This window comes from Archangium sp. Cb G35 (assembly GCF_001896145.1).
Lineage (GTDB): Bacteria > Myxococcota > Myxococcia > Myxococcales > Myxococcaceae > Archangium > Archangium violaceum.
Genome location: NZ_MPOI01000012.1, coordinates 288,357 through 505,674 on the forward strand (window position 1 = coordinate 288,357; position 217,318 = coordinate 505,674).

Annotated in this window: 170 protein-coding genes, 2 tRNA genes, 2 rRNA genes and 2 pseudogenes (1 of these 176 running past the window's edge); 68 read left to right on the forward strand and 108 right to left on the reverse strand. The window is 68.2% G+C overall.

Annotation, left to right across the window (positions count from 1 at the left end; all coding sequences use genetic code 11):
• From BO221_RS33825 to BO221_RS33835, 3 genes are all read right to left on the reverse strand, one after another.
• Window positions 1-2,351, reverse strand: the 5' portion of a protein-coding gene (locus BO221_RS33825; protein ID WP_073564986.1) for a tetratricopeptide repeat protein. 184 nt of this gene lie to the left of the window's left edge; the window shows 2,351 of its 2,535 coding nt (coding positions 1-2,351); its start codon is at window positions 2,349-2,351; the stop codon falls past the left edge of the window.
• A 5-nt stretch (window positions 2,352-2,356) separates the two neighbouring features.
• Window positions 2,357-3,967 carry a SpoIIE family protein phosphatase gene (locus tag BO221_RS33830; protein ID WP_073565151.1) on the reverse strand — a complete coding sequence of 537 codons (1,611 nt, stop codon included), beginning with the start codon at window positions 3,965-3,967 and terminating at the stop codon, window positions 2,357-2,359.
• A 294-nt stretch (window positions 3,968-4,261) separates the two neighbouring features.
• Entirely contained in the window at window positions 4,262-6,364 is a 2,103-nt protein-coding gene (locus BO221_RS33835) for a PAS domain-containing sensor histidine kinase (RefSeq protein ID WP_073564987.1), read from the reverse strand.
• Between the two features lie 176 nt (window positions 6,365-6,540).
• On the opposite strand from BO221_RS33835, the gene BO221_RS33840 reads away from it, so the two are divergent.
• Together BO221_RS33840 and BO221_RS33845 are read left to right on the forward strand one after the other, a co-directional pair.
• On the forward strand, window positions 6,541-7,833 hold the full coding sequence (locus BO221_RS33840) for a chloride channel protein (protein WP_073564988.1): 1,293 nt from the start codon (window positions 6,541-6,543) through the stop codon (window positions 7,831-7,833).
• A gap of 59 nt (window positions 7,834-7,892) precedes the next feature.
• Complete coding sequence (locus BO221_RS33845) at window positions 7,893-11,366, forward strand: tetratricopeptide repeat protein (RefSeq protein ID WP_073564989.1); 3,474 nt, start codon at window positions 7,893-7,895, stop codon at window positions 11,364-11,366.
• Window positions 11,367-11,380: 14 nt separating this feature from the next.
• On the opposite strand, the gene BO221_RS33850 is transcribed toward BO221_RS33845, so the two are convergent.
• The 4 genes from BO221_RS33850 to BO221_RS33865 form a co-directional block, all read right to left on the reverse strand.
• On the reverse strand, window positions 11,381-12,703 hold the full coding sequence (locus BO221_RS33850) for an ABC transporter substrate-binding protein (RefSeq protein WP_073564990.1): 1,323 nt from the start codon (window positions 12,701-12,703) through the stop codon (window positions 11,381-11,383).
• Window positions 12,704-12,897: 194 nt separating this feature from the next.
• Entirely contained in the window at window positions 12,898-13,077 is a 180-nt protein-coding gene (locus tag BO221_RS33855; protein ID WP_073564991.1) for a hypothetical protein, read from the reverse strand.
• Window positions 13,078-13,203: 126 nt separating this feature from the next.
• Window positions 13,204-15,606 (reverse strand): carboxypeptidase-like regulatory domain-containing protein, encoded by a 2,403-nt coding sequence (locus tag BO221_RS33860; RefSeq protein ID WP_083681772.1) that lies wholly within the window; start codon window positions 15,604-15,606, stop codon window positions 13,204-13,206.
• A 45-nt stretch (window positions 15,607-15,651) separates the two neighbouring features.
• A complete protein-coding gene (locus BO221_RS33865) occupies window positions 15,652-17,904 on the reverse strand; it encodes a hypothetical protein (RefSeq protein ID WP_143195837.1) in 2,253 nt (750 codons plus the stop codon).
• Window positions 17,905-18,447: 543 nt separating this feature from the next.
• Between BO221_RS33865 and BO221_RS33870 the strand changes: the two genes are divergently transcribed.
• The 3 genes from BO221_RS33870 (at window position 18,448) to BO221_RS33880 (ending at window position 21,115) form a co-directional block, all read left to right on the forward strand.
• Window positions 18,448-19,455: a thiamine pyrophosphate-dependent dehydrogenase E1 component subunit alpha gene (locus tag BO221_RS33870; RefSeq protein WP_073564994.1), complete on the forward strand. Its 1,008-nt coding sequence runs from the start codon at window positions 18,448-18,450 to the stop codon at window positions 19,453-19,455.
• A 3-nt stretch (window positions 19,456-19,458) separates the two neighbouring features.
• The gene (locus tag BO221_RS33875) at window positions 19,459-20,514 is read left to right on the forward strand and encodes an alpha-ketoacid dehydrogenase subunit beta (RefSeq protein ID WP_073564995.1); all 1,056 of its coding nucleotides are present in this window, start codon (window positions 19,459-19,461) and stop codon (window positions 20,512-20,514) included.
• 109 nt (window positions 20,515-20,623) lie between these two features.
• On the forward strand, window positions 20,624-21,115 hold the full coding sequence (locus BO221_RS33880; RefSeq protein WP_073564996.1) for a GNAT family N-acetyltransferase: 492 nt from the start codon (window positions 20,624-20,626) through the stop codon (window positions 21,113-21,115).
• 56 nt (window positions 21,116-21,171) lie between these two features.
• Here the strand turns inward: BO221_RS33880 and BO221_RS33885 are convergent, their stop codons facing one another.
• A complete protein-coding gene (locus tag BO221_RS33885) occupies window positions 21,172-21,534 on the reverse strand; it encodes a TIGR02266 family protein (protein WP_083681774.1) in 363 nt (120 codons plus the stop codon).
• Window positions 21,535-21,709: 175 nt separating this feature from the next.
• On the opposite strand from BO221_RS33885, the gene BO221_RS33890 reads away from it, so the two are divergent.
• Window positions 21,710-22,585: a hypothetical protein gene (locus BO221_RS33890; protein WP_073564998.1), complete on the forward strand. Its 876-nt coding sequence runs from the start codon at window positions 21,710-21,712 to the stop codon at window positions 22,583-22,585.
• Window positions 22,586-22,828: 243 nt separating this feature from the next.
• Here the strand turns inward: BO221_RS33890 and BO221_RS33895 are convergent, their stop codons facing one another.
• From BO221_RS33895 to BO221_RS33905, 3 genes are all read right to left on the reverse strand, one after another.
• Entirely contained in the window at window positions 22,829-23,278 is a 450-nt protein-coding gene (locus BO221_RS33895; protein WP_073564999.1) for a hypothetical protein, read from the reverse strand.
• Window positions 23,279-23,879: 601 nt separating this feature from the next.
• Window positions 23,880-25,178 (reverse strand): site-specific integrase, encoded by a 1,299-nt coding sequence (locus BO221_RS52990; RefSeq protein WP_083681776.1) that lies wholly within the window; start codon window positions 25,176-25,178, stop codon window positions 23,880-23,882.
• A gap of 69 nt (window positions 25,179-25,247) precedes the next feature.
• Window positions 25,248-25,607: a hypothetical protein gene (locus BO221_RS33905; protein WP_073565001.1), complete on the reverse strand. Its 360-nt coding sequence runs from the start codon at window positions 25,605-25,607 to the stop codon at window positions 25,248-25,250.
• Window positions 25,608-26,468: 861 nt separating this feature from the next.
• On the opposite strand from BO221_RS33905, the gene BO221_RS54175 reads away from it, so the two are divergent.
• Entirely contained in the window at window positions 26,469-27,557 is a 1,089-nt protein-coding gene (locus BO221_RS54175) for a hypothetical protein (protein WP_143195838.1), read from the forward strand.
• Window positions 27,558-27,864: 307 nt separating this feature from the next.
• Here the strand turns inward: BO221_RS54175 and BO221_RS33910 are convergent, their stop codons facing one another.
• The gene (locus BO221_RS33910) at window positions 27,865-28,653 is read right to left on the reverse strand and encodes a DUSAM domain-containing protein (protein ID WP_073565002.1); all 789 of its coding nucleotides are present in this window, start codon (window positions 28,651-28,653) and stop codon (window positions 27,865-27,867) included.
• A 557-nt stretch (window positions 28,654-29,210) separates the two neighbouring features.
• Between BO221_RS33910 and BO221_RS33920 the strand changes: the two genes are divergently transcribed.
• The gene (locus tag BO221_RS33920) at window positions 29,211-30,134 is read left to right on the forward strand and encodes a DUF2381 family protein (protein WP_073565004.1); all 924 of its coding nucleotides are present in this window, start codon (window positions 29,211-29,213) and stop codon (window positions 30,132-30,134) included.
• A 793-nt stretch (window positions 30,135-30,927) separates the two neighbouring features.
• Entirely contained in the window at window positions 30,928-32,058 is a 1,131-nt protein-coding gene (locus BO221_RS33930) for an MFS transporter (protein WP_083681806.1), read from the forward strand.
• A gap of 4 nt (window positions 32,059-32,062) precedes the next feature.
• Here BO221_RS33930 and BO221_RS33935 read toward each other — a convergent pair whose 3' ends face one another.
• Window positions 32,063-34,732: a phosphoenolpyruvate carboxylase gene (locus BO221_RS33935; protein WP_073565005.1), complete on the reverse strand. Its 2,670-nt coding sequence runs from the start codon at window positions 34,730-34,732 to the stop codon at window positions 32,063-32,065.
• A gap of 240 nt (window positions 34,733-34,972) precedes the next feature.
• Between BO221_RS33935 and BO221_RS33940 the strand changes: the two genes are divergently transcribed.
• Window positions 34,973-35,404 carry a hypothetical protein gene (locus BO221_RS33940; RefSeq protein WP_073565006.1) on the forward strand — a complete coding sequence of 144 codons (432 nt, stop codon included), beginning with the start codon at window positions 34,973-34,975 and terminating at the stop codon, window positions 35,402-35,404.
• A gap of 16 nt (window positions 35,405-35,420) precedes the next feature.
• Here BO221_RS33940 and BO221_RS33945 read toward each other — a convergent pair whose 3' ends face one another.
• From BO221_RS33945 to BO221_RS33960, 4 genes are all read right to left on the reverse strand, one after another.
• Window positions 35,421-37,979: an RNA helicase gene (locus BO221_RS33945; protein WP_073565007.1), complete on the reverse strand. Its 2,559-nt coding sequence runs from the start codon at window positions 37,977-37,979 to the stop codon at window positions 35,421-35,423.
• Between the two features lie 112 nt (window positions 37,980-38,091).
• The gene (locus BO221_RS33950) at window positions 38,092-38,565 is read right to left on the reverse strand and encodes a hypothetical protein (RefSeq protein ID WP_143195839.1); all 474 of its coding nucleotides are present in this window, start codon (window positions 38,563-38,565) and stop codon (window positions 38,092-38,094) included.
• Window positions 38,566-38,588: 23 nt separating this feature from the next.
• The gene (locus BO221_RS33955) at window positions 38,589-44,588 is read right to left on the reverse strand and encodes an FG-GAP-like repeat-containing protein (protein WP_083681778.1); all 6,000 of its coding nucleotides are present in this window, start codon (window positions 44,586-44,588) and stop codon (window positions 38,589-38,591) included.
• Window positions 44,589-44,663: 75 nt separating this feature from the next.
• Window positions 44,664-50,036 carry a hypothetical protein gene (locus BO221_RS33960; protein ID WP_143195840.1) on the reverse strand — a complete coding sequence of 1,791 codons (5,373 nt, stop codon included), beginning with the start codon at window positions 50,034-50,036 and terminating at the stop codon, window positions 44,664-44,666.
• A gap of 1,398 nt (window positions 50,037-51,434) precedes the next feature.
• On the opposite strand from BO221_RS33960, the gene BO221_RS33965 reads away from it, so the two are divergent.
• Complete coding sequence (locus BO221_RS33965) at window positions 51,435-52,064, forward strand: TIGR02265 family protein (protein WP_073565011.1); 630 nt, start codon at window positions 51,435-51,437, stop codon at window positions 52,062-52,064.
• Window positions 52,065-52,083: 19 nt separating this feature from the next.
• Here BO221_RS33965 and BO221_RS33970 read toward each other — a convergent pair whose 3' ends face one another.
• The 3 genes from BO221_RS33970 to BO221_RS33980 all read right to left on the reverse strand — a co-directional run bounded on the left by BO221_RS33970 (window position 52,084) and on the right by BO221_RS33980 (window position 55,435).
• Window positions 52,084-52,932 (reverse strand): MnmC family methyltransferase, encoded by an 849-nt coding sequence (locus BO221_RS33970; RefSeq protein WP_073565012.1) that lies wholly within the window; start codon window positions 52,930-52,932, stop codon window positions 52,084-52,086.
• A 4-nt stretch (window positions 52,933-52,936) separates the two neighbouring features.
• The gene (gene tgt, locus BO221_RS33975; protein WP_073565013.1) at window positions 52,937-54,115 is read right to left on the reverse strand and encodes a tRNA guanosine(34) transglycosylase Tgt; all 1,179 of its coding nucleotides are present in this window, start codon (window positions 54,113-54,115) and stop codon (window positions 52,937-52,939) included.
• 126 nt (window positions 54,116-54,241) lie between these two features.
• Window positions 54,242-55,435, reverse strand: a complete 1,194-nt coding sequence (locus BO221_RS33980; RefSeq protein ID WP_073565153.1) for an LLM class flavin-dependent oxidoreductase — start codon at window positions 55,433-55,435, stop codon at window positions 54,242-54,244.
• 207 nt (window positions 55,436-55,642) lie between these two features.
• Between BO221_RS33980 and BO221_RS33985 the strand changes: the two genes are divergently transcribed.
• A complete protein-coding gene (locus BO221_RS33985; protein ID WP_073565014.1) occupies window positions 55,643-60,940 on the forward strand; it encodes a trifunctional serine/threonine-protein kinase/ATP-binding protein/sensor histidine kinase in 5,298 nt (1,765 codons plus the stop codon).
• Window positions 60,941-60,964: 24 nt separating this feature from the next.
• On the opposite strand, the gene BO221_RS33990 is transcribed toward BO221_RS33985, so the two are convergent.
• From BO221_RS33990 to BO221_RS34000, 3 genes are all read right to left on the reverse strand, one after another.
• The gene (locus BO221_RS33990) at window positions 60,965-62,491 is read right to left on the reverse strand and encodes a vanadium-dependent haloperoxidase (RefSeq protein WP_073565015.1); all 1,527 of its coding nucleotides are present in this window, start codon (window positions 62,489-62,491) and stop codon (window positions 60,965-60,967) included.
• Between the two features lie 127 nt (window positions 62,492-62,618).
• The gene (locus tag BO221_RS33995) at window positions 62,619-63,449 is read right to left on the reverse strand and encodes an ion transporter (RefSeq protein WP_073565016.1); all 831 of its coding nucleotides are present in this window, start codon (window positions 63,447-63,449) and stop codon (window positions 62,619-62,621) included.
• A gap of 46 nt (window positions 63,450-63,495) precedes the next feature.
• Complete coding sequence (locus BO221_RS34000) at window positions 63,496-65,010, reverse strand: alkaline phosphatase D family protein (RefSeq protein ID WP_073565017.1); 1,515 nt, start codon at window positions 65,008-65,010, stop codon at window positions 63,496-63,498.
• A gap of 150 nt (window positions 65,011-65,160) precedes the next feature.
• Here BO221_RS34000 and BO221_RS34005 point away from each other — a divergent pair, with 150 nt between their 5' ends.
• The 5 genes from BO221_RS34005 to BO221_RS34025 all read left to right on the forward strand — a co-directional run bounded on the left by BO221_RS34005 (window position 65,161) and on the right by BO221_RS34025 (window position 69,252).
• On the forward strand, window positions 65,161-65,361 hold the full coding sequence (locus BO221_RS34005; protein ID WP_143195843.1) for a hypothetical protein: 201 nt from the start codon (window positions 65,161-65,163) through the stop codon (window positions 65,359-65,361).
• A gap of 654 nt (window positions 65,362-66,015) precedes the next feature.
• The gene (locus BO221_RS57690; RefSeq protein WP_073565019.1) at window positions 66,016-66,483 is read left to right on the forward strand and encodes an HNH endonuclease; all 468 of its coding nucleotides are present in this window, start codon (window positions 66,016-66,018) and stop codon (window positions 66,481-66,483) included.
• A 14-nt stretch (window positions 66,484-66,497) separates the two neighbouring features.
• Window positions 66,498-66,923: a hypothetical protein gene (locus tag BO221_RS34015; RefSeq protein ID WP_143195844.1), complete on the forward strand. Its 426-nt coding sequence runs from the start codon at window positions 66,498-66,500 to the stop codon at window positions 66,921-66,923.
• 79 nt (window positions 66,924-67,002) lie between these two features.
• Window positions 67,003-67,425 carry a hypothetical protein gene (locus BO221_RS34020; protein ID WP_073565021.1) on the forward strand — a complete coding sequence of 141 codons (423 nt, stop codon included), beginning with the start codon at window positions 67,003-67,005 and terminating at the stop codon, window positions 67,423-67,425.
• 228 nt (window positions 67,426-67,653) lie between these two features.
• Window positions 67,654-69,252, forward strand: coding sequence for an ABC-F family ATP-binding cassette domain-containing protein (locus tag BO221_RS34025; protein WP_073565022.1), 1,599 nt, complete (start codon window positions 67,654-67,656; stop codon window positions 69,250-69,252).
• A gap of 57 nt (window positions 69,253-69,309) precedes the next feature.
• On the opposite strand, the gene BO221_RS34030 is transcribed toward BO221_RS34025, so the two are convergent.
• The 5 genes from BO221_RS34030 to rfbB form a co-directional block, all read right to left on the reverse strand.
• On the reverse strand, window positions 69,310-70,347 hold the full coding sequence (locus BO221_RS34030) for a YihY/virulence factor BrkB family protein (protein WP_073565023.1): 1,038 nt from the start codon (window positions 70,345-70,347) through the stop codon (window positions 69,310-69,312).
• Window positions 70,348-70,506: 159 nt separating this feature from the next.
• Window positions 70,507-71,058: a dTDP-4-dehydrorhamnose 3,5-epimerase gene (gene rfbC, locus BO221_RS34035; RefSeq protein ID WP_073565024.1), complete on the reverse strand. Its 552-nt coding sequence runs from the start codon at window positions 71,056-71,058 to the stop codon at window positions 70,507-70,509.
• Complete coding sequence (rfbA, locus tag BO221_RS34040; RefSeq protein WP_073565025.1) at window positions 71,055-71,936, reverse strand: glucose-1-phosphate thymidylyltransferase RfbA; 882 nt, start codon at window positions 71,934-71,936, stop codon at window positions 71,055-71,057. The genes rfbC and rfbA overlap by 4 nt, the downstream gene beginning before the upstream one ends.
• Before the next feature lie 47 nt (window positions 71,937-71,983).
• Window positions 71,984-72,883 (reverse strand): SDR family oxidoreductase, encoded by a 900-nt coding sequence (locus BO221_RS34045; RefSeq protein WP_073565026.1) that lies wholly within the window; start codon window positions 72,881-72,883, stop codon window positions 71,984-71,986.
• A gap of 11 nt (window positions 72,884-72,894) precedes the next feature.
• The gene (gene rfbB, locus BO221_RS34050; protein WP_073565027.1) at window positions 72,895-73,914 is read right to left on the reverse strand and encodes a dTDP-glucose 4,6-dehydratase; all 1,020 of its coding nucleotides are present in this window, start codon (window positions 73,912-73,914) and stop codon (window positions 72,895-72,897) included.
• Between the two features lie 116 nt (window positions 73,915-74,030).
• Here rfbB and BO221_RS34055 point away from each other — a divergent pair, with 116 nt between their 5' ends.
• From BO221_RS34055 to BO221_RS34065, 3 genes are read left to right on the forward strand one after another with little or no spacing between them, the layout of a single operon-like run.
• Window positions 74,031-75,671, forward strand: coding sequence for a glycosyltransferase (locus BO221_RS34055; protein WP_073565028.1), 1,641 nt, complete (start codon window positions 74,031-74,033; stop codon window positions 75,669-75,671).
• Window positions 75,661-76,101, forward strand: a complete 441-nt coding sequence (locus tag BO221_RS34060) for a hypothetical protein (protein WP_073565029.1) — start codon at window positions 75,661-75,663, stop codon at window positions 76,099-76,101. Before BO221_RS34055 ends, BO221_RS34060 begins: the two co-directional genes overlap by 11 nt.
• A 14-nt stretch (window positions 76,102-76,115) precedes the next feature.
• Window positions 76,116-77,207 (forward strand): lysylphosphatidylglycerol synthase transmembrane domain-containing protein, encoded by a 1,092-nt coding sequence (locus BO221_RS34065; RefSeq protein WP_073565030.1) that lies wholly within the window; start codon window positions 76,116-76,118, stop codon window positions 77,205-77,207.
• 31 nt (window positions 77,208-77,238) lie between these two features.
• Here the strand turns inward: BO221_RS34065 and BO221_RS34070 are convergent, their stop codons facing one another.
• From BO221_RS34070 to BO221_RS34090, 5 genes are all read right to left on the reverse strand, one after another.
• The gene (locus BO221_RS34070; RefSeq protein ID WP_073565031.1) at window positions 77,239-78,399 is read right to left on the reverse strand and encodes a DUF2304 family protein; all 1,161 of its coding nucleotides are present in this window, start codon (window positions 78,397-78,399) and stop codon (window positions 77,239-77,241) included.
• Between the two features lie 92 nt (window positions 78,400-78,491).
• The gene (locus BO221_RS34075; RefSeq protein ID WP_073565032.1) at window positions 78,492-79,400 is read right to left on the reverse strand and encodes an NAD(P)-dependent oxidoreductase; all 909 of its coding nucleotides are present in this window, start codon (window positions 79,398-79,400) and stop codon (window positions 78,492-78,494) included.
• Window positions 79,393-80,109, reverse strand: a complete 717-nt coding sequence (locus BO221_RS34080) for a sugar phosphate nucleotidyltransferase (RefSeq protein WP_073565033.1) — start codon at window positions 80,107-80,109, stop codon at window positions 79,393-79,395. Before BO221_RS34080 ends, BO221_RS34075 begins: the two co-directional genes overlap by 8 nt.
• 10 nt (window positions 80,110-80,119) lie before the next feature.
• Window positions 80,120-81,112, reverse strand: coding sequence for a GDP-mannose 4,6-dehydratase (locus BO221_RS34085; protein WP_073565034.1), 993 nt, complete (start codon window positions 81,110-81,112; stop codon window positions 80,120-80,122).
• Between the two features lies 1 nt (window position 81,113).
• Window positions 81,114-83,642, reverse strand: coding sequence for a glycosyltransferase (locus tag BO221_RS34090; protein WP_158079961.1), 2,529 nt, complete (start codon window positions 83,640-83,642; stop codon window positions 81,114-81,116).
• A gap of 434 nt (window positions 83,643-84,076) precedes the next feature.
• Here BO221_RS34090 and BO221_RS34095 point away from each other — a divergent pair, with 434 nt between their 5' ends.
• Together BO221_RS34095 and BO221_RS34100 are read left to right on the forward strand one after the other, a co-directional pair.
• A complete protein-coding gene (locus tag BO221_RS34095) occupies window positions 84,077-85,453 on the forward strand; it encodes a hypothetical protein (RefSeq protein ID WP_073565036.1) in 1,377 nt (458 codons plus the stop codon).
• Window positions 85,454-85,633: 180 nt separating this feature from the next.
• Window positions 85,634-87,106, forward strand: a complete 1,473-nt coding sequence (locus BO221_RS34100) for a glucosyltransferase domain-containing protein (protein WP_073565037.1) — start codon at window positions 85,634-85,636, stop codon at window positions 87,104-87,106.
• Window positions 87,107-87,112: 6 nt separating this feature from the next.
• Here the strand turns inward: BO221_RS34100 and BO221_RS34105 are convergent, their stop codons facing one another.
• The 4 genes from BO221_RS34105 to rffA are packed head-to-tail and all read right to left on the reverse strand — an operon-like array spanning window position 87,113 to window position 91,108.
• Window positions 87,113-88,042, reverse strand: a complete 930-nt coding sequence (locus tag BO221_RS34105) for a GNAT family N-acetyltransferase (protein WP_143195845.1) — start codon at window positions 88,040-88,042, stop codon at window positions 87,113-87,115.
• Window positions 88,043-88,057: 15 nt separating this feature from the next.
• Window positions 88,058-88,969 (reverse strand): class I SAM-dependent methyltransferase, encoded by a 912-nt coding sequence (locus BO221_RS34110; RefSeq protein WP_073565039.1) that lies wholly within the window; start codon window positions 88,967-88,969, stop codon window positions 88,058-88,060.
• Between the two features lie 32 nt (window positions 88,970-89,001).
• Window positions 89,002-89,997 carry a glycosyltransferase gene (locus BO221_RS34115; RefSeq protein WP_073565040.1) on the reverse strand — a complete coding sequence of 332 codons (996 nt, stop codon included), beginning with the start codon at window positions 89,995-89,997 and terminating at the stop codon, window positions 89,002-89,004.
• Complete coding sequence (gene rffA, locus BO221_RS34120) at window positions 89,987-91,108, reverse strand: dTDP-4-amino-4,6-dideoxygalactose transaminase (protein ID WP_073565041.1); 1,122 nt, start codon at window positions 91,106-91,108, stop codon at window positions 89,987-89,989. The genes BO221_RS34115 and rffA overlap by 11 nt, the downstream gene beginning before the upstream one ends.
• A gap of 291 nt (window positions 91,109-91,399) precedes the next feature.
• On the opposite strand from rffA, the gene BO221_RS34125 reads away from it, so the two are divergent.
• On the forward strand, window positions 91,400-92,659 hold the full coding sequence (locus BO221_RS34125; RefSeq protein WP_073565042.1) for a glycosyltransferase: 1,260 nt from the start codon (window positions 91,400-91,402) through the stop codon (window positions 92,657-92,659).
• A complete protein-coding gene (locus BO221_RS34130; RefSeq protein WP_073565043.1) occupies window positions 92,656-93,573 on the forward strand; it encodes a hypothetical protein in 918 nt (305 codons plus the stop codon). Before BO221_RS34125 ends, BO221_RS34130 begins: the two co-directional genes overlap by 4 nt.
• A gap of 62 nt (window positions 93,574-93,635) precedes the next feature.
• Here BO221_RS34130 and BO221_RS34135 read toward each other — a convergent pair whose 3' ends face one another.
• The 9 genes from BO221_RS34135 to BO221_RS34175 form a co-directional block, all read right to left on the reverse strand.
• Window positions 93,636-95,060 carry a glycosyltransferase family A protein gene (locus tag BO221_RS34135; RefSeq protein WP_083681784.1) on the reverse strand — a complete coding sequence of 475 codons (1,425 nt, stop codon included), beginning with the start codon at window positions 95,058-95,060 and terminating at the stop codon, window positions 93,636-93,638.
• Window positions 95,057-95,890: a glycosyltransferase family 2 protein gene (locus tag BO221_RS34140; protein WP_233166372.1), complete on the reverse strand. Its 834-nt coding sequence runs from the start codon at window positions 95,888-95,890 to the stop codon at window positions 95,057-95,059. Before BO221_RS34140 ends, BO221_RS34135 begins: the two co-directional genes overlap by 4 nt.
• A gap of 19 nt (window positions 95,891-95,909) precedes the next feature.
• A complete protein-coding gene (locus tag BO221_RS34145) occupies window positions 95,910-97,238 on the reverse strand; it encodes an ABC transporter ATP-binding protein (RefSeq protein WP_073565046.1) in 1,329 nt (442 codons plus the stop codon).
• An 8-nt stretch (window positions 97,239-97,246) separates the two neighbouring features.
• Window positions 97,247-98,029 carry an ABC transporter permease gene (locus BO221_RS34150; RefSeq protein WP_073565047.1) on the reverse strand — a complete coding sequence of 261 codons (783 nt, stop codon included), beginning with the start codon at window positions 98,027-98,029 and terminating at the stop codon, window positions 97,247-97,249.
• Window positions 98,030-98,200: 171 nt separating this feature from the next.
• Window positions 98,201-98,275 (reverse strand) — tRNA-Gly (locus BO221_RS34155).
• A 14-nt stretch (window positions 98,276-98,289) separates the two neighbouring features.
• Window positions 98,290-98,364 (reverse strand) — tRNA-Gly (locus BO221_RS34160).
• A gap of 82 nt (window positions 98,365-98,446) precedes the next feature.
• Entirely contained in the window at window positions 98,447-99,136 is a 690-nt protein-coding gene (pgsA, locus tag BO221_RS34165) for a CDP-diacylglycerol--glycerol-3-phosphate 3-phosphatidyltransferase (protein ID WP_073565048.1), read from the reverse strand.
• 11 nt (window positions 99,137-99,147) lie between these two features.
• Window positions 99,148-100,659 carry a tetratricopeptide repeat protein gene (locus tag BO221_RS34170; protein WP_073565049.1) on the reverse strand — a complete coding sequence of 504 codons (1,512 nt, stop codon included), beginning with the start codon at window positions 100,657-100,659 and terminating at the stop codon, window positions 99,148-99,150.
• Window positions 100,613-101,299 carry a lytic transglycosylase domain-containing protein gene (locus BO221_RS34175; protein WP_073565050.1) on the reverse strand — a complete coding sequence of 229 codons (687 nt, stop codon included), beginning with the start codon at window positions 101,297-101,299 and terminating at the stop codon, window positions 100,613-100,615. The genes BO221_RS34170 and BO221_RS34175 overlap by 47 nt, the downstream gene beginning before the upstream one ends.
• Before the next feature lie 87 nt (window positions 101,300-101,386).
• Here BO221_RS34175 and nadB point away from each other — a divergent pair, with 87 nt between their 5' ends.
• Together nadB and BO221_RS34185 are read left to right on the forward strand one after the other, a co-directional pair.
• Window positions 101,387-102,976 carry an L-aspartate oxidase gene (gene nadB, locus BO221_RS34180; RefSeq protein ID WP_073565051.1) on the forward strand — a complete coding sequence of 530 codons (1,590 nt, stop codon included), beginning with the start codon at window positions 101,387-101,389 and terminating at the stop codon, window positions 102,974-102,976.
• A gap of 23 nt (window positions 102,977-102,999) precedes the next feature.
• On the forward strand, window positions 103,000-103,596 hold the full coding sequence (locus BO221_RS34185) for a TIGR00730 family Rossman fold protein (RefSeq protein ID WP_073565154.1): 597 nt from the start codon (window positions 103,000-103,002) through the stop codon (window positions 103,594-103,596).
• A 15-nt stretch (window positions 103,597-103,611) separates the two neighbouring features.
• On the opposite strand, the gene BO221_RS34190 is transcribed toward BO221_RS34185, so the two are convergent.
• The 9 genes from BO221_RS34190 to BO221_RS34230 form a co-directional block, all read right to left on the reverse strand.
• Window positions 103,612-104,241 (reverse strand): hypothetical protein, encoded by a 630-nt coding sequence (locus BO221_RS34190; RefSeq protein WP_073565052.1) that lies wholly within the window; start codon window positions 104,239-104,241, stop codon window positions 103,612-103,614.
• Window positions 104,238-104,807 carry an orotate phosphoribosyltransferase gene (pyrE, locus tag BO221_RS34195; protein ID WP_083681786.1) on the reverse strand — a complete coding sequence of 190 codons (570 nt, stop codon included), beginning with the start codon at window positions 104,805-104,807 and terminating at the stop codon, window positions 104,238-104,240. The genes BO221_RS34190 and pyrE overlap by 4 nt, the downstream gene beginning before the upstream one ends.
• The gene (locus BO221_RS34200) at window positions 104,804-105,670 is read right to left on the reverse strand and encodes a ParB N-terminal domain-containing protein (protein WP_073565156.1); all 867 of its coding nucleotides are present in this window, start codon (window positions 105,668-105,670) and stop codon (window positions 104,804-104,806) included. The genes pyrE and BO221_RS34200 overlap by 4 nt, the downstream gene beginning before the upstream one ends.
• An 81-nt stretch (window positions 105,671-105,751) precedes the next feature.
• Window positions 105,752-106,450 carry a polymer-forming cytoskeletal protein gene (locus tag BO221_RS34205; RefSeq protein WP_073565053.1) on the reverse strand — a complete coding sequence of 233 codons (699 nt, stop codon included), beginning with the start codon at window positions 106,448-106,450 and terminating at the stop codon, window positions 105,752-105,754.
• Between the two features lie 3 nt (window positions 106,451-106,453).
• Window positions 106,454-106,780 carry a polymer-forming cytoskeletal protein gene (locus BO221_RS34210; protein WP_043389034.1) on the reverse strand — a complete coding sequence of 109 codons (327 nt, stop codon included), beginning with the start codon at window positions 106,778-106,780 and terminating at the stop codon, window positions 106,454-106,456.
• A 48-nt stretch (window positions 106,781-106,828) separates the two neighbouring features.
• Window positions 106,829-107,173: a bactofilin BacN gene (gene bacN / locus BO221_RS34215; RefSeq protein WP_043389032.1), complete on the reverse strand. Its 345-nt coding sequence runs from the start codon at window positions 107,171-107,173 to the stop codon at window positions 106,829-106,831.
• A 66-nt stretch (window positions 107,174-107,239) separates the two neighbouring features.
• A complete protein-coding gene (locus BO221_RS34220; protein ID WP_073565054.1) occupies window positions 107,240-108,076 on the reverse strand; it encodes an alpha/beta hydrolase in 837 nt (278 codons plus the stop codon).
• A gap of 14 nt (window positions 108,077-108,090) precedes the next feature.
• The gene (locus BO221_RS34225; protein WP_073565055.1) at window positions 108,091-109,965 is read right to left on the reverse strand and encodes a tetratricopeptide repeat protein; all 1,875 of its coding nucleotides are present in this window, start codon (window positions 109,963-109,965) and stop codon (window positions 108,091-108,093) included.
• Window positions 109,966-109,985: 20 nt separating this feature from the next.
• Window positions 109,986-112,487, reverse strand: a complete 2,502-nt coding sequence (locus tag BO221_RS34230) for an ATP-binding protein (RefSeq protein WP_073565056.1) — start codon at window positions 112,485-112,487, stop codon at window positions 109,986-109,988.
• A 374-nt stretch (window positions 112,488-112,861) separates the two neighbouring features.
• Between BO221_RS34230 and BO221_RS34235 the strand changes: the two genes are divergently transcribed.
• The 5 genes from BO221_RS34235 to BO221_RS34255 are packed head-to-tail and all read left to right on the forward strand — an operon-like array spanning window position 112,862 to window position 118,688.
• On the forward strand, window positions 112,862-114,844 hold the full coding sequence (locus BO221_RS34235) for an OmpA family protein (RefSeq protein ID WP_143195846.1): 1,983 nt from the start codon (window positions 112,862-112,864) through the stop codon (window positions 114,842-114,844).
• 39 nt (window positions 114,845-114,883) lie between these two features.
• Entirely contained in the window at window positions 114,884-116,449 is a 1,566-nt protein-coding gene (locus BO221_RS34240; protein ID WP_073565058.1) for a hypothetical protein, read from the forward strand.
• Window positions 116,450-116,492: 43 nt separating this feature from the next.
• Entirely contained in the window at window positions 116,493-117,212 is a 720-nt protein-coding gene (locus BO221_RS34245) for a Coq4 family protein (RefSeq protein WP_073565059.1), read from the forward strand.
• A gap of 43 nt (window positions 117,213-117,255) precedes the next feature.
• A complete protein-coding gene (locus BO221_RS34250) occupies window positions 117,256-117,912 on the forward strand; it encodes an SDR family oxidoreductase (protein WP_233166373.1) in 657 nt (218 codons plus the stop codon).
• Complete coding sequence (locus tag BO221_RS34255) at window positions 117,912-118,688, forward strand: SDR family NAD(P)-dependent oxidoreductase (RefSeq protein ID WP_073565061.1); 777 nt, start codon at window positions 117,912-117,914, stop codon at window positions 118,686-118,688. Before BO221_RS34250 ends, BO221_RS34255 begins: the two co-directional genes overlap by 1 nt.
• A 43-nt stretch (window positions 118,689-118,731) precedes the next feature.
• Here BO221_RS34255 and BO221_RS34260 read toward each other — a convergent pair whose 3' ends face one another.
• The 13 genes from BO221_RS34260 to cpaB all read right to left on the reverse strand — a co-directional run bounded on the left by BO221_RS34260 (window position 118,732) and on the right by cpaB (window position 132,288).
• Window positions 118,732-119,421, reverse strand: a complete 690-nt coding sequence (locus BO221_RS34260) for a hypothetical protein (RefSeq protein WP_233166374.1) — start codon at window positions 119,419-119,421, stop codon at window positions 118,732-118,734.
• A 104-nt stretch (window positions 119,422-119,525) separates the two neighbouring features.
• Window positions 119,526-120,155: a hypothetical protein gene (locus BO221_RS56575; RefSeq protein WP_233166375.1), complete on the reverse strand. Its 630-nt coding sequence runs from the start codon at window positions 120,153-120,155 to the stop codon at window positions 119,526-119,528.
• A 96-nt stretch (window positions 120,156-120,251) separates the two neighbouring features.
• Complete coding sequence (locus BO221_RS34270; protein ID WP_073565063.1) at window positions 120,252-120,992, reverse strand: TlyA family RNA methyltransferase; 741 nt, start codon at window positions 120,990-120,992, stop codon at window positions 120,252-120,254.
• Window positions 120,989-122,743, reverse strand: coding sequence for a 1-deoxy-D-xylulose-5-phosphate synthase (locus tag BO221_RS34275; protein WP_073565064.1), 1,755 nt, complete (start codon window positions 122,741-122,743; stop codon window positions 120,989-120,991). The genes BO221_RS34270 and BO221_RS34275 overlap by 4 nt, the downstream gene beginning before the upstream one ends.
• Window positions 122,743-123,633, reverse strand: coding sequence for a polyprenyl synthetase family protein (locus BO221_RS34280; RefSeq protein WP_073565065.1), 891 nt, complete (start codon window positions 123,631-123,633; stop codon window positions 122,743-122,745). The genes BO221_RS34275 and BO221_RS34280 overlap by 1 nt, the downstream gene beginning before the upstream one ends.
• A gap of 2 nt (window positions 123,634-123,635) precedes the next feature.
• Window positions 123,636-124,025 carry a PleD family two-component system response regulator gene (locus BO221_RS34285; protein ID WP_043389004.1) on the reverse strand — a complete coding sequence of 130 codons (390 nt, stop codon included), beginning with the start codon at window positions 124,023-124,025 and terminating at the stop codon, window positions 123,636-123,638.
• 30 nt (window positions 124,026-124,055) lie between these two features.
• A complete protein-coding gene (xseB, locus tag BO221_RS34290) occupies window positions 124,056-124,412 on the reverse strand; it encodes an exodeoxyribonuclease VII small subunit (protein WP_073565066.1) in 357 nt (118 codons plus the stop codon).
• A 78-nt stretch (window positions 124,413-124,490) separates the two neighbouring features.
• A complete protein-coding gene (gene xseA, locus BO221_RS34295; RefSeq protein ID WP_073565067.1) occupies window positions 124,491-126,230 on the reverse strand; it encodes an exodeoxyribonuclease VII large subunit in 1,740 nt (579 codons plus the stop codon).
• A complete protein-coding gene (locus BO221_RS34300) occupies window positions 126,227-128,056 on the reverse strand; it encodes an FHA domain-containing protein (protein ID WP_073565068.1) in 1,830 nt (609 codons plus the stop codon). The genes xseA and BO221_RS34300 overlap by 4 nt, the downstream gene beginning before the upstream one ends.
• 38 nt (window positions 128,057-128,094) lie before the next feature.
• Entirely contained in the window at window positions 128,095-129,669 is a 1,575-nt protein-coding gene (locus BO221_RS34305) for an FHA domain-containing protein (RefSeq protein WP_233166376.1), read from the reverse strand.
• On the reverse strand, window positions 129,659-130,549 hold the full coding sequence (locus tag BO221_RS34310) for a type II secretion system F family protein (RefSeq protein WP_073565069.1): 891 nt from the start codon (window positions 130,547-130,549) through the stop codon (window positions 129,659-129,661). Before BO221_RS34310 ends, BO221_RS34305 begins: the two co-directional genes overlap by 11 nt.
• Before the next feature lie 9 nt (window positions 130,550-130,558).
• Entirely contained in the window at window positions 130,559-131,404 is an 846-nt protein-coding gene (locus BO221_RS34315; RefSeq protein ID WP_043388990.1) for a type II secretion system F family protein, read from the reverse strand.
• A gap of 59 nt (window positions 131,405-131,463) precedes the next feature.
• Window positions 131,464-132,288, reverse strand: a complete 825-nt coding sequence (gene cpaB / locus BO221_RS34320; protein ID WP_043388987.1) for a Flp pilus assembly protein CpaB — start codon at window positions 132,286-132,288, stop codon at window positions 131,464-131,466.
• Between the two features lie 277 nt (window positions 132,289-132,565).
• Here cpaB and BO221_RS34325 point away from each other — a divergent pair, with 277 nt between their 5' ends.
• From BO221_RS34325 to BO221_RS34355, 7 genes are read left to right on the forward strand one after another with little or no spacing between them, the layout of a single operon-like run.
• A complete protein-coding gene (locus BO221_RS34325) occupies window positions 132,566-133,348 on the forward strand; it encodes a TadE/TadG family type IV pilus assembly protein (protein WP_073565070.1) in 783 nt (260 codons plus the stop codon).
• Window positions 133,345-135,315, forward strand: a complete 1,971-nt coding sequence (locus tag BO221_RS34330) for a pilus assembly protein TadG-related protein (RefSeq protein WP_073565071.1) — start codon at window positions 133,345-133,347, stop codon at window positions 135,313-135,315. The genes BO221_RS34325 and BO221_RS34330 overlap by 4 nt, the downstream gene beginning before the upstream one ends.
• A gap of 9 nt (window positions 135,316-135,324) precedes the next feature.
• A complete protein-coding gene (locus BO221_RS34335; RefSeq protein ID WP_083681788.1) occupies window positions 135,325-136,473 on the forward strand; it encodes a TadE/TadG family type IV pilus assembly protein in 1,149 nt (382 codons plus the stop codon).
• Window positions 136,464-137,207, forward strand: a complete 744-nt coding sequence (locus tag BO221_RS34340; RefSeq protein ID WP_073565072.1) for a hypothetical protein — start codon at window positions 136,464-136,466, stop codon at window positions 137,205-137,207. Before BO221_RS34335 ends, BO221_RS34340 begins: the two co-directional genes overlap by 10 nt.
• Entirely contained in the window at window positions 137,204-137,995 is a 792-nt protein-coding gene (locus BO221_RS34345; RefSeq protein WP_073565073.1) for a hypothetical protein, read from the forward strand. The genes BO221_RS34340 and BO221_RS34345 overlap by 4 nt, the downstream gene beginning before the upstream one ends.
• The gene (locus tag BO221_RS34350) at window positions 137,992-138,219 is read left to right on the forward strand and encodes a hypothetical protein (protein WP_073565074.1); all 228 of its coding nucleotides are present in this window, start codon (window positions 137,992-137,994) and stop codon (window positions 138,217-138,219) included. The genes BO221_RS34345 and BO221_RS34350 overlap by 4 nt, the downstream gene beginning before the upstream one ends.
• Complete coding sequence (locus tag BO221_RS34355; protein ID WP_073565075.1) at window positions 138,216-138,923, forward strand: hypothetical protein; 708 nt, start codon at window positions 138,216-138,218, stop codon at window positions 138,921-138,923. Before BO221_RS34350 ends, BO221_RS34355 begins: the two co-directional genes overlap by 4 nt.
• Before the next feature lie 99 nt (window positions 138,924-139,022).
• Here BO221_RS34355 and BO221_RS34360 read toward each other — a convergent pair whose 3' ends face one another.
• From BO221_RS34360 to BO221_RS34370, 3 genes are all read right to left on the reverse strand, one after another.
• A complete protein-coding gene (locus tag BO221_RS34360) occupies window positions 139,023-140,447 on the reverse strand; it encodes a zf-HC2 domain-containing protein (protein ID WP_073565076.1) in 1,425 nt (474 codons plus the stop codon).
• The gene (locus tag BO221_RS34365) at window positions 140,444-141,076 is read right to left on the reverse strand and encodes an RNA polymerase sigma factor (RefSeq protein WP_073565077.1); all 633 of its coding nucleotides are present in this window, start codon (window positions 141,074-141,076) and stop codon (window positions 140,444-140,446) included. Before BO221_RS34365 ends, BO221_RS34360 begins: the two co-directional genes overlap by 4 nt.
• Window positions 141,077-141,281: 205 nt before the next feature.
• Complete coding sequence (locus tag BO221_RS34370) at window positions 141,282-143,150, reverse strand: DUF362 domain-containing protein (RefSeq protein WP_073565078.1); 1,869 nt, start codon at window positions 143,148-143,150, stop codon at window positions 141,282-141,284.
• Between the two features lie 257 nt (window positions 143,151-143,407).
• Between BO221_RS34370 and BO221_RS34375 the strand changes: the two genes are divergently transcribed.
• Window positions 143,408-144,394 carry a WD40 repeat domain-containing protein gene (locus BO221_RS34375; protein ID WP_073565079.1) on the forward strand — a complete coding sequence of 329 codons (987 nt, stop codon included), beginning with the start codon at window positions 143,408-143,410 and terminating at the stop codon, window positions 144,392-144,394.
• 21 nt (window positions 144,395-144,415) lie between these two features.
• Here BO221_RS34375 and BO221_RS34380 read toward each other — a convergent pair whose 3' ends face one another.
• The 6 genes from BO221_RS34380 to BO221_RS34405 all read right to left on the reverse strand — a co-directional run bounded on the left by BO221_RS34380 (window position 144,416) and on the right by BO221_RS34405 (window position 149,620).
• Complete coding sequence (locus tag BO221_RS34380; protein WP_073565080.1) at window positions 144,416-144,823, reverse strand: DUF2085 domain-containing protein; 408 nt, start codon at window positions 144,821-144,823, stop codon at window positions 144,416-144,418.
• Window positions 144,798-145,823 (reverse strand): ABC transporter ATP-binding protein, encoded by a 1,026-nt coding sequence (locus BO221_RS34385; protein WP_073565081.1) that lies wholly within the window; start codon window positions 145,821-145,823, stop codon window positions 144,798-144,800. The genes BO221_RS34380 and BO221_RS34385 overlap by 26 nt, the downstream gene beginning before the upstream one ends.
• On the reverse strand, window positions 145,820-146,812 hold the full coding sequence (locus tag BO221_RS34390) for an ABC transporter ATP-binding protein (protein WP_073565082.1): 993 nt from the start codon (window positions 146,810-146,812) through the stop codon (window positions 145,820-145,822). The genes BO221_RS34385 and BO221_RS34390 overlap by 4 nt, the downstream gene beginning before the upstream one ends.
• Before the next feature lie 38 nt (window positions 146,813-146,850).
• A complete protein-coding gene (locus tag BO221_RS34395; protein ID WP_073565083.1) occupies window positions 146,851-147,933 on the reverse strand; it encodes a hypothetical protein in 1,083 nt (360 codons plus the stop codon).
• A 23-nt stretch (window positions 147,934-147,956) separates the two neighbouring features.
• Window positions 147,957-148,709, reverse strand: a complete 753-nt coding sequence (locus BO221_RS34400; protein WP_073565084.1) for a general secretion pathway protein GspE — start codon at window positions 148,707-148,709, stop codon at window positions 147,957-147,959.
• Window positions 148,710-148,798: 89 nt separating this feature from the next.
• Window positions 148,799-149,620, reverse strand: coding sequence for a DUF4292 domain-containing protein (locus BO221_RS34405; RefSeq protein ID WP_073565085.1), 822 nt, complete (start codon window positions 149,618-149,620; stop codon window positions 148,799-148,801).
• A gap of 42 nt (window positions 149,621-149,662) precedes the next feature.
• Here BO221_RS34405 and BO221_RS34410 point away from each other — a divergent pair, with 42 nt between their 5' ends.
• Together BO221_RS34410 and BO221_RS34415 are read left to right on the forward strand one after the other, a co-directional pair.
• Entirely contained in the window at window positions 149,663-150,376 is a 714-nt protein-coding gene (locus tag BO221_RS34410) for a MotA/TolQ/ExbB proton channel family protein (protein WP_073565086.1), read from the forward strand.
• An 11-nt stretch (window positions 150,377-150,387) separates the two neighbouring features.
• On the forward strand, window positions 150,388-150,840 hold the full coding sequence (locus tag BO221_RS34415) for a biopolymer transporter ExbD (RefSeq protein ID WP_073565087.1): 453 nt from the start codon (window positions 150,388-150,390) through the stop codon (window positions 150,838-150,840).
• A 9-nt stretch (window positions 150,841-150,849) separates the two neighbouring features.
• Here BO221_RS34415 and BO221_RS34420 read toward each other — a convergent pair whose 3' ends face one another.
• From BO221_RS34420 to BO221_RS34450, 7 genes and pseudogenes are all read right to left on the reverse strand, one after another.
• The gene (locus BO221_RS34420; RefSeq protein ID WP_073565088.1) at window positions 150,850-151,494 is read right to left on the reverse strand and encodes a tetratricopeptide repeat protein; all 645 of its coding nucleotides are present in this window, start codon (window positions 151,492-151,494) and stop codon (window positions 150,850-150,852) included.
• A 63-nt stretch (window positions 151,495-151,557) separates the two neighbouring features.
• Window positions 151,558-152,127: pseudogene (locus tag BO221_RS34425) on the reverse strand (DsbA family protein); the annotation flags it as partial.
• A gap of 131 nt (window positions 152,128-152,258) precedes the next feature.
• A complete protein-coding gene (gene pheA, locus BO221_RS34430) occupies window positions 152,259-153,425 on the reverse strand; it encodes a chorismate mutase (protein ID WP_083681792.1) in 1,167 nt (388 codons plus the stop codon).
• A 153-nt stretch (window positions 153,426-153,578) separates the two neighbouring features.
• Window positions 153,579-155,417, reverse strand: a complete 1,839-nt coding sequence (locus BO221_RS34435) for an acyl-CoA dehydrogenase (protein WP_073565089.1) — start codon at window positions 155,415-155,417, stop codon at window positions 153,579-153,581.
• Between the two features lie 199 nt (window positions 155,418-155,616).
• Window positions 155,617-156,279 carry a MaoC family dehydratase gene (locus BO221_RS34440; RefSeq protein WP_073565090.1) on the reverse strand — a complete coding sequence of 221 codons (663 nt, stop codon included), beginning with the start codon at window positions 156,277-156,279 and terminating at the stop codon, window positions 155,617-155,619.
• Window positions 156,279-156,728, reverse strand: coding sequence for a MaoC family dehydratase N-terminal domain-containing protein (locus BO221_RS34445; RefSeq protein ID WP_043388894.1), 450 nt, complete (start codon window positions 156,726-156,728; stop codon window positions 156,279-156,281). Before BO221_RS34445 ends, BO221_RS34440 begins: the two co-directional genes overlap by 1 nt.
• Window positions 156,729-156,747: 19 nt before the next feature.
• Window positions 156,748-157,749 carry a dihydrodipicolinate reductase gene (locus tag BO221_RS34450; protein ID WP_073565091.1) on the reverse strand — a complete coding sequence of 334 codons (1,002 nt, stop codon included), beginning with the start codon at window positions 157,747-157,749 and terminating at the stop codon, window positions 156,748-156,750.
• 269 nt (window positions 157,750-158,018) lie between these two features.
• On the opposite strand from BO221_RS34450, the gene BO221_RS34455 reads away from it, so the two are divergent.
• Window positions 158,019-159,125: an HD domain-containing phosphohydrolase gene (locus tag BO221_RS34455; RefSeq protein WP_043388888.1), complete on the forward strand. Its 1,107-nt coding sequence runs from the start codon at window positions 158,019-158,021 to the stop codon at window positions 159,123-159,125.
• Window positions 159,126-159,134: 9 nt separating this feature from the next.
• Here the strand turns inward: BO221_RS34455 and BO221_RS34460 are convergent, their stop codons facing one another.
• Entirely contained in the window at window positions 159,135-160,010 is an 876-nt protein-coding gene (locus BO221_RS34460; protein WP_143195847.1) for a hypothetical protein, read from the reverse strand.
• Window positions 160,011-160,235: 225 nt separating this feature from the next.
• Here BO221_RS34460 and BO221_RS57125 point away from each other — a divergent pair, with 225 nt between their 5' ends.
• Window positions 160,236-160,367, forward strand: coding sequence for a hypothetical protein (locus tag BO221_RS57125; protein ID WP_255408499.1), 132 nt, complete (start codon window positions 160,236-160,238; stop codon window positions 160,365-160,367).
• A 612-nt stretch (window positions 160,368-160,979) separates the two neighbouring features.
• A complete protein-coding gene (locus BO221_RS54185) occupies window positions 160,980-161,546 on the forward strand; it encodes a hypothetical protein (RefSeq protein WP_158079962.1) in 567 nt (188 codons plus the stop codon).
• Here BO221_RS54185 and BO221_RS34470 read toward each other — a convergent pair.
• Window positions 161,453-163,510, reverse strand: a complete 2,058-nt coding sequence (locus BO221_RS34470) for a peptidylprolyl isomerase (protein WP_073565094.1) — start codon at window positions 163,508-163,510, stop codon at window positions 161,453-161,455. The genes BO221_RS54185 and BO221_RS34470 overlap by 94 nt on opposite strands.
• Before the next feature lie 83 nt (window positions 163,511-163,593).
• Between BO221_RS34470 and BO221_RS34475 the strand changes: the two genes are divergently transcribed.
• The 5 genes from BO221_RS34475 (at window position 163,594) to BO221_RS34495 (ending at window position 170,806) form a co-directional block, all read left to right on the forward strand.
• Window positions 163,594-164,622 (forward strand): hypothetical protein, encoded by a 1,029-nt coding sequence (locus BO221_RS34475; protein WP_073565095.1) that lies wholly within the window; start codon window positions 163,594-163,596, stop codon window positions 164,620-164,622.
• A complete protein-coding gene (locus BO221_RS34480; protein WP_073565096.1) occupies window positions 164,619-165,581 on the forward strand; it encodes a MoxR family ATPase in 963 nt (320 codons plus the stop codon). Before BO221_RS34475 ends, BO221_RS34480 begins: the two co-directional genes overlap by 4 nt.
• Window positions 165,578-166,903: a DUF58 domain-containing protein gene (locus tag BO221_RS34485; protein ID WP_073565097.1), complete on the forward strand. Its 1,326-nt coding sequence runs from the start codon at window positions 165,578-165,580 to the stop codon at window positions 166,901-166,903. Before BO221_RS34480 ends, BO221_RS34485 begins: the two co-directional genes overlap by 4 nt.
• 155 nt (window positions 166,904-167,058) lie before the next feature.
• Window positions 167,059-169,827 (forward strand): SNF2-related protein, encoded by a 2,769-nt coding sequence (locus BO221_RS34490; RefSeq protein ID WP_083681794.1) that lies wholly within the window; start codon window positions 167,059-167,061, stop codon window positions 169,825-169,827.
• Window positions 169,828-170,077: 250 nt separating this feature from the next.
• Entirely contained in the window at window positions 170,078-170,806 is a 729-nt protein-coding gene (locus tag BO221_RS34495; protein ID WP_073565099.1) for an alpha/beta hydrolase, read from the forward strand.
• A gap of 23 nt (window positions 170,807-170,829) precedes the next feature.
• Here BO221_RS34495 and BO221_RS34500 read toward each other — a convergent pair whose 3' ends face one another.
• The 3 genes from BO221_RS34500 to BO221_RS34510 all read right to left on the reverse strand — a co-directional run bounded on the left by BO221_RS34500 (window position 170,830) and on the right by BO221_RS34510 (window position 172,539).
• Window positions 170,830-171,159, reverse strand: coding sequence for a Smr/MutS family protein (locus BO221_RS34500; protein WP_073565100.1), 330 nt, complete (start codon window positions 171,157-171,159; stop codon window positions 170,830-170,832).
• Complete coding sequence (locus BO221_RS34505; RefSeq protein ID WP_143195849.1) at window positions 171,149-171,397, reverse strand: hypothetical protein; 249 nt, start codon at window positions 171,395-171,397, stop codon at window positions 171,149-171,151. The genes BO221_RS34500 and BO221_RS34505 overlap by 11 nt, the downstream gene beginning before the upstream one ends.
• An 86-nt stretch (window positions 171,398-171,483) precedes the next feature.
• Window positions 171,484-172,539, reverse strand: coding sequence for a DUF72 domain-containing protein (locus tag BO221_RS34510; RefSeq protein ID WP_073565102.1), 1,056 nt, complete (start codon window positions 172,537-172,539; stop codon window positions 171,484-171,486).
• Window positions 172,540-172,691: 152 nt separating this feature from the next.
• Here BO221_RS34510 and BO221_RS34515 point away from each other — a divergent pair, with 152 nt between their 5' ends.
• From BO221_RS34515 to BO221_RS34530, 4 genes are all read left to right on the forward strand, one after another.
• Complete coding sequence (locus BO221_RS34515) at window positions 172,692-173,087, forward strand: DUF2809 domain-containing protein (protein WP_073565103.1); 396 nt, start codon at window positions 172,692-172,694, stop codon at window positions 173,085-173,087.
• A gap of 1 nt (window position 173,088) precedes the next feature.
• A complete protein-coding gene (locus BO221_RS34520; protein ID WP_233166379.1) occupies window positions 173,089-173,943 on the forward strand; it encodes a hypothetical protein in 855 nt (284 codons plus the stop codon).
• Between the two features lie 96 nt (window positions 173,944-174,039).
• Entirely contained in the window at window positions 174,040-175,698 is a 1,659-nt protein-coding gene (locus BO221_RS54190) for an N-acetylmuramidase domain-containing protein (protein WP_143195850.1), read from the forward strand.
• Window positions 175,699-175,852: 154 nt separating this feature from the next.
• On the forward strand, window positions 175,853-176,659 hold the full coding sequence (locus BO221_RS34530) for a cyclase family protein (RefSeq protein WP_073565105.1): 807 nt from the start codon (window positions 175,853-175,855) through the stop codon (window positions 176,657-176,659).
• Between the two features lie 42 nt (window positions 176,660-176,701).
• Here BO221_RS34530 and BO221_RS57130 read toward each other — a convergent pair whose 3' ends face one another.
• From BO221_RS57130 to BO221_RS34545, 3 genes and pseudogenes are all read right to left on the reverse strand, one after another.
• Window positions 176,702-177,313: a transposase gene (locus tag BO221_RS57130; protein WP_369865925.1), complete on the reverse strand. Its 612-nt coding sequence runs from the start codon at window positions 177,311-177,313 to the stop codon at window positions 176,702-176,704.
• Window positions 177,309-177,776, reverse strand: a pseudogene (locus tag BO221_RS57695) (transposase); the annotation flags it as partial. The gene BO221_RS57130 and the pseudogene BO221_RS57695, both read right to left, overlap by 5 nt.
• Window positions 177,777-177,941: 165 nt before the next feature.
• A complete protein-coding gene (locus BO221_RS34545) occupies window positions 177,942-179,612 on the reverse strand; it encodes a serine/threonine-protein kinase (protein WP_083681796.1) in 1,671 nt (556 codons plus the stop codon).
• Window positions 179,613-179,803: 191 nt separating this feature from the next.
• On the opposite strand from BO221_RS34545, the gene BO221_RS34550 reads away from it, so the two are divergent.
• The gene (locus BO221_RS34550; RefSeq protein WP_073565106.1) at window positions 179,804-181,192 is read left to right on the forward strand and encodes an amidohydrolase family protein; all 1,389 of its coding nucleotides are present in this window, start codon (window positions 179,804-179,806) and stop codon (window positions 181,190-181,192) included.
• Window positions 181,193-181,273: 81 nt separating this feature from the next.
• Window positions 181,274-182,533, forward strand: coding sequence for a serine hydrolase domain-containing protein (locus BO221_RS34555; RefSeq protein ID WP_073565107.1), 1,260 nt, complete (start codon window positions 181,274-181,276; stop codon window positions 182,531-182,533).
• 22 nt (window positions 182,534-182,555) lie between these two features.
• Here the strand turns inward: BO221_RS34555 and BO221_RS34560 are convergent, their stop codons facing one another.
• Entirely contained in the window at window positions 182,556-184,286 is a 1,731-nt protein-coding gene (locus BO221_RS34560; RefSeq protein ID WP_073565162.1) for a SulP family inorganic anion transporter, read from the reverse strand.
• A gap of 212 nt (window positions 184,287-184,498) precedes the next feature.
• On the opposite strand from BO221_RS34560, the gene BO221_RS34565 reads away from it, so the two are divergent.
• From BO221_RS34565 to BO221_RS34580, 4 genes are all read left to right on the forward strand, one after another.
• The gene (locus tag BO221_RS34565; protein WP_073565108.1) at window positions 184,499-186,034 is read left to right on the forward strand and encodes a HAMP domain-containing sensor histidine kinase; all 1,536 of its coding nucleotides are present in this window, start codon (window positions 184,499-184,501) and stop codon (window positions 186,032-186,034) included.
• The gene (locus BO221_RS34570) at window positions 186,031-187,500 is read left to right on the forward strand and encodes a sigma-54 dependent transcriptional regulator (RefSeq protein WP_073565109.1); all 1,470 of its coding nucleotides are present in this window, start codon (window positions 186,031-186,033) and stop codon (window positions 187,498-187,500) included. Before BO221_RS34565 ends, BO221_RS34570 begins: the two co-directional genes overlap by 4 nt.
• A gap of 95 nt (window positions 187,501-187,595) precedes the next feature.
• A complete protein-coding gene (locus BO221_RS34575; RefSeq protein WP_143195851.1) occupies window positions 187,596-188,927 on the forward strand; it encodes a carboxypeptidase-like regulatory domain-containing protein in 1,332 nt (443 codons plus the stop codon).
• Window positions 188,928-189,071: 144 nt separating this feature from the next.
• Window positions 189,072-190,406: a carboxypeptidase-like regulatory domain-containing protein gene (locus BO221_RS34580; RefSeq protein ID WP_143195852.1), complete on the forward strand. Its 1,335-nt coding sequence runs from the start codon at window positions 189,072-189,074 to the stop codon at window positions 190,404-190,406.
• 15 nt (window positions 190,407-190,421) lie between these two features.
• Here BO221_RS34580 and BO221_RS34585 read toward each other — a convergent pair whose 3' ends face one another.
• The gene (locus BO221_RS34585; protein ID WP_073565112.1) at window positions 190,422-191,339 is read right to left on the reverse strand and encodes a diacylglycerol kinase family protein; all 918 of its coding nucleotides are present in this window, start codon (window positions 191,337-191,339) and stop codon (window positions 190,422-190,424) included.
• Between the two features lie 16 nt (window positions 191,340-191,355).
• Window positions 191,356-193,176 carry an aspartate--tRNA ligase gene (gene aspS / locus BO221_RS34590; protein WP_073565113.1) on the reverse strand — a complete coding sequence of 607 codons (1,821 nt, stop codon included), beginning with the start codon at window positions 193,174-193,176 and terminating at the stop codon, window positions 191,356-191,358.
• A 235-nt stretch (window positions 193,177-193,411) separates the two neighbouring features.
• Here aspS and BO221_RS34595 point away from each other — a divergent pair, with 235 nt between their 5' ends.
• The 4 genes from BO221_RS34595 (at window position 193,412) to BO221_RS34610 (ending at window position 196,533) form a co-directional block, all read left to right on the forward strand.
• Window positions 193,412-194,698 carry a hypothetical protein gene (locus tag BO221_RS34595; protein ID WP_073565114.1) on the forward strand — a complete coding sequence of 429 codons (1,287 nt, stop codon included), beginning with the start codon at window positions 193,412-193,414 and terminating at the stop codon, window positions 194,696-194,698.
• Complete coding sequence (locus BO221_RS34600; RefSeq protein WP_073565115.1) at window positions 194,695-195,540, forward strand: hypothetical protein; 846 nt, start codon at window positions 194,695-194,697, stop codon at window positions 195,538-195,540. Before BO221_RS34595 ends, BO221_RS34600 begins: the two co-directional genes overlap by 4 nt.
• A gap of 82 nt (window positions 195,541-195,622) precedes the next feature.
• Window positions 195,623-196,144: a hypothetical protein gene (locus tag BO221_RS34605; protein WP_073565116.1), complete on the forward strand. Its 522-nt coding sequence runs from the start codon at window positions 195,623-195,625 to the stop codon at window positions 196,142-196,144.
• Window positions 196,145-196,209: 65 nt separating this feature from the next.
• Window positions 196,210-196,533 (forward strand): hypothetical protein, encoded by a 324-nt coding sequence (locus BO221_RS34610; protein ID WP_143195853.1) that lies wholly within the window; start codon window positions 196,210-196,212, stop codon window positions 196,531-196,533.
• Between the two features lie 8 nt (window positions 196,534-196,541).
• Here BO221_RS34610 and BO221_RS34615 read toward each other — a convergent pair whose 3' ends face one another.
• Window positions 196,542-197,180: a tetratricopeptide repeat protein gene (locus BO221_RS34615; protein WP_073565118.1), complete on the reverse strand. Its 639-nt coding sequence runs from the start codon at window positions 197,178-197,180 to the stop codon at window positions 196,542-196,544.
• A gap of 276 nt (window positions 197,181-197,456) precedes the next feature.
• Here BO221_RS34615 and BO221_RS34620 point away from each other — a divergent pair, with 276 nt between their 5' ends.
• A complete protein-coding gene (locus BO221_RS34620) occupies window positions 197,457-197,678 on the forward strand; it encodes a YHS domain-containing protein (protein ID WP_047856904.1) in 222 nt (73 codons plus the stop codon).
• Between the two features lie 4 nt (window positions 197,679-197,682).
• Here BO221_RS34620 and recJ read toward each other — a convergent pair whose 3' ends face one another.
• Window positions 197,683-199,395, reverse strand: coding sequence for a single-stranded-DNA-specific exonuclease RecJ (gene recJ, locus BO221_RS34625; RefSeq protein WP_073565163.1), 1,713 nt, complete (start codon window positions 199,393-199,395; stop codon window positions 197,683-197,685).
• Between the two features lie 213 nt (window positions 199,396-199,608).
• On the opposite strand from recJ, the gene BO221_RS34630 reads away from it, so the two are divergent.
• Window positions 199,609-200,196, forward strand: a complete 588-nt coding sequence (locus BO221_RS34630; RefSeq protein WP_073565119.1) for an acyloxyacyl hydrolase — start codon at window positions 199,609-199,611, stop codon at window positions 200,194-200,196.
• Between the two features lie 84 nt (window positions 200,197-200,280).
• Here BO221_RS34630 and secF read toward each other — a convergent pair whose 3' ends face one another.
• The 6 genes from secF to BO221_RS34660 all read right to left on the reverse strand — a co-directional run bounded on the left by secF (window position 200,281) and on the right by BO221_RS34660 (window position 207,304).
• Window positions 200,281-201,444: a protein translocase subunit SecF gene (gene secF / locus BO221_RS34635; protein ID WP_073565120.1), complete on the reverse strand. Its 1,164-nt coding sequence runs from the start codon at window positions 201,442-201,444 to the stop codon at window positions 200,281-200,283.
• Between the two features lie 20 nt (window positions 201,445-201,464).
• Window positions 201,465-203,237, reverse strand: coding sequence for a protein translocase subunit SecD (gene secD / locus BO221_RS34640; RefSeq protein WP_073565121.1), 1,773 nt, complete (start codon window positions 203,235-203,237; stop codon window positions 201,465-201,467).
• Window positions 203,237-203,590, reverse strand: coding sequence for a preprotein translocase subunit YajC (yajC, locus tag BO221_RS34645; protein ID WP_073565122.1), 354 nt, complete (start codon window positions 203,588-203,590; stop codon window positions 203,237-203,239). The genes secD and yajC overlap by 1 nt, the downstream gene beginning before the upstream one ends.
• Before the next feature lie 274 nt (window positions 203,591-203,864).
• A complete protein-coding gene (gene tgt, locus BO221_RS34650; protein WP_043388829.1) occupies window positions 203,865-205,049 on the reverse strand; it encodes a tRNA guanosine(34) transglycosylase Tgt in 1,185 nt (394 codons plus the stop codon).
• Window positions 205,050-205,062: 13 nt separating this feature from the next.
• A complete protein-coding gene (gene queA, locus BO221_RS34655) occupies window positions 205,063-206,148 on the reverse strand; it encodes a tRNA preQ1(34) S-adenosylmethionine ribosyltransferase-isomerase QueA (RefSeq protein ID WP_073565123.1) in 1,086 nt (361 codons plus the stop codon).
• A 49-nt stretch (window positions 206,149-206,197) separates the two neighbouring features.
• The gene (locus BO221_RS34660; protein WP_073565124.1) at window positions 206,198-207,304 is read right to left on the reverse strand and encodes a SpoIID/LytB domain-containing protein; all 1,107 of its coding nucleotides are present in this window, start codon (window positions 207,302-207,304) and stop codon (window positions 206,198-206,200) included.
• A gap of 71 nt (window positions 207,305-207,375) precedes the next feature.
• On the opposite strand from BO221_RS34660, the gene BO221_RS34665 reads away from it, so the two are divergent.
• The 3 genes from BO221_RS34665 (at window position 207,376) to BO221_RS34675 (ending at window position 208,995) form a co-directional block, all read left to right on the forward strand.
• Complete coding sequence (locus BO221_RS34665; RefSeq protein WP_143195855.1) at window positions 207,376-207,915, forward strand: hypothetical protein; 540 nt, start codon at window positions 207,376-207,378, stop codon at window positions 207,913-207,915.
• A gap of 40 nt (window positions 207,916-207,955) precedes the next feature.
• Window positions 207,956-208,279, forward strand: coding sequence for a hypothetical protein (locus BO221_RS34670; RefSeq protein ID WP_073565126.1), 324 nt, complete (start codon window positions 207,956-207,958; stop codon window positions 208,277-208,279).
• A gap of 191 nt (window positions 208,280-208,470) precedes the next feature.
• Window positions 208,471-208,995 (forward strand): hypothetical protein, encoded by a 525-nt coding sequence (locus BO221_RS34675; protein ID WP_073565127.1) that lies wholly within the window; start codon window positions 208,471-208,473, stop codon window positions 208,993-208,995.
• A gap of 10 nt (window positions 208,996-209,005) precedes the next feature.
• Here BO221_RS34675 and BO221_RS34680 read toward each other — a convergent pair whose 3' ends face one another.
• The 5 genes from BO221_RS34680 to BO221_RS34700 all read right to left on the reverse strand — a co-directional run.
• Complete coding sequence (locus BO221_RS34680) at window positions 209,006-210,217, reverse strand: KamA family radical SAM protein (protein ID WP_083681798.1); 1,212 nt, start codon at window positions 210,215-210,217, stop codon at window positions 209,006-209,008.
• On the reverse strand, window positions 210,217-211,590 hold the full coding sequence (locus tag BO221_RS34685) for a KamA family radical SAM protein (RefSeq protein ID WP_073565128.1): 1,374 nt from the start codon (window positions 211,588-211,590) through the stop codon (window positions 210,217-210,219). Before BO221_RS34685 ends, BO221_RS34680 begins: the two co-directional genes overlap by 1 nt.
• Before the next feature lie 98 nt (window positions 211,591-211,688).
• Window positions 211,689-214,508, reverse strand: coding sequence for a serine/threonine-protein kinase (locus tag BO221_RS34690; protein WP_073565129.1), 2,820 nt, complete (start codon window positions 214,506-214,508; stop codon window positions 211,689-211,691).
• 333 nt (window positions 214,509-214,841) lie between these two features.
• A 5S ribosomal RNA gene (rrf, locus tag BO221_RS34695) occupies window positions 214,842-214,958 on the reverse strand.
• Window positions 214,959-215,122: 164 nt separating this feature from the next.
• Window positions 215,123-217,318 (reverse strand): 23S ribosomal RNA (locus tag BO221_RS34700); the annotation flags it as partial.

Sequence of the window (217,318 nt, forward strand, 5' to 3'; positions counted from 1 at the left end):
CGGCGGCGCTCCTGGGCGTCGATGCCGAGGTTGAGCGAGGCCTGGGGCACGGTGCCCTCGAGCTTCTTCCAGGTGGCCACGGCGTCATTGGCCTTCTTGCCGCGGTAGGCCACGCAGGCGAGGTTGTGCTGGAGGGCGGCGCTGTCCGGCGAGAGGGCCAGGGCGGCCTTGAAGGCCTTCTCCGCGGCGCGCATGTTGCCGGAGGAGTAGGCGCGCTCGGCCTCGCGGCGGTGGAGGGCGCTGGTGAGGGCGGCGGTGAACTGGGCCTGCTCGGGGATGGGCCGCTTGGCGGCGGCGGTGAGCGTCTTGCGTGCCTGCGGCAGCTTGTCGTTGCGGTAGAGCAGGAAGGCGTCCACGAGCTGGCGGGTGTTGGGCCGGGCCCAGCCGGGCGTCGGGGTGAGCGCGCGCTTGAAGAGGTTGCCCGCGTCACCGAAGCGGCCCTCCTCCGTCTGGGCGAGCCCCTTGGCGAAGGCGGACAGGCGGGCCAGCTCGGACTGGTTGCCGCCGAGGCCGGCGCGCTCCGCGGACTCCACGTCCTGGCGGGCGCCCGCGCCGTCTCCAGCCTCCAGGCGGGCGAAGGCGCGGCGCAGGTAGACGCGCGAGAGGTTGGCGCGCGTCACCTCGAGGGCGCGCTTGGAGGTGCCCGGATCGGTCAGCCGCTTGAGGGCGGCATCCACCTGGCCGAGCTCCATTTCCGCGAGGGCCGAGCCGGCGGACACGTCCGACACGGCGGCGAGGTCCGGGGCCATCTGCCCGGCCTTCTCGAAGGACTCGAGCGCCTCCTTGGGAGCGCCCGAGCCCAGCCGCGCGTAGCCGAGCACGAGGTGCTCGCGCCAGGCGGCCTCGGGCAGTTGCACGCCCTGCTCCATCACCTTGCGGGCCTCGGCGTGGGAGCCCTGCTGCAGCAGGACGGCGCCCAGGCGGCGGGCCATGGCCGAGCTGCGCTCCAGATCATAGGCGCGGCGCAGGTCGCGTACGGCGTCGTCCACGCGGCCGTTGCTGGCGCGATCCCGGGCGCGGTTGGCCAGCGCGCGGGCCAGCCACTTCTTCGCGTCGGCGTGCTCCGGCTCCAGCTTGAGGGCCTGGGTGTAGTCCTCGATGGTCAGGTCCCACTGGCCGGTGGCGAAGTGGTCCGCGCCCAGCAGCACGTGGCCGAACGCCTGCTTGGGGGCCATCTCCACCACGCGCCGGTGCACCTCCACGGCGCGCGCGTAGCGGCCGGCGCGGCGGTTGACGCTGCCCAGGGTGGACCACAGCTCCAGGCTGTCGGCGCCCGACTGCACGGCACTCTCCAGGAAGGAGATGGCCTCCTCGTTGCGGCCCTGCCTCTGCAGCGCCATGCCCACGGAGATCTGCGCGCCCACGTCGCCCGGGGCCAGGTCCAGCACCTTGCGGTACTCGGTCTCCGCCTCGGCGGGCCGGGCCTGGGCCATGCGCACGTCACCCAGCAGCATGTGCGAGGCCGCCGTGCCCCCCAGCTTCACCAGGGCGAGCGCCTGCACCTCGGCGCGCGGCAGGTCGTTGGACTCCAGCAGCAGCCGGCCCAGACGCTCCTTGGCCTCGGGCACCTGGGGGAAGCGCACCGTCAGGCCCTCGAGCAGAGCCATGGCCTCCGCCATCTTCCCTTCCATCTCCAGCACCGCGCCCAGTCCCATCTGGATGGAGACGGACTCGGTGCGGCCCACCTGGGCGCGCTCGAAGGACAGGCGCGCCGCCGCGGCATCATTGCGCAGCAGGTGGCCACGGCCGAGCAGCTCGTGGATCTGATAGTCGTTGGCGGCGAGCTTGTCCGGGCGCTGGGCCAGGTAGGCCTGCAGCTCGGCCACGGTGGCCTCGCCGTCCTGGAGCGCGAGGGCGTAGTAGTTGCCCAGGTAGTAGTGGACGAGCAGGTGCTCGGGCTGGTTGGCCACGGACACCTGCTGGAGCACCGGCAGGGCCTCCTCGTAGCGCTTGAGCTTGAAGAGGGAGATGCCGAGCGGGTACGCCAGCTCCAGCGACTCGGGGTTGGCGGCATACACGGGGGCCACGAGGGAGGCCACGCGCTCGTGCTCGTTGAGGGCCAGGCCCACGGCGCCGAGTCCGGCGGCGGCGGGCACGGAGGTGGCCTCGGCGGCGAGCGCCTTCTCGAAGAGCTCCAGGGCCTTGCGGTACTTCGTCTCGGCGCGCTTCTTGTCACCGGAGGTGGCGGCGGTGCTGGCGTCCACCTGGGCCGTCTCACCCTCCCGGACGAGCCGCTGGGACTCGGACATGGGGGGTGGGCGGTACTGGGCGAACGCGGCCGTGCCGGTGAGCGACTGGGCGAGGACGAGTGCCGCGACGAGGCGGCGGACGGAGGGACGGGGAGAGCGCATGCGACTCATGGGGAGGCGGGGCTGAACTCGGCGACGACCACGGTGATGTCATCCTGCGCCGGGAGGCCGGCGCTGAAGGCACGCGCATCGGCCAGGATGGCGTCGCGCAGGGCCTCGGCGGACAGGTGGGCATTGGCCTGGATGGCGGCGGCCAGACGCTGGGTGCCGTACTGCTTCTGGCTGGCGTCGCGGGACTCGGTGAGGCCGTCGGTGTACCAGACGATCAGATCTCCAGGCCGCAGCTGGGCCTGGCGCGAGGCGTACTGGGAGATGGCGGAGGCACCCAGCAGCGCGCCGCGGGCCGGCAACGAGGCCACCTGGCGGGTGGAGCGGCTGTAGACGATGGGACTGGGGTGGCCGCCGCTCGCGTAGTCGATGACGCCCGTCTGGGTGTCGAGCACGGCCAGCGCGCTGGACATCTGGTGCTCGCCGCGGCCCATGTGGGCCATGGTGAGGTTGAGCGAGGAGATGAGGAGCTGGGCGTTGATCTCCTCGGGCGGGCGCATGGTCATGGCGGCGGTGAAGCCGCTGGTGGCGCTGGTGGCCACCAGGGCGGTGGCGAGGCCATGGCCGGTGACGTCGCCGATGCCCACCACCACGCGGCGCTCGTCCAGGGAGGCGCGCATCCACCAGTCGCCGCCGCACGCGTCCGCGGTGACGACGAGGCCGGCGATGCGCAACGGGCCCGCCTGGAAGCCCTCGCGGCCGGGCAGCAGCGTCTCCTGCACGGTGCGCGCGAGCGACACGTCGCGCTCCAGCTGGGCCTTGGCGCGCACGTCCTCGAGCAGCACGTTGATGCGCTCGGCCATGTGGTTGAACACCACCCCGAGCGTGGTCACCTCGCGGCCGGCACCCCGCACCTCCTCGGTGCGCGCGCCCAGGTCTCCAGCGGCCAGCTGCATCACCTTGCCGGTGAGCACGCCCAGGGGCCGGGTGATGCGGCGGCTCTGGATGGCCACCAGCACGCCGGCCAGCAGCAGGAAGCCCAGGCCCAGGCCCGCCATGGTGGTGGCATTGCGGCGCAGTGACTCGCGCTTGGCGGCCTCCAGCTCGTGGAGCTGCTTCTGCAACCCCTCCAGCGAGTAGCTGATGAGCACCACGCCCTTGCCGCTCTGGGAGCCGTAGTCGATGGGCTCCTGGTACTCGATGATGGGCTTGCCCTGGTAGAGCGCCGTCACCCAGCGCCGCTCCGGCTTGCGCTCGGTGGTGGTGCCCAGCTTCGCGTCCTCCGCCGAATCCGCTGCGAGCTGGCTGTCCGCGTCATATATCTGCACGCGGAGGATGTTGGGGTTGTCGGAGATGATGGAGCGCGCCACCTCGCTGAGGAAGGCGTAGTTGTTGTCGCGCAGGGAGGTGGCCGAGGTGAGCGACAGGGTATGGCTGAGCGTCTGGCCCAGCTCGATGGCCTGATTGCGCACGTGCTCGTTGAAGCGGGTGGACGTCTCCTCGAACTGGGCTCGGGCGGAGACCCAGGCGACGGAGGCCAGCAGGCCCACGACGATCGCCAGCAGCACGCCGGTGGTGACGAAGAGGAGCTGATCCAACCGCATGCCGCGGATGGCGGCCACATCGGGCAGCTCACCGGCCTCCATCGGGGCGACGATGGTGCCCGTCATCTCCGGGTGGAATGGGGAGAGCCGTGTGGAGGTATTGCCCGCCGCTCGGGTGGCGGTCCCGGTGAGGGTCGGCTCCTGGTGTTCGAACGGCCCGTCGGGAGGGGGCTGGGAAGGCAGGGGGGCGTTGGACAAGGCGGACTCTGAATCGGCGCTGGGGGAGGCGCGACGGCTATCGAATTCTTGGAAGCCGGGCGACTCTAGCGCAGTTTTCCGCTTATGCGAGTCCCCCCTGCTGCCTGGGGCCCACCGCCCACGTCCTCCCGAGTAGGATTTCGCTGACAGTGAGGCGGAGGCTCACGTCGGGCGTCCGCCCGGGGGGGCGGAGCGCGGCAGCCGGACCGTGAAGGTCGTCCCAACCGTCTCGGAAGAGGAGACCTCGACGCTGCCCCCATGGGCCCGGGCGATGTGGTCCACGATGTAGAGGCCCAACCCCACGCTGCGGCCCGCCTTGTCTACCTCGTTGGTCGCGCGCCGCATGGGTTGGAAGAGCTGGGGCAGCTTGTCGGCGGGGATGGGGGTGCCGGTGTTGTGCACCGCGAGGAACACCCAGCCGTCCACCCCCCGTGCCTCCACGCGCACGCGGCTGCCGGACGGGCTGTACTTGAGGGCGTTGGTCACCAGGTTCGTCACGACCTGGGCGATGCGGTCTCCGTCCCACTCGCCCTGGGTGTCCCCCTCCCGGTGCACCTCGATGGAGCGCTCGGGCCAGGCGGCCTCGACCTCCAGCACCATCTGGGTGATGAGGGGGGCCAGCTCCAGGGACCGGCGTTCCATGCGCATGCCCCCGCCCAGCCGCGCCTGGGTGAAGTCCAGCAGATCCTTCACCAGGCGCACCGCGCGCTGGGCCGAGGCCTGGATGCGCACCACGCTCTTCATCTGCCGCTCGCCCAGGCCCTCCTGGCCCAGCAGGGAGTGGGCGCCCAGGAGGATGGCGCTCAGGGGATTGCGCAGGTCATGGGAGACGATGCCGATGAGCTGCTGCTCGAAATCGGCCCGCGCCTTGGCCTCCGCCTCCATCCGCTTGCGCGCCGTGATGTCCATGCCGGTGCCCAGGAATCGCCGGGGCTTCCCCGAGCCATCGAAGTGCACCTGGCCCTGGGAGCTCACCCACCGCTGCGGCGTGCCTTCCGGGCAGGAGATGCGGTACTCGACGGCGAGCACCCCCGTGCCGCCCGGAGTCAGCGCCTGGCGCACGGCCTGATCCACGCGCTCCCGGTCCTCGGGATGCACGCACGCGAGGAGGATCGGGTAGTTCACGGGAGCATCCGCCGGCAACCCGAAGAGGGCGCGCATGCGCTCGTCCCAGACCAGCGAGCCGTTCGTGAGATTCAGGTCCCACGTCCCCATCTCCATGGCGGCCATGGCCAGGCGCAGCCGCTCCTCGGCGGCGTGCACCTCCTCGGCGGCGAGCGCTTCCGTGCGCTGGCGGGCCCGCACCAGCTCCGTCACGTCCGAGGCGACGACGATGATGCCCTCCACGTGGCCCTGGCTGTCGCGCATGGGCTCGTAGACGAAGTTGAAGTACACGTCCTCGATGGCCCCGCCCTCCAGGCGCGCCACCGGGACGGACAATTCCCTGCCCACGTAGGGCACCCCGGTGGTGAGCACCTGCGCCAGGAGCTCCTCGACCCCCTGATTGGCGATCTCCGGGAGGGCCTCGAACAGGGGCTTGCCCAGCACCTGCTCGGGGCGGCGGCCCCAGATGCGGCACACCGGGGGATTGGCCAGCCCGATGACGTAGCGAGGCCCGTGGAGGATGGTGATGGCGGTGGGGGCCTGCATGAACACCGCATGCAGCGAGGCCCGCTGGCGCTCGGCCTCCGCCTGGGAGCGGGCGGCCAGGGCGAGTGACTCGTCACGTGTCCGCACCGCCTCGCGCAACTCCGCGTTGGTGGCCTGGAGGTAGGCCTGACCCCGGCGGAGGGCCTCCTGCTCCATGTGCGGGCCCTGCTCGCCCCGGAGGGACAGGCGCACGAAGTCCGTCACGTCCTCCGTGCGGTGGATGAGGTAGCGCAGCTCGCCCTCGCGGGAGAACACGGGGGTGTTGAGGGTGATCCAATACCGCTCGTCGAAACCACCGCCCTCGGATTCGGGACGCGGGATGTCGTACTTCAGGACAGGCACGGAATCCGGCGCCCGCGTGGCCATGACCCGCTCGAGCGAGGCGCGCACGTCGCGCGTGCTGGTGGCCTTGGGGTCCGCCGGGTTGGCGGGGAACACCTCGAAGAGCGGGCGGCCGAGAAGGGCGTCGCGGGCCGTCATGGTGACCCGCAGGTAGGCGTCGCTCACCGCCATGATGGTGAAGTCCGCGTCCGGAGCGAGGACGAGGAGGGAGCCCGGGCTCTGCTCGAACAGCAGCTGGAAGTCTGGAGGGGGCGGCGGAGACATGGCGAACATGTGTTTACCCGGTGCTCGACAAAAGTGTTCCATGCGTTGCCCCTGGCAGCTCGTGAGGAAGGCGCTCCGAGCCCGGCCGCTCGCCCACCGGACAGACCAGGGGGCGTCGGTGGTACAAGGGCCCTCCTCGCTCGCGGACCTCCCTCGGCGCGAGACAACGCACGGGAGCTCGTACGGTGAGTCTGGACAAGCGCGCACGTTCCTTCGGCCAATGGCTCGTGCTCGGCACCCTGGTGGGAGGGGTGTGCGGCGTGGCGTCGGCGGTGTTCCTCTACCTGCTGGACATGGCCACGGACATCCGCACCCGGCACGAGGTGCTCGTCTACACACTGCCCCTGGCGGGCCTGGCCATCGGGGCGCTCTACGGCCGGTGGGGTACGCCCATCCGGGGTGGCAACAACCTCGTCATCGACACGGTGCATGAGGGTGACAAGCAGTTGCCCCTGCGCATGGCGCCCATGGTGCTGGTGGGCACGGTGCTCACGCACCTCTTCGGAGGCAGCGCGGGGCGCGAGGGTACCGCCGTGCAGATGGGGGCGAGCCTCGCCGACGCCGTGGCCCACCGCTTCCGCGTGTCACCCGCCACGCGCCGTGAGTTGCTCGCCGCCGGCATCGCCGGGGGTTTCGGCTCCGTCTTCGGCACGCCCATCGCGGGCGCCGTCTTCGGGCTCGAGGTCGTCTGCGTGGGGCGCATGGGTTACGAGGCCCTCGTGCCCGCGCTGGTGGCCTCGGTGGTCGGAGATCTCGTCACCCGCTCGCTCGGCATCCACCACACGCCCTACCCCATCCCGGCGGCGCTGCCACTGTCGCCCCTGGTGCTCGGCAAGTGGCTCGTCTTCGGCGCGGTGGTGGCGCTGGTGGCCGTGGTGTTCGTGGAGGGCGTGCACCTCCTCAAGAAGCGGCTGGAGAAGGCCGTGCCGCCGCTGCCGCTGCGCATGGCGCTCGGAGGCGCGGCGGTGGTGGCGCTGTGGAAGCTGGTGGGGACGAGCGACTACCTGGGCCTGGGCGTGCCCACCATCGAGCGGGCCTTCGTGGACCCCACCCTGCCCTCCAGCGCCTTCGCCCTCAAGCTGCTCTTCACCGCCATCACGCTGGGCGCGGGATTCCTCGGTGGCGAGGTCACCCCGCTCTTCTTCGTGGGCGCGGCGCTCGGCAACGTGCTGGCGCGGCTGCTCGGCCTGCCGTTGGATCTGGCCGCGGGCGTGGGGCTCGCCGCGCTCTTTGGAGCCGCCGCCAACACGCCGCTGGCCCTGTCCCTCATGGCCGTGGAGCTGCTCGGCGCGGGCGTGCTGCCTCACGTCGTCATCGTCACCGTCACCGCCTACCTCCTCACGGGACAGCGGAGCATCTACCCGTCGCAGCGGATTGCCCGCCTCAAGCACGGAGGTCCCCTGCTCTCCCGGCTGGTCCCCCTGCGGGACGTGGAGTCTCCTCCTGGCAGGCCCCCACCCGGCGCCCCGCCGGAGTGAGGCCACGGGGCGGAATGCGCCCAGGCATGCTGCATGTATAGCCAGCGAGGGGGTCGCTGATGAGGCAGAGCGCCATCGCCGTCGCGCTGACCGCGGCTCTGCTGGCATTCGAGGGACTCTGGTTCCTCCGCCGGCCGAGACGGGGTTCTCATACTCGGGCCTGGGGGCTGCTCCTGCTCGTCATCGCGGGGTGGGTGCTGCTCTTGGCCCGCCTCTTCATCCAGGGGCGGCTGGTGGTCAGCTCCAACCTCGGTGTGATTCTGGTGCAGGGCGGGACACTCACCCTGCTCGGGATGTACCTGTTCCTCGGGGGAATGGCCATTGGAGCCGGACTGGCCTGGAACGCGTGTCATGGCGGCGCTCGCGGGGGCCTGCTCCGGTCCCAGGCATGGCGGCCTGGCCTTGGCGTGCTCGTCGCGGTGCTGGCGGCCATCCAACTCCAACCGCTCCGCGGCCTGAACGAGCCGGAGCTGCCACCCATCTATTCCTATGACCTCTGGTCGCCGCCCCTGCTCCTCTGGTCATGCCTCTGTCTCGCCGGGTGCCTCCTCGACCTGCTTCGGGTGCGCTCCCTCGTGAGTCTCGCCGGGTTGACGGCGGCCTTCATCTCCGTGCTGGCCCTCCTCAGCATCGGCCGGGCGGAGTTCACGGAGTCGGCATCCGCCTATCAGTGGCATCTGATCTGGCGCATCTGCTTGATGCTGGCCTTTCCCATCGGCCTGAGCCTCTGGAGCTTCCTTCTCCTGAGGGAGCTCCAGCACCGGTGGGCGTGGCTCCGCAAGAGAGGCCGAGAGGCGCTGGTGGCAATCTCGTGGCTCATTGGAGTGGTGCTCGCCGGAGCGAAGCTCGTCGAGCTCTCCCTGCGTGGAGATGGTGCCCGGCCATGGCCCTGCTGGGCGGCGCTCGCGGGCATGCTTGCCCTCGCGGTGGCCGCCGCCGCCCGCCGGCTCAGGGGCGTCGAACTGCCCGGGCTGTCGCTGCCGTGCCGGCGCATCGTCCTGGGGTCGCTGCTCGCCCTGCCGTGGCTCATCGCCATCCTGCTCTTCTCCTCGGAGTTCGGGATGCACTTCTTCCTGGCCGGCGTGCTCCTCATCGCCTTCGTGCTGGCGGAGACGATCCTGGAGGGGCCACTGTTCCAGAGCCTCCGCCATTGGCGCTCGTCCGCCACGAAGGGCTCGCCGGAACCAGGCCCGGAGGGGCGCGTGACCCCGCCCGGGTGGCTCTCCCGGGCCGGCGAGCACCTGAAACGCGGATACGATTGGCTGAGTGCTCGCAAGCCCCTCCGGCTCCTGTTGGCGACGATCCCCTTGACCGTCGTCCTCCTGATCGCCGCCAACGAGGTGCCCAACGCGGGCAAGACGGTCATCGAGCCCTTCGTGGTCACGGGGCTCTCCGCGTCCCAGGAGCAGGAGCGGGAGCAGGAGCAGGAGCTTGGCCAGACCTTCGCCGAGAGCCTCACGAATGCCCTCGGAAACCTCAAGAGGGTGCTCCAGCCGGAGGTCATGCTCCAGCAGCCTGGGAACACCCACCAGATGAAGCAGTTCGGCTATGCGTCGGACGCGTCCGGGACCTCGGCCGCCGCCACCCAGGACCTGGCCCTGGAGATCAGTGGAGGCATCAAGGTTCCCTTCCGCATGCTGGCCGCGCCCATCCAGGCTCCGGTGCGCGCGCTGCTGGGCGTGAACGTCATTCGAAGCACCCTCTATGAAGAGCAGACCCGTTACATCCTGCTTGCCAGGAGCAGCGACGGAGAGTCCTGGCGGGTCGAGTTGGACAAGGAGCAGCTGAAGGAGGAGGAGCGGCAGAAGGCGCAGCAGAACAAGCAGCAGAACAAGCAGCTATTGGCCGAGCCGAAGCTCGCTGACGCCGTCTCGCGCCTCACCCAGGACCTGGCCTTCGAGATCATCCGCAATGACCCTCGGTTGAAGGATATCGGCATCACCCGCTCCCGGGAGGCTTTCGAGCTCTTCCACCAGGGGGTGGAAAGCTGGGAGTCGTTCGTGCGTACGTCGAATTACGACTCCCTGGGCCTGGCCATCGGGCATTTCCGCAAGGCAATCGAATTGGACCCCGGGTTCACCCTGGCATACTACAGCCTGGGGATTGCATTGCAGAAGGATGGTCAGACGAACCAGGCCACCAATGCCTTCCGCAACAGCATCACGCTCAATCCCCACTTCCTCCCCGGTCAGGTAGCGCTGGCCTCCATGTCCTTCCACTCCGGCCCGACGGGCTTCCTGAAACGGACGACGGTCGCCTCCGAGCCAACGCCGGAGCCGAGGATGATCTCGGGGAAGACGGATGCGAGGCGGAGCGAGGCACGCGTCCTCTGGAAACGGATCATCCAGTTCCCGGGCCATCAACTGGAGAAGACCCAGGCCAACTATGGGCTCTGCCTGTTGGGGTTCGAGGCGGCCGACGCGGAAAACGATGCGGACCTGGCCTCCCAGAAGCGCCTTGGGGCCTATTTCTATTGCAAACGCGCGGAGCGGGTGTACCGGCAATTGCCCGCCTCCTGGCATACCGCCTCGGACATCCGGGAGAGCGAGGCTCACGTGCAGGGCACGCTCGGGAGGCTCTTCGAGCGGCCCCAATTCGCGGAGGGCAATGACGGGGTGCGCCAGGAGTGTCCCCTGGCGGAAGGCGAGCAGCCGCGGCCACGGGCGCCCCCCCCCTGGACGGAGCGGCCCCGGCGGCTGCACTTCCGAGCGGCCTCGAAGTACTACAAGAACGCCGCGGCGCTCTCCAATGACCCCTCGCGGAAGGTCTCGTTCCAGTGCGGCGAGGCCAGGATGGCCTACCAGCTCGATGACAGGAATCCGATGATGCTCCTGAGCAAGGATGCCAATGCTCACGTCTTCCGGGCGGACAAGTATGGCGACATCGTCTGGGATCTGGAGGATATCTGGTACGACAAGAACCGTGGCGAGATGATTTCCCGCGCCTATCGTGCGGCGCTCATGGAGTACGAGCAGGCGATCAATCTCAATCCGACCCACGTCGATGCGATGCTCCGCTATGCGTACAATTTCTGGGAGTGGAGCTTCCGCTTCTCGGATGGGCGCTTGCGCTTCTGGGATGAGAGCATCCCCAATACCGTTTTCGGGCCGAGCCCTGAGGAGGGCGAGCGGGCGGAGGGGTTCGCCCGCAGGGCGCGCGAATTGAGCAGCGGCAGCAGCGACGAGACCAAGGAGGCAATGGCCATCTCCGCGCTGGGGGAGGTCTTGCTCGGACGGGCTGACCCCCAAGCCGCCATCCGGGAGATCGAAAAGATCGATCGGGACAAGTTCAAGCACGCGCTCTTCGACGAGTTCTGGTGGGATCTCGCGCAGGCCTATCGGTGCATGGCCCAATTGGAGGCGAAGGGCGGCTCCGACGAGAAACAGAGACAGGCCCTGCGGGAGGCCGAGAAGCTCCTGGAGCAGATCCGTCAGAACGACCAGGTGCGGGAAGACAAGATACTGTCCAACGGTGAGGCCTCGAGCAGGCCCGCGCCGGTGTGTCTGCGACGGGCGGGTTCAGGCCCCGCATGACCCGCGTGGGCCGTTCACCACCTGCCTTCGTTACTCATGCGCTCGAGCGTCTTCTGCAGGTCCTTCAGCTTCTCCTCCGGCTTGGCCGAGCCCGACAGGACTTCGTGCACGGCTTTGTAGAACTCGGAGCTCACCCGGTTGTACTGGTGACCCGTGACCTGCCAGGGCCGCGCCACCGGGTTCATGAAGATCTTCATCAGGCTCGGGTAGAACGGGTTGGCCTTCCGTACATCGCGCTCCTGGTAGAGATTCATCACCGAGGGGCTGTGGGCCGCCTCGATGTAGCGGCGCCTCTGCTCCGTGCGGCTCGTCAGGAACTTCACCAGGTCCGCGGCGATCTCCGGGTGCTTGGAGTACCTGGACACCGCGAGATGCCAGCCGCCCAGGGTGCCGGTGGACCTGCCGTCCTTGCCGTCCTTGACGCCCTTGGGCAGCGCCGTCACCGTCCACTTGCACTTCCCCTTCGCCTTGCACTTCAACTTGCCGCCCTTGGCATTGGCCTTCGCCCACGCTTCCGGCCAGTTGCGCATGAACACCGCGTTGCCCGACAGGAAGACGCCAAGCGCTTCCTCCTCGCCATATCCGAGCACTTCCGGGGGCGAGATGGAGTTGATCCACCCGGCCGCCATCTTCAACGCCGTCACAGCCTCCTCGTTGTCGATGGTGACCTTGCCATCCTCCCTGACAATGGTCTCCCCGGCACTGGTCTCCCCGTGGAAGGAGTTGATCCACTCCAGCGCGTTGCACGTGAGTGCCTCGTCCGCCTTGGCCTGGAAGACGAAGCCCCACATCCCGCCGTTGCCAGCGTCGCGCTCGGCTTGCTGGATCTTCCTGGCCATCACCTCCAACTCCTGCCAGGTGGTGGGCGGATCCTTGTAGCCGTGCTTGTTCAGCAGATCATTCCGGTAGAAGAGCAGGCCCGCGTCGGCGAACCACGGCATGGCCACCAGCTTCCCGCCCACGGTGTTGTTCTGCACGATGGAGGGGAAGTGCTGCTCGAGCACCTCGTCGGAGACGTAGAGCTTGAGATCGATGAAGTGCTCCGCCAACAGGCCCGGCCACACCACGTCCACGCGGTACACGTCGACCTTCGGGTCCTTCGGGTCCTTCTCCGACAGCTGCTTCTGGAAGGCGGTCAACTGATCGTTCCACTCCTTGGGCACATGCACGAACTCCACATGGTGCCCCGTCTTCTTCTCCCAGGCCTGCGCGCCCCTCTCACACTGCTTGAGCTCATCGTCCTCGGGGCCACACGCGATGGTGACCGTCTCCGCGTGGACGAGAGAGGGACTCGTCAGGACCGTGGCAATGGCGAGGCCCTTCAGCACGTTGCGCATTCTTCCCCCTGGGTTCGTGACTGGACACGAGGAGCTTTCCCAGGGGTGAACGTATGCGCTTGGGCTCCTTTCAGACCGCTTCATTCATCCAGAGATTGACTCCTGGACAACGCAGGTCTGTGGAGGGTGAGGGATGGAGCAGTTCGCCGCCCCCGATGGTCACCTCCAGGATGCCCACCGGGGGCCGCGAGGGCTTACTTCAGCTTGTGATTCTTGATGATGTCCTCATCCGGGGGCGGCAGGCCGTACTCGGCACTGCCTCCGCGGATCTGCTCGAGCGCCGTCTCGTCCAGCTCGAGCACCTGGAGAGCGCGCTCGTTCTGACGCTCGATGACCTGCGTGCGCGGAAACTTCTTCTCGATCTTCTCCGTCATGGGCAGCCCTTTCGTGAAAGGAGGTTCGAGGATAAGGCTTTCTGATGGCCACGGCCAGCCAGAACCTCTGCTGCGTGGCGTTGGACCTGGAGATGGCTCGTAGCGGTTGAGAGGTGGGCACAGCCGTCAGGGAACGGGCCTCGAAGGATGCAAGGTGATGACGCCCAGGTCCTGCTCCTCCTCCTGCCGCACGAACACGGTCCGCTTCACCGCGGCGGACCTCTCGCCCTCGTCGATGGAGATCTCCAGCGCCAGGGAGCCGGTCCGCACGATGGGCCATTCCAGGAGCCCCTGCTCGTCGTACATCTCCTCGCCATTCACCGTGAAGTCCGTGACGGCCGAGCCATCCGCGCGGACGAGCCGGGCGCGCAGCTTCGCCTTGCGCGCGAGGACGATCCGCACCTCGCGCGCCGAGGGCGCCAGCCGCATCCATTCCGGCCTGTCCTCCCGCAGGGGCTCGGCCAGCAGGAAGTCCTCCGTCTCCACCGACAGCACGGCCGGGTCCCCCGACACGGAATCGAAGGTGAAGCGTCCATCGGGACCGGTCGTGGCGTGCACCTCGGGCTCTCGACGGGAGTGCCGCCTCGAGCGGTGCTCGGACTGGAAGCCGACGATGGCCCCTGGGACGGGCCTTCCCTGGAGATCCACCACGATGCCCGAGAGAGCGTGCCCGGCATCGAAGCGCAGCCGCACCTGGGCTCCCTCGGGCCCGACTTCCACCACTCGCGCGGTGGCATGGGCGAAGGAGTTGTCCTCCAGCTCCGCGGAGACCCGGTAGCGGCCCGGACGCGGCGCAATGAGAGAGAAACGGCCCCGGGCGTCCGTGGTGCCTGATTCGAGCTCCAGGTTCGAGGACGCCTCGGACGGCCAGAGGCTCACCAGGGCCTGGGCCACGGGCTGCCCCGCCTCGTCCACCAGCTCGCCCTCCACGGTGGGCCGGCGCGAGATGACCACCCGCAGGTCCGCCGCGGGGACCGGCACTTCCTGGGACCAGACGCCCTGGTGGGATGAGTCATCGTCCGAGTCCGGACCCACCCGGAGCAGCAGGGGCCCGGGACGAAACGCCCGGAGGGAGAAGCGTCCCCCCGGCCCGGACTTGTCCGAGATGCTCCACGCGAGCTCACCCGGACGCGTGAGGAGCGACAGGTGCTCGCCCTCGACCGGCTGCCCTCGCGCATCCACCAGGATGCCCTCGACGCGGGGAACGAACTCCAGGGTGAGATCCAGGGTGCGCGTTCCCGCGGAAAGGGTTTCCTCGTGCGAGGCGAACAGGCGGCCATCCGGAGAAGACACCGACAAGGACACCCTGGTCGGCGACAGGGGCCCGAAGTGATAGACCCCTCGGGCGTCCGTCTTCGCCAGGTAGGCGCTGCTCATGCAGCCGCTGCGGGCGTAGAGCTTGATGACTGCCTCCGCGACCGGTTGTCCCCGCTCGTCCCGGACCACGCCCTCCAACTCGGCGAGGGCCGTCCCAAGCTTCACGGTGATCTCCTTGGAGAGGGGCGAGGGGGTGTCATCCTCTTGCGGCGAGCGGAAGAAAACCCCCTGGGTGCCCATGAGGCCGCCGTGGTGTGCGGTGACTTGATAGGCCAAGGTGGTGGTCAGGCCCTCGAAGGAGAAGTGACCCCGCTCGTCGGTGAATACCCGGCGCTCATCCATCCGTCCGAGCGAGACCTCCGCCCCCGCGACGGGCACCCCCTCTGGGTTCAGCACCCGGCCGGCGAGCGTCCTCGGAGCGAGCAGGGGGAGGGACTGCCGCACGTCGGGAGGATGGAGCCGCAGGGGAGTGGCCCGGGACATCGTGCCCTGGTGGGAAGCGACGAGGACGTACTCCCCTCGGGGCAAGGGCCCCAGGAAGTAGCGGCCTTGCGCATCCGTGAGGGTCTCGAAGAAGCGGCTGTGCGCGGTGAAGACGGCGATGACGCGCGCTCCCTCCACCGGCATCCGCTGCTCGTCGGTGACGCTTCCCGATAGCCGGGAGCCCGCGCCCAGCACCACTTCCACGCCCTCCTGCCCCACGGCCACGTCCCGCAGGAGACCCACGCCCTCGGGACTCTCCACCCAGAGCGAGTAGGAGCCCGCCTCCAGTCCGTCCAGGAAGAAGGCGCCGTCCTGGGTGGACAAGGCCTGGGCGAGGATCCGCGCCTCGCCCTGCCGCTGGGCCACGAGCACCTCGGCCCGCTGCCAGGTGACACAATCGCGCGTGGAATAATCGCCGCGCATCCGTCCGAGGCCTTCCACACAGGGCAGGCCCGTCAGGGATTCGCCCTCCACGGTCCTGGACGCGAGCACCGTCGCGCCCGCCACGGGACCCCGGTCACCCCGGACGGTGCCGCGGATGGAGAGCACTTCCCGCGGAGGGGCGGTCACGGCCGGAGGCACCGCGACAAACCTGGCGGAAAAGACCGAGGGCGGTGTGGGCGCCTCGGCCTGGATGTCATGAGGCCTCGCGGAGTGGCGCCAGCCGGCGAACACCGCGGCCAGCAGACCCACCCCGAGCATCGCACTGACCCACCATGAATGCCGCATCCTGGTCCTCCCCCGGCCCGGGCATCCCTGGCCGTGGTGCCGGTTTCACTGCGGAAGACAGTAGGTCACCGTGGCGGTGACGCCGTCAACGCGGGCGGAGTCATTGCCACCATTGCTCACGTACGAAGTGCTCAGCGTCACTCCGAAGCCCGGGTCATTGACGTCCGCGACCTCCCAGAATGTCCCCCACCGCTCGGAGGGCCCTCCGTACTGGACGGTGGAGGTCGCGTTCTCCCAGGGGCTCGAGTCGTCCGCGAGGTTGAGTCCCCGCCGGGTCCCTCCCGCGACGAGCTGGACGCGCCGCTCCTCGATCGTGTAGCTGGCGGACTGGGTGCTTCGCACGACGTCGATCTGGATCCCGGAGATCAAGGCCGCCGGCGGGAGGCTGAAGCCGAAGGAGCGGAGGACCAGCTCATCCGAGACACGGTCGCTGGTGAGTCCACCCGAGATCGCGGAGGAGCCATCGACGCTCAGGGCATTGGAGGGCTCGAACCACGCGATGGAGCGGGTCTGCTGGGACACGGAAGAGGCCGTGCCCGTCGCGGTGACATCGACGGGGTCGTACAGCACGCTCAGGGTGATGCCGTCCACGCTCGTCAGCAGTGGCATCCCGGCGATGTTCCGCGCGGAGATGGCCACGCCAAAGTTCGGGCTGGCGATCTCGGCGGCACTCAGCGTGACCCCCCACAGGTCGGTCGCGTTCCCGTATTGGGCCTTCGTGAGCGTGGCGGTGTAGGTGCTCGAGAAGTTCGCCTGGTTCTGGCCCACGGCCGCTCCGCTCTTCACGAGCCGGATGTCGTCATCGACGACGAAGAACGCGGGAGCGCCCGATGACCGTACGAACTGGAGCAGGACCCCGGAAGGCGTCTTGCCGGCCGGCAGGGCGAGGCCGAAGTTCGTGGCCTTCAGGTAATGGCTGGCATCGTTCTGGAGCGTGACGGTGGCGGCGGGAGCGGCTGGCGAGGCGGCCTCCTGCGGGTTCAACCAGGCGACCGTGCCTCGCGAGGCATCATCCACCACGGTGGTGGGACTGGCCGGACCCACCATCGAAGCCGTGGTGTAGTACACCCGGACCTGGACACCGTCGATGCGCGCGAGGTCATCACCCGCCCCACCCCGATGCCGCACGTGGAGGCTCACCGCGAAGTCCGGCGAGTTGAGCGCGGTGGCGATCGTCCGCCATCTGTCGAGGCCGAAGTAGCCGGGGCTCGCCCAGAGGTCCGTCGGCCCGCCGAACACCACGGTTCGAGACTCCGCCGGCCAGGGAGCGCCGCTCACCGGCTTGAGGAGGGCGTCGTAGCCTGGACTGGAGAAGCCGATGGAGACGTCCTCGATGCGCGCCCCTGCTGCGGAAGAGCGCGTCACCAAGACCTCGAGTCCCTTCACCCGGGCCTGGGAAGGAAGGGCGAGGCCAAAGCCCTTGAGGACCAGCGCATCGGAGTGCTCGCCTGGAGACAGGGTCACGGTGGCGGATTGACCATCGGCCGTCGCGGCCCACGCCATGTCGTTCCAGGCCTTCGCGCCGCGCACCGTCTCCGCGACGGAGGGGACGAGGGGACCCACCGTGGCCTTCTGCTCCGCGCAGGAAGCGGGGAAGGTAACCGCTGGAGTCGCCGCGGACGTGGCGGAGCTGCTTCCCGCCTTGTTCGACGCGGTCACGGTCACCGCGAGCGCGTGGTCGAAGTCCGCATGGGCCACGGCGTACGTCGGGGAGGTGGCGCCCTCGATGGGGACGCATGCGGAGCCCGAGGCGTCGCAGCGCAACCACTGATAGGCATGAGCCCTGGGCTCGGGGTGCCAGGTACCGGGCCGGGCGGTGAGGACCGATGTCAGGGCCGCGCTTCCTTCCACCGTGGGAAGGGTCGCATTGGAGGGGGCCACCACGGCGGCAACGACGTCCGTCGGCGCGGACTCGGCGGTCGCGGTTCCGCCAGGGTTCGAGGCACTGACGCGAAGACGCACGCGGTGGCCGACGTCCTCCGCCACCAGCAGGTAGTGGGGACCGCTGGCGCCCGGGATGTCCGTGCAGCCCGAGCCGCTCGCGTCGCAGCGCGACCATTGGAGGGTGCTGGTCACGGGACGCGAGCTCGTCCATGTACCGGCGGCGCCGCTGAGCGAGACATCCTCGCGCGCTTCACCCGTGATGGAGGGAAGCCCGCTGACCGCGGGAGCGGCGGGCAGCACCACCGCGGTGGGCTCGGACTGGAATGCCCGGGGCTTCGCGTTCCGGGAGACGTCGACCCGCACCGCCAACTTCGCGTCGATGTCGTCCGCGCTGACCCGATAGGTGGTCTGCACGGCTCCTGGAATCTCGGTGCACGTCGAGGAGGACGGCGGACACCGCAACCATACCTGGGCCACGCTCGCGCCCTCGGTGGGCGACCACGCTCCGAGAGACATCGTCAGCGTCTGATTCTCGCGCGCCTCTCCCGAAATGGAGGGTTGAGGACCCTCCTCTTCCGGCTTGTCTGGGGGCTTGGGGGTGCATGCGCTGAACCCCACGAGCGCGAGCACCACTGACAGCTTCCACGAATCGCCTCGGCCCGGAACAGAGGGATGGTCCATGATTTCTCCGAAAACAGACGGCACGGCTGCTTCGAGGACCTTACACAGCGCCGCCCCGCTTGCCGCCTCATCAGCCGGTCTGTTGGCTGCCAGCAGCCTTCCCGGCGCGGGTGCGGGCGGGCTCACTCGGTGCGTGAACAGCGCGAGACAGGGTCTCCGCCTGTGCCGCAGCGCGGCATGTCCAGAGCAGGGAATCACGCCCGGGGTGCTTGAGTTTCCGGGCCGCCTTTGGGGTATAGGGGGCCCCATTCCTTTCCCCTGACTAGAGAGACGCGCGTGCCAAAACCCCGCCTCCTCAACCGCGAAGAAGAGTCGCTCCCGCTCGAGCGGGAATTGCTGGTCCGGATGCACGACCTGATGGTGAAGGCGCGCGTCCTCGAAGAGCGCCTCATCCAGATGTACAAGCAGGGCCACGGCTACTTCTGGATCGGCGGCCCGGGCGAGGAGGCCTTCAACGTGCCCCTCGGCCTGCTGATGAAGAAGGGCCAGGGCCCGGCCTACGACTACCTGCACGCGCACTACCGCCAGTCCGCCACGATGATGGCGCTGGGCGAGGACCCCATCGGCGCGATGCGGCAGATGAAGAACGTGGCGACGGACCCCTACTCCGGCGGCCGCAACTTCGCGGGCCACTTCTCCAAGCGCGAGTGGAACATCGCCCCGGTGTCCTCCCCCATCGAGGTGCAGTACGCGATGGCCCCGGGCACGGCGCTGATGCAGAAGCGCCACGGCGGTGACGGCATCAGCATCGTCACGGGCGGTGACGCGGGCACGGCCGAGGGCGATTTCGCCTCGTGCCTGGTGTGGAGCTCGCGCAAGGGCAACGAGCTGCCCGTGCTCATCATCGTCACCAACAACAAGTGGGGCATCTCCACGTCGGCCGAGGGCCAGCACGGCGAGACGAACGTGGCCGATCGCGGCAAGGCCTTCAACATGCGCACCAAGACGATCGATGGGAACGATCCCATCAACGCGTACCTGGAGCTGCAGGAGGCCATGGAGTACGTGCGCAAGGAGCGCAAGCCCTTCCTGATGGAGGCGGTGGTGTCGCGCCTGTACGGCCACTCCTCGGCGTCCGGCGCCAACATGGTGGGCAACGAGCAGGACTGCCTGACCACGTTCGAGCAGCGCCTGGAGAAGCACGGCATCCTCACGCGCAAGGAGATGGACGAGCTGCGCAATCGCTACAGCGAGGACATGGCCGCCATGGCCCGTCAGGTCATCCAGGAGCCGATGCCCGGCCCCGAGACCATCTGGAACCACATCTACGCGGAGAGGAAGTAACCCATGGCCAACATGGCTCAGGCCGTTCGCATGGCCCTGCACTACGCCGAGGAGCACCTCGGCGTGACCGACATCTTCGGCGAGGACGTGGGCGCGCCCCTGGGTGGCGTCTTCACCGCCACGCAGGGTCTCAAGACGGCGTGGAACACGCCCCTGGACGAGCGCGGCATCATCGGCATGGCCATCGGTCTGGCCATGGCCGGCGGCAAGCCCGTCGCGGAGATCCAGTTCGCCGACTACATCTTCAACACCATCGATCTGCTGAAGGTCGCCGGCAACACGTGCTGGGCCACGAACGGGGACTGGAACCTCCCCATGGTGGTGAAGACGCCGGTGGGCAGCGGCATCCGCGGCTCCATCTACCACTCGCACTCCTTCGACGCGATGGCCACGCATATTCCCGGCTGGAAGATCGTCATCCCCTCCAACCCGCTGGATGCGTACGGGCTGATGATCTCCGCCTGCCAGGAGATCAACCCGGTCATGTACCTGGAGCCCAAGGCGCTCCTGCGCATCAAGGGCGAGGAGCGGATTCCGGGCGAGCCGGACAACGACAAGCAGCTGTCGAAGATGATCGACGCGCCGCTGGGAGACCGCTCGCAGTGGAAGCCGCAGTGGCCGGAGCTCGAGGCGTACGCGGTGCCCATCGGCAAGGGCAAGGTGGTGCGCGCGGGCTCGCAGGTGACGGTGGTGAGCTACGGCCGCACGCTGCCCCTGTGCAAGAAGGCCGCGGACGACCTGGCCGCCGAGGGCGTGGACGCCGAGGTCATCGACATGCGCACCCTGTGGCCGTACGACTGGGAGCTCATCAAGGGCTCGGTGGAGAAGACGGGCCGCGTGCTGTACGTGAACGAGGACACCGAGGTGACCAACTTCGGTGAGCACCTGGTGCGCCGCACGGTGGAGGAGCTCTTCTACAAGCTGATGGCGCCTCCCCGGCTGCTGGCCGGCAAGTTCATCCCGGGCATCGGCCTGGCGGACCCGCTGGAGATGGCCTCGGTGCCGCAGCAGGGGGACATCACCGCCGCCATCCGCTCGCTGGCAGGCGAGCAGCCCTGATTCTCGCACCTGGAGAAACGATGTAGGTGAGAGGGCGGCCCGGAGAAAAGTCCGGAGCCGCCCTCTGCCTTTGCGAGGTTGGGGGCCCCTTGGGTAGAGTGGGGGGGCCGTGCAACCGACGCCAACCAGAACCCCTGCCCCGGACGCTCCCCCCTTCCGTATCCGCCGCGCTCGCCGCGGTGATGCCGAGAGCCTGGCCTCGCTCCTGCGCGAGATGGGCTACGCCCATGGCTCGGATGCCCAGACGGTTCACTGGGTCATCAGCCATCCGGAGATTGAAATCTTCGTGGCGGCGGACACCCAGGATCGTCCCGTGGGAATGGTGTCGCTGTCGCACCGGCCGCAGCTGCGGCTGCGCGGGCGGATCGCCACGGTGGACGAGCTGGTGGTGACGGAGACCTGGCGGCGCCGGGGCGTGGGCAAGGCGCTCATGCAGCAGGTGCTGGAGCGGTGCGGCGCGCGGGCCCTCAGTGTGAAGCGGCTCGAGGTGAGCGCCTACGCGCTGGAGGAGCTGCGCAACTTCTACGTCTCCTGCGGCTTCGTGCAGGTGGACAACCTGGTGATGCGCCACGCGGACCTGGAGCGTCAGCACGGGCAGTAGCGCACTGCCCGGGAGCACCCACCGGCGGGGCCGCTCGGGCCCCGCCCCGCTTCACCTCAACGCTTGAAGCTGGCCACCACGCGCTGCAGGCGGGCCTGGTCTTCGTCGGAGACGCCGACGAAGCGCACGCCAATGGCCTCGGCGTCATCGCGCACCCACGAGATGATGCCCTCGAGGTCGAAGTCCTCCCCGTCCACCGTCATCTGCAGACGGACGTGAGAGCCCACGTCGTAGGAGCGGCGCGTGCGCAGGCACAGGCCTCCCGCCGACAGGTTGAGGGAGTACGCGCGCAGCGCCCTCGCGGCGTCCGCCGTCTCCTGGAAGCGGACGTCGAACGTCGCCGTCACCCTCTCGTGAGCCCTCCGGTTGGCCCCCGCCACCGCCGACATCTCCGCAGCCTCGGCCGTTTTCATGGTCATGCGCACTGATTCCCTCGGGCGTGTTTCGGATGGAAGCCCCTGGTGCGGAAAAACGCCGCTCCAGGGCCTCGTCAGGGCGCCAAGTGTCCGCTGTCCTCCATGTCTTGTTCAAGGGGGGCCCGTTTCTCCCGGGACGTCTTATTAGTCCCGTTCGTCACTCCAGCGGGGGCCAGCGATGCGGGCGAACGTGATTCTCTTGAGCGGTGTCCTCGTGGCCGGCCTGATGGCCGGTGGCTGCCGCAACGGGCATGGGGGCTCGGGAAGCGACGCGGGGGTGGCGGATGCGGGGATCCAGGGCGGCGGGGACGGAGGGACGCCAGGCCCGGATGGAGGCGGAACGGCGCCGGCCTGTGACGTGGCGGGGCAGCGGGGCTGCGACGCGGGCGAGATCTGCCTGCGGGGGGTGCTGGAGGACGGTGGACAGGGGAATCGCTGCTTCCCCGGCGAGTGCGATCCGGTGGCGCAGGACTGCCCGGCGGGCAGTAGGTGTACCTACGTACGCCAGGGGAGCGCGACGAGCCGCCGCTGCGTACCGGAGGGGACGGTGGCGGAGGGTGGGGCCTGCTCCAGTACCGCGACACCGGAGGGCGGCTTCTACGACACGTGCAAGGCGGGGCTGTCCTGCACGGATCACCCGGAGCCGGACGGGGGTATCGCGTTCACGTGCGAGAAGTTCTGCCGCACCGGCGAGCAGTGCACGGCGCCGAAGGATTGCACCGAGGTGCTGCGCTTCGTGGGCTCGGATGAGCTGCCGAGGGTGTGCGGGGAAGCGGTGTCGGCGTGCGATCTGCTGGCGCAGGGCTGTGCGAGCCAGCTGGGATGCTACCCCTCGCCGGGGAGCGGGCCGGTGTGCGTGGCGGCGGGGACGGTGGAGGACGGAGCCGCGTGCACGTACTCGAATGACTGCCGGCCGGGGAGCGCGTGCGTGAAGAACGGAGCGGGACGGGCGTGCCGGGAGCTGTGCCGCTCGCCCACGGGAGAACCGGGCTGCACCGCGGGGCGCTGCGAGCCCCTGCAGGACTTCGCGGGAGTGGGCGCCTGCGTGCCGTGAGGCCGTAAAGACCTCACGAGAGCCCACTTCCCCTCTCCCCCCGGGAGAGGGATACGATGAGCTTTGTTGAAAGGGCCTGTGATTCCGAGAGGTTAGGCCCTATTGCGAATTGTTCGTGTAGTGAATCGGTAGCTTGGCGGGTGCTGTAGCGAATCGGGCCAACGCATCGCTGTGCACTCTCTGTGAAGGCCCCCCCAGTCCGGTCTGCTGCTGTCCGGTATCGGGGGGCTGCAACGGACCTTCCTACATCCTGGGGGGCCTGTAGTCCTCGACCGGGATGCTCGCCATCGCCCTGGCGTATTCGCGCTCAATCCACTCGTCCCTCGCCTTCTTCCGGGCGGCCTGCTCCTGTTCCTTCGTGGCGGGCGGTACGTGGGCGTAAAGCTCCCCGTTCACGATGCGCGACACCTCGCCCTGGGAGAGACCGAACCGCGTGGACAAGTCCTCTTGGGTGAAGGTGCCCGTTCGCGCCAAGTAGCGAAGTTCTTGGACTTCCTGGGGGGTGAGCTTGCGCGCCCTCTCCTTCCGGTGGACCTCCCCCCGAAGCACTCGGGAAACGCTCATGGCGGTAACGCCGAACTTGGCTGCCAGATCGGCCAGTGAGAGGGCGGGGTTTTGCTCCCTTGCCGTGCGGATGGCTTGAGCGTCGGCAAAGGTAAGCTTGCGGTATTTCTTGGGCTGCTTTGACTGCATCCAACCCGGCTACCGCCATCTATTTGCGCTGTCAAAGAACCTCGGGAGGGCAGCTAGACGGGGGACCCTGGGAGTATTGGCCCCATGGGATGCCCGCTGGACGTGCCGCCAATCACCGGCAGCGGCTAGGCCCCGCGCCCGGTCCGGCTGGGTCGGGGCTGTCCTATCACCTCTGTCCCATCCCCCTTCTCTATGTACCTATCGTTACTGTTACTTACTGCTATATCACTCTACTAACTACCTCTTACTGCATATCTCTCTACCCTCTTCTTCCTCTCTCTACCCTACCAAGAGGAGAAGAAGAGAGAAGAAGAGTAGAGGGTTCAAGGGGTTAGACGCCTAGAAATTGGTTGGGCTGTACTTGTCTCAGACCTGCCTTGCCCTGACGACGAATCCACTTGTTCTCCAAACAAATGCAAGATGAGCACGTTTTCAAGTAACGAAGACCCGAGGCGCCGCGTTCCGTAGTCCGTTACGAGGGGCAGGCGACCGGGCCCCAAAAAGCAGAGAGGCCGGACCATCACCCCATGCCCAGCCCCTCACAATCGCGTAGCAATTCGGAAGACGGGCGCCCAACCTACCGCCCACGCCCGGACCGGCTTTAGGCCGTTTTCCTGCCCATGATGCTCGCCATCACCTCGGCTGCCTGCTGGTCTGCTTCCGGCATGAACTTCGCGTAAGTATTCAGCGTGATGACGATTGACGAATGCCCCAGACGGGAGGCCACGGTTTTGCTGGGAACCCCCCTGGCAATCAAAAGCGTGGCGTTCGTGTGGCGCAAGTCGTGAAAACGAATCTGCCGGACGCCAGCGGTCTTGATAAGCCGATTGAAGGCATCCCGGAGCGCCCGCTTGAAGATGGGCCTTCCGGTCGTGCTCGGGAACACGTAGGGGTGAGCCGCCTTGCCCTCGGCCATCATGCGTTCCCGGTGCCGGACAAGGGCGCGCACGGTGTCAGGCATAAGGGTGATGGTCCGGTAACCGGCTGCCGTCTTGGGCTCGGCAAGCGGTTGGTGATTGCCGTTGACCTCCTGGAGATTGTGCCGGACGTGGACGCGCCCGGAGTAGCGAGCGGTGCCGGTCGTGGGGTCCGTCTCGACCTTCGTTTCCACGTCCGCCCACTGGAGCCCCAGCAGCTCGCCCTGACGCATCCCGGTTTCAATCGCGAGGACAAACAGGGCTTCCAGGCGCTCGCCCTCACAGGCCCGGAGGAACGCGGAGACCGCGCCCGAGTCCCACACCTTCATTTGCTCGCGCTTGACCGTGGGGTACTCCACGCCGGACATGGGGTTTTCCTTCAACTGCCGCCATGCAACCGCACGCCCGAGAGCGGATTTCAACTGAACGCACAGGCTATGACGACGGCTAGCCGAGACACCGCGCTTTTCCAGCGACGCAAGCCACGCTTCAATATCGAGCGGTGAGAGCCTGGATAGAGGAATAGGACCGATGCCCAACCCCATCCCCACGTCCTTTTCAGGGGCCATGTAAAGCCGGACTTGCTCCGAGTAGGACGCGAGGGAGGTAGGCCGAAGCTTTGACTTGACGGTATCCAGCCAGCGCCGGAGGAAATCCCCGGTGGTTTCCTTCGTGGCGTTCTGGGCGACCGTCTCCGCTTCCCTCTTGGCAGCATCCCGCTTTGCAATGGCCTCTGTCCGGCTGGCACCGTAGACAACGCGGGTTTTCGTCTTGCCACTCGGCAGCTTGACTTTCCACGTGGCACACCAGCGCCCGTCAGAATCGCGTTCATAAACGCTCCCCTCACCGGAGGCGCGACGGGTCTTTTTCTTACGCTTGCCCTTGGGGCTGGCGGGCTTGCTGGGCTCGGACGCTACAGGCCCGGTCGGGAGAGGAGGAGGGGAGAGAGCGGCGGAAGTGTCGGGGGCGGTCGTGTCAAACATAAATTCTCCGTGCGGCGTCGATTGCCGACATGGATTGTTGTGACATTCCCGGATTGACGTGTCAACGCCCTAGGTTTGTAGTTTGGCTGTGTCAGGGTCAACCATCGCAAAAATTTGCACCAATTCAGCGTCCGTTAACGCCGTGTCGCCTGCTTCAATCGCCCGTCTTAACTCGCAAATTCGCTCTATCAGGTCGCCCACGTAGCCGTATTGGGTCTGTCCCCGCTCAGAAGCCATCGCGTCGAGTAGCTGGGCGTTTTCCGGGGTCAGCGTCGGCGCTCCCTTCATCCGGACGGTTCGCCCCCGGTCTTGTTGCCCTCCCTCGGTGAGCCATGCCCGGAGCGCCGAAACGACCTCCGGGCCCGCTCCGTTGGCTTTCGTCTCCCGGTAGGTCTTCCGGTAGCAGGCACCGCACAGTTTCATCTCCACGACCGGGGACCATCGTTCAGCCGGTACAGGCTCCCGATGACGCTGGGCATCGCAAACGGCAGTTTCGGAAGGCATGGGACGCCTATACCGCTCGCCCCGGGGGTCCAGGAAGCGCCGGACGTGGGGTAAGGGAGCGCCAGCCCTGAGAACAGGGGCCTAACAGACGGCGCGGCGAACAGGCCCGGAGCGGTAAGGGGTCCGGGAGCGTGGGTGACCTTCAACGGGAACACGCCCCAAGGGCCCTGAGAAGGCCGTAGGGGATTGATCGTGCATCGGGACGGCCCATGGGGGAGCCGCACAGGCCGGACGGCTACAGCGGGCCCGGAGCGTGGCGGGTTGGCGGGGGTCTGGTTGCCGTGGGGAGCCTGTCCAAGCCTGCCCTCTCGCTCAAGTCAGGGCCCGTAACTACAGAATCCACTACACCCGCCCGCCCGGTCGCTGCCAAGTGCCCGAAAGCATAGGGGAAAGGTGCCGCTCTCCCACTATTCAAGACGTAGGGGATGGGAGCGGGACGGGTCGCAGGCGGCTTACCGGGTCCGGTCGGCTGGTGGGTGACGTGGCGTGGAAGGCCAGCAGCTACAGACCGGGCAGGGGGAGGGGGCCCGGGTATCGACCCCCAGGGAAAACGCCATGAGGGCGCCGGGGGCCCCAAGAGAGGTTTTTGACTCCTAAATGATTAAACGATAATTCCCCATGCGATTACCCTACCGCTCGCCAGCCCGGGTGCTCGGTACTGGCTGCTTCATCAAGGATTATTACATCAATGGGGTAATGCCGAATGGGCGAGCAAGCGAGCGCAGCCAGCAGCCGGTTCATCCCATAGGACACTTCAACATCTTCTTGTGACTCGGAGAGTTCATCTTGAATCAAAATCAAGCTCAAGCGCTTCAGCGGATAATCGAACAGGCCAGCGCCCAGCTTTCGAATCATCAAGGATCACTCGTTCCGGCTTTGGGTATGGCCATCACGGTCGCCGAACATCTAGGCATGAAGGACGAAAAGCGATGGTTTGAACATGAGCTTTCGGGCTACGCAAAGGGACGGCGAACTGCTGGACCCATGATGCTTGGGGATGTGCTCGGAGTTGCAGAAAACAGCGATATTCCGGAGCGAGTTGCACGCTATCGGCGTGTGGAGGGGAGTTTTTACATCGCGACTAGCAGCAATCCTGCGCGAGATATGCCGTATTTGCATTTCTTCTACCAACCGATTGCCGAAATTGAAGCGCTCCTGCAACAACAGAGTCAATCGCAAGGGCAATTCACGGTCACCATTCCCTGGAATTCCCTCCCCCCAATTTATTCCTCTGGCCTAACGGAGCTTCTCGTCGCTCCCCAATCTGTCACGGTGTATTTCAGCCCCCTTCAGCTTGCTGGGATACTGTCCGGGCTTCGGGCCGAGCTGAGTCGCTTCTTTCCTACAGCGCGTCTCTTGGTGGAGGCCAACTTGCCGCCACCCGCGCCGCCTATTCCAGTTTCGACCAGCACCACGACAACAGGGAATATCACTGGTCAGACGATTACTATCGTGACCGCCTCCGGATCTGCGAAGGTCGAGGCGTCATCGGTATCGAAGACCGATACATCGTCAGCAATCGCTACGCTTCGCGAAGAGGTTGCTGCAATTCAAGACCTCATAATTGGCAACAGAAAGGAAATTCTTGAGTTCGAGCGACAGCAGGACGACATCAAGCTGACCCTCAACAAGATTGTTAATCGGATCGAGGAACGCCTCGCAAACAAGCCGGTCGTAAACAACGAAGAACTCACAAATGCGGCAGTCGAGGCCACAAAGGAATTGGTGATCTCAAAAGAGGTCGACCCAACCATGCTCAAGCAAATTTCTCGGCATGGAATCACACAAAGCTTGGTGGCCTCGGTGATCTTTGAAGGCATTCAGCAGGCTTGGCCCTATATCCAGGCGTTCGCGAAAACCCTTGGTGGCCCGTAGCGGCCTCCAGATTGATTGCGGTTCTGACTTCTGCCCCCCGGAGCGTGCTTGGTTTCTACTTTGCCCGCTCAGATGCTTCCATGAGAAGCAGTTCACGTAGGGAGGGGCCCCATTTCAGGCTACGGATGCGGCACCCACGTAGCAGGAATGCCGTTGATGACCGCACCCCCTTCCCTGATGTCGCCGGGAAGGGCCCGCCAAGCCTCGGAGGCTATGCCGGGGTGTTCCATACCCCCGGGCCCGCAGCGACGCTCTACGGGGCTCCTACGATTTGTGGCTTGCCCCCGAGCGCCCAGCCCCGAGCCGGTCACGCCTCCGGGGGCGGACTGTCGAGGCCCCGTAGCTGTTCCTCGGCCGCCTCTCGGTATCGCGGCACGACCTCCACGGCGAGCACGTCACGCATCTGCTGGCGGGCCCCTTCAAGGTCACCCGAGTCCCGGAGGCTCGTCATCCGGTACATCGAGCGTAGGAACCGGCTTTGGGCCTCCCGGAAGCGGGAGAGAATCATCCCCATGATGGCCTCGGCGCCTTCCGGGCTCTTTAGAGCCTCTTCCGTCTCGGCCTCGCTGATGGCTGCCGTGGGGGCGGTCCGGCGTAGAAGGGCGCGCAAGTCCTCGGTGAAATCCAGGGACTGCCCCTGCTGGATGCGTTGCGCGAGAACGGCGAGCTGCGGCCGGTCGGGCAGGTCCGGATTGAGCCGTCCGGTTGCGAGCACTTCCGAAAGCCCGGTGAATTGATCGAGCAGGGTTTCGGCCTGCTCCCGGTAGAGGGGCACAACCTCCACGGCGAGCGCGTCACGCATGAGTTGCCGCGCCCCGTCGAGATCGCCCGCGTCCCGTAGTTCGTATGCTCGGCTTCGGGCCCTGCTGAGTCGCCGCGACCCCTCCCCGATGCGGTGACGAATCTCCCTTAGCAGCGTCGTTGCGGTGGGCAGGGTGCGCAGAGCATCTTCCGCGTCCTGCTCGCTGATGGCCACCTCTCGGGCGCTCTTGAGCAGCAGGGCCCGGGTATCTTCCGAAAGCTTCAGCGTCTCGCTACGTTCCAGGACCCTCTGAGCCAAATCCCGAATGGGGTCCCAGTTGATTTCGTCGGACACGGCTTCTCACCTTATTCCCGGGGTTTGCACATATCTTCGGGCCATTCATGCTGCCCTTCGCAACGTCGCAGGCAGTCGTGGCAATTGCCTGTCCAGCGGTCGTTTATGCAATCGTAATAACCTCTGATGCACTCTTGCTTCCACTCGGGAAGGGAAGCGTTGTTCGCGAAGTCGTCAACATCGGAACCGGTTCGCACGGCTCGGAGCACCTGCTCAACCTCGGATTGCGTGGCTCCGCAAGCGCCTACCGGGTCCTGTGGATGCTTCTTGATACAGCACGTCATGGTGGAGTCACCAGGGCGGCAGTCCATTGTGGCCGCTTGCGCCAAGTAGGTGGGCCGGTTGCAGTGCGTCCCACCGGAGCAGGTGGAGTGCGCCCTGCTGGCCGAGCAACCGGACGCGAACAGTCCCAAAAGCAGGGCCCCAACTACGAATACAACGGAACTCAAGTGTTTCATGCGGCTAGCGTAGAGCAGTCTCTTTTCGAGACGCTATGACGGGCCCGCTCACAGGGGGCTGGCCGCTCGCGCCCCTTATCTGGTAGGTTAACCCGCGATATGCGGAACTTCTTACCTCCCTGGTCTGCCCTGCTTGTCGCCCTGATTGCCTCTGTGGCTGTGGCCAAGGGACGCGAGCCCGTCTCTCGTAGCCTCTATCTTTCGGACGAACCAAAGGCGGAAGTGCCTTCGATTTACGTCGCGGGTGAGATGGTGACCGTCCTCCGTTTCGAGAAACCTTGTGACCGGGAACGAACGAAGATGCTGGGCTGGGAAGGCCGCTTCGAGCCCGTGGAATGCGTCGGGAAGAAGGTGCTCGTAGAACCGCTCAAAGACCTCAAGCCCGAGGATGGTTTTCTGTTGGTGGTGACGCTCTCTGACGGGAAGGAACTGCCCTTCACCGTGACAGCTCGAAACGAGCAGTTTGACCATCAGGTGAACGTGTTCCCGGACAATGAGACCAAGGGCGCGCTCAAGAGTCGTCTGACGTATGCCGAATCAAGGGAGCGGATTCTTGAGGAAGAGAACGAGCGTTTCAGGAAGGAGGCGTCCTCGATTGACCATGCCCTTGCAGCACTCTTGGCAAGGGACGCGTTGAAAATGACCCCCTTCGTCAAGCAGTACGTCTCGCTGGCGAAGAACCCCAGGGGTGCTGAAATCTTGGTGACCGCCCTTACGAGTAAGAAGCCCAATAAGGTCGCCGTCATCATCAACTTGAAGAACAACAGCCCATCCGAGACTTGGAGCCTGATGGAAGCGCGCTTGGTGGCCGAGGCGAGCGGGGAGCAAAGGCCGTTTGCCCTGCGTGCTACCCAGGAATCCTGGGGGCCCGGTGGTGAAAGCGGGAAGATTGCCGTCGTCTTTGACGCGAGCGCATTTGACTTGAAGGATGGCCCCGACCGGCTCGTTCTAGAACTCTTCCGCCGAGGGAGCGGGGTTCGGGAGGCTTGGGTTTTTCTGGATCGACACATGCTTGGGCTGTAAACCCGGTTCACATGGCTCCGACCTGCCCGTCGTTTCTTGCCTCTGTCGTTCTGTTGTGCATGTGCTCCGGCTGTACGACCCCAGGTGGCGTTTCCCTTCGCTCGGATGGGAGCCCAGGCCCACAGGAGTGCCCGGAGGAGGCGATCAAGGCTATGCGGATTCTCAACCTGCGCGTGGGGGACGGTGCGGTCGTAGACCTCGATGTCAATCAGGCCCTCACCAGCCCCATCACTCTGTACGATGGGCCTGTGGAGAGCATGTTGTCCGAAAGTCTCGGGCCCCTTGCGCCGGCAACCCGTCTCTACGGGCGGGTGTGGACGGGGGGCCCACAAGTTGTCGTCCGGTACTACGAAGCACACCCGCCGGACGGCGAGCCCTTCCCACTTTGCGCTGTGGCTCGGCTCGCTCACGGTCAGATGCAGAAAAAGCCCGAGTCCAAGCCCGGAACGGCCATCCTCGAATTCTCACGCGCTGGGGTCTTCGTCGTGAATTCGTTCCGTTGAACCGACCCACCGGGACACCCCTCCCGAACGACCCCAGTAGTCGGTTCACCTCGGGTGCGTGCCCCGTGTAGTGGGGAATGTAGCTGCGAGCGCCAGAGGAGACCTGAATTGATGGTTTTCGACCCCCCATCAATTCAGTCTAAGTGCCCGAAACTCTTGGAGAACCGTTTTTTCTCCCACTAAGAGAGGGACAGGGTGAGGGTATCTCGGGCCCCGGGTTGAACCCATTCTCGGAGTAAGAGGGCCCCGTGGACTCCTCTCCTCCCATGCGCCCGGGCCTCGTGTGGTTCATGGCCGCCGCCGCGGGCCTCTCGGTCGCGAACCTCTACTACCATCAGCCTTTGCTCGGAGACATCGGGCGGACGTTCCAGTCCTCGGACCGGGCGCTGGGATTCATCCCCACCGTGTCCCAGGTGGGCTACGCGCTGGGCCTGCTGCTCATCGTCCCCCTGGGAGACAGCCTCGAGCGGCGGCGCATCATCGTCATCATGTCCACCCTGGTGAGCCTCGCCCTCGTGGGTGTGGCCGTGGCCCCGAGTCTTCCGTGGATGGTGGCCGCGAGTGGCCTGGCCGGTGTGACGACGGTGGTGCCCCAGTTGCTGGTGCCCTTCGCCGCGAACCTCGCGCCCGCGGCCTCGCGGGGACGCGTGGTGGGCACGGTGATGAGCGGGCTGCTCATCGGCATCCTGCTGTCACGCACCGCCTCGGGCTTCCTCGGAGTGCGGTTCGGCTGGCGGGCCATGTTCTGGATCGCCGCGGCGTTGAGGCTGCTGCTCACGGTGGTGCTGCGGCTCACGCTGCCCAGGCAGCCCGTGAGCGCTTCCCTGCCCTACCCGGCCCTGCTGCGCTCGCTGGGGACGCTCGTGCGCGAGGAGCCCGTGCTGCGTCTGCACTCGCTGCTGGGCGCGCTCACCTTCGGAGGATTCAGCGCCTTCTGGGCCACGCTCGCGCTCCATCTCCAGGCCATGCCCCAGCACTACGGTCCCCAGGTGGCGGGACTGTTCGGAGTGGTGGGCGTGGCGGGCGCTGTCGCCGCGCCGCTGGCGGGCCGCTACGCCGACGCTCGCGGAGACCGGCGCGTCAACGCGCTCTCCATTGGCATTCTGTTGATGTCCTTCGCCGTGCTCGGCGTGGGGGGACAGTCACTGTGGGGACTCGCGCTCGGCGTGGTGCTCCTCGACCTGGGCGCGCAGGCCAACCACATCTCCAACCAGGCGCGTGTCTACGCGCTGCGCCCCGAGGCCCGGAACCGGCTCAACACCGTCTACATGGTGACGTACTTCGCGGGCGGTGCCTCGGGTGCGTGGCTGGGGAGCATGGCCTGGAGCCACTGGGGATGGCGTGGCGTCTGTGCCGTGGGCGGGGCCATGGCACTCGCGGGATTGGTGGCCCTGGGAGTCGCGGGGTCGCGGCGGCCGTAGACCCTCACCCCGTGTTGCGCATGCCCGCGGCGATACCCGCCAGGGTGAGCAGCAGGGGGCGATCGATCTTCTCCGCCCCCGCCCTCTTGCGCCGCAGCAACTCCACCTGGAGGAAGGACATGGGGTCCACGTACGGGTTGCGCAGGGAGATGCTCTCACGCAACTGCCGGTTGCTCTCCAGGATGCGCGCCTCGCCCGTCACGCGCTTCACCCAGCGGCGGGTGCGCGAGTATTCGGCACGGATGCGCTCCCACAGCGGACGCGTGGACTCCGGCGCCAGCGCCGCGTAGCGCGAGGCGATCGCCATGTCCGACTTCGCGAGCACCATCGCCACGTTGTCGATGACCGTGTGGAAGAAGGGCCACTGGCGGTACATGCGCTTGAGCTGCGCGAGCCCCTCGGGCCGCGAGCCGTACTCCTCCAGCGCCGAGCCCACGCCGTACCACCCCGGCAGGATCGCTCGGTTCTGCGTCCAGGCGAACACCCACGGAATGGCGCGCAGGGACTCCAATCCTCCCGCGGAGCGCTTGCTCGGCCGCGAGCCGATGGGCAGCGCGGCGATCTCCTCGATGGGCGTGGCCGCCTGGAAGAACGGGACGAAGTTCGGGTCCTCCCAGACGAGCCCCCGGTAGGCACGGCGGCCCAGCTCCGCCAGCTCGTCGAAGGCCGCGCGGAACGGCGCCTCCTCCTCGGAGGCCACCCGCGGCTGCGCGTCCAGCGAGTGCAGCAGCACCCCGCTCAGCACCAGCTCCAGGGTGCGCTGGGCCAGCTCGGGCCGGGCGTACTTGTGATCCAACGCTTCACCCTGCTCGGTGGCCTTGTACGTGCCCGCGACACTCCCGGGAGGAAGCGCGAGGATGGCCTCGTGCGCGGGACCGCCGCCCCGGGCCACCGTCTCCCCGCGTCCGTGGAAGAGCCGCAGCTGAACCCCCGCCTCGTGCGCCACCCGGGTGAGCGCCGTCTGGGCCCGGTAGAGCGCCGCGCTGGCGGCCAGCAGCCCCACCTCCTTGCCCGAGTCGCTGTACCCCACCATCACCTCCTGCACGCCACGGGCTTGCAGGTGCTTGCGGTACTCGGGGTGGGCGAACAGCTCGCGCAGGACGCGAGGCCCGTCATCGAGCGCGCCGAGCTGCTCGAACAGCGGCACCACGTCCACGGTGGCGCACCCGCGGGCCTCGTCCCACAGACCGGACTTGCGCGCACAGGTGAAGGCCGCGAGCACGTCCTCGGCGGTGGAGGCCATCGACAGGATGATCGTCCGGCAGCACCCCTCGCCGGACTCGGCCTGTGCCTCGCGCACCCGCTGCAGCACGGCCAGCAGCCGCGCCCCGCCCTCGGTGGGCTTGGGTCCTCCGTCCAACGACGCAGCGGCGCTCCGGGCGTCCTCCGCGGGCGCACGGGCCTCCAGCTCGGCCAGGTGGAAGCCCATGACCCGCACCCGGGCAATGAGCCGGCGCACCTGCCGCAACCCACCGTGCCGCGACTTCGCGTCGACGAGCGAGCGCTCGATGAGCTCCAAATCCCCCAGCATCTCCGCGGGCGAGCGGTAGGCGTTGGGAGCCAGCGCATCGGTACGGCCAGCACGACGGCCCTCGACGTAGACGAGGGCCGCCTGGAGGCGGGCCTCCATGAAGCGCAGCTTGCGGCGCCAGGGCTCGCCCGTGGTGCGCGAGCCGTAGCGGGCCATCACCTCCGGCAGCTCCGCGGCGTCCTTCTCGAGCGAGGCCCGCAGCTCCTTCGACACGTAGGCATGCTGCTCGGACTGGGTGAGCACCCAACCGAGCCGGTACACCTCGCCCAACAGGGCACGGAGGCCACGGGCGCGGTGGGCGCGCAGCGTGTCCGCTAGCACCTCCGGCGTCACCAGCGGGTTGCCATCCATGTCTCCGCCCACCCACGAGTGCAACCGCACCGGGGTGGCGAGCACGCCCAGAGGCTCGCCATAGGCGCGCTCGAAGGACCAGTCGAGCGTCTCCGGCATGAGCGCGAGCTGCTCGCCGAGCACTTCCTCCACGTACCAGAGGACGTTCTTCACCTCGTCGCCCACGGTGGGCCGCTCGCGGCGCAGCTCGTCCGTCTGCCAGAGGGCGGTGATCTCCTCGCGCATGGACGCGAGGGTGTCGGCCTTCTCGCGAGGCGTCAGGTGGCCCCGGTCACGATCCTCGAGCAACCGCGCCAGGTGGTAGACCTTCTGCAGCACCGTGCGGCGCGACGCCTGCGTGGGGTGCGCGGTGAGGGTGAGCGTCACCCGCATGGAGACGAGCAACTCCCGGACGCGCGAGGCGGGAACTCCCGCCTGCTTCAGCGCCTGCATCACCGCGTCGAGCGAGCCGCGCTGGGGAGCCTGGCCTCCACCGATGGCATGCTCGCGGGTGCGGCGGATGCGGTGGTGCTGCTCGGCGAGGTTGGCCAGGCGGAAGTAGGTGGAGAAAGCGCGGAGCACGGGCTCGGCACGCTCCAGGGGCATCTCCCGAAGAAGCGCGGCCAGCTCCGAGGCGGCGGCCCGGCGCTCGGATTTCGGGCCGCGGCGGCGCTGGATGGAGAGGCGCCGGACGCGCTCCTCCAGGTCGAAGAGGGCCTGGCCCTCCTGCTCGATGAGGACTTCGCCGAGCAGCCGGCCCAGGAGCCGGACGTCCCGGCGCAGCTGCGGATCCACGTGACGGATGGGAGGCATAGAGGAGGAGAACGTAATGCCGCACACGTACCTCGATCCACATCGGCAGTGAGCCCCCTCCACCGCCGTCCATATTGAGACAGGGTCTTCCGGCAGGGGGGCACGGCTTTCCGAGAAGCACCTCGGTTTTCCGAGGAGCCGCGGGTGGCCGGGCGGGGCTCCTCCAGAGTGGGGTCCGAGTCTGGCGGCTGGCGCTGAATTTGCTGAGACCCGCCCCGAGACAGCTCCTCAGGAGGAATCATGCGTCATCTGCTGTTCATCGCCGTGATGGGGTCGGGCCTGGGCCTGGCCGGGTGCGGACCCGCCGTCGTGGTGGAAGCGGAGGGAGACTCCAAGCCGCCGCTCTCCATCGGAAATGATCCCGTCGACATCAAGAGCGCCTCGCTCTCGGGAGACATCCTGGAGCTGTCGCTCTCCTACTCGGGAGGCTGTGAGCGGCACTCCTTCTGGCTCGAGTGGGATGGAATCTTCCTCACGAGCAGTCCGGTGCAGGTGCCGATCGTCGTCGGTCATGACGCCCGGGGTGACCGCTGCGAAGCCCTGCCCTCCGAGACACGGCGCTTCGATCTGACGCCATTCAAGGAGGCGTGGCGCCAGGGCCACCAGCAGACGGAGGGCTCCATGTCCATCCGCATCCAGGGCACCCCGCACTCCGTGCTCTACACGTTCTGAGCCTCGCGGCGGAGACTCACGTCCCGATGCGGCGCAGGGTGAGCAGCGGCCCGTCGTCCACCTTGCGTCCGGTGAGATCGATCACGCAGTCGAGCATCCAGTCGCCATGGCCCTCGGGGTCGAGGATCCGCTGCTGGGCCTCCCACTGCCGCGGGCCCGCCTCCTTGAGGAAGGTGTTGGCCGGCCGGCGTGCCTGCGGGGTGAGCACCACGCTCTTGCACTCCTCGAAGTAGGGCGTCATCGCCTCCCCGAGCTTCGTCACCGTCCACTGCTCCCCTCCCTCGTCCTGCCGCAGCAGCGCCAGCGCGTCCGGGTAGCGCCTGTAGGCGAGCGCCCGCAGCAACCGGTGCAGCTCGTTGCGCACGTGCGCCGCGAAGGCCCGGGGATCGTCCGTGAGGTCCTGCGGCTTGCGGTCCGGAGCCTCGGCCCGGCGCACCACCACCTCGCCCGGGTTCTTCATCCGCTCCCACTCCTCCAGGAGGCTCTGGTCCACGTAGCGGATCATCGCGCGCAGCCACTCGATGATCTCGTTGACCTCCTGGTTGCGGTAGCGCTCGGGCACCGTCTGGGTGAGCGCCTTGTAGACGTCACCCAGGTAGCGCAGCAGCACGCCCTCGCTGCGCTGCAGGCCGTACTCGCGCACGTAGTCGTGGAATGACAGGTAGCGCTCGTACATGTCGCGGACGATGGACTTGGGCCGGATGTTCTCCGCGCCCACCCACGGGTGCTTCTCCGCGAAGGCGTTGAAGGTGGTGTAGATGAAGTCCCGGTTGGGCTTGGGCCACTCGAGCTTCTCCAGCTCCTCCATCCGCTGGTCGTACTCCATGCCCTGGGCCTTCAGCTCGTTGATCTTGTTGCCCTTGAGCTCGTGCAGCTGGGCGTAGAGCACCACCTCCGGGTTCTCGCAGATGGACTCCACCAGCGTCACCACGTCCAGCGCGTACGTCTCCGCCTCGTGGTCCAGCTTGTTGAGCGTGTCCAGCAGGTAGAGCGACAGCGTCTGGTTGAGCGAGAAGTCACGCTGCAGCCCCGGCGCCACCATCACCGTGGCCCCCGAGCCGTCCTGCCCCTTCTGCACGATCACCAGACCCGAGTTGCGCAGGGTCCGGAAGCACGCCGCGGCCTCCTTCAGGTTGCGCCGCTTGATGTACTCCGAGCCGTGCGAGCGGAAGATGAGCCGCACCAGCCGCTGGTACCCCTCGGCGCCGCCCACCATCTCGCTCTGCAGCAGGTTGAGCAGGAAGCCGTGCGTCACCTCGAAGCGCGACTCCAGCGCCTCGGGGATTCCCGCCTGCAGCCGCTCGAAGGTGTTCTTGTCGTAGTTGACGAAGCCCTTCTGCGGCGGAGGCTTGCGCGGCAGCCGCTTGCCCCCCTTGGCCTCCTTCTGGGCGATCTTCACGTTCTCGATGACGTGCTCGGGGGCCTGCGCCACCACGCTGCCCTGCGTGTCGAAGCCCTTGCGGCCCGCGCGTCCGGCGATCTGCTGGAAGTCGCGCACGCTCAGCGTGGCCAGCTTGTCGCCGTTGAACTTGAAGAGCTGTGTGAAGAGCACCGTGCGGATGGGGATGTTCACCCCCACGCCCAGCGTGTCCGTGCCGCTGATGACCTTGAGCAGGCCCGTCTGCGCCAGCCGCTCCACCAGCAGCCGGTACTTGGGCAGGAGGCCGGCGTGGTGCATGCCGATGCCGTGGCGCAGGAAGCGCTGGAAGTCCTTGCCGTAGGGCGTGTCGAAGGACGCCTCCATCAGCGCCTGCCGGATGGCCTCCTTGTCCTCCTTGCCAGAGAAGTCCACGCTCATCAGGTTCTGCGCCTGCTCGGCCGCGGCGCGCTGCGAGAAGTTCACCAGGTAGATGGGCGCCTTGTTCAGCCGGATGAGGTCCTGGATGGTCTCGTGCAGCGGCGTCTCGCGATACTCGAAGTCCAGCGGCACCGGACGCAGCGCGCTGCGCACGCTGGCCACCTCCCGGCCGGTGAACTCCTGCAGCCGCTCCTCAATGAGGTGCGTGTCCCCGAGCGTCGCCGACATCATCAGGAACGTGGTGCGAGGCAGGGTGATGAGCGGAATCTGCCAGGCGATGCCGCGCTCACGGTCCGCGTAGTAGTGGAACTCGTCCATCACCACGTAGTCCGCGCTCAGCGTGGCGTCGCGCAGGGCCAGGTTGGCCAGGATCTCCGCCGTGCAGCAGAGGATGCGCGCCTCGCGGTTGATGGCCGCGTCGCCGGTGAGCAGGCCCACGTTCTCCGGTCCGAAGGCCTCGCACAGCGCGAAGAACTTCTCGTTGACCAGCGCCTTGATGGGACAGGTGTAGTAGGACACCTTACCTTCGGCCATGGCCTTGAAGTGGAGGGCCATGGCGACGAGCGACTTGCCCGAACCCGTGGGGGTCTTGAGGAACAGGTGCTTGCCGCCCAGGAGCTCGAGGATGGCCTCCTCCTGCGCCGGATAGAGGGCCAGGCCGGTGGACTCGACCCAGCCGACGAAGCGGCTGAGGATCTCATCGGAATCCAGGGGACCCTGCGAGCGGTCGGGCAGCAGCGCCGCGAGCGGCGCACGGGGGGTTTCGATCGTCACCATTGGTCAGGACTCTAGGCAGGAGGCCAGGCGGGCCGCCGGGAAAAATGCACGGCCCTGCCTGGAACCGACCAGAAGGAACAGAGGGCCCCCGGCCCTCCATTCCGAAGCCAGCTCAGCGCTCCGTCCCCGGCCAATCGCATCGCTCACAGGCCATGCGTGAGAACGAAGTCGTTGCCTTCGCGGATCCAGGAGGTTCCGCGCCTGTCTCCTCCAGGTGCCAGACGCCCACGACAGCGTCCGAGTCACAGAGGAAGCCGAGCGCACTCTCCTCCCGTCCTGTCTCCCACACACACGCCACCCACCGCTCCCCGCACTGCTGCACGCTCGAGGAGAAGTGGGGGCGTGGCGCCGTGTCCTGTCCCATGCGGGCGAAGATGCACTCACCCGAGATCTTCTGAAGCACCGCTTCAGGAGTCTGGTGGGACCTCGCCCCGATGGCTTCGACGGAGAACCCCTCCATCTGGGCGAGGTGGGCCTCGCCCAGACAGGTGTCAGCCCACCTCAACACGCGCTCGCGGCACCGTTGCGAAGGCTGTCCGCTCAGGACGGCGATCGTGGCACCGGCGAGCACGCCGAGAAGTCCCATGAGGAGGAGAATTCCACGCTGTTTCATTTGACTTTGACTTCGAAGGGCATGGGGGTGTCGAACTTATTTCCAGGCTCTTTCACGACCTTGACCTTGACATCGGGATCGAGCCCTCCCTTGAGAGGGGAACCATCCGTGCCCGGTGACGTCTCGGTCAGCGCCTTGAAGAGCCCTCCCGGGGTCGACAGATTGAGACTACGATTGCCAACGAAATTCTTGAGCTCGCGTCCGTACTTCGAATCGAAGCCAAGGGGTTTCAGGCCGTCTGCACACAGGTTCGTGCAATTATTGGACATCGAATATTCACTACCCGCTCGCTTGGTCAACTCGGCCAGTACCTTGGCGTCCTGCTCTGCCGTCGTAGAGAGTTGGATCACCGCATCTGGCGGTCTCTCCTCTCGCGACTTGTAGGTCACGACGTCATTCACCTTGATGGTCTTCTTGGGCTCTCCGATCGATCTCACGGAACTGCCGTTCGCGAGTCTTTGCCGGTCGAGACCACTCGCATCGGGGAACAGGCCGAAAAGCCGGACGTCCCTATCACCAGTCGCCACGCGACTGGCGCCAAGGCCCACGTCGCCGGATTCGGGCAGGGTGACACCAATGGTGGCATGACCCCACTGCCCCGCCTTCTCGTCGGGCGCCCACAGGATGAGGTACACGTCCTGCCCGTCCGGGTCCCAGTAGAGGACGGGATTCTGGCGGACGAACTGGTAGGGGTGCAGGTCCCATGGGGCCTCGAGGAACTTCCCGCTCGGAGCCTTGACGGGAGGATCCGGGGTGAGCCACAGCGTCGTCTCGGGCGCCATCCAGCGCGCTCCGTGGTAGCTCCATCCGGTGTGCGCGTCCGTCTGCTTGTTGAGCACGTTGAGCGGCTCGGCCTGGTGATCGATGTCCCCCACCGTGCTACCCGAGGGCAGCTCCCGGAAGGCATCGATTGGCGCACCGAATGGCTCGTAACGCCTCTCCTCCAGCACCGAGCCGTCCTGGCGCGTGAGCATGACGGGACCCGCGGCGATTCCCTGGTGGAAGTACACCGTCTCTCCCACGCTCCAGAGCGCCTGTCCCCGCTTCGCGAAGGATGAAGCGGACAGGCCCGCGTCGCACGACACTCCCACCAGCGCCACCGCCAGCGTCCCCGCCACCAACCGCTGCCACCTCGCCCGGGCCGGAGCACGCAGCGCCACGGCCGCCAGGACACTGAGCACCAGTCCTCCCCACAGCATGCCCGTGAGTCCCTGTGTCAGTGCGCCCCGCAGCGCCTCTCCGCTCCCCGTCCGTGTTGCTCCGCTCAGCGTTCCGCTCGAGGGCTGCTGCGTCACCTTCGCCAGCGTCCTGTCCCCCAGCTTCACGTACCTCTCCCGCTCCGCTCCCTTCTGCGTCAACTCCGGGAAGTACCAGTACTGCGTCGCTCCGCTCGTGCTGCCCGTCACCGTCCTCAGCCCGTCGTACCCGTACGCATGCGAGACCGTCTCCTCTCCCACTCCCCCCTCTCCGGGCTGCTTCACCTGCACCAGTTGATCCAACCCGTTGTACACCATGGTCCGGTTGCCCAGACGCACCTGGCGGCCGGCACTGTCATGGTCCACCAGCGTGTCGCCGCTGGAGGAGGACACGCGCGAGAGCTGCCGCGGCCCATAGCCGCGCTCACCGTAGTGGTAGGAGCCCTGCAACAGCCCCAGTGCCTTGGGGCTCGTGGCCGTACGTGACGTCAGGTTCTGCAGCCCGTCATAGCCATACCCGAAGACATGCGACTGCGCTCCGGCCACCAGCGTCCCGTCCGCCTGCTTCTGCGCTCCCAGAATGACGTCCGTGAGCCTCGCCGCCCCGTCGTACTCGAACACCGCCGAGTGCTCCAGGCCCACCCCGTCCTCATCCTTCACCGTCTTGAGGGCGCCATACGCGTTGCGCGTGAGCGTCACGTCGTACAGTGCCGCGCTTCCACGCAGCACCTGAAGACGACGGGCCAGGCCCGTCTCGTCCCACTCGTATTCCTGGTGGAGTCCGTTGCCGTACTGCTCCTCCAGCACCCGGCCGGCGGCGTCCAGTTGCAGCGCCTGCCAGTAGTTGCCCACCTGGATGGCTCGTGCGGCCGCGTCATAGGCCGTCGGGATTCTCACCCCGTCCATCTCCGTGTACAGCGGCAGGCCCGAGGGGCTGAAGCCCGTCACCTCCTCCGCCCACGTCCCGTCGACGGCTCGCCTCTCGCGCACCACCCTCCCCATGGCGTCGTAGGTGAAGTGCACCTCTCCGCGCGGCTCCTGCACCCACGCCAGCCGGCTCCGGGTATGGCTGCTGGTGTTGCCGTCCTGGGGCGTGTCGTAGTGGTAGACGAAGGTGGCCCCATCCTCCCCCAGCGTCTGGGTAAGCCGGCCCACGTCGTCATAGAAGAACTGCCGTGTCTGGTTGGCCCCGTTGGTGTGGTGCGTCAGCCAGCCGCTGTCGGTGTAGCGCATGGCGCGTGGGCCAATGTCCGGGTCCTGCGCGGACACCAGGCGGCCCAGCGAGTCGTAGTCGTAGCGGTGCGTCACCGCTCCGTCCTGCAACTTCAGCAGGTGGATCCGGTCCGCCGCGTCATACACCGCGTCCACCGACTCCACGACACCCTCCACGGTGCGCTGGGTGCGCATGATGCGTCCCAGTCCATCCATCCGCGAGATGACGGGCGCCATCTCCTGCGTGTTCCTCGACAGCTCGAAGGCCTTGTATTGCAGCGTGCGGGACACACCGGTGGGCAGCGTCTGGGTGATGAGCCGCCCCAGCGCGTCGTGCGCCAGCGTCTGGCCAACGTTCGCCTGGGCTGGCCTCGTGGTGGGCAGCACGGCATCGTCCCAGTAGAAGGCATCCGCGTGGTAGGCCACTTGTCCGCGTGCGTTGTGCTCCTGCCACCCGGACACTATCCACCGGTTGCTCAGCAGCCTGGTGGCCGAATACAGCGCCTCTCCGGCGCCGTTGGACACCGCCACCAACTCCCTCCAGCCTCCCGTCGCGGACCAGGTGCCCGTCCAGCTTCCCGCCAGCGCCTCGGGCGCACCGTCGAAGGAATACGTGAAGGTACGAGGCCGCGGGGCCGTCCAATCATAGACATAGCGCACATGGGGCTCTGCACCGCCCAGTGCCACCGTGGACAGCCGTCCCAGCGTGTCGTACCCCATCTCGGTGACGTCGCCGCTGGCATCCGTCATCCGCCAGGGCCTGCCCAGCACGTAATCCCACTCCATTCCCCACGTAAGAGTCTGTCCCGTCGCTGGGGTCATGCTCTCGGTAATGGGATACAGGTGGTAGCTATCGTAGACGAGCGTGCGCCAGCTTCCCTTCTCATACAAGCGCGTCGGGTTGTCCCAGGCGTCGTACTCGGTGGCCGACATCAACACCCAGCGGGGATTGACAGCATCCGCCAGCCAGGCGTGATTCTCCCTCACCAATCCCCGGCCCACCTGGCAGTCCCCGGGCACCGTCCACGTCAGCACCGTGGTGCTATCCCCGTAGAAGACTCGCCCGTGCGACACCAGCGTGCCGTCCGCCTCCAGCACCTTCTCCTCGCACACCTTGTCGTGTACCCAGGTGCTCGCATCACTCGCATAGCTGCGCTGCAGCGTCTTCTCGTCTCCCGTCACGTCCAGCCGCCCGAAGTGCTTCTCCTCAATGGGCCGCACGTGCGTGTCGTACGTGTACGTCGTCAGCGTCGCCAGCGGCGTGGCCACGCCCTCGTAGTGCTTCGTGCGAGCCTCCAGCTTCGCCGCCACCCTCAGCAGCGCCACGTCCGGCAGTCCCGCCACCGGCCTGGCCTCGTAGCTGTAGTTGGACACCGTATACACCGTGCCCGTCCCGCTCTTCTGGCTCACTTCCAGCGGCAGTCCCCTCAGCGCACTGTCCGCTCCCAATCCAGCGTGGTAGCGCACCTCCTCCACCAGCGTCTCCGCCGCGCTCGCCCCCAGCGTGCGCTTCGTGCTGATGAGGAATCCTCCGAATCTCCTCTCCACCCCGTCCCAGAAGCCGTCTCGTACCGAGTACTCCGTCACCCTCGCCGACGCTCCCGCCCCAGGCTGCACCTCCAGCTTCACCGGCACTGGTATGGACGCCGGCAGCTTCTTCGTCCACGGGTTACCCCCCACCTCCGCCTGCGCCGACAGCACCGCCGCCGCCGAGTACTCGAAGGCCACCGTCTTCCCCATCCCGTTGTCCATCCCCGTCAGCATTCCCGCCGACGTCGGGCCCGCCATGTCCAGCGCCCACAACCCCTCCTGTGAGGACCACACCACGTCCTCACTTCCGTTCCCGTTCACATCCCCAATGGCCACCACCGCGTCGTAGCTGGCGCTGCCCGGCCTCGGAATGAGCCGCCCTTCCGTCTGCACTCCTCCCTGCGCCTTGCCCGCGTACCAGTACACGTACCCCGCAGACAGCCTCACCACGTCCATCAACCCGTCCCGGTTGAGGTCGCACAACCTCACGTCCGCCAGCGGGAAGCTGCCCGTCCCCCACGGGTGGTTGTAGCTGCCCTGCAGCACGAAGCTCCCATCCCCCTTGCCCAGGTACACCCGCATCAGCGAGTCCGTCAGCTGCACCACGTCCGCCACCCCATCCCCATTCACGTCGTGGAAGCGCACGTTGGGGCCCGGCACCAGCGTGCTGCTCCCCCCAATCCCTGGCTTCGTCACCCATGGCCCCAGCCCCCCCGCTCCGCTCAGCTTCACCCTCAGCCCTGACGTCACCACCTTCACCACGTCCACTCGCCCGTCACCGTTCAAATCCGCGAAGAAATTCGTCGCGTCCGTCAGCGACACCGTGTCGCTCCCCGGCCACGCCCCCATGTCCACGAAGCTGTTGCCCTCGATGTTGTAGGGCTTCCACGCCTCGCTCAGGTAGCGCACCAGGTCCGGCCTGGCATCCCCATTCACGTCCATGAGCCTCACCGCCGTGAGGTCCGTATTGCTCGGCCCACTCATGGCGATGGGCGCGCTGAAGCTGCTTCCATTCCCCTTCCGGTAGAAGTGGCCCGCCGCCTCGACTCGCAGCAGGTCCGCCATTCCGTCCCCGTCCACGTCCGCCAGGCTCACCCCGCGCGTATTGAGAATCCAGCCGTCCACGCCCGTCTGCTTTACCACCCGCGCCAGGTCCGGCTGTGCATACGTGAAGCTCAGCTCCGGCAGTGCTCCCACTCCGCCCTTGCCCGTCATCTTCACCCGCTGCAGCCGGCTGAGCGCGAAGGTGTTGTCATAGCTCAGCACATACGTGCGCAGCAGCTGTGCGAAGGCATTGACCCTCACCTCCTTGAGTCTCTTGCCCGTCTCCACACGGAAGCCCGTGCGGTAGCTCACCACCTTGTCCGGCCTCGCCTCGTAGACGAGCTCCACCGTCATGGCGTCCGACGGGCCCCACGCCATGCTCGTCAGGTACACCTGCCCCGTCTCCACCTGGTAGCCCAGCGCCACCCTCTGGCCCGTCGGGTGCGTTATTTCCTCCACGTACCACGCCGCCGTCTTCCCCGACTCCTCCAGCCTCGCCCCCGCCGTGGTGCCCAGCCGGTAGCGCACCCCTCCATTCTCCGTCACGACAAAGCCGTCCCCGCTGCGCTCCACCTTGACGGCCTGCCCCCTGCTCTCCAGCCTCCACGTCCCGTCCGTCAGCCCTACCAGCCTCCCCCCTCCCGCCACTCCCACCAACTCCAACTCATCCGCCGCTCCGTACGCTGGCACCCCCAGCCTCAACGAGCGCCGGATGGCTACCCCGGGCAGCGCCCACCCCACTCCCACCGTCCCGTTTCCCAACTCTCCCGAGTACGACAGCCCCAGCCCCGGCGCGAACCCTCCCACTCCCCGGGGCAGCTCGAATGGCACCCCATACGCCACCTGTCCGGTGAAGCCCTCGATGGTCGCCTCGTCTCCCAGTCCCCTCACCGACCCCGGCCCGTCCGGCAGCCTCAGTGTCTGCGACGTTACCGCCCCGGCCACCGGCTCCGTCGCTCCCCACGCGGGTCGCGCCAGTACTCCCAGCAGCAGTGCTGCAATCACTTTCTTCACGATGAAAACCCTCTCTGAAAAAAGAGAGGGACCGCACCAGCGGTCCCTCTCAAGAGTTGCGTACGTCCCGTTCTGTTACAGCGCCGTCCCCACCTGCTCACGAGCAGGAGAGAGCTGGACCGGCGGTGAGTTATCCACGGACACCACTTCCATGCGCATCAGCACGTCTTCCACCGTGCCCAGATCGAAACCCGCGGCGATGAGCCCCTGGTAGGGGAACACGAGCAGATACTCACCGTAGAAGCCACGTCCGGCCAGCTCAGACGTGCACCCGTATTGAGTGGAGCACTCGTACGTCTGCCAGGTATCCCTGGGCACGTTGATGGTGGAGAGCAGGCTCGCCGTCGAGTAGCTGCTGGTCTCTCCCTCCAGGTGCACCACCTTCTCCCCCGTCACATCGAGCGACGGACGGTAGACGCGCGACTGGTATGCAGAACCATCCCCCAGTCCGTCACACCAGTGACTCTGGAAGGTGTTGCGCTTGTAGAGCAGAAGCTGCGCGCCATTGGACAGCGTCCAGTTCTCGAGCCCGCCAGCCACCACGTTGGCCCGCACCGACCACAGCCGCTCCGCGCACCGGTAGGCCAGCCCCACCGGCTGCGGCATGCTGAAGCGCAAGCCCTGCCCCACGTAGCGTCCATTCTTGTCGAACACCGCGTTCTCCGCGGACAGCAGTCTCCGCGCGAAGCGCTCCCCCTTCGACAACGAGCGCTCTCCGTCCACCGTGCTCGACAAATTACTCAGCTTCAGCACATCGGCCGCCATGCTCAGCGTGACGCTCGCCTCACCGGGCACCTTGCCGTTTACCTTTCGCACGAACTGCGCCGGGCGCAGCTTGTCGAAGGCCGTGTTCAGCTGCGACACGTTCGAGGCCACCGCGATGTCCTCGCGCGCCGTCAGGCTCTGCTGCCTCTCGTGCTCCAGCGACAGCGCCAGCACGTACGCCAGCCTCCGTGCCCAATCGAAGGACGACTTCGCCTTCGCGATGCGCTCGTCCAGCCAGTAATGGTGAGCGATGGACGGCACCGTGCGCGCGGCCTCCCGCTCCACCGCCACGTTGCCCTCGGCCAGCAACTGCCTGATCCGGCTCTCCATGTTCTGCAGGTTGAGCAGCGCCAGGTCCACGTCCGTCATCGCACGGTCGGCCTGCAGCGCCGCCGTCTTGATGCCAATCATGTGAACCCGCGACGCCTCGAAGCACTTCGTCACCGACTCATCCATTTCCAGCTCCACCAGGGCGATCTGGAACGCCCTCTCCGCCTCCTCGATCTGCCGCTGCAGCTCGATGGAACCGGCCCCGGCTCCGACATTGAAGAGCCCCACGAGCGCACCGACGGCGGCGCCAGCGATTGCACCGTAGGGGCCACCCGCCGACGCGCCGATCATGGCTCCCGTCTGGGCTGTCTGCAGGACGCGCTCGACTCCTCCGACGGCGTTGACCGCCTGATCCAGGGCCGCCTTCTTGTCGCGCAGCTCCTTCATGTGGTTTTCATGCGTCTGGAGCAGATTCCTCTTCGCATCTTCATTGCGCGTCTCCAAATCCACGCATTGCCGGTTGGCGACCTCGTAGCGCTCCTGGGCATCACCCCAGGCCGAGCGAGCCACCAGCAGGCTCTGGTGGGCCGCGACGATGGACAGCGCCGCCGTCCCCATCTCCCCGCGGTAGCACGCCGCGCTCATCTTGCGCCCGACATCCGTGGGCGCCGGCAGGCTGTAGATGCCACCGAGCGCCTGGCTGCAGCTCTGCTGCACCTCGGCCAGCTTCGCTCCGGGCACATCCCGGGTCGTCGAGATGGGGCTCTGGTAGAGGTAGCGCACCTCGAAGGACTTCCCTCCCGCCGTGACGTTTCCTCCGGAGATCTCCGCGGTGGCCCAGTTGGCTGCGACCTCGGAGAAGGGCGAGCCCAGGCTCGCCGCGGAGTGGGCCTTGATGCCGTTCCACACGCACAGGGTATAGCGCGCATCCTCTCGGGTGACGGCCGCGTACAGCTCGCTCGGGTTGATGGAGCAGGAGGAGGGATCCTGCGCCTTGGCGATGTAGCAGCTCTCGGGCTTCAGGGCGGCGCTGTTGGAGGGATCGAACGCAGCCAGCGCGTCCTTGGCGTCGATCTCCAGACCACACATCTCCACCAACGGGCGGCCGTACTGCGCCTTGAGCTGCTCCATGCGCCGGTCGGCATCCTCACTGGAGAGCTGCTCCTGGATGGCACTGGTGCGGGCCTGATCCCAGGCCGTGCGGGCCGAATCCAGGGTGCTGGACGCCGTCGCCACGGCCTGCTCCGCGTGCGAGAAGATGTAGTCGGAGCTCGCGAAGAAGCGCTCGGAGGCGCCGTTCGCGGAGGCGAAGTAGAGCGGCGCCTCGTCATCCGGAATCCCCATGGGCTCGCACTCCTCGAGCAGACGGAACTGCTCGAGGGTCCGCGTGCGGACCGCGTCCAGCTCGGTGCGAGCACGCTTGAAGCGGGCCTCCCAGGGCAGTCCCTGATTCCTCGCACAGCCCTGCTGCCGGGACGCGGCATAGCTCGCCCGCTGCTCCAGAGCCATGGAGTAGCGCATGGTGCGGCCGAAGCGCTCGATTGCCTGGGCACGCTCCGCGTTGTACGTCTTGCAGGTCTTGTACGTGGTGCGTCCAACCCGGGCCAGCTCCGCGTTGAGCAGCTCCAGATGCGCCGTCAACGACTCCAGCATCGCCGTTGGCAGACCCATGCCCTGCTCGTGGTGCGGAAGGTTGCTCGTGGGCGGCTGCAGATCCGCGGAGCTCTCGAGGAACTCGCCCAACGAGCGGGTGGTCATCTGCTCGAGCTCGGCCTCGGACAAGGCATGATCCCAGATCGCGAGTCCATGCGAGGGCTCAGTGGACGGATCATCCAGACGGAACGTCTCGCCGTCATACGGAATGGTCTCGCCCCAATTGGTGGAGTCATGCGAGGGCTGGAGCGGGTAGCACGACTCCGGCGGGGAGCACACCTTGCCCTTCAGCTGCCTGTCGTACATGTGGTACTGGCCGTTCTTCCGGCGAACCACCAGCGGCAGGGTCGAGGGACGATCGTCCATGAACTCGAGCCACCACCGCGCGTAGGAGCGCTGACCCGTGGTGTAGTCGTAGTGCTCGGCAACGAGGTACTCGCCAGGGCCACCGAGGTAGTCGTACGTCGACTTGTGGATGAAGAACTTCGCTTCGTAGTCGCCGTCGTCGGCCTCGCCATAGGACAAGATGTTGTAGAAGCCCGTCCGGCAGCGGCCCCCACAGGATTCGTCCGGGGCCTGCGGGCACATGACCTCGGCCTCGTACTCACTGCAGGCGTTCTGCTGGGTCCAGTTCCCGTACCAGAACATCGTCATGTCGCCCGAGTAGAGCAACGAGTCACGGGTCGGCTCCAGGCCATCCCCCATGTTCCACCAGGTCCCCAGCGGACGCACCGGCAGGCGGTAGTCAGGGTTGCGCAGACCACACATGTTGCTGCGATTGGCGTAGGAGTAGAAGAAGTCGTGGGAGCCATCCAGCAACAGATCCCACCCCGACTCGAGCTGATCCAGCACCGTGGCCATCTGCGGCACGGAAACGGACTGAGGCTGGGTGCCCAGGAAGTCGACGGCCTCGGCCTGCAGCAGCGACTGCCGGGCCAGGAAGCCATGCGTCCCCACCCACTGCTGCAACAGGTACCAGGGGAGCCGATCCTCGCGCATCGTCGGATTGCGGCCGATGAGGGTCAGCGTATCGAAGAGCCGCGCGGCACTCAGGCACTGCCCGGGGTTCTTCAGGCGCTCGGTGAACCAGGGCCGCACCTCGTTGGGCATGCCCGCCAGCGGGAGCTTCTTCACATCCGCCAGGCACGCCTGCAGCATCTGGGCGGAGTTGAGCACGGGCGTGCTGGACAGGGCCTGCCGATCCTTCTGGGTGAAGAGGTTGGCCGTGAAGGGAGGCGCACCGTTGGCACAGGCCAGGTCACCCGAGTTGTGAAGCACGGCCGTGCCGAACAGCACGGTGGGGTCGCTGCCGTTGCCGCTGTTGCACAACAGCCCCTGCGCCAATTCCAGGTTCGTGCGGTTGAAGGTGCCGAGGCCCTGTGTCAGCATCAACGACCCCGACTCCTCCCAGGCCTTGCGCTGCTCGTGGACGATGGTGTTGCGAGCATTGGTTCCATAATAGGAGTAGGTCCCCTGGCTCAGCGGGGTCCAGGCCTTGTTGCCAGGCACGCATACCTGGGGCCCCGGCTCGCAGACGTAACCGGACGCGCAGGACTGCGTGGCACCGCAGGTGGCCACCGTTGCCCCCTTCACGACAGAGAGCAGGTACCGGCCATACATGGGAATCCCGCTGTTGAGGCCCCCCACGGGCGTGATCACCGAGAAGCGGCCCGAGAGGCTCGCCCCCCCGGAGGATGGCAGCCCGGTGAAGGTGGAGTTGGTAACGAAGGCGGTCATCGCATCGGTGGTCTCCGCATTCGCCGCCGCCGTCTTCGAGGGCAGCCAGCTGAACTCCGTATAGGCGGTGGGGGAGTTGCTCAGGCGCAAGGTGCCCGTCGGCGACAGGGTGCGGGACTCGTCATAGAGGAGCAGCGAGGTGCTGTCGGCCCAGGCGCGCACGGGCAGGCGCACCACCGAGGCACGCGTGCCGTTCCCTGCGGTGTACGAGGACGTACTCACGCCAACATCCAGCGAGACATGACCCTGGAACTCGAGGATGGGGGAGCCGCTCGTACCGGACGAGGCGGCGAGCGCCGAGGAGACACGCAGCCGGCGAGGCGTCGCCCCCGCGCCCTCCAGCAGCACCTCCCACGCCTGCTGCGTGCTGCCAGCGGCCGGGCGTACCCACACCCGCCGGGTGGAGCGCTGCTGGCTTCCCACCGCATTGAAGGTCCAGGGAGCACCCAGCACGCACTCCGCGCCGAAGGTGCCGGTCCCCGAGGCATCACAGGAGACCTCCAGTTGCTGGCCTCCCACCACGCGCAGGGCCACCTTGGCCGCTTCCGTCGTCTCCGCCGGCGTGTTCACCGTGAGCGACACGTCCAGGCTCTTGGAGGTCCAGACGCCACCGGCCGTGGCGGGACTGGTGAAGGCCAGGAACATGGGCTCGGTCGCGAGCACTGCCTGTTGCGTGGCAGTGCTCACCGGGGCCCCGGTGGTGCCACAGCGCCCATCACAACCGCACACCTTGCCGCTCGCGCACGCCGTGGCACCCGTGCCCCCTTCCAGGCACTCCCAGGCGCACACCTTCGTGCTCAGACTGCAGTAGGAGCCCCAGGGGCATTCCTCATCGTTGTTGCAAACCCGTGGCGCCGTCTGCAGCGACAGCAGCAGAGCCGCGTTACGCGTGCACGTCTCATCGATCGCGCGTCCGAGCTGGGCGAATCTGGGCGTCTCGGGTTGGGATTCCTCGGAGGGAGCACACGCCGCCGCCATCAGCAGGCATAGCAGTGCCCACAGCCCATGACATCTTCTAAACATATGTGAAATTCCCGTGGAGTGAATGGATCCGAATCAAAGAAAGACATGCAGCCGCGCCGATACCGTGGTGCGGCCTCATGAAGGCAACTGAATCGTGTGCAGCCGGTGTACTGCCGCTTCCCCCCGCTGAAACGGGCCGGCTCCGCCCGATGCAACGGCATATACGAACAGCGCAGGACGTTCTGGCCGTTCTGTTCCCGAAATCAAATTCGGGCGCGGGACATACGTCGGCGTCCCCGCGAGTGTCAATGGCCGAGAAGCCTGACTATTTCATGCTCTCGTGGCAATCCCGCTCGAACATTCCTGCTCGCGCGTCAGGCACCGCCTGTCTTTCCAAGCAACCCGCCCACGGTCCCGTGGCGAATCCCTGCATCAATCCAATTCGTGTCATGTCCCCTCAATTCAAGCCACAACGTTTGATTACATGAGCAGCGGTTATCAGTAACTTCCAGGTCTCATGGATCTGCCGTATTTCCCGATAGAAGGCTGTGAACGGATTCACTTCGACGACACGAAAACGCGGCGACCGGGCCAACCTGCCCCAATGCGCACGGGCACGGCCCGCAAAGCACGGCCCATGCCATCTCTGAAAGGTTTCAAACCTCTGGATTCCTTGAGCCGCCCAAACCGCCGCAGCCGCCAGGTGACAAATCTCGTCAGTGCGCTGACGGATTACGGCAGGAAGCGCAGACCAGGGCGTGACGCGTGTGTGACGGAACAGGGCTGAGCAAGCGCATCGTGCAGCGCTACCCACTCGAGTACTTCGGACGCGGCGGGTTCATGCAGCTGGCGCTGCGCACGGTCGCGCCCATCCTCCCGGTGGCGTTCCACCACCCGCACCACGCATCTCGCGCTCGCCGCGTCCATGACGCTTCGGTTGCTGGTCACGGCGACACGGAGACAGGGCAAAGCCATGCGCCTGGGCCAGGGCCCGCACCGCGTCGTAGCCGTTTCCCCTCATCCAGGCACAACCCCCGCGGATGTCCTGCGCCGGGCTGGGGGTGCTTCACAGGAATGGACCCAAGCGTCGAACGCATCAGCTTGTTGTCATGGACGTTGGCGCGAGCGACAGCCACGCCCAGCGGAGCCTTGCCCATGGCTCCCTCCATCCGTGATTCCGCTCAGCGCCTCATGGGCCAGCAACCCCTGCCCGCCGCCAGAACGCCCGGCCCGCCAGGGCCGCACCTGCCATGAGGAAAACTCGCGAGGTCATGCCTCGCCCCCCCTCCTTCCTGAGCCCACATGAGCGCACCTGCTCCCCCCGTCAATCCGGAGCGCACCGGGTGTTCCAGTCTCACGCCCAACTCCCGGTTTTTGTTCACTTCTCGTGCACAAGTGCACGCTGCCTGAACAGGCATGTAGCGAGGACGGCGGCCGACCGGATATACCAGGAGGCCTATGACCGGCGACAAGCTCGTCTATGCAGGGACCGTCGAGGCGCTTTTCCTCAAGGCACTCGAGAACCGAATCACGCCCGCGTGCCGTCTGCGCCTGCGTGAGGCGGGCCTCGACCTGGAGCAGAAGCTAACTCCCACCTACACACTTGAGCAGTGGAAGCAGTTCCTCCGCATCGCTGCGGGCCACATCTACGCGGGTATGCCCGCCGAGGCGGCGTACTACTCCCTCGGTGAGCGCTTCATTGATGGCTACTTCTCCACCCTCTTCGGGCGGGCACTGCTGGGCATGGCCCGGCTGCTCGGTCCCCGGAGGGCGCTGACCCAGGCCCGGCTGTGCTTCCGGACCAGCACCAATTGCAGTGAGGTGCGAATCGTGGAGCGGGGACAGTCCGAGCTGGAGTTCTGGCTGACGGACATCGGCGCGGATCAGCCGACCTTCGTGGCCGGCGCCCTGGCCCGCGCGGCCGAGCTGGCCGGTGGTCAGCGCGTCGCCGTCGTCCCCGAGGGCTTCGACGGCCAGTCCGCCACCTACCACGTGCGCTGGTCCGAGCAGTCCGACGCCGCTGTGTCGCCCGAGCTCGCCGCGCGCGGCTCCGCGGCGGCTCAGGCCTCGACCCGGCCTCCGGCGTAGGGTCGAAGGACTCCGGTGCTCAGCCCACCCGCCACTGCGGATGGGCGAGCACCCTCGCCTCGAGCTCCGGCGTGAGGGGCTCCCCATGGGGCGCGCGGGACGAGGAGCGGCGCCACCGCTCCAGCCAGCGCTCTCCCAACGGTAGAGCCAGGGTCTCACGGCGCGTGGCCCCCACCGTCGTCTCCCCCTTGGTTCCCGTGGACACGCCCGCTCCCACGTAGAAGCCCGCCAGCAGCAGCGTGACGCGCGTGGGGGTGGCCGCGCTGTACGTCAGCAGCTGCGCCCCCTCCCCCTCCTCCCGGCAGCACGCCCTCACCTGGGACAGCACGCGCGTCGTCCACATCTCCGGGTTGGACGCCGGGGAGAACGGATCGAAGAACACCAGGTCCGCCCTGGGCAGCCCCGCGTCGATCAGCCCCTGTGCATCCCCCAGGTGCAGCCGCCAGCGCAGGCCCTCGGCCTCCCAGACGCCGTCGCGCATGAGGGCCTCGGCCGCCTCGCGGAAGGGTTGCAGGAAGGGGAAGCCCGCCGCGTCCGCCAGCGCCAGCCGCAGCGGCGCGAGGTCCACCTCGAAGCTCACCAGCTCCAGGGCCCGCCGGCGCTCGGCGCCCAGCTCGCGCGCGCAGGTGAGCGCCGCCACCGCGTTGGTGGCCGCTCCCAGGCCCACGTCGTGGATGACCAGCGGCTCGCCCGGGGTGCGCAGACGCTCGGCCAGCCGGGGCTGATCCACGTAGAGGCGCAGCGCCTCCTGCCACGGGCCCACCGAGGGGTGCATCACCTCCCCGTGCCCGAGGTGCCGCACCGCCCGCGAGCCGTTGCGCAATGTCACCAGCTCGAAGTCACCATCCCGAGGGTTCTGGGAATCCACGCGCTCAGCCCACTTCCTTCAGGGTGACGGCGCCCGGGCCCACCTCGAGCTTCGCTTCCTTGAGATCCTTGGGCGTGGCCACCGCCTGCTTCAGCTCGCGGTAGGCCTGCGCGTAGGAGCCCCGGAGGATGGCGTCGCGCATCTTCCAGGTGAGCTGCTGGTAGTGGTGCACGTTGTGCACGGACAGCATGCGCGAGCCGATGTGGTGCTTGCCGCTCATGAGGTGCTGCAGGTAGCCGCGGCTGAAGCGCTTGCACACGTAGCAGTCGCACGTCGGGTCCAACGGCTCGTCCGACAGCTTGAACACCTGGCGCGTGATCCGCACGAGGCCCTGGAAGGTATAGGCGTAGCCCTGCTGCGCCATCTTCGTGGGGATGATGCAGTCGAACATGTCCACGCCGCGCAGCACGGCCTCGAGCAGGTCCGTGGGGGTACCCACGCCCATGAGGTAGCGGGGCTTGTCCTGCGGCAGCGACGCGGCGGCGCGAGCCGTCATGGTCTTGCGCTCCTCGTTCGTCTCCCCCACCGCGAGGCCGCCGATGGCGAAACCGTCGAAGGGGTGCTGGGTGAGGAAGGCGGAGCTCTCGTCGCGCAGGTTCGGGTGCACGCCGCCCTGGACGATGGCGAAGAGGGCCTGGCCCGTGTCCACCTGGTTCTTGGCCGCGAGGCTGCGCACGGCCCAACGGTGGGTGCGCTCCATGGCCTCACGCGTGCCGGCCTCGTCCGTGCGCGAGTCGATGCACACGTCCAGCACCATCATGATCTCCGAGTTGATCGCCTGCTGCATGGCGATGCTGGACTCGGGGCTGAGGAGCTGGCGGCTGTTGTCGTGGAAGCTGCGGAAGTGCGCGCCCTTCTCGGTGATGAGCCGGTCCTCGGGCAGCGAGAAGATCTGGAACCCGCCCGAGTCGGTGAGCACCGCCCCATCCCACTGCATGAAGGGGTGGATGCCGCCGAAGCGCTTGAACACGTCGATGCCCGGCTTGAGCATCAGGTGGTACGTGTTGGACAGGATGATCTTCGCACCGGTGGCCTTCACCTCTTCCATGCCGAGGTGGCGGAAGGAGGCGTGGGTGCCCACCGGCATGAAGACGGGCGTGGGGATGGAGCCACGGCGGGTGTGCAGCACCCCGGCACGGGCCCCGGTGGGGTCGGTGGTGACGAGCTCGAAACGGACGGCCATTGGCGCCGCCTTATACCCGCGACGGGCGCGGGACATGCCCGCTATCTGCTCGGCCGCCCTCCCGCCCGGCCTCCCACCGTGTAGGCGCCCCCTCCCGGGGCCAGGAGGCGGGCGCTGGACCCTCCCCTAGGGCGCCTTCGGGGCGCTGAACTCAGGAATCAGCTCGCCCGTGAGGCGGAGGCTCTTCATGACCTTCTCGTGCGTCAGGGGGGCCACCTGGTGGAAGGACATGAGGGCGTCGATGCCCAGCGCCTCGTAGCGCTTGAGCCGCGTGCGCACCTGGTCCTTCGTGCCGACGATCAGCGACTCCTGCTCGCCCAGCACCTCCCAGACCTCCTGGTCCGGGACGTCCTCGCCCTGCATGATCCGGCCGATGACGCGCTGCGCCCGGGAGTGCGGTGCGTTCGGGTCCTTCTTCCGCAGGTACTGGCCGGTCAGCCCGCCGCCGGCCGGGTCCTTCGCCATGGCCTCGAGCTCGGTGGCCGTCTTGATGAATGCGTCCTTCGCCTCGAAGAACGTGAAGGAGCCGCTGGTGTACCGGGCCGCCGCCCGGGCCGCGCCGTTCTCCATCGCCTCCTGCTCGCTGTCCGCGCAGTGGACGAAGGTGAAGAAGGCCACCTGCTCGTTCACGAACTGGCCCACCGGCTTGCAGTGCTTGCGGATGGCCTCGCGGTAGATGTGGATCATCTCCGCCACCTCCTCCAGAGAGGCCCACAGCGTCACGCCGAGCGCCCCCACGCCATTGCGCCCCGCCTGCTCGAACGAGGCCGGACTGGAGCACGCCTGCCAGAGCGGCGGGTGCGGCTTGCGGTAGGGCTTCGGGACGATGTTGACGTTCTTGATCTGGAAATCGCGGCTCTCCCAGGAGAACGACTGCTGGGTCCACATCTGGGGGATCATCTCGAAGGCCTCCTGCATCTGCCCCCGGGTGGATTCGGGGTGGATGTTGAAGGTCCGCCACTCGGGGATGGTGCTCCGGGCCAGGCCGAGCTGGAAGCGGCCCCCGCTCAGGTGATCGATGAAGGCCGCGCGCTCGGCGACACGGATGGGGTGATTGAAGCGCGCGGGGGCCAGCACGGACGAGTGCCCGACGTGCAGCCTCTTGGTGCTCATGGCGATGGCCGTCAGCATGCACTCGGGCGCCGAGCTATAGCTGAACTCCCCCGCCGCGTGGTGCTCGACCTGCCACCACACGCCGTACCCCATCTCGTCGGCCAGCTTCGCCTGCTCCAGGGTCTCCTGGAACAGGCGGTGCTCATGGTCCGCCTCGCCCCAGCGCTCCTTCGGGTGCTGCATTTCCGAGAAGACATCAAGCCTCATGTTGTTCCCCTCTCCTGTGATGAACGCTTCCATGGTTCCGGGCGGTGGAACCGCGAGCGGCAGGGTCAGGCAGCGTGACCTGACCGGGAAGTCTAGCTCAAGGCTCGGGGCGTCATGGTCTACCCATCCCCTCGGCCGAGCGCGTACGCTCCAGCGCGTTGGCGTGACGAGCTCTTGGGGCCCGGTTTTCGCCGAGGACGGTCATCCATGTTGGACATCCCGGGTTACAGAGTTCTTGGCACCATCCGAGCGACGGGCTCGAACGTGCTCTTCCAGGCGGTACGCGAGGCGGATGGCCTCCCCGTCATCCTCAAGACGCCGATGGCGCCCTCGCCCGGCCCCGGCGAGAGCGAGCGGTACCGGCGCGAATTCTCCATCCTGCAGCGGCTGCGGGACGTGCGCGGAGTGGCCCGGCCCTATGCCTGCGAGCGGCTCCGCGAGCGGCCCGTGCTGCTGCTGGAGAAGGTGCAGGGGGAAACCCTGTCCGAGTCCACGGGCCAGCCCCTGGAGGTCTCCCGGTTCCTGGAGCTGGCCATCTCCCTGGCCTCCACCCTGGAGGAGGTCCACTGCCGCAACGTCATCCACAAGGACATCAAGCCCTCCAACATCATCGTGGAGCCGTCGGGTGAGGCGCGGCTCATCGACTTCGGGGTGGCCACGCTGCAGAAGGTGGAGCACCTGGACGCGGCGCCCACGCATCTGATCGAAGGGACGCCGGCGTACATGTCCCCGGAGCAGACGGGGCGGATGAACCGGGCGGTGGACTACCGCACGGACTTCTACTCGCTGGGCGTCACCTTCTACGAGCTGTTGACGGGGCGGCGCCCGTTCCAGGGGCGGGACGCGCTCGAGTGGTTCCACGCGCACATGGCGCAGACGCCACGGCCACCGCACGAGCTCAACCCCGAGGTCCCGCCGGCCCTGTCCGCGCTCGTGCTGAAGCTGCTGGCGAAGGTGGCCGAGGAGCGCTACCAGAGCGCCGCGGGCCTGAAGGCGGACCTGGAGCGGTGCCGCGAGGCGCTGGGCCAGAGCGCGCAGGAGGTGTTCGCGCTGGGGACGCGGGACACGTCCTACCGGTTCCAACTGCCCCAGCGGCTCTACGGGCGTGACGCGCAGGTGTCCACCCTGCTCCAGGGCTTCGAGCGGGTGGCGCGCACGGGCCGGCCGGAGCTGTTCCTGGTCAGCGGGTACTCGGGAATCGGCAAGTCCTCGGTGGTGCACGAGCTGTACAAGCCGGTGGTGCAGCGGCGCGGGTTCTTCCTGAGCGGCAAGTTCGATCAGTTCCAGCGGGACATTCCGTACGCCACGCTGGCCCAGGCGCTGCGCGGCCTGGTGCAGCAGTTGCTGGCGGGGAACGACGCGGAGCTCGCGCGCTGGCGCGAGCGGGTGAACCGGGCCTGGGATGGCCAGGGCCAGGTGCTCGTGGACCTGGTGCCTCAACTGGAAGTGCTGGTGGGTTCACAACCCGTACTACCCGCGCTGCCCAGCGGCGAGGCCCAGCACCGCTTGCGCAAGGTGATCCGCCAGTTCCTGGGGGTGTTCGCCACCCAGGAGCACCCGATGGTGGTGTTCCTGGATGACCTGCAGTGGGCGGACCTGGCCAGCCTCCAGCTGATCGAGCAGCTGCTGTCACAGCCGGAGACGCCACCGGTGTTGTGGATGGGGGCCTACCGGGACAACGAGGTGAGTCCCTCGCACCCGCTGGTGCCGGTATTGGAGGCGGTGCGCAAGGCGGGAGCCCGGGTGACGGATCTCCGCCTGGAGCCGCTGAACGTGGAGCAGGTGGAACAGCTCGTGGGCGATACGCTGCCCGGCGCGGGAAGGGAGGTCGTCGCTCCCCTCTCGGCGCTGCTGCACGAGAAGACGGGGGGTAACCCCTTCTTCCTGCTGCAGTTGATGGTGGCGATCCACCACGATGGACTCGTGGTGCGCGCGCCCGGGGGCGGCTGGCAGTGGAATGCCGAGGGGGTGCGGGCCCGGGACTACTGCGACAACGTCGTCGACTTCATGGTGGGCAAGCTGCGCCAGTTCCCCTCCGGGACGCAGCACCTGCTGCGGCTGGCGGCGTGCGTGGGCAATGTCTTCACGCTCCAGATGCTGGGCACCCTCTCCGGCCTCGGCGAGGACGTGGGACAGGTGGAACAGGGGCTCGAGCCCGCGCTCCAGGAAGGCATGCTGGTGCGCGCCGGCCCGGAGCAGTACCGCTTCCTCCACGACCGCATCCAGCAGGCCGCCCACTCGCTCATCTCCGAGACGGAGCGGAAGGCCGTCCACCTGCGCATCGGCCGGTTGCTGCTCGAGAGCCAGTCCCAGGAGCAGGTGCGCGAGACGCTCTTCGACGTGGTGAGCCAGCTCAACGCGGGAGTGGACCTGCTCGAGGAGCCGGCGGAACGCCACCGCGTGGCGCGGCTGAACGCGGAGGCCGGGTGGAAGGCCGAGGCCGCGGTGGCGCTCCGTCCCGCCATCACCTACTTCACGACGGCCTTCTCGCTCGTTCCCGGAGACCCCTGGGAGACGGACTACGCGCTGGCCTTCCAGGTGCGGCTCGCGCGGGCGAGATGCGAGCTCGTGAGCGGCAACGTCGCCGAGGCGCGCCGGTGGGTGGAGGAAGCCCTCTCCCGGGCACGGACCCGGGCGGACACCACGGCCGCCTACTGCCTGAAGAGTGACGTCTGCATCGCCGTGGGTGAGATCCCGGCGGCCGTCACGTGCATCCTGGAGTGCCTGGCGCTGCTCGGCATGCCGATCTCCGCGCACCCCACCCGGGAGGAGGCAGCGGCCGCCCATGAGGAAGCGTGGGCCCTGCTGGCGGAGCACCCCCTCGACAGTCTCCTCGAGCTGCCGCTCATGACCGACCCGGAGATGAAGGTCGTGATGGGCGCCCTGGCCTCGCTCTTCGTGAAGGCCTACGTCACCGACAACCACCTGCTCACCATCAACCTGAGCCGGCTGGTCACCCTCACCCTCCGCCACGGCTTCGTGGAGGCGTCGGTGCTGGGGTTCGGCTGGTTCGGGGTGCTGACCGGCATCTTCTTCAAGCGGTACCGGGAAGGCCTTGCCCTGGCCACGCTCGCCTGCGACTTCGTGGAGCGGCACAACCTGCCCGCCCTCCGGTCCAACGCGCTCCTCGCCCTGCAGAGCATCGCCACCTTCACCCAGCCCCTGGCGAGCGCGCAGGAGATCACCCGCGCCGGCTTCCAGCAGGGGCTCCAGTCGGGGGACTTCTATTCCGCCAGCTGGTGCGGCTCCTCGATCGCCACGAACCGCCTCCTCATGGGGCACAACCTCGAGGACGTCCACCAGGAGCTGGCCGCGCGCAAGGAGTTCGCGGACAAGGCGGGGGTGGTGGATCCGCAGGAGCTGCTCCTCATCTACCAGAGCTACGTGCGGCAACTGCGCGGGCGCTCGCTCTCGTTCTACACGCTGAGCGGAGAGGGCTTCGACGAGCCGGCCTTCGAGGCCAGGATGACGCCCGAACGCATGAGCAGCATGCGGTTCCGGTACTGGCTCGTGAAGCTCGAGTCGCGCTTCATGTGCGGCAACCACGAGGAGGCGCTCGACGCGGCGGACAAGGCGGCCGGGCTCCTCTGGTCCAACATCGGCAGCGTCTACGTGCGGGAGTTCCACCTCTTCCGCGCCCTGACCCTGGCCATGCGTTTCGAGGGCTCATCGCCGGAGGAGCGGCAGCGGGCGCTCGTGGACATGCAGCGAGACCAGCTGCAGCTCGCGGAGTGGGCCGAGCAGTGCCCCGAGACCTTCCGCGCGTGCGAGCGGCTGGTGTCCGCGGAGCTGGCCCGCCTCCAGGATCGGCCGGACGAGGCGACACGCGCCTATGAGGAGGCCATCCGCCTGGCCCGGGAGAGCGGAGCCACCCAGCACGTGGGACTGGCCAGTGAGCTCGCGGCGAACTTCTGGCACACGCGGCAGGCGCCCATCGTTGCCCATGCCTTCGCGCGCGAGGCCCGGGCGGCGTATCAACAATGGGGAGCCACGGCCAAGGTCCAGCACCTGGTGGCCCGGTGGCCCCACCTCGAGCCCTCGGCGGCCACCGTGGAGAAGTCGGCCACCAGCAGCACGGACTCGACCCGCATCGACGCGCTCACGGTGGTCAAGGCCCAGCAGGCCATCTCCGGCGAGATCGAGCTGGAGCGGCTGGTGAGGACGATGATGCGGGCGGCCATCGAGAACGCGGGAGCCCAACGAGGCGCCCTGCTGCTGCCGAGCGGGGACACGCTCTCGGTGGCGGCCTTCTCGGACATCGCGCAGGGCGGCGCCGAGGTCCTCGCGGGGGAACAGGCGGCCCGGGAGCTTCCGTGGACGCTCCTGGCCTATGTCCGGCGCACGCGCGAGCACGTGCTCATCGGGGATGCCTCCAAGCCCCATCCCTTCTCGTCCGATCCATACCTGGAGAGTGGCGGGGCGCGCTCGGTGTTGTGCCTGCCACTGGTGAGGCAGGAGCAGTTCTCCGGGGCGCTGTACCTGGAGAACAACCTGGCCACCAACGCCTTCAGCCCGGCCCGCCTGGCGCTCCTGGGGCACATCGCCTCGCAGGCGGCCATCTCGATCGAGAACGCGCGGCTGTACGCGGACGTGCAGCGCGCCAAGACGGATCTGCGCCGGGCCAACGACGAGCTGGAGCAACGGGTGGATGAGCGCACGCGCGAGCTCCGGAAGGCCCAGTCCCGTCTGGTGGACACCGCGCGCGAGGTGGGAATGGCCGAGGTGGCCTCCAACGTGCTGCACAACGTGGGCAATGTGCTCACCAGCGCCGTCGTCAACCTCGAGATGATGCGCCAGGCGGTGGGAACCTCGCGCGTGAGCCGGTTGAAGCAGGCCGCGGCCCTGCTGTGGGAGAACCGTGAGGAGCTGGAAGGCTTCCTGACGCGGGATCAGCGGGGCCGCAACCTGCCGGAGTACCTGTCGGCACTGGCCGATGAGCTGGTGCGTGAGCAGACGCGCCTGATGGACGACATGGATGCGATGGGCCGGCACGTCGAGCACATCCGCGCCATCGTCCAGGTGCAGCAGAAGTACGCCTCGAACGCGCTGATGACGGAGGAGTGCGATCCGGCCCAGCTCATCGACGACGCGCTGCGCATCCAGATGGCGGCGCTGCAGCGTCACGGCGTGAACGTGCGGCGCGAGCTGTCGCCCGTGCCCAGGATGAGTGTGGACAAACACAAGGTGTTGCAGATCCTCATCAACCTGATCAGCAACGCGAAGCACTCGCTGGACAGGATGCCCGAGGGGAAGCGCAACCTGTGGGTGCGGCTGGGGATGCGGGACCGGATGGTGCGCATCCAGGTGGTGGATGACGGAGCGGGAATCGCGCCGGAGGTGAAGGACAAGCTGTTCGCGCACGGCTTCACCACGCGCAAGGACGGCCACGGCTTCGGGCTGCACTCGAGCGCGCTGGCGGCGCAGATACTGAGGGGCTCCCTCACCCTGGAGAGCGAGGGACCCGGCATGGGCGCCGTGGCCACCCTGGAGCTTCCGCTCACCTAGTGGCCACGCGCGCCCGCCACGACGCTACGGCGCCTCGCTCACCCGGGCCGTGCCGTTGAAGTAGGCCTGGAACCGCGGCCAGACGAAGTCCGCCACCCGGAGCCCCATCTCCAGCCCCTTCTCGTTGTCCGCCTGGATGTGGTAGCCGCCCATCACGCGGGAGATGCCGGCCATCTCCGCCGTCGCGCTGAAGGTGGGCAGAGACAGCGTGACCTGGCAGTCCGCTTCCGTGTCCTTGGAGGGCTTGCCCTTGCGCTGCTGGATGATGTTGCACGGGAAGCCCGGCTCGGTGAAGTCGCCCGCCCGGAGGTACTCCTTCTTGCCGAAGGTGTCGCTGCCGGTGAACAGCTCCAGCATCCGGCCGCTCGCGGCGCTCACCGTGCTGTGCCCCGACACATAGCCGGGGAACGGCGGGGTGATGAACGTGGGCGGCGAGTACGGATGCCACTGCTCGGCCGGGATGCGATCGACGCCCTGCCCCGGGCCAACCCAGCCCCAGATGTCCTTGCCGGCCTCGTAGTAGCGCACCAGCGTCCACGGACGGGAGGAGTCATAGAAGCGCTTGGACTCCCAGCAGGCGATGAAGGCGTCCATGGCCACGTTGGCCACGGAGAAGAAGAGCTTCACGTCCTGATCCAACCCGTAGCGGTCCCGCCGCGACACGTCCTGGGCGAAGCGCAGCCAGTGGCCCGACTGGCCCGTGGAGCGGGGGCCGTCGCGCATGAACTCGACGAGGGCCTTCTCCTCCGGAGTGAGGGTGGCGTTGAAGTCCATGTTCTCCTTCACCTCGCGGCGCAGCTGCGGCGAGCCCACGAGGGGCGGAGGCGGCGGACGGAACTGGCTGCTGGACACGAGCGCGAAGGGCTTCACCCGGTACCAGTGCGGCGTGAGGAAGCCGGGCGTCACCGTGCCGCCGTTCCCGTCGTCGAACGCGATGGGCTGCCAGCGGTTGGGGTCGATGATGCGGTCCGGCGGATTGACGGGCCTGTAGCCGGTGTAGTCGGAGTAGGGAACACCGCTGGAGCCCGGCTCGTCGCCGAACTGGTTGGAGCCGTCATGGCGCCGGTACGCGAGGACCGCCGCGGCGGCGAGGTTGCCCACCCCCTGCGGCGTGGAGGGGTTCGTGGACACGTCGTCCGGGTCGTAGCCCCGCTGACGCATCTGCTCCGCGTAATAGGCCTGCTCGTCCGGGTAGACGTCCAGCAGGGTGCGATAGGCGGCGTAGGCGATGGCCTTCTCCTTGTTGGCCAGGGTGTGCTCGGCCCGCGGACGGCGCAGCGAGCCACCCAGACGCGTCCCCACCGCCCGCGTGTCATAGGCCGCCCAGGCGTCGTACATGGCCGTCAGCACGATGGCCAACGTGCGCGACAGCACCGTGGGGCGAGCACCCCGGCGGTCCACCTCACGAGCCGTGGCCTCCAGGGAGATGTCCAGCCACTGGTAGGCGGCGGAAGGAGTGGACGCGGATGCCGCGGGAACTTGTGCGCTCGCGGGTCTCCCCACGAGCAGCAGGAGAAGGACGCCTGTGAACAGGACGCGGAGTGTATGCATGGCAGCCTTTTGGATGAGTCCTCACGAGCGGTGTGCCCTGGAGGGGCCCGGACGCTCGCAGAGACGTGCGGGGCGGGGCAATCCCCACCTGATTGATCATGTCTTGCCGTGAAAGAAGGACTCTGGATCAGAGGCGGGTGCCACAGAACTTGCAGTGCACCGCGTCCACGTCATGGCCCTCGGCGCCACAGCCGGGACAGGCCTCGGGGTTGAGACCGCCGCGCCGCGTCGCCGCCGCGAGCTCCACGGACACGATGCCCGTGGGCACCGCGAGGACGCCGTAGCCCATGATCATCAGCACCGACGCGATGAACTGCCCGGGCACCGTCTTGGGGGTGATGTCCCCGAAGCCCACCGTCGTCATGGTGACGATGGCCCAGTACATCCCTCGCGGGATGCTGTCGAAGCCGTTCGCCTCGCCCTCCACCATGTACATCACCGAGCCCATGATGACGACCGTGCTCAGCACCGCCCCGAGGAAGACGGTGATCTTCGGCCGGCTCGCGCGCAGGGCGGTGAGGAGCACCTCGGCCTCGCCGAGGAAGTTCACCAGCTTGAGCACGCGGAAGATGCGCAACAGGCGCAGCACGCGGACCACCAGCAGCGACTGCGCCCCGGGCAGCAGCAGGCTCACGTAGCTGGGCAGGATGGCCAGGAGATCCACCAGTCCGTAGAAGCTCAACACGTAGAGCACCGGGCGGCGCACGGCGAAGAGCCGCAACACGTACTCCAGGGTGAAGAGGACGGTGAAGCTCCACTCCGCGATGCGGACGCTCGGCCCGTACCGCGCGCGGATGGGGCCCACGCTCTCCAACATCACCGCGAGCACGCTGAGGACGATGGCCCACAGCAGCGCCACGTCGAACGCCTTCCCCGCCGGAGTGTTCGACTCGAAGATGACCTCGTGGAGCCTGGCGCGGATTCCTGGAGGAGGACTCTGCTCGGAGGGGCGCGTCACGCGGCCAGTGTAGACGACGCCCCGCCCCCCAGGGGAACGCTTCGTGTCAGAGCGCCAGCAGCGTCTGTTCGACGGGGCGCTCCAGGCCCTCGGCGTAGTAGCGCACGCGCAGGTTCCGGTCGGGATCCCACCCGTCCTTCCCGCTCGGCCCGAGGTCCAGCACGGCGAAGTTCCTCCGGAAGAGCAGGCGCCCGTCCGGATTGCCCGGCAGTTCCAGCAGCCTCCCGTGGAAGAGATCCTGGTACATGTCCACCGACTCCGAGCCGACGCCGAGCTCCACCACCTTGCGGATGAGGCCGGTGGGAGGCTCGGAGCCGATGCCACTGGAGACCACCTGGGTGAGCTCCGGCTGATCGGAGTCATTGCGCTTGTGGGAGGGCATCCGGGAGCGCAGCCGGGCCGTCGTCCCCACGTGCACGTCCCCGCCCACCAACGTCACCTCGGTCCCGGGCGAGCGCTTGCGGAAGTCGAAGAGCCGGTTGAGCAGCTTGCGCAGCTCCTCGGCGTTGTTGGGCTCCATCCACGAGTCCCTCACGTCCCCGAGGAACGAGCTGAGCCCGAGCCGCTCCAAAATCTTGCTGGCCGCCGCCACCTTCGCATGCAGCGGGGGCACGCCCGTGACGACGAAGAGCCGCTCGAGCCCCGCGCCCAGCTGGGTCTCCAGCCACGCATCGATCTCGGCCCACTGCTTGCGGCCGATGATGGTCTGCTCCTTCCAGTTGCGGTGCGAGCGCCCGTCGAGCACCAGCACCCCGAGACCATTGCTCACCCACCCGAAGCCGAACGAGTCGCTGAAGCCCGGAGGGTTCAAGCGCTGCTGGAACTCCGAGAAGGCCGTCCGCGCGGCCTCGAAGAAGGCGCGGTCCGCGGGAGACACCTCGTCGTGGGAGCCCCACCCGTCGAAGATGTCGTGGTCGTCCCACATCATCATCGAGGGCACCGAGCCGAGCACCGCGGCGATCTCCGGCCGCTGCCAGGTCTCGCAGTACACGGCGCGGAAGGACTCGCGCAGCCGCTGCATCAGCTCCTCGTTCTGGGGCGTCAGGCAGTCATCCAGACCGGCGCGCTGCCACGCCTCGCGGATGTGGTCCGCGTAGATTTGATCTCCCAGGTGGATGAGCACGTCCACCTCGCCCGCGGCGACCACCTCCCCGAGCCGCTTCCACATGGCATGACGCCGGGACGGCTCGTTCACCGTGTAGCAGCCATTGCAGCTCACCAGCCCGATGCGCAGCGGCTGACCGGGCGGAGGCAGCAGCCGGAAACGGGAGAGTCCCCCCGCGCATGAGAGCTCCTGGAGCGAGGGAAGCCCTTCCTCCGAGGCCGAGACGGCCACCGCGTACTCGACCGTGGAGGACGCGGCGAGCCCCTCCAGCTCGAAGAAGCCGTGGAGGAAGGAGGAGCCCATGGGCGGGCACAGCCGCAGGGTGCGCTCCTGGAAGGCGCCCTCCCCCGAGCGGAACGCGAGCCGGGCATGGGAGAGGCCATTCTTCGAGGTGATGGAGATGCGAGCGGTGGTGCTGGTGCAGCAACCCACGGTGGTGATCAGCGGCCTCGACATGCCCCCATCATTCCACGGCCCGGGCCCCGGCACACAGTGGGCACCGGGCAGCCAGCCGGGCGTGTTCCGAGCCACGGAGCCGCACTCATCCAAACCCGGGCCGGGTGCGTAGTCCCCTTTGAACGAAACGCGGTCAGAAGGGATACGGACATGAGGACGATGAAGAAGAACCAGGCGCCCCGGCGTGGTGTGGACGTGCTCTCGCGGCTTCCCGAGCTCACCGAGGGCGAGGCACGCACGGTGACTGGCGGCGCCGCGAACATCTATTACGACGTCTCGACGGGGACCTACATCCTGCGTCCGGCGGGCACCGTCTACGTCGGGCCTGGGGTCCTCGTCGGACACACCTGAGCAAGACCTCACGACACTGCCGCAGCGCCCCTCGGGTGCACGTCAACAGAGTTTGACTGTCAGACCTTCCCTGTAATCCGGGAGTGAAGTTCCGAGCTCCTGCCGCTTCCAGGGAAGAGGTCCGACATGCCTCCGCGTTCCGGCACCCGGCTGCTCCAGTCCTTCCAGGGCCCGTGTCTCTGGCCTCATCGAGCAGGGGCATGGGTGCTGGTGCTGGCAGCGGTGCTCCTCACCGTGGGATGCGCCTCACAACGACCCATAAGGCCACCAGCAGGGGGCCTGCTCTCCAACTCCAGATACCGGCCACCCACCCCTTCGTTTCTGAAGGAAAGAGCCAGGGATGAATCGCGGCACGACAGAGGGGCAGAGCGTGAACGGGCACTGGTGGAACCATCCACTGGATTCGCGCCAGTGCAAGAGGGGCCCACGAGGCTCACAGCCAATCCGGGGTCCGGTCCCGCAGATGTCCATGGACCGAAGCCAGTGTTCCGGCCGGGCCCTCCACCGCCGGTCCTGGATGCGCCTGGAGAATCCTCCGCGCCCCCGCGCGTCGCGCCGAATCCCCGGCCGAAGGTCCCCATCCAATCGCCTACGCCGGTCAATACGGCCGTCCAGTCGCCACCGGCACGAGTGCCCCAACCCATCGCACTCCCCATGCCCTTCTGGGCGCGGGTCGCCGCGCTCGTCCTGCTGCCAGGGACGGCCCACGCGCCCGACCAGGTCCCGGAATGTGAGAAAGCTCGCTGGCACAAGAACGAGCACCTGGCAGGGCAGCGGCATCCGGTGACGGGGATTCTCTACAACAGCGGTGGATACCCCATCTTCGAGCCCACCGCGGAAGTCACCATCCCCGAGGAGCTCCGCGGCCCCGAGGTGAGCGACGCTCGCCAGTTCGCGGATGCCACACGCCAACTCCGGGAAATACTCGAGATCAGTCCAGGAATAGGAGCCCCCTTGAGCCCTGAACAACTCGAGGCCATCCAGAAAGGATGGCCTCGCATTCCGGGATTGACCTGGCATCACCATGAAGACGGCATGACGCTTCAGCTGGTCGATCGTGACACACATGCCAGAACGGGCCATTCTGGAGGCCGGGAAACGTCTGGCGGACGTCTCAAGTGAAGAGAGAAATAAACGTGCGTTGCACCATCTACAGCCCGGTCGTTGACCATCAGGCCATCCAGTCCGTACGGAGCGTCCTGCCCGGATGGTTACTGCATTGGGAGGGCGAACCTGAGCGGTGGAGTTCCGCGAGCTTCACGAGCGCCCAGGGAACGCTCACATTCAATTCCCTGGTGTTCACCGGCTCCATGGATCAGTTCGGCAAGATCATCCTCGGTACCAGTAGTTACTTCTGGCGACGTGAGGACCTCCCTAAATCCGTCAAGACCGAGTTGATTCGATTCGTGGGAGGAACCAAGTGGCTGGTCGGCGTCGTGGGAACTTCGGAAGTTCTCCCTGAAGATGTCTTCCTGAAAGGAGCGCTAGAGTTGGCGCGCTGTCTGAACGGAAGGGTTTTTGTCAACGGTACGGACCTCATCTCCCCTGAACCACGAATCTAGGCTCGCCCTGGGACGGCGCGCTGTCATCTGACGGCCTGGAAAACGTCCGGCGGACGTCCCAGGTAAGAGGGGAAGAAGCGTGCGTTGCACCATCTACAGCCCGGTCATTGAGCATCAGGCCATCGGGTCCGTGCGAGATGTGCTTCATGGGTGGTTGTTGCACTGGGAGGGCGAACTCGAGCGGTGGAGTTCCGCGAGCTTCAAGAGCGCGCAGGGAACGCTCACGTTCAACTCTCTGGTGTTTACGGGGCCAATGGATCAGTTCGGCAAGATCATCCTCGGAAGCTACAGCTTCTTCGGACGCCGCGCGGATCTTCCTGAACCCGTCAGGGAGGAACTACAAGACTTCGTGGCGCAGACCAAATGGCTGGTCGGCGTCGTGGGAACCTCTGAGATCCTCTCCGAGGAGGTCTTCCAGAAGGCCGCGCTGGAACTGGCGCGCCGTCTGAACGGACGGGTCTTCAACGGCATGGACCTCATCTCCCCCGAGCCACGCCTCTAGCTCCCTCACAACCTCGCCACGAAAGCCCCCTCCCGGCCCTCCAGGCGGGCCTCCGGGCTCCCGGCCGGTATCCCACACGGCCCCCTATCCCGGCTCCACTTCCCGTCTCTTCAGGGCATAGAAAGCCCAGCAAGTGGGGTTACAAGGGGTCCACACCGGCAGTACCGGCGAAATCCACGTGTCGCGCGCCTTCCGGCCGCCTACCCCTTCCGCTAGAAAGCGCCCCCCATGTTCACCATCATCAACGTCTCCAAGGCCTACGGGCCCAAGAAGCTCTTCGAGGAGGTCAACGTCGCCTTCTCGCCCGGCCGCCGCTACGGTCTCACCGGCCCCAACGGGGCGGGCAAGTCCACGTTCATGAAGATCCTCGCGGGAGACGAGGAAGCGGACATGGGCACCATCTCCCGGCCCAAGAAGCTGGGCATCCTCCGCCAGGACCACTTCCGCTACGAGGACAACCGCGTCCTCGACGTCGTCCTCATGGGCAACAAGGCCCTCTGGGACGCCATGAAGGAGAAGGACACCATCCTCGCGAAGTCCGACATCTCCGAGGAGGATGGCAACCGGCTGGGTGACCTCGAGATGGTCATCGCCGAGGAGGACGGCTACAGCGCCGAGTCCGAGGCGGCCTCGCTCCTCGAGGGCCTCGGCATCCCCGAGTCCGGCCACGAGGGCCCCATGAAGCAGCTCACCGGCGGCCTCAAGCTGCGCGTGCTGCTCGCCCAGGCGCTCTTCGGCAAGCCCCAGGGCCTGCTGCTCGACGAGCCCACCAACAACCTGGACATCGACTCCATCCGCTGGCTGGAGACGTTCCTCATGGCCTTCGAGGGCGTGCTCATCACCATCAGCCACGACCGGCACTTCCTCAACTCCATCTGCACGCACATCGCGGACATCGATTACGAGACCATCATCCAGTACAACGGTGGCTACGACGACATGGTGCGCCAGAAGGCCCAGGTGCGCAGCCGCGTCGAGTCCGAGGTCTCCGAGAAGAAGAAGAAGATCCTCCAGCTGCAGGACTTCGTGGCCCGCTTCCACGCCGGTACGCGCGCCTCGCAGGTGCAGAGCCGCATCAAGCAGATCGACAAGCTCAAGACGGACGATCTCAAGCGCTCGAACATCGCGCGGCCCTTCATCCGCTTCGATGTGAAGCAGGCCAGCGGCAAGCAGACGCTGCAGTTCGACGGCCTCACCAAGAGCTACGACGGCCAGTCGGTCATCAAGCCCTTCAGCGGCCTGGTGTGCAAGGGCGAGAAGATCTGCGTCATCGGCCGCAACGGCGTGGGCAAGTCCACCCTGGTGAAGATGCTCGCCGGGCAGATTGAAGCGGACGCGGGGAAGATCACCTGGGGCCACCAGGCCGCCATGGGCTACCTGCCGCAGGACCACCACGGCACCATCCGCAAGGGCACCACCGCCTTCGAGTGGCTGCGCGACATCAACACCAAGCTCACCAACGAGGAGATCTCCGGGGTGCTCGGCCGCATGCTCTTCTCCGGCGAGGAGCGCATGAAGCCCACCGACACCCTGTCCGGTGGTGAGACGGTGCGCCTGCTGCTCTGCAAGCTGATGCTCAACATGGACAACATGTTGATCTTCGACGAGCCCACCAACCACCTGGACCTGGAGTCCATCAGTGCGCTGGCCGAGGGTCTGCAGAAGTACGAGGGCACCGTCATCGTCGTGACGCACGACCAGGAGCTCATCTCCGAGGTGGCCACCCGCATCTGGAGCCTGGAGGAAGGCAAACCGGTCAACGACTTCAACGGCAACTTCGCCGAGTTCCTCGCGAAGAACCCCTACCACGCCGCCCAGCGCCGCTAGGCACCCTCTCCCACTGGGAGAGGGCGGGGGGTGAGGGTCGTCCCCGCGTGTAGACCCTCACCGGTTGCCGCGGCGCAAGAGGAACAACCCCAGCCCAAGGCCCGAGGCCCAGGTGGCCGCCGCCCCCAGCGGCGTCATCCGGGCCGGCGCGGGCCGCGGCGGAGGCGAGGGACGCAGGCGATCCTCCAGCTCCTGCTGCTCCTGCTCCCGCTTCTCTCCCTTGGTCACGTTCGGGCCGCCCTGGCCCGGCCGCTTCTGGCCGGGAGACTTGCCCTCGGGCGACTTGTGCTCGAGCACGGCGTTGATCTCCGCGCCCAGCAGGATGACCTGCGAGGAGATCCACATCCACAGCAGCATGACGATGACGCCGCCGAGCGCGCCGTAGTTCGCGTCGTAGCTGCCGAAGTTGCGCACGTACAGCGAGAAGCCCCAGGACGCGATCAACCAGGCGATGACGCCCACCACCGAACCGGGCGTGATGAACTTGAAGCGCTGCTTCACGTCCGGCAGCAGGTAGTAGATGAGCGCCCAGACCAGCATCATCAGCACGCCGGCGAAGGGCAGGCGCAGCCACATGACGACGGTGCCGAGCGGCTCCCCGAGGAACTTCGCGACGGCCGGGGTGGCCACCATGGCCAGCGAGGCGAGGATGGAGAGCACCGCGCCCCCGATCGTCGTCAGGATGGCGGTGCCACGCACCTTCCAGAAGGGCCGGGACTCGTTCACGTCGTAGACGGTGTTGAGGGCGTCCATCATCGCCACCACGCCGCCCGAGGCCGCCCATACCGCGCCCAACGCACCGATCGTCAGCAGACCCACGTTGTTGCCCGCCGCCAGGTCTTTCAGGCGCTGGCCCACGATCTCCGTCACCGCCTCGGGAGCCACCCGCCCCAGCTCCTGGATGAGCACCTGGGCCTGGGCGGGATCGATGACGAGACTCGCGAGCGCCACGAGGAACAACAAGAACGGGAACAGCGCCAGCACGGCGAAGAACGTGACCGAGCCGGCCACGTTGCTGATCTTGTCGTTCGTGTACTCGTTCTTCACCTCGGTGAAGAACTCCTTCCAACTCATTCCCTTGCCCGGGAGCACCATCCGCGCCTCCTCCTAGGTGACAGTCCAAGGATGCGCATTCCGCTCCCCTGCCCCACCCTGGTCTCGCGGCCACGGAACACTGCCTGCCCGCCTCCTCACGGAGCATCCGGGGCGGCGGTTCCCGGGATGTCCAGTGACGGCCCGGGGATGGCGGCGGGCTCAGCCCTCGTAGACGGGCAGCACCAGCGCATCCTTCAGGCGTGGCGCGGCCACGTCCTTGGGCGACAGCAGGGGCGACGTCACTGGCCAGGGAATGGCCAGGTCCGGATCGTTCCAGGCGATGGCGCGCTCGGACGCGGGCGTGTAGACGTCCGTGCACTTGTAGTGGAAGTCCGCGCTCTCGGAGAGGACGCAGAAGCCGTGCGCGAAGCCCGCCGGCACCCAGAACTGGCGCCGGTTGTCCGCGCTCAACTCCACGCCCACGAACTTCCCGAAGGTGGGCGAGCCGCGGCGGACGTCCACCGCCACGTCGTAGACGGCGCCCGCCAGCACCTGCACCAGCTTGCCCTGGGCATGGGGCTCCTGGAAATGCAGCCCACGCAGGATGCCCTTGGCCGAGCGCGAGAAATTGTCCTGGACGAAGGGCCCGGGGATGCCAGCCTCCGCGTAGCGCTTCGCATGGAACATCTCCATGAAGAAGCCGCGATCATCACCGAAGCGCTTGGGCTCGAGGATGAGGACGCCGGGGAGCTCCGTCTTCAGGACGTTCACGTCCGGGCGCCCTTGTTCTCGATGAGATCCAGCAGGTAACGCCCGTACTCGTTCTTGCGCATGGGATGCGCCTGCTCCGCCACCTGGGCCGCGGTGATGTAGCCCATGCGGTAGGCGATCTCCTCGGGGCACGCCACCTTGAGGCCCTGGCGGTGCTCGATGATCTGGATGAAGTTGGAGGCCTCCATCAGCGACTCGTGGGTGCCGGTGTCCAGCCATGCGTAGCCGCGGCCCATCAGCTCCACCTGGAGCTGCTGCTGGCGCAGGTAGGCGATGTTGACATCGGTGATCTCCAGCTCGCCGCGCGCGGAGGGCTTGAGGTTCTTCGCGATGTCCAGCACCTGGTTGTCGTAGAAGTACAGGCCCGTCACCGCGTAGTTCGACTTGGGCTTCGCCGGCTTCTCCTCGAGGCTGATCGCGCGGTTGTGCGCGTCCAGCTCCACCACGCCGTAGCGCTCGGGATCCTTCACGTAGTAGCCGAACACGGTGGCGCCCGACTCGCGCGCCGCCGCCCGCTGCACCAGCTCGCTCAGGCCGTGGCCGTAGAAGATGTTGTCGCCGAGGATGAGCGACACGTTGTCCTTGCCCACGAACTCGCGGCCGATGATGAAGGCCTGGGCCAGTCCGTCCGGGCTGGGCTGCACCGCGTACTGGAAGTTCACGCCCCACTGCTCGCCATTGCCGAGCAACTCCTCGAAACGCGGCAGGTCCGTGGGCGTGGAGATGATCAGGATGTCCCGGATGCCCGCCAGCATCAGCGTGGTGACCGGGTAGTAGATCATCGGCTTGTCGTAGACGGGCAGCAACTGCTTGCTGACCACGCGCGTGAGCGGATACAGCCGTGTGCCGGAGCCACCGGCCAGAACGATTCCCTTCATGACTTTCCTCGCAGGACTCGGGCTATACCCGGCCCGGTGGAGCGGGTTCAAGCACCCCGCCCGGCCATCCACGTGGCGTGAAAGCGGGACAGGGACTCGGCCAGCGGCAGGGGCTGCGAGTGGAGCTGCGAGCGCGCCTTGTCCACCACGAGGCCACTGCGCAGCGGGCGGGGGCTGGCGAGCTTCATGTCCGCCAGGCGGGTAGGCGTGAGGAGGCCCGGATCGAAGCCGAACACCTCACAAAGCGCCCGGCCAAAGGCAACGCGAGACACCACGTCCGCACCGCAGGTGTTCCAGATGCCGTCCAGCTTGCGCTCGCCCAATTCCACCAGCATGGCGGCCACGCTGTCGGCGAAGCTCGCGGAGACGAACTGATCCTCGAAGAGCCGCACCGGCTGCCCCTTCTCCAGCGCGCCCACCAGCCAGGCGCCGAAGTTGGCGCGGCCCGCCGCCGGCCAGCCGTACACCACGGCGGTGCGCGCGATGGCGCAGCTGGGGACGAAGGTGCGCGCCGCCTGCTCGCCCATGTGCTTGGTGAGCGCGTAGACGCCTTTCGGGTTGGGCAGGGCCTGCTCGTCGTAGGGCCCGTGCTCGCCGTCGAAGACGTAGTCCGTGGAGACGTGCACCAGGTGCGCGCCCAGCTTGTGCGCGCCCCGGGCCACCGCCGCCACCGCCATGACGTTGACCGCGAACGCCTGCTCCGGATCACGCTCGCACGCATCCACCTCCGTCATGGAGGCTGGATGGATGATGACCTCGGGGGCCGCGGCCTCGATGGCGGCGGCCACGTCCTGCTCGCGCGTCAGGTCACACTCCACATAGCGGTAGTTGCCCACCGTGCGGCGCGGCCCGCGTGCGAGCCCCACCACCTCGTGCCCGCCCTGCTCCAGCAGCGCGCACACCCGGCTGCCCACCAGCCCATTGGAACCCGTGACGAGGAAGCGCATGGGAAACCCCCTCAGCCATTGAGGCGCGTGCGGTACTGCGTCTCGAAATACTGCCGGTAGGCGCCGCTCATCACCCGCTCCCACCAGGCCGGGTTGTCCACGTACCAGCGCACCGTCTCCTGCAGGCCCTGCTCGAAGGTGTGCGCCGGCGTCCAGCCCAGCTCCGTGCGGATCTTCGCCGGGTCGATGGCGTAGCGCCGATCATGCCCCGGACGGTCCTTCACGTACTTGATGAGGGACTCGGGCTTGCCCACCAGGCCGAGGATCGCCTTGACGATCTCGATGTTCTTGCGCTCGGAGTTGCCACCGATGTTGTAGACCTGACCGGCGCGCCCCTTCTCCAGCGCGGTGAGCAGCGCCGAGCAGTGGTCCTCCACGTGGAGCCAGTCACGCACGTTGGCTCCGTCGCCGTACACGGGCAGCGGCTTGTCGTGCAGGGCGTTGACCACCATGAGGGGGATGAGCTTCTCGGGGAACTGGTAGCGGCCGTAGTTGTTGGAGCAGCGCGTCACCACCACGTCCATGCCGAAGGTGTGGTGCCAGGCCAGCGCCAGCAGATCCGCGCTCGTCTTGGACGCCGAGTAGGGACTGGAGGGCTGCAGCGGCGAGGTCTCGGTGAAATGGCCGGTGGGGCCGAGCGAGCCGTACACCTCGTCCGTGGAGACCATCAGGAAGCGCTCGAGGCCACGCACGCGGCTGGCCTCCAGGAGCTGCTGGGTGCCCAGCACGTTGGCCTGGATGAAGGCCTCGGGGCCGAGGATGGAGCGATCCACGTGGCTCTCGGCCGCCAGGTGCATGACGGCGTCGATGCGGTGCACGGCCATGAGGTGCTCGACGAGCTCGCGGTTGGCCACGTCTCCGCGCACGAAGACGTGCTTGGGATCTCCCTCGAGTTCCTTGAGGTTCTCCAGGTTGCCCGCGTACGTGAGCTTGTCGAGGTTGACGAGCGTCCAGTCCGGGCGCACGCGCCGCAGGTACTTGACGAGATTGGAGCCGATGAAGCCGCAGCCTCCGGTGATCAGCACGTTCATGGACGACACACTCGACGAAATGAGGGACGGAAGGGGCGTGAGTAGTGGAGGGGCCACCACGCCGTCAATGGTGTCCTTGTGTAACGGGCGTGGCGGGGGTAGAGGCTACGGGCATCGTGAGCATCCTGAGAAGCAACCGGACCACCGGGCCATCGGCGGCCCGGGCGGTGCACCAACTGGTGCCGCGCCTGGCCTGGGGTGATGCCGTGGGCAACCAGGCCCGTTACCTGCGCGAGCTGCTGCGCGGCTGGGGCTACGCCTCGGAGATCTACGCCGAGCAATGGGACGAGGAGTGCCGGGAGCAGGTGCGTCCGGCGAAGGACTACTCCCGGGAGGCGGGCGCGGACAGCGCGCTGCTCATCCACCACAGCTTCGAGTCGCGGCTCGTGCCACTCGTCGCCCGCTCGCCAGGCCGCAAGGCACTCGTGTACCACAACGTCACCCCGGCCCGGCTCTTCCAGGGCTTCGAGCGCAAGGTGGCCCAGGCCTGCACCGCGGCGCGCGAGGAGCTGCTCGCCCTGCGGCCCCTGGTGGAGTGCGCATATGCGTACTCGGGCTTCAGCGCCGAGGAACTGGTGGCCGCGGGAGTTCCCCACGTCTCCGTGCTGCCCTTCGCCATGGACTGGCGCGCCTTCGACACCCCGGCGGATCCGGTGCTGCGCGCCGAGCTGGAGGACGGGTGCGCCAATGTCCTCTTCGTGGGCCGGGCCGTGCCGCACAAGCGCGTGGATGACGTGCTGCGTGTCTTCACCGCCTACCAGCGGCTGTACCAGCCCCGCAGCCGGCTCGTCGTGGCCGGCTACCTCAACCGGGAGACGCCCTACGGGGGCTACCTCCATGGGCTGCGGGATGCCCTGGGCCCCGAGCGCGTCCTCTTCCTCGGGCGGGTGAGCGCCGCACAGCTCTCCGCGTGCTTCGCCACCGCCACCGCCTACCTCTCCATGAGCCGGCACGAGGGCTTCGGCGTCCCGCTGCTGGAGGCCATGCACCGCGGCGTTCCCGTGGTGGCCCATGGGGCCGCCGCCGTCCCCGAGACGATGGGAGGCGCGGGGTTCACCACGCTCTCGAGGGACCCCGTCGAGGCCGCCGGATTGCTGGCCGTGCTGGAGCGCAACCCGAAGCTGCGCGGACAGGTGCTGGAGGCACAGCGCACCCGGCTGGCGGAGCTCGGGCAGGACGCGGTGGCCCAGCGATGGAAGCAGGCCCTGCTCCCCTTCCTCGAGGGCACGCTCGAGGCGCCCCGGATGCCCGAGGCTCCGGCTCCGGTGGACCTGGTGTGCCCTGCCCTCGGGCCTCGTCCCGGCTCGGACATGGCGAAGCTGGCCCTGCGCGTGGCGGAGAAGCTCGGCCGTGCCCGCGTGCTGACGCTCCGTCCTGGCATTCCCTCTCCCCGCGCCGCTCCCGAGGTGGTGCGAGAGGGCGGCATCGAGACGTGGCGCTTCACCCCGGACGAGCCGCTCTCCCGCGAGCCCTCCGCGGAGCTGCCGGGCGCCTCCTCGTTGGAGACGGCCGTGGTGGGCTCCCCGGCGGTTCCGGTGCTGCTGGGCGTGGACACGGCGAGCGCCCGCGAGCTGCTCGCCCGCATTCCCTCGCGCACCTGGGGCGTGGAGGACTCCACCGGGCCCGGCTCCTCGCGGGCGGAGGTGCGGCGCCTGCTCGACACCCGCCTGCTGGAGTTGAAGCCCTCGTCCCTCGACACCACCGCGGCCCGGCTCGCCGGGCTGCTCGCGCGTACCGGAGACGCCCATGCACGCTGAGGATCTGCTCACCACCTCGCCCACCCCCGAGGCCGTGGCCGCCGAGGTCGCCGCACTGCCCCCTCCCCCTCCCGAGGCGCTGGAGGCGCTGCGCCGCACGTTGGAGTCCACCGAGCAGGCTCCCGTCGAGCGCGAGTGGCCTCCCATCCTCCAGGCGCCGCGCAACAAGAAGGACAGCCGCTACGTGGAGCCCGCCACCTCGCATCGCCCGGTGGTGGGCCCCGTGCTCGTCATGGCCAAGCGGGCCTTCCGGCTCACCTTCCAGCCCTTCATCAACGAGGTGCTGCGCCGCCAGGTGGAATTCAACGAGGCCATCCTCGACTCCCTGGCCACCCTCTACGAGCACCAGCAGGTCCAGGCCCGCACCCAGGCCCTGTGGCGCAAGGAGATGGAGGAGCGGCTCGCCCGGTTGGAGGGGCGGCGGGATTGAGGCGGGCCGCTGCCATGAAACCGGAGGTGCGGCGGGGCCGGACGTGGGTGCGCCTGCTGGTGAGCTTCGGGCTCACGGGGCTCTTTGGCTGGTGGGCCTTCCATGATGTGAACTGGGCGGACATGTGGGCCAGCCTGAGGACGGCCAACTTCCTCTGGCTGGTGCCCCATGTGCTGCTGCTCCAGTGCGTCCACTGGCTGCGGGCCCTGCGTTGGGGAAGCCTGCTGTCGGGGCTGGAGCGCGTGCGCTTCGACGCCCTCAACGCGTCCACCGCCGTGGGCAACATGGTCTTCGTCCTGCTGCCGCTGCGGCTGGGCGAGTTCGCCCGGCCCATCCTCATCTCGCGCCGCTCCTCCATCCGCGCCAGCGCCGCGCTCACCTCGGTGGTGCTCGAGCGCATCATCGACGGAGTCGCCATCGCCCTGCTGCTGGAGGGCACGCTGTGGTGGCTCGCGCGCACTTCCGACTCCGAGACGCTGCGCTACCTGCGCTGGGGCAGCCACCTCATGCTGGCGGGCTTCCTCGGCCTGTGGGGGCTGCTGCTGTTGGCCTACTGGCAGCGGGCCCTGGCCGTACGTTGGGTGCGCCAGGGCCTGGGCTGGCTGTCCCCCGCGCTCGCCGAGCGCGTGGCCGGGCTGATGGACTCCTTCGTGGGCGCCGTCCGCCAGGTGTCCGGGCTCCGGCAGTTCATCTCCACGGCCCTGCTGACGGTGGCCCTCTGGGCGATCAACAGTCTGTCCATCGTCGTGCTCGCGTACGCGTTCGACTGCGGAGGCGCGGCGGGAGGGAGCTGCACACCGCTCACGCTGGACGTGTTCCAGGGCTTCGTCGTACTCGGCGTCACCGTGCTGGGCAGCATGATCCCCGCGGCCCCCGGCATGGCCGGCACCTACCAGGCCGGGGTGAGGATGGGCCTGGCGCTCTTCGTGGCCCCCGCCGTGTTGAGGGGCACGGGGCTGGCCTTCGCCAACGTGATGTGGCTGGCCACCATCCTGCACCAGGTGGGGCTCGGCCTGTGGACGCTGGTGCGCGGGACGGTGTCCATGGAGGAGCTGGTGCTCAGCACTTCCCGGTCCCCGGAGAGCCCGGCCAGGCCTCCTCTCTGAAGCCTCCTCCCCGCGGGAGTGGCGCCCGCGCCTACTCCCCGCTGGCGCGTGCCCGGCTGGCCGGGAGCTGCTCCGCGGCCGGAGTGGGCAGGCTGACGACCGGAGGCTGGGCCGCCTCCCCCCGGTCGCGGAAGAGCGTGCGCATCCGCAGCCCGAGCAGCGCCGACGTCACCTTGGTCATGAAACGCGCGCTCTTCAGGCCGCTGATGCTCGAGGTGCCCAGCGTGCGCGGCATCATGGTGACGTGCGTCTCCTCGATGCGCAGCCGCGCCAGCGCCACCAGCGCGATGGCCTCGGGCTCGGGGTATTCGTCCGGCATCTGCCGCAGCAGCGTGTTCATGGCCCGGCGCGAGTAGACGCGGAAGCCGGACGTCGGGTCCTCCACCCGCGCGCCCCGGAAGAGGCGCAGGGTGGTGCTCACCATGATGCCGCCCATGCGCCGCAGCTTCGTGGTGCTCTCCAGCCCCTTGCCGTCACCTCCGGAGGCGAAGCGCGAGCCGATGAGCATGTCCACGCCCCGCTCCTGCGCGATGCGCACGAGGCCGGGAATGCGCTGGATGGGGTGCTGGCCATCCGAGTCGCACTGGATGGCGTAGTCGGCGCCGATGCGCCGGGCGATCTCGAAGCCCGTCCGCAGCACACCGGCCACGCCGATGTTGGTGTGGTGCGTGACGTGGTTGGCGGGAGCCAGCTCCCCCAGGAGGGCGGGCGTCGCGTCGATGGAGCCGTCGTTGATGATGCAGAAGTCCAGCTCCAACTCCTGGGTGGAGCGCTTGAGCGCGAGGAGCTGCGGCACCAGGTGGGGCAGGTTCTCCGCCTCGTTGTAGCAGGGCAGCACCACCAGCACCCGGGGGCGCTCGGAGCGGGGCGAGGTGGGGAGTGGGAAGTTCTGGGCGGCCAGGGACGCCACGAGCCGGACCATCTGCCGCTGGGAGCGGGTGGACTCGGAGTACTGCTCGAGCATCTGCGCGAACAGGAACATCGTGAGCACCGCGAGCACCAGGTTGCTGATGAGCTGGATGCCCATCAGATCCGCCAGGGGCCGCAGCCACTGGGGCCGCACGGACGCCACGAAGATGAAGGCGCTGATCAGGTACCAGGAGACGGAGTGCCGGGCAGCCAGCCGCGCCCCGAACTGGGAGAACACCAGCGCGAAGAAGCCAACGAGGACGGCGATGAAGAGCGGCGACATGCTGCGGGCTCCAGAGTCGGACGAACGTTGCTATTAACGCCGTACGGGGGAGTCAAGCCATCCCCCGCCTCCAAGCTCGCATTCGAGGTTGCTCACCGGGCCCGCAGGCTCTCCAGCAGGCGTGCGACCGAGCGTGAGAGATCGAAGGGGATTCGCCGTCCCAGCACGCGCTCCAGGCGCTGGGTATCGCCCACGCTCACCGGCACGTCACCAGGGCCGCGGAGCAGGTTCGCGGCGGTCTGGACTTCCACTCGCACGCCCACTTGCCGGAGGATCTCCTCCAGGAGCGCCCCCATCCGCACGGGCTGGCCGGAGCAGACGTTGAGGATCTCCTCCTCGGGCTCGCGCTGCCCCAGCGTCCAGAGGGCATCCACCACGTCCGCGACGTCCACATAGTCCCGAACGGGAGTCAGGTCCCCCACGGTGAGGCACCCACCGCCCGCGGCGGCCAGGGCGAGGGACTCGCGGGAGAAACGGGCGGGCGCCAGCGAGCCAGGCATACCAGGACCCATGATGTTGAAGAAGCGCACCACCCCCACGCGCAGCCCGCGGCGGCGGGCCACGAGCGCCAGCCGCGTGCTGGCGAGCTTGGCCACCCCGTACTCACCCACCGGACGCTCGCGGGCGTCCTCGGAGATGGGCTCGGAGCCCAGATCTCCGTACTCCGCGGCGGAGCCCGCCACGAGAACGCGAGGCTGGTAGCCCGGCACGGCCTGCACGGCCTGGAAGAGGTGGAGCGTGGTGGTGACATTGGACGCGAAGATGCCCCGCGCCCCACCCCCGGGACCGCCCGCCAGGTGGTAGATGAGTGACGGCCGCTCGCGGGAGAGCAGCTCCGACAGGGCACTCGCATCCTCGGCGAGATCGATGGCGTGGTACCCCGGCTCGTCCCGAGGCGTCCGTCCCACGCCCAGACACCGAAGCCCCTCGGCACGGACTCGCGCGGCGAGCGCCCGCCCGACGAAGCCGGCACTCCCCGTGATGAAGACGGACTCAGCCATGACGGGGGAGGAACTGCTCCCGGCGCTTCTGGAACTCATCCGTGGCGACCGCGTAGTCGTCCGTGCGGCCGATGTCGAGCCAGTAGCAGTCCTGGCGGGCGCACGCCACGCGCTCACCGGACTGCTTCAGACGCATCATCAGCTCGGGGATGTCCAGCCGCTTGCCGCGCTCCATGTAGCGCAGCGCGCCCCGGTTGAAGAAGTTGATGCCCATGCTCACGCTGTAGGAGAGCGTCGGCTTCTCGATGTAGCGGCCCAGCTGCCCGGCGGGATCCTCCTCCACCACGCCGAAGTCGATCTTCACATCGCGCTGGTAGAGGCTGATGGAGGCCATGGCCCCGCTGGCCACATGCGACTCGAAGGCCTTGCGGTAGTCCATGGTGGTGAGCAGGTCACCGTTCATCACCAGGAAGTTGTCGTCGAGCCGATCCGCGACCAGCGACAGCGGTCCGGCGGTCCCCAGGGGCTCCTCCTCGTGGGAGTACTCGATGCGCACGCCCCACTTGGCTCCATCTCCGCAGAAGACGCGGATGAGCTCGGCCAGGTGGCCGGTGGTGACGATCAGCCGGTCGAAGCCCGCCCGCGCCAGTTGCCGCACGACGATCTCCAGGATGGGGAGATCATCGATGGGCATCAGCGGCTTGGGAAAATTGGTGGTGTAGGGCCGCAGGCGCGTGCCCTTGCCACCGGCGAGAATGATGGCTTGCAAGGTGGTGTCCCTACCGGTTGTAGACGTCGGACCGGAAGCGGTCGGCGTGGTTGCGGATGAAGGCGATCGTCTCGAGCAGGCCCTGCTCGAGCCCCACGCGGGGCTTCCACCCGGTGAGTGCCTCGGCCTTGCGGGCATCCGCCAGGAGCGTCATGACCTCGCTCTTCTCGGGGCGGACGCGCTCGGACTCGCAGACAATCTCCTTCTTCACGCCCGCCAGCCGGAGGATCAACGTGGCCAGATCGCCAATGCTGATGGCCTTGCCAGAGCCCACGTTGATGACCTCGCCCAGCGCCTGATCGCTCTCGGCGACGGCGATGAACCCCTCCACGGTGTCCGCCACGTAATTCAAGTCACGCAGCGGGGAGAGCGTGCCGAGCTTCACCACCGGCGAGGAGGAGAAGGCCTGGCTGATGATGGTGGGGATGACGGCGCGCGCCGACTGCCGCGGACCGAAGGTGTTGAAGGGGCGGATGGTGGCCACCGGCAGCCCGAAGCTCAGGTAGTAGCTCTCCGCCAGCTTGTCGGCGCCGATCTTCGAGGCCGAGTAGGGAGACTGGCCCTGCAGCGGGTGCTTCTCGTCGATGGGCGTATAGAGCGCGGTGCCATACGTCTCGGACGTGGAGGTGTGGACCACGCGCTTCACCTTGTGCGCGCGCGCCGCCTCCAGGACGTTGAGCGTGCCCTCCACGTTCGTGCGCACGTAGCTGGCTGGCGCCACGTACGAGTAGGGAATGGCGATCAGCGCCGCCAGATGGAAGACGATGTCCTGACCGGCCACCGCCGAGGACACGAAGAAGGGATCCTCGATGTTGCCGGAGATCACCTTGATCTTCGAGCGCACCTGAGAATCCGCCATCTCCAGGTTCGAGAGATCTGGCCGGGCATCGTAGTGCACCATGGCCGTCACCTCGGCTCCGCGCGCGACCAGCGCCTCCACCAGGTGGCTGCCGATGAAGCCACCCGCCCCCGTCACCAGGACCTTCGCACCCTGCACTTTCACGTCATCCCCTCCCTTGCACGACGCCGCTCGCCGCCCCTTGGGACGCCAGCTGGCGGAACACTTCGTAATACTTCTGACGCGCCGTTTCGATGGAGAAGCGCTCCTCGACGCTGTCACGGCACGTGCGCGCCAGGCGCATCCTCCGCGTGTCCAGGCTCAACGCCCTGCGGATATCGCGCACGAACCCCTCCACGTCCGTAGGCGGCACGACGAAGCCCGTGCGGCCGGACTGGATGACCTCGGGCAACGCCCCCACCTTCGACGCCACGACCGGTGTGCCCAACGCCAGCGACTCCAGGCACACCAGGGGCAGCCCCTCCACGTCCGAGGGGATGACCACCACGTCCGCCCGGCGCAGGTAGGGCCGTGAATCCTCCACGATGCCCAGCAGCTTCACGCGCTCGGCCAGCCCGTGCCGGTGGATGAACTCCTCCACCTCCGGCCGCTGCGGCCCATCACCCGTCATCGCGAAGCGCACACGCGGATCCTTCCGCATCCGGCGGGCAATCTCGACGAAGCGCAGGACCCCCTTCTCCTCGGAGAAGCGGCCCGAGTACAGCACCAGCCGCACACCCGGCGCCATCTCCAACCCGGGCGGCCCTCCGGGCAGATAGGGCACCGACTCCTGCGAGAAGCGCTGCATGTCGATGCCGTGGTAGATGATGCGGATGCGCTCCGGCGACTCGCCGTCCCGGAGCAGCGCATCACGCACCTCCTCGTTGGCGACGATGTGGAAGTCGATCTCGCTGGCGTGGCGGCGGTTGTTCGCCAGGTGCCCTACCGTGTTGTACAGGTGATCCACCACCCGGACGTGCGGCAGCTCCCGGCGGATGCGGGGCAGCAGCGCGTAGGTCCGTGCCGAACCGACGAGCATCAGCACGTTCACCTGCCGCGTTCGCAGCAGGTGCAGGATGGCCTCGTCGTGGGCGAACTCGGGCAGCTCCTTGGACAGCTCGAAGACATCATCGGTGAGGCGCTGGAAGGCGCCCGACGAACTGCCCATGCTGGGAGGCGTCTCGATGGAGGAATAGACGGTGAGCCGCGCGTTCTCCTGCTGGCAGGTGGCGAACACCTGAAGCATGAGGCTGTCGGAGCCGCCCATCACCATCCACGGCTGGGCCAGGGCGATGCGCAGCGGATTGCGCGCCGGCAGCACGCTGCGCGAGAGATCCCGCGACGCCACCGCCTCCTTGATGGGCTGGGTCTGCTCGCGCGAGACGCGCGCCACGTACAGGGGCCCCAGGTAGCGCCGGTGCTTGGCCAGCGTCTTGCGGTAGGCCTGCTCCAACCCCGGCCGGATCGCGTCCGACAGGCTGTTGCCGTGGATGCGGTAGAGCATCAGCGGCTCGCGGATCTTGTATCCCCGCGCGCCACGCTCGGCGAAGCGCAGCCAGAAGTCCCAGTCCTCGATGGAACCGTCCTTGTTGCTGCCGTAACCGATGTCGAGCGACTTCCACGTCTCATAGCGGAACATCGCCACGGTGGACACCGTGTTCGTCTTGCTCAGGTTGGCCAGCGAGAACTCGTCCGCCGTCTCCCACACCCGTTGCTCACGGCCAAAGAGCTGCACGGAGGGATAGACCACATCCACTCCCAGCAGCTCGAGCGCCATCACCGCCTTCTCCAGGTACGTGGGGGCGAGCATGTCGTCCGCGTCCAGGAAGGTGATGTACTTGCCACGCGCCTGCCGCAGTCCCGCGAGGCGGTTCTCCCCCACCCGTGTGGGCTCGGACTGGAAGATCTTGCGGACCTTCGGATGCCGCAGCGCCCGCACCTGCTCCGTGGTGGTGCCGTCCGTGGAGCCGCCCTCCACGAGGATGATCTCGAAGTCTTGCAGCGTCTGCTTGTCGAGGCTCACCAGCGCGTCCGGCAGGAAGCTCCCATAATTGAAGCAGGGGATGATGACCGACACGAGCGGCCTGCTCTCCGGCCAGCGCTCGCGGCCGGTCCCCTCGCCAAACACCTCCTGTGTCACCTTGCGGTAGAACGTGGTGACGCCATCCACCAGCACCTGGGAATCCGGCAGGTGCCGGAGCGGCTGCTCCACGGCGAATTCCAGGACGTACTCACTGGCCCGCCGCACGGGCTCCATCACCGTCTGGCCGAGCCATTTCCGGGTGGACTTGGGTACGACCAGCCGTGCCATCGCCAGGGGCAGCCGCCAGACTCGCGTCGGCTCGTCCTTGATGTCCACCAGTTCCTGAGCGAACTCGAAAGCACGGTGTGTCTTGTAACTGCGCACCTGCTCCTCTCGCTCGCTGAGCTGGGAGCGGAGCTGCTGCTGGGTCTCCTGGAGTTGTTGGAGCTTGCGCTCCATTTCACGCAGGCGTTCCTTCAGGAGTGCGGCATCCTCCTCCGCCCCACGAGAGGAACGCCGGCGCTTGCCAGCCCGCTTGGGTTTGGGAACAACCCCCTGGCGCAGGGGCAGCACGTCACCCAACGGCGCATCCGATTGCGGATCAGACGAGGGAGAGGGCTTGTCTTCCACAACCGTGGCGTCCAGCGATTGCTTGCTTCCCTGGCGATTCATGACCATTCTCACTCACCGGCGGCACACCCGCCCTCATCCGGTGCGAGGGATGGCGAGTGGCGCTGGGACGGACAGGGTCCAGGCCATCGCCGAGCGATACCACGTGGAGAGCCGACCCCACCTACATGTCCTGACGTGCTCAACTCCCCCGACCCGGCTGGCCGCGCGTGTGTTACGGGATCGGTGCTAGAGTGTCAAGGCAGACCACCCAGGCTGGCAGGCTGCGCGGCGCCCTTGTTTCGTGATGTCGAGCGCATCGGGCGAACTCCTTCGTTCCTCCCACAAACCACTGGATTAATTGGACTTTTCTTCCAGGAGAGGAACCGCCCTCCCGCCTTGCCTCCCCAGGTGACCCATGGGTTACAAGGTTTGCGAATCCAAGAACCACCTCGCGAGCGCGAGCCATGTTCGTACAAAGGACGCGGAACAACTCGATGACAGTGCATGACCCCCCCCTGGTGATCCTCCTGCCCGAGTTGGCGCTTGGAGGATTGCTGCGGCATGCCAGCGATCTGGTGCGGCAGGCAAAGCGGGAGGGGCAACCAGCGACGATCGTCTCGGTGCGAGGCGAGCACGACATCTCCGAGCACCTGGCCGGGCTGGACGTGCGCCTGGTGGAGTCCTGGAGCGGAGCCGGACAGAAACAGGTGCTCCAGTGGATGGAGGGAGCGGATGTGTTGCTGCTGAGCTCCCCGCAGACGGCACTGCTGGCGCCGGCGCTCTGCGTGGCGCGGAGCGCGGCGGTGGGGGTGCATGGCTCGCCCGGAACCAACCGGGAGTGGCTCGGAGAGGAGCGCTTCGCGGTGCTGGCCACCGCCGTTGGCGCGTCAGGAGGGCCCCAGGTGCTCGTGCCCGGGCAGGCATACGTCGACGGTGTGGCGCGGGAGTTCGGCATCTCCACCGAGCAGGTCTCCGTGTTGCCCAACGCGACGCCCTTGCCCGAGGGCCCGCCCCCCAGAGTGCCGGGGATGGGCTCCGTGCTGACGGCGATGCGGCTGGCTGGCGACAAACGGTGGGTGCTCGAGGCGGCGGCGCGGCTCGCCATCGCGGGGCACGTGCCACTCAAGGTCGTGGGCCAGGGCCCGCATGCCGCCGAGTTCCGCGCCTGGCTCGGCTCCCGCCCCGGCCTGAACGCCGAGCTCATCGAGACAGATGACTTCGACACCCACCTCGGGGACGCCGACGTGGTCGTGGCCGTGGGGCTGGTGGCGCTCGAGGCCGCGGCGCGAGGCCGCCGGGTGGCCGTGGCGGCCAAGCCTGGAGGAGGGCTCGCCGGAGCGCTCACCCCGGGCAACTGGGCGGCACTCCAGGCCACCAACTTCGCCGGGCTGGGCCTGCCGGAGCAACCTCCCAGCGAGGTCTGGACAGCGCTCGGGGAGATGTCCGCGAAGGACCTGGAAGAGGTGACCGGACTCGTCGAACGCACCGCCTCGCCCCCGGCGTTGCTGAAGACCCTGCGGCTGCACCTGCGGCCCGTGCGGCCACCCGCGCCGGACCGTCTGGTGATGGCCTTCGCGGACCTGACCGCTTCACTCGAACTGCGCATCGCCAGACTCGCGCACGAAGGCGGGGAACTGGAGAAGGCACGCGACTGGTGGCATCAACAGGCCCGGTCCGCAGGCGCCCAGCTCCGGGAGACCACTGACTACCTGGGCCAGGTGGAGGAGGCGCGCGACTGGTGGCATCAGCAGGCCCAGTCCGTGGGCGCCCAGCTCCGGGAGACCACTGACTACCTGGAGCAGGTGGAGAAGGCGCGCGACTGGTGGCATCAGCAAGCCCAGTCCGTGGACAAGAATCCCCGCACATCCTGAGAACGCGGCCCCGGTGTATCCATTTCCCGGGCCCCACGCCCCGTGGCATACAGCGCCACGTTGCACCTTCTTCCAGATGAAGAGGTTCCATTCGTGTCCGCGCAGCCCCCACACCAGCCAGAGCGCACGGAAGCGGTAGCCGCTCCGTCCCTCCCTCCTCGAGAGGAGGCGCCCCTCGCATTGCCACTGCTCGGTGCGCTGTCCCGGAGGGAGCTGTTGCTGTTCGCGAGCACGTTCTGCGTCCTGCTGATGACCTGGACGCCCAGGCTGTCGCAGACGTTCTACTCGGGGGACGACTATGTGATGTCCCAGACGGCCCACCGGGTGCAGGAGACGATGCTGGGCCAGGGGCGCTTCGGACTGGCCCTCTTCCTGAGCTTGCAGGAGGCGCTCGGGGCCCCCCATGGCCGGACGATCACCCTGTACACGTGGCTGGCGCTGCTGTTGATGTCACTGGGAGGCGTCCTGCTGGCCCGGATGTGGCGGTTGACGAACGAGCGCTGGCTGCCCTTCGTCGTCTGCCCCCTGGTGTTCATCCACCCCTACTTCGCCGAGCTCTGGGCCTTCCGGGGTGTGCCCGCACTGGCATGCCTGTCGCTGCTGCCCGCGATGCTGGCCGTGGAACGGACCCGCCTCCATGGGTGGAGGGGGATGCCGGGAGCACTGCTGCTGCTCACCTTCTCCCTCAGCATCTACCAGACGAGTTTCAACGTGCTGGTGGCGATCATCGCGATGGGGGCACTGTTGGAGTTGGGGCGCTCGGAGGGAAACCGGGGCGAGGTGCGCCTCATCCTCGCGAGGTGGTTGCCGGCCGCGTGCGTGCTCCCCCTGGGCAGCCTTTGCTACCTGCTGGTGAACAAGGGGGTGCTGCTCATCTTCCGGCCGCCCGTGCTTGCGCGCACGCAGTTCCTGAGCCTGGACGGCGCACCGGAGCGCCTGGGGCAACTGAAGCACCTGTTCAAGATCATGCTGCGCGACGAGGCCTTCAGTACGCGGCTGGTGACCGGGCTGCAGGCAGCGGTCGTCCTGTCCGCGCTGGCGCTCATCGCGCTCCAACTCTGGAAGCAGAGGAACCCGGCCAAGAGCGCGTGGATGGTGCTCCTCTCCGGTATCAGCCTGCTGGCCACGGTGGGCGTGCTGATGCTCCTCAAGGAGTGGTGGCCCACGCCCCGGACGAGGATCGCCTTCGCCTTCGCCATGGGTGGACACCTGGCACTGGCATACCTGCTCGCCCCTTCCCGCCTGCGCCCCCTGCTCGCGACGGTGGCGGGCCTGCTGCTGTGGGGGTTCGCCGGCATCGACCAGCAGTTCTCGGCCGACCAGTTCGTCGTCAATCAACTCGACCGGGTGACCGCGCAGAAGGTGGCCTTCCTCCAGGAGCAGAACCCCGAGCTGAGGGACCTGCGGAAGGTGGCCTTCGTGGGACATCCGTTCTCGTACCCGGGCACCCGGGTGGACAGCGACACGAACGTGGCGGCAATGGCCACGAGCTGGAGCCATGCCGGGTTGATGCGGATGGTGACGGGACAGATCTACGTGCCCCTCGTGGATGAGGAATACGCCCTGGGTGTCCAGGAGTGCGCCAACGGTCCAAAGTGGCCGGATGAGCACGCCTTCCGGAAGATGGGCGAGCTCCTCTTCGTCTGTTTCTAGTCCCGCCTACGCGCCCGCTCCTCCGCGGATACCGAGCTCCCGGCTCCAGGTCATCGAGGAGGACTGGGCGGTGCCCCCCAACCGCCACCACGTCCGCTGGACGGCGAGTTGCTGCAGCTGGGTAACCACCTCGACGCGCTCCGCGCCATGCAGCCAGGACTCGGCCAATGCGGCGCGGACGAGCTCCCGGTACAACCCACGGCCGCGCCAGCGGGCATCCACCGCGTTGAGCGGCACCTTCGCCACGCCGTCACGGGGAAGGTTCAGCGTCAGGAAGCCGGCGAGCTCGCCCTCTTCCTCCACCACGAAGGTCACGTCCGCTGCCGGGCCGCCGATGGAAGTGCGCGCCCAGTGGGCATACACCTCGCGGACACCGGCACGAGGCAGGTGGGGATCGTTCAGATAGCGGTTGTAGGAATCGCCAGGCGTGCTGAAGCAGCGGGCGGAGAGTTCCGCGAGCCGCTCCGCATCCCGTTCCGTGGCACGGCGAACTCCCGCGGGGAACGCCGAGGGCTCGCGCGGGCGCGTCACGGCCAGCGTCACCAGCAGGTCCCTCAAACAAAAGCCGGCCCCCTGGAGCGCCGCCGCTCCCGTGTAGTCCCGGCTGTCCAGGCGGCACGTCAGGTGGACGAGTCCCTGCGCCCTGGCCTTCTCCACCGCCCTCAGGAGCAATTCACGGCCGCCCTGCTCGGAGCGCGCGAGGAGCAACTCCAGCTTTCCCGCCTCGAGTCCCAGCCGCTCGCAGTCCCACGCCTCGCGGCGCACGGCCACCACGCCCCCCTCTCCCTCGACAAGCTGGCCCGCCTCGCGCCGCCGTTCCAGGTCGCGCACGAGCCGCTCCGCGGCTTCACGCCGAGAGCCCCCCGGCTGCACGGGAAGGCACGCCCAGCCCTCCAGCCACTCCATCCATCCCACTTCACGGTTGTCAGTCGGCACGGCGCGGCACCTGCATCATGGAGAGGACCCCTCCGGCTTCTGCAGCACGGCCAGGACCGAGGTCCCCCAGGGAAAGGAAACGTGGTGGCCCAGCGGCGTCTCGAGGCTGAAGACGGCCCGCAGCAGCGCATTCACCGGAGGAGAAGGAACACGGTGGGAGCGCTCCACCAGGGCCCAGACTTCGTCCCGCGACAGCTTGGACAGGTCTGGCTGTCCCATCAGCCGGCCGAGGACGAACAGTGGGCTGAGCAGGAACATGAAATAGCGCGTGTCCAGCACCCGGAAGCCCAGCTCGTGCCCGAGCCGCTCCAGGTCCTCGCGGGTGTAGCGGCGCTGGTGACCCACCACGGCATCGTTCCAGGACCAGAATCGCTGGAACGCGGGGGTGGTGATGAAGACGAGCCCCCCCGGTGCCACGGCCCGAAGGACCTGCCGCAACGCGGCCCTGTCATCGGGAATGTGCTCCAGCACATCCAGCAAGAAGACCAGATCCCAGCGGTCCCTCCAACCGAGCCGCTGGAGGTCCACCTGATAGCGCGAGACCGAGGCTGGAAGCAGCGTGGAGGCGGTCTCGAGTGCGTGGAGTGACGAATCCGCGAGGGCCAGTTCCCCGAATGCCGGGCGGCCCTGCCCGGCGAGGAAGGACACCCAGCCCCCCGCCCCTCCTCCCAGATCGATGGCCCGCGGCCCCGGGCTTCGCGCCGGCACCCGCCCGAGGTGCCGTTGCAGGGCGTTCCACAGGAACCGGCGCCGGCCGAGATACCAGAAGTGCCTCGACTGCATCTGGCGGAGGAGCACGACACCACGCGAGTCGTACGCGTCCTCCTGGTGCTGCACCGGCACGCGCGGCCGGAAGATGCCATCCGAGAGGACGTACTCCGTCTCTGGCACATCGCCCCGCACTTGCGCTGCGTCAACTCCGGACATGGCCCCCCCTCTCGGATTCGACTCCCAACCGCTCAAGCAGCCTGGCTCGCTCCGCCTCGCGAGGCCCGCTCGCCTCCGCCGATATCCGAGGACGGGCCAAGCCCACCCGAGGAGCGGAGCCAATCCTGACCACGGGCATTGAGCGAGACATACATCCGCCCCAGGTAGGTGCTGATGATGCCCAGGAAGGCGAAGAGCAGGCTGAAGAGGAACGTCAGAACACAGAAGAGCGAGAGCCAGCCCTGAGGAGCCTGATTCAACATCAGCGCACGGACGATCTGTACCACTCCCAGCAACAGGCCGAACAGCGATGCGCTGAAAGAACCCCACGTGGCGAGCTGCAGCGGAAGCACCGTCAGGGTGCTCATGTGCGACAACCACAACCGGAACAGATCGCGGATACGGTACGTGGACTCCCCTGCGTCGCGACGCCTGTGGGGCACGGTGACCTCGCCCACCCGGCGGGTGCTGCGGAAGATCATCGAGTCGATGTACGGGAAGATCTGCTCGGACTGCCCCAGCATGCGGGCCAGGTCTCCGCGGATCGCGCGCACGTTGGTCACCCGGATTCCCGTGCGGTTGCCCATGGTGTGCTTGAAGAGCCACAGGTTGAGCCGCGAGACGAGCCGGCGCGGCAGATTCTGCGCCGTGGTTTGGAAGCGGCCATACACCACGTCGTGGCGGCTGCCGCGCAACGCCCGGGCCACGGCCAGACCCGCCTCTGGAGGGTTCTGCCCGTCATCGTCGAGTGTGATGACGGCATCGCCCCGCGCGATGGCGAAGCCCTTGAGCGTCGCTGCGTGCTGGCCACGGTTGCTGCCCAGCTCGAGGAAACGGATGCGCGCATCCTTCGCATGCAGGCGATCGATGACCTCCTGGACGTCGTCCGGAGAGCCGTCGTTGACGAGGATGATCTCGAAGGGCCCCTCGGGCTCGAGCGCCGCCACCAACTCCGAGACGGTCTTCTCCAGGTAGCCCTGGGAGCGGTAGCACGGAATGACGACAGACAGCAGCCGTTCAGAGGGCACGGAGGAACTCCTGCGCCCGCCCGATGACCGTGGAGAGCTCCGCGTCGGTCATGTTGAAGAACAGCGGCAGCCGCACCAGGCACCCGGTCAACCGCTCGGAGCCGGGCAGCCGGGAGCCGTCATGGAACCGCTGGCCCATGGGCGACTGGTGCAGGGCCACGTAATGGAAGGGCGCGATGATGTCGTGCTTGCGCATGTGGGCGATGAAGCCCGTGCGGTGCTCGGGCGAGCGGAAGACCATGGCGAACAGGTGCTGGTTGCCGGTGTTCCGGGGCGAGCCCTTGATGACGTAGCCGCCCACCCGCTCCACCGGCTCGGTGAGCGCCTCCTCGTAGGCCGAGTAGATCTGCCGGCGGCGGGCCTGGATGCGCGACAGCTCCTCCAACTGCGTGCTGAGGTAGGCCGCGTTGAGATCCGACAGCACGTAGCTGGAGCCGACATCCACCCACGTGTATTTGTCCACGAGGCCATGCTGGAACTTGCGGCGGTTGGTGCCCTTGTCGCGCATGTACTCGGCGCGGTCGACCAGGTTCGCATCACCCAGGGTGAGCGCGCCGCCTTCTCCGCAACCGATGTTCTTCGTCTCATGGAAGCTGAACGCCGAGCACACGCCGAAGGTGCCCAGCGGACGCCCATCGAAGCTGGCCGCCAGGGCCTGGGCCGCGTCCTCCACCACCGGAACCTTGCCGCACAGCTTCAGCAGGGCCTCCATGTCACACGAATTGCCAGCGTAGTGGACCACCACCACGGCCTTGGTGCGCGGCCCCAGCAGCTTCTCCACGTGCGCCAGGTCGAGGTTTCCCTGGGCGTCCACGTCCGCGAAGACGGGCCTGGCCCCACGCAGCACGAAGGCATTGGCCGTGGAGACGAAGGTGTACGACGGCACGATGAACTCGTCGCCGGGCCCGATCTCCAACAGCAGCGCGGCCATCTCGAGGGCATGCGTACAGGACGTCACCAGCAGGGTGCGCAGCCCGAGCATCCGCTCCAGCATCTCCTCACAACGCTTGCCGAAGGGTCCCCCGCCCGCGACATGGCCATTCTTCAGGATGGCCTCGGCCATGGCGGTGAGCTCGGTGCCGAGATGGACTGGTTTGTTGAACGGAATCATGCAACCCCCGCGATGACGCGTGAAGACGCCGTTAGGTAGCAGAGCCAACGGGAAGGCGTCAAAAACCCAAAATCATCCCAGCGTGGGCAGCCGGCTCCGCTCGCACCGCCAGCGTGCATGGAAGCCGGCGAGGCCGCTGCATCGGTGGACTTGTGCGGCGTGGCGCCCGGGTTGTAAGGGAGCAGGCGCCTTGAGCTACCCGAGCAGAGACCCGAGCCACGCTCCGCCCCGGCGCTCCCCCACCGAGCACCCGGGGGAGCGAGTGCGTCTCCAGACCGCAGGGAGGAAGCCATGAAGATTGCCTTCCTGGCAGGCGACGTCGGCAACATCTCGGGCGGGGCCAACGTCATCATCGAGTACGCGTGGCGGTTGCAGGCGCTGGGCCACGAGGTGGTGCTCGTCACCCACCAGCCGGTGCGCCTGTCCTCTACGCCGTGGCACCCGCGGCTGCCAGAGCTGCGCTTCCAGTCCTTCACGGAGGCTGCGCGGGAGCGTTTCGACTTCGCCTTCGCCACGTGGTGGCTCAGCTGGTTCGACCTGTGGCGCCTGGACAGCGCCGTCTACGGCTACCTGAACCAGAGCCTCGAGTCGCGCTTCCACGCGGAGGCCCACCTCAAGCATCTCAACCGCATCACCTACTCGCTGCCGCTGCTCTTCGTCACCGAGGCGCGGTGGCTGGCCGACTTCATCCGCACCGTCCAGCCAGGGGGGCAGGTGCTCTATGTGCGCAACGGGCTGAGCCGCGAGCATTTCCCCTGCGTCGAGGCGCCCGCCCCGCGCACGGGCCCGCTCCGAGTGCTCGTGGAGGGGCCCTGGGGCATCGAGTTCAAGGGGGTGGCCGAGACCTTCGCGCTGCTCGAGGAGGCCCGCGCCCGCGTGGACTTCGAGGTGGGCTGGCTCACATCGAGCGGCGGCGGCCAGACGCCGGTGGTGGGCGGCAAACCCGTCCAGGTGTACGAGCGCATCCCCATCGACCGCGTCCGCCACGTGTACCAGCGCCACGACGTGCTCCTCAAACTGTCGCGCGTCGAGGGCATGTTCGGCCCGCCGCTGGAGATGTTCTCGCAGGGAGGCACCGCCATCACGTACACCGTGACGGGCTCTGACGAGTACATGGTGCACGGAGAGAACTCGCTCCTGTTCCCACCGCATGACCGCCGGAGGCTCACGGATTACCTGCGGGTGCTCTCGGCCTCGCCCGCGTACCTCGAGCGCCTGAGGGCCGGGGCCCTCCGCACCGCCCGCGCCTTCCCGGACTGGGAGGCCAGCATCGGGCTGCTGGAGGGCGAGCTGCGGCGGCTCCATCGCGAGGGCCTGCGCAACGGCCACCTGCGCCCCGCGCTGGAGGCGGTGGCGACGCTCAAGGAGCACTGGCTCGACGAGGTCCGGCACGTGACGGAGGCCGCGCTGGATGCCGGCCCCGGAGAACGGCTGCTGCTCGAGCGCTACCGGAGGCTCAAGCAGAGCACGGGTTTCCAGGGCTTGAAGCGGCTGGTGCCGGACGGCGTCAAACAGTCCGTGCGTGCGTTCTTCACCCGGAGGCTGGAATGAAGATCCTCGCGCCATCGGCACGGATGAGGGTGGCCATCCTCGGGCGGCCCATGCTCGAGCCGCACGTTCCGCGCACCGCCGGGTGGGCGGAGATCCGGTTCCTCGCCCTGGGCGAGGACGAGGGGGCCCTGGCAGCGGACGAGGCGCGCGCCTGGGGCGCGGAGGCATGCCTCGTCCTCGAGCCGCAGCGGCTCGCGCAGGACGTCGTGGCGCGGCTCCCCGGGATGAAGATCGGCATCATCCCGGTCCCGCTCGACGGGGAGGAGACCTTCGAGAAGCTGCTGGCGCTCGTGCGGCCGGGAGGCTCGGGTTTCCGCTGGCTCAGCTGGCCGGAATCCCCCGTGCCCTCCAGGCTCGCCGCGCTCCCCTGGCTGCAGACACTCCCGCTGCCGGTGGACACGCACCGCTTCACCGAAGGCCCCCGGCTGCATCGGACCCGCATCCTCGTCCCCGAATGGGCCTCGCCCTCCATCCCCGTGCTGGACCGGATTCGCGAACGGGCGGACATCGAGCCGCTCCCCCGGGGACTGGAGACTTCCGCGCTCCTGGAGCGGCTGGAGGGCGCGGGTGTGCTGCTCTACAGCACCCACGAGCCCCTCGGCCGGAACGATCCGCTGCCGATGCTGGCGCTCTCGCGGGGCCTGCTGCTCATCGCCGAGACGCCCTTCCCCTCCGACTGGTGCGTGGAGCCCGAGGACGAATTCCTCGTTCGCGGCGGAGAGGCCATGGTGCGCGCGGTGGACGAGCTGGTGCGGAGGCCGGGCTCCTTCCACGCAGTGCGCGTGCGCGCCTGGCAGAAGGTGCGCGAGGCCTTCGATGCCTCCGCGCTCTTCCAGCGGCTCCTCCACGACGCCTCGCTGCTGAGCTTCGCGGAGGAACGCGGACCTGCCAGTGCCGGGCCCTCAACGGGCTGAGCGCATGACATGGGGCCCTGGTGGCCAGGGCGTCCACCCTGCCCTCGCCGGACGCGCGAGGCTCACCGCACCAGCCGGCCCGCCAGGGACTTCAGCGCACCATGCAGGCGCGGCACGCGCTCGCGGAAGCGGTTGTTCAGCTCGTCGATGACGCGGTGGCGCATGCCCTTCGCACTCGCGCCATCGGCCCGTGCCCGCTCCACCCGCTCCTCCAGGATGTTCAGCGGGGTGAGCATCCGGAGTTCCGGCAGAGGTCCCGCCGGCCCTTCCTTTTCGGGGCCGGTGAAGCGTTGCTCGCAGGAGGCGATGCCGCCCAGGAAGAGGGGCTCGAAGAGCGCCGCGAGGCGCAGGGGCAGCTCGGAGGCACGCTCCGCGGCCTGCTCCAGCGGGAACGGTCCCAGCCGCGCGCGGTCCACCACCAGGGCGAACAGCAGCGACGGTTCGCGGTGGAGGTGCGCCGGCTCGAGGTGCTCGCCGAGCGGCAGTGGCCGCTTGTGGGGCACGAACCGCTCCAGTCCCTCGAGGGGCGTCCGCCGCGCGCGGGACACCGCCCAGGCGGCCTCTCCGTCCCGCAGCGCCTGGACGAGCTTCACATAATGGTCCGGGTAGACGATGCACGCCGCATCGAGGAAGGCCAGATACTGACCCCTGGCACGGCGGAGTCCCTCGGCGAAGGCGGCCCGGGCCTCCGCCTCGACGAGCTCGAACGTGTAGCCGCCGATGGCCTGGTAGCGCTCCAGCAACTCACGCGCGGCTTCGTCCCGGAAGGGAGCGGCGAGGACGATCTCCAACGGCTGCTGCTCCTGGCACGCGAGCGAGAAGAGTGCCTCGTCGAGCAGCGGGCGCGTCTGGGACTCCCCGGCCCACAGCACCACACTGAGCAGCCCCGGGACGTGGGCGCGCGAGGCGGCCTCCTCGGAAGACCCAGAGGGAGCGAGCGCGTAGAGCAACACGTCGGCCCCGGTCACCGGGGAGAGCTGCGAGAGGAGCTCCCTCAGCGCGGCCTCCGTCCCGGCGGCGAGAGGTGCCGTCCGGGGCTGACAGGGCACCGCGCGCCGCGCCAGCACCTTCAGTCCGAGCGCGGAGAAGCAACGCGTCAAGGACGCTTCGGTGGCTCCGGATACCGCGGGCGCATGGCCGGAGAGCACCTCCAGGAGCACCGTCGAGGAGGCCGCGTTGCGCGCGCCCACCAGGAGCGTCGCGGAGGGCACGGACCCGGCCACGGTCCGCAGCGTCTCCTCGAAGCCCGGCGGGGAACCGTCCGCGGACAGCACGACGTGGGTGGGCGCCAACCGGCCCAGCCTTTCCGCCAGCGAGCGGTCCGGCGCCGAGTCATCCTCCAGCTCGAGCACGGTACACCCGGCGGCCTTCAGCCGCTCCACCAGCACCTCGTCGCGCGCGAGCAGCAGCACACGAGCCCCCGCCCCCACCTGCTCGAGCACCCATGCGTGCAGCGGCGCCGGTTCCACGTCGGCGGGCAGTCTCACCAGCGTCCCCTCGCGAAGTCGAAGCCGTGGGAGAAATCCGCCACCCGGGCGAGCGCGCGGGAGGGACGCTCCAGGGCGGGCGCGGGCAACGGCGGCCCACCCAGCTCCTCGTACTTCTTCAGGCAGGAGTTGGCGAAGGCGGCATTGCCATACTTCGCACCGAGCAGCACACCGCTGCGGCGCACGCTCTGCTCGCGCCGGCTGCTCACCTCGCGCGTCACCGTGTAGTGGTGGGCGAGCGCCGCGGGCGCCACGTGCGTGGAGAAACCCGCCGCCCGTGCGCGCCAGGACAGGTCCACGTCCTCGCAGTACATGAAGAAGCGCTCATCGAAGCCGCCCTCGGCCTCGTACAGCTCGCGGGTGATGAGCAGCACGCAACCCGAGCACCACGGCGTCTCGTGCGTGACGGGGTGGTAGGGCTTGGGGTGCTCGTCCGGGAACATGCGGGCCTCCACCAGGCCCGTACGCGCGTGGCGCCCGGCCTCGGCCACCAGCTCGCGGATGCAGTCCGGGTGCAGCACCGCGTCGGGGTTGACGCACACGTAGTGGGCCACCCCAGGCTCGGCGAAGGCCCGCGCCATCAACTGGTTGTGCGCCAGACCGAAGCCCAGGTTGCCGCCAGAGGGCCGGTAGTCGGCCCCGGGCTCCAATTCCTCCAGCACCGCGCGCAGCGACTCGTCCGGCGAGTTGTCGAGCCACATCACCTCGAATGGGGCCACGCCCGGCGAGCGCCGGTTGAGCCCGAACGAGGCCACCAGCCGGCACAGCTCACGGCGGGAGTTGCGGTACAGCACGACCCCCAAGCGGACGCCTCTGGCCTGGCGATTCACCCGCGCCTCCTGCTCCATCTCACGAGGCCGCGCTGCGCTGGAGTGCCGCTCCCGGCTCGATGATCCACCGGTGGGGCGGGCGAACCAGACCTTCGCCTCCGATGGGTGAGCGCACCTCGAAGGTGCTCGGCTGGAGGCTGTTGGAGTACACAGTGCCCTGGGAGGAGCGGGCTGACACGTCCAGGGTATAGCGGCCCGGGGACAGGCCCACGCGCTCGATGACGAAGCGCACCGTGCCCTGATCCGGCAGTGGCTCTGGCAGCGGCACCGACTCGAGGAAGGTGTTCGTCGCGTAGACCTGGGTGCCATCCTCGCGCCGGATGTCCACCGCGAAGCCCGCATCCGACAGAGGCCGCCGGGTGGTGAATCCCACGCGCACTTCCAGGCCCTGCTCGGTATCCACCACGACCCCCGTCTCCCCCGTGGGGGCCACGAGGTCCACCGACACGAGCTCCACCGGGAGCGGGGCATCGGCCTCCTGGGTGCCGGACACCGTGGCGATGGACGTCTCGGAGCCCCGGAGCGCCGGGAGTGCACCGCCGCCGGGAGTGAGGGCGGGGGCCGTGAGCGGTGTGCCCTGGGCCTCGGCCAGCCGCAGCGCCTGCTGGTAGTGGCGGATGACCTTGGCCGGCTCGCCCACCTCGCGGATGCGCCCGCCATCCAGCCACGCCGCGCTGTCGCACCAGTTGGCCACCGTTTGCAGGTCGTGCGTCACCAGGACGATCGTCTTTCCCTGCTTCTTGAACTCCGTCATCTTGGCGAGGCTCTTCTTGCTGAAGTGCTCGTCGCCCACGGCGAGGATCTCGTCGATGATGAGGATGTCCGGGTCCACGTGGGTGGCCACCGCGAAGGCCAGCCGCATGTACATACCGCTGGAGTAGGTGCGCACCGGCTCATCGATGAACTCGCCCAGCTCGCTGAAGGCGATGATGGCATCCATGCGCTCGCGCACCTCGGCGCGGCTCATGCCCAGGATGATGCCGTTGATGAGGATGTTCTCCCGCCCGGAGAAGTCCGGATGGAAGCCCGCTCCCAGGTCCAGCAGCGCGGAGATGCGGCCGTTGATCTCCATGGTGCCGGAAGTGGGCGCGTAGATGCCGGTGATGAGCTTGAGCAGCGTGCTCTTCCCCGAGCCGTTGCGCCCGAGGATCCCCATGGTCTTGCCCCTGGGGATGGTGAGGTTGATGCCGCGCAGCGCGGTGATGAGGCGGGCCTCATCGGGCTGGCGCTGACCGCGCAGCCAGCGCAACAGCTCGGACTTGAACGTCGTGTACTCGCCCCGGATGGTCCGCTTCCGGAAGCTCTTCACGACGTCACGGATGACGATGGCGTCCATGGATTCTTGCATGGGGGGGACTAGATGGACTCCGCGAATTCCTCACGCCGCGACTCGAAGATCCACGAGGCGGTCCAGAGCAGCCCCACCGAGGCCACTCCCAACGACAGCAGCGGCAGCCCTTCCGGCAACCGGTGCTCGTAGAAGATGGCCTGGTACGAGGTGATGAGGATGGCCATGGGGTTGGCCAGGGTGAGCAGGGTCCGGGCCTCCGCGTTGGCGATGGTGCTGGCCTGATAGAGCACCGGCGTGGCGAAGAACCCGAGCGTGAGCAGGTTCTGCACGATGTGCTGCAGGTCGCGGAACGTCACGTTGACGGCGGAGACGATGTAGACGAGCCCCAGGGTGAAGACGAGCTGGATGGCGACCACCACTGGGAAGGCCACGATGTGCCAGGTGGGCCACACGCCATAGAACGCCCCCAACATCAGCATGAGGGGCAGCGACAGGACGTAGTTGACCAGGTTGGTGGCCACCACCGTGGTGGGCAGCACCTGCGCCGGGAAGCGCACCTTGGTCATCAAATCCCGCCGATCGCTGATGGTGCTCGCACCAGCGCCCACGGAGCTGGAGAACCAGATCCACGGCAGCAGGCCCACGAACATGAAGAAGGCGTAGTTCGGGATGTTCTGCCGCATCACCACGGTGAAGAGCAGCGCGTACACCAGCATGTGAAGGGTCGGGTTCAGGAACGTCCAGAAGAACCCGAGGATCGAACCGCGGTAGCGGGCCTTCAGCTCGCGCTGCACGAGGCTGATGAGCAACCCCCGGTATTGGTACAGCTCACGAAAATGGCGAATCATGGGGCGGCCTTCATATAGCAGGCCAGAAAGAGGAAGCGAGGCAGGCGGACACACGAGCGATCGTCCATCTCCTCCTGCGCTGACCCCTTCAGCCGATGAGGGGGATGTAGACCAGGCCCGTCCCATCCCGGAAAACAAAAAGGCTCCCTGGTTTCCCAGGGAGCCTCTTTTTGGAGCGGGAAAAGGGATTTGAACCCTCGACCCTCGCCTTGGCAAGGCGATGCTCTACCGCTGAGCTATTCCCGCATCAGAGGAGTGTGTGGAGCGGGAAAAGGGATTTGAACCCTCGACCCTCGCCTTGGCAAGGCGATGCTCTACCGCTGAGCTATTCCCGCGTCACTCGTCCTGATTGCTCCCGGCGTTGCCTCGCGGCGACGTCGAAAGCGAGGGGGGATATACAGTCCGGTCCCAGGTGCGTCAAGCCTTCTGTGCATCCGCTCCGCTTCCCCGTCTGGCCAGCATGGAGAGGAAGGCGCGGAAGTACACGACGGCGCTCCACACCGAGAACGCCCCCGACAAGTAGACCAACAACTGGCCCACCTTGTTGAAGTCCACGGGCGCCGCGTAGAAGCCCACGTCGATGATGTGCTCGTAGTGCACGCACAGTGAGATGATGCCCACCAGTTGGAGGGAGGTCTTCCACTTGCCCTCCTGCCCTGCGGCGATGACCATGCCCTCGCTCGCCGCGATGGTGCGCAGGCCGCTGACGATGAACTCGCGCGCCAGCAGCACGATGACGACCCAGGCGGAGATGCGCCCCAGCCGCACCATCATCACCAGTGCGGCCATGGCGATGAGCTTGTCGGCCAGCGGATCCATGAACTTGCCCACCACGGTGATGAGGTTCCAGCGGCGCGCCAGGTAGCCGTCCACCACGTCGGTGATGGAGGCCACGGCGAACACCGCGGCCGCCAGCAGCGAGGAGAGTGGATCCGCGTCGTAGGTGAGCCAGACGAAGACGGGGATGAGGAAGATGCGGCCCAACGTCAGGATGTTGGGGAGGTTCCAGAACTCCTGGACGAGCACGCTCGGCTGACGCGCCGCCCGACGCCGCGCCCGCTCCTCTTTCTTCTGCTTCCTCCGCAACGCACGCTCAGCTCGATCCATGGCGGGGCCTTCTACCGGACTGGCAGGGCGATGAGGGCAAATCCTTCACCGCTCAGTTCCACGGCGACACGGGGAGCGTCCTCCGCTCCCAGCAGCGACACCACTCGGGGCGACACCTTGCCCTGCCAGCCCACCAGGTGGGACAGGGGGACCGTCACCGGCGTCTCCTGCGCGACGAACACCGAGCGCAGCGTCCCGCCCAGACTCAGCACCACCCTGCCCTGCCCTCGCAGGTGCACCAGGCTCAGGTCCGACGCCATCTCCGAGGGCACCCTGCCATTCTCGAAGGCCACCGCCTCCTCGAAGGCGAAGAGGCACTCCTCGCGCACGTAGGCGCCCACGTCCCCCAGGTCCACCGCCAGGAAGGAGCGCGATGGGGGCGGCTCGAGGAAGAGCACCCCCTGGCCACTGGCGCGCACGAAGCGGCCCGGGCCGTCGCCGAAGGGCTCATCCGTGGGCCGGCCCCGGAAGCGCTTCACCTCCGGGTGGAACTGGATCTGCCCGCTATAGGCCACCAGCCCATCCAACCGCGTGAGCAGCTCGCCCTCCACGCGCGCGGAGAAGCTGCCATTGCCCACCCGGAAGGGCTGGGCCTGGCTCGCCCCCGCCAGCGCCAGCGCGGGCACCAGCTCCGCCAGCATGGGCACGTCCGCTCCCGGCCGGAAGGCACCGACCCTCGACGGCAGCTCGGGAACGGCCTCATCCAATGACTGCGGCAGCGGCTCGCTCGGCTTCACCGCCTGGGACGTCTCCGCGATGGCCGCTTCGGACTCCGCCTCGACGGTGTCCGCCCGGGTCCGCGCCTGAGCGCCGGCCGCGCCTGGCGAGTTCTCGGTGAGGGCACCGGGCCCCTCGTCCTCGGCGAACCGCAGGTCGTCCGGATCCTCCTCCGGCGCGGGCTTCGGCGCGGCGGAAGGTGTCTCGTCCAGGCCGAACTGCGTGCCCCACTCCCCTTCCACGGGAGCCAGCGGACGCGGGGGGGGCGTGAGCGCCCGGGGAACGACGGGCATGGATCTGGAGGGCCGGAGGACCTTCTCCCCCGCGATGGCCTTGGCCATCTTCTCCGCCATCGCCTCGCTGCCCGCCTTGACGAAGTGCTCGCGGGCGCGGCCGTACTCCCCGGCCTGCGCCAGGGCCAGCCCCAGGTAGTTGTGCGCCTTCTGGTGATCGGGCTGCAGGTCCGTCGCGGCCTCGAACTCACGCATCGCGCGCTGCAGGGCGTTCGTCTTCAGGTACACGAGGCCCAGGTTGACGCGCAGCGTGGCGTCCACCGGGTTGTCGCGCACCAGTGCTTCGTAGATCTCCGCCGCCCGGTCGAAGAGGCCCAGCTTGAAGTAGGCCAGCCCGAGCAGGTTGCGGCCCTTCTCGTTCCGGGGTTGGAGCTGGTGGGCCCGCTCGAGCAGTTGGCGCGCCTCGGGCACACGGCCCTGAGCCAGCAACTCCCCCCCCTGATAGAGCTGCTTGAGGAACTCCTCGTCAACGGGGCTCTTCTGCCCCCGCCCCGTCACGCGCGTCGTCGCCATCGGAATCCGTCCCGCGGGGCTCGTCCTTCGTGAGCCGTTCGCGCTCTTTATAATGGTAGTAGAGCTGGAGCACCTTGCGAACGTACGCCTGCGTCTCCGCGTACGGCGGTACCTGGCCCCCATACTTGCGCACGGCCTCCGGGCCCGCGTTGTACGCGGCCACCATCTTCACCATGTCCCCGTTGAAGAGGTTGGCCAGCACGCGCAGGTAGCGCACCCCACCCTCGATGTTGTCCCGGGTGTCGAAGATGTCCTTCACGTACATCTCCGAGGCCGTCGCCGGCATGAGCTGCATCAGCCCGCTGGCGCCCTTGGGGGACAGCGCGTTGGAGTTGAAGTTGCTCTCCGTGTGCATGATGGCCCGCACCAGCGCGGTGGGGATGCGGTAGCGCTCGGCGGCCTTGACGATGTGCGGCTCCAGCTCCGCCGGGGTGCGCGACCGGCCCTTCACGGGAGCGGAGGGCGCGGGCGCCTCGCTGAAGGTGCCCTTGAGCTTGCTCGCCTTCTTGGCGCCGCCGGGCGGGACGTTCGTGTAGACGATGGTCCCGTCCTTCTCCACGTACCGGTAGATGCCCTCCGCCTGGGCACCCAGGGGGGCAAGCAACAGCGCGGGCAGCAGCAGGAAGGAAATGGCTCGCATATCGGCCCCCCAACCTTAGATCCCCGGCCAAAAGTCCTCAAGAAATCGCCTTGTTTCCGGCACTTACAGCCATTAAGGGGCTGACACATGCCCCATCGGTTCGACTTCCTGGTTTTGGGCGGTGGTGTGGCCGGTCTCTCGCTGGCCCTCCAGGCGGCCCGGCACGGCACCGTCGCGGTCCTCACCAAGCGGGACAGGCACGAGGGCAACACGGCCTATGCCCAGGGTGGTATCGCCAGCGTGCTGTCGCCCACGGACACCTTCGAGGCGCACATCAAGGACACCCTGGAGGCCGGTGCCGGCATCAACCACCTGGACGCGGTGGAGGTGACGGTGCGCGAGGGCCCCGAGCGCATCCGGGAGCTGGTGCAGTTGGGGGCGGACTTCAACCGGCGGGCCACGGGCGAGTTCGACCTGACGCGCGAGGGCGGGCATTCCCAGCGCCGCATCATCCACTCGGGCGACATCACCGGGCGCGAGGTGCAGCGGGCGCTGATGGACGCCTGTGACGAGCAGCCCAACATCACCTTCTTCCAGAACACCTCGGCCATCGATCTGATCCTGGATCGAAAGGCGGGGCCGGGCTCTCCGGGCCGGTGCCTGGGCGTGTACGCGCTCACGGCCGAGGGCCACATCGAGCGCTTCCTGGGAAAGGTGACGGTGCTGGCCACGGGAGGGGCGGGCAAGGTGTACCTCTACACCTCCAACCCGGACGTGGCCACGGGCGACGGCGTGGCCATGGCGTACCGGGCGGGGGCCGAGGTGGCCAACATGGAGTTCTACCAGTTCCACCCCACCTGCCTGTACCACCCGGAGGCCAAGAGCTTCCTCATCAGCGAGGCGCTGCGCGGCGAGGGCGGCAAGCTGCGGCTGCGCAACGGTCAGCAGTTCATGGACCGCTACCACCGGATGGGCGAGCTGGCCCCGCGCGACGTGGTGGCGCGCGCCATCGACGCGGAGCTCAAGCGCACTGGAGACGACAGCGTCTTCCTGGACATGACGCACCTGGGGCGAGCCTTCATCATGGAGCGCTTCCCCAACATCTACACCACGTGCAAGGCCTTCAACATCGACATGGCCGTGCAGCCCATCCCCGTGGTGCCCGCGGCCCACTACATGTGCGGCGGCGTGGTGACGGACCTGTACGGCCGCACCAACGTGCCGGGCCTCTACGCCATCGGCGAGGTGGCCCACACCGGCCTGCACGGCGCCAACCGGCTCGCCTCCAACTCGCTGCTGGAGGGGCTCGTCTTCGGCCACCGCGCCGCCGCCATCTGCGCCGAGGAGCTCCGCACCCTCTCCCCGCCCAAGGAGGATCCTCCCGAGTGGGACGAGGGCAGCGCGGTGGCCTCGGACGAGAGCGTCGTGGTCACCCACAACTGGGATGAGATCCGCCGCCTCATGTGGAACTACGTGGGCATCGTCCGCACGGACAAGCGGCTGATGCGGGCACGCCGCCGGCTGGAACTGCTGCGCGAGGAGATCCGCGACTACTACTGGCGCTTCAAGGTGACGCGCGATGTGATCGAGCTGCGCAACATCTGCGAGGTGGCCAGCCTGATCGTCGACTGCGCCAGCCGGCGCAAGGAGAGCCGCGGCCTGCACTTCACGCTCGACTACCCCAACACGGACGAGCACCACTGGAAGCACGACACCGTCGTCCGCCGCGAGCTGTGAGCGCCCTGGAGGAGCGTCCCGAAATGGAACTGAAATCGGTCTGTGTCTTCTGTGGCTCGCGGATGGGAGCCCGGCCGGAGTACCTCGAGGGGGCCAGAGCCCTGGGCACGGAGATCGCCCGGCGGGGGCTCACGCTCGTCTACGGCGGCACCAGCGTGGGGTTGATGGGCGCGATGGCGGACGCGGCCCTCGCGCAGGGGGGCAAGGTGGTGGGCGTGCTGCCCCAATTCTTCCTGAGCGAGCGGGAGCGCGCCCACAAGGGGCTCACCGAGCTGCACCTGGTGGACTCCATGCACACGCGCAAGGCGATGATGGCCCAGCTCTCGGACGCCTTCATCGCCATGCCCGGCGGCGTGGGCACCTTCGAGGAGCTCTTCGAGATCACCACCTGGGCCCAGCTCGGCCTCCACCACAAGCCCATCGGCCTGCTCAACGTGGCGGACTTCTACGGGCCGCTGCTCGCGATGATGCGGCGTGCGGTGGACGAGGGCTTCATCCCCGAGGCGCGCGCCCAACCCTTCGCCTGCGACGCCTCTCCGGCCGCGTTGTTGGATCAGCTCCAGCGGGCCGGGCAGCCGCTCGCGCCGGACAAGCCGGTGCTGCGGCCCGATCAGACGTGAGACTTCGGGGGCACGTCAGCGCGCGTGCACCCGCATCTCCACCTTGCCGAGCGACGAGGCCATGCGCAGCACCACGTGCCCCATGCTCTCGGTGATGACGGGCCTGCCATCCGGGTAGGCGGCGGGGAAGCGCACGCGGTAGCCCACCCAGAAGGTACCCATGTACGGGTAGAAGGAGCGCATCTCCATGTCCGCGCGCCCCACCCGCTCCACGCTCACGGGCTTCAGCTCGCCCGCGGGCGTCACCATCACCATGTTCCAGATGGACGACGGACGGTCGAAGTCCTCGTAGCGGTAGTTGAAGACGTGGACGCCGAGGAAGAACTCGTTCGTCCTGGCCGCCTCCGCGAACTCCTGGGTGAGGATCTCCTGCACGCGATCCTGCGTCAGGGCCTTGAAGGAGCCCTCGCGGCGCACGCGGGCCTCGCGGAAGGCCTGCGTCTGCAGCGTGGCCGCGGCGAACATCACCGTGTCGAAGCCCGCGTAGAGCTCGGCGCGATCCGTGTACTTCTCCAGCACCGACTGGTAGCTGAGCTCCCGTTTCTCGTCCTTGAAACCGGGCGGCGGATCTCCCAGCGTGGGAGGCGTCGAGACACAGCCCGCGAGCGCCATCATCAGCGCGCCGAGCCGCAACTGCATCTTCATGGAATGAAGTCCTTGCGGGTGTACAGGGTGAAGAGCCGGTGTCCGGCGGCCTCGACCGCCTCGCGTCCGCCCTCCAGTCTATCCACCAACGCGAACGCCCCAAGCACCCGCAGTCCTTCCAGCTGAGCCCGCTCGATTGCCTTGAGCGTGGAGCCGCCCGTGGTCACCACGTCCTCCAGGATGGCCACCGGTGCTCCGGGAGCGAGTGCCTTCATGCCCTCGATCCACTGGCCGGTGCCATGGCCCTTGGGCTCCTTGCGGACGATGAAGGCATGCAGGGGCGTGCCCGACAGGTAGCTCGTCAGGCTGACGGCCGACGCGAGCGGATCCGCGCCCAGCGTCAGCCCGCCCACCGCCACCGCCTCGGAGGCCTCGCGCCGCACGGCCTGCAGCAGCAGCCGGCCGATGAGGAAGTGCCCCTCGGCCAGCAGCGCCGTGCGCTTGCAGTCGATGTAGAAGTCCGACTCCTTGCCGGACGACAGCACCACCTTGCGCCGCTCGAAGGAGCGCTCGGTGAGCACCTCCAACAAACGGGCCCTGTCCCGCGCGAGGGCGTCCACCGTCACAGGCGCTCCAGCCAGGCCACGAGATCCGAGGAGTAGCGCAGCTGGGTGAGCAGCTCCTGCTTGCGCGTCTCATCCAGGTCCGCGAACACGTCCGCCAGCAGCGCGAGATCCTGGTTGATATCCACCAGCCGCTGGGTGGCCTCGGCGGCCAGCTCGTCCGCGTCGACCTCCTCATCCACCGTCTCGGAGGCCAGCGACTCGTCGGGGGACACCAGCGCCTTGTCCAGCATGTCCCGGGCGATGGGCGTCAACCGCCCCTCGGTCTCGAGCCGCGCCTTCAGGGCCTCCAGCTCCTCCGCGTCCACCGGCGAGGCGTGGATGGCCGAGGCCAGCGCCATCAGCAGCGCGTCCTCGTCCGACAGGTCCGTGTGCAGGCGGGCCAGCACCCGGTCCCGCTTGAGGAACCGCATCGCCGCCACCCGGCGGAAGCCGGAGATGATCTGGAAGCGGTCCGGCGGCTTGAAGCGCACGTCCACCGGGAAGAGCTGTCCCAGCCTCGCCAGGTCGGTGGCCAGTGCGGACAGATCTCCCGGCGGGCGGATCTGGAAGGTGGTGTCCTCGTCGATCCGCTCCAGGGGAATGTGCGCGGGAGCCACGTGCCCCCGGCGGCGCGGCGCCACGGCTTCCATCCCCTCGGGAGGAATCGCGGACTGCGCGCTCTCTGGCTGCTCATTGCCCTGCGCCCCACCCTCCTGCTGCTCGGAGGGGGCGGCCTGGGCGGTCTCGGACGCGGAAGCCTCCGCCGTCCCCTCCTGACCGGAGGAAACGGCGGACGACTCGGGAGCGGACTCCCCGGGCGACGACTCCTCGGCCGGGGTGCTCGGCTTCGCGTCCACCTCGTCGATTCTGTTCTCGGCGTTCATGGCGTTCATCGGCACCCTTGGATCGGCCCGTCGTAGCGCCGGGACGGCGGTGCGGTGGCGCAGGAGCGCCACCACAACGCTTTAACGACCCTTCTTCTTCACCACGACCTTCTTCCTGGCGGCCTCGGCCACGGTCGGCGGGACCGGTGCGGCGGCCGGCGGCCGGGGAGGCTCGGGGCGGGTAGGCTCGGCGGTCCTGGCCGCGGGCGGCGCAGGGGGTGCCGGGCGGGCCGCCGCCGGAGCGGGCGGAGGCGCCGGACGAGCCGGAGCCGCGGCCGGACGGGCCTGGGCAGCGGGAGCGGCCGGCGGCGTGGGACGGGCACCCGGCAGCGCCGGACGGGCCGGAGCGGCGCCCGGACGCACCGCGGGACGCACGGTGGCACCAGTCGGACGCGGCAGGGCCGAGCGATCAGACGGCATGCGGCCCGGCTCCACCTCACCCATGTCCACGCGGCCGCGGAAGCTCGCACCGTCCACGATGATGACGCGGGGGGCGTGGATGTCGCCCACCATGCGGCCCTCGCGGGTGAGCTCCACGCTCTCGGTGGCGTTGATGTTGCCCACCACCACGCCGCTCACGATGGCGTTCTTCACCGCCACGTTCGCCTTCACCACGCCCGTGGGCTCCACGATGAGGGTGCGGCTCAGCGTGAGCTCGCCCTCCACGCGGCCGCGCACGGTCAAGTCCTCGTCACCCGTCAGCTTGCCGCTGATGAGGATGGACTGACCGACCACGGTGTTGTTGACGGCCCCAGGGGCCAGTTCCTTCGCAGTGGCCAAGGATCAGCGCTCCTTCGGAATGTCCATGTCGACGTTGCCCTTGAAGGAGGCACCATCGGCGATGAGGATGCGCGGGGCCTTGATGTCGCCCACCACGCGGCAGTCCGTCTTCAGCTCCACCTTGTCCGAAGCCGCGATGTTGCCCGTGACCCGGCCGGCGATCTCCACGTTCTGCGTCTCGATGTCGGCCTCGACCACGCCGCTCCCCTCGACGAAGAGGCTCTCCTTCAAGGAGATCTTCCCCTTCACCGTGCCCTGGATGACCAGGTCCTCGTCGCCGGAGATCTCACCATCGATGACAATGCTCGAACCAATGACCGTATTCGCCATGAGTGTTGTCCACCCCTCCCGAAGGGTGCTGCGGGCCCGGGGGCCCGTTTAGATGTCGTCCGGCAGCTTCACGTCCATCTCGATGGAGCCGTTGAACACCGCTCCATCCTCGATGACCACGCGCGGGGCCTTGATGTCCCCCGCGACCTTCGCCGAGGCGTTGATGGCCACCCGGCCCGAGGCGTCGATGTTGCCGCTCGCCTCGCCGTTGATGGTCAGCTCCTCCGCGCGGATGTCCGCCTGAACCTTGCCCGTACCCTCGATGGTCAGGTGGTTCTTCAGGGCGATCTGCCCCTCCACCCGTCCCTCGATGATGAGGTCCCCACCACCCGTCAGGTTGCCCCGGATGATGATGCCCTTGCCGATGATGCCCGTCTGCTCGCCCTGTGCCATGCGGTGACCCTCGGAAAAGCGCCCTCGCGATAACGAAGTTTGCTCTGTAAGGAATTTGAACCTACGTCAGAGATGCGCGGAGATCCAGTTGGAGATATCGCCCTGGACCTCCTCTTTGCCGAGCTCGTTGAGCGGCTCGTGGCGCATCCCCTGATACACCTTGTACACCTTGTCCTTGGAGCCCACGGCCTCGAAAAAGGCGCGTCCGGTCTCCACACTCGCCACGCCGTCCTCCGCTCCGCTGAGCAGGAAGAGCGGCACCTTCACCTCCGGAGCGAGTGTCATCACCCGGGCCTGGGCCTCGGTGGACTGGATGAACCAGCGCGGGGTCACGATGTGATTGTAGAGGGGGTCCTGACGTACCGCCTCCTGCACCGCCTCGTCCCGGCTCAGGTCCTTGGGCGTGAGCTCCGTCTTGATGGGCATCCACGGGAGGACCCGGCCCACCGCCCGGGCGGCCGCGAGCTTCAGTGCCGGCGGCGTGATGGCGAGCTTGAAATAAGGTGCTGACAGCACCATGCCGCTCACGCCCTGGAGGCCGCCGCGCCCCAACAGGTGCACCGACATCAGGCCGCCATGGCTGTGCGCGAGCACGAAGACCTTGCGCCCACCGGCCGCGCTCCGCACCCGCTCCCAGAAGGCCGCCAGGTCATCCAGGTAGTCCGGCCAGCTGGCGCAGAAGCCGCGGCGCCCATCGGCGCGGCCATGGCCCCGGTAGTCGAAGCCGTGCACGGCGAAACCCTGGGCCGTGAGGGCGTCGAACGTCGTGCGGTAGCGGCCGATGTGATCTCCGTAGCCGTGCACCACCGCCACGTGCGCGCGGGGTTCATCCGGCTGCTCGGACATCCAGTACAGCCGCAGCCCGTCCTTCCCGGTGAAGAAGCCCTCGTCGAAGCGCGCCATAGGATGCGGGGACATTAGCGATCCGCGGCACCCGTGGATAGCAACTTCAGCTTGCGCTCGAGGAGCACCCGTTGATCCGGCGGGTCGGCGGCGTCCGGATTGAGGGCCAGCACCTCGAGCGCACGCCGCCAGGCCCCCGCCGCGTCACCGGGCCGGGACACGCGCTGGTAGGCATCTCCCAGGTGTTCGAGGATGACGGGCTCCTCGGGCTCCAGCTCCGCCGCCCGCTCCAGCGACTGCAACGCGCGCGGGTAGTCGCCCCGCTGGAAGTGGATCCACCCCAGCGAGTCGAGGAAGGAGCCGGTGTCCGGGCGCAGCTGGAGCGCGCGCCGCACCAACCGCTCCGCCTCGGCGAAGTCCCGGCCGCGCTGGGCCAGCACGTAGCCAATGAAGTTCATGGCCGCGGCATGCTCCGGGTCCAACTCGAGCACACCGCGCATGCAGGTGATGGCCCCGTCCTCGTCCCCCTGCGCGAGCAGCACGTTGGCGAGCACGTAGCGCAGGGCCGGCTCGCGAGGTTCCCGCGAGATGGCCGTCCGCAGCAGGCTCGCGGCCTCGGCGGAGCGCTTCTGGCGCTGCAGGGTGGAGGCGAACGCCTCGTACAGCTCCGCGGACGGCTTGCGCGCGAGGGCCTCCTTCAGCGTGGCCACGGCACGCTCGGGCTCTCCGGCGCGCTCCTGGACCCGGGCCTGGTGCACCCATAGCTCCGTGTCGTCGGGATGCTCGGCGAGGGCCTCGCGCAGCAGGGCGAGCGCGGCCGCATGCTCTCCCGCCTGCGAGAGACAGACGGCGCGGCGGGCGCGCGCCTCGGGGAAGAGCTCGGAGGTGAGGGGCACCTCGGCGTAGGCGAGGGCGGCCGCGTCGAAGTGGCGCAGCCGCTCGTGCACCAGGCCCGCGTAGTAGGAGATGCGGGGCGACGCGCCCCTCCCCTTCCGCGCGGCGTCCAATACCTCCACGGTGGAGGTGGGATCCTTCGCGGACAGGAAGGCCAGCGCCACCCGTACGGTGAGCTCCGGGTCCGAGGAGATCGACAACAACCGGTCGAAGTACGCCCGCGCCCGCACCGGCGAACCGAGCCTCAGTGCGAGCCGGCCGGCGCTCATCAGCACAGCCTGGTTGTCGGGATCCCTCTCCAGGGTCCGCGCCAGGGCCTCCTCGGCATCGGTGAGCTGCCCCGCCTTCTCGTGAAGCTGCGCGAGCACGGTGAGCGACTCCACGTCACCGGGGTCGCGCTCGATGGCCCGCGCCAACAGGTGCCCGGCCCGCGTGGAATCGCCCCGCTCGGCCAGTGCCAGCCCGAGGCGCCGGAAACCGGAGGCCTCGCCGGGCAGCGCCGCCGCCAGCTCCTCCACCACCTTCACGGCCTGCTCGTTCGAGCGGCCATCCAGATAGAGCTGCGCGAGGACGAGGTAGGCCTCCGGCTCGCGGGGCTTGAGCTGGATGGCGCGGCGCAGGTGCATCCGGGCACGCGCGGGCTTGCCGGCCTCCAGCAGCACGCGCCCCAGCATCAGCCGGCCGGCGTAGTGCGCCGGGTGGACCTTCACCACGCGCCGCAGCTCGCGCTCGGCCTTCGTCAGGTCGCCCAGGCGCGCGTACTCCTCGCCCAGCTGCGTGAGCAGGTGCGGGTTGTTCTCGTCCGTGGCGAGCGCCAGCCGCAGTGAATCCACCGCCCCCCGGTGCTGACCCTGGAGGCTCAACAGCTTCGCCCGGAGGTAGTGGGCATAGCTGGCGGGCGAGGACATGCCCTCGTCCTGGGCCCCCGCGGAGATGGCTTCACGCATGGCCTGCGTGTCCACCTTGGGCCGGCGCGAGGCGGGCGCCGCGACCGCACCCAGCCCCACGAGGGCCAGGAGCGGTACGGCTCGGGTGAGGAGTCGACTCGGGCGCACGTCCCGAGTCTAACCCGGGCCTAGAGCTTCGGCACGGGGGGTGGCGCGCCCAGCCGCTCCAGGATGCGCTCCACCGGCTCGCTGTCGTGACTTACGTCCGCCACCGCCGAGCGGTACTCCATCCCTGTGTGCTTCTCGACATCCGGCAGCAACCGGCCGATGACGTTGCGTCCCGCTTCAACATTGCACTCGGGCAGGACGACGGCGAGCACCCCCTCGCCCATGTGGCCGAGGATGTCCTGGGTGCGCAGGCGCGCGCGCATCACGTCCGGAATCCCGCGCAGCGCCTCGTCGAGCACGGGGCGATCCGGGCGGAGCACCGCGAGGCTCACCGGACGGCTGTAGCGCCGCCCACGGCTCACCTCGTGGTCCAGGCGCAGCATGAGGCCGCGCCGGTCGTAGACGCCCGTGAGGGGATCGTTCCCACTGCGGCGCATGAGCGAGGAGGTGCGCTCCAGCTCGTTCTCGGCCTTGCGCAGCTTGAGGGCGCGCTCGGTGCGGCCCAGCAGCTCCATGGCGTTGAAGGGCTTGCTCATGTAGTCCACCGCGCCGAGGTTGAGCGCGCGGACCTTGTCGGCCACGCCCTGGTGGGCGGACAGCAGGATGACGGGGATGTTGGCGGTGTCCGAGGAGGACTTGAGCGCCACCGCGGCGTCCAGGCCGTCCAGCTTGGGCAGGAAGACGTCCATCACCACCAGATCCGGCTTGGACGTGCGCGCCCGCGCCAGACCCTCGGCGCCGTCGCGCGCCACGTCCACGCGGTAGCGCGAGCGCAGCACCTCCACCAGCACCGCGGCGATCTCCGGCTCGTCCTCCACCACCAGCACGCGCGGCTGCTCGGCCGTCTCCTTGGCCGGGAGGTTCTGCACGGCGCGGGAGACCTCCTGCGCCAGCGGCAGGGTGAAGATGAACGCGGCGCCCCCCTCGGGCGGGGCCTCGGCCCAGATCTCTCCGCCGTGAAGCTCCACGAACTCCTTGCAGATGGCGAGCCCCAGGCCCGTACCACCCCCGCCCTTGGCGCCGCTGCGGTAGCGGTCGAAGACGAGCGGCAGCTCCTCGGGCGGAATGCCCTTGCCGTCGTCCTGCACCACGATGCGCGCCACGTCCCCGTCCGGGCGCGGCAGCCGCGAGGCCTTCACCACCACCTCGCCCGCGTCCTGCGCGTGGTGGATGGCGTTGGTGATGAGGTTCTGCAACACCTCGTGCAGCTTCAGCTCATCACCGATGAGCATCATGATCTCGCTGGTCTCTGCCCGCAGGGCCACTCCCCGCTCGGCGGCGAGGATCTCCAGCTCGGTAGCGCTCTCCTTGCAGAGCGTCGAGATGTCCAGCACGCGCGGCTCGATGGACAGGCGCGCCACGTCGCCCTTGCCCCGCTCCAGCAGCGACTCGACGAGGCCGAGGATCTTCCGGCCCTGACGGATCATCGCCTCGGCGGACTGCTTCTGCTGAGGATCCAACCCGCCCTCGAGCAGCAGCCGGCCATGGCCCAGCAGCACCTGCAACGGAGCACGCAGGTCATGGCTGCACACGGCGATGATCTCGTCCTTGAGCCGGTTGAGATCCTTGAGGCGGCGGTTGGCCTCGGTCAGCTCGCGGTAGCGCTCCACGTAGGCCAGCTCGAGCTCGTCGCGCTTCTTCTTGAGCGCGGTGTGCAGGCGGGCGTTGCGGATGCAGTTGGCCAGCGCCGCCGCCACCGCCTGGGCGAACTCCTGCTCGTCCCGGCCGAAGCCCTCGGAGCCCCGGGAGATGCGCAGGAAGAGCGCCCCGAGCAGCTCGTCCGAGCACACCAGCGGCTGCACGAGGATGGAGCGCACCCCGAGCGACGTCATGGTGGGGCGCACCTCGGCCATCAGCGGATCCCGCTGGGCCTCCTCCACCAGCACCGGCTGGCGCGTCTCCAGCGCGCGGCGCAGCTCGGGGTAGCGCGCCAGGTCCACGTCCAGCGACAGGCCCGGATCCTCCAGCGTGGCCACCACGCTGGCCGTGCGCGCGTTGACGTCCTCCACCAGCACCACCGAGCACCGGTCGGCGTTGATGACGGCGCCCACCTTCTCCACCGCGAGGCGGAGGATCTGCTCCAGCTCCAGCGAGCTGGTGGCGGCCTGGGTGATCTCCAGCAGCCGCTCCATGCGGTTGCGCGTGCGCTCCATCACCCGCCGCTCACGCAGCGCCGAGTCCAGCCGGGAGCTGAGCTCCTCGAGGCTGCGGACCCACTCGTCCACGGGCAGCTTGCGCAGCACCTCCGAGCGCGAGCGCGTCAGGTCCGCCAGCACGCGCACCTCGCGCAGCCGGGACTCCTGACGCACGGCGCTGAGCGCCTCGGTGGCCTTCTTGCCGGTGGCGGACATGAGCACCGCGTCCGGCCGCAACGACTCGGCCAGGCTCGCCAGCTCCTGCATGTCCTCGGTGATGGCCCACTGGTAGCCACTGTCGGACAGGTGCGCGAGCAACGCCTCGCTGCCCGCCTTCGCGCCGATCACCAGGACGCGGCCGCGCGACCCCGCGAGTTCCGCTCTCACGAGCGCCCCCGCTGTGCCTGGCCCTGCATGGTCGTGTGGAGAGACCGGAAAAATTTCAAGAAAGCGTCAACCTTCATGCGCGGTTCCGAATCATGCCGCTGAAGCTGCCCGGGGGCCAGCGTGTCGGACTCGGGGGGTCCCGGCAAGAATTGTGAGGCGGGTACCCCCGCGTATACTCGGCTCCCGTGCGACTTCCGCGACTCCCGCTGTCCCCCTCCCCCCTGCGCTCCCTCCTGCTGACGGCCCTCCTCGGGGCTGGCGCGGCCCAGGCCCAGGGGTCCGCCGCGCCCACCGCGCCCCCTTCCCAGCCCCCGGCCCCCCCTCCCCCGGCCGAGCAAGCGCTCGTTTCCTCGTCCGCTCGGGAAAAGACCCAGATGGTTGGGTACTCAACACAGCCGGGCCCCACCACCCCTGCCCCGGGGTTGGATCAGACCTATCAGGCGCATAGCCCCTCCACGCTCGGCAACGCCTGGATGGATGCGCGCAACCTGCGCCATGGCTCCACCGCCACGGGTGGCGTGGGACTGCTGCGCCTGGCCGGAGCGGACCTCGGACGCAAGGGCGTGCTGCGCTTCTCGGCCACCGGCGAGTTCTTCTCCACCTCGGACTTCCCCGTCCAGGGCGCGATCAACACGCGCACCGGCGGCACCTTCGCCGTCGGCTACGTGCCGCTCGACTTCCTCGATCTGTCGCTGTCCTACACGGCCTCGACGAACACCAACACGCGCTCCTCGCCCAACCTCATCCAGGCCCTCGGAGACGTGACGCTGGGCGCGCGCGCCACGAAACAGTGGCTCCCCGGACTGTGGGCGGGCGCGGACGTGCGCGTGATGACCTTCTCCGGCGTGGGCAGCAACCAGATCGCCTTCGGCTTCTCGCCCCGCGCGGTGGCCACCTATGACGCGCGCTCGCTGAGCCCGATGATCCCCCTGCGCCTCCACGCCAACCTGGGCCTCCTGCTGGATGGCACGGGCTCGCTGGTGGATGCCGGACGGCTCAACGCCGCCGAGGAGTACGCGCTGGGCATCAACCGCTACTCCCGCCTGGGCGTGGGATTCGGGCTGGAAGTGCCGTTGCCCGTCGTCACGCCCTTCCTCGAGTACGGGCTGACCTCGCCGCTCGGCGTGCCGGACGGGCAGCTCGTCGCGCCGGATGGGAGCCTCGTGCCCGTGGGCAGCGTGGCGCCACAGACGCTCGGACTGGGCCTCAAGGTGACGGCGGTGCAGAACCTCACCTTCACCGCCGCGGCCGAGCTCGGCCTCACGCGCATGGTGGGCCGGGGCGTGCAGCCCGTGCCGCCCTTCAACCTGGTGCTCGGCGCCTCCTTCAACGTGGATCCGGCGCTGCAGGCCGGTGGGACGCGGGTGATTGAACGCGTGGTGGTGCGCGAGCCCACGCCGGTGGAGCAGACGCCCCCCACCCCGGTCCGGACCGAGACGCCCCAGGTGGCCCAGGCGCCCCAGGTGGCCCAGGTGACGACGGCCCAGGTGTCCGGCGTGGTGGTGGACGCGAAGACGCGCCAGCCGCTGTCCGGCGTGCTCGTGGCCCTGGTGGACTCGACGCTGCCGCCGGTGGCCTCGGCTCCGGGCGATGGCCGCTTCCTCACCTACACACTGCCGAGCGGCCCGGTGAAGCTCTCCGTGCGCAAGGACGGCTACCTGCCGCTGGAGAAGACGCTGGTGCTCGAGGCGGGCAAGACGGCCAGCGTGGAGCTGGAGCTCGTGGCGGAGGTGAAGCCGGTGGCCTTCGCCCTGGCCGTCACCGCCAGGCGCAAGCCCGTACCGGCGACGCTGGTCTTCTTCGGTGGCCCCACGCCGCGGCAGGTGAAGTACTCACAGGCCGACGCGGCGTCCCGCCAGCTCCAGCTGCCGGCCGGCCGCTACGTGGTGGAGGTCACCGCCCCCGGCGTCCTGGCCCAGACGCGCATGGTGGAGGCCGCCAATGGCGGCTCGGTGGATCTGTCCTTCGACCTGGAGCCCGAGCCGAAGCAGTGGCAGGTGAAGCGCGACAACGACAAGCTGGAGCTGGTGCAGCCGGTGCGCTTCGCGGATGGCAAGGCCGTGCTGCTGCCGGACAGCCACGCACTGCTCGCGCAGGTGGTGGACCTGATGGTGCGCACCGGTGTGCAGCGCATCCGCATCGAGGGACACACCGACAACCAGGGCGACAAGACGGCCAACCTGAACCTGTCCAAGGAGCGGGCGCGCGCGGTGGCGGACTACCTCATCAAGGCGGGGTTGGACCCATCGCGCATCGAGTCCGAGGGCTTCGGCGACAGCCGGCCCGTGGCGCCCAACATGACGCCCAAGGGCCGCGAGCTGAACCGGCGCGTGGACTTCGTCATCCTGGACCGCTGATGTCCGGCGGGTGGCGCCCGGGCTAGACTCGGCGCCACCATGCCTACCCCCCCCTTCCGCCGGGCCTTCGTCCGCCCGGCCCTGCTGCTGCCGTTCCTCGCCCTCGCCTGCAATCCCCCTCCGCCCCTCACCACGCCGGAACCGCCCCAGGTCAGCGTCGTCGTGGACCAGCCGAACACCGTGGGAAAGAGCCTCAAGCTCTTCATCACCACGACCGGCTGCGACGAGGTGCAACGGCTGGAGCTGCTCGACAACAACGAGCTGATCAAGCAGGTGACCTACAGCGCCACCCCCACCCCGGTGGAGCTGGCGACGAATGAGCTGCGCTACACGCGGGGGATCGCCACGAACCTGTCCCTCACCGCGCGCGTCACCTGCGCCGACGGGCGCACCAACGTCTCCCAGGCCCAGTCGGCCACGTACTTCCCGGTGGAGGAGGTGGTGGAGCCCATCAACTCCACCACGCCCGCGGTGCCGAACTACTTCGTCGTCGATGGCAGCGGCGCCAACGCGAGCTTCATCGGCTGTACGAAGGAGGGCTCGCGCTCGTTCCTCTACAAGGTAGCGAAGAGCAACCCGGCGAACCGGCAGTCCATCGAGATGGACTTCCCCTGCGAGCCGACCACGATCATCACCGACCGCAAGCCCGCGGCCACCGGCTGGCGCTGGGTGTGGACGAAGGACAAGGGGGCCTTCGCCATCGACGCGAACTTCGAGGTCACGGCCAGGACTGCCCTGTCCGTGAAGAATCTGTCGGTGGCCCCGGACGGAAACGCCTTCATCTACGACGTCATCAACCTCACGCTCCTCAAGCCCGCGGGCGGTGGAACGGTCTGGGCTCTGGAGATCGGAGATCCGGAGGGCATCATCACCAGCCTGGTCCTCGCCGATCCCTTCGTGCGGCCCGATGGCCGGGTCGCGATTCCGTTCTACGACGATGGGATCGACGAGACCCACATCCGGGTGGGGACCGTGCGGTACAGCGACGGGCTGGATCTCAAGATGTACGACGTCGACACGATCGCGCCCATCCAGCAGCCGCCCGTGGCGTTCGATCCCACCGGGAAGGTGCTGTACCTGGCCACCCAGACCAGAACTCCGACGATCTTCGCGACCGTCCGTGCCTGTGGCTTCGAGGGGGGCAAGTGCATCCCCTCTGGCAATCGGCTGTGGATCAGCTCGGAGCTGCCGGGATACATGGTCGGGCTGGTGCCGTACAACAACGGCACCCGTGTGGCGGCCATCGGCTCGCAACGCTTCTGGTTCCTGGAGGCGAGAGACGGCCAGAGCAACGAGGGGCAGGCCGTGAACAAGGATCAGCAGCCGCTCATCGCGAACGGCTCGCTGGTGGCGCGTTTCGCGCAGCCGGGGGCGGGCGACACGTTCTACATGTTCACCAGCGCGGGCTGGGGGGAGGACGACCCCCCTCCCTATCCCGTGGAGATCGTCGCCACGGACGCGGCCGAGAGGGGCGAGCTGTTTCGCTACCGGGTGCCAGGCGGCAGCCTCTACGGAGCGCTGGATGACTCGGAGGCGCTCTGGTTGCGCGTGGGTCCCCGGCTGGTGAAGCCGTTCACGCCGGCGCAGTACCGCTCGATGCGCTGAGAGGGCCGGTATACCCTCCCCCGTCCTCTTCATTGGAGTATCCATGTCCGAGCCCCAGGAAATCGCACGTGGTCTGACGGAACGACGGGCGACCCTGGGCGAGGCCGTTCCCGTGCTTCGCACCGCCGGGCTCCAGGCCGCCAGCGATGCCACCCTGCTCGCGATACCGGGATTCCAGCGCCTCCATGCCGAGCGCTGGGATCCTCCGCTTCCGGAGCCGGAGACACTCGCGGCGCTGCCGGTGGGCTCGTTCGGGCACGCCTACGCGCGGTACATGGAACACTACCGGCTGAGCCCCGACTTCTTTCCCATCCAGACGCGGCTCGGCGCGGACGCGACCCCCACGCAGTACGCCGTCCACCGGCTCAACAAGAGCCACGATTTCATCCACGTGCTGGGGGCGTACGAAACGTCGGACGCGGACGAGGTGGCCATCCAATCGTTCGTGTTCGGCATGGCCCCGGTGGCGCTCGCCACCTTCCTGGCGGAGGCGGCGGTGCACCCGGACATCCAGCACGCCCGGTACAAACACCTGCGCGACATCTACGCGGGGCAGATCCAGGCGGAGGATTTCGAGCGGGGAGCCGCTGCCTCGGCCCTGCTGGGCGAGCGCCTCGAGACCCTGTGGGAGGTGCCGCTGGAGCAACTGCGGCAGCGGCTCGGCATCGCCACGCGAGCCCCCGAGTACCTGGGACGTGGCGGAGAGAATTCCTGCGGTGGCGTCACGGTCATTCCGTTCTTCACCGCGGCAGGAGCCACCTGAGGGACTCCATCCGGCCTACACTGGCCTCATGAGCGTTCGGAACATGATCGTCATCGGAGGGACCGGTGAGATCGGCAAGGCAGTCATCGGCAAACTGCGGGCCGAGGGCGTACGCGCTGTGTGCGCCTCGAATGACGTGAATCAGGAGACGGCGGACGAGATGCGGGTCGACATCACGGACGAGGCCTCCGTGGCGTCCCTGTTCGAGCGGGCGGAAAAGGAAGTGGGACCCATCTCCGTGCTGATCAACTGCGCGGGAGTCGGGGTCTTCACGTCCATCGCGGACACCTCGGTTGCGGATTGGCGCAGGACGCTCGAGGTGAACCTGACGGGAGCCTTCATCTGTTCGCGTGAAGCGTTCAACCGGATGAAGACCCGGGGCGGCGGGAGGCTCATCCACATCGGCTCCATCAGCGATCACCTCACCCTGCCCATGAACGGCTCGTATGCCGCGTCCAAACATGGGGTCCGGGCCCTGACGGGAGTGCTGAACGAAGAGGGAAAGCCCTACTCCATCCGGGCCACGCTCATCTCCCTGGGCGCCGTCTACACGTCCTTCTGGAAGACGCGCCCGGAGTTCAGCCCGGCCGACATGCTGTCCGTGGAGGACGTGGCCCAGAGCATCTGGGAGATCGCCCAGAAGCCCTTGAACGTCCGGGTCGATGAAATCCGGCTCCTTCCTCCGAAGGGGGTGCTCTGATGGGAGCGCGACTGGAGGCGAAGCTGGCGCTCGTCACCGGAGCCAGCCGCGGCATTGGCGCGGCGATCGCGGAAGTGCTCGCGGAGAATGGTTATCAGGTGGCCCTGCTGGCTCGTGACGCTCAGGCCCTGTCCAGGCTCGAGCAGAAGCTGACCGCCTCCGGGGCCCGGGCACGGACCTTCCTCTGCGATGTCGCGGATGAGGCCGCGGTGGGTGCAACGCTCGCCCGCATCGAGACGGAGCTGGGCGTCCCCGGCATCATCGTGAACAACGCGGGCTATGGCGGCCCCTTCCATCGCGCGGACGAGGTTCCCACGGAGGAGTGGAAGACCCTGTTCGGCGTGAACATGGATGGCGTCTATTACATCTGCCGGTGGGCGCTCCCTCGCATGAAGACCGGAGGGTATGGGCGGATCGTGAACATCTCCTCCATCCAGGGCCTGTTTGGGGGAGCGCAATCATCCACCTATGCGGCCACCAAGCACGCGCTCATCGGTTACTCCAAGACCCTGGCCGTGGAATGGGGCGCGTATGGCATCACCTGCAACGCCATCTGCCCGGGCTACATCGACACGGAGATGCTGGCGAAGGCGGACCCCGAGGTGAGGAAGGAGTTGTTGCGAAGGATTCCCACTGGGAGGTTCGGCACCGGCGAGGACGTGGCCAGGATGGTGGCCTTCCTCGTCGGGCCCCACGGGAGCTACATCAACGGCAGCGCGCTGGTGATCGACGGCGGCCTGTCGTCGCATCTGGCCAACGACGTGCCTTCGTTCTGAGCCCGCGGCATTGATGCGTTGGTGCCATCAGCGTTGATTCGTCTTATGGGCTCTCGGTCTCTTCCTCTTCTTCCTCGTCAATGCTGGCCATGGAGAGCGGATAGAGGGCACGGTGATTGATATTCGGATAGTACGCCGCGAGGTAGAACTCACGCGTGATCATCACCCATGTGCGCCTGGCTGGAGTGGACTGCCCGGTCAGCCAGGCTTCCGCCTCCTCACGAGTAGCGAATGAAGCTGTGGCAACGGGCGGTTCCACCCGCTTGAGCCACGCGAGATAGCGCTCGAGGTGGCGATTCCATGGCAGGCGGCGAAAATCCGTTTCGCGCTCATAAACCACATCATGGTACCGGCCGCCGATCAGGATATCAGCGAAAGCGGGCGGAGACGGATGGGTCTTGAGCCATGCTTCCGCCTCCTGCTGTGTTTCAAACGAGGCCACTACAAATGGCGGAGCATGGGATTCGACATGCTCGATGAAATCACTGAAGGCCTCATGCTGCCCGGCTGAAGAGACGAAGCGAAGCGCGTCGAGGATGGTCTGGATCGGCACCTGCTCTCCAGCGGCCTCGGGGTCATCGAGAAGCTTCCCGAAGAAGCGCTCTGTCTTGCTCAGGAATTCTCGCAGCCCCGTGGAGCCATTCTCGCCAATAGTCTGGGCTTCACGATACCCGCCGTGTACTCGAAAATCTTCGAAGGGGTACCATTGGCCAGTGGCGGAGATGAAGTCCAAGGCGTCTCGTGTGAGGCTGAGAATCCGCGTCTGCTCCGGAGGCTGCCCCTTGCTCCAACGCCTCCCAATCACCTGCTGTGCATCCGAGAGGATGAGTGGACTCGTCATGGTGTCACCGCCAGAACCCGGGGCTCGGAAACAACATCGGACGATGCGAAGGAGATGACAGGCACGAGAAACAGGATTCCGCCACCACCGAAGGCGACGACGAAGGCCACACCTGCGATGACAACGACAGCCCCCTCCAGCAGCCGCTCCCTGTTCTGCTTCAGCCAATCGACGGCCTCATCCATGGCATGAAACTCCACGGCCTGGCCTTCGGCCAGTTCTCTGAGCTTGCAACAGTCAATGTAGGGCCGCATGCACACGCGGACACAATGCTCCTTCTTGGAACCCGCGCTCATGTGGCTCCAAGCGCGGCCCTTCAAGCCCGCCAGGCACATGCTTTCACACGCATCACGCTCCTCCTCACAGTTGCGGTTGAATGCAGCCCGGACGACACGACCTTGAACACCGCGAGTGGCCACCAGATGAGAATGCGCCGTCAGGTTGAAGTCCTTGACGGGCTTCCATGAATGGACCGCCTGCCCATCTGGCGCCCTTTCGATGATGAGCACGTATTTGCCCAGATCGAGCGCGCTGGTAGGGCCCGGGACTATGTGACGAGGCACACTACAAGAAAAGAGCAACACGCTGAGGCTCAAGCTCATGAGCCGCTCGATGGGAGTTGCCATACGGGACTCTTCTAGCATCGCCCCAGCGCTCGCTGGCCAAGGAATACCGGTGCTTCATCATGAAGGAGGAGCGATGCTTCGCGCGCTCTCACTCCGTCACGGTTTGTCCGCGACCAGCAGAGCCTCGACGTTGCCGGCGGGACCGGGCACGGTCGAGTCCATCACTCCACGCACCGTGAGCCCCTGCTCCCGGACGAACGCGGACACGGAGTCGATGGCATCCTGGCGCGCGGCCTGATCCTTCACCACGCCGCCCTTCCCCACCTTGTCGGGCCCTACCTCGAACTGCGGCTTCACCAGTGCCACCAGCAGGCCCTTGGGTTTCAGGAATGGCAGCACCGCCGGCAACACCTGCGTCAGCGAGATGAAGCTCACGTCGATGACCACCACATCCACCGGCTCGGGCAGGTCCTCGGCCGTCAGGTAGCGGGCGTTGACGCGCTCGCGCGAGCGCACCCGTGGATCCGTCCGCAGCTTCTCGTGCAACTGCCCGTAACCCACGTCGATGGCGTGGACATGCGTGGCGCCCTCCTGCAACAGGCAGTCGGTGAAGCCTCCCGTGCTGGCGCCAATGTCCGCGGCCACCTTGCCGCGCACGTCCAGGCCGAAGCGCTCCATGGCCGCCTTCAGCTTCAGCCCGCCCCTGGACACGTAGGGAAGCACCTCGCCCTTGAGCCGCAGCTCGGCCTCCACGGGCACCAGCGCTCCGGGCTTGTCCACCCGCTGATCCGCCACCACCACCTGGCCCGCGAGGATGAGTGCCTGGGCCTTCGTCCTCGACTCGGCCAGCCCCCGCTCCACCACCAGCACGTCCAGGCGCTCCTTGCGTGGCTTCACGGCGCATCTCCCTCGGCGAGCAGGGCCAGGGCGGCTCGCCGCAGACCCGCGGCATCCAGGCCCAATTCGGCCCGCTGCACGCGCGCATCCCCGTGGGGCACGAAGGTGTCCGGCATGCCCAGCAGCTTCACTCGGGCACTCACGCCCCTCGCGGCGAGCAACTCCAGCACCGCGCTGCCCAGCCCCCCGTGCGTCGTCCCCTCCTCCACCACCACCACGTGCCCGCACGAGGCGGCCTCCAGCACCGCCGCCTCGTCGAGCGGAGTGACGAAGCGCGCATCCAGCACGCTCCACCCCGGCTCCGAGGCAGCGGCCTCCAGCGCGGACACGCCCAACGGCCCGAGCGTGATGAAGGCCACCCGCGCCTGGGCCTCCCGCTTCAACCAGCGCGCCCCGCTCACCGGGACCGTCTCCGGCGGTGGCTCCGCGGGCAGCACCGGCAGCGTGCCCCGGGGGAAGCGCATCAGCGAGGGCCCGGGCAGCGCGAGCGCGGTGGCGAGCATCTCCGTCACGTCCTCGCCCGTCACCGGCGCCATCAGCGTGAGGCCGGGAATGGGCCGCAGCGAGGCCAGGTCATAGGTGCCCTGGTGCGTGGCGCCATCCGCGCCCACCAGCCCGGCCCGGTCCACGGCGAACACCACGGGCAGCCCCGGCAGGCACACGTCGTGGATGACCTGATCGTACGCGCGCTGCAGGAACGTCGAATAGATGGCGCACACCGGCCGCAGCCCGGTGACGGCCAGGCCCGCGCAGAAGGTGACGGCGTGCTGCTCGGCGATGCCCACGTCGAAGACCCGCTCGGGGTAGCGCTGCTTGAGGCCCACCAGCGCCGAGCCCTCCAGCATGGCCGGCGTCACCGCCACCACGCGCTCGTCCCGGGCCATGACCTCTTCCAACGCCGAGGCGAAGGCCTCACTGAAGGTCCGCTGGCCGCCGCGCGAGCGCACCAGCTTCCCATCCCGCCACTCGTACGGCCCCATGGCGTGGCCGCGCGTCTGCGTGTCCGCCTCGGCCGGGGGAAAGCCCCTGCCCTTCTGCGTCATCGCGTGCACCACCACCGGGCGCGTGGAGGCCCGGGCCTCGCGCAACGCCCGCGTGAGCGCCCCGAGGTCATGCCCGTCCACCGGCCCCAGGTACGTGAAGCCCAGCCCCTCGAAGAAGCCCCGGGCCTCGCGCGTGCGCAGCAACGCGGGAATGGCACCCACGTTGGCGGAGATGGACATCTGGTTGTCGTTGAGCACCACCACCAGCGGCAAGTGCGTGCCCCCGGTGTTGTTGAGGCCCTCGAAGGTCAGCCCTCCGGTGAGCGCCCCGTCCCCCACCACCGCCACCGCGTGCCCGGGCTGTCCCCGCAGCTTCTTGCCCTGGAGCATCCCCAGCGCCGCGGACACGGCGGTGCTCGCATGGCCCGCGGCCAGCGCGTCGTGGTGGCTCTCCCTCGGGTCCAGGAAGGGGGAGATGCCGCCCGCCTGACGCAGGGTCCCCATGCGCTCACGCCGGCCCGTCAGCAGCTTGTGCGCGTAGGCCTGGTGGCCCACGTCGAAGACGAGCGCGTCCTGGGGCGAGTGGAAGACGCGGTGCAGGGAGACGATCAACTCCACCGCGCCGAGCGAGGCGCCCAGATGGCCGCCCACGCGGCCACACAGGGAGATGATGTCCTCGCGCAGCTCCTCGCACAGGCGAGGCAGCTCGGACTCGGGGAGCGCGCGGACATCCCCGGGAGTTTGGATTCGCGGCAGGAGCCGCTCCATCACGAGCGTCGCTCCACCGAGTAGCGCGCGAGCGCCGCCAGCGGGCCATCGTGCGGCTCCAGCGTCTTCACGGCGTCGATGGCCTCGGCCACCTTGCGCGCCGCGAGCTGCTTGGACTCCTCCAGCCCCAGCACCGCCGGGAAGGTGAAGCGTCCGGCGGCGGCGTCCGCGCCCACCGGCTTGCCCATGGAGGACGCATCCCCCGTGACGTCCAGCACGTCATCGGCGATCTGGAAGGCCAGGCCCACCGAGTCCCCGTACGTATCCGCGCGGGCCAGCGCGTCCGCGTCCCCACCGGCGGCGAGCACGCCCATGCGGCACGCGGCGCGGATGAGGGCGCCCGTCTTCAGGCGGTGCATCCGCGTGATGTAGTCGATGTGGGCCGGCCGGTCCTCGGCGATGTCCAGCACCTGCCCGCCCACCATGCCCGACGAGCCCGCGGCCACCGCCAGCTCCCTGCACAGCACGCCGCGCACCGGCTCGGGGCCGCCCGCCACCAGGGCGAAGGCGTCCGTGAGCAGCGAGTCACCCGCCAGGATGGCCATGGCCTCGCCGTACACCTTGTGGTTGGTGGGCCGCCCGCGCCGCATGTCGTCGTTGTCCATGGACGGCAGGTCGTCGTGCACCAGCGAGTAGGTGTGGATGAACTCGAGCGCGCACGCGCAGTCCTCCACCGCGCGCGGCACGTTGCTCTGCTTCAGCACCGCCTCCGCGAAGGCCAGGCACAGCACCGGCCGCAGCCGCTTTCCACCGGCCAGCAGCGAGTAACGCATGGACTCATGCAGACGCGGCGGCACATTCACGCCCAGCTCGTCCGAGCGCGAGCGCAGCAGGTTCTCCACCCGCTCCACCTGGGTCTGCAGGTAGGAATCCAGATCGAAGGACGGCATATTCAGGGCACCTCGGCGGCGGGCGGAGGGATGAGCTCACGCAACCGCTTGATGAGCGCGTTGAGATCCAGGGGCTTCACGAAATAGTCCGCGGCGCCGGCCTCCCGCCCGCGCTTGCGGTCCTCGGGCTCCCCACGCCCACTGATGAAGATGATGGGGATGTCCCGGAACTGCTCGTTCTTCTTCACGGCCTTGCACAGCTCGAAACCATCGATCCAGGACATGTTCACGTCCATGAGGATGATGTCCGGCCGCTTGAGCTGCAGGGAGGAGATCAGCCGCAGACCGTTGGCCGCCGCGTTGACCTCGAAGCCCTCGGACTCCAGGGCGAACGAGAGCAACTCCCGCGTGTCGCGGTCGTCGTCGACAATGGTGACCTTGGGTTTGGGCATGGCGGTCAGGATGGCTCTACAGCCGGGGACCTAGAACGGCACGTCATCCTCGGGAGGCGGCGCCGATCTGGCGGCTCCCGAGCTGCCCCGCGATGGGGCAGGCGCCGGAGTGGAGGGCAGTGCCGGGGGCTTCACGCCCGCCTGCAGGGGGACCACCGCGTCCCGCCCGTCCTCGTTCAACAACTCCTCGATGCGTTTCTCCGCCGCGTTGAGGAGTTGCTCGCCCCGGCGTACCAGCTTGATGCCTTCCTCGAAGGACTTGAGCGAATCCTCGAGCGTCAGGGTGCCGCCCTCCAGCCGCGCCACCACGTCCTCGAGCCGTTGCACCACGTCCCCGTACTGCTCGGGGACCTCTTCCGCCGCCTTGCCCTTGCTGTCCTTCGCCACTTCCGTCCACCTCGAAAAAGAGCAGCGGACTCTAGAGGAGGCCCCCGCCCGGGTGCCAGCGGGACCTGCACCCGGACGTCAGCAATCCACCGGACCCTTCACCGAGGTGACAGTGGCTTCAATCTCCTCGCACCCCTGGAGTGTCTTCGCCCCGTTGTTGGCGAATTTGATGCCGAGCGTCTCGCCGGGCTGAACGTCCGAGATGGAACGCACCACGCCCCCATCCCGCTTGCGGAACGTCACCGAGTAGCCCCGGGACATGACCTTCAACGGGCTCATGGCATCCAGCCGTCCTTCTAGCCGCTGGAAGTGCCGCTGTGCCGACGCCAGGGAGTCCTTCTCCAGGGCGACCAGCCGGGCCTTCCGGTCCGCCAGCCGGGCGCGCAGCTCCGCCACCCGGGCCAGGGGCGAGCCGCGCTCCAGCTCCAGCCTGGCCTGGGCCGCCTTCGCCCGCCGCGCCGCCACGTCCGCCCGCACCGCGTCCTTCAGCCGCGCGGACAACTGCACCAGCCGCGCCCGCTGCTCGGCGAGCCGGGCCTGGGGCCGCTGGCGCTGCAGGTGCTCGGAGTGCCCCCGGAGCTCCTCGCGCCGCTCGCGCAGCACCTGGCGCAGCACCCGCATCATCGCGTCCTCGGCGTCCGACAGCCTCAACCGCTCCGTGGACAGCCGCCGCCTCGGGTCCACCACCCGCCCGCGCAGGGTCCCCATCCGCTCGCGCAGCTCCAATATCCGGCGCTCGGCCGCCTTGCGCAGCCGCACCGACTGCGTGGCCAGGGCGTACTCCAGATCCTGCAACACCGGGGCGAGCCGCTCCGCCGCCGCGCTGGGCGTGGGCGCGCGCCAGTCCGCCACGAAGTCGGAGATGGTGAAGTCGATCTCATGGCCGATGGCGGACACCACCGGCACCGGCGAGGCGAAGATGGCGCGCGCCACCCGCTCCTCGTTGAACGTCCAGAGGTCCTCCTTCGAGCCGCCGCCGCGCGTGACGACGATGACGTCCACGTCCGTGCGGGACAGGCGCTCGACGCCGCGGGCCACCTCCTCGGCCGAGCCCTCGCCCTGCACGCGCGCGTCACACAGCAGCACGGACAGGCGCGGGTTGCGCGAGTGCAGCACGCGCAGGAAGTCCTGCAACGCCGCGCCGGTGCGGCTCGTCACCACGCCGATGCGCCGGGGCAGGAAGGGCAGCTCGCGGGGCGGGCGGATGCGGTTGTCGCCGATGAGGCCCTCGGCCGCGAGCCGCGCCTTGAGCTGCTCGAAGGCAAGCGCCAGGGCGCCCTCCCCTTCCGGCTCCAGCTTCTGGGCGATGAGGCTGTAGCGGCCGGCGGGCGCGTACACGTCCACGCTGCCCTCGGCCACCACGGCCAGCCCATCGCGCAGGGCGAAGCGCAGCCTCGCCGCCTGCGAGGCCCACATCTTCACCTCGAGCGAGGCCTCCGCGTCCTTGAGCGAGAAGTACAGGTGGCCGCGGGCATTGGGCCCCCGGAAACCGGACACCTCGCCGCGCACCAGCACACGCGGGAAGCGCGACTCGATGGTCACCTTGAGCTGCTGGGTGAGCTCGCCCACGGTGAGCACCGTGCGCGCCGGGGGTGTCCGCGAGGGCGCGCCGGGCAGCGACGGCAGCGCCGCGGACACGTCCCCCAGCTCCGAGGGAGGCGGAGGCGCGGGGGGTGGGGATGGAGGCTCGGGGGGCGGCTTGGGAGCCGCCGCCACCGCGCGCTTGGGTGCCGCACCGAGCGAGCCGCCGAAGAGATCTCCCTGTCCGGCGATGTCCTCGGGCGGGGTCTCTCCGGTGCCTCGCCGTTTCCTGGTCACTTGAGCTTCTCGACCCAGCTCTTGGCCTTCTGGTGCGTCTCGTCTTCCGACGGGGTCATGGCCATGACCTCGCGGAACTTGGGCACGGCGTCCTCGGGATTGGTGTCCTTGAGGGCGTAGGCCTGCAGGTAGAGATCCTTCGCCTTGGCGCGCATCTCGGCGACGATGTTGTTGGCGCCGGCATGGCTGGGGTCCGCCTGGAGGGCGCGCTGGGCGCTCTCCATGGCGCGGCCGTACTGACCCGACGCCTTCGCGGCCGAGGCGCTCTTGAAGAAGATGTTGGCCGCGCGCGTGCCCGCGTTGCGCGACAGCTTGCTGCCCTGGCCCCGGGTGATCTTCTTGTCCAGGTCCAGCAGGCGCGCCAGGCCCTTGGCGTCCAGGTCCTCCAGCTTCTTGTAGAGGGCGCCGAAGTCCCCCAGCTGCGCCATCAGCGTCTTGCACTGTGGGCTCTTGCCGGCGCAGGCATTGGCCATGGCCATGGCGCCATTGAGGTCACCATCGCGGAAGCGGTCCACCGCCTGGTCCCACGGCTTGGGCGCCTCCTTGACGGTGGGAGGCGGAGGAGGCGCGTCACGGATGGCGATGGCGCGCGCCGCCTCCTCGTTGATGACCTTGGCGTCGCGGTGCTCCGGATCAGCCACGAGCACGTCGTCGGTGATGGCCTTGGCCTGGTCCAGCTGCTTCTGCTCCAGCAGCGTCAGCGCCTCACGCACGCGCTTGTCGGACTTGTCCTTCAGGGAGGTGCGCAGCTGGCGCACCGTCTCGAAGAGCTGGGTGTCCTTGCTCACCTTGGCCAGGGCGGTGGCCGCCGGGCCGAGCTGGTTCTTCTCCAGCGACGACCTGGCCGTGTCGAGCGCCTGCTGGTTGGGGATCTCCTTCTCCACGCGCGCCAGGTAGTCCGGCAGCTGCACGTAGTTGGGCTCCATCTCCTGGAGCTCCAGCAGCTTCCCCTTGGCATCCATCCACTTGCCGTCGCGGATGAGGTTCTTGGCCTCCTGGAAGAGCGCGTCCATCGCCTCCCGCCGTTGCTGGGCGAGCTGCGCGTTCTGGGCCTCGACCTCGGCGTCCCGCTGCTGCTGCACCTTCATGATGACCAGCAGGCCCGCCAGCATCACGAAGACGGCCGCGGTGAGGATGAGCAGGCGCTTCTTGCGCTGCTGCGCGGCGGGATCCGCCGGCGTCACCGCGGCACGGCCACGGGCGCTGCGCACGCGGGTCTCGGGCCGGCCTGGACGGCGCGGTACCGCGCCGCTGGCCCCACTCACCTCGCCTCCGGCCTCCTCGGCGGGAGCGGCGGCGGGAGCCGAGGACCGGGTGCTGCCGCGGCCCGGACGCGGCGGGGGCGCCGACGGCATCGGCATCATCATCGTGGCGTTGGAGTTGTCGTTGAACGTCAGCTCCGTGTCGCCCAGGACGAGGGTGTCGCTGTGGGTCAACGGCATCTCGTCGGTGAGGGGCTCACCGTTGAGGAGCGTGCCGTTGCCGGAGCCCAGATCGCTCACCACCCAGCCCCCGCCCACACGGCGGATGAGCACGTGCTTGCGGGACACCGAGGTGTCCGGGATGCAGATGGGGTTGTCGTTGGCGCGGCCGATGACGTACTCGCCATCCTCCAGCGCGAACTCCTGACCGGAGCACGGGCCCGCCGAGCACACCAGCCTGGTGCCCATCACCGGCAGCGGGGGCTCGGCGCGCACGGCGGGAGCCACACCGGTGGCGGTCCTGCGCACCGCGGGACGCTGTCTGGTGGCGCCGCTCGAGGAAGCATCACCCGAGGAGGATCCCGTCGTGGGACGACGGCGTGCGGGAGGGGAACCGTTCGACATGGAAAATCACCACTTCGTTGGGTGCACGGACGCGGGCCTCACAGCCCGTGCTCGTTGGCCTTTTCGAGCGCCAGATTGTGGCAGCGATGCGCCGGTGTAGGGAAGCGCCGGGTGATTTCATCTACCACCCGCCGGGCCCGCTTCTTGTCCTTGAACTGGATGTTCCGTTGGAATTCCAGCATGAGCTGCCCACACTTCTGGTCCAGGTCCAACGCCACCTGGCCCATCATGTGCCGGACGTCCTCGTACAGCTCGGGCTTCTCGTCCAGGGCTTCCAGGGTGATCCACGCCGAGCGGTAGTTCTCCCAGGCCAGCGAGAGGTTCTCCGCGCCGACGTCCTTGCGCTCGTAGAAGTCGCGCGCCCGGGCCACGTAGCTGCGCGCCGTCTGCTGCAGCTCGTCGGGGCTCAGATTCGGGACGGGGATGATCTCCAGCCGCAGGTTCCACACCCGCCAGCTGTCACGGCCCGGCGGGTTGCGGACGTTGTCGAAGACCAGCTGGTTGTGCTCGTTCCGCTTGAGCACCGAGGGCGAGATGATCTGCTGGATCTCCCGCTCGGAGGCGGTGGCCAGGTCCGGAGGCACCGAGCCCAGGAGCGTCGCGTTGACGGTGAGGGTGACCTCGTCCTTGGAGATGCCGCTGGCCTGATAGCGCAGGACTGCGACCGCGCGTGTGGGCGAGACGAACTCGAAGTCGAAGAGCTTCAGGTCCGCCTGCTCCCACGTCACGCCCTCGCCCAGACCGAACGAGTCCGTCACGGGCTGGAGGCCGAGGGACTCGGGCTCCGGGCCCCGGGACAGCCCTTCCAGGTTGGGCTGGAAGACGACGGCCAGCCCCCCCACCGCGCCGGCCACCAGCAGGAGCACCACGGTGGACAGGACGAGCTTGCCCCCACGGGACAGCCCGAGCCACCACAGGGTGAGCTGGCCGCCCAGGGTCTCGCTCAGCTCGCGGCGGCGCCGGGCCTTGTCGGCGGCGGACAGGCCGTCGGCTCTGGCCGCGGGGCGCTCGGGGGCCGTGGGGGTAGACCGGGATGGAGCCGCACGGGACAGCGGAGCCGTGGTGGGGGGCTCCACGGCGAGCGATTCCGCCCGGGTCTCCGAGCGGGCCGCCGCCGAAGGCCCCGGCACGGGAACCAGCATGGGCGGCCCCGAGGGAGCCGGCTCGAGGCGCGGGGTGGGCGCGAAGGGATCCGGCTGGAGCTGCGGCTGCGCGGACGTGGGTGGGTTGCGGCGGGTGATGAGCCGGGTGGCGTCCTCGTCCTCATCCACCGGCATGAAGGGCCGGGTGGCGTCGTCCGCGCTGACGACCTCCTTGAAGACGAACTCCACCGGCCCCAGGGAGATGCGGTCGCCGTTGCGCAGCTCCCGCTCGCCCGAGAGGGGCGCGTCGTTGACCAGGGTGCCGTTGGCGCTGCCCAGGTCCTGCACGTAGAAACGCCCGAGCCGATCCGAGATGCGCACGTGCTTGCGCGATACACCGGCGTCCTGCAGCACCACGTCGTTCTCCGTGGTGCGGCCGATGTGGACCTCTGCCTGCTCGAAGAGAAGCTCCTTCCCCGCTTGCAGGCCCTTGGCGATGGTGAGCTGGAAGCCCAGGGCCCTACCCCCCAACGTCTCCGAACATGAACTGGAACACGATGGGTCCGAAGAGGACCATGAACACCGTGGGGAAGATGCACGCGATGAGCGGGAAGAGCATCTTCACCGGCGCCTCGCCGGCCAGCTTCTCGGCGCGCTGGGTGCGGTCGATGCGCAGCTGGGTGGACTGGATGCGCAGCACCTTGCCGAGGCTGGTACCCATCTTGTCCGCCTGGATGAGCGCGGTGACGAAGGTGGTGAGCGCCGGCAGGTCCACCCGGGCGATCATCGCCTTGAGGGCCTCCTCACGCGTCTTGCCCATCTTCAGCTGCTTGAGGACGATCTGCAGCTCCTCGCGCAGCGCGCCCGCCTTGCCCTTCTCCACCACCTTGGCCAGCGCGCCGGTGAAGTCCAGACCGGCTTCCACCGACAGCGTCAGCAGGTCCAGGCTGTAGGGCAGTGCCCGGGAGATCTGCAGGTGGCGCTTCTTCACCTGATCATTCACCCAGATGAGCGGGTAGTACATGCCGAACAGCGCGAAGGCGAGGGACCAGGCCAGGTTCTCGTCGAGCGCGTTGATCAGGACGAGGCCCGCCAGCAGGCCGACCACGGCGCTGATCTCCTGCAGCGCCATGATGTCCTCGGGCTTGAACGCATTAGGCTCACCGCCCTTGGTGAGCTTCTTGCGCATCTTGTTCTCGTAGCCCGGCCACATCAGCCGCCGGTTGAGTGCGCCCAGCTTGCGGATGGTGACCGAGCCGAGGCCCGACACACCACCCGCCGTGTCATCCCGAACCTCGGAGAGGAACTGCGAGAAGTAGTTCTGGTAGACGCCGACACCGAGGAAGCCCGCCGACGTCGCGAACATCAGCGCAGCGCCCCCCATCAACGTATTGGTGAGGATGTCGCTCACGGCCACTCCTTAGATATCGATGTTGACGATGCGCCGGATGATGATCACGCCCAGCACTTCCATGATGGCGATGACCGTCACGAGGATGTACCCGAACCAGTGGTCCATCATCGGCTCCATCAGGTCCGGCCGCATGTAGTTGAGGACGAGGCCGAGGATGGCGGGCATGGCCGCCACCACCCAGCCCTGCAGCTTGCCCTGGGCGGTGAGGGCGTCGATCTTGCCCTCGAGCCGGAAGCGCTCGCGAATCACGCTCGAGATGGTCTCGAACATCTCCGCCATGTTGCCGCCGAGCTGACGGGCGATGTTGGTGGCGACCACGACGAGCTCCAGGTCGTCACTGCCCACGCGGCGGCCCATGTTGATGAGGGCCTCCTCCAGCGGCACGCCCAGCTTCACTTCCTTCACGAAGAGGCCGAACTCCTGGGCCAGAGGCGGCTGGGCCTCGCGCGCCACATGCTCGATGGCCTGGGGGAACGTGAGACCCGCCTTGAAGGCGTTGGCCATGGCCTGCAGCGCATCCACCAGCTGCACGTTGAACTTCTTGATGCGCCGCTTGCGGTAGTGCTTCACCAGGATGATCGGCAGGAAGAAGCCGAAGATCGTGGCCACCACGCACAGGATGGGGTTGAAGATGATGTACGTCAGGATGCCCAACAAGCACATGCTGGCGATGTTGAGCACCAGCAGCTGACGGGCATCGATGAAGAGGAACATGTCGCTCAAGTCGTTCATCGACTTGACGACGTACCGCTCCTGGTACTGCTCGTAGGCCTTCGCCAGGACGGTGAAGATCACCAGGCTGAAGAAGAAGACCGACCCGGTGACGAGGAGTAGGACGATTCCGGCCAGCATGTGCGGGGACTTCCTTCAGCTTCGGGGGGAAGGGAAACGCACCGACGGGAGGGGGTAGACTACGGAGTTCCCGAGGAGCCGACCGCGTTCTTCTCGGAGGAGCCGCCCTTGATGATCTGGATGATCTCGCGGCGCTTCTGCTCGAGCACACGGGTGCGCTCACCGGAGAGCAGCGTGCTGATGGTGGCGCGGCCGCGCTCCTCGATCATGTCCACGTCCTCCTCGTTGCGGAGCGAGAGCGTGAGGTTGCCCAGCTCGCTGGCCAGGGTGAGGATTTCGGCCTCCTCCGGGATGACCATGAGCGTGATGTTGGCGTACTCACGCTGGTGCTCGGGGATGAGGTTGACGTTGGTGGTACCGGTGACCTTGCCGGTGGCGAGCACGATGACGTTCTGCAGCAGCGTCACGGCCACGCTCTCGTCCGTCTGGGGATCGCGGAAGGTGCCGATCACGTCCACGTGATCGTTGGGGCGCACCCAGCCACCCACGGACGTGGTGGGCTTGGACTCGATGGTGATGGCGCGGACCTTCTTCTGCACCTTGGTGGACAGGCGCTCGGCGGCCTTGGTGGTCTCGAACTGGCTCCACAGGAGGGGGTCACCCTGCTGCAGCGCCACGAGCACCTTCTGGCCCACCACGTAGGTGGCCGAGTCCGGCTTCACCACGGAGGAGGTGACGAACTGCTCGGGGACCGAGCGCTGGTTGATCATGTCGAAGGTGATGACGGTGCCCTCGGGGATATCCGACGAGGCAACGACGACGGGCACCAGGTTCCAACCCCGGCGCACATCGGATTCCTTCTTCTTGATCGCGGACCACGCGATGATGCCGGCCAGCAGGCCGAGGCCCAGCGCGATGAGGAGCGGTGTCTTACCCTTCAGCATGTCTCGGAGACCTCCAAAGCGGGGAGCGCCCGGGGGGGCGGAAACTCGTAGGTGGCGCAGCTGCTTTGCAAAGCGGGGGCCCGGGGCACCAGCGGGTGGGATGTTATCCACCCACCACGCAAAGTGTCAAAGTCACGATCCCTCGGCTGCCGGTTTGTTCCGTTCTGGCGGGTCCCCGTCCCCCTTCTGGAGGGGGGGTCTTCCCTCTGAGACCCCCGGCTGAACGCCCTCCCGAGTGACGAAACGGTGGCACGGATGTCGCTCAAGGGGGGAGTCCATGAGTGAACATCCCCCCCAAGGCAGGCAGTCGGGTCAGGCCGCGGTCGAGGCGGCCCTGGTGCTGCCGCTGATGGTCTTCCTGGGCCTGGGCCTGCTCCAGCTGACGTTGATGCAGCAGGCGAAGCTGATGACGGAGTACGCGGCGTACTGCGCGGCACGGTCCGGCATCGTGTGGAACGGCAACACCGAGCGGATGCGGGACGCGGCCCTGGTGGCGCTGCTGCCCACCCTCGGCCGCACGGATACACCGCCAGAGCTGGCCAGGACGTGGACGCGGGCGCGTCTCCAGGACGAGATGCTGCGGCGGCTGCCGTGGCCGACCCGGGACGTGGCCGTGCCGGACTCGGTGAACGGCGCGCCCCTGTTCGGCCTGGTGCGCGTGGATACGGTGAATCCGTCCGGGTCCTCGCCGGTGCGAAGCGTGTGGAAGCCGCGCTCGGCCACGAAGGGGCGGGAGCTGGATTTCGACGGGCCGGAGGGCCTGGCCGAGGAGTCCTACCGCGAGGCCACCGTGCTGAGCGTGCGGGTGCGCTACTGGTACGAGCTGCGGGTGCCCTTCGCCAACCAGCTCGTCTCCACCGCGTGGAGGGCGGCCAACGCGGGCGTGGGGCTGGGCCACCAGCGGGGCTACGCCACGCTCCACCGGCAGGAGCCAGGCGTGCTGCGGGGGCTCGCCGCGAGCAGGCGCTACTTCCTCCCGCTGACGGCCACCTACAGCCTGCGGATGCAGTCGAACTTCCATTTCAAGTGGCTGATGCACCCGAACCGGGAGACGCCATGATGACCCGCGCTCTCCGGCGAAGCTTCGAGCGGCAGGAAGGCCAGGCGCTCGTCCTCGCGTGTCTGCTGATGCTCGTGTTGAGCCTCGCGCTCATCACCACGGTGAACCTCGGGCACGGCGTGCACGAGCGGATCCGCCTGCAGAACACGGCGGACGCGGCGGCCTGGTCCACCGCGGCCATGGAAGCCCGCGCGTTCAACTTCTACGCGTTCACCAACCGCACGCAGGTGTCCCACTACGTGTCGGCGATGATGTGGCAGTCCCTGGACTCGTTCGTGTTCTCCGTCCAGGCCTTCCTGACGGACGTCTACGGGTTCATGCGCACCATCGGCCCGTGCTTCCCCCAGGACAGCCGGGATGGCCTCTTCTGGGTGAGCGTCTGCACCCTGCTCGATACCCTCCCCTCCATCCACGCCATCATGCGGGGGCTGGACCTGGTCTTCACGGCACTCCGGGGGATGTTGCTCCTCATGAAGCCGGTGATGGAGCCCCTCGACCAGGTGATTGGCCGGGTGGTGATTCCCGGGCACCGGATGCTCAACGCGGTCATGGCGGGCGCGGCCACGGCGGTGATGCTCGCCACCTCCACGTATGTGATGGGCACCTCCCACGCCATCATCACGGCGAACGATCCCGAGGTGGACCCGCTCGTTCCCCAGACGCTCGCGGGCCTCATCAACCAGTGCCTCTACAGCCGCACGCACGACAAGGCCGCCAACGGGACGCCCTTCAGCCCGGTCAATCCCTTCGAGCCGTTGGATCCAACGCGGCGCAACGAGACCGACAAGACCGCCCGGGCCAAACGGGTGATGGCGGGCATCACCAACGCCACGCGCTTCGCCTGCGACGGGAAGGACGGCGCCTGTCCCGAGTCCCTGGTGACCGACCGGAAATGGGGCAGCCTCATGCCCATCCCCCGGTGGCTCGCGCCGCTGGAGAGCATGCTCGATGGCATTCCCAAGTGGGGACAGACGCGCTTCCTCACCTACCGGCTCGGCGAAGGCGGCGGCAGGAGTGCCAGGGGCGGCAACAAGCTCCGCGAGTCGAAGGACCTGCCCCACCTGCCCATGGGCATGCTCGCGCAGGGCGATGTGCTCGGCGCGGACGACCCCTACTTCATCAAGTTGCCGGGGCCGGCCTCCGTCAACCTCGGGGGCACCCGGCTTCTCAACCCCTTCCGCTGTCCCAAGCAGCCGGGCCCGGGTGACACGCGGACCTGGCGCGACTGCTGGGGAGACCCGCGCGAGGACAAGAACGACACCCTGAAGACGAGTGTGTGGGCCATGAGCAGCACGGACCTGCGCGAGGGCGGCATCCACTGGCGCGTGGTGTTCCCGGGAGAGGCCTCGAAGCAGGAGGACCGGAACGTGGGCCTGTATGAGTCCAGGACGTGCCTCGCGCGCGTCCAGGGCGCGTGCTTCTTCGAGATGTCCGTGTACGTGGCCAACGTCCGCATCGACCCGAAGGACCACAACCACCCGTGGCCGGGGCTCGTCCCCTTCCCCCACTTCGAGCCGGGTGACTACGCGAAGGACTGCGCGGAGAGCCTCGACGATACGCCGAGCGTCGCGGTCATGGCGGGGCGCCAGGACGACTTCAACCAGCCCTCCACCTGGGTGCTCCTCACCAAGAGCGCGGATGCGTTCCGCCACACCCCGGGCCAGCTCAACGCCCAGGGGAAGCTCACCTTCTCCTTCGACACGTCGCCCGAGACGCTGGACCTGCGGAACGGCCGCAAGGCGGTGGGGCTCGGAGGCCCTCCGGGGATGAGCGTCATCTCCCGAGGACAGACGTACTACCACCGGCCCGGAAACTGGACCGAGCAACCCAATTTCTTCAACCCGTACTGGCGGCCCCGTCTGGCGGCGGTCTGGCAGGGCAGGGATTCGCTGCCGCTGGTGAAGGAACTGGCGAATGCACTGCCCGGCGGCCTGAAGGACTCGCCCGCCCGGTTCATCACCCACTGAGGCCCCGCCATGATTCGAACCTGTTCACGGTTGAAGTCCGTCCGGCGAGGTGCCGCCATCGTCGAACTGGCGCTCGCGGTGCCGCTGCTCGTCTCCCTGGTGATGTTCAGCATCTTCCTGAGCGAGGTCATCCGGGCCCGTCTCAAGCTCCAGGAGGCCAGCCGGTATGTCGCCTGGGAGATGACCAGCCATCCCCTGAGCGACTACGCCACGGCGGACCACGACAAGGCCTTTGGCCTCGCCATGAAGGCCACGGTGAAGGAGGCCGCCGAGCGCTACGCGGACCTCGACTCCATCGAGCCCGACGGACGGTTCGGCATGATGCTGCGCGCCACTCCGGTGCAGGTGGGCATGCGCAACCAGGGTGTCTCGGGGATCGACCTGAGCCGCGTCTTCGCCGGCGGCGCGGGTGGCAGGGGCCCCGAGGCAGCCGCCGCGATGGGCAAGACGCTCGGCGAGCTGCTCGGGCACTTCCGCTTCAACACCCGGGGGCAGGTGGAGGTGGAGACCACCAGCACGCTCTCCAGCCACATGCTGCCCCGCTTCTACCTGCAGAAGGAGCAGCATGGCTTCTTCGACGTGGACAACTGGGGTGGACGGGACCTGAGCCGCCTGCGGGTGAAAGAGCGCTACACCCTCATCGCCAACGGCTGGCACCTGCCCGATGGCGGGGATGCCCTGATGAAGCCCCAGCGCGCGGGCGTGCATGACGATGGCTCCCGGCACGGCCTCCACCTCCAGGTGGATCGGATGAAGTTCCTGGGCGTGGGGAGCTACCTGGACCAGGTCGAGCTGGACCGGCTCGGCGCGGTGGCCCGATTCCTCCTTCCCGACTTCCAGGGCCCCTTCGTGGTGTCCCACAACTACGTGCCCGGGGAGAGCGGCCGCGGCTGCAACAAGAGCAAGCACGGCGCTCCGATGGGTCTCAACAACCTGAACGCCTACCCCGGTCTGGATGACCCCGCCCAGCGCTGCTTCGACACCGCTCCGTTCCGCGACACCCAGGCCTACGACCAGTCCCTCTACCGGAAGATGTTCATGGCCCGTGGCCCCTACTTCATGGGCTGCAAGAACCCCCAGGCGGACACGCCCTCCATGCCCGGCCTCGACCCCAGCACCTCCACCGACTCGAACGAACGGAAGATCCCATGCGAGTGAGCGTCCTCCCCCTTCTCCTGCTGCTGTGGGCCGCTCCGTCGTGGGCGGAACAGGAGCTCGCGGTCTACCCCGGCACCGTGCACACGCGAATCGGCGAGGAGCTGCTCATCGGCGGCCAGCCCCACCGCCTCGCGTACTTCACCACGGCGGACTCGCTGGTGAAGGTGGCGAGGTACTTCCACGGCTTCTGGACGAAGCAGGGCTACCCCGTCGTCGTGAATGGAGACCTGCAACGGGAGGCCGTGGTGTCGGCCTTCTTCACGCGCGAGGGACTCCAGCGGGCCGTGGTGCTGCGCACCCACCTGGGAAAGACGGTGGGCTTCACCGTGCTCAAGGACCTGTGGTTGTACGAGAAGCCCACGAGCACCCACGGGAGTCCCTTCATCCAGGTGGAAGGCGCTCTCTTCAGCGCGGACGTGGGCTCACGTGGCGCGGCGAGTGGCTCGCTGCACCGCACGCAGGTGGTGGAACGCGGGCTGGACACCGTGCGCCAGGAACTCGCCACCCGGTTCAGCGCCGCGGGCTATACGCCCGTGCGCGAGTCCGGGGGGCAGTTGGATGGACAGCGCACCCTCGTCCTCGAATACGCGCGCGGAGCCGAGCAGATGCTCACCACCCTGGTGGAGCTGGCACCCTCGCGGGTGGCCATCTCGCAGGCCTGGGTGGGGGCGGACCGGCCCGACGGCATGCCCAACGCCGATGCCGTGCGTCAGGCGCGCGAGGAGAAGCCATGAGCACGCTCGTCTGTGCCCTGTCGCTGGTCCTGCTGGGCGCCGCTCCGATGGACGTGTCGCGGGGGATGCTCTTCGAGGCCACGCCCGAGCGGCTGGACGCGCGCGTGGGCGAGTGGGTGACGTACCAGATGGATGGAGGCCCCCAGCCGGGCTTCCTGCGGCTGGCCGTCGTCGCCGAGCAGAAGGACGCCCAGGGCCGGGAAGCCGTGTGGGTGGAGCTGGAGCTCGGCCAGCACCCGGCGATGAAGGCCCCGCTGGCTCAGTTCCTCCTGCTGGTGGCCCGCGACACGGGGCTGCGCACCGAAGGCGTTTCCCGGCTGTTCGTCACCCAGGGCTTCGAGAAGCTCCAGGAGGTGGACACCACCGCCCTGCCCTTCTTCCTCGGCTCGCCCGGGAAGCAGCAGCCCCGCCCCGCCCTTCCGCCCCCCTCGGCGCGGCTTCCCGTGGGAGAGGGCTCGACCGTGCGCCGGGGCCCGCCCGCCCGCCTCATGACGTTCGCGGGCACGGTGACGGCCGAGCCCCTGGAGGTCCGCCACCGCCAGCTCCTCCTCAAGCGCTACTGGGTCAGCCGGGAGATTCCCATCCTCCACCTGGCCAAGCTCGAGTTCCCTCCCATCCGCTACTCGATGGAGGTGCGCGACCATGGCCTGGACGCCCGGCCCCGCCTGGTCCCCCCCTCCCCCAGTGACAGGAAGATCACCCTGGAACCAGCCAGCCACCTTCCTCCCCACTTCCAACCCGTGTCACAGTCTGGTACCGCTTGGGGTACGGAGGACAACCGCCCATGAAGACCCACACGCCTCGCCCCCAGCTCCGCCGCCGTCACCGCCGCGGACAGGCCATGGTGGAGTACTCCTTCATCAACTGGATCCTCGTGGTCGCCCTCATCACGGGGATGACCGTCAACTTCGGCAGCGGGGACCAGAAGATGAACATCATCGACGCCTTCCTGCGCGCGTACCAGATTTATTACGACTCGTTCTACTTCGTGCTGAACCTGCCGTTCCCGTGAAGCCGGCCTCCGCCGCGCGGCAGCCATCCCCGCTCCCGCTCCGCGTCCTTCATGGACTCGTCTTCGGGGGCTTCACCGCCATGTGCCTCGCGGCGGGCTGGCCCGAGCTGGAGCACCTCGTCCGCACCCAGTTCCAGCCCTTCCACCCCGGGCCTCCTCCCCGCCCGGAGCTGCTGCTGCCCATGCTCGCGGCGCTGGTGGGGATGGCCGCCGTGCTCGTGCAGCACCTGCGGGGGCGCACGGTGCGGCTGGCCTGGTCCCTGCTCATCCTCGGAGCCCTCGTGCTCACCCTCTGGGGCCAGCGCGAAGGGCTCGTGGCCGGACGGACCGCTGACTCGGCGAATGTGAAGATCCTGGAGGTGGCTCGGAAGCTCCATGAGGGGACCGTGAACGCCCTGCGCTCCCAGGGGGCCGTTTCCGAGGACGTGGGCACCTGGCAGTCGGCGCTGGAACAGGTGTCCCACGAGGAGCCGTCTCCCGTGCGCACGCGCTCGTTCGAGCCACTGCCCTTTCGCATCCGGAAGATCGAATCACCCGAGGCGCTGCCCCCGGATGCTCCTCCCGGCACGCTGCTGCTCTACGTCATGCCGGGAGGCTTCGCCTATGCGCTCCACCCCGTGGGGCTGTCTCCCACGGGCGAGCCCTGGCCTCTGCGCGCTCCCGACGGTGCGGCCCTCGTGTTCCACGGGGCCGTCAATCCGTGAACCCGTGAGTCGCGGCCGCTGGGAGCGCGGGCAGCGAATACAGGCGCAGATACCCTCACCCCGACCCTCTCCCGGAGGGCGAGGGAGGAGTTCTTCCGCTTAATTCTTGGCGGGAGGCGTGGCCTTGACGTCGCTGTCGGCCTCGTCCGCCGAGGACGGCAGCTCACTCTCCAACTGGCGCTCCGCCGTGCGCGCCGCGCTCGAGCCCGGCGCCTCCGCCATCACACTCTTGCAGACCTGGACGGCGATCTGCCGGCGGCCCAGCGCGAACTCCGCTTCACACAGCCGCGACAGCACTTCCAGCCGCTGCGAGCCCCGGACTCCCGCCGACAACGCCGCACGCAGGAAGTCCACCTCCTGCGCCCAGTTTCCCGAGCGGTTGGCCACCTCCGCCTGCTTCATCAGCTCCGCGGGCGAGGGAGAGTATCTCGTGGCGGGCCGCTCCGCGGGCTTCGGCGCCGCTTCGCTCTTCCTGAGCGCCAGTCCCTCCTCCTGCGCCACCGGCCCGGCCGAAGCCGCGGAAGGCTGGTACTGGGCAGGAGCAGGAGACGGTGGCGGCGGCGCGGCACTCGCCACCTGGGCGCGCCCGGGAGCCTGCTGCTCGTACACATCATCCGCCGCCACGTCCTTGCTCGCCGGGGCCGAACGCGAGACGGAACCGCGAATCGCCTGCATCGGCTCGGGCGGCGCGGACTGCCTGGCCTCGACCTCGACCCCGGCCATGGAGGAATCAGCGTATTCCGCGGCGGGCTCCTCGGCGGGCTCGGCACGTTGCGCCGTCGAGACGGAGGGCATGGCCTTGCCACCTGCCACGTCACGCTTGCTCTTCGACGCCTTCTCGGCGTCCATGGCGAGCTTCTTTTCCGGGAAGCCCCCCGCGCTGCCCGCGCTCGCGTTGCCCCAGTCCTCCCACACGGCGCTACGCCCACCCCCCTTCTTCGAGGGTGCCTTCTTCGTGGGCGCTTCACGCATCGCGGCGCGCATCTCCTCGTCCATCTCCGCGTGCACCTTGCCAATGTCGGCGGGCACGGGAGTGGTGATGGGCGGGGGCACGGCAGCAGCGGGCGCCGAGGGAGCCGGCGCGGTCTCCGCCACCTCCATCTGCTCGCCACGATTGCGCGTCTTCTCCCGGGAAGAGTCCTTGTGCTGGGCGAGCGAGGGGCTCAAATCCACCTCGCGATTCACCTGGATGACCACGACGCCAAAGACGCCCAGGGCCGCCACGCTCAACGCGGGCGCCAGCAGGCGGCGCCACCAGCGAGGCGCCGGCTCGGGACCCGCGGCGGCCCGGCGCGCGGACTGCTGCGCATACGCCAGCAGTGACTCCAACCCCGCGTCCGGCGCGGACTCCAGCGGCAACCGGGACATCGTGGTGCGCACGCCCCGGATATCCGCCAGCGTCTCCGAGCAGCGTGAGCAGCCCTGCACGTGCTGCTCCACCAGCCGGGCCTCGCTCGGCGGCAGCTCGTCGTAGGCGAAGTCCAGCAGCCGATCCTCGTGTGCGTGGGCACCCTGGGGCTTCATCCCGCCACCGTCCTTCCGTCCTCGGCCAGGTCACCATCCACCCCGAGCTCGGCCAGGCGCCGGCGCAGGCCCTCGAGGGCATAACGCATGCGGCTCTTCACCGTATTCTCGGACACCGCGGTCACCTCGGCGATCTCCTTGAAGGGGATGCCGCTGTACTCGCGCAGGACGAACACCTCGCGCTGCTCTTCCGGGAGGCTGGCCAGCGCGCGCTCCAGCAGGGGCCGCACGCGGGCGTTGTAGGCCCCACGATCGGGACTCACGCCCTCGTCGGGAAGGGCCTCGCCCAGGGGCCGGCCCTCATCGCCCTCGGCACCCGCGGTGGGCGCCTCCAGCGAGGCCGCCTGCCGGTAGCTCTCTTTGCGCGCGCTGTCCACGCAGAGGTTCCTCGCAATCGTGTAGACCCAGGTGGTGAACTTCGCCTTCGCCTCGTACTCCGGGGCGCTGCGCACCACCTTCAGCCACGTCTCCTGAAGCACGTCTTCCGCCCGCGCACGGTGGCCGGTGAAACGGAGGATGAAGTTGAACACCGGCGTCCGGTGCCTTCGCACCAGCACCTCGAACGCACGAGCATCCCCCGCCCGGAAGGCGAGCATCAGCCGTTCGTCTGAGGTCTCCGGTCCCAACACTCCCCCGTTTCCAGGGCCCTATGCCTGTCCTCACCCCTCCCGCCGCATTAACGGGCGAAGGGGGATTCGGGTCTACCCGATTTTGGCCCTCTGTAAGTGGCGAGAATGACAGGGAGCGTGGGCGCTGTCACCAGGGCTGCTCCGCCCGCCCGTCCCGCCAGGAGGCTTCCGTGCCAGCCCGCCGGGAGCAAGCGGCCGAGCGGGCTCAAGGTCCCACCAGTGCCCGCATCAGGGCCCGGTACAGGCGCCAGAACGGGCCCTGTCCGTGGCCGGCCTTCGGCGGAAACGCCCGCGTGTCCATGGCCGGCAGGAACGCCGCGCCCCGGCCACTGGCGAACTGCCAGACGGGAATCGAGAGCAGCCCCATGAGCGCGTGCAGCTCTGTCTCGTACGGGGCACGGAACCCGGGGATGGCTTCGTCGGGGCCCACGGCCTGGGTGGCGCCTCGGGGGTCCCCGAACCAGTCGCACGCCAGCCGGAGGAGCGGGGATTGGAGGGGCTCCCCTCCCACGAGGTGCCGCGTCGCGAGGAGATCCACGGCCAGCGCATCCGCGCCCGCGTAGAGGCGGCGAGGCGTGGGGGGCCTTCCGCAACCGAGGATTCCGACCAGCCCATCCGCCGCGTGCTCGAAGGCGTCGATGAGCGCGAAGTGCGGCGGGAAGTCGAGCAGGGGCATGAGCAACGCCGTCTCGCGGCTGGCGAACCGCTCGGCGAAGAGGAACTCATCGAACCGGCCGCCCACGCCCTGGATGGTGGCGATGGAGAGGTGCGTGAGATCCACGGGATGGCTCCGGGCCTTGGAGAACACGATGCGGAGCTCCGCGTCCCTCCAGGAGCGGGCGATGGTCGACTGCGCCATGCCACGGCTGTAGTCGTGCGGCACCTGCTCGGCTTCGAGATCCACGACGCGGTACGCGGACGAGGTGTAGCCGAAGTAGCGCGCGACCTCGTGGACACTCCGCCCGTCGAAGAATCGATCGTAGAGGTTGCCGGCATCGGCGACGGCGATGTCCTCGAGGCCCAGCTCGCGCAGCCGCAGCGCCAGGGCCTCGACGAGCTCCGGGTCCGTGATGTTGGAGCGGTCATCGCGGTGGTAGCCCAGCATGAAGCTCACGCGCACGAGCACCCGGAGGGAGGAGACCGGCCGGCCCAGCACCTCGGCCCTGGTGCGGACCACCTCCGCGAGCCCGGCGTCCTCCAGGGTCCGGCGGAGCGCCTCCTGCTTGGACTCCCCGGCCGGAGACGCGTGGACGACGACGCGTCCTCCCTGTCCCACCGGGTGCGAGCGAAGTGGAGCCGAGCGCAGCGCACGAGGCAGGAACAGTTCGTCGGCGCGGCCCACCTCGGAGATCAGCGAGCCGGTGGGCGCGAGGACCGAGTCCCCCTCGCCGAGCGTCTCCATGAGGGCGCGGAAGATGCGGGCGTGCTTGTCCTCATCGGAGTGCATGCGCGAGAACCACATGCCCGCGTCCGGAGGGAGCTCCGGCACCCGGGGGGCCACCTGGGCGATCCGCTTCCACCCGAGCGAAGCGCTCTCCTCCGCGTCCACCTGGAGGGCGCAGTACTCCCGGAGCGTGAGGCGCCGGAGCTTGTCGCGCATGGGCTTCGGCACCTTGCCACCCAGCCTGCCCAGGAACATGACGAAGGACGCGATGAGCGTGGAGATCGGCGCGCGGGAGAACGACGTGTGGTGACGGACGGCGATGGCCCAGCCGGCGAGGGCTCCCGCGACGTGAGAGAGCCACGTGGCCACCCGGACGGGCATGGAACCGATGCGGAGCAGCACCCCACGCGTATAGGTGGCGTGCATCTCCTCATCGCGCCACGCCCAGGCGAGCGCCTGACGCATGAGGGCGCGGCTCTCCTCCGGCATGGCCACGGACGCGAGGCGCTCGCGCATCACCTCGTCCCGGTACGCCACCGCGACGATGCGCTCGCGCTCGAGGGCCAGCAACAGCAGCGCGCGGAGCTCCTCCGTGGGCCGCCCACGAAACCGCTCCGCCCACGCATCGAGCTTGCGCTGGAACTCTCCCGCCACCGTGTCGGTGCGCGGAGACTCCTCCCCCTTCGTCATGGACGTGCACTCCAAGCCATCGGAACAAAATCCTTCAGGGGTGAGTGTGTCCGCACCGTACACTCAAGTCACCCCCCTCGGGCTCTGTCCGCCTCCCGGGCGCGCTCTTCACGAACTTGTCCAACTGTTGGACAAGTTGTGCGACACCGCGCCCGGAGCGCCCCCTCCTCTCGAGCTGACGACAGGGCTGGTCGGTGGATGAGCCCGGCGATCCGGAAATGTCAGGCCCCCCATTCCCACCGTAGGTTGGAGCCACCATGCGCTCCCGACGCGACCCCATCACGGTGGCCAACGCCTCTTGCCTGACACGCGTACGGCAGCTCAGCCCTCCTGTGTCCATCAAGAGATGGGGTCAGCACCTCGCCTTCGACAGCCAGAGCACCCTCCTGCTGGCAATGGCCCGGATGCAGCCCGACAGGCTCCGCTGGTGGGACCTGCGCGGTGAATCCGACCAGCCCGTGTGCTCGCCGGAGATTCCTCTCTCGTCCGTGTTCTGCGTCCTGCCCGGGAGGGACCTCGTGGTGGCGGTGGGCTGGCCCGACCCGACGGCGCCCTGGAAGAAGAGGCTCGTGGCCCTGTCCACCCGGGACGGTTCGCTCCGGTACGAAGCGCCCTTTCCCTATGAGCTCCATGCCATGAGCGCCTCGGCCGACGGCTCCTTGTTGGCGATGGTGGTGGAGGATGGACTGGGGCTGCTGTGGGACGTGGAACGCTGGTGCTGCCTGCGCGAGCTGGAAGTGGCGCCGAAGTACCTCTACGCCCAGGGTTGCGCCATCTCACCCGACAGGCGCCTCATCGCGGCGGCGCAGACCCAGAACTACCCCGATCAGGGCCCCGGCATCATTCAACTCTGGGATGCCACCACGGGCGCGACCCTGTGTCTCCTGAGCGTGAACGATCCCCTCATCTGGGACGTGGCGTTCCATCCCACCGAGCCGCTGCTCGTCGCGGGAACGAACGGCGATGACGTCCACGTGGTGGACCTCGAGCAGCGGCGCATCGTGCGAACGTTCGATGCCCCCAGAGCCTGGCGTCTGAGCTTCAACCCCGACGGCTCACTGCTGGCGGTGGCGGGTGATGGCCCCTTCTTCGGCGTCTACCGCTTCGACACGGGAGAGCGTCTCTTCAGCCATGAGGATGACAACGACGAGCAGACGAGCCCCGCCGTCTTCTCGCCCGATGGGACCTTCGTGGCCTGGGGTCAGGGCGACTACACCGTGGGACTGTGGGCCGTCGCGGATTGACGCCACGGCCCCGTGCCAGACCTACCCGTCCCTCGAGCTCCGGTAGGTCATGAGCAGGACGGGGAGCGCGACCACGGCCACCAGGGCGGCCTGCCACACCAGCACCTGGGGCAGGGGCTTCTGGAAGTGGATGAACAACGAGCGGCCCAGGGCCACCCCCAGCAGCACACCGGTGAGGGTGCGCACGGCGTTGGAGCCACCGCCCGGACGGAAGCGCCCCACCGCCCAGTCCACGAGCGCCGGCAGGGTGAGGCCGAGCACCACCGGCACATCCCACTCCCACGACAGGGGCGCTCGAACCTTGAAGAGGGCCACCATCACGGCCAGCAGCACCGGGTACGTCCCCAGGCAGCGCGCGCACACCCGCACGCCGCCGAGCAGGTACGTGCGGTTGTACTCCTCCTCATGGTGGTGACTGAGCCAGAACACCCTGCCCTCCCTCCGTGACCTTCCGCGCCTCGTCCTCCACCAGGAAGCACGCGGCGGTGTGCCCGTTGCCCAATTCATACAGGGGCGGTGTCTCGCGCCGGCACCGCTCCATGGCGTACGGGCAGCGCGGATGGAAGGGACACCCGGGCGGTGGCGCGAGCGGAGACGGCACGTCCCCCTGGAGGATGATGCGCGAGCGCTTGCGTTCCGGGTCCGGCACCGGCACCGCCGACAGCAGCGCCTGCGTGTACGGGTGGCGCGGCTTCCGGTACAGGTCCGCCGCGTCCGCCAGCTCCACGATGCGGCCCAGGTACATCACCGCCACGCGCGTGGACACGTACTCGACGATCTTCAAATCGTGCGCGATGAAGATGTACGTCAGCCCCAGGTCACGTTGCAGGTCCACCAGCAGGTTGACGATCTGCGCCTGGATGGACACGTCGAGCGCGCTGATGGGCTCGTCGGCCACGACCAGGTCCGGCCGCAGGGCGATGGCCCGCGCGATGCCGATGCGCTGGCGCTGTCCTCCCGAGAACTCATGCGGGTAGCGGCCCAGGGCATCGCGCGGCAGGCCCATCAGGTCCAGCAGCTCGGCCACCTTCGCCTCGCGCGCGGGGCCCCGCTCCAACCCATGGATGGCGAAGGGCTCGCCCAGGATGTCCCGCACCGTCATGCGCGGGTTGAGCGAGGCATACGGGTCCTGGAAGACGAGCTGCATCCGCCGCCGCAGGGGGCGCAGCTCGCGCTGGGAAAGGCCCGTCAGCTCTCGGCCCTCGAAGCGGATGGAACCCGCCGTGGGCTCCACGAGCCGCAGCAGCGTGCGCCCCAAAGTGCTCTTGCCGCAGCCGCTCTCGCCCACCAGGCCGAGCGTCTCGCCGCGCCGCACGTCGAAGCCCACCCCATCCACCGCCTTCACGGTGCCCCGCACGCGCCCGAGCAATCCCCCGCGCACCGGGAAGTGCGTCTTCACGTCGCGAACCTGCAACAGGGGCTCGGTCATGGCGCGGGCACCGGGTTGTGGCACGCCGCCTCCTGGCCATCGCGCTTGAGTTCCAGCGCCGGCTCCACCCGGGCGCAGATGTCCAGGGCGCGCTCGCACCGGTCCCGGAAGCGGCAACCGCCGGGCAGCCGGCGGAGGCTCGGAACCATGCCGGGAATCGTCTTCAACCGGGGGCGCTCCCCTGCCCCACCCGTCTCCTGGAGGGCCGGAATCGAGCGCAGCAGCCCCGCCGTATACGGGTGCGCCGGCTGCCGGAAGAGCGCCTTCACCGGGGCCCGCTCCACCACCCGGCCCGCGTACATCACCACCACCGCGTCACAGCTCTCGGCCACCACGCCCAGGTCATGGGTGATGAGCATCACCGCCATGTGGCGCTCCGACTGCAACCGCTTCAGCAGCTCCAGGATCTGCGCCTGGATGGTGACGTCCAACGCCGTGGTGGGCTCGTCCGCGATGAGCAACTCCGGCCCACACGCGAGCGCCATGGCGATCATCACCCGCTGGCGCATGCCGCCGGAGAGCTGATGCGGGTAGCTGTCCACGCGCTGCTCGGGAGCGGGAATGCCCACCTGGCGCAGCATCTCCACCGAGTGCTCGCGCGCGGCGGCCTTCGACAACCCCTGGTGCAGCCGCACCCCCTCGGAGATCTGCTCGCCCACCGTGTAGACGGGGTTGAGCGAGGTCATCGGCTCCTGGAACACCATGGAGAGGTGGCGCCCACGCATGCGGCGCATCTTCTCCTCGGGGAGCGCGAGGAGGTCCTCGCCCCGGAAGCGGATCCGCCCGCCCACCACCCGGCCGGGCGGCTCGGGCACCAGCCGCATCACCGAGAGCGCGGTGAGGCTCTTGCCACAACCGCTCTCCCCCACCACGCCCAGCGTGCCGCCAGGCGGGATGGAGAAGGACACGTCGTCCACGGCCAGCACCGGGCCCTCCTCCAGGGAGAGCTGGGTCTTCAGTCCACGGACATCCAGGAGGGGCTCGGACATGGGGCTCACGGCCGGGCCTCAACATCCGGCCCGGGGCATCACTTCCGGGACAGTTCCTCCAGGAACTCCTCCTCGCGGATGACGCGCTTGCGGATGAGGAGCCGGATGAGGCTGGCCACCATGCGCGCGGGCTTCACCTTCTCCGTGTGCAGCTCCGCCTCGCCGCCATCCGCCATGCGCTCGAGGTCCTCGAGCACCTTCAGGTCCTCATCCGTGATGTCCGGAGGCCGGGGCGCGGGAGGCGGCTGCGGCAGGCCCTTCGCGGCCCCACCGAAGACGACCACCGGCACGCCCTTCTGCCCGGGCGCGGCGGACGGAGGCGGGGAGCCGGGCTCGCCCAGCAGCTCATCCAGGACCTCCTCGCTCTCCTGCGGAGGAGGAGGCGGCGGCGGGCTCGCGGACGCCTTGGCCCTGGGCGAGGCCTTGGGCGTGATGAGGGTGATGTCCTCGTCCTCATCATCGAAGGGCGGCGGGGCCGGGGGCGTGGGCGGCTTTGGCTTCAAAGCGGACCTCGGGGTGAGGACGGGGGGACCGTTTACAGGGGGCGGCGGCGGCACGGAGGGCGCATCCCAATCGAGCAGGGCCGAGACGGCGGCGGCCGCCGCGGACTGCGGCAGGCTCTCGTCGACGGGTTCCAACACCGGGGGTCCGCGCGTCTCATCCTCGGCGAGCAGCCCCACTGCCCGGCCACTCACGAGGTCGAGCGAACGGTCGATGTCGTCCTCGGCGGCCACGTGCACCCGGATGGGCTTGTTGAGCTGGAAGCTCAGCTCGCCCACCACGGTCAGGTCCGAGGGATCATCCACCGCCACGAGCAGCCGCTCGCCCCGGGCCTCGCGCTCGAGCCCGAAGAGCACGAAGCGGTGCTCGGCCTGGAAGTCGAGCGAGACGAGCTCGCGCACCTTCTGGGGAATCTCTTCCGGGAGCTGGACGAAGGGCAGATCGAACTGCCGCGCCAGGGCCTGGGCCACCGCGGAGGGCTCGGTGAAGCCCAGGGCGATGATGACCGAGCCGAGGCGCTGGCCCTGGCCATGGACCCGTTGCTGTCCGAGCGCCTTGCGGACCTGATCCGGATTGAGCGCACCGGACTCGATGAGCAGCTCGCCGATCTTCTTGCGCATGGAAGGACGGGGGGCTGGAACGGCTAACGCTTGACCTTCGCCAGGTACTCGTCGCGGCTGAAGACGCCCTTCTCGATGAGCAGCTCCACCATGGCCTTGAGGGCGGCCACTTCCTTGCGCTGCACCTCCTCCACGCTGCGCAGGAGTTCCACCGGGCTGCCGTTGCCGCCGCGCACCGAGGGCATCTCGCGCGAGGGAGAGGGGGGCATCGGAGCCGGCGTCCTGGCGGCGGGAGCCGCGGCCGGCGGAGGCGCGGTGGGCGCGTTCATGTTCTTGACGACCGTGCGGCCCTGGGCGTCCACCACCTTGAAGTTGGTGTCCGCGTCGGCCAGCTCGCCCTGGTCATCGTAGAAGCGCGCCATGGCCCGGGCGATGGCCGTGCGTCCGGCCACGTTCGGGACGATGCGGCTCTTGGTGACGGCGCGCAGCTCGTCCAGCTGCCTCACGTTGAGCGGGTCCGCGATGGCCACCACCAGCGTCTTGCCGTCGTCGCGCAACTGCAGCGGCAGCACCGCGAAGTCCCGCGCCGTCTGCAGCGGCACCTTGTTGAGCACGTGCGGGGGGATCTCCTTCACCGCGTCCAGGTTCACCGCGGGGATGGCGAGCTGCTTGGACAGCGCCCGGACCAGGATGTCCTCGGACACGAGGTTCATGCGCACCAGGATTTCTCCCAGCTTGCCGCCCCACTTCGCCTGCTCCGCGAGCGCCGCCTTGAGCTGGCTCTCCTGGAGCACGTTCGCTTTGATCAGCAGTTCACCGAGCTTGATCTGTGCCATGTCGCAGTCGCGGTGAGTCCGAACGGACCCGCCTTTGGAGTCAGTGTACCTGAAGTTCCAAGCATTGCCGCATTATCGACATGGCCCGCTCAAGAACCGGGCGAGGCAGGAGGCAGGGCAACCGGAGGCAGGGACTGGCCCCCCTCGTCCACCTCGACGACGCGGACGTCCTCGGGCGCGGAGAGGTCGAAGAGCGTCAGGTCCGGGGACTCGTTGAGGGTGATGCCGGTGTAGCGCAGGCCCAGGGAGGTGTCCGCGTTGGGGGCCCGGAGCGTCACCTCGTGGGGAAAGACGAAGTCCCCCTGCTCCTTGAAGTTGTCGTACTGGAGTCCATAGGCCTGGATGCCGCGGACCTCGCTGCGCACCACCCGGAGGTGCTTGGGGTGGATGTGGAGCACCTGGGACACGTTCCCCTTGTGGAGCGTGAGGACGTACAGCCGCTCCTTCTCGTCCAGGGAGAGCGTCATGCGCTCGGCGGGGATGAAGGGCACCTTACCGAGCATCACGGAGACCAGCTCCTCGCTCGGCAGGGCCACGGGCAGGAAGCGCGAGAGGTTCCGTGGGGTCGCCGGCCCCTGGTAGTAGGTGTTCTCCTGGAACTGGAGCAGGCCGAAGCGCTGGCCGTCGGTGACGAGCACGGCGATGGGCCGGTTGAAGAAGTCGAACATCTCCACGCGCAGCAGGCCCGGCCGGGAGGCAGCCAGGAAGGCGGAGACGGAGCCGGAGCCCTGGGGCGAGTCGATCCGGATCTTCCCGTCACCCTGGAGGGTGGCCACCCGGTCCTGGGCGGCGCTCGTCAGACGGAAGAGCTCCTCGGCCTGGGTGATGGGGCCCTGGGGGCCGAAATCGATGCGCTTGGGACAACCTGAACATAAGAGAGCCAGGAAGATTGCTGCGGCTGCGCGGTTCATGGCTTTAGTCTCGCGCCAGGCCGACCTTCCTGGCCACCATTCATGAGCCTTTCCGATCTCCTCCACTACCTGCGTATCGGCGGCGTCACCCTCGCCTCCCTCCTCCTCGCCTCCGTGGTGGCCATGGGTGTGGCCATCGAGCGGCTGATCGCCCTGTGGGGGGTGAGCGAGCGCTCGCGGGCCCTCGGCGACACCGTGCAGAAGCACCTGCTGCGCGGGGACATCACCGCCGCCCGTACCGCCACCGAGCGCTCGGACGCCGCCGTGGCGGACATCTTCCTGGCGGGCTTCGATCGCCTCGAGCGCACGCGGGGCACCGGTGACGGCGTGGAGTCCGCGGTGGAGCGCGAGCGCGCCCAGGTGGGTCTGCGGCTGCGGCGCAACCTGTGGATATTGGCGACCATCGGCTCGCTGACGCCGTTCGTGGGCCTGTTCGGCACGGTGGCCGGCATCATGAAGTCCTTCAAGGACCTGGGCCTGGACGTGCAGGCGGGTGGCTCGGGTGGCAGCGCGGCGGTGATGACGGGCATCTCCGAGGCCCTGGTGGCCACGGCGGTGGGCATCCTCGTGGCCGTGCAGGCCATGGCCTTCTACAACTACTTCCAGGCGAGGCTGTCGCGGGTGCTCGTGGAGCTGCGGCTCATGGGTGACGAGTTCGCCGAGCTGCTGCGTGAGCGGCCCACGAATGGCGCCCCGGCTTCCTCTTCCACGGCTCCGGCTCCGGTGGACGCGTCGCGTTCCCAGCCGGAGGCCTGAGGTCCACTCCCATGGCGATGGGCAAGACTCCGGGTGACCCCGATGGCAACGGCGAGGAGGTCGGCTTCGCGGAGATCAACATCACCCCGCTGACCGACATCTTCCTGGTGCTGCTCATCATCTTCATGGTGACGAGCTCTGTGATCGTCCAGCAGGCACCCGGTGGGGCGCAGACGGGCCTCAAGGTGAACCTGCCCAAGGGCGGCACCACCGACGTGACGGCGCGGGCCACCGACATCTCCGTGGCGGTGCTCTCGGACGGGCGCTTCGTGCTGGGCGGCAACGTGGTCGGCGAGGACGAGCTCAAGCGCGCCTTCGCGAAGGCCCAGGAGGAGAACCCGGACACCGTGGTCATCGTCCAGGCCGACGAGGGCGTGCCCCACGGCACCGTGGTGCAGGTGATGGAGATGGCCAAGAGCGTCGGACTCGGCCAGCTCGCCATCGGCGTGCGCGACACGCAGTAGGCCCTGGCTTCACCCGGGCGTGGCGCGCAGCCAGCGCCACAGCGCGCCCAGGCTCGGAGAGATCCGGAACATCGTCCAGCGCACCTGCCGGAGCTGTGGGCCCTTCACGGCCTTCACCATCGGCTCGAGCAACGTCATCGCCTCGGCCCGCAGGTGCTGGCGGGCCAGCAGCAGCGCCAGATCCAGCCTCGGCTCGAAGAGCGTGGGCTCCAGCGCGAGCGCCTCCTTCAGCAGCTCGGTGGCCTCCCGGCGCTCGTTCTTGGCGCGCAGGTGGAGCCGGCCCCGAAGGTACATCTTCACCGCATCCGCGCGGCGTCCCCGGGCGAGGTGCATCTGCGCCACCTGCTGCCAGAGGTGCACCTGCGTCGGGAACGTCTCCGCCGCCTGGGTGTAGACGGCCAGCGCCTTGTCCGTGAATCCCTTGTCCAGGTGCGCCTGGGCCGCCGTGCGGAAGCTCTGGAGCGAGGCCTCGCCCTCGTCCACCCGGGCCAGCAGCGGCGCCAGCTTCACGTGCACGGCTGGGTCCTTCGGCTCCAACTCCAGCGCCTTGCGGTATCCGGCAATCGCCTTCTTGAGCTTGCCCTTGGAGCGAGCGCGATCCGCTTCGACGATCAGCTCCGAACGCGTGGGCGGCGCCTTCTTTCCGAAGAGCATGGCCCCATTCTACCGGAGCGCCGCGCCCGCCGGGCGAGTTGCCAGGCGGGCGGAAATTCTCACTCAACCCGGACGCGGAGCGCGCGGTTTGACGCCCAGCCGCTGCATCGCCTGCTGGAAGACGCCGTACTCCTGCGCTCCCTGCAGCGCGAAACGGTCTCCGAGCACGAAGGTGGGCACGGCCTGGATGCCCATCTCCTGCGCCTCACGGACGGCGTCCTCGACGACCTGCTGGTAGCGGCCCTCTTCCACCGCCCGCTGCATCACGTCGGGATCCAGACCGGCCTCCTGCGCCGCGCCACGGAGCGTGTCCCACTGCCACAGGTCCTGCCCCTCGCTCCAGTAGCGCCGCAGCACCGCCGCATGGAACGGCTCGAGCTTCCCCTGCTCCCGGGCGAACTCCGCCGCCTGGTGCGCGCGCCGCGTCGAGGGGATGACGTCGCGCTCCACCATCGTCAACCCGGACGCGGCTGCTCTGCGCTTGAGGGGGTTGTTCGGATCCTTCATCCGCTCGCGCACGTAGGCCGACAGGGGGAGCCCCTCTGGCGGTGTCTCCGGGCGCAGGAAGAACGGACGCCAGTCCACCTGGACGTCATATTCCTTCTTCAGCTTCTCGACCTCCACGAGGCCGACGTAGCACCAGGGTCAAACGAAGTCCGACCACACCCGGATCGTCACGAAATCGCTCATGGGACACACCTAACACCCCCGGAGCGCGCCTGCCACTCCCGCCCGAGGGGAGCACGGGGCAGGCGTCCGGCGGCTCACAGGATGCGGCGCGAGCGCGGGTAGCTGCCCAGGACGATGAGCTCGCGGCAGTGCGTCTGGGCCTGCTCGATGGCGGCGATCATCGCCGGCTCCTCCCGGTGGCCGAGCGCGTCCACGAAGAACGTATAGGTCCACCGCTCCCGCCCCTGCGGCCGCTTGTCGATGTGCGAGAGGTTGATGCCAGCGGACTGGAAGACGCCGAGCACCGACACCAGCGCGCCGGGCTTGTCTTCGGTGGTGAACATGATCGACGTCTTGTCATCCCCCGTCGGCCGGGCGTTCTGCCGGGCGATGATGACGAAGCGGGTGATGTTGTTCGGGTCATCCTCGATGCGCGGGAAGAGGACGTTGAGCCCGTAGAGCTGCCCGGCGAGCGCCGTGCCGATGGCGGCCGATCCGGGCTCGGCGCCGATCTCCAGGGCCTTGCGGCACTCGTCGGCGGCGATCTGCGCGGCGCGCGAGCTGCTGGCCGCGGGCATGAGCTCGACGCCGGGGTACTGGGTGCTCAGCCAGTTGCGGCACTGCTGGAAGATCTCCGGCTTGGAGTGGATGCGCCGGACCTGGCTCGGCTGGCAGTTGGCGAGCAGGGCATGGTGCACGGCGATCTGCACCTCGCCATAGACGGAGATGTGCTGGGCGTTGGACTTGAAGGCATCGAGCGTCTCCACGATGCCGCCGCCCAGCGAGTTCTCGATGGGAACGAGCCCGTAGTTGACGTGCCCGCGGCGCACCTCGGTGAAGACACCACCGATCTCCCGCAGGTCCTCGTAGTCCACCGAGGAGCCGAACTGCTTGACGGCGGCGGCGTGCGAGTTGGAGCCGGGCGGCCCCAGGTAACCGATGCGCAGCGGCTGCTCGAGCGCGAAGGAGCCGCTCATCAGCTCGCGGTAGATACCCTCCACGGCGCGATCGCTCAGGGGGCCCTGGTTGGAGGACAGGACCTTGCGGAGCACCTCGGCCTCGCGATGCGGGGCGTAGATGGGGGTGCCATCGGCGCGCTTGGTCTTGCCCACCTCGACGACGAGGCTCGCCCGCTCGTTCAGCAGCCGGACCAGACGTTGGTCCACGGCATCGATCTTCCGGCGCAGCTCCTGGAGACGCCCCGAATCCTTGGGCCGGGCGGGCGCGGGCTGCTTCTGCTTTCGGGTCTTCCTGGTGGCCATCGGTCTCCAGCGCGGTCGAGCACGGAAGCCGGGGATTCTCTCTCAAGAACCCCCGATGGCGCACGGGAAGTATTCAACCCGGGGCTCCCGATACCCTCACCCCGTCCCTCTCCCGGTGGGAGAGGGAGGGAAGCGAGGGAGGGATGCGAGACGTCAGATGCTGCCGAAGGCGGTGTTGGAGATCTCCACCGAGGAGGTGTCCTCCAGCGCCATCATCCGCGCCGCCTGCTCCACGTTGGGCAGCACGTTGCGCGCGTACCACAGCGCGCTCCACTTCTTGCCCTCGTAGAAGGCCTTGTCGTCGCCCGTGGCCTTCTCGCCCACGCGCTCGGCGATGACGGCCGCGTCCAGCAGCAGCCAGCCCACGGCCAGCTCCGACATCATGTTCAGGAAGCGGTTGGCCGACAGCGGGATGAGCGTCATCTTCGACGGATCCTGCGACCAGCCCAGCACGGCCATGGCGCTCGCCATCACGCCCTCCTGCGCCGCCGCCAGCTGCTTCACCGCCTCGCCGTACACCTTGTGCTCGCGGTTCGCCTCGATGAACCCGCCCACGTCCGCCATGAACTGCTGGAAGTTGGCGCCGCCCGCCTGCCCCATCTTGCGGCCCACCAGATCCATCGCCTGGATGTGGTTGGTGCCCTCGTAGATGGAGAAGATCTTCGAGTCGCGCGTGTACTGCTCCACCGGGTAGTCCTGGCAGTAGCCGGCGCCGCCGTACACCTGGATGCCCTGCGCGCACAGCCGGAAGGCCTGGTCCGACGCGTACGACTTCACCAGCGGCGTCAGCAGCTCCACCTGCCCGCGGTGGTAGGCCGCCTGGTCATCGTCCTTGCCCGCCATCATCTGCGCCTTGTCCGTGTGCATGGCCAGCTTGACGATGAGCGCGCGGATGCCCTCCACGTGCGCCTTCATCTCCAGCAGCATGCGCCGTACGTCCGGGTGCTCGATGATGGCCACGCGCGGCGCCGACGGATCCTTCCACTTGCTCAGGTGCGCGCCCTGCTTGCGATCCTTCGCGTACTCCAGCGCGTTGAAGTACGCCGCGCTCGCCAGCGACACGCCCTGGATGCCCACCGCGATGCGCGCGCCGTTCATCATCTTGAACATCTGGCTCATGCCGACGTTCTCGACGCCACCCACCAGCTCGCCCACACAGCCGTCGTTCTCGCCGAAGTTCAGCACACAGGTGGCCGACGCCCGGATGCCCATCTTGTGCTCGATGGAGCCCACCGAGACGTCGTTGCCGCCCGCGAGGCTGCCGTCCGCGTTCACGCGGATCTTCGGCACGATGAAGAGCGACAGGCCCTTGGTGCCCGGCGCCGCGCCATCGATGCGCGCCAGCACCAGGTGCACCACGTTCTCCGCCAGATCGTGATCACCACCCGAGATGAAGATCTTCGTGCCGCGGATGCTGTAGGTGCCGTCCGCGTTCTTGCGCGCGGTGGACTTGGCCGCGCCCACGTCGGAGCCGGCGTGCGGCTCGGTGAGGCACATGGTGCCGCCCCAGGTGCCGTTGAGCATGCGCTCCACGTACAGCTTCTTCTGCTCCGGCGTACCGCACTCGGCGATCAGCTCCGCCGCGCCGAAGGCCAGGCCCGGGTACATGTTGAAGGCCGAGTTGGCGCCCGAGAGGATCTCCTCGATGAGCACCTGGAGCATGATGGGGCCGCCCTGGCCGCCATGGTCCGGGCTCACCGCCACCGTCTTGAAGCCCTGCTCGTAGAGCTTCTTCCAGGCATCCTTGAAGCCCTTGGGGGTGATGACGGCGCCATTCTCCAGCCGGCAGCCCTCGCGGTCACCCGAGGAGTTGAGGGGCCCGAGAACCTCCCGGGCGAAGCGGTACGTCTCCTGGAGCACCGCCCGCGCCTCATCCGGCCCCCAGGCATCAAAGGGGGCCTGCCCCGCGACCTGGCCGAAGCCGAACTGCTCGAACAGCGTGAAGAAGATTTCCCGAAGGTCGGTCTTGTAGGTGTTGATGCCGGCGGACATGAGCCCCTCCCGTACGTTGGTGGGGCTCACGGCCGCCACATCGGCGGTCCGCGGCCCCAGTTGGGACACGCAAAGGTTACGTCGGTTGATTCGAGAGTCAATCCCGATTGACTCCAGAATCAATCAAAAGTGACGCTTCGCGTTGGAGCGGCGAGGGTTGCTCGCCGCCCCACCAGGGAGGGGATTGAAGGGGGAAGTCCTACTTCTTGGCCTTCTTCGCCGCGGCGGAGGCCTGGGAGACAGCGGGCGCCGTGGCCGTCTTGGCGGCCGGCTTGGAGCCCGTCGTCTTCTTGCCGGACATGGCACCGGCCCTGCGCTCGTCGTCCTCCTCGTCTTCACCCGGAGTCTGGGCGGAGGCCTGGAGGAGGCTCTCGCGAGGCACCTCCACGACGATGGGGGACTGGCCGGCGCGCTGCCGGTTCTCGTCCTCCAGCGAGAAGAAGAGCTGGATGGTGGAGTTGCCCTTCATCACCAGCTCACCGCGCTGGTTCTCCGCCCACAGCTCCACGTCGACGAAGTAGCGGCCGCCCTCGCCGTGCCGGTCGCTCACGCGGCCCTTGCAGACGACGGTGTCACCGGGCCACACCATCTTGATGAAGCGCACGTGGTAGCGGCGCAGCTGGCCGCCGCGGGCCCAGTCGCTGATGAGCTGGCCCAGCATGCCCATGACGAGCATGCCGGGGGCATACACGGAGGGCATGCCCACGCTCTTGGCGTAGACCTCGTCCACGTGGACGGGGTTGAAGTCACCCGAGGCACCGGCGTAGCGCGACAGCTGCACGCGGTCGATGGGAGCCTTGGCCAGCGCCGGCAGCTCGTCGCCGACGCGGATGCCTTCAAAATAGAGCTTGCGCGCGGGCATTACGGATTCTCCTTGGCGGCGCGGACGATGAGCGTCCGGCGGGCGCGGAACACGAGGTTACCCTCCTCGTCCCGGCCCTCGTCCTCGATGACGGCGACATCCATCTTGCCCGCCGGGCCGGTGCGCTCGAGCACGTCCGACACCCGCGTGGCGACGAAGATGCGGTCACCGGCGAAGATGGGGCGCTCGTACTCGAAGGACTGCTCGGCGTGCAGCAGGCTCTTGATGCCCACCCCCAACAGCTCGCGCAGATCCGCCGCCGAGCTGAAGGACGCGGGGAAGGTAGGCGGGGCCACCACCGTGGGGTAGCCCGAGGCCCGCGCATACTCCTCGTCGTAATAGATGGGGTTGTAATCGCCGAGGGACTCGGCGAAGCGCCGGATGGCGCCCTTCTCCACCTCATTCAGGAACGGCGGGGAGGCCCGGCCGATCGCGTTCTTGTCCAGCATGTCCCTCTCCCTTTTTCCTTCAACGACCGGCCGGTAGCTCGAGCACGGTCAAGAGACCGGCCTCGGCGGCCGTCACGCGCGGAGCGGCGTTCACCAGCGTGTTGGCGGTGGCCCGGTCACCGGGCACCCCCCCGCGAATCTCCAGCACCAGTTTCGGGTCCGACTCAATCTCGATGCGATCCCCTGGATTGTCAGCCCCCACCGCGATGGTGAGCTCCAACCGGACCCGCTCCTGCCCTTCCTCCAGACCCACGGCGGACTGGAAGATTCCCGCCACCCGGCCCTTCTTCACCGGGAAGGCACCATCCAGGATGTCCTCCTCGGCGAAGACGGGGACGATCTCCTCTTCGAAGTCGTCGCAGTCCATGCCGAGGCCCAGCGCGCACAGGGCCGCGCTTTCCACCAGCCCCACGTGCCCCATCTGCTCCTTGTCCACCAGGGCGAAGAACTCGTCCTCGGACAGGCCGGCGCCCACCTTGCGCTGCAGCGCTTCCCGGCGGGTGCGCGCATCCACCACGCGCGTCACCGTGGCATGGCGCACCGGGCCGCACGCCTGGCCCGCCACCGCCACCAACCGGTCCATCACGAAGCCCGGATTGACGCCGGTGCCGAGCACCGCCACCCCGGCGGCTTGCGCCGCGCGCTCCAGCTTCTCGGCCAGCTCGGGATACTTGAGGAAGGGGAAGGCCAGCTCCTCACAGGTGGAGACGATGGGCAGGCCCAGCTTGAGGGCCTCGAGCAGCTGATCCATCACCTGCTCCAGGCGCGAGCCGGTGGCATGCAGCAGCACGGCGCCCTTGCGCCGTCCCACGGCCGCCTCCAGCGAGCCAGCCACCTTCACCTTCGGCGCGGGGCCACCGAGCACATCCGGCAGGGGACGCCCCACCAACTGGGGGCTGGCGTCCACGGCACCGATCAGCTCCACCTCGGTCGAGAGCTGGGCCGCCCTGGCGATCTCCTGCCCGATGACTCCCAACCCCATGACCACCACCGGGACCGGCCCTGCGGAGGCTCTAGGCATCGGAGAACTCTCCAAAAATCAAGGAGTTACACCACAATGCAGCAATGTGGCGCACCATAGACCACCCCCAGCCGGACAGGCAAGCGGCTCGTGAACCAGGCAGAGCGTCCCCTGCCAGAAAGAAGAGAGGTTACGAGGGGTTGTAAAGCGAGCAAGAGTGCGAGCCCACCCCCAAGCGGGTGTGACCTTCGGGCGCAAAGCCGTGTATAACGGCCCGGTTTCTTCGATGTCCGTCCCCATTTCGATCGAAGGGTTGGGAGGCTGTATTCATGGACCGCATCCTGGTGGTGGATGACGATCCCCTCATTCTGGCCGCGCTGTCGCGGATTCTGCAGTCGGAGGGCTACGAGGTCGTCACCCACACGGATCCTGCCCAGGCCGCCAAGGAAGAGGGATTCCAGGTGGTGCTGACGGACTTCATGATGCCGTTGCTCAACGGCGTGGAGCTCCTGAGGACCCTGCGTGAGAAGAACCCGCGAGCCGTGCGCCTGATGCTCACGGCGGCCGCGGACTTCCGTACGGCGTCCGAGGCGGTCAACCGGGGAGAGGTGTTCCGTCTGCTGGGCAAACCGTGGTCGCTCAGTGAGCTGACCAGCGCGGTGCGTCAGGCCTTCGAGCACTTCAAGCTGGTGGAGTCCAACGAGCGGCTCACGCGCGAGGTGGCGGAGAAGAACGCGGAGCTGACGCTCATCAACCGCGACCTCGAGCGCATGGTGGTGGAGCGCACCAACGGCCTGCTGGATGGCCTGATCAGCGCGCTCGACTACCGCGATACCGAGACGCAGTGGCACTCGCGCCGGGTGTCGCTCTACTCGCGGCGGATTGGCGAGGAGATTGGACTGACGCCCACGCAGCTCGAGGTGGTGGAGCAGGGAGCACTGCTGCACGACATCGGGAAGATTGGCGTGAGCGACACCATCCTGCTCAAGCCCGGCCCGCTCTCCCCCGAGGAATGGGTGGAGATGCGCAAGCATCCCGAGTACGGGTACAAGATCCTGGCGAAGATGCCCTACCTGCACGACGCCTCGCTGATCGTGCTGCACCACCAGGAGCGGTGGGACGGCAAGGGCTATCCGCAGGGGCTCAAGGGCAAGGACATCGTGATCGGGGCGCGCATCTTCGCCATCGCGGACACGGTGGACGCCATCACCTCGGATCGTCCGTACCGCAAGGGCCGGCCGATGTCCGTGGCGCGCGATGAAATCAAGCGCTGCTCGGGCACGCAGTTCGACCCGGAGCTGTCCGAGGCCTTCCTGCGCATTCCGGACGCGGAGTGGCAGCGCATCCGCAAGAAGGTCGAGGACATGGAGAACGCGGAGAACGCGCTCTGGGCCGGCTTCACGCCGGGCAAGGTGCCCAACCGCGTCGCGAGCTGAGCGCGTCTCTCACGGGAGCGCGCCCTTGCCCACGAAGGCGCGCAGCCAGGCCACCTCGCTGCGCGCCCGTGATTCCAGCAGTTGCTCCGAGAGCGAGCGCAGCGGCCATCGGCCGAGCGCGGCCCGGAGCGAGGTCATGACGGCCGCGTGCACCTCGTCCTCTCGCGCGAAGGCCTCCCGTTGATTGCGGCCGTGCCGCAGGCTGGAGGCTCCGGACGCCATGAGCGAGGTTCCCACCGAGTGCTCCAGGAGCGAGGACTGCTCGGTCAGACGGCTTCCGATGAGCCAGAGCATGCGCCCCATCCTGCGGCGCTCGTCCTCGGAGAGCCGATCCCGGGTGGCCGCGGCACGCCAGAGCAGCAGGAGCACACCGCGGTGGCCCAGCGTCCGCTCCGCCACCGCGAAGGCAGCACCCGTGGAGCCGGGCACCTTCAGGTCCTCCAGGCATCGCCGCGCCTCATGGAAGGGCCGTGTGAAGGAGTCTTCCTTCCAGGAGGGAAGCACCGAGATGGCCTCGAGTGCTTCCAGTTCCTGGGGATCGAGCGGCGCCTCCCGCTCGGTTCCCACCAGCAGGTGCAACAAGCGAAGCCGCATGGCTCCCGGTGAAGCCCCAGCGAGCCGAGCGAAACGTTGACGCAACACGGGCACGGCCTCCTGCTGAACGGACACCGCGAGCCTCTTGTCGCGCAGCAGATCGAATGCCGCGACGAGCAGCGCGGAATCGTCGAGCTCCGGCACCTGCTCGAGAACCCAGCGGGCACGCGCCTCGGAAGGATTCAGGGACAGCAGGGCCAGGGTGAGACGCGCTCGTGAAGAGGGGGCATGGGTCCAGGAGCGCTCGAGCCCTGACTCATCGAGGCTCGCGAGCAAGGGCTCCGGCAACAAGGCACTCTGCTGCAAGTCGGGGCGGCCCAGTTCCGTCCAAGCCTCGAGGAAGACCTGGCCCCACCCTACCGGAGCATCACGCCTTTGATTTTCCAGGAGCTTCTCCAGAATCCGCGGCTCCGGTTGCCCGGGAGCCAGGGGACTCAATCGGAGCAGAAGCTCGCGTGCCGCGGAGAGGTCGCCCGCCTCCAGTGCGATGCACGCGAGAATGCAAAGCGCTGGAGCATGGTCTGGTGCTTCAGCCAGGGCCACGGCGGCTTCTTCTCGCGCGAGCTCCAGTTCACCCGCGATGGCAGCCCGATGAGCGAACCGGATGTGCTGCAACGCACTGGAGAGGGCCTGCCCGGGCTCAAGTGACCCGCGTGTCGCTCGGGATTTCCAGAAGGCGAAGCCTCCCGTGAAGGTGAGCAGCGGTGTCGCGAGACCCAGGGACCAGAGAAGCTTTCTCCGTGTCATCCCCGTACCACTGCGTCCAGGGGTGGGGCTGGGAGGAACCAGGTTGACGTTCATCATCAGGACGCGGCCCCGTGGTTGTTGGCCACCCCACGCAGGATAACCCTCAGGTGGTTCCTCCGACTGTGACAGCCATCTCGTCTGTCCGAGACTCGTCGCCAGCGGCAGAAGTGCGCGCACCAGAATGGGCGCCTTCAGAAAGGGCAGGAGGTGCCTGATGCACGTCAGGAGGTCCACACCGCTCCACTCCATGCTGGTGGCCGCTGTGGCGCTGACTCTGATGACACGATGCACCGAGGAAGACCGGCTTACGGGGCGGAATCAACCCATCGAGTGCTTGCCGTACGAAGAGGTCCGCAAGCGCTGCAATCAAGCATTCAGCGACTGCCTGGACTCACCCATCCAGAGTATTCCGAGTGAAACCAGGGGACATAGCCTGTGCCATGTATGCCAGGACGTGTGCATGCAGAGGAACGGCGTCTGGCCGGATCGACTTCGGGATGGGAGACCTTGCCGGTGAAGCTGTCAGAAAGCTCCTCACGCCGCTTCATGGAAGTAGCCCGAGCAATCGACCAGTTGCTCGTGAAGACCTTCGAAGATTCCTTCGAGGAGTTGGAGCCCAGACTCAAGGCGTTGGAACGACGATTGCTGCGAGCGGTCGTGAAGACGGAATACGAGCGCCAGGAAGTACGGAGGCGGATCGCCGAGACGCTCTTCACCGAGGCGTATGGACGCAACTGTCCCTGGCCGGTCTTCGGTCCCACGCTGCGACGCATTCAACGGCTGGGTTACTCGAACGTCGAGCGCCGTTACCACGTCGCTTGTTTGTATGCGCAATGGTGCAGGCGGCACCCGCAGCACCCTGACCACGAGGTCAGGCGCCTGCTGGATGAGGTCGAACGCAGCGTTCTCCGCCTCGCTCGCGGCAACAAGCTCCGTGAGGGACTCCTGACGGAGCTCGCAGAACTGCGAACTCGAACGGGTCTACATCAGGGCGACACCTCCACCTCCTGGATGGTGTCGCCCTCCAGCAGGCGATCCACCACCTCCATTCCTCGCGTCACCTCGCCGAAGGCCGTGTAGCGGCCATCCAGGTGCGGCTGTGGCGAGTGGGTGAAGAAGAACTGGCTGCCCCCCGTGTCCTTGCCCGACAGCGCCATGCCCAGCACGGCGCGGCGATAGGGCCGCCGGGTGATCTCACAGCGAATCGAGTAGCCCGGACCCCCCTCCCCGTCTCCGCGCGGGTCTCCTCCCTGCGCGACGAAGTCCGGCACCACGCGGTGGAAGGTGATGCCCCGGAAGTAGCCCCCGCGCGCAAGCGCCACGAGGTTGCCCGACGTCAGCGGCGCCTCCGCGTCCAGCGCCACCGTGAAGTCTCCCTTGTTCGTACGGAACGTGAGCATGCTCCCCACCGGAGCGGACTCGGGACGGCGCGCGTTGTCCGGCGACTCCACGTGCGCGGCACGCACGGGCTGCCCGGTGAGGCCCGCGAGCGACTCGGCCGCCACGCGGCGAACGTTGGCGTGCGGGTGCTCCAGCCACTTCCGCAACACCGGCTCCGCGTCCTTCCCCGCCAACGCCACCAGCCCCTCCGCCACCGGCCCGGCCATGTCCGGCTCCCGAGGCACACGCTCCGCGAGCGCTCGCACTCGTGGCAGGGCCTCCGCGTCCTTCAGCTTCCCGGCCGTGCTCGCCGCCGCCGCGGCCTCCACCAGGTCCTCTCCTTCGAGGAGCGCCCGCACGGGCCCGGCGGCCTCGGGCACCGGACGGGACGCCACCGCGTCGAGCGCCGCCAGCCTCACCCGCGTGTCCGGATACGACAGGTACTGCACCGCATCGACAGCACCTCCCCTGCCCTTCGACTGCGCCACCTCGCGCAGGCCGAGCGTCAGCCGCCGCACCGCCCGAACCCAGCCGCCTCCACAGCGCAGCGTCTCATCGAGTGCTCCCGTCTGCCGGTCGAGCGCCGCGGCCAGACGGCAGTCGAGGTTCATCAAATCCCCCGAAGCCACTTCCGAAGCCGCGCCCGGTGTCGCCTCCTGGAGCGCGCGCCGCAATGCCACCAGCACCGGACGTCCCGCCTCGGGCAGGCCCTGCTGCGCCAGCGCGAGCAGTGCGTGGCCCGCCGCCGAGTCTCCTCGCGCCACACGCCCGGCCTGGGACGCCAGGGCCCGGAGCTCGTCCAACGGGGTGCAATCCCCGCTGCACCGCGAGGCCAGCTTCGCCAGCGCCCGCGAGGCCTCGGCCGCCACGCGGGGCACCTCGTCCCCCAGCAACCGGCCCACCACGGCCGCGTCCTCCGGGCCTCCCACGTCACCCATGCCCTTCGCGCACAGCGCCCGCACGTCCGGGGCCTCGTCTCCGAGGCAGCGCCGCAACATGCCCAGCCCCTCGGAGCGTTTCGCGCTCGCCAGGAGATAGGCCCCTCCGAAACGGGAGGCCTCCGGCTGACCGGACTGGAGCAGCACCGCCGCCCGCTCCAACGGAACCTCCGCCAACGACGCGCCCCGGCGGGCCGCCACCCCGAGCGCCACCGCCGCCCGGCCCGCGACCTCCGGATTCCCCTCCGAGAGCCGCTCCGTGAGGCGCTTCACCGCCCCTGGTGTGGCCAGCTTTCCCAGCGACTCGAGCAACGTGCGCCGCACGCCCTCGTCCTTCTCCGCGCCCTCGGCGGTGAGCAGGGCCTCCGTCATCCGCGCCTTCTCCGCGTCCGTGAGCGGCTCCCATGAGAGCGCCAGTACCCCGGCCGCGAAGGCCGCCTCGTCCCGCACGGGCACCTCGGCGGCCCCCAACCCGGCCAGCACGGCCTCCACGGTGGACGTCTCCTGGATGCGGGCGAGCGCACGCAGGGCCCGGACGCGCACCGGCACGGACCCCTTCGCCGCCAGTTCCACCAGCCGTCCCCCCGCCAGCGAGCGGCGATCCTCCCAGAGGGCGATCTCCTCCCCTCCTCCCGCCTCCGGCGCGGACGGCACGGAGCGGACACAACCCGACAGCACGAACCCCCACAGCAGGCAGGCGGGCACAGCGGCGCGCAGAACATCCATGCCGCCTCGCCTAGGCCAATTCCCCGCGAAAATCCAGGGGTTAGCCCGTAAGCCGTTTGACTTGGGCCATCGGGCACCGGAAGATGCTCGGCGCTTCCCAGACTCAAGGAGCGCCGGTCCTGAACTGCCCTGGCTGTGGCACCAAGGTCGCGGATGGCACCTCCATCTGCCCGTCGTGCGACTACATCATCGACTCCTCGTTCATCTCGACCGATGCCCCCCCGGATGACGCGGAGGCCGCTCCACCCCCGCCTCGCAGGCAGACCGCGTCCCGCCCCGCCTCGGGCGCTCGCGCCTCCACCGGCTCCCGTCCCGCGGCCCGCGCCAGCACCGGCTCGCGCCCCCGCGTCCCCACCTCCTCGGGCCGTCCCGCTGCTCCGGCTCCGGCCCCGGCGGTCGCCGACGAGGACGCCACCAACATCCGGCCCATGGAGGACATCGTCCGCAACGCGTCCCAGCGCTCCCCGGGCGCTCGCGCCGCCACCGGACCTCGTCCCGCCGCGCGCACGGGCAGCGCTCCCGCCCGTCCGGCCCCGGCGCCCGCTCCCGCGCCCAAGCGCCCGCAGCAGACCGAGCTCGACCCCGCCGACATCAACTACGTCCCCACCCGCGATCCCTACGGCACCAACACCGGCACCGGGCAGATCGTCGCCCCCGAGCAGGTCATCGAGGACTTCCGCGACTTCGTGGGCGTGCTCGGCCGCTCCGACAAGATCGCCTTCGCGGGCGGCGTCACCATCCTCATCTCCGCCTTCCTCCCCTGGAAGGAGACGGCCGACGAGGGCGAGATCCTCGGCCTGATGAGTCTGGGCCTCCTCGCTGTCCTCGCGGCCATCGGCATCATCGGCGCCATCACCGTGCGCGTGCGCCGGTTCATGCCCCACCTCAACGCGCTCGTCCCCTGGGTGGCACAGCTCGGTCTGTCCGTCTTCACCATCCTCTGGTGCATCGTCTTCATGAAGCTCTCGTACGACGCCACCGAGGTGCCCTCGCCCATGGGCAACGCCACCATCATGTACTCCACCCCCAGCTTCGGCGTGTTCCTCGGCCTGCTGGGCGCGCTGACGAGCCTGGCGGGCTCGTTGATGGGCTTGAAGGAGAAGCCCACGTGACACCATCGCCCTCCGCGGCCCCGGCCTCCGGAGGCCCGGCCCTGCGCCGCCTCCTCCAGGCCCTGGAGAGCACGGTGCTCGGCCAGCCGCAGGTGGTGGCGGACCTCGTCACCGCGTTCCTCGCGCGCGGGCACGTGCTGCTGGAGGGCGTCCCCGGCGTGGCCAAGACGCTCACCGCGCGCAGCATGGCCTCCGCGCTCGGGCTCGACTTCACCCGCGTTCAGTTCACCCCGGACCTGATGCCGAGCGACATCCTCGGCACCAACGTCTTCCGGCCCCAGGACAACGCCTTCCAGCTGGTGAAGGGCCCCGTCTTCACCGAGGTGCTCGTCGCCGACGAGATCAACCGCACCCCGCCCAAGACGCAGGCCGCGCTGCTGGAGGCCATGGAGGAGCGGCAGGTCACCATCGACGGCACCACGCACGTGCTGCCGCCCCACTTCTTCGTGGTGGCCACGCAGAACCCGCTGGAGCTGGAGGGCACCTACCCGCTGCCCGAGGCCCAGCTGGACCGTTTCCTCATGCGGGTGCGCGTGGGCTACCCGCCACCCGAGGCCGAGCTGGACATGGTGCGCGGCTTCCACCAGCGCGGAGGCAAGGCCGCCCAGGTGGAGCGGGCGATGGACGCCCCCACCCTCCTGGAGCTGCAGACGCGGGCCGCGAGCGTCGCCTGTGACGAGTCCGTGCTCGCCTACGCCGTGCGGCTCATCCGCGAGACGCGCGCCAACCCCCGCGTGCGGCTGGGTGCCTCCCCGCGCTCGGCCCAGGCGCTGCTGGCGGCGGCCAAGGCCCGGGCGGCCCTCAACGGCGGCGACTTCGTCACCCCGGACGACGTGAAGGCCGTCTGCCCCAGCGTCCTCAACCACCGCCTGCTCCTCAAGGCCGAGGCGGAGGTGGAGGGCCTCACCGCGGACGACGTGCTCCGCCAGACGTTGGAGCGAGTCCAGGTCCCCCGGTGAGCGCCGGCCGGCCCGTCCCCACGGGGCTCGCCGTGGCCCTCGTCGCGGCGGCCCTCGTGCCCGCCGCCCTGGCCGTGGCCGGCTCCGTCTTCCTGTGGCTCGCCATCGCCCTCGACGCGGCGGTGCTGCTGCTGTGCGCTTTCGATTTCCTCTCCGCCCCTCGCGCCTCGGACGTGGAGGTGCGGCGCGCGGTGGAGCCCGTCCTCTCCTCGGGCACCGCCAACCCGGTGCGCCTGGAGCTGAGCCTGCGTGGCCCGAGGCCCGTGCGTGGACAGGTGCGTGACGAAGTCCCTCCCGGTGTGGACGTGCGCGGGCACCAGCAGCCCTTCGCCCTTTCGCCGGACGCGCCCCACGCCACCGTCTCCTACGCCCTCACGCCGCCCGCCCGCGGAGACCTGCGCCTCGGAGACGTGCACCTGCGCCTGCTCGGGCCCCTGGGCCTGTGCGCGCGCCAGGTGCGCGTACCCGTCGCCCAGACCGTGAAGGTGTACCCGGACCTCACCGCCCTGACGCGCGAGGCGCTGGCGCTCGCCATGGCCTCGGACGCCCCCGCCGAGCGCACCCTGCGCCGCTCCGCCGAGGGCCGTGAATTCGAGTCCCTCCGCGAGTACCGCACTGGCGACGACTACCGCACCGTGGACTGGAAGGCCTCGGCACGCCGGGCCCGCACCATGGTGCGCGTGTACCAGCCCGAGCGGAACCAGCCGGTGCTGCTGCTGCTCGACTGCGGGCGCCACATGGCCGGCCGCGTGGACGGCCGCCGCAAGCTGGACCACGCCGTGGACGCGGCACTGCGCCTGGCCAAGGTGAGCCTCGACGCGGGCGACATGGTGGGCGTGCTCGCCTTCGCCAGCGACGTGCGCGTCTACCTCCCGCCGCGCAAGGGCCACGAGCACCTGCGCCTGCTCACCGAGGCCCTCTACCGCGCCGAGGCCGCCCTCGAGGAGAGCGACTACGGCCGCGCCTACGACTTCGCCTTCGCCCGCTCCTCGCGCCGCTCGCTGGTGGTGCTCTTCACGGACCTGGTGGACCCGGACGCCTCGGGCACCCTGCTGGCCCGGACCCTGGCCCTGCGCCCCCGCCACCTGCCCGTGGTGGCCTCGCTCCTGGATCCCGACCTCCAGACCGCCGCCACCGCCATCCCCGCCTCCGAGCAGGACGCCTACGCGCGCCAGGCCGCCGCACGCCTCGAGGAGGACTACCAGCGCACGGCTCTCACGCTTCGAGATTCCGGTGCACTCGTGGTGCGGGCCCCCGCGAAGGGCTTCGGCGCCGCCGCCGTCAACACCTATCTGCACGTGAAGACGCGCGGCCTGCTCTAGGGCGCTCCTGAAGAAAAAGCGTGCCAATCGCTCCGAGGCCGATTTTTCGGCTCCGGACAAGACCCCCTTTACATGGCGATCTCACTTCCCAAAATGGCCCCTCTTTCGTGCTACACGCCTGTGGAAGCACGTTTCGTACGGTAGGGAGACGGGTCTTGCCGGAGGTCGCGAGGGAGTTCAGGGAGCTGCGGGTGGCGGTGGATGCGGCGGCGGTGTCGGGGACGGAGGTCCGCGCGAACGCTGAGCAGCAGTCACAGCCGTTGACGTCCTTCCACGAGCGGCTGCTCGCCGAGGAGCTCACCATCAAGAGCTCGGACTCGCGCGAGCGGCTCGCGGGAGCGCTCGCCGAGGCCAAGGTAGATCTCAACCCCCATCAGCTCGAGGCGGCGTGCTTCGCGATGGACTCGCTGTCGCGCGGCGGCTGCATGCTCGCGGACGAGGTGGGTCTCGGCAAGACCATCGAGGCGGGCATGGTCATCGCCCAGCTCATGGCCGAGGGGAAGACGCGCATCCTCATCCTCGCCCCCGCCGTGCTGCGGGCGCAGTGGAACAGCGAGCTGCGCGAGAAGTTCGACCTCGAGTCGGTGATGGTGGATGGCCGCACCGTGCGCGCCACGGGCAACTGCTTCGATCAGCCCTTCCCCGTCATCTGCTCGCACCCGTTCGCCGCCAACAAGGCGCAGCTGGTGGCGGAAATCCCCTGGGACGTCGTCATCATCGACGAGGCCCATCGCCTGCGGAACGCCTACCGCGCGGGCCACAAGACGGGCCAGGCGCTCCGCTCCGCGCTCAGCAACCGTCCCAAGCTGTTGCTCACCGCCACCCCGCTGCAGAACGATCTGATGGAGCTGTTCGGGCTGGTGACGCTCCTGGACGAGCAGATCCTCGGCCCCGAGCACGCCTTCCGCAGCCGCTACCGGCTGGAGGCGGAGACGGGCGGACTGCAGACGGACGCCGTCAACGAGCTCAAGGAGCGGCTGGCCCCGGTGGTCCAGCGCACGCTGCGCCGTCAGGTGCGAGAGTACGTGCGCTACACCAATCGCCGCTCCATCGTGGAGGACTTCGCGCCCTCGCCCGAGGAGCAGGACCTCTACGAGAAGGTCAGCGAGTACCTGCGGCGCTCCGAGGTCGCGGCCATCGAGCCGGGCAAGAAGACGCTGCTCACGCTCTGCTACCGCAAGCTGCTGGCCTCCTCCACGTACGCCATCGCCCCCACCTTGCGGCGGCTCGCGGACAACCTCGCCAAACGCCTGGAGGCGGCCAGGCTGGGCCAGCAGGCCATGGCGCTCTTCGAGCCCGAGGAGGCCAGGCAGTACGTCGAGGAGGGCGAGGAGTGGTCGGATGATCCCGCCAAGCCCGTCAGCCTCCGCACGCTCGAGAACGAGCAGTGGGAGCTGAAGCAGTACGCGGACCTGGCCGACTCAATCAAGGTGAACGCCAAGGGGGAGGCCCTCAATCGCGCCCTGGACCGCACCTTCAAGGTGATGAAGGGCCAGGGCTGGCCGGAGAAGGCGCTCATCTTCACCGAGTCCAAGCGCACGCAGCAGTACCTCTTCAACCTGCTGTCGGCCAACGGCTACGCGGGGAAGATCTCCCTGCTCTCCGGGGACTCGGGCGGCGGCCCCGAGGAGCGCCGCGCGCTGGTGACGGAGTTCCGCGAGAAGACGCAGATCCTCATCTGCACCGAGGCGGGCGCCGAGGGCCTCAACCTCCAGTTCTGCAACCTGGTGGTGAACTACGACCTGCCGTGGAACCCGCAGCGGGTGGAGCAGCGCATCGGCCGCTGCCACCGCTATGGCCAGCAGCGGGACGTGCTCGTCATCAACTTCCTCAACCGGCAGAACGCCGCGGACGCGCGGCTGTACGAGCTGCTGGAGAAGAAGCTGAACCTCTTCGACGGCGTGTTCGGCGCGTCGGACGAGATCCTCGGCGCGCTGGAAAGCGGCGTCGACTTCGAGCGGCGCATCCTGGACATCTACCAGTCCTGCCGCCACCCGGACGACATCAACAAGGCCTTCGACAAGCTGCGCTCGGACATGGAGGGGCGCATCAGCGCGCGGATGACGGAAGCGCGCTCGGTGCTGATGGAGCGCTTCGACGGTGACGTGCGGCGGCGGCTGCGCATGGCCGGGGCGGTGACGAAGGAGGCGCTGGAGAAGCGCCAGCAGGGCGCGAAGGCACTGACGGGCTCGGTGCTGGGCAACAACAGCGCCTCGGGCCGGCTCCAGGTGGCCAAGGCGGCGTACGCGGTGCGCGACCGCACGCATGACGCCATCAACTACCTGCAGCTCAGCGCGGCGGAGCTGCCGGCGCGGCTGGCCCGGCTGGCGGGCAACGAGGGCTGGTGGTTCGTCTACAAGTTCGAGACGACGGGCCTGAAGCCCGAGGAGAAGATGGTGCACCTGGTGCTGATGCTGGACCGGGACGGCAAGGGCTTCCGGGTCCTGCCGCTCGCGGACAGCGAGCACTTCGTGAAGCTGGCGGCCAAGGAGGAGCGGCGCCGGCAACCGCCTCCGGTGTCGGTGTCGCTGATGCAGGAGCAGGCGCTGATGGCGGCCAAGGAGGAGATCCTCCGGGCGGCGGAGCGGCGCAACGCGCTGGAGATGGACCTGGCGCGGGAGCGGGCGGACCGGTACGCGGAGGACTGCCTGCTGGAGACGCGCGAGCAGGTGGAGAAGGCGCGCGAGGCCTGGCAGGAGGCGCGCAAGGTGGTGTGCGCGCAGGAAGACCCCGCCGAGCGGGTGAAGGCCCGTGGCCACGCGGAGCGGCTGGAGCGCGAGTACCGCAAGAAGCTGGCATCGCTGCGCAACGAGGAGGAGAAGCGTTACGCGGCGAAGGACCGGCAGGTGGCGGACCTGGCCAACAAGTCGAAGGTGACGGAGAAGCGCTCACTCATCGCCTCCGCCTACTTCTGGCTGTCCTAGCCAGGAATCCCCAGGCCCCCAGAATCCCAGGCACCCAGAACCCCCAAGGTGCCCATTTCCCCTCTCCCCCGGGAGAGGGACAGGGTGAGGGTATCCGGCCCCCGGGTTCCCCACGGGAAGCAGGCATCCATCCAGGCACTCGCCGCATACATCCCGACGAAGCAGGCGCCCCAGTCGCCGAGCAGACACGGGAGTCGTCCTCGCTGCCTGGCTGTCCCAGATTGAGCCCAGACGACGGAGGACCAGGTCGATGAGCACCAGGGAGAAGGGCGAAACCGGGCGGCAGGAAGAGGCCCGGCGTTCGGCCCGGGCGGGGCGTCTGGGGGCACAGCCGGGAACCCCGCGGACCGAGGGCCCGACAGGCACGCATCCACTCGGCGTGAGCCTCGAGCACGATGGCATCCTCTACGTGCCCCCCGGCTACCGGCCGGACCAGCCCGCGCCGCTCGCGGTGATGCTCCACGGAGCGGGAGGCTCGGCCCGGCACGGATTGGAGCTGCTCCAGCCCCTGGCCGATGACGCGAACCTCATCCTCGTGGCGCCGGGCTCGCGGGGCCCCACGTGGGACGTCATCGTGGAGGACTTCGGGCCGGACGTGCACGCCATCGACGAGGCGCTCGCGCACACCTTCGAGCGCTACGCGGTGGACCCCGCGCGGGTGGCCATCGGCGGCTTCTCCGACGGGGCGTCGTACGCGCTCTCGCTGGGGCTCGGCAACGGAGACCTGTTCAAGCACATCATCGCCTTCTCACCGGGCTTCGCGGTGCCGCCGCGGCAGCTGGGCACCCCGCGCATCTTCATGAGCCACGGGACGCAGGACCGGGTGCTCCCCATCGACCGGTGCAGCCGCCGGCTGGTGCGCGTGTTCGAGCGCGCCGGCTACGACGTGAACTACCACGAGTTCGAGGGACCCCACGTCGTGCCCGAGGAGATGATGCGCGAGGCGGTGCACTGGTGGCTGGAGGGGACGATTCACTGAGCAGGCCAACGGGCCCTCGCGCCCTACCCCGCCGTGTCTCCGGGAGCCAGGGGCTTCAACCGGACCCAGGTGGCGCCCCATCCGCCATCGCTCTCGGAGGCGGAACGGAACGACTCCACCTCGGGCAACTTCGGGAGCAGCGCCTGCACGGTGCGCCGCAGCGCGCCCGAGCCCTTGCCGTGAATGATGCGAACGTCGAGTACACCCTTCTGACGGCAGGCCCAGAGGTACTCGGTGACGACGTCCTTGACGTCGCGGGGGTGGAACAGATGCAGGTCGAGGTTCCCATCCAGGGGGAGCTCGACGGGTGCTTCGGGGTCGAAATCGTCGTCCGGGTCCTGCTCAGAGGCCACGGCGCTCGCGCTCCAGCTCCTGCTTTCGACGCTCCGCGGCGAGCTTGTGACGCTCCGTGGCGTCTCGGAATTCGGACTCCAGCGTGGAAATCTCGTTACGCAGGGTGGAGAAGTGTTTACGCACGTCTTCCCAGGTGTTGCCGGCTTGCTGGCGTCGCGCTTCTTCCTCGACACCAGAGCCCGCCCCTCCGGCCGCCGTCATGCGTGCCACGAGCGCTGCAACCAGGACCGATCTCATGACCGTCCCTCCAAGCAAGCTACGTGCTCAGCTCAACAGACGTTTTGGATCCCACATCCAGCACCATAGACGCACATGTGAAGGGATCAAGAGTCCACACTCGCGGCCTTTCCTGTACGTGACATGACGCTTCGCGCCAGAAGCACGGCGGAAAGCGGTGCACTTCCTTCCGCTTTGTTGTTGAGCGTGACGAAAACGGGCCTGCCGGAGCGCAGCGCGGCGGCACTGGCGCGGGCGATGGCCTCGCGGGTGCGCACGTCCTCGTCCACCAGCTTGTCGAAGGGGAAGTAGCGCTTGCGGGCCTCCTCGTAGTCGAGGTTCGGCGGCAGCATCCAGCGCACCACGAGCGCCGGGGCATGCAGGGCACGCAGACGCACGGCCTGACGCTCCACGGGGGGCATGTTCTTCCAGGCGGCGAGCACGGGGCAGACGCCCACGTCCGCGAGCGCCTGGGCCAGGGCCTCGGTGAGCAGTGACTCGTTGCGCAGCTCGACGGCGTAGAGGGGCCCTCTGGGCAGCGCGGAGAGGAACGCGTGCAGCCGCTCCACGAAGGGCCCGGCCCCACCGAGGTCCTGCGGATCCTGCGGCGGCAACTGGAAGACGAGCGGCCCGGCCTTCTCCCCCAAACCCTCGACGAAGGGGGCCACCACGAGGTCGCGCGCATAGGCGGCATCGAGGAAACGCTCATTGGGCTGACCGCGCAGGTCGCCATAGCGCACGTGCACGGGCCAGCGAGACAGGGTGCAGGCCTCGTGGGCCTTCACGAGGAAGCGGAAGCCAGGAGGCACCTGGGCGGCGTACTCGGCGAAGGCGGAGGCGGGGATGGGGGCATAGAAGGTCCTATCCACGCCCACGGTGCGCAGCACGGGGTGCTGGGCGTACGCGGCGAGCCCCTCGCGGGAGAGGCGCGCCGGGGTGGCCTCGCGGTCGTAGACGAGCCCTGGCCCCGTCCAGCCCGGGAACGTCCAGGACGAGGTGCCGAGGAACAGGCCCGGGGGCAGGTGCTCCCCGAGCGCCCTCACCTCCTCGGGTTGCTCGGCGGGGCCCACGGGCTCTCCCTGGCCCCTGCGGCGCCCCCGGGACGGCGTGGGGCTGGGAGCCCCGGTGAAGAGATCGAGCTGGGAGGGGTCACGGTCTGGCATGCGCGCTCCGGCGTACTCTATTCCTAGAGTAAGTCGTAACGGCCGAACTTCCAAGGTCAAGTCGAACGCGAGCGCACGCCCGGCGCGCGAGGAGCCAGGCTCCCACCGGGATTGGAACTGGCTCCGGGGCAAGGACCTGGGACAGTGGGCCCATGCTGCGGACACTCGACAGCTTCCGCCGATTCCATCTCGCCGCCGGAAGCGCATTCCTGGCGGCGTGCATCTTCGCCCTCTTCTACCGGGGCCCCGGCTGGCGCTTCACACGCGGAACGCTGGGAGATCTCTTCGTCGTCGGATTCCTCTACCACCTGCTCAGCATCTTCTGGCGAGGCCCCATGGCCGCCCGGGCCGGCGCCATCGCCGTGCTGGCCGTCGGAATCGAGCTGGCGCAATGGGCGCGCCTCTTCACGGCGAAACCCTCGGATCCGCTGGTGGTCGTGACGGGCTCCACCTTCGATGTCTGGGATCTCGTGTCCTACGCTGTCGGGCTCGCCCTCGCGGTGACGCTCGAACGCATGAGGGGGCGCTCGCAAGAAAGGGGTTCCTGAAGTGAATGCTCGGCTCTCGAAGTTCAGCGCGACGTGTTTCCTGGCGCTCATGACCGCCTGTGCACGCGGCCAGCTGAAACCGGATGCGAACACGCCGGCCACCACCGGCTGCGCGGGCCCGGAGTCCTTGTGCTGGGACTTCGAGGACGGCACGGTCCCGGCCGGCTGGACGCCACATCGCGACGAGTTCAACGGGCAGCTGCTCGTGGACGACACGCGGGCCCACAGCGGCAGGTACGCGCTGCACGCCCGTCAACTGTCCGGCGGCAAGGAAGGGTCGCAGGGAGGACCCAAGAAGACGCTCCGCTTCGACCTGCCCGCCCACTTCGGCCCCATGCTGTGGGGCCGCGCCTACGTCTACACGACGCCCGAGCGGCCCGCCTCGCACGCGGGGCTCTTCAGCGCGCGCTACCCGCGGCCTGGAAGCGAGGACCGCGCGTTCGACACGCTCGACTGGTACGAGGTGGCCACGTACCAACAGAAGTACATGGCCATCTGGCACCCGCCCGAGCCGCCCGGATTCCCGGAGTGGGTGCTCGTCTCCGGCACGCCCCTGGTGCTCGATGGCTGGGCGTGCCTCGAGTGGCTCTTCGACGGGGCCAACGGCTCGCACCCGGAGGCCGCGGAACCGCGCATGTGGCTCGATGGCGTCGAGCTCGAATGGCCCGAGCGCTTCGTCTTCTCCGATCCGCCCACGACGGTGCCCCCGGTGAGGGAGAAGGCCACTGACTTCACGGTGCTCGAAACCGGGGTCGTTCTCTACCAGGGCCTCTCGGTCCCCACCGACTGGTGGCTCGATGACCTGGCCGTCGGCCCGCGGCGGATCGGCTGCGGCCAGGGCCACCCAACCCGGTAGAGAGCGGCCGTTCAGGTCCGGTTGCCCGGAAAAATCGCTCGCGGGTCCAAGGCTTCGTCAGCCCCACAGAGACGACACGCCATGGGACCGCACGACATGACCCGATTCACCGGAGCCGCCACTCCCCTCACCGCCCAGGGCATCCAGGCCTGCGCCGACAAGCTCTCGGTACACCCGGCCGAAATCTGGGCCGTGCTCCAGATCGAAACCCGGGGCTGTGGGTACTTCACGGACCGCCGGCCCGCCATCCTCTTCGAGCGCCACGTCTTCAGCCGCAGGACGCACGGCCGCTTCGACGCACAGGCCCCCGACATCAGCAACCCCAAGGCCGGGGGCTATGCCAGCGGCCCGGCGGAGTACCCAAGGCTCGAGCGGGCCATGGCCCTCGATGAGCAGGCCGCGCTGGAGAGCGCCTCGTGGGGACTCGGCCAGGTGATGGGGTACCACGCCGCGGAGCTGGGCTACGGCTCCGTGGAACAGTTCGTCAGCCGGATGATGGCCTCCGAGGACGAGCAGCTCGCGGCCATGGCGGCGTTCATCCAGCACCACGGCCTGGCCCAGGCCCTGCGCGACCACGACTGGGCCGCGTTCGCCCACGGCTACAACGGCGCGGGCTATGCGAAGAACGAGTACGACAAGAAGCTGGCCGCGGCCTGGCAGCGATTGTCCTCCCACGCCCCGCCGGACCTGGGTGTGCGCGAGGGCCAGCTCCTGCTCACGTTCCTGGGCTTCGAGCCGGGCACGGTGGACGGCGCATTCGGCGCGCGCACGAAGGCGGCCCTGAACCGGTTCCAGGGTGAGCATCACCTGCCCCTCAGCTCGGGTTTCGACCCGGCCACCCTCGAGGCCCTGCGACGGCTCGCCCACCCGCCGCCGAGCACGGTATCAAGCGCGGAGTCCCCGGTGCGGCAGGAGCCCGTGGCCCCCACGGCGGTCGTGACGCTGGCCCCGCGTCCCCCCGCCCCCGTGGTGGTGAAAAGCCCCGAGCCCGTGGAGCTGACACCGGCCGAGCCCGTTCCCGCTCCTGCTCCCGTGGAGGTGCTGCCGGTGGAGCTGCTCCGCCAGAAGCTCGCCCAGCCGCTCGACAAGGACGTCCAGCACGAGCTCGCCAGGCTCCTGACGCTGCGCGAGAAGGCCGCGCCGGTGCTCGGCCCCAGCGCCATCCAGTCCATCGATCTGGGCCTCACGGCCCTGCTGTCCTCGGAGCAGCCCAACCTCGCGTTCGTGCGGAGCATCCGCCTGCGCATCGCCTCCGCGCTCGCCGACCAGCTCTACCCCCTGCGCCCCCTCCCCCTCCTGCGGTCGGACTCTCCCGCCATCCAGGTGGTGCTCGGGCTGGGGCTGCTGATGCTCGTCTCGAACGGGATGACGGCCTTCATCCACTCGGTGCTGACCGATGAGAGCACCCAGCTCTTTGGCTTCCCCGTCCGCACACTGTTGTTGGTGGGGCTGTGCGGCGCCATGGGCGGCGTGGTGAGCATCCTCATGCGGCTCTCCGAGCTCGAGAAGCTCCGGGGCGCCAGCCGTACCTCCATGGTGATGCTGGGGTTCTTCAAGCCGGTGATCGGCCTGTACAGCGCGATCTTCTGCTTCGCCCTGATGAAGTCCGGGCTGCTGCCCATCCAACCGCCGAAGCCAGAGACGGAGCAGTACCTCTACATGGCGGTGTGCTTCCTGGTCGGCTTCAGCGAGCGGCTCGCGAAGGACATGTTCGCCCGCGTGGAGGAAGGCCTCGCCGCGGTGGGAAATGGCTGAGCCCTCCGGGCACGGTCTCGCCAAACTTGTCCAACAGTTGGACAAGTTCGTGAAGAGCGCGCCCGGGAGGCGGGCTGAACGCGAGAGAATGACTTGCGTACACAGTGCGAACACTCCCACCCCTGAAAGAACCCTGTTCCGAGGCAGCGAACCCATGAAGAAACACTGGCTCATCAGTCTGTGGATGCTCGCGTCTCTTGGCTGCATGGGGAGGGCCACCCACCCCTCCTCCGGGCTCCTTCCCGAAGGAGCGCGCCTGGTGGACCTGACCTATGACTTCGACGAGAAGACCCTCTACTGGCCCACCTCGCCCTCCGGATTCGAGCTGAAACAGCTGAGCCATGGAATGACGGCGGGCGGCTACTTCTACGCGTCCAACACGCTGTGCGCTCCCGAGCACGGAGGAACGCACCTGGACGCGCCCATCCACTTCGCGGAGGGGAAGATGACGGCCGAGCAGCTCCCCCTGGAGCGTCTCATCGCTCCAGCGGTCGTCATCGACATCTCGGCCGATGCGGCGAAGGAGCCGGATGCCCTGCTCCAGCCCTCGCACGTCGAGGCGTTCGAGAAGGAGCACGGCCGCATCGAGCCCGGAACCATCGTCCTGGTGCGGACCGGCTGGGGAAGGTTCTGGCCCGACAGGAAACAGTACCTCGGCGATGACACACCCGGAGATGCCTCGAAGCTCCACTTCCCGGGCATCTCCCGGGAAGCCGCCGAGGCCCTCGTGGAGCGGAAGGCCGCTGCTGTCGGCATCGACACGGCCAGCATCGACCACGGTCCGTCCAAGGACTTCATCGCCCATCAGGTCCTCATGAAGGCGAACACGCCCGCCTTCGAGAACGTCGCGGCCATGGAGAAGCTCCCCATTCGAGGAGCACTCATCGTGGCACTGCCGATGAAGGTCCGCGGCGGCTCGGGAGGACCCCTGCGGATCGTCGCGGTGCTACCGCCAGCGTGAGCGGGGGGCTCGCCTCGCCTAAGCCAGTTGAAGAAAGTCCTGTCAGGGGGTCTCGCGCAGAGCGAGCCCTTTGAGCTGCCCCGAATGCCGCAAGCGGCTGAGCAGGCGAACAGCATCAGGATAGAACGCCTCGCGCTGCTGGGTCAGCATGCGGCTGAAGTAGGTGTCCTTCAAGTGCTCCCAGAAGTCCTCAATCCAGTTGAGGGTTTCGGAGGTGTAACGGGGCAACCTGAAGGGCCGCACCCAGGGACTGACCGCCTCAAGGGCGGCTCGGGCGAGGCGGGTATCGAAGGGGCGCCCGTTGTCGATGACGAGCACGATTCTCTTCCCCGTGCGTTTGGCCCGAGCCACCAGCTTGTCGAGCAGGGGCGGCACCATGTCGCCGGTGACGCGCTGGAGTTGGTGGGTGAAGAGGAAGTGCTTGTCGGGGTAGTGCAGCGCGCCCACCACGCCCACCCGGACGTTCTTGCCTGGCGTCGGTAGCAGCAGGCGACTGCCGCGGCGGCGCCACATGGAGCGTGTCACCGGCAGCAGGTCGAAGCGTGTGGCGTCCGCGTACCACAGCTCGAACCTCGCCCCTGGGCGAACGGCGGCCTTCTTCAGAGAGCGCAGGCGCCGAGCGGCGCGTGCTTTTTTCTGCCTCGTCCGCCAGATGCTGGGTGGTGAGCTTGGTGCGGCGCCAGGCCAGGCCGTGGCAGTGCAGCAACTCGTTGACCCACCTGGGACTGATTGCCACCTGGGTGCGTTGCTCCAAGTAGGAGGACAGCCGCGCACACGTCCAGCGGGAGAAGATGAAGCCCAGTTGCCTGGGGTCTGTTTCCACCGTTCTCAGCAGAAGCTCGAGGTAGGCGGGGCTGACGCGAGGAGGGCGGCCAGGACGAAGCGAGTCGGCCAGCCCCTCCAACCCCATGCTCCGCCAGCGTTGCCGACAGCGGTGCACGGTGCGTGCAGTCACTCCCAGGGCCCGCGCGATACTGGTAGCACTCTGACCCTGAGCACTCCACAACACGATGGCAGCTCGCACTGCCACTCCCGCGTGCTTCTGCTGATGCAGTGCACGCTGGAGGCGTCTGCGCTCGGAGGGCGTCAGGGTGAGGCTCTGTCGCTCAGGACCCACATCGCCGCTCCTTTCCGATGAGCAAGCGGCGACGCTACCCCCCTGACAGGACTTTCTTCAACTGGCTTAGAAGAAGCCCATGGCCTTCGGCGAGTAGCGGAGGGCGAGGGGAAATGGCCGCGGTAATGGCCATAGTGTGAAAATGGCCGTCATACCTTCGCGGACTCACTCCTTGCCGCCGCCCTGTCCGACGCGCATTCCCTGCGGCTCCACCAGCTCCCGTTTCATCTCCACCACGGCCGTGGGCTCCTCCTCGTCCATCGAGCGCGCGGGCTCCGGCATCCCCCCCTCCTCGAGCACCAGTGACTCCTGGATGAGCCGGGCCAGCGCCAGCTGTCCATGCGGATAGGGCGCGTGCGCTCCCGTGAGCGCGCAGAGCTGCTCACGCAGCCGCTGCCCTCTCGGGGTGCGCTCCTCGTTCCGCCACTGGAGCAGGTCCATGATGGCGGCGTCCAACGCCGGGGGCACGTCCGGCCTGAACGCCGAGGGCGGCAGGAGTGACGATGGAGGCGTGGGCTTCAACCGCTCGGCGATGTCTTCCCCTCCCTTGAAGAGGGGCTGTCCCGTGAGGGCCTCGTGCAGCGTGGCCCCGAGGGCGAAGAGATCCGCGCGCCCGTCGAAGGGCTCGCCCCGGGCCTGCTCCGGCGCCAGGTAGCCCAGCTTGCCGCGCACCCGGTCCGCCTGGGTGAGGCGCACATGGATGCCCGCTCGCGCCACCCCGAAATCCCCCAGCTTCACCTCGCCAATGCGCGACAAGAGGATGTTGGGCGGATTCACGTCCCGGTGCACCAGCCGCAGCGGCACACCGTTGCTCGAGGTGCGCCGGTGCACGTAGTCGAGCGCATCACCCAGCTCCGCTCCAATGTACGCCACCACCTCCGGCGGCAGGGGCCCATGGCTCTTGAGCAGCTCTCGCAGGGACAGGCCGTCGATGTACTCCATGGCCATGAAATACGTGTCCTTGAAGCGGCCCACGTCCAGCACCTGGATGAGGTTCGGGTGGTTGAGCAGCGAGCCCAGCTCCGCCTCGCGGCGGAAGAGCGTGACGAAGTCCTCGTCCTCGGCGTAGGCCGGGAGGATGCGCTTGATGGCCACCACCTTCTCGAAGCCACCCTCCGGGCTATAGGTGGCGCGGAACACCTCGGCCATGCCCCCTACCCCCAGCCGCTCGTGGAGGAAGTACTTGCCCAGCAGATCCTTCGCGCGGATGGCGTGCAGGGCCTCCTCGGCCTTGCGCGTGATGTGGCCGGCCACCATCGCCGCCATGCCACCCGTGATGAAGTAGTAGACGGCCCGCTGCGCCATGAGCGGCGGAGTGAACATCACCGGCACGGGCGAGGGCAGCCGGGGCAGGGCCACGAAGTAATAGAGCAGCAACATCTCCGCGGCCACCAGGCAGCCCGCGAACAGGGCCAGCCGCTTGGAGCGCAGCGCCGCGAGCACGATGAGCGTGCTCCAGAGCACGGCCGCGGGATTGGACAGGGCCTGCCCGGCATCCGCGAAGATGATGTCGTAGGCGAAGAGCCACACACCGGCGCCTGTCTCCAGACAGACGTTGAACCAGCAGATGGCGGGATGGAACCACCCGCGCCGGATCATCCGGGACATCGACCCGAAATACACGCCGTAGGCCGCGCAACTGCTGATGATCGCGAGGGCCCGGGACCACCCGAGCGACGGACCCAGCCCCACCGCGCACACGAGGAAGAAGAAGGCCACCCCCGCGTTGAACTCCGTCACCGAGGCTTCCCGGGTGGCGACATCCGCCCCCAGGTGCTCGGCGAGCAGTTGGGTGCCAACCGGGGCCAGGGTTTCTGAACGGGGGAGCTGGGTCATACGGACCCCATTCTCGGGGAGCCGGGCGGTCAACGCGAGTCCGTGACACGGCTTCTACCCGCCATCCGATGTGATGGGTGACCTCGGCCCGCCAGTCCCCATGCGTTCACCCCCCGGGAATTCCAGGGATCGTGCCACCCGGGCGCGATGCGGGCATCCTGGCCACCCCGTTCCACCAGGAGGTTTCTTCCATGGCTTTTCGCTTCTCCACCCGGGTGGGTGCGCTCGCGGTGCTCGTCTTCCACGCGGCACAGGGTTGTGCCCATGCGCCCACTCCGGCGGCCCCTCCCTCCCTGGTCGTCCTGGAAGGCGCTCGCGTCTTCGATGGCGAGGCCACGGGTGGCCCGGCCACCGTGGTGCTCGAGGGCGAGCGCATCCGCGCCGTGGGGCCTCGTGGCTCGATCCAGGTTCCGGCCGGCGCCCAGGTGGTCGACTACTCCGGCAAGACGCTCATCCCCGGATTGATCCTGGCGCACGGCCACGTCGGGAACGTCTCGGGCACGGAGCTGGGGCGGCGTTTCTACACCCGCGAGAACATCACCCGGCAGCTATCCCGGTATCTCGACTACGGGGTGACGGTCATCAACTCGCTGGGGCTGAACCCGCCCCTGTTCTACACGCTGCGGCGGGAGCTGAACGGGCACACCACGGGCGCGGACCTCATGGGAGCCGGGTCCGGCCTTGGCGCTCCCATGGGCCTGCCCCCGGCGCGGGGCATGAACCTCGAGGACGACCAGGTCATGCGCCCCGAGACGGCCGAGGCCGCGCGCGAGGCCGTGCGCGACATGGCCAGCAAGGGCGTGGACATGGTGAAGCTGTGGGTCGACAGCATGAATGGCGCGATGCCCAGGCTGAGCCCCGAGGTCTACCGCGCGGCCATCGACGAGGCCCATCGTCATGGCCTCCGGGCCGCCGCGCACATCCACGATCTGGAAGACGCCCGGGCGGTGGTCGAGGCGGGAGTCGATGTGATTGCCCACGGCGTGAGGGATCAGCCGGTGGATGCCGCCTTCATCCAGGCCATGAAGACGCGCGGCGTCTGGTACATCCCCACCCTCAACCTGGACGAGGCGAACTACATCTACGCCGAGCACCCCGCCTGGATGGACGAGCCCTTCTTCCGCGCCGCGGTGGACCCGGCCCTGCAACGCCGTTTCGATGATCCCCAGTGGCGGCGGGAAACCCTCGCCAGCGAGGGCGCGGCGAAAGCGCGGAAGGTGGTGGCGGTCAATCTGGAGAACCTGCGCACCCTGCACCAGGCGGGCGTGAAGATCGGCTTCGGCACGGACTCGGGAGCGATGCCTCAGCGCATTCCCGGCTTCGCCGAGCACCGCGAGCTCGAGTTGATGACCCAGGCCGGCCTGACACCCGCCCAGGCCCTGCGCGCCGCGACGCGCGACTCGGCCGAGCTGTTGGGCTTGAAGTCCCAGGGCGCCATCGCGCCGGGCATGGTGGCGGATCTGGTGGTCCTGGACGCCGACCCGGCCCAGGACATCCGCAACACCCGTGGCATCCACGCGGTCTGGCGGCGCGGCGTCCAGGTCCGCGGAGCACCGTCACCCCGGCCCGCACATCCTTGAACCCACACCCGGCACCTTGACGCTCCCCCGCCCGCCCTCTACTCCTCGGGCCGAGCCCGTCATCACCTCGAGGTCCCCATCATGAGCTCTCCGCGCAAGTCTCCCTACGCCACGGGTCCCGGCGAGGACGTCGTCCTCCACGGCACCGTCGCCCCCGGCTTCGAGGAGGTCCGCGAGGAGCTCCGCCGCAACTTCACCGGGCGCAACGAGCTGGGTGCCTCCTGTGCCGTCTACCTCCGGGGCCAGAAGGTGGTGGACCTCTGGGGCGGCTGGAAGGACGCCAGCACCCGCGAGCCCTGGGAGGAGGACACCTGTGCCCTCGTCTTCTCCACCACCAAGGGCATGGCCGCCATCACCGCCGCCATCGCCCACTCGCGGGGCTGGCTCGACTACGACGCGCCCGTCGCCTCCTACTGGCCCGAGTTCGCCCAGGCCGGCAAGGACCGCATCACCGTGCGCCAGCTCCTCGCGCACCAGGCGGGCCTGCCCGCGCTCGATGAGCCGATGGACCCGGTGAAGATGGCCGACCTCGACTCCCTGGCGAAGGTGCTCGCCCGGCAGGCCCCCGCGTGGGAGCCCGGCACGCGCCACGGCTACCACAGCTTCACCATCGGCTGGTACCTGGGCGAGCTCATCCGCCGCGTCGATCCCCGGCACCGCAGCCTCGGCCGCTTCTTCCAGGAGGAGGTCGCCGCACCGCTCGGCATCCACTTCCACATCGGCCTGCCCCGGGATGTGCCCGACTCGCGCGTGGCCCGGCTGGACACCATTCCCAGCCTCCAGGCGCTCTTCCACGAGCACTCCATCCCCATGAGCATGGCGCTGGCCTTCCTGTGGCCACGCTCCATCACCGCCCGCACCCTCTCCAACCCCCGCGTGCGCAAGCTCTCCGACTTCGACTCTCCCGCGTATCGTCCCCTCGAGCAGCCCGCCGCCGGCGGCATCGGTCAGGCACGCGCCGTCGCCCGGGCCTACAGCGCGCTCGCCACCGGAGGCCAGGAACTGGGCCTCACTCCCGCCACGCTCGAGGCGCTCACCGCCCCACCCGTCCTCCCCTCCCGGGGAACCCTGGACGTGGTGCTCAAGGCGCACATGGCGTTCTCACTGGGCTACACCCGTCCCTGCCCCTCGCTGGACTTCGGCCCCAACCCGCGCGCCTTCGGAACCTCGGGGGCGGGAGGCTCGCTGGGCTTCGCCGATCCGGATGCCCAGCTCGGCTTCGGCTACGTGATGAACCGCGCGGGCCTGCACCTCATGAGCGACCCGCGCGCCCGCGCCCTGCGCGACGCCGTCTACCGCTGCCTCGCGCGCCTGTCCGGCTCCGCCTCACGCGCGGCGTGAGCCGGACAGAGGCCCGGGCGGACTACGAATCCATGACCGGCGCCCGGTTGCGAACGGGCCGGGCCTCTTCCTGACCCGCCGCGACATCGGCGGCCTTGTGACTCCGGGCGACGTGCTCCAGCGCGTCGTCATACGAAGCCACCAGGCTGGCGGACGGAGACTGCCGCGGGAAGCCGCCCTGCGCGAGCATCCGCTCCACCTCGCCCCACGCGACGACGACGACCACTCCCTTGCGCATGACGAGGCAGTCCCGGAGGTTCAGCACGTCCTGGAGTCCCGCCGCGTCCAGATAGGGCACCGCGGTCAGATCGAGCACGAGGTACCTCGGGATGGGCTGGCTGTTGAGCACCGTGTTGAGGACGCCAGGAGAGAGGAAGTCGAGCGGCCCGCGGACGCGGACGCGCTGGAGGGGAGGCCGATCGTCCTGCTCGGCCACGGCCGCGCCCAGGGTGCGGAAGTGGGGACGTCCATCCAGCCGCAGGATGCGCGTCTGGACCTCCGTCCGGGGCCGCGCCTTCAGGAGCAGTCCCAGGGAGAGCAGCACGCCCGCGCCGAGCCCGAGCAGCAGATCCACCGAGGCGATGACGATGGCGGTCACCGCCACCACCGCCACCTGGGAGCGCTCCTGCTCCCACAGGTTGCGCAGGCCGCGCAGATCCAACAGCCGCACACCGACCACCACGAGAATGCCCGCGAGCGCGGCGATGGGCACGCGAGCGACGAGCGCGCCGGCCACGAGGCACACCACCAGCAGCAGGAGCGCATGGAGCACGGACGCCGCCCGGGTGCGGGCTCCCGCCTGGATGGACACCGAGGAGCGGACGATGGCGCCCATCACCGGCATGCCGCCGAAGAGCGAGGACGCGAGGTTGGCCATGCCCTGGGCCATCAGCTCCTGATCATGATCGGTCTGCTGCTTCTCGAAGCCCGGGAACTGATCGATGGCGCTGGCCGACATCAGCGAACCCAGTGACGCGAGCAGGGTGAGCGAGAGGACGTCGGGCAGCAGCGCGCCCCACTCCACCCCCGCGAGCGAGGGAATCTGGGGCAAGGGCAATCCCGCAGGCAGGCTCCCCACGCGGGCCAGCTCCGGCCCCAGCAGTCCGCCGATCACCGTGGCCACCACGAGCCCTACCAGCACCGAGGGCACCCGCTTCTGCACGTACGGCAGGCCCACCATGCAGACGATCACCAACACGCCGATGGCAATGCCTCCCGCATGCATCATCCATCCACCGCCCTGGGCAGGCAGGGAGGAGAGCGTGCCGATCGACTTCGGCAATCCCAACAACCGGGGCAGCTGGCTGTTGAGGAGGATCAGACCGATACCCGCCATGAATCCGCGCACCACGGGCGCCGGCAGCAGCTTCGCCAACCGGCCCACCCGCAGCACGCCGAGCAACATCTGAAGGAGTCCGGCAAGGAAGGTGGCCACGACCATGCCTTCGATGCCATGGCGCTGGACCAGCAGGAGCACGATGGGCACCAGCGCGGCCTCGGGTCCCGTCACCTGCAGCCGGGAACCTCCCAACAATCCGGCCACGACACCGGCGATCGCACCACTGATGAGGCCCACACTGGCTGGCAGTCCCGACGCCACCGCGAGTGCGAGATTGAGCGGAAGCGCCACGCACGCCACCGTGAGGGCCCCGGACAAGTCCTGCCCGAATGTCTTGGGAGACACCATCTGCTTCCAGTCCTGCACCAGCAGGCGCGCGCGGGCCGCGGCTCCAGTCGAGTGATGTTCGAGCATGATGTCCCCCCTCTTCACATCGCGTGCCGCACCGTTCCTCCTCGGGGGACGCGCGCTCCTGTCGGCACGAACCGACACACCCGCTGCGGGAATCAACCGACACCTGTCCGCCCCGGCCGACACTGGCCTGACGAGTGAACAACCGGGCACACTCCCTCGTGCACGGAGCAGACGAGCGCGTTAGGACGCGCTCTCCGGAGCCCGCTCATCTCATGCGCCTCGTCCAGCGACTGATCATCTCCCACTCACTGCTCACCGCTGTTCTGCTCGGTGCCGCCGGGTTCGCCGTGGTGGCCCTGGTCCGCATGACGAGCCTCCTCACGGAGCTCCGCGAGGAGCATCTGGGACAGGTGCAGGAAGAAGAGGCCGTGCATCAGGCCGCCTGGGGTGTCGAGGTCGCCGCCCGGCACTCCATCCTGGCCTGCGAACGCGACCCCGCCGCCGGACCCAGCGTGGCGCCCTCGCTGAAGATGTCCCTGCAGCGGCTGGAGTCGCTGCTGGCCCAGTACGGAGACTCCATCCAGCCGAGCATCCGGAATGCGGCGCGGGAGTACCTGGGTTATGCCCGGTACGTGAGCGAGGAGGACACCTGCGCGCGCCTCTTCGAGCCCGCGCTGCGGGAGAAGCGGCTCATCTGGGACGAGAACCTCACGGATGCGTGGATCGCCGTCGTGCGCTCCCTGCACGAGGTGGTCCTCGCGCGCGAGGCCGAGGCCTATGCCATTGGCGCCACGGCGATCGTCATGGGGTTGATCTTCGGAGCCCTGGCGGTACTCGCCGCCTGGGGCGTGGCGCGCTGGATGGCGCGAGGCGTGACGCGGCCCCTGGAGTTGCTCTCCACGCAGGCCCGGCAGGTGGGCCAGGGGAACTTCGCCCCCATTACACCCGTGGGTGGTCCGCTCGAGGTGCAGGAGCTGGCCTCCGAGCTGGAGCGGACGCGCGCGCGTCTGGCGGAGATCGATCAGCTCAAGGACGCCTTCGTGGCCTCCGTGTCGCACGATCTCCGGACTCCGCTCACGCGGCTGCGGGCCGCGCTCGGGCTGATGGCGGACGGCACCACCGGTCCGCTCAATGCGCAGCAGCGGCGGGTGGTCGATCTGGCGCGCAATGCCTGTGAGCGGGAGATCCGCCTGGTGTCCGCGCTGCTCGACATGTCCCGCGTGAAGTCCGGCAAGGCGCTGCGGCTCGAGGCGGGCTGCATGCTGGATGAAGTGCTCGACAGTGCGATGGAGGGCATGCGCGGCGAGGCCGATGAGGCCGGAGTCCAGCTGGAGCTGGAAAAGGAAGGGGAGCTGGGCCCCGCCCTGCTCGACTCCGCCATCATCGAGCGCGCGGTGGCCAACATCCTGGGCAACGCCATCCGCGTCTCCTCACGGGGGAAGAAGGTCCGGATGCGCCGCACCGTCACCCTGGAGGGGCCACCAGGACACACCGCGTCAGGAACCTGGGCCAAGGTGGTGGTACGCGACGAGGGCCCGGGAGTCCGGCCCGAGGTGGTGGACCGGCTTTTCGAGCACTTCTTCACCTCTCCGGTGGGAAATACCGCCAACCCCCCCGGAATCGGACTGGGCCTGCCGCTGGCGCGAGAAATGATGCGTGCTCATGGAGGCGAGGTGGCGTTCATCGGCGAGCCGGGCCCGGGTGCGACCTTCGCCGTCTGGATACCGCTCGAAGGCCCCGCCGCGCTCCGCTACGCTGAGGGGACGACTCCTTCCCCCCCGTCGCCTTCCGCCCAGAGCCCCGTATGAGCCCGACCCCCCAGCCTCCCTCCGCCCCCGCCAACCGCGTGTTGGTGGTGGACGATGACCTCGAGTTGTGTGAGCTCATCTCCCTGCGCCTGGAGGCCCGGGGCATGCAAGTGTCGAGCGTCTCCACCGGCCAGGAGGCGCTCGCGATGGTGGAGAGTGGCAAGGTGGACGCGATGGTGCTCGATCTGCGTCTGGGAGACGTGGATGGCCTGGAGGTGCTCGCCCAGGCCCGCGAGCGCATCCCGGAGCTGCCGGTGGTCATCCTCACCGCGCACGGGACGATCGAAACCGCGGTGGAGGCCATGCGCCGGGGCGCCTATGGCTTCCTCACCAAGCCCTTCCAGGACCACGAGCTGGTGCAGAAGCTGGTGCACGCGCTCGAGCGCACGACCCTGCAACGCGAGGTGGATGACCTGCGCCGCATCGTGGCGGGCGTGCCGCGCGAGCGGTTGATCGGCCGGAGCCCGGCCATCACCCAGGTGCGTGCGAACATCGCCCGGGTGGCGCCCTCGGATGCCACGGTGATGGTGCTCGGCGAGTCGGGCACGGGCAAGGAGCTCGCCGCGCGGTTGCTGCACGGGCTCTCCCGCCGCGCGCACGGGCCCTTCGTCGCGGTGAACTGTGGGGCACTGCCTCCGGATCTGTTGGAGAGTGAGCTGTTCGGCCACGTGAAGGGGGCCTTCACCGGCGCCACCCAGTCGCGTGAGGGGCTCTTCGGGGCCGCGCGGGGCGGGACGCTCTTCCTCGACGAGGTGGGCGAGGCACCGCCCAGCGTGCAGGTGAAGCTGCTGCGGGTATTGCAGGAGCGGCGCTACACCCGGGTGGGCTCGAGCACCGAGGAGGAAGCGGACGTGCGGGTGGTGGCGGCCACCAACCGGGATCTCCGCGAGGAGGTGGAGGTCCGGCGCTTCCGGGAGGATCTCTACTACCGGCTCTGCGTGGTGCCGATCACCATGCCGCCGCTGCGCGAGCGGGCCGAGGACATTCCCCTCCTGGCCCAGCTCTTCCTCGAGCGGGCCGCGGCGCACAATGGCATGCGGATGCCGCACCTGACCCCGGAGGCCTTGCAGATCCTGCGGGACTACACGTGGCCGGGCAACGTGCGTGAATTGCTCAACGTGATGGAGGCCGCCGTCCTGCTGGCCGCCTCCGAGGAGCTGCGGGCGGAGCACCTGACACACCTCGTGCAGACCTCCCCCCGCTCCGCGTCTCCCGCCCTGGAGGAAGCCGCACCTGGCGCCGCCCCCCCTCTCTCAACGCCCGAGAGCGATGCCTCACTCCCCACCCTCCGCGAGGCGCGCGACGCGTTCGAGCGCGACTACCTGATCGAGACCCTTCGCCGAAGCGGAGGCAACGTGAGCGCCGCGGCACGTCTGGCCGGGCGCAACCGCACCGACTTCTACGAGCTGCTGCGCCGGCACGGGCTGTCGGCCGCGGACTTCAAGGACCCGGGCCAGGGGCGCTGAGCCTGGAGAAATAGCGCTGAATAAAGCTGGTGACCTCCCGTTCGTATGCGCTGCAAGGAACATCCTTGCCGGACCCCGATGGGAGAAAGCCACCAGTGAAGAACGCAACTTGGATGTGGAGTCTTGGTGCCGCATTGCTGCTGACCGCGTGCCCCGATCCCGGCACCGATCCCAATCCCAATCCCAATCCCGGCCCCGGTGGAGACGTGACCATCACCGTGTCCGGAAAAGTGCTGACGGGAGATGGGCAGCCCATCGAGGGCGCCTCGATTCTCATCCCTGGCAATGACAGACAAGCCGTGGCCCTGGACAGCACGGGCAGCTTCAGCATCGAGGGCGTGACGGCTCCCTATGATGTCATCGTAGTCCAGCGCGCGCTCCGCTCCGCGACCGTCTACAAGGGACTCTCGCGCCGGGACCTCACGCTGCCTCTCATTACGGATGCCGAGGAGACGGACGGGAGCAAGGCCACACTGGAAGGAACCGTCACCGGCGGAAGCACGCCCTATAACGACGACGTCCCCACCAATGTGGAGTTCGTCTCGGCGAACGGTAGCGCTGGCACCCAGGTGGACCCCGCGGGCACCTATTCGACGGAGGTGAGCTGGAACGGTTCCAGTTCCATCACGGGCTCGCTCTTCGCCATCCAGTTGGAGAGCAGTTCGCCATTCCTGCCTCCCACGGGCTATCTGGGTTATGGACGGCGCGACAACGTGACGCTCACCGCTGGCACCACGAGCTCCGCGATCGACGTCGCGATGAACAGCGTGACCAGCGCCCGTCTCGCGGGCACCATCACCGCGCCGAACGGCTATGAGGTGGCGGGGATCGGCGTGGGCCTCATGCCCGATCAGAACACCCACCTCGACTTGTTCCGCGCCTTCGATACCAGCAGCCCGTTCGACTACGTGGTGCCCGAGATTGCCCAGAGCACCCTCTCGATGGAGGTGATGGCGATCAGTGGGGACCTGAGCGCCCCCGAGAACGCGGCCATCTCCATTCTCTACAAGAAGGGATTGACCGCGGGCACCAGCAACGCGGCGCTGGTGCTCCAGGAGGCCTCTCGTCCGGGTCAGCCGGCGGATGGGGCAACGGCGGTGACACGCACCACCGAGTTCTCCTGGACGGCGTTCACGGGCGGCATCCACATGGTCCAGTTCGAGGAGAAGGAGCCAGCGGCGGGGACGTCCCCCTATACGGTGTCCGTCTTCACGAGCGGCACGCAGACCACGCTCCCGGACCTGAGCACCGTCGACATGGGCCTGCCCGCCAGCACCCGGTTCACCTGGCGAGTCCAGGGCTTCGCCCCAGTGGCCTCGATGAATGCCCTGAGCGATCTCTCGCTGAGCAACCCGGCCCTGGGCACGACGGATTTCGCCCTCGGCACTTCAGAGGAGCGCACCTTCACCACGTCCGCCGCTCCCTGAACCCAAGCCGGAGCCCATGACTCCGGCATCCTTCCCGGCGCCCTCACACCTGGCGCCGGGAAGGATGGAGACGGGGGCGGCTCCCTTGTCCTGGTGCGCTCGCAAGGGTCATCATCCGCCAGACACTGGTAGGAGAAGCCCTTGATGAAGAGAGCAGCGTGGACGTGGAGTTGTGGTGCCGCATTGCTGTTGACGGCGTGTCCCGGCCCCAACCCCAATCCCAATCCCAATCCAGACCCGGGTGGAGACCCGGCGCCTTCCACCATCACCGTGACCGGAAAGGTGCTGGATCAGGAGGGGCAGCCCCTCGAGAACGCATCGATTCTCATCCCGGGTGATGACAGACACGCTGTCGACCTGGACAGGGCGGGTGCATTCAGCATCTCGGGAGTGACGGCGCCCTATGATGTCATCGTGGTCCAACGCAGGTTCCGCACCGCGGCCGTCTACAAGGGGCTCTCGCGCCAGGATCTCACGCTGCCCTTCGCCACGAGAGAGGAGGAAGACGATCGCAGTGCCGGGCTGGAGGGAACCGTCACCGGTGGAAGCACGCCCTACGACACCACCCGCTTCACCCGGGTGGAGTTCGCCTCGGCGAGCAGCAGCACTGCCACCAACCCGAACCCCGGGGGCACCTATTATGCGTCGATGAGCTGGAGGGGGCCTGCTTCCATTACGGGCACGCTCTATGTGCTCCAGACGGAGCGCAGCAGGTTTTTCTCGCCGCCCTCGCGCTATCTGGGTTTTGGCCGGCGCGACAACGTGACGCTCAACGATACCGCCACGCACTCCGCGCTGGACATCACGATGACCAGCGTGACCGAAGCCCGTCTCGCGGGCACCATCACCGTTCCGGACGGTTATGCCCTGACGACGATCGACGCGAGTCTCGTGCCCGAGGGGAGCGCCAACACCTACTTGTTCTCCGACACCGAACCCGGCAGAGCTTTCGATTACCTGGTGCCCCAGATTCCCCAGAGCACCTTCACGATGTACGTGAACGCGCTCCAGGAGAAACCGGGCGAGCCCCTCGGGACGGCCTACTCCATGCTCTACAAGAAGGGATTGACCGCGGGCACCAGCAACGCGGCGCTGGTGCTCCAGGAGGCCCCAGAGCAGGGCCAGCCGGCGAACGAGGCGACGGAGGTGACACGCGCCACCGAGTTCTCCTGGACGGCATTCACGGGCGGCATCCACATGGTCCAGTTCCGGGAGGAGGATGCGGCGGAGGGAACGTTCTCCTATACCGTGAACATCTACACGAGCGGCACGCGGACCACGCTCCCGGACCTGAGCGCCGTCGACATGAGCCTGCCCGCCAGCACCCGGTTCTCCTGGAACGTCCAGGGCTTCGCTCCGGTGGCCTCGATGGAGGCCCTGAGCATCATCGCGGAGCAGGGCAACCCGTTCCTGGGCTCGACGGATTACTCCCTCGGCATCTCCGGGTCGCGCAGCTTCACCACGGCCGCCACGCCCTGAACCGGCGCCCGCCCCTCACACCTTGAGGCGGATGGCGCCGGGGAGGATGGAGATGCGGCACGGCAGCCTGCCGGGCACCTCTCCATCCATCTCCAGGAACACTTCCTCGTCGCTGTCCGCCTCCAGGGTGCGGCACTGGAGGTAGCGCGTCTTGTTCCAGGTGATGTGGTCACCGTTGTAGACGCCCTTGGACTTGATGATGAAGTCGGACAGGCCGTAGTCGTGCCAGATGGTCAGGTCGAACACGCCATCATGGGTGATGGCCTTGGGCGCCACGCACATGCCGCTGCCGAAGTAGCGGCCGTTGGAGGCGGCGACGACGGTGATGCCCAGCTCCTCGGGCTCTCCGCCGTCCACGCGCAGGCGCACCTTGCGGTCCTTGTACTTCGCCATGGTCTTCACCGTGCCCCACAGGAAGCTCAGGTTGCCGCCGAGCGCCTTGCTGCCGATGTTGACCTCGTGCGCCACCGCCGCGCTCACGCCGAAGGAGGCGATGTTGGCGAAGTAGCGCGACTCCTTCTGACCCTGGTGGTTGACGTACTCGACGAAGCCCACGTCGAAGGGCTCGGTCTTGTCGGTGCGCAGCCGCGCCAGGGCGGAGTCCAGATCCAGCTCCCAGCCGAAGGCGCGCCGGAAGTCACCACCGGTGCCCCGGGGGATGAGCCCCAGGGCCGCGTTGGGATTGATGGCCTTGCCCTCGGCGAAGAAGCCGTTGACCACCTCGTTGACGGTGCCATCCCCGCCCACGGCGGCGACGCACTCGTACCCATTCGCGAGCGCATCGCGCGTCATGCGCACCGCGTCCATGGCGCGCTCGGTGAAGCCGAACCCGAAATCGCCGATCGCCCGGGTCACCTGGCCCGAGATCTCCGCCCAGCGCTTGCCCGTCTCGCCACCGGCGCTGCGCGGATTCACCACGAGGAACGTCTTCATCGCGGGTTACCAGGTCCTACTTCTGGGGGGGCGGCACGGGACGCACGTGCACGTCGCGCAGCTGCTTGTCGTCCACGTCGCCGGGGGCGCCCGTCATCAGATCCGTGCCCATCTTCGTCTTGGGGAACGGGATGACGTCACGCAGCGACTCGGCGCCCGTCAGCAGCATGACCAGACGGTCCATGCCCAGCGCGATGCCACCGTGCGGCGGCGCGCCGAACTTCAGCGCGTCCAGCAGGAAGCCAAACTTGGCCCGTGCGTCCTCGTCCGAGATGCCCAGCGCCTTGAAGACCTCGGCCTGGACCTTCGGGTCGTGCAGACGGATGGAGCCGCCGCCGATCTCGAAGCCGTTGAGCACCACGTCGTAGCGGTGGCACTTCACCTTGCCCGGATCCGTCAGCAGGTACTGCACGTCCCCGTCGTGCGGCCGGGTGAAGGCGTGGTGCGCGGCGGCCCACGTCTTCGTCTCCTCGTCGTACTCGAAGAGGGGCGGGTTCACCACCCAGAGGAACTTCCACACGCCGCCGCTGCCGTACTCGGGGATGAGGCCCAGCTTCTTGGCCACGTGCACGCGCAGGTTGGCCATCACCGTGTGCACCAGCGACTCGCGGCCGAACTGGAACAGGAGCAGATCTCCCGTCTTCGCGTTGCACGCCTGGTTGATGGCCTGGCGCAGCGCGGGGGTGATCGTCTTGGACAGCGGGGACTGCGTCCACTCACCGCCCTCGCCCACCTTGGCGCGCGCCAGACCCTTGGCGCCGTTCTGCTTGGCGAACTCCTCCAGCTTGTCGCTCTCCGCGCGGCTCATCGGCTTGTCCGCGGGGACGACCATGGCCTTGACGATGCCGCCCTGCTCCACCGCCTCCGACATCATCGGCACGCCACCACCGGCGCCGTGCTCCTTGATGAGGTCCGTGAGCACGATGTGCTCCAGCCCGAAGCGCAGGTCCGGCTTGTCGTTGCCGTACTTGGCCATGGACTCGTAGAAGTCCATCCGCATGAAGGGCGTGGGCACGTCGATGCCGAGCACCTCGCCCCACAGCTTTTTGATGAGCCCCTCGATGATGGTGAAGATGTCGTCCTGGGTGACGAAGCTCATCTCCACGTCGATCTGCGTGAACTCGGGCTGCCGGTCCAGACGCAGGTCCTCGTCGCGGAAGCACTTGACGATCTGGAAGTAGCGGTCGAAGCCCGCCACCATGAAGAGCTGCTTGTAGAGCTGGGGGCTCTCGGCCAGCGCGTAGAACTTGCCCGGGTTGAGCCGGCTGGGGACGAGGAAGTTGCGCGCGCCGCCCGGGGTGTACTTGCCCATGAAGGGCGTTTCCAGCTCCAGGAAGCGGTTATCCACCATGTACGAGCGCGTGATGGCGTTCATCTTGGAACGCGTCATCAGCGACTGCTGCAGCGGCTTCCGGCGCAGATCCAGGAAGCGGTACGCCAGGCGCTTGTCCTCGGCCGTGTCGATGTTGTCCTCGACGAGGAACGGCGTGGGCTCGGAGCGGTTGAAGATGGTGAGATCCGTGGCCTTGATCTCGATCTCACCCGTCTTGAGCTTGGGATTGACCTGGGTGCCGCGCGAGGCGACCTTGCCCTTGATGCCGATGCAGTACTCGAGCCGCAGCTGCCCGGCCAGCTCGTGGGCCTCCTTGGCGATGTCCGGCTCGAAGACCACCTGGGTGAGGCCCTCGCGGTCACGCAGGTCGATGAAGACAGCGCCGCCGTGGTCTCGCCTGTTCTGCACCCAGCCGAAGAGGACGACCTCCTCACCGATGTTGGCCTTGGTGAGCTGGCCACAGGTATGCGTACGCTTGACCTCGGTAATGAACGGGACCGCCATGACACCGCCTGCACAGAGGGGGGTTGGAAGGGCGGCACCATAGAGAGCGTGGAAACGGTGCGTCAAGGAATCCGAGAAGGAACCCCCGGGCCGCGCGTGAAGTGAAAGCGAGCGTGGGTGCCTCCCCTCACACCGCCTCCCCGGCCGCTGCTCGGCCTGCCAACGATGGCTGGGCTCCGAGCCCACTTTCCGGCCCGGCTTCAGTGGCCACCGGACCCGTAGTAAGAAGGCCACCATGGTTCGAAAGCTGACAGCCGCCGCCGCCGCGCTCGCGACGCTGACCGCGTCGTGCGCGCCGCCCTCCCAGCCCCCCGTCAAGGTGCGTGCGCTCGTGCTCTCCAGCAATGGCGAGTACACGCCCACGGAAGTGGAGCTCAAGACGGTCACCAACATCGTCACCATGGAAGGCCAGGTGATGAAGACCGTGGGGGGCGCCCACATCCGGTTGGACTCGGCGGATCCCGAGCTCAACGCGGCGCAGGGCAAGGGCGATGAAGCGTACAAGCTCGCGGTGCTGAAGGACGCGGGCCGTTCCGTGACCGCCAGCTACATCACGGACGAGAAGGGCGTGCTGTGGCCGGCGGACTTCCACACGTGGAACCTCGTCACCACGTACTACAACCTCGAGCGCGCCTGGGACTACTTCATCAACACGGCCGAGGTGAAGGCGGCGGAGCTGCCGCAGACGACGACCTACTACTTCCCCGAGTTCGTCCTGGCGGACCTGAACGACGAGCCGCAGGTGGACAACGCCATCTACTTCTCGCCGGTGCAGGCCTTCCTGGTGCTGCCCTTCAAGACGATCGAGAAGGCGCCGATGGCGCTCAACGCCTCCATCCTCACGCACGAGTACGCGCACCTGGTCTTCAACCGCCGGGTGTACGAGGGCCAGGGCGTTCCGGTGACCATCCAGAGCTGGTCGCAGGTGGGAAGCACGCCGGGGCTCAACGCGATGAAGTCGCTGGACGAGGGCCTGGCGGACTTCCACGCCTACGTGGCCTCGTGCGCGACGTCCTACAACTGCAACCCGCGGGTGCTGTACACCACGCTGGAGGGCCAGCAGGCGGAGGCGCGGGATCTGTCGAGGAAGTGGTGCATGGGCACGGAGCTGAGCCAGAGCCTGTTCACGGCCAACTTCGGCCAGTTCGACCCGGGGCACTACCAGGTGGGCACGATCGTGGCGAGCGCGCTCTACGAGGCCGCGTCCACGTCGCCGGCCTGGCGCCAGGTGCTGGCGCGCGCGGTGGTGGCGTCCTACTCGGACGTGGATCCGGCGAAGCCCGGCCTGGCCCAGCTGGCGAGGACGTACACCAACGACCAGTACGGGTTCACGCTGGCGCGGGCCCTGCGGAGCATCATCCAGCACATCCCGAACGGTGAAGTCGATTTGAAGACCCGGGTGTGCTCCAACTTCGCCACGCGGCTGCGGATCCCCATCACCGATCTCTCGGGCGGCACGGATGCGGGTCCCAGCGATTGCCCGGAAGGCGCCACCATCAACGACTGCTCGATCGCCCCATGAAGACCTCCAACCTGCATTCCTGGTTCCTTCCCTGTCTGCTGGGGGGATTGACGCTCGCCACGCCCACGTTCGCCCAGGACGAGGACACGCCGTACGCCTATCCGGACGAAGAGGAGACGGAGAACAAGAACAACTCGCGCCGGCGCCGCACGCAGGACGAGGACTCGCCGTACGCCTATCCGGACGAGCAGAATCCCGAGCGGGCGCAGCAGCGCCGCAGCCGCCAGGAGCGGGACACGGCGGATGAATTCCGGCGGGCGGCCGAGGGGGACGAGGAGGAGAAGGGCTACGAGCGGATGTCTCGCCTGGATGACCCGAACACGGGCATCGCCTTCGAGGTGCTCGGCGGGGCGATGTTCCTGAGCAGTCCGCGGGGCCAGTTGGTGGGCGATCTGCTGCCAGCGGTGGGCGGGCGCTTCACGTGGGAGTACGGGCGGTTGCTGGGCTCGGAGGCACTGCGCGAGGCGCTCTGGTTCGACGTGCGCTACACGTACGCGGGGGTGCGCGAGGGCACGAAGCTGATCGTCGGGGACACGCAGATCCACTACGCGACGATCGCGCCGGCGTATGAGCTGACGTTCGGCGAGTCCTCGGACTACGGAGCCTACGCGCAGCTGGGCGGAGGCTTCGTGTACGAGCACACCACGCTGGAGGTGGGCGGCAAGCTGACGCCGATGGACGGCACGAAGCTGCTCATCCAGTACGGAGTGGGCCTGAGGGGCCGGACGAAGCTGTCGATGGAATCGAACGTGCGGTTGGCGTGGCGGGTGGAGCTGATGAGGTTCCGTCGCGGCTATCAGGACGACACGTTCGTGGGCGCGAGCCTCGGCACGGCGTTCTGAGGAACCCCCCGGGGTGAGGGTATCGAGACCCCGGGTTGAACCCGTGTGACCGCTTTGGAGCCTGTTCATCGTCATCAAGGGCATGAACAGAAAACTCCTTCGCAGTTCGCTGCTGTTGACCGCCCTCGTGCTGGGTGGATGTCCCGGCGCTCCCGAGGATGAGGAGAACCCGAACAACGGCGAGGCCACGCTGTCCGGGTCCCTGGCCTTCGAGGTGAAGGCCGCCCAGGTGGTGGCACGAACCCTGCCCGATGGAGGTCCAGACTACTCCCGGCTGGCGGTCGTGCTGACGAGCGTGGAAGTCCCTTGCGAAGAGCTCACGAGCCCGGGCAAGGGCCCTGGTTGGGGACTGGTCCTGGAGGCGAGGAATCCGACAGGCGCGCCCGCGAAGGGAACGATCGCGTCCACGGGCACCAACATCTACCGGGTCCAGTTCAACCCCGATGGAGGGGCGGCCCTGGGAATCGATTGGCTCGAGGGTTCCTTCACCGTGGGATTCGACGCGGACCCGACGGCGGGAGCCACCGGCACGGTCGATCTGAGCTCCACGGACGGAGGGACACTCCAGGGCAGCTACACCTCGACCTGGTGCGGGACCTATTAAAGAGCGCGCACGTTGGTTCGGAACTTGCTCTGGACGCCTGAACACCTCGACGTCCGGAGAAGAGCATGAACCCGTTCCACGGAATCCAGAACGAAGCGCGGCATCGGTGTCATGGTTTTGGGTGGGCGGTGCTCGCGCTGGCCGCCCTCCTCCTACCCCTGACGGGCTGCGAGGACGGACCCTGCGTGAGCTCGCTCCAATGCGCGAAGGGCTACACGTGCGTGACCTTCAAGACCTACCCCAACGAACACTCTCGGAGCTGCGCGATAACCTGCGGCGTGGAGCAGGACTTCTGCGCCGATGGCTCCTACTGCTACTGCCCGGACTCACCGGCGAAGGCGCGATGTTTCGACGATAAAGGCGACTACACGGGCGTCTGCGGGGGCTGAGCGCCCGCTCAATCGCGGAGTTCGATCTCCCCGGCGTAGACCTTGTCCAGCCAGTCCATGCCCTTGAAGCCGAGCTTCTGCGCGGCCAGGTGCAACTCGTCGCGCTTCGTGGTGTTGCCGGCGTAGTGGTAGGCGATGGCGAGGTTGGCGGCGATGGTGGGGTCGTTCTTGTCGAGCGCGTGGGCCTTCTCCCCGTGGGCGATGGCCTCGTCGTACAGGCCGCGCTTGAGTGACACCACCATCATGCTCGACCAGGCCTGGGCGAAGGACGGATCGATGGCCGTGGCCCGCTTGTAGGCGGCCATGGCCTGCTCGTACTGCTTGTGCATGCGGAAGATGCGCCCCTGGCCGGTGATGGCCTCGATGCGGCGGGGCTCGATCTCCAGGGCCTTCGCGTAGGCGGCCTCGGCCTCGGCCGTCCTGTTCAGGTCCACCAGGACATGACCGAGCAGGGTCCAGGCCAGGTCATCCCGCGGCTCGGCCTGCAGGTGCGCGCGCAGACGCTTCTCCGCCTCCTCCACGGCTCCGCTGCGGTACACGTCGGAGATCTGCTCGATCGGCTTCTTCTCCTGCTTGTTGGCGGACTTGGAGTCACACCCGGCGATCAGGAGGAAACAGACCAGGGCAAGCAAGCGCTCAGCGGACATGACGGACTCGGCGGAACGGGGGGAAGTGGGTGGAGTCTATCGCCCCCGAGTGCGATCCCCCACAATGTGAGGACTGGCCCCCGGGACAAGGAGCGTGTCGGCCATGTGCCAGCCGGGCCCGTGGGTTGGGAAAAGATTTCACCCTCTCGGGTGGGCCCGCCGCCTCTCGTCCCCCAGTCCAACCCGCAACCCCGCGAATCCACGAGGCCGGGCGCTGGCATGCGCGCTGCTTTGAGCCGGGGCACAGGCAGGTGAGTCTGGTTGGGGAGGCGGGGAATGAAGGACGTGGCGAAGCGACACCTGGATCCGGTCTGTGGCAAGCACCTGGAGGCGCCCGAGGGCCGTCCGTCCACGGAGTACAAGAAGCGGCGGTATTTCTTCTGCTCGGAGCGGTGCCGCACGGCGTTCCAGAAGCAGGCGGAGCGCTTCCGGATGAACGACCTGGCGCGAGCCGGCGCGTTGCTGACGCCGGGCCGGGTGCGCTGGGGCATCGCCTGAGCCGTCAGGCGGCGATGCGCAGATCCTTGAGCTTGAGGGACAGCCGCCGCTGACCGCGGAAGGTGTCGAAGCTCGCCTGGAAGGCGAGGTCCACCGGGCCCTCGGTGAGCGACACCCGGTCCGCCATGCCGAAGCCGATGGCGTCCACGGAGGGAGCGTCCACCAGGGCCAGCTTGAGGTGGCCGGCACCGCCGGACTTGTGCGGGAGCACACGCGGGCGGGCCACCTGGTGGCGCAGCACGAGCACGGGCTCGGGGTTGCCCTGACCGAAGGGCCCCAGCTTCTGGAGCGCCTCCACGGCGCGCTCGTCCAGCTCCTTCACGCCCACCACCGCGTCCACCTTGCAGCGGGGGATGAGGTCCTCGGGCGTCAGCCGCTGCCTGGCAATCCGCTCGAAGGACTCGCGCAGGGCGGGCAGGTGCTTCGCCTCGATGGTGAGGCCGGCGGCGTGCTTGTGCCCACCGAAGCGGGCGAGCAGGTCCGCGCAGCCGCTGAGCGCGTCGTAGAGGTGGAAACCCTCGATGCTGCGCGCCGAGCCCTTCCCCACCCCGTCCTTCACGCCCACCATCACCGTGGGACGGTGGAAGCGCTCCACCACGCGCGAGGCGACGATGCCGATGACGCCCGGGTGCCAGCCCTCGGAGTAGAGGACGAAACCGCGCGCGTGCTCGGCCCGCTCCTCCGCCTGGGCGAGCGCCTCGGTGAGGATGCTGCTTTCGATGCCCTGCCGCTCGGCGTTGGCGCGGTCCAACACCTGCGCCAGCGAGCGCGCCGCCTCGAGGGTCTCGGAGCACAGGAGCTGAAGCCCGAGCGAGGCGTCATGGAGCCGGCCGGCGGCGTTGATGCGGGGTCCGAGGCGGAAACCCACCTGCCCGGCGGTAACGGGGCTGTCCGCATCGAGGCCGGCGACCTCCTTGAGGGCGCGCACGCCATAGCGGCGGCCCGCGGACAGCTCCTGGAGGCCGTGGTGGACGAGGATGCGGTTGGCGCCGGTGAGGGGCACCACGTCCGCCACGGTGGCCATGGCCACCAGGTCCATCAGCGCCTTGAGGTTGGGCTCCTTGCGGGTGGCGAACCAGCCGTCCTCGCGCAGCTTCTTGCGCAGGCCCATGCAGAGGTTGAAGGCCACGCCCGCGGCGCACAGGTGCTTGGTGGGGTACTCGCAGCCGGGCTGGTGCGGGTTGAGCACCGCCACGGCCGGAGGCAGCGTGGGCGGCACCGTGTGGTGATCCACCACCACCACGTCCAGGCCGAGATCGCGCGCCCGGGAGATCTCCGCCACGGAGGTGACGCCGCAGTCGAGCGTCACCAGCACGCGCGTGCCGTCCGCGGCGATCTTCTCCACCGCCTGGAGGTTGAGGCCGTAGCCCTCGTCCATGCGGTGGGGGATGTAGGTGGCCGGCCGCACGCCCAGTTCCCGGAGGAACAGGGCCATCAGCGAGGTGGAGCACACGCCGTCCACGTCGTAGTCGCCGTAGAGGGTGATGTGCTCCTTCTCGCGGATGGCACGGAAGAGCCGCTCCACGGCGGCGGCCATGCCCTTCATCCGGAAGGGGTCCGGCAGATCGGCCAGCCTGTCGGACAGGAAGGCCGAGGCGGCCTCGGGGGTGCGCAGGCCGCGGTGCACGAGCACGCGGGCGGAGAGCGGATGCAACCCGAGCTCAGCGGCCAGCGCCGCGGCCTGCTCCTGGGGTACCTCCGGCATCAACCAACGCACGTTCACCTACCCTCCTCGGATGACCCGCGTGGGGCTCCGGGCCAATACACCGACAGTCTACTTTGGAAGTCTGTCAGAGGAAACCCGACCTGCCTCTCGTCCCCCCGTCCACACAGCGGACGAGCAGCCGAGCGCTCCTGGGATGCGCTGCCGGCGCACGCGTCGCGCGGGATGAACAGCTTGCGATGCACGGCTTTGAACAAGGAGGGCTGCATGACACGCAGGGGCATCCGGTGGGCGGTGCTAACGCTGGGCTTCGGGGTGGCGGGTACCGCGATGGCGCAGGACAAGCAAGGAGATGTGAACGTCTTCGTGGACGGAGGCATCGGCGGGTACACGGGCGACCTGGGCGAGCTGTCCGCGACGGGGCCCACCTGGGGTGCAACCCTCAACCTGCAGCCCTTCTCGATGCTGGGCTTCGAGGTGGGTTACGAGGGCTCGAAGAACGACGTGACGGACGACCGCTTCCGGGCCTCGGAGGCGCCCTCGTTCATCCGGCACGGCGCCAGCACCCTGGTCAAGGTGTCGCCGCCCTTCGAGAAGGTCCGTCCCTTCGTGGGCGCGGGGCTGGGCGTCTCGTACGTGTACGTGCGGGGGGGCACGGGGGATACGTACAGCTCGGACCTGATGCAGGAGGTGCCGCTGGCGGCGGGCCTCGAGTTCAACGCCGGGGCGCTGACGGCGGGCATCCGGGGCACGTGGCGGGTGCTGGTGGACGACAACTTCGCGGACGGAGCGGTCTCCGACGACGCGAGCGGCGCATTGGTGGACGGCACCCTCACGGTGGGTGGCCGCTTCTGAGCCGGTGCCCCTGAAAAACCGAAGGCCCTCGTCCCCGCGCGAGCGCGGAGCACGAGGGCCTCGGGTTGAACGGTCCGCCGTGGCTCAGGCCGTCTTGGGCTGGTCCAGACGGGCCTTCTCACGGGCCTGGCGGGCGGCCTCGCGCTCATCCAGCCAGATGGTGAGCGGGCTGGCGATGTAGATGGTCGAGTACGTGCCCACGATGATGCCCACGAGCATCGCCCAGGCGAAGTCGCGGATCTCTCCCACGCCGAAGATGAGGAGGCCGATGAGGGAGAGGGCCGTGGTGCCGGAGGTGAGGATGGTGCGGCCCAGGGTGTCGTTGATGGCGATGTTGATCACCTCGGCGAACGGCTTGCCCTTGAACTTGGCCATGTCCTCGCGGATGCGGTCGTAGATGACGATGGTGTCGTTGACCGAGTAGCCCACGATGGTGAGCAGCGCGGCGATGGCGGTGAGGCCGAACTCGGCGCGGCTGAACAGGTAGAAGCCGGCCACCATCACCACGTCGTGGAGCATGGCGAGCAGCGCGCCCGGGCCGAACTTGAAGTCGAACCGGAACGCCACGTAGATGAGGATGGCGATCATCGAGTACAGCAGCGCCGCGACGCCGCGGTTGCGCAGCTGCTTGCCGACCTGCGGACCCACGTACTCCACGCGGCGCATCTCGAAGTCCGGCGCCTGCACACCCGTCATCAGCGCGGCGCGGATGCGGTCCGCCATGCCGCTGGCGACGATCTGGTAGTCGAAGCCACCGGCCTGCGCCTGGCCCAGCTCACGCACCTCTTCCACGCCCGTGCCCGAGCCCTCCACCGCCTTGCTCAGCTGCTCGGCGGTGAGCGCCTGCTCGGAGCGCAGGTTGATGATGCCGTTGGCCAGGTCCGGGTAGATGCTCTTCACCGGACCCAGCGCCTTGATGGCGTCCTGGGCCTTGACCGCGCTCTCCTCGGTGAGCTGGGTGACGCCACCCAGCCGCAGGAGGAACGAGTTCTCCCCGGCCGCGCCGATGCTCTGCACCGACACGTCGGGCAGCCCGCCCGCCTCGGCGCGCTTGCGCACGTCCGCCGCGTTGATGTCGTGGTTGAACTTCACCTCGACCACCGTACCGCCGGCGAAGTCCACGCCGAGGTTGAAGCCCCACACGGCGATGCTCACCAGGATGATCAGGTTGAGCACCGTGGAGATGAAGATGGCCGGCTTGCGCTTGCCGATGAAGTCGATGTTCGTCTGGTTCTTGAGGATTTGCATCTGCTGTTCCCCGGGGCCTGCTAGACGGACAGCGTCTGGGCGTTACGGCCGTGGACCAAGTAGTTCATGAAGACGCGCGTCACGAGGATGGACGTGAAGAGCGAGGCCAGCAGGCCGATGATCATCGTGGTGGCGAAGCCGCGCACCGGGCCCGTTCCCGTGAAGAAGAGGATGAAGCCGGCGATGAGTGCGGTGACGTGGGCGTCGAAGATGGTCCAGAAGGCCCGGTCGTAGCCCTGCTCCACCGCCATGCGCACCGTCTTGCCATGGGCGAGCTCCTCGCGGATGCGCTCGTTGATGAGCACGTTGGCATCCACCGCGACGCCCAGGGTCAGCGCGAAGGCGGCGATGCCCGGCAGGGTGAGCGTGGCGTTGAAGAGCGCCAGGCCGGCCAGGATGAGCAGGCCGTTGAGCGCCAGCGCGATGTCGGCGATGAGGCCCGAGATCTTGTAGTAGATGACCATGAAGACGATGACGAGCAGCAGGCCCACCGTGGCGGCCAGGCTGCCCTTGCGGATGAGCTCGTCACCCAGCGAGGCACCCACCTGGCGGATCTCACCGGTGGTCACCGGCGCCGGCAGCGCGCCCGCCTTGAGGGCCAGCGCCAGCGTCTGGGCATCCGCCAGCCACACGTCCAGGGGACGGCCACCCGAGCGGCCCATGGTGATGCGGGCGCGGCCACCACCGATGCGCTCGTTGATGCGCGGGGCGGACTGCACGTAGTCGTCCAGGACGATCGCCATGCGCCGGCCGGTGCCCTTCTCGGTGAGCAGCTCGAACTCGCGAGCGCCGGCCGCGTCGAAGCTGACGTTCACCTCCGGCTCGTTGAGCTGGCTGAGCGAGGCATCCGCGCCCGTCAGGCTCTCGCCGGTGAGCGGCACTTCCTTCTCCACCAGGTAGGTGCGGTAGCTGTCGCACACGCCCTTCCGGGTCGCGCTGGGGATGCACTCGAGCAGCACCTGACGATCCGCGGGCGCCTTGGGCTGCACGTACTCCAGCAGCGCCTCACGGTTGGGGCCCACCAGCTGGGGGAAGCCTTCGGCGGTGTCCAGGGTGATGTTGCTGCCCTCGGGCGGCGGCGTCTGGGTGAAGGTCTGCCGGAAGAAGTCGGTGGTGTCATCCACCATGCGGAACTCGAGCTGCGCGGTGGTGCCCACCAGCTCCTTGGCCTGCTCCGGGTCGCTGCGGCCCGGCAGGGAGATCTGGATGGCGTCGGTGCCCAGCTTGCGCACGTCCACTTCGGCCACGCCCCACTTGTCGATGCGGCGGCGGATGACGAGCATCGCCTGGTCCACGGACTCCTCGCGGAAGCGGTTCACCTGGCCCTCGTCCGGGGCGAGCACCAGCGTGGCGCCATCGCGCGACACCTTGACGAAATCGGTGAAGGTGGCGAGCACCTCCTTCTCGATGGCGTCCATGGTGTTCGGCTCCGCGGCCGTCAGCGACAGGCGCAGGGCCTCGGGATCCGTGTTCACGGTCACCTGGCCCAGCTGCTTGTCGGTGTTGATGTAGCGGGCGATCTGATCACCCCGGCGCTCGGTGCGCTTCTGCAGCGCCGTCTTGGTATCCACCCGCATCACCATGTGGATACCGCCCTGGAGGTCCAGTCCCAGGTTGATGCGGTACTTGGCGGGGGGAGCCCACTTGGGCATCCGCTCCTCGAGCAGGGCGAGGTTGTTGCGGTCAGCCCTGTCGAGCACGAACAGCGAATAATAGGAGGGGACGAGGAGCCACACGGTCAGCAGCGTCACGCCGATGACCAGGCCCAGCCTCCAGTACCAGCCGCGATCCATTACTTCTCCTCCTTCTTATCTTCGGTCTTGGCGGCAGCGGCGGGCTCACCCGCCGTCGCATACCTGCCGGCCACGGAAGTCTTGAGCACGCGGATGCGCACCCCATTGGCGACCTCGAGCGTGACCTCACGCTCTGACACCAGGTAGATGCGCCCGATCATCCCGCCCTGGGTGATGACCTCATCGCCCTTCTTCAGCCCGGAGACGAGCTCGCGGTGCGCCTTGAGCTGCTTCTGCTGCGGCCGGATCATCACGAAGTACATGATCACGAACAGGCCGATGAAGAGCACGATGCTGGGCACCGGGCTCTGGCCGCCCGCCGCCTGGGCCAGGATCAGAAAGCTGTCTGCCACAAACCGCCTCGTCTCGAGAGAGGGTTCCGCCCACGCCGCCGTCCACCACTGGACAACGGACAAACCGGAAAGGGGGGCCTCTTAGCAGCAGGCACACACCCCGGGCAAGTGAACGGCGCGGAGGCCCCGGCCTTTCCGTCTTGCGTCAAGCCCGTTTGCCTCCCTCCTGTCCTTGCGCGGCACGGCGAGGAGGTGCCGTCCGGCACGCTGGAGAGACCCCGGCGGACCCCAGGCACCGGCCGTCTGGATGGCCGCCGGTATGTACCGAGGGCACCTACTTCGAGCGGGTGCGCTCGGACTCCTGGGCCCGGGCCTTGTCGCGGAAGTCCCGGGCGAAGGCGGTGTACCGGTCCTCGGCGATGGCCTGGCGCACGTCCTTCATGAGGTTGAGGAAGTAATGGAGGTTGTGGAGGGTGTTGAGCCGCATGGCCAGGATTTCCCCCGCCACGAAGAGGTGGCGCAGGTAGGCGCGGCTGAAGTTGCGGCAGGTGTAGCAGGAGCAGGCGGGGTCCGCGGGCCGGGGATCCTTGGCGTAGGTGGCGTTGCGGATGACGACCTTGCCCTCGGAGGTGAAGAGCAGACCGTTGCGGGCGCAACGGGTGGGCAGCACGCAGTCGAACATGTCCACCCCGTGCTCCACGCAGGTGACCAGGTCCACCGGCGTGCCCACCCCCATGAGGTAGCGCGGTTTGTCCCGAGGGAGCAGCGGAGCGGAGAAGGCCACGCCCTCGTGCATGGCCTCGGGGGTTTCCCCTACGGAGTAGCCGCCGAGCGCGTAACCGGGCAGGTCCACCGCGCACACGTCCTCGGCGTGGGACTTGCGCAGGTTCTTGTCGAGGCCGCCCTGGACGATGCCGAAGAGCGAGGAGCGCTCGCGGCTCCAGGCCTTCACGCACCGCTGGAGCCAGCGCGTGGTGCGCGCCAGGGACTTCTCCAGGTAGGCCCGGTCCTCGGTGGAGGGCGGGCACTCGTCGAAGGCCATGATGATGTCGGCGCCGAGCGTCTCTTGAATCTCGATGGAGCGCTCGGGCGTCAGGAGGATGTGGCGCCCGTCCAGGTGCGACTGGAAGGCGGCGCCCTCCTCGGTGATTTTGCGCTTCTCGGCGAGGCTGAAGACCTGGAAGCCGCCGCTGTCGGTGAGCATGGGGCGGTCCCAGGAGATGAAGCGGTGCAGGCCGCCCATCTCCCCCACCAGGTCGTCTCCGGGCCGGAGCATCAGGTGGTAGGTGTTGCCGAGGATGATTTGAGCATCGAGCGTGAGCAGATCATCCGGGCCCACGCCCTTGACGCTGCCCACGGTGCCCACGGGCATGAAGATGGGCGTCTCGATGAGACCGTGGGGGGTGTGCAGGCGCCCCCGGCGCGCGCGCGAGCCCGAGGCGTCCTCGTGCAGCAGCTCGTAGCGCACCAGACTCGGTGGGACCCGGGTGTCACCCTTCTCCTTGCGCGGCTCTCCCATTGCGTCGTGTCTCCTACTCCGTCACCAACATCGCGTCGCCGTACGAGAAGAACCGGTAGCCGGCGGCGACCGCCTCCCGGTAGGCATCCAGGGTCCGCTCGCGGCCGAGCAGCGCGCTCACCAGCACCACCAGCGTGGAGCGCGGGAGGTGGAAGTTGGTGAGCAGCACGTCCACCTGCCGGAAGCGGAAGCCGGGGCGGATGAAGAGGGTCGTCTCGCCCGTGCCGGCGCGCAGGGCGCCCGAGTCCGGGTCCGTGGCCGACTCGAGGGTGCGCACCACGGTGGTGCCCACCGCCACCACCCGGCGGCCCTCGGCCTTCGCGGCATTCACCGCCTGGGCGGTGGCCTCGGGGACGAAGTAGCGCTCCGGGTGCATGTGGTGCTTCTCGAGGTTCTCCTCGCGCACGGGGAGGAAGGTGCCGGGCCCCACGTCGAGCGTCACCTCGACGCGGTGGATGCCCCGGGCCGCCAGGGCCTCGAAGGTGGCCTGGGTGAAGTGCAGCCCCGCGGTGGGAGCGGCCACCGCGCCCGAGGCCCGTGCATACACGGTCTGGTAGCGCTCGGCGTCCGCGGCCTCGGGGGCCCGGGTGATGTAGGGCGGCAGGGGCAGGCGGCCGGCCTTGTCCAGCAGCTCGGCGAGCGAGGTGCCCGGCGCGGCGTGGAAGCGCACCCGGTACTCCCCTCCTCCGAGCGCCTCCAGCACCTCGGCCTCCAGACCCTCGGGGAAGGAGACGCGGGCGCCGGGCTTGAGGCCCTTGGAGGCCTGGCCGAGGCAGATCCACTCGAGCGCCTCGGTGGCGCCGCCGAGGGCCTGCGAGGTGAGCGTGGGGGCCGACGGACGGACGACGAGCAGCTCCACGCGGCCGCCGGTGCCGGCCTTGCTCCCGAGCAGGCGGGCGGGGATGACACGGGCGTCGTTGACGACGAGCAGGTCGCCCTCGCGCAGCAGGCCGGTCAGGCCGGAGAAGTGGCGGTGCTCCCGGGCGCCCGAGGAGCGGCTCACCACCAGGAGGCGGGAGGCATCTCGGGACGCGAGGGGGGCCTGGGCGATCTGCGCCTCGGGGAGTTCGAAGTCGTAGTCGGAGAGCAGGGAGGACACGGGAGGAGGCGCTTGTAACAGCCCGGGCGCCTCGACGAAACGGGATGTGTCAGTAGAGCTGCTGGAGCTCGGTCCCCGGGTAGTAGTGCAGGAGGATGTCGCGGTAGGTGAGGCCCTCGTCGGCGAGCGCCTTGGCCCCCCACTGGCAGAAGCCGGCGCCGTGGCCATAGCCGCGGCCGGTGAAGTGCCAGCTGCCGCCGGAGCGCTCCACGTCGAACTCGAGGCTCTTGAGCTTCGTATAGCCGAGCTTGCGCCGGAACGCCGCCCCATCGAGCGAGAGGCCTCCCGAGGTAGCCACCCGGTTCACCCGCTCGGTGGCGGTGCGGGAGGTGACATGGAAGCCCTCGGTGGACTGGCCGAGGGCGGCCTGCAGCTCCGAGTCGGAGACGGTGGCGCTCCAACGGCTGGCGGGGAGGCTGCCGCACGGACAGTCCACGGCCCGCAGGTAGGGGAGATTGCGCTGGAGGGCATCCTGGCCGGACTCGGTGCGGCCGCCGCAGGAGGCATGGAAGTAGGCCTCGATGGGGGCGAGCTCGTAGGTGATCACCTCGCCGCGGGTGGCCTGGACGGCGGCGAGGGAGCGCGGGTCCTCGCGATTGACGCCGCCGTAGACCTGGTGGAGCACGCTGCTGCCCATGTGGAAGGGGCTGCCGTAGGTCTCGAGCTTCTTCTGGAGGGCGTAGGTGCGAGCGGCCACGGCCTGCGCCTTGAGGGCCTCGGGGGGAAAGGAGACGGGCATCTCGCTGCCGAGCACGGCGGCGAGGTAGTCCTCGAGGGGGATGACGTTGATGAGCTGGAGGCCGTCCTTGTAGAGGCGCACCACGACATCCCCGCGGACCTGCATGTCACCGGCGCGGAGGGGCGAGGAGCCGGGGACACCGGCATCGCGGGCATCCAGTCCGGCGCGGAAGCGGACGGCGGTGCCCATGACGGGAGCGCCATTGAGCTCCAGCCGGGAGCCACGGCGGCGCACGACGGCGCTGTCCTGGTCGAGGGAAGTAAAGCGGGCGTCCTCGGAATCGGAGCCGAAGGAGAGGGCCTTGCCACTCACGCGCACCTGGCTCTGGGAGTCGCCCATGGCGATGCGCATGGTCTCCACGGCGAGGGCGTGGAGGGGCGAGAGCAGGAGCAGGAGGAGTGCAACAGGACGCAACATGGCCACAAGTGTAGGGGGTGGTGCACGTGGCTCAAGAAATCGGCCGGCGGATGACGGAGAATGAGGCCTGCGTGTCCCCTCCCCCTGACGTCTCCCACCTGTCGGCCGCCGAGCTCGTTGCGGCGTTGAGAGCGCTGCCGTATCGCCAGACGGCCTTCCTCATGACGCGGCTGGTCCAGGACCGCTCGATGCGGGAGAGCGCGCTCTTCTACGGCATCACGCCGGAGGCCTTCTGCGTGCACCTGCTACGAGCGGGGCTGGCGCTGACCCGGGCGGCGGCCCTGCCGTGCCGGGAGCCGGAGAATGACGTGGAGGAGGACGTCTGGGCGCGAGCGCTGGCCGAGGCGCTGGAGCGAGAGACGGCGGCGGTGCCTGGGGCGCTGACGGGGACGGTGGAGCTGTGCCGGAGACTGCGGGCGATGGGGAGGGAGGTCTCGGCGGCGCTCGAGGCGGCCGAACGCGAGCAGGAGGAGTCACAGAAGGGACAGAGGGAGGAGTGGCTGAGGAAGCTGGCGGTGGCGGCGCTGCTGGTGCTGACGGCGTTCCTGTATTGCAACCGCGCCGAGGAGACGCCGGAGCGGCGTGTCCAACCGCGGTCCATGGAGCGCTGAGGCCCTGGACGGAGGGGGTGGTGGGGCATAAGGGAGGGGGATGCGCATCGCGAACCTTGCCCTGCTCACGCTGGCGCTCATGGGTTGTCCCAAGCAGGTGGACACCCGGGTAGCCGGCTCGGACGATGATCAACTGACCACCTACGAAGCGCGGCTCGAGGAGCTGCGGGCCCGGGGAGCGGCGGGAGAGCTGTCCTGTGCGGACCAATGCACCCTGGCCACGCAGACGTGCGACGTAGCGGAGGCCCTGTGCGGGGTGGTGTCCCGCCATCCGGCTCGAACGGATCTGCCGCCCCGATGCGCGAGGGCAAGGGAGTCCTGCGCGGAGAAGACGGACGGTTGCACACGCTGCCGGAACCGCTAAAGCACAACCCCCACCCCACCACGCCAACACCAACCCACTGTGCCGACTCCTCCCTCGCCCTCCGGGAGAGGGTCGGGGTGAGGGTATCCGTCTCCCGGGTTCACCCCGTGGACTCGACTCCCGGTGCCCCACCGGATTACCCGCGGACCCCGGACCTCCCATACGATGGAAGGGCCCATCCAGGAGTGCCCATGTCCCGCCGTCTGTCCGTGCTGTTGCTGTCGACCTGGCTCATGACACCGAACCTCGCGTTGGCGGGAGATCTCACGCCCGAGCAGATGGCGCGCATCCGCCGAGCCGAGAAGGCGGCGGTGGACAAGGTGAACGCGGCGCACGGGAACAAGAAGTCCTCCGAGATGAGCAACTCCGAGCGCCGGGAGATGATCCGGGAGCAGCAGGAGGCGGTGCAGAAGGTGATGGACGAGCACGGCGTCTCGCCGAAGGACTACGCGCGCCAGTCGGCGCGGATGGGCCCGAAGCAGAACGAGCAGGTCGCGGCGGCGGAGAAGGCGCTGCAGGAGAAGGAGAAGGCGGCGGCGTCGGCCAGATCCCCGCAGGGCAAGGAGCCCGGGGAGATCCAGATCCAGGAAGGGTTCAACGAGGACAACCCGGTGATGCTGGACGAGCAGGAGGGAGCACCGCCGGTGGTGGAACACGGCCTGCCGGCGGGAGAGGAAACTCCGTCCGAGCCATCCGAGCCGACCGTGAAGGAGTGAGCGCCCTGCCCTACCCCCAGCGCCGGGCCTGCCAGACGGAGTCGTATGGGCAGGAGCAGTCGGTCTGCTCGGGCTCGGGGTAGAGGTAGCGCTCGCCCTTGTAGTTGCGGAAGACGGTCTCGTGCTCGCCGCGCTCCAGCACATAATCGGGCTGGAGGGTCACCTTGCCACCGCCGCCGGGGAGGTCCACGGCGAGGTGGGGAACGGCGAGCCCGGTGGTGTGGCCGCGCAGCTGCTGGATGATCTCCATGCCCTTGGAGATGGGGGTGCGCAGGTGCTCGCAGCCCTGAGCCACGTCCATCTGGTGGAGGTAGTAGGGGCGGACGCGGATGCGCAGCAGGGCGTGGGAGAGCTCGCGGATGATGCGGGCATCCGAGTTGAGCTGGCGCATGAGGACGGCCTGGTTCTCCACGGGGACGCCGTGGTCCACGAGCCGCTCGCAGGCCTCACGGGCCTCGGGGGTCACTTCCTTCGGGTGGTTGAAGTGGGTGACGACGTAGACGGGGGCGTAGCGGCGCAGGAGCCGGGCCAGCGAGTCGGTGACGCGCATGGGCAGGCACACGGGCACGCGGGTGCCAATGCGCACCATCTCCACGTGGGGAATCTCGTGGAGGGGGGCGAGCAGCGCCTCCAGCCGCTCCTCGGAGAGGAGGAACGGATCTCCGCCGGAGATGAGGACATCGCGCACCTCGGGGTGGTTGCGGATGTACTCGAGGCCGCGGCGCATCTGCTCCTTGGTGAGCTCGGCCTCGCCGCCCTTGGTGATGCGGCGGCGGGTGCAGTGGCGGCAGTAGACGGAGCAGGTATCGAGCGCGAGGAAGAGGACGCGGTCCGGGTACTTGTGGACGATGGCCTCTTCGGGCCGGGTCTTGTCCTCGCCGAGTGGGTCCTCGAGCTCACCGGGGCGGATGCGAGCCTCGGCGCGAACGGGGATGGACTGCATCCGGATGGGGCAGAACGGATGGTCGCGATCGATGAGGGACAGGTAGTACGGGCTGATGCCGATACGGAACAGCTCGGAGGTCTCCTGCACGCCGACGAGCTCGTCGGGGGTGAGGGAGACGTACTTCTCCAGCTGCGCGAGGCTGCGTACGGCGTGGCGCTGATGCCAGCGCCAATCGGACCACTCGGCGTCGGTGGCGTCGGGAAAGAGGGAGCGGCGCCCGGCCTCGGAGGCCGGACGCACGGGGGCGCCCTTGGAGGGCGGCGGTGGGGGGAGCATCACGCCGCCTTGGCCTGCTCACGCCACCACTGCTGACCGGACTCGGGCAGCGTGTAGATCGGATCGAAGTACTCGTACTTGCGCGAGAGGGCGTCGGGGTCGTTGCCCTCGATGCCGGTGCGGTAGTTCTTGGTCCAGTAGGAGATGCCGCGCTCCTTGTCGTACTCGGCGACCTGGTGGATCCACCGCTTCCCGACGAAGGGCACGTCGCAGACGATGCGCGGGGTGGCGAAGCCGGGCATGTACCCCATGATGTCGTGCTGGAGCTGCTGGGCCTCGGCCACGCTGAGCCGCCAGTGCTCCGAGTTGGGGATCATGTCGCACATGTAGAAGTAGTACGGGAGGATCTTCGCGTGATCGAGCAGGGTGAAGCACAGCTCGAGGAGATCCTTGGGGGTGCTGTTGACGCCGCGCAGGAGGACGCCCTGGTTGCGCACGTCGCGGAAGCCCATGTCGAGCAGCTTGCGAACGGCCTTGCCCACGAGGGGGGTGAGCTGGCGGGCGTTGTTGACGTGGGTGTGGAGCGCGAGGTCCACGCCGCGCTCGTTGGCCTTCTTGGCGAGCCGTTCCATCCCCTGGAGGACGGAGTCCTGGAGGAAGTGCTGGGGGATGGCCATGAGGCCCTTGGAGGCCAGGCGGATGTCGCGGATGTTGGGGATGTCGAGCAGGGCGCTGACGAAGGGCTCGAGGGACTGGATGGGGAGGTTGGCGATATCACCGCCGCTGACGACCACATCGCGGACGGTGGGCGTCCGGCGCAGGTAGTCGAGCATCTGCTCGTAGCGCTCTTTCTGGCCGAGATTGAAGCGGTGCTTCTGGACCTGGGGGACGTCATTGCCCACGAGGTCCATGCGGGTGCAGTGGCCGCAGTACTGGGGGCAGGTGGGGAGCATCTCCGCCAGCACCTTGGTGGGGTAGCGGTGGGTGAGACCTTCCACGGCCCACATATCGGCCTCGTGGAGGCTGTCGCGGCTGGCCTTGGGGTGATTGGGCCACTCGGGGTGGCGGTCGTCGAAGGCGGGCAGCATGTAACGGCGGACCGGGTCGTTCCACAGGTCCGTCTCGTCCATGGTGTTGAGCATCTGGGGCGGGACGAGGATGGACATCGTCGCCCGCTCCTGCTGGTCGCGCTCCATGCTGGCCAGGAGATCATCCGGCAGGAAGTGGCCGAGGGCGGCCTTGAGCTCCTTGAGGTTCTTGACGGTGTGCTTGCGCTGCCAGACGGAGCTCTCCCACTCGGCCTGGGAGACGTCCTTGTAGCCGGGGAGACGGCGCCAGTCGGGCTCCACGAACTCACGGCGGAGCGGATAGGAGAAGGGCTGCTGCGCGGGTCCGGCCGAGGCGGGCTTGCCGCGGATGGGCGTCGTCGTCATGGCGATCCACCTTGAAAGGGAACCAGGGCCCGGAAAGCGGGCACCCGGATGGAGGTCCCTCTTTACCCAACAATGGAAAGAGGGCAACCAGTGCGTGACTATTCGAGGGGGACGTTGATGAGCTTGGCCACATCCCCCTCGGAGATGGTGACCTTCTGGGGCTTGCTCTGTTTGCCGCCGAGCTTGAAGACGACGGTGCGGCTGCCCACTGGCAGGAGCAGCGGATTACCAAGTGCCACAGGGGTCTGACGGCCGGTGTTCTTGCCGTCCACCCAGATCTGCGCACCGGGAGGACGGGAGCTGCAAGCCAGCTTGCCCTTGGCCACGGAGCGGGGAGCCGTGCGGGTGGTCTTCTCGGGGGCGGGCTGCCTGACAACGGGGCGCTCGGTGCGCTCGGGGGCGGGCTCCTCCTTCTGGAGCTCGAAGGGGACCTCCACCTCCGTCTCGCCCTCGGAGCTGAACTTGCCGGTGTAGCGCTTGTAGCCGGCGCGCGTGACGGTGAAGGTGTAGGTCTTGCCAATGGTGAGGTCGGCGAGCTTCACGTCGGGCGTCTTACCCACGCGCTTGCCGGCCACCTCGATCTCCGCGCCAGAATCCCCCACGAACACGGCCGCGAACGTGGTGGGCTTGGGCGGCTCCACGGCCGCGGGCGGAGTGCCAGTCCCCTGCTCCGGAGTGGAACCCGTCGCGGACGCGGTCTGCGGGGCTGGCTCCTGCGTGGGAGCACTCGGCTCGGTCTGGGAGTCGGACGGAGTCTCCGCCCCGGTGCCAGTCCCTGTGCCGGTCCCGGTTCCAGTCCCCGTGGCGCTGGCGACCTCTGTGCCGGTCGCGGCGGGCTTCTCGGGCTGATCGGGGGGCGGCTCGGCCTCCAGCGTCACGCGCAGCACCTCGGCGCGCTGGCCCTTGGTGACGGTGACGGACTGCGCCGCGGGCAGATGACCCGGGGCGGTGGCGGTCAGCTTGTGAACGCCCTCGACGAGCTCGATGACCTGGTTCTGCGCGACCAGTTGCCCGTCGATCCGGACCTCCGCGCCCTGAGCGGGCTGGATGGAGATCATCACGCTGCCGGTATTCGGTCCGGAGAACAGCACGACGCCCAGGAGCACGAGGAGCAGCACGGCGCCCGCGGCGATGCCGATAACGGCCTTGGGAGGCAGCTTCTTGCCGGCCAGGACGGCACGAGGAGCCGTCTTCGGGGGCGTGGGCTTCGACTTCTGCGGAACGGGCGCTTCAGCCTCTTCGGCCTCCTCGGCCCCCTCCGGAATGGCGACAGGGCCGGTGGTCTCCTCCTCCTGGGGATCGTCCACCTCACCCGGCGAGTGCTGCTCGCCATACTCGTCCTGAGCGTCCTCGGACAGGTGCTGCTCGTCCTGCTCGGGCTCGTCGTGAGAGGAGTCCTGCCGCTCCTGCTCCCGGGTCAGCCGCCTGCGATGCCCGGTGGGCATCGGGCTGAGCATGGTGCTTCCCGATTCAACCTGGCCGACACGGGTGGCATTGGACTCCTCGGGCTCGGAAGCTGGACGTGCCGTCGGAGCAGGTCCGACGACGGTCGCACCCGCGTAGCCCTCTCCTTCCCCGTCGCCGATAACCACCTGCTGCCTGCCACCACGGCCGCGAGCGGAGGGCGGCGAGGCCTCTTCTTCTGGAGGGTAGCTCGTCTCACCCGTCAGGCTGTCGTCGACCAGCACGCTCGAAGAAGCCTCATCGGAGGCACCCGGTCGAGGGACCACGAGGGACGGATCGAAGATCTGCGTCTTGTCTCCCGCGCCATCGAGCTCGGCCAACTCTTCATCGGTCGGGGGAGGCACATAGCCGCTGCTCACCGCGGGCTGGGCGGGAGCAGTGGGAGAGCGGCCGGGCACCGGCATCGCGGGGAGGGACTGCTGCCGGCGTGACGAGCGGGGGGACAGTTCTCCCGTGACGCCCGTGACCTCGATCTGTTCCGGGCGCTCGATGGAGGCGTAGCGCTCCATCTTCTCGGCCTCGCGGACGATGTCCTCGGCGAAGGCCTCCTTCATGTAGGCCGAGAGGTGCTTGGACGAGTAGATCGCGTCGCCGGCCAGCAGGAAGCGCATCAGATCCTCCTGGAGATCCGACGCCCACTGGTAGCGATCCTCCACATCCCGGGCGAGGCCCTTCATCAGGACCTTCTCGAGCCCCGCCGGGATGTTGGGATTGAACTGCCGGGGCATGGGTACGTCGGCGTTGCGGACCTTCTCCAGGGTGGAGAAATCCGACTCGCCGACGAAGAGCCGCTCGCCCGTCAGCATCTCGTAGAGGATGACGCCCACGGCGAAGACATCGCTGCGGCGATCGATGGGCAGGCCGCGGACCTGCTCCGGGCTCATGTAGCCGAACTTGCCCTTGAGAATGCCGGCCTGCGTCTTCTGCGACCGGTTCGCCGCCTTGGCGATACCGAAGTCGATGATCTTCACCTCGCCTTCGTACGAGATGAGGATGTTTTGCGGAGAGACGTCGCGGTGGATGATGCCCAGGTCCTGCCCGCGCGCATCCTTCTTGCGGTGCGCGTAGTCGAGGCCCTCGCACATCTTCGAGGCGATGAAGACGGCCTGGGCGGTGGGCATGATCTCCTTGCGCCGCCTGTAGCGCTCCAGGAGCGTGCGCAGATCGCGCCCGGCCACGTACTCCATGGCGATGAAGAAGGTGTCCTCGTGCTTGCCGAGCTCGTCGATGCGCACGACGTTGGCGTGGTTCAGCTCGACGCTGATCCGCGCTTCATCGATGAACATCGTGATGAACTCTTCATCCTCCGCCATCGTCGGGAGGATCTTCTTGATAGCGAGGATCCGCTCGAACCCCTCGACGCCGAAGGCCTTGGCCGTGAAGACCTCCGCCATGCCGCCAACGTTGATGCGCTCGAGGAGGAGGTACTTCCCAAATGAGGTCGGCTTCTTCATTGCGTGGATCCGCCCGCACCCGGAAGGCCACAGCTCCACTCGGAGGAGAGCAGTGGGTGGAAAACCGGACGAACTCGGGACTTTAGACGGAGCACGGACGGGGAGTCAAACCACCCCGGATGGCGGATTCCTCAAGAGTTCCAGCCACTTGAGCCATCCAAGCCACCTCGAGAGGTCTGCCGGGAGAGCGGCGGACGATCGCTGAACCTGGCCCCTCTCGGCGAGCCTTACGGACCAGGCGCGATAATGCAGCACGACACCTCGAGCAGCAGCCCGCAAAGGCGAAGGCCCCGAGTCCTCACGTATTGTGAGGACTCGGGGCCTTCAAAAAAAATCCGGCAGCGACCTACTCTCCCGCGCGGTTTCCCGCGGAGTACCATCGGCTCTGGAGGGCTTAACTTCCGTGTTCGGGATGGGAACGGGTGGGACCCCTCCGACATTGCCACCGGAAACTGAGTGACTCGTGCATACAAAGGGTAGTTTTCAATTCTGCTTCAGAGAAGCTGGTGCCTTCTTCCGGGCCCGGCGCTGCTTTGGAGCGCGCTCAGGGCCTCGACCTTGGCCTCGAATCCCCTACTCCCTCCCCGGTGGGGTGGAGCTCGTGAGAGATTGAGGTCAGTAAGCCGCACGACCAATTAGTACCGGTTAGCTCAACGCGTTACCGCGCTTACACACCCGGCCTATCAACGTCGTAGTCTTCGACGGGTCTTCAGGGGCTTGCGCCCGGGATACCTGTTCTTGAGGTCGGTTTCCCGCTTAGATGCTTTCAGCGGTTATCCAATCGACACATGGCTACCCAGCGATGCCTCTGGCGAGACAACTGGTACACCAGCGGTGTCTCCAACCCGGTCCTCTCGTACTAAGGTCAGAGCCTCTCAAGTATCCTACGCCCACAGCAGATAGGGACCAAACTGTCTCACGACGTTTTGAACCCAGCTCGCGTACCGCTTTAATTGGCGAACAGCCAAACCCTTGGGACCTGCTCCAGCCCCAGGATGCGATGAGCCGACATCGAGGTGCCAAACCTCCCCGTCGATGTGAACTCTTGGGGGAGATAAGCCTGTTATCCCCGGAGTACCTTTTATCCGTTGAGCGATGGCCCTTCCATTCAGGACCACCGGATCACTATGACCTGCTTTCGCACCTGCTCGACCTGTCGGTCTCGCAGTCAAGCTCCCTTATGCCATTGCACTCGACGCCCGGTTTCCAATCGGGCTGAGGGAACCATCGCGCGCCTCCGTTACGTTTTGGGAGGCGACCGCCCCAGTCAAACTACCCACCAGACAGTGTCCCAACTCCCGCTTAAGGAGCATGGTTAGACACCAGAATCCGACAGGGTGGTATTTCACCGTTGCCTCCACCGAACCTAGCGGCCCGGCTTCAAAGGCTCCCACCTATCCTACACAGTCGAACCCTAGTGTCACTGTCAAGTTGTAGTAAAGGTTCACGGGGTCTTTCCGTCTTGCTGCGGGTAAACTGCATCGGCACAGCTATTTCAATTTCGCTGAGTCCCTCTCCGAGACAGTGCGGAAGTCGTTACTCCATTCGTGCAGGTCGGAACTTACCCGACAAGGAATTTCGCTACCTTAGGACCGTTATAGTTACGGCCGCCGTTTACTGGGGCTTCGGATCATCGCTTCGCCTTGCGGCTGACGAATCCCCTTAACCTTCCAGCACCGGGCAGGAGTCAGACCCTATACGTCGGCTTCTTGCCTTCGCAGAGTCCTGTGTTTTTGGTAAACAGTCGCTACCGCCATTTCTCTGCAACCTCTCTCGGCTTCAGCTGTACGCCTACACCTACCAGAGGCCCACCTTCTTCCGAAGTTACGGTGGAAATTTGCCTAGTTCCTTGGAGGAGAGTTCTCTCAAGCGCCTTAGGATTTTCTCCTCACCCACCTGTGTCGGTTTGCGGTACGGACACCCTGTAGACTCCCCGCGGAACTTTTCTTGGAAGCCGAGCATCAACGACTAATCCCTTGCGGGACGCCATGGGGTCTCGGGGATGACTGCCGCGCCTTTTCATCGTACGCGACACCCCTACGCCTTTGGACTGGCACAACCACCGGCCAGCTCGTCTAGCTTTCTCCGTCCTTCCTCGGTTCAACGTCTACAAGATGGCGCAGGAATATTAACCTGCTTTCCATCACCTACGCCTTTCGGCCTCGGCTTAGGTTCCGGCTAACCCTGGGAAGATTAACTTGACCCAGGAAACCTTGGGTTTACGGCGAGGGGGTTTCTCACCCCCTTTATCGCTACTCATTTCGGCATCAGCACTCGCAACCACTCCAGCGGCCCTTGCGGTCCACCTTCGCCGTAGTTGCAACGCTCCCCTACCACTGCATGCGCCAGGCGCATGCAATCCGAAGCTTCGGCGCTAGTCTTGAGCCCCGTTACATTTTCGGCGCGGCCTGTCTCGACCAGTGAGCTATTACGCTTTCTTTAAAGGATGGCTGCTTCTAAGCCAACCTCCTGGTTGTCAATGACCTGCCACATCCTTTCTAGTGTTCACTTAGACTAGACTTGGGGGCCTTAGCTGTCGGTCTGGGTTATTCCCCTCTTGCCAATGGACGTTATCACCCACTGACTGCTTCCCGGGCTAACAATTACTGGCATTCGGAGTTTGGTACGGTTTGGTAATCTGGTGAGACCCCTAGCCGTTCCAGTGCTCTACCTCCAGTATTGAATTACCCAAGACGATACCTAAATATCTTTCGGGGAGAACCAGCTATCACGGAGTTTGATTGGCCTTTCACCCCTACACACAGCTCATCCCAGAAATTTTCAACTTTCATGAGTTCGGTCCTCCATGA

Coding starts and splice junctions, on each gene's coding strand:
- BO221_RS34045 (WP_073565026.1), bottom strand. CDS start 72,883: ATGCGCTTCCTCGTCACGGGTTCCAATGGGCTGGTGGGCAGCCGGGTG.
- tgt (WP_043388829.1), bottom strand. CDS start 205,049: ATGGGAGAGCCGCGCAAGGAGAAGGGTGACACCCGGGTCCCACCGAGT.
- BO221_RS34190 (WP_073565052.1), bottom strand. CDS start 104,241: ATGAAGATGCAGTTGCGGCTCGGCGCGCTGATGATGGCGCTCGCGGGC.
- BO221_RS33935 (WP_073565005.1), bottom strand. CDS start 34,732: ATGCCTCCCATCCGTCACGTGGATCCGCAGCTGCGCCGGGACGTCCGG.
- BO221_RS34360 (WP_073565076.1), bottom strand. CDS start 140,447: ATGAAGCCCCAGGGTGCCCACGCACACGAGGATCGGCTGCTGGACTTC.
- BO221_RS33875 (WP_073564995.1), top strand. CDS start 19,459: ATGGCCAACATGGCTCAGGCCGTTCGCATGGCCCTGCACTACGCCGAG.
- BO221_RS34475 (WP_073565095.1), top strand. CDS start 163,594: ATGCTCGGCGCTTCCCAGACTCAAGGAGCGCCGGTCCTGAACTGCCCT.
- BO221_RS34515 (WP_073565103.1), top strand. CDS start 172,692: ATGCTGCGGACACTCGACAGCTTCCGCCGATTCCATCTCGCCGCCGGA.
- BO221_RS34470 (WP_073565094.1), bottom strand. CDS start 163,510: ATGGATGTTCTGCGCGCCGCTGTGCCCGCCTGCCTGCTGTGGGGGTTC.
- BO221_RS34315 (WP_043388990.1), bottom strand. CDS start 131,404: ATGCTGGCCGGAATCGTCCTACTCCTCGTCACCGGGTCGGTCTTCTTC.
- BO221_RS34605 (WP_073565116.1), top strand. CDS start 195,623: ATGAACAGAAAACTCCTTCGCAGTTCGCTGCTGTTGACCGCCCTCGTG.
- BO221_RS34125 (WP_073565042.1), top strand. CDS start 91,400: ATGAAGATTGCCTTCCTGGCAGGCGACGTCGGCAACATCTCGGGCGGG.
- BO221_RS34675 (WP_073565127.1), top strand. CDS start 208,471: ATGTCCCGCCGTCTGTCCGTGCTGTTGCTGTCGACCTGGCTCATGACA.
- BO221_RS33920 (WP_073565004.1), top strand. CDS start 29,211: ATGCGGAACTTCTTACCTCCCTGGTCTGCCCTGCTTGTCGCCCTGATT.
- BO221_RS34220 (WP_073565054.1), bottom strand. CDS start 108,076: ATGGCGCGCTTCGACGAGGGCTTCTTCACCGGGAAGGACGGGCTGCGG.
- BO221_RS33940 (WP_073565006.1), top strand. CDS start 34,973: ATGCGTCATCTGCTGTTCATCGCCGTGATGGGGTCGGGCCTGGGCCTG.
- BO221_RS34570 (WP_073565109.1), top strand. CDS start 186,031: ATGAGCCCGACCCCCCAGCCTCCCTCCGCCCCCGCCAACCGCGTGTTG.
- BO221_RS34345 (WP_073565073.1), top strand. CDS start 137,204: ATGAGCACGCTCGTCTGTGCCCTGTCGCTGGTCCTGCTGGGCGCCGCT.
- BO221_RS34340 (WP_073565072.1), top strand. CDS start 136,464: ATGCGAGTGAGCGTCCTCCCCCTTCTCCTGCTGCTGTGGGCCGCTCCG.
- BO221_RS33890 (WP_073564998.1), top strand. CDS start 21,710: ATGCGGGCGAACGTGATTCTCTTGAGCGGTGTCCTCGTGGCCGGCCTG.
- BO221_RS34150 (WP_073565047.1), bottom strand. CDS start 98,029: ATGATTCGCCATTTTCGTGAGCTGTACCAATACCGGGGGTTGCTCATC.
- BO221_RS34075 (WP_073565032.1), bottom strand. CDS start 79,400: ATGGCTGAGTCCGTCTTCATCACGGGGAGTGCCGGCTTCGTCGGGCGG.
- BO221_RS57690 (WP_073565019.1), top strand. CDS start 66,016: ATGCCCTTCTGGGCGCGGGTCGCCGCGCTCGTCCTGCTGCCAGGGACG.
- BO221_RS34090 (WP_158079961.1), bottom strand. CDS start 83,642: ATGAATCGCCAGGGAAGCAAGCAATCGCTGGACGCCACGGTTGTGGAA.
- BO221_RS33965 (WP_073565011.1), top strand. CDS start 51,435: ATGACCGGCGACAAGCTCGTCTATGCAGGGACCGTCGAGGCGCTTTTC.
- BO221_RS33960 (WP_143195840.1), bottom strand. CDS start 50,036: ATGTTTAGAAGATGTCATGGGCTGTGGGCACTGCTATGCCTGCTGATG.
- BO221_RS34280 (WP_073565065.1), bottom strand. CDS start 123,633: ATGCCGTCCTTCGATCTGGATTCCTACCTGCAGACCCAGGTGGAGCGG.
- BO221_RS34025 (WP_073565022.1), top strand. CDS start 67,654: ATGTTCACCATCATCAACGTCTCCAAGGCCTACGGGCCCAAGAAGCTC.
- BO221_RS34550 (WP_073565106.1), top strand. CDS start 179,804: ATGGCTTTTCGCTTCTCCACCCGGGTGGGTGCGCTCGCGGTGCTCGTC.
- BO221_RS34335 (WP_083681788.1), top strand. CDS start 135,325: ATGATTCGAACCTGTTCACGGTTGAAGTCCGTCCGGCGAGGTGCCGCC.
- BO221_RS34300 (WP_073565068.1), bottom strand. CDS start 128,056: ATGTCGAACGGTTCCCCTCCCGCACGCCGTCGTCCCACGACGGGATCC.
- BO221_RS33895 (WP_073564999.1), bottom strand. CDS start 23,278: ATGCAGTCAAAGCAGCCCAAGAAATACCGCAAGCTTACCTTTGCCGAC.
- BO221_RS34630 (WP_073565119.1), top strand. CDS start 199,609: ATGACACGCAGGGGCATCCGGTGGGCGGTGCTAACGCTGGGCTTCGGG.
- BO221_RS34070 (WP_073565031.1), bottom strand. CDS start 78,399: ATGTCGCCGCTCTTCATCGCCGTCCTCGTTGGCTTCTTCGCGCTGGTG.
- BO221_RS34000 (WP_073565017.1), bottom strand. CDS start 65,010: ATGTCGAGGCCGCTGATCACCACCGTGGGTTGCTGCACCAGCACCACC.
- BO221_RS34325 (WP_073565070.1), top strand. CDS start 132,566: ATGAGTGAACATCCCCCCCAAGGCAGGCAGTCGGGTCAGGCCGCGGTC.
- BO221_RS34005 (WP_143195843.1), top strand. CDS start 65,161: ATGAGGACGATGAAGAAGAACCAGGCGCCCCGGCGTGGTGTGGACGTG.
- BO221_RS34690 (WP_073565129.1), bottom strand. CDS start 214,508: ATGAAGAAGCCGACCTCATTTGGGAAGTACCTCCTCCTCGAGCGCATC.
- BO221_RS34450 (WP_073565091.1), bottom strand. CDS start 157,749: ATGCCTAGAGCCTCCGCAGGGCCGGTCCCGGTGGTGGTCATGGGGTTG.
- BO221_RS34385 (WP_073565081.1), bottom strand. CDS start 145,823: ATGACCGAGCCCCTGTTGCAGGTTCGCGACGTGAAGACGCACTTCCCG.
- BO221_RS34060 (WP_073565029.1), top strand. CDS start 75,661: ATGCACGCTGAGGATCTGCTCACCACCTCGCCCACCCCCGAGGCCGTG.
- BO221_RS34185 (WP_073565154.1), top strand. CDS start 103,000: ATGGAACTGAAATCGGTCTGTGTCTTCTGTGGCTCGCGGATGGGAGCC.
- BO221_RS34235 (WP_143195846.1), top strand. CDS start 112,862: ATGGTTGGGTACTCAACACAGCCGGGCCCCACCACCCCTGCCCCGGGG.
- BO221_RS33985 (WP_073565014.1), top strand. CDS start 55,643: ATGTTGGACATCCCGGGTTACAGAGTTCTTGGCACCATCCGAGCGACG.
- BO221_RS33930 (WP_083681806.1), top strand. CDS start 30,928: ATGGCCGCCGCCGCGGGCCTCTCGGTCGCGAACCTCTACTACCATCAG.
- BO221_RS34330 (WP_073565071.1), top strand. CDS start 133,345: ATGATGACCCGCGCTCTCCGGCGAAGCTTCGAGCGGCAGGAAGGCCAG.
- BO221_RS34130 (WP_073565043.1), top strand. CDS start 92,656: ATGAAGATCCTCGCGCCATCGGCACGGATGAGGGTGGCCATCCTCGGG.
- BO221_RS34405 (WP_073565085.1), bottom strand. CDS start 149,620: ATGAACCGCGCAGCCGCAGCAATCTTCCTGGCTCTCTTATGTTCAGGT.
- BO221_RS57125 (WP_255408499.1), top strand. CDS start 160,236: ATGGTCTGGTGCTTCAGCCAGGGCCACGGCGGCTTCTTCTCGCGCGAG.
- BO221_RS54190 (WP_143195850.1), top strand. CDS start 174,040: ATGACCCGATTCACCGGAGCCGCCACTCCCCTCACCGCCCAGGGCATC.
- BO221_RS34375 (WP_073565079.1), top strand. CDS start 143,408: ATGCGCTCCCGACGCGACCCCATCACGGTGGCCAACGCCTCTTGCCTG.
- BO221_RS33885 (WP_083681774.1), bottom strand. CDS start 21,534: ATGACCATGAAAACGGCCGAGGCTGCGGAGATGTCGGCGGTGGCGGGG.
- BO221_RS34200 (WP_073565156.1), bottom strand. CDS start 105,670: ATGAACGCCGAGAACAGAATCGACGAGGTGGACGCGAAGCCGAGCACC.
- rffA (WP_073565041.1), bottom strand. CDS start 91,108: ATGATTCCGTTCAACAAACCAGTCCATCTCGGCACCGAGCTCACCGCC.
- BO221_RS34685 (WP_073565128.1), bottom strand. CDS start 211,590: ATGACGACGACGCCCATCCGCGGCAAGCCCGCCTCGGCCGGACCCGCG.
- BO221_RS33835 (WP_073564987.1), bottom strand. CDS start 6,364: ATGTTCGCCATGTCTCCGCCGCCCCCTCCAGACTTCCAGCTGCTGTTC.
- BO221_RS34455 (WP_043388888.1), top strand. CDS start 158,019: ATGGACCGCATCCTGGTGGTGGATGACGATCCCCTCATTCTGGCCGCG.
- tgt (WP_073565013.1), bottom strand. CDS start 54,115: ATGGCCGTCCGTTTCGAGCTCGTCACCACCGACCCCACCGGGGCCCGT.
- BO221_RS34350 (WP_073565074.1), top strand. CDS start 137,992: ATGAAGACCCACACGCCTCGCCCCCAGCTCCGCCGCCGTCACCGCCGC.
- BO221_RS34255 (WP_073565061.1), top strand. CDS start 117,912: ATGGGAGCGCGACTGGAGGCGAAGCTGGCGCTCGTCACCGGAGCCAGC.
- BO221_RS34030 (WP_073565023.1), bottom strand. CDS start 70,347: ATGGTGCTCCCGGGCAAGGGAATGAGTTGGAAGGAGTTCTTCACCGAG.
- BO221_RS34545 (WP_083681796.1), bottom strand. CDS start 179,612: ATGACCCAGCTCCCCCGTTCAGAAACCCTGGCCCCGGTTGGCACCCAA.
- BO221_RS34210 (WP_043389034.1), bottom strand. CDS start 106,780: ATGGCGAATACGGTCATTGGTTCGAGCATTGTCATCGATGGTGAGATC.
- BO221_RS34145 (WP_073565046.1), bottom strand. CDS start 97,238: ATGCAAGAATCCATGGACGCCATCGTCATCCGTGACGTCGTGAAGAGC.
- pgsA (WP_073565048.1), bottom strand. CDS start 99,136: ATGGATCGAGCTGAGCGTGCGTTGCGGAGGAAGCAGAAGAAAGAGGAG.
- BO221_RS34400 (WP_073565084.1), bottom strand. CDS start 148,709: ATGGCACAGATCAAGCTCGGTGAACTGCTGATCAAAGCGAACGTGCTC.
- BO221_RS34445 (WP_043388894.1), bottom strand. CDS start 156,728: ATGCTGGACAAGAACGCGATCGGCCGGGCCTCCCCGCCGTTCCTGAAT.
- BO221_RS33830 (WP_073565151.1), bottom strand. CDS start 3,967: ATGACGGGCACCATCGTCGCCCCGATGGAGGCCGGTGAGCTGCCCGAT.
- BO221_RS34585 (WP_073565112.1), bottom strand. CDS start 191,339: ATGAAGACGTTCCTCGTGGTGAATCCGCGCAGCGCCGGTGGCGAGACG.
- BO221_RS34680 (WP_083681798.1), bottom strand. CDS start 210,217: ATGCTCCCCCCACCGCCGCCCTCCAAGGGCGCCCCCGTGCGTCCGGCC.
- BO221_RS34250 (WP_233166373.1), top strand. CDS start 117,256: ATGATCGTCATCGGAGGGACCGGTGAGATCGGCAAGGCAGTCATCGGC.
- secF (WP_073565120.1), bottom strand. CDS start 201,444: ATGCAAATCCTCAAGAACCAGACGAACATCGACTTCATCGGCAAGCGC.
- BO221_RS34095 (WP_073565036.1), top strand. CDS start 84,077: ATGACAGTGCATGACCCCCCCCTGGTGATCCTCCTGCCCGAGTTGGCG.
- BO221_RS34555 (WP_073565107.1), top strand. CDS start 181,274: ATGAGCTCTCCGCGCAAGTCTCCCTACGCCACGGGTCCCGGCGAGGAC.
- BO221_RS34610 (WP_143195853.1), top strand. CDS start 196,210: ATGAACCCGTTCCACGGAATCCAGAACGAAGCGCGGCATCGGTGTCAT.
- secD (WP_073565121.1), bottom strand. CDS start 203,237: ATGGATCGCGGCTGGTACTGGAGGCTGGGCCTGGTCATCGGCGTGACG.
- BO221_RS33860 (WP_083681772.1), bottom strand. CDS start 15,606: ATGCGGCATTCATGGTGGGTCAGTGCGATGCTCGGGGTGGGTCTGCTG.
- BO221_RS33945 (WP_073565007.1), bottom strand. CDS start 37,979: ATGGTGACGATCGAAACCCCCCGTGCGCCGCTCGCGGCGCTGCTGCCC.
- BO221_RS33855 (WP_073564991.1), bottom strand. CDS start 13,077: ATGACGGAGAAGATCGAGAAGAAGTTTCCGCGCACGCAGGTCATCGAG.
- nadB (WP_073565051.1), top strand. CDS start 101,387: ATGCCCCATCGGTTCGACTTCCTGGTTTTGGGCGGTGGTGTGGCCGGT.
- rfbB (WP_073565027.1), bottom strand. CDS start 73,914: ATGAACGTGCTGATCACCGGAGGCTGCGGCTTCATCGGCTCCAATCTC.
- pheA (WP_083681792.1), bottom strand. CDS start 153,425: ATGGCCACCAGGAAGACCCGAAAGCAGAAGCAGCCCGCGCCCGCCCGG.
- cpaB (WP_043388987.1), bottom strand. CDS start 132,288: ATGCTGAAGGGTAAGACACCGCTCCTCATCGCGCTGGGCCTCGGCCTG.
- BO221_RS52990 (WP_083681776.1), bottom strand. CDS start 25,178: ATGTTTGACACGACCGCCCCCGACACTTCCGCCGCTCTCTCCCCTCCT.
- rfbA (WP_073565025.1), bottom strand. CDS start 71,936: ATGAAGGGAATCGTTCTGGCCGGTGGCTCCGGCACACGGCTGTATCCG.
- BO221_RS33990 (WP_073565015.1), bottom strand. CDS start 62,491: ATGCATACACTCCGCGTCCTGTTCACAGGCGTCCTTCTCCTGCTGCTC.
- BO221_RS34285 (WP_043389004.1), bottom strand. CDS start 124,025: ATGCCCAAACCCAAGGTCACCATTGTCGACGACGACCGCGACACGCGG.
- BO221_RS34495 (WP_073565099.1), top strand. CDS start 170,078: ATGAGCACCAGGGAGAAGGGCGAAACCGGGCGGCAGGAAGAGGCCCGG.
- BO221_RS34600 (WP_073565115.1), top strand. CDS start 194,695: ATGAAGACCTCCAACCTGCATTCCTGGTTCCTTCCCTGTCTGCTGGGG.
- BO221_RS34660 (WP_073565124.1), bottom strand. CDS start 207,304: ATGTTGCGTCCTGTTGCACTCCTCCTGCTCCTGCTCTCGCCCCTCCAC.
- BO221_RS34390 (WP_073565082.1), bottom strand. CDS start 146,812: ATGTCCGAGCCCCTCCTGGATGTCCGTGGACTGAAGACCCAGCTCTCC.
- BO221_RS34435 (WP_073565089.1), bottom strand. CDS start 155,417: ATGTCCGCCGGCATCAACACCTACAAGACCGACCTTCGGGAAATCTTC.
- BO221_RS34510 (WP_073565102.1), bottom strand. CDS start 172,539: ATGCCAGACCGTGACCCCTCCCAGCTCGATCTCTTCACCGGGGCTCCC.
- BO221_RS34275 (WP_073565064.1), bottom strand. CDS start 122,743: ATGGAGCGGCTCCTGCCGCGAATCCAAACTCCCGGGGATGTCCGCGCG.
- BO221_RS33845 (WP_073564989.1), top strand. CDS start 7,893: ATGAGGCAGAGCGCCATCGCCGTCGCGCTGACCGCGGCTCTGCTGGCA.
- bacN (WP_043389032.1), bottom strand. CDS start 107,173: ATGGCACAGGGCGAGCAGACGGGCATCATCGGCAAGGGCATCATCATC.
- BO221_RS34615 (WP_073565118.1), bottom strand. CDS start 197,180: ATGTCCGCTGAGCGCTTGCTTGCCCTGGTCTGTTTCCTCCTGATCGCC.
- BO221_RS34565 (WP_073565108.1), top strand. CDS start 184,499: ATGCGCCTCGTCCAGCGACTGATCATCTCCCACTCACTGCTCACCGCT.
- BO221_RS33980 (WP_073565153.1), bottom strand. CDS start 55,435: ATGAGGCTTGATGTCTTCTCGGAAATGCAGCACCCGAAGGAGCGCTGG.
- BO221_RS34110 (WP_073565039.1), bottom strand. CDS start 88,969: ATGTCCGGAGTTGACGCAGCGCAAGTGCGGGGCGATGTGCCAGAGACG.
- BO221_RS34370 (WP_073565078.1), bottom strand. CDS start 143,150: ATGACGAAGGGGGAGGAGTCTCCGCGCACCGACACGGTGGCGGGAGAG.
- BO221_RS34670 (WP_073565126.1), top strand. CDS start 207,956: ATGCGCATCGCGAACCTTGCCCTGCTCACGCTGGCGCTCATGGGTTGT.
- BO221_RS34415 (WP_073565087.1), top strand. CDS start 150,388: ATGGCGATGGGCAAGACTCCGGGTGACCCCGATGGCAACGGCGAGGAG.
- aspS (WP_073565113.1), bottom strand. CDS start 193,176: ATGGCGGTCCCGTTCATTACCGAGGTCAAGCGTACGCATACCTGTGGC.
- BO221_RS34240 (WP_073565058.1), top strand. CDS start 114,884: ATGCCTACCCCCCCCTTCCGCCGGGCCTTCGTCCGCCCGGCCCTGCTG.
- BO221_RS34175 (WP_073565050.1), bottom strand. CDS start 101,299: ATGCGAGCCATTTCCTTCCTGCTGCTGCCCGCGCTGTTGCTTGCCCCC.
- BO221_RS34410 (WP_073565086.1), top strand. CDS start 149,663: ATGAGCCTTTCCGATCTCCTCCACTACCTGCGTATCGGCGGCGTCACC.
- BO221_RS34560 (WP_073565162.1), bottom strand. CDS start 184,286: ATGCTCGAACATCACTCGACTGGAGCCGCGGCCCGCGCGCGCCTGCTG.
- BO221_RS34065 (WP_073565030.1), top strand. CDS start 76,116: ATGAAACCGGAGGTGCGGCGGGGCCGGACGTGGGTGCGCCTGCTGGTG.
- BO221_RS34595 (WP_073565114.1), top strand. CDS start 193,412: ATGGTTCGAAAGCTGACAGCCGCCGCCGCCGCGCTCGCGACGCTGACC.
- BO221_RS34395 (WP_073565083.1), bottom strand. CDS start 147,933: ATGCGCAAGAAGATCGGCGAGCTGCTCATCGAGTCCGGTGCGCTCAAT.
- BO221_RS34505 (WP_143195849.1), bottom strand. CDS start 171,397: ATGAGATCGGTCCTGGTTGCAGCGCTCGTGGCACGCATGACGGCGGCC.
- BO221_RS34530 (WP_073565105.1), top strand. CDS start 175,853: ATGAAGAAACACTGGCTCATCAGTCTGTGGATGCTCGCGTCTCTTGGC.
- BO221_RS34245 (WP_073565059.1), top strand. CDS start 116,493: ATGTCCGAGCCCCAGGAAATCGCACGTGGTCTGACGGAACGACGGGCG.
- BO221_RS33950 (WP_143195839.1), bottom strand. CDS start 38,565: ATGGGACTTCTCGGCGTGCTCGCCGGTGCCACGATCGCCGTCCTGAGC.
- BO221_RS34170 (WP_073565049.1), bottom strand. CDS start 100,659: ATGGCGACGACGCGCGTGACGGGGCGGGGGCAGAAGAGCCCCGTTGAC.
- BO221_RS34420 (WP_073565088.1), bottom strand. CDS start 151,494: ATGCTCTTCGGAAAGAAGGCGCCGCCCACGCGTTCGGAGCTGATCGTC.
- BO221_RS56575 (WP_233166375.1), bottom strand. CDS start 120,155: ATGGCAACTCCCATCGAGCGGCTCATGAGCTTGAGCCTCAGCGTGTTG.
- BO221_RS34620 (WP_047856904.1), top strand. CDS start 197,457: ATGAAGGACGTGGCGAAGCGACACCTGGATCCGGTCTGTGGCAAGCAC.
- BO221_RS33850 (WP_073564990.1), bottom strand. CDS start 12,703: ATGCGCAACGTGCTGAAGGGCCTCGCCATTGCCACGGTCCTGACGAGT.
- BO221_RS34440 (WP_073565090.1), bottom strand. CDS start 156,279: ATGCCCGCGCGCAAGCTCTATTTTGAAGGCATCCGCGTCGGCGACGAG.
- BO221_RS34580 (WP_143195852.1), top strand. CDS start 189,072: ATGAAGAGAGCAGCGTGGACGTGGAGTTGTGGTGCCGCATTGCTGTTG.